Raw genomic sequence first — 228674 nt, forward strand, 5'->3', positions numbered from 1 at the left:
AGGTCTGGCCGCCGTCGGTGGAGTACTCGACGGTGAACTCGGTCTCCGGGGGCACCAGTCCGGCCGCGTCCCCGGTGAGCTCCTTGACGATCTCGAACCCACCCGGAGCCGGCTGGGCCGTGTTGGTCACCACCACCTCGACCGTGGTTCCCGCACCCACCGTGAACGACGCGGTGTCGCCGTCGACCGGCTCGCCGTCGACCGTGAGGGACACCTCGCCCCACTCGACTCCCGGCACGTCGGGTCGATCATCGGTCTCGCGGACCAGGACCTCGGTCCCGGCGGGCAGCTGCGGTGCGGTGACCGGCGTCCCGTCCGCGCGCACCGTCAGCGGGTTCCAGGTCTCTCCGCCGTCGGTGGAGTACTCGAGCGTGAACTCGGCGTCGCCCGGCACCTCACCGGCCGCTTCGCCGTCCACCGCCTTGGCGACCGTGAAGGTCCCGGGCGACTGCTCCGCCGGGTTCGTCACCACGATCTCGACGGTCGTGTCCGCGTCCACCGTGAACGTTGCCGTCGTGCCGTTGATCGGCATGCCGTCGACGCTGAGACGCACCTCGCCCCAGGTCACACCGGGAACGTCCGGTCGTGCGACGGTCTCCCGGACCATCACCTGCGTGCCGGCCGGGATGTCGGGGGAGGTGACCGGTGTGCCGTCCGCCGTGACCCGCAGCTCTTCCCAGGTCTCCCCACCGTCGATGGAGTACTCGACGACGAACGTCGCGTCACCCGGCACGTCACCGGCCGCTCCGCCCGTGACCGACTTGGCCACGGTGAAGTTGCCGGGCGCCTCCTCGGCCGTGTTGGTGACCTGGACGCCGACGGTGGTTCCCGCCCCGACGGTGAACGTGGCCGGCGCCTCGACGGCCTGGCCGTCGACCGTCAGGGCAGGCTCGCCCCACGTCACGCCCTCGACGTCGGGCAGGTTGACCTCGGTGACGGTGACCTCGCTGCCGGCGGGCAGGTCGGGGGAGGTCCACGGCTCGCCCACGGTCATCGTCGCGGTCTGCGGCTCTCCGCCGTCGACCGTGTACTCGATCGTGAACTCCGTGCCCTCCGGCACGTCGCCGGCGCCGTTGCCCTCCAGGAGCTTCTCGACGGTGAAGTTGCCGGGCTGGTACTCCGCCGTGTTCGTCGCGACGAGCTCGACGACGGTGTCCGGGCCGATGGTGAACGACGCGGTGTCGCCGTCGACGGGCTCACCGTCGATCGTGAGCGTCACCTCGCCCCACTGCACCCCTGGCACGTCGGGCCGCTGGTCGGTCTCCCGCAGCAGGACCTCGGTGCCCGCCGGGATCTCTCCGGAGGACACGGGCACCCCGTCCGCCCCCACGGTGAGGGTCTCCCACGTCTCGCCGCCGTCGATGGAGTACTCCACCGTGAAGCCGGCGCTGAGCGGCACGTCCCCGGCGGCCTCGCCGTCGAGGGCCTTCGCCACGGTGAACTCGCCCGGAGCGTCGTTCGCCGTGTTGGTCATCGTGATCTCGGCGGTCGTGCCGGCGCCCACCGTGAGCGACTCCGGTGAGACCACCGGCGTGCCCCACTCGACCCCGGGCACGTCGGGCAGCGGCCCCTCCCGCAGCAGCACCTCGGTCCCGGCCGGGAACTCTCCGGAGGTGACCAGCTGGCCGAGCGGCACCGTCAGCGGGTTCCAGGTCTCGCCGCCGTCGACCGAGTACTCGAGCACGAACTCGGTACCGTCCGGCACCTCGTCGGCCGCCTCGCCCTCCAGGACCTTCTCGACCGAGAAGTTCCCGGGTGCGTACCGGGCGGTGTTCGTGACGCCGACGGACACGCCGGTGTCGGCACCGACCGTGAAGGTGACCGAGTCACCCTCCTGCGGCACTCCGTCGACCGACAGGATCGGGTCGCCCCAGACGATGCCCGGGATGTCGGGCAGCGACACCTCGGTCACCGTCACCTCGGCGCCGGCAGGGACGTCATCGATCGTCACGGACTCGCCGACGGGCACGGAGATCTCGACCGGCTCACCGCCGTCGACCGTGTACTGGACGGTGAACTCCGTCCCCGGCGGCACGTCACCGGCAGCCGGACCCTGCAGGGTCTTGGTGACCGTGAACTCGCCCGGCGCCGGCTCGGCCGTGTTGAGCATGACGATCGCCGGGCTGGGCTCGTCCGCCCCGCCGATCGTAATCGTCGCGGGCGAGTCGACCGGTTCGCCGTCCACGAAGAGCTGTGGGTCGCCCCACACGACGCCCGGGACCTCGGGCAGTGGCTCGACCTCGCGGATCAGGACCTCGGTCCCGATCGGGAACTCCTCGGACGGCGAGACGATCTCGCCCAGCGGCACGTCCAGCTGGGTCCACGTCTCCCCGCCGTCGGTGGAGTACTCAAACGCGAACGTCGGGTCGGCGGCGCCGGCCACACCGGCGGCCCCGCCGATGATGGCCTTCTGCACGGAGAAGGTCCCCGGGTCCGGCTCGGCAGTGTTCTCCATGCCGAGGGACACCGTGGCCCCGGCACCGACGGTGAACGTCACCGGGCCCGGCTGCGGCTCGCCCGAGCCGACGGTGAACACAGGTGTCCCCCAGACCACGTTCGGCACGTCGGGCATCGGGCCCTCGCGGACCGTCACCTCGGTCCCGGCGGGCAGGTCGCCGGGCGGCGAGACGGTCTCGCCGTAGGGCACCTCGAGGGTCTGCCACGAGTCGGGGTCGTCCGGCGTGGTGGTCCACTCGACCACGAAGGTGGTGCCGGGAGGCACGTCGCCGGCCGCTCCGCCGGCGACGGTCTTGGAGACCTCCCAGTCACCCGGTGCCGGGTTCGCGACGTTCTCCAGGGTCAGCTGGACGCCCGTCTCACCCTCGGTCACGGTGAACGTGGCGCACCCGGTCTCGGGGTCGAACGTCACGCCCTCGCCGGAGATGGTCGGCTCGCCCCACGCGACGCCGGCCGGCGGCGGGGGCAGGTCGATCTCGCACAGCAGCACCTCGGTCCCCACGGGCAGGGTGGGGGAGACGGCCGGTGCCGGGGCGCCGTCGCCGTCGGCGTCGTAGGGCACCACCAGATCGACCCAGGTCTCTCCGCCGTCGACGGAGTACTGCGCGGTGAAGCTGGTGCCGTCCGGAACCTGGCCCGCGGCCTCACCGGTCACCGTCTTGGTGACGGAGAACGTGCCCGCGGTGAGCCTGTTGGTGACCTGCACGCGGACCGGCGTGGCCTCCGCGCTCCCGTCGACCAGCTCGATCGGTCCCGTGGGGGTGTAGGTGACCTCCTCGACGGCGTCGCTTGCCACCTCGGTGACCTCCACCGTGGAGCCGAGCGGGAACCACGCCGTGGCGGGCGGGACGGTACCGTCCTCGCCGATCCGCACGGTCAGGACGCCGTCGGCGATCCCGTTCGGGTCCGCATCGGTGACCAGGTCGGCATTCTGCTCGTACGCGGCCAGGTCCTCGAACGTGAACGCCGCGTCGGGGTCAGGATCGTCGGGTCCGACGGCCAGGCCGCGGAAGTCCTGCGTGTTGAGGGTGAGGTCGAACGTCATCCCCGGCGCGCCTGCGCCACCCTCCGGGTCGATGAGCTTCTCGACCTGCAGCGGTGCGTACGCCACGTAAGCGGCGTCGATGGAGTGCTCGTTCCGGCCGGAGCCGCCGAGCGTGAACGTGTACTCCCCGTTCTCGGTGTCGGGGTTGGAGTCGGTCCGGTCCGGGTCCACGGGCGGGTCGGGCTCGAGCGCTGGGGTCACCTGCTGGCGCGTCGCCACGCCGTCGGCGTTGTCGTTCGGGCCGTGCGGGTTCTCACCCTCCGGCTCCTGCATCTCGGTGAACGGGACGTCCGACCAGGGCGCGGTGACCCGCGTGCCCCACAGGTCCACCTCGAGCTGGCCGTCCTCGGGCTTGACGAACCGGACCGTGTAGTCCTGGCCGTGCTCCATCGGCGCGTAGTGGTCGGCGTTCTCCTCGCGCGAGGTGAAGTAGTAGGTCCCGTCCTCGGCAGTCTGCTGCGTGCCGATGACCTCGCCGGCCGAGTCCACGAGCTCGACCGTCACGCCGGGGATGCCCGGCTCGTCCGCGCTCTGCTGACCGTCCTGGTCGGCGTCGAAGGAGACCCGGTTCCCGATCTCCACCGGCGGCGGGACCGCCAGCGCGTCCAGGTCCCCCAGGCCGCCGCCCTTCTGGAACGAGTAGTCCGGGTGCTCGGCGTGCCCGGGGTCGTCCGTCAGCTCGACGGCGCGGGTCGGGGCACCGTCCTCCACGCCGAGCCACATCAGGCCCTGCACGCGGATGTTGACGAGCGGGTCGAACGCCGTCATCGCCAGCTCGGTGGCCCCGGGCAGGCCGAGCACGGCGCCGAGCCCGACCTCCTCGTGGTTCAGGGCTCCGCCGGAGCCGCGGGCGGAGGCGTCGAGGGCCTGGTCGTCGTCGTAGAACTCCCGGCCGCCGGGCCCGGAGTTGTGGTGCTCAGGCGTGGAGTCGAACCGCTGGGAGGACGCGCCGTCCAGGCCGACCGCCGTGGAACGGCCCTCGAACTCGTGCACGTACCTGCCCTGGTTGGCGTTCCAGCCCGCGAGGGTCGTGTCACCCGAGGAGACGCCCTCGAAGTAGAGGTTCGGTGGCGTCCCGCCTGGGTCGTCGGAGTCGGCTGCGCGCTGGATGTTGCCGGCCTGCAGGGCCGTCCGGTCCATCATCCCGATGGAGAGGAACCCGGCGCTGTCGAAGCTGAGCGAGGACACCACGGCCTGCGGGTAGGCCTGTACGTAGTGGCCGGAGGACCATCCCGATCCCTCACGGGTGGAGAACCCGACCGACCCGTCCGGGAACCCGTTGCCGTCGGCGTCGGCGCTGTCCCAGGTCCACACGTCCGACCAGGTGTTCCACCGCCTCACCTGCGGGTTCTCCTGCGCGTACCGGTCGCCCTGGTCGCCCCAGTTGCTGATCGGGTTGCCGCGCGGGTAGCCCTGGTCGATGTCCATGACGGTGGTCACCGCGCCACCGTCCAGCGCCACGCGGCCCGCGTAGGCGTGGAGTGTCTCGGTGGAGTCGCACTCGGTCCAGTCCGGCGGCTCGGACTCGCGGCGGGACAGCGTGGCGCAGTGACCCGGCTCGGAGCCGGTGTCGCTCCAGCCGACGTACACCTCGTCGTTCCACACCTCGACCGCCCACGGGCGTTCGCTCTCACTGAGTCCGAGCGGGATCTGCAGCACGTCCCCGGCGGTGGGCACGAAGTCCGGGTCGTAGCTGGGGCTCGCCGGGTTCGACGGCGAGATGTCGATCCGGTAGAGGTTCCGGTCCGCCAGGTTCATCACGTACAGGTACGTGGTGGTCCCGTCGGTCCAGGTGTCGATGCCACCGATGCCCACCTTGGCCGCGTTCGCGAACGCGTCGGAGTCCGCGAGCTCTTCCGTCGGCCCGGCGAGGCCGCGGTCGGCGTTCGACGGCACCGAGCCCACGTCGATCCCGAGGTCGGTGAGGGAGAACCACGGCTCGGTGTCACCGCTCGGTCCGATGCCCTCCGCGATCTTTCCGGTCCCCGGGTCGAGGACCTCCGGGATCCGGAAGATGCCGCCGAGAGCCCGTTCGGTCGACCCGCCCCACCGGTGCTCGGCGAGCCCCGAGATGCGCTTGTACACGGCGGAGACGAGGTAGCTGTTGCTCGACTGCTCGTATGCCGCGCCCCACACGGAGCCGACCTCGCCATAGGTGGCGATGTCGCGCGGCTCCTCCGGCTCGGTCAGCTCGACCGTGCGGGCCTGGCGGAACTGCGGCTCGCCGTCGTAGGCGCCGCCGGGGACGAAGACGCCGCTCACCGAGCCGGGGTTGCCCGGGCACCATTCGGGCAGCTGGAAGTTCTCGACGACGTACGCGCCGGGTCGCGGGTTCGTGCTCTCGTCGACGGCGGTGTTGGGGTCGTCCGGCACGGTCTGCGGGTCGGTGAGCCGCTCGGTGACGGTCAGCGGGCCGTGCCAGCACTCGCCGCCCGGGTAGACCACGCGCACGCTCCTGAACGTCTGCGGCTCGACCGTCACCGTGGGGCCGGTCGGCTCGAGCCCGCCGTAGACGTTCATCTGTGACCACGGCCCCTGGTCCCAGTAGCCGTTGCCGTTCTCGTCGATGAACGCCACGTCCGACCCCGGCTCGTCCTCGTCCCAGAACCCGTCCTGGTTGAGGTCGTCGTACCAGCGGTACTCCTCGCCGTCGGGGTTCGTGGGTGCGAGGTTGTCGACGCCCTCGTCGTAGGCGTCGTTCTTGTTGAGGTCCTGGTACGCGTGGACCGCCTGGGAGGTCGTCCAGTCCGTCGACCGGAGCGCGGGAGCGTCCACCACGCTCGGATGCTGCGGGTCGCCGGCGGACTGGATGGAGGTGATGACGTCCAGCGGCTCGGGCCGGTGGTCCTCCGGGCGCAGCAGCGCGTAGTCGATCTCCTGGTCCCCGGACTGCGCGAACTGCACCGACGAGCCGTTCTGCGCGCGGTCCACCGCGAACCACGACTCGTACCGGGCGGGCGCGTCCGAGTACGTCACGCGCAGCTGGGCGGTCGTCTCACCCTCCTTGACGAAGGGCACCTCGCCGGTCTGCTCGGTGAACTCCCCCTCGGTCATGGACCAGGTGCCCTCGGCCTCCCAGACCCACTGGCCCGGGGTGACGTTCGGGTCCGCCGGGTCGTTCGGGAACTGGGGCGAGTCGGGCGGGTCGCCCGGCTGCCAGGTCTGCGTGCGCTGGGTGGTCGTGGTGGCGGAGCGTCCGAGCGCGTCGGTCACGGTCACCGTGACGTTGCCGATGCCCCGCTCGCGGTAGCCGTCGGAGGCGTCGTCGTCGAACTCGCCGTTCCCGTCGTTGTCCTCGAACACGCGGCCGCCGGCGATGACGTCCTCGGGAGCGGCCTCGGCGGTCGGCGCGAGCGGGGTGAGACCGAGCGTGCCGAGCAGAACGGCGGCGACGGTGCCCGCCGCGAACCGGTGCACCGGTCGACGACGGCGTCCCGACCGGTGATTCGCGCCCGCGCGCGGAGAAGTCACCTCTGCCACGTGTCTGCCCCTTCTGCGGTGATCGACCCAGACGACGGAGAGGGACCCGCCACTGTGATTCCTACCACAGCGAGAGTGGGACCGAAAGATGTGGCCGAGGGCCGTCCGTTCAGAGGCGTTCGTCGAGCCTGAGGATCGCCTGTGCCAGCACGCCGGCCCCGTCGACCACGGCCGACAGGTCCGTCCACTCCTCGGGGCAGTGGCTGCGACCGCCGGCGGAGGGCACGAAGATCATGCCGGTCGGGCACAGGTGCGCCATCTGGACCGTGTCGTGCCCGGCCCCGGAGTAGATCCGCACCGCCTCGTGCCCCACGTCGCGGGCGGCGTCGAGCAGGTGTTCGGAGACGACGTCGTCCATCGGCGTCGGGTCGTCCACCTGGCCCCATCGGACGGTGGACTCGGTGCCCCAGGCCGCGTCCTGCTCCGCCGTGGCCGCCGCGAGCCGGTCCCGCAGCTCGGCCAGCCGTTCCGCGTGCGGGCTGCGGAACTCGCCGGTCACCCGCGCCATCTCCGAGACGACGTTGGTCGCCTCCGGGCTCGTGGTCAGCGAGCCGACCGTCCCGACCGAGTCGGCGCCCGACGCGGCGAGCCGCTCGACGGCGAGGATCGTCCCGGCGGCCGCGCACAGGGCGTCGTTGCGCGCGTTCATCGGCGTGGTGCCGGCATGGTCCCGGCGACCGAGCACGTCCACCACGAAGTTCTCGATGCCGGCGATCCGGGTGACGATGCCGAGCGAGGCGCCCTGCTGCTCGAGGACGGGGCCCTGCTCGATGTGGAGCTCGACGAACGCGGCCACCTCCCCGGCGTCCCAGCGGCAGGTGTCGATCTCCTCCGGCCGGAGACCTGCCCGTGCGATGACGTCGGCGAGGCTCGTGCCCTCCGCGTCCGTGGCGGCCAGGTGCTGCGGCGTCAGGTGCCCGGAGATCGCGCGGCTGCCGACGAGCATGACGCCCTGCGGGTTGCCCTCCTCGTTGGCGAAGTCCACCACGCGCAGCTCGTGGCGCAGCCGGACCCCGGCCTCCCGGAACGCCTCGACCATCTCGATCGCCCCGAGGACCCCGACGACGCCGTCGAACCGGCCGCCGCCGGGGACGGTGTCGGTGTGCGACCCGGTGACGATCGCGGGCGCCGACGGCGCGGTGCCGGGCAGCACGCCGATGACGTTCCCCACGGCGTCGATGCGGGCGTCCATGCCGGCGGTACGCATCCGGTCGGCGATCCAGTGCCGCCCGGCCGTGTCGGGCTCGGTGAACGCCACCCGGGACCAGCCCGGCAGGTCGGGGTCGTGCAGGTCTGCCATCTCCTGCCAGGTGGACCCGATGCGGTCGGCCACCGGCTGCGGGGCCGCCGTCATCGGCCGCCCCCCGCGGCGTCGCCGACGCGCGAGAGGATCGCGGCGTAGGCCGCGGTCACGCCCGTGGTGAGCGTCGGCTCGAGCGCGGGGCCGAAGTGCGGGCTGTGGTTGCTCGGTACCGGCTCCTTGCCCTCGACCACCTCGGGCGGGTAGCCGCCGAAGAACCAGTAGACGCCCGGCACGCCGATGGCGTCCGGGAGGTGCCCGAAGTCCTCGCTGCCCATCTGGGCCTCGCGCTCGAGGACGTTCTCCGGACCGAGCACGCCGCCCAGCACCTCGGTGAGCGCGGCCGTCTCCGTCGGGTCGTTGACCAGCAGCGGGAAGCGGTACAGCTCGGTGATCTCGGGCTCCGGTGCTCCCGAGGCCTGCGCCTCGGCGAGGATGATCCGGCGGAGCGCGGCCAGCACCCGCTCCCGGACCGCGGTGTCGAGGTTCCGCACGTTCACGGTGAACTCCGCCGTGGACGGGATGATGTTCTCCTTCAGGCCGGCGTGAAAGCTGCCGACCGTCACCACGGCCGGCTTCTGCGCCGGGACCTCGCGGGAGACGACCGTCTGCAGCCGCACCACCATGTGCGCAGCCAGGACGACCGGGTCGATGGTGTCCTCGGGGCGCGAGCCGTGGCCGCCGCGCCCGTGCACGGTGACGGTCCAGGCGTCTGACATGGACATCGCCGGCCCGGCGGTGATCTCGACCTGACCCGCCCGGCCCGGCCACACGTGCTGGCCGTAGACGACCTCGGGCCGCGGAGCCTTGTCCCACAACCCGTCCTCGACCATGGCGAGGGCACCCTCGGCGGTCTCCTCGCCCGGCTGGAAGAGGAAGACCACCGTGCCGGACCATCGGTCCCGGCCGGCGGCGAGCAGGGCGGCGGCCCCGACGGCGGCCGTGATGTGGGTGTCGTGCCCGCAGGCGTGCATCACGGGCACGTCGGTGCCGTCCCGGAGGGACCCGCGCGCGGTCGACGCGTACGGCAGGCCGGTGTCCTCCTCGACCGGCAGGCCGTCGATGTCCGCCCGGAAGCCGACCACGGGCCCGTCGCCGTTGCGCAGCACCGCCACCACGCCGGTGCCGCCGCACGGGAACGTCTCGTAGCCCAGCCGTCCCATGCGCTCGAGGATCAGGGCGGCGGTCCGATGCTCCTGCATCGACAGCTCGGGCGACTGGTGCAGGTACCGGTAGAGGTCGTGGAGCTCCTCGCGCAGCTCCGGGCTGATCTGGGCGGCATCGGACAGAGCGGTCATCTGGTCATCTTCCTCCGGTTCGGGTTCTCGCGCAGCACCCATGCGAGCACCATCGTGACGGCGACCGTCACGGCGGTGCCGAAGCTGGCGAACAGGCCGCCGATCATCGGGACGGCGACGAGCTGGACCACGAGCGCGACAGCGAACGCCACCACCGTGATCCGCACGTTCTTGACGTAGACCGCGAGCTGCACGATCACCGCGCCGATGATCGCGGGGAAGATGTACAGCCGCGCGACCTCGGTGACGGTCTCGGGGATGAGGCCGACCAGCCACGTCCCGAGGAGACCGACGAAGAGCAGCAGCGAGACGATGTGCACGACGGCGGCGCCGCCGATGGCCATGACGGCGGCGAGCTCGGCGCGCCGGGTGCCCGGCTTCGCCCCGATGGCCGCCTGCGCGACGATCGCCGACGGCAACAGCTTGTTGGCGATGTTGCCGATCATGAAGGCCTGGTACATCGAGGCCGGTCCCAGCACCGGGAAGTAGGTGACCGGCTCGATGAACCAGATGACGCCGAAGGACGCGGCGACGGCGGCGAAGCCGATCCACAGCTGCGCCTGCGTGAGGTCGAGGTCGCTGAGCAGGATGAGGTAGAGCGGTCCGCCCCAGGAGAACACCAGGGCCAGCACCATCGTGATCCGGCCCCAGCGGGAGGTCGTCCGGTCGTAGGTCGTATAGGCGGGAGACTGCACGGTGTCGGTCGTCATCGTGTGATCCTCCGATCAGGCCGTGGCCGTGTGGGCGGCGTAGGCGACGACGAGGCCGCCGATGATGGACAGGCCCAGGCCCCACTCGCGCAGCCACGCGGCCTCGAGGCGCTTCGCGAGCAGCAGGCACACGGCCATGACGGCGGCCGAGACCACGACGGTCAGCACGTGGATCCCGCTCTTGGGCAGCTCGGCCACCCCCAGCGCGGCGAACGCGGCGAGCAGCGCGGCCGAGGGCACGACCGCCATGAGGGCCGGGTTCACCCGCTGGAGCTTGGCGTTGCCTCGCTTGAGGAACGGGGTCAGCAGCAGCGTCGCGACCATCCACATGCCGCCCGAGGCGCCCATGGCGAAGAAGGCGACGGCGAAGACCTCGGGGGTCCAGGTCGGGCCGCCCAGCTGGGCGTCCATCGTCCCGGCGGCGAGGGTCGCCGAGGCCGACTCGGTCGCGGCGGAGCCGACGAGCCCGATGCGGACGAGGACGGCCGGGGTGCCGAGGAGCGTCAGCAGCGCGATGGCGACGACGACCACGGCGAGCGACGGGCCGATCGCGGCGACGGCGCCGGACCGGACGGACTGTCGCAGGTCCTCGCGGGTGAAGCCGAGATCCGGTCCGGCGAGGCTCGCCGCACGGACGTAGATGACGGTCTGCAGGGCGATCACGGCGAACACCGCGATGGCGCAGATCCACAGGACGGGTGCGTTGGCGTACTCGGAGATGCTGCCCACGTTGGCCTCCTGGTGCTCCGTGGTCCGTCGGTTCCCCGGACAGTAGGCCGCGCGCGTTTCGACCACGTTTCGGACGGCCCTGTCCGGTCCGCCGACCGTACCGCGGCGCCTCGGCCCGGCCCGCCGTCACTATCCTCCCTGCTGATCGCGACGGCGCCCGCCGGCCGCGGTGACGTTGCCGGAGGAGAATCCATGGCCCTGTTCGACCTCGCGCCCGCCGACCTCGAGACCTATCTGCCGGACATCGACGAGCCGGACGACTTCGACGCCTTCTGGGCGAAGACGCTCGAGGAGGCCCGGTCGGTCGACGTGGGGCTGGAGCTGGAGCCGGTCGAGACCGGGCTGGAGCTGGTCGAGTCCTACGACGTCACCTTCCGCGGCTTCGGCGGTCATCCCGTCAAGGGGTGGCTCACCCGGCCCGCGGTGCGGCCCGGGCCACTGCCCGCCGTCGTGCAGTACCTCGGGTACGGCGGTGGCCGCGGCCGGCCCGTCGAGCACCTCGCCTGGGCGACCGCGGGTTACGTCCACCTCCTCATGGACACCCGCGGCCAGGGGAGCCGGTGGGGGACCGGCGGTGACACCCCGGACCCCGTGGGCTCGGCCCCCTCGGTGCCGGGCTTCCTCACCCGCGGAATCCTCGACCCGGCGGAGCACTACTACCGGCGGGTCTTCACCGATGGCGTCCGGGCGGTCGACGCCGTGCGCACCGTCGAGGGGGTGGACCCGCAGGACGTGACGGTCTGCGGCGCGAGCCAGGGCGGCGGCATCACGCTCGCCGTGGCCGGGCTCGTCCCGGGGCTGCGAGCCGCGATGCCGGACGTGCCGTTCCTGTGCCACTACCGACGTGCCACCGAGATCACCGACGCGATGCCGTACGCCGAGATCACCCAGTACCTGGCCGTGCACCGCGGCCGGGCGGAGGACGCCTTTCGCACGCTCTCCTACCTCGACGGCGTCAGCTTCGCCCGCCGCGCCGACGCACCGACCCTGTTCTCCGTGGCGCTCATGGACACCACGTGCCCGCCGTCGACCGTGTACGCCGCCTTCAACAACTACGGCGCGCGTGCCGGGGACGTCGTCAAGGACATCGAGGTCTACCGGTACAACCAGCACGAGGGCGGACAGGCCGCACAGCTGACGCGTCAGATCGCGTGGCTGGCTGACATCCGCTGACCCGGGTACCTATCTCCTGAGCACGGGCCACTCCGTGCGGGCATCTCCTGACGGCAATCCTCTTGACCGGTACAGAACCGCCGCGTACTGTACCGGTCAAGAAGGAGGTGAGACCCATGTTGGATGTCATGGGACCCGCGGACCTCGCGATCCGCGCCACGCGTGCCCAGGTCCTCAGTGCACGACCGAACGCGCCCGTCGTCCCGGACCCGGAGCCCCGGCACCGCATCCGGCGGTCCCGCGCCGCGCTGGCCGCCGCGCTGCACCACCTGGCCGAGCGCCTCGAGCCGAGCGGCGGCCGTCTGCTGACGGACACCCCGGGGGCCGCCGACCCGGGATGAGCGATACTGGCCGGACCATGGCCAAGGTGACGCTCCAGTCGATCGCCGACAAGGTCGGGGTCTCGCGGATGACGGTCTCGAACGCCTTCTCCCGCCCCGACCAGCTCTCCGCCGCGATGCGCGAACGCATCCTGACCACGGCCGCCGAGCTGGGGTACGTCGGCCCGGACCCCGCGGCGCGCGCCCTGGCCCGCGGTCGTACCGGCGCCGTCGGGCTGCTGTTCAACGGGCCGATCAGCGAGGCGTTCGAGGACCAGGTCGCGGCGGAGACGGTCGCCGCCGTGGGGGACGAGCTCGGCCGGCGCGGCCTGGCGCTGACGATCCTGCCGCCCCCGCCGGACGAGACGTTCATTCCCGCCCGCGACGTCGTCATCGACGGCGCCCTCGTCTACGCGTGCGACCCGAGCTCGGCCGGGGTCGCGTGGCTGGCCCGGCGGCAGATCCCCCTGGTGGCGATGGACCAGGACTTCGGCGCGGACGTGCCCGCTGTCCGGATCGACGACCGCGGCGGGGCGCGGGCCGGCGCGCAGCACCTGCTCGACCTCGGGCATCGGCGCATCGGCATGCTCACGATCGACCCGGGGAGCGACACCGGCGACGGTCCCGCGGCCAACTATGTGAGCCGGGAACGCATCGCCGGCTGGCGGGAGCCGCTGGGCGCCGACCACGAGGTCGCGATCGCCTACGCGCCCTACAAGCGGCACGACGACGTCGTCGCGGCCGCCACGCGCCTGCTCACCGAGCACGACGTCACGGCCGTGCTGTGCTTCTCCGACGCCTTCGCCCGCGCCCTCTACGCGGCGGCCGACGCCGTGGGGCGGGCCATCCCCGAGGACCTGTCCGTCGTCGGCTTCGACGACAACCCCCTTGGGCTCACGCTCGTACCGCCCTTGACGACCGTGCGGCAGGACGTCTCCGCCAAGGGCCGCCTGGCCGTCACGGCGTTGGCCGATCTGCTCCAGGGCAGGTCCGTGACCACCCAGGTGCTGCCCACCGAGCTGGTCGTGCGGGACAGCACCGCGCCTCCGTCAGGTGCGCGCGTCAACCCATCCGCTCGGCGAGGTAGTCCACGCACGCGGTGAGCGCCCGGACGTCCTCCGGCGCCACCGCCGGGTACATCCCCACGCGGAGCTGGTTCCGGCCGAGCTTCCGGTACGGCTCGGTGTCGACCACGCCGTTCGCGCGCAGCTGCGCCGCGAGCGCCGCGGCGTCCACCTCTTCGGCGATGTCCACCGTGCCGACCACGGGGGAGCGGTGCGCGGCGTCGCCGACGAACGGCGCCGCGACGTCGCTCGCCTCGGCCCAGCCGTAGAGGATCTCCGCCGAGGTGACACATCGACCGGCCGACCACGTGAGCCCGCCGTGCTCGTTCAGCCAGTCGAGCTGCTCCGCGAGCATCACCAGCGTCGCGATCGCGGGCGTGTTGAGGGTCTGGTCCTTCCGGGAGTTCTCCACGGCGAGACCCAGGTGGAGGAAGTCGGGGACCCAGCGGGCACTCGTCAGCTCCTCGACCCGCTCCACGGCCGCCGGGGACAGCACGGCGAGCCAGAGGCCGCCGTCGGAGGCAAAGACCTTCTGCGGCGCGAAGTAGTAGGCATCCGTGTGGGTGAGGTCCACCTCGTACGCGCCCGCGACGGAGGTGGCATCCACGAGCGTCAGCGCGTCGCCGGTCCCGAAGCGCGCCACCGGGGAGATCACGCCGGTGGAGGTCTCGTTGTGCGGGTAGGCGTAGGCGTCCACCTCGTCGGCGGTCTCGCACACGGCGAGCTCGCCGGGCGGGGCGGTGCGTACGTCCGAGCCGGCCAGGAACGGTGCCCGGTCGGTGGTCGCGGCGAACTTGGCGCCGAACTCGCCGAAGGCGGCGTGCTGGGCGCGCTCGCGCACCAGGCAGAACGCGGCCGCGTCCCAGAACGCCGTCGTCCCGCCGTTGCCGAGCACCACCTCGTAGCCGTCGGGCAGCCCCAGCAGGTCCGTCACCCCTTCACGCACACGCCGCACGAGGCTCCGCACGGGGGGCTGGCGGTGCGAGGTGCCCAGCACCGTCCGCCCGAGGGCGGCGACCATGTCCGCCTGCTCCGCCCGGACCTTAGACGGCCCGGACCCGAAACGGCCGTCGGCGGGCAACAGGTCCGTCGGGATGGCGATCGTCTCCATGGACGCCGATCCTCCCACCGGGCCGGCGGGAGCCGGCAGACGTCTCACAGCCACGTGCACAGCGCGGCGCCGGCATGGCACCCTCGGGCGAGATGAGCCGCCATCGAGGAAGCCCGGGTCGATGAGGAGACCGAGCAGGCGTGGCCGCCGGATGCGTGCGGTCGCGGCCTCGGCGACCGGCGCCCTCCTCGTCGTGGGACTCCTTGCCTACGACTCGGGAGACATCTCGCCGCCCGAGCCGGAGCCGGCCGCGCCGATCGAGGCCGGCTCGGGGGACGTCAGCGCTTTCCCGATGCCCGGCACGAGGACGATCTCGACGCAGGCCGAGCTCAGCTTCCGCGGGGCCACCGACCTCGGCGAGGTCACCGTCGTCGGGTCGTCGTCCGGTGAGCACACCGGCCGGCTGCTGGCTCACAGCGACGGCGCCGGCACCTCGTGGGTGCCCGACGAGCAGTTCGACGTCGGCGAGGAGGTCACGGTGCGCACCGACCTGGACGTGCGTGGCGCCGACGACGGCGACTACACCCTCACCGTCGCCGAACCCGGCCGGCGACCGGAGCTCGAGGAGCCACCGGTCACCCGGGCCGTGACGAACGCCGAGGAGGGCGAGGTCCCCGCCGAGCTGGTGCGGCACTTCCGCTCCGAGCCCGACCTGCAGCCGCCGCTCGTCGAGGTCTCCGGACCGGAGGCCGGCACCACCACGCCGCCGGCCGGCGGGGCGGACGCCTCGCCCGGCCTGACCGCGATCGGCGTGAAGGGGGGCTTCGGGCAGAAGGGCCCGATGCTCGTCGATGACGCGGGCGAGCCGGTCTGGTTCCACCCGGTCGACGGCACGGACGCTCGGGACGTGCAGGTCCAGACCCTCCACGGCGAGCCGGTCCTCACCTGGTGGGAAGGGCGCCAGCCCATCGGCTACGGGTACGGGCACGGCGTGGTCGTGGACCAGACCTACACCGAGATCGCTCGCTTCGACATGGCGAGCGGATACGACGCCGACTCCCACGAGATCCTGCTCACCGACTCCGGCACCGCCCTGATGCTCGCGTACGAGCCCGTGCGGATGGACACCTCGCACATCGGGGGATGGGCGCGCGGGGAGGTGGTCGACAACGTGATCCAGGAGATCGATCTGGAGACCGGGGCGCTCCTCTTCGAGTGGCACAGCGTGGGGCAGGTCGCGCTCGAGGAGTCCTACCTCGACGAGAGCTACCTCGACGTCGGCGACGAGCCGTACGACTACTTCCACCTCAACTCCATCGACGTCGACGACGACGGCGACCTGCTCCTCTCGGCACGGCACGCCTGCGCCGCCTACAAGATCGACCGGGAGACCGGCTCTCTGCAGTGGCGCCTGGGCGGCACGGACTCGGACTTCACCATGGGCGAGGGCACCACCTTCCTCAAGCAGCACGACGTGCGCCGCACCGAGGACGGCACCATTACCCTGTTCGACAACGGCGGCACCTGCGGCGAGACGACCCGGGAGAGGAGCCGCGGGATCGCGTTGCGGCTCGACGAGGCGGCGATGACCGCGGAGCTGGCCCGCGAGGTCGAGCACCCGGACGGGCTGTGGTCGGAGAGCCAGGCCAACTACCGCGAGCTTCCCGGCGTGGGGTCCCACCTCGGCTGGGGCAGCCTGCCGCGCTGGTCCCTCCTCGACCCCGACGGTGAGCTGCTGCTCGACGCGCGCATGCCCGAGGATCTCATCGTCACCTCGTACCGGGCGCAGCGGGTGGAGTGGACCGGTCGGCCGACGACCGACCCGGCCGCCGTCTTGGCAGGCGACGCCGTGCACGTCTCGTGGAACGGCGCCACCGACGTCGCGGCCTGGCGCGTCGTCACGTCCGCCGGCGCGGAGGTCGCCAGCGCCCCGCGGGACGGGTTCGAGACGGCGGTCGCGGTCGGTTCCGACGTCTCGCCCGCCGGCCTCACGGTCGAGGCGCTCGACGCGGCCGGCGAGGTGGTCGGCGCGGCACCCGTGCGGTGATCCGGTGGCAGGTTCCTGCCATGGCAGCGACGTGCCATCGAGCGCGGTTCCGGCCGGACCTCGTCGAGTTCTACGCTGGTTCGGCACACCTCAGAACTGCGATCGGGCCGACGCGCACCGGCCCTGTCGCACCACTTCGGCCCGGCGACCAGGGAGCCGGGCCGAAGTTGTGTCCGGGCGCCCGCTCCGAAAGGCTGAGCACCATGACTTCACCGGACCTCATGGAGGCTGCCGCCCGGCGGCTCGGCACGATCGATGCCGGCTCTGTCGCAGCGATCGTGGACCACACGCTGCTCAAGCCGGAGGCCACCGGCGACCAGGTCGCCGACCTCGTGGCGGAGGCGCGCCGGCTCGGGGCCTACTCGGTGTGCGTCTCCCCGTCGATGCTGCCGCTCGCCGACATCCGTGACGTCAAGGTCGCCACCGTGTGCGGCTTCCCCTCGGGAGCGCACCACCGCGAGGTCAAGGCCGCCGAGGCCGCCCGGTGCGTGGCCGACGGCGTCGACGAGATCGACATGGTCCTCAACCTGGCGCTGGCCACCACGGGGCAGTACGACGAGGTCCGCGCCGAGATCGCGGCGGTCCGTGAGGCCGCGACCGCACCGGTGGTCCTCAAGGTCATCATCGAGTCCGCCGCGCTGACGGACGAGCAGATCGTCGAGGTGTGCCGCGCCGCGGAAGCCGCCGGCGCGGACTTCGTCAAGACCTCCACGGGTTTCCATCCGGCCGGTGGCGCCAGCGTCCACGCGGTCGAGCTCATGGACCGCACCGTCGGCGGCCGGCTGGGGATCAAGGCGTCCGGTGGCATCCGCACCACCGAGGCCGCCCTGCAGATGATCGCCGCCGGCGCTACCCGGCTCGGGCTGTCCGGGACGGCCACCGTCGTCGAGGGGCTGCCGTCCTGAGTCAGTTCCGGCCCGCGTGCACCTCGAGCACGTGTGCCGACCAGCCGGCCGTTCGCCCGCAGAGGTAGAAGGCGCACATCAGCCGGGGCGGCACGCCGATGTGGTCGAGGAGCACGGCGCCCCAGAACACCGTGCTGGGGACGGCCCGGTCGGGCGGGACCCCGCGTCCCCGGAGGGCCTCGGTGCCCGCGGCGGCGACGGCGTCCGCGGCCTGCAGGCGTCGCGCGCCCGCCGTCACGCACGCCTCACGGACCGCACGTGCGCGCACCCCGGAGGGCGAGCCGTCGCCGAAGCCGGGCAACGAGCCGTGCGCGTCCAGGTGCTCGGCGACAGCCGTCGGTGCCGCCCCGGTGCGTTCCGCCTGCTCGACCAGCGCGAGGCAGCGGGCGACTGCGCCGCCCAGGAACGGGCTGCCCGCCACCGCCACCGCGGCGGCCAGGCACGAGGCGACGTCGGAGCCCACCTCGGCGGCCAGCCGCGCCGTCCGGGTCGAAGGGGACAGCCCGTTCTCCGCCACCGCGAGCCAGAACGCGTCGAGCGCCCGCACGGCGGCGGGGTCCGCCTCGCCGCGCCACCGGACGAGGAACCGTTCGGTCACCGTCTCGACGAGGTCGACCTCGCGCTGCGGCACGGCCGGCACGTCCTCCCCGCGCGCCGACTGCGCCACGAAGCTCAGCGTCATCGCCGAGGCCCGGGCGAGGTTGTCCCGGGCCTGCGGCACCGAGATCTCGCCGAGCGGGCGGTAGGACCAGGCGGGCGTGAGCTGCGCCAGGGCGGAGAGCACGTCGGCACGGGTGTCGCCGGTGCGTACGGGCAGCCGATAGGGCTCGGCGGGCGGAAGCCCTCGGGCGCTGCCGACCAGCAGTCCCCAGAGACGGTCGAACGGCGTCCCCAGCACCTCGGAGAGGCGCACGCCGCGGTATCTCGGTTCGTCGTCGTCGTCGACCACGAAGATCGGAGGTGTGGCGCCCATCACGCCGCAGCGTATGGGGGAGGTGGCCGGAGGGGAAATCAGCGGACGGCGACGCCGTCCTGCAGCTCCGCGTCCAGCTGGGCGCCCCGCTTCTCCGCGTTGCGGGCCGACGTCGACATCTTGTCGATCGCGGCCAGTGCGAACGCCGAGACGATGAACGTCACGTGGATGACCACCTGCCAGAGCACGCCCTGGGCGGTGTACGTCTCGCCGGTCTCCGACGGCACCCCGGAACCCAGGTCGCCCACCTCGATGAAGGTCTTGAGGAGGTGGATCGAGGAGATGCCGATGATGGCCATCGCGAGCTTGACCTTCAGCACGTTCGCGTTGACGTGCGAGAGCCACTCGGGCTGGTCCGGGTGGCCGTCGATGTTGATGCGCGAGACAAACGTCTCGTACCCGCCGATGATCACCATGATGAGCAGGTTCGCGATCATCACGACGTCGATCAGGGCCAGCACCGCGAGCATCACGGTGGCCTCGGTGAACGGCGCCTCGCCGGCGAAGACGTCGTGCATGAGGTGCCACAGCTCGACCATGAAGACGTACACGTAGACGCCCTGCGCCACGATCAGCCCGAGGTAGAGCGGCGCCTGCAACCAGCGACTCGCGAAGATCGAGTAGCCGACGAACGCTGCCCAGGGCGTACGCCTGAACTCCCGACCCGGTGTCTGTGTGGCGACCACCCCTGCGTCCTCCCGCTCGTCGACTGCGCAGAGTGTACGGATGCGCGGGGCAGAACCGGTAGCCGGCACCGGCCCGAGGCCGCGGCAGCCGCGGACCTCGCCTCCTCCCTATCCTTGAGCGGGACGGTCCCGCCGCGCGACGCTGGACCGAGGACGGTTAAGGAGCGGGCGTGAGCGACCTCATCGACACCACCGAGATGTACCTCAAGACGGTGTACGAGCTCGAGGAGGAGGGCGTGGTGCCGCTGCGGGCCCGGATCGCCGAGCGCCTGGGCCACTCCGGCCCGACCGTGTCGCAGACGGTGGCCCGCATGGAGCGCGACGGGTTGCTGGTGCTGACCGACAACCGGCAGCTCGAGCTGACCGAGACGGGTCGCGACAAGGCGATCCGGGTCATGCGCAAGCACCGTCTCGCCGAGCGGCTGCTCGTGGACGTCGTGGGACTGGACTGGCCGCACGTGCACGAGGAAGCCTGCCGGTGGGAGCACGTCATGAGCGAGCAGGTCGAGCGCCGCCTCGTGGAGATCCTCGACCATCCGCACGTGGACCCGTACGGGAACCCCATCCCCGGGCTCGCCGACCTCGGGGAGTCGTCCGGCGGGCCCGGCGTCGCGGGCCGCGCACTGACCGAGCTCGTCGCCGAGGTCGCGCCGGGCGCCGGACGCCGCGACGGCGACGGCGCCGCCCGCGAGGTCGTGCTCGACCGGATCGGCGAGCCGCTGCAGGTCGACGTCGAGCTGCTGGCGCGCATGGCGGAGGCGGGCCTGCGCCCCGGCGTGCGGCTGGAGCTGCGGGTCCTGCCCGGGGGTGACGTCGTGGCGCTGCACGCGCCCGGCTCGTCCGTCGAGCTCGAGGTGCCGGACGAGATCGCGCGGCACCTCTTCGTCACCGACGGGTGAGGTTGGCCACGGTCGGTGACGACGATGTGACAGAACCGTGACCATCTGGGTAATGTGCCCACGCTCCACGGTCCCTCCTCGTGGAGCCCTTGGAGCGGCTCGCCGAACCCTGCCGCCGCCCCGGGTCGGTGCGAGCGAGATCGATCGGCAGGGACGGGGAAACCAGGTAGGACGTCGGACGGGCACGCGTGTGCCGGCCGACTCGGGGTGAAGCACGGTCCAGACCGTGCCGGGCTGCTCCGGCCCGAACCCGACAGCTCACCTCGTAGGCAAATCAGGAGAGGTCCGTTCTTGTCCGAAGCCATGAAGGGCCGGCATCGTGCGCCGGTGCGGCCGGTGACCCCGTTCACCGGCCTGTCCACCACCACCCGCCGCGGCATGATGACCGTCGCCTCGTCCGGCCTCGCGCTGACGATGGCGGCCTCCTCGGCCGCCGCGGCTCCCGAGACCGCGACCACGCAGGCGCAGCCGCAGGCCGACGTCACCGTCACCGGTGAGGCCCGCGCCGCGCTGGTCACCACCCCCGAGGTCACCACCTCCGCCGACGCGTCCTGGTCCGTCGAGGCCGTCAGCGCCGAGGCGACCCCGCCGCCGCCGGAGCCCGAGCCGGAGCCGGTGATCGAGCGCGACTCCGCCGTGTCCCGCGACACCTACCGCGAGGACATCTCGTCCACCTCCTCGGCGGCCGCGCCGTCGACCAGCGAGACGGCCTCCTCGGCGCCGGCCTCCGGGATCGGCGCACAGATCGTCGCCATCGCCCGGCAGTACATCGGCACGCCGTACGTCTACGGCGGCTCGACCCCGGCCGGCTTCGACTGCTCCGGGTTCACCCAGTACGTGTTCGCCCAGGTCGGCATCTCGCTGCCGCGCTCCTCCAGCGCCCAGTACGGCTCCGGGTACGTGGTCTCCGCCGCCGAGGCCCAGCCCGGCGACCTGATCTGGGCCCCGGGTCACGTGGGGATCTACACCGGAAACGGCCAGCACATCGCCGCCCGGAACCCCTCCACGCCACTGACCGAGGGGCCGATCTACCTGTCGAACCCGGTCTTCATCCGCGTCGCCTGACGACCGGTCGCACGGCCTTCGCACGGGCCCACCCCGCTCGGGGTGGGCCCGTCGTCGTCCGCGGGCCGGCCCTCCCGGCCGCGCCGCGTGTCGATGCGGTGACCACGACCGCTCTCGGCCGTTAAGGTTCGGGTGAAGGCAACACCACGGTCAACGCCCCGTCAACGAAGGAGCGGCACATGACCCGGGAGAAGGTCGTCGTCGTCGGCGTCGACGGCTCCGAGGCCAGCCTCGGCGCGGTCGACTGGGCCGTCGCGGAAGCACAGCGCACCGGGTGGCGCCTCCACGTCGTGTGCGCCTACGCCCTGCCGTCGTTCACCGCGGCCTCGCTCGACGGTGGGTACGCCGCCATGGACGACACGGCGATCCACTCCGGCGCGCAGGCCGTCGTCGACGAGGCGGTCGCCCGGACCGAAGGCAGCTCCGTCGTCGTCACCTCGGCGCTGGAGACCGGTGACCCGGCCGGGGTCCTCGTCGACCTCTCGCGCGAGGCCAGCATGGTGGTGGTCGGTACGCGCGGCGGCGGCGGGTTCACCGATCGTCTGCTGGGCACGGTCTCCTCGGCGCTGCCCGCGCACGCGCACTGCCCGACGGTGGTCGTCCCGCTCAAGGCCAGCCGGCAGTACACGCCGGTGCGCCGCATCGTGGTGGGCGTCGACGGGTCGGAGTCCGCGCGCGTGGCGCTGCGCCGCGCGATCGACGAGGCGGAGGTGTGGGACGCGGAGCTGAGCGCCGTCGCGGCCGTCCCGATCGCGACCGGCGCCGGTGCGATGGCGTGGCTGCCCGCCGCGGTGGACCGCGAGGATGTGCTGGCCGACGTCCGCGAAGGGCTCCGGGTGGCGGTCGAGTCCGCCGTCGGGGACCGATCGGTCGCGGTGCGCCAGCACGCCCTGGACGGGAACGCCGCCGCGCTCATGGCCGAGTTCTCCACGGCCGTGGAGCTGGTCGTGGTGGGGTCACGTGGACGCGGCGGGTTCGCCGGTCTGCTCCTGGGCTCCACGAGCCAGGCGGTGCTGCACCACGCCGCCTCACCGGTGATGGTGGTCCCGGCGCGATCCGCCGACGAGGGCCTGAGCCCGACCGACGTGCCCTGGAACCGGTAGGCGGCCTCAGCGCGTCTCGGCGCGGCGGCGGCGCAGCACCTCGGCGAGCGTCTCGAGGGCGGTCTCGAGGTCGGCCCGTTCGATCGTCAGGGGCGGTGCGAGCCGGATCGTGGTGCCGTGGGTGTCCTTGGTCAGCACCCCCGCGGCGGCGAGCAGCTCACACGTCTGGCGGCCGCTGAGGCCCAGCGACGGCTCGACGTCGAGTCCGGCCCACAGTCCCACGGTCCGGGCCGCGGCGAGCAGCCCCTCCCGGACAAGGTTCTCGGCGCGCTCGGCGAGCACCGTGCCGAGCTCGGCGGCGCGCGCCTGCAGCGTCCCCGGCGTGAGGAGGTCGACCACGGCAAGGCCGACGGCGCAGGCGAGGGGGTTGCCGCCGAAGGTCGAGCCGTGCGTGCCGGGTGTGAGCACACCCAGCACGTCACGCCGACCGACGACGGCGGAGACGGGCATGATGCCGCCACCGAGCGCCTTCCCGAGGGTGGTGAGGTCGGCGCGCACCCCGGCGAGGTCCTGCGCCAAGGTGGTGCCCGTCCGGCCGAGACCGGACTGGATCTCGTCCAGCACGAGCAGGATGCCGCGCTCGTCGCACAGCCGGCGCAGCCCGGGCAGGTAGTCCGGCGGCGGAACGAGGACGCCCGCCTCGCCCTGCACGGGCTCGACCAGGACCGCGACGGTCGTGGAGTCGACCGCGGCGGCAGCCGCCTCGGCGTCCCCGAACGGCACGACCCGGAACCCCGGCGTGTACGGGCCGAAGCCCGCACGCATCTCCCGCTCGTCGCTCATCGACACGATCGTCGTCGTACGACCGTGGAACGCGCCCGAGGCGACGACGATCGTGGCCTCCCCGTCCGGCACCCCCAGGACGTCGTACCCCCACTTCCGAGCCGCCTTGACGGCCGTCTCGACCGCCTCGGCGCCGGTGTTCATCGGCAGCAGCATCTCGGTGCCGGTCAGCGCGGTCACGGCCCGGGCGAACGGTTCGAGGAGGTCGTGCGAGAACGCCCGGGAGGTGAGGGTCAGCGTGTCCAGCTGGCGATGCGCCGCGGCGACCAGCGCCGGGTGGCGGTGCCCGAAGTTCAGCGCCGAGTACCCGGCCAGGCAGTCGAGGTACCGGCGCCCGGCCACGTCCGTGACCCAGGTGCCGTCGCCCTCGACGAGGACCACGTCGAGCGGACGGTAGTTCGGCGCGAGTGCGGAGCCGTGCGCCACGGAGGGCGGGGCAGGGGGCGTCTGGTCGAGCACGGTCCCTCCTCGGAGTCTCGGCACCGACGCTAGGTCCTGCTCCCACGGCGCGGAAGGAGGCTCACCGCGCGGTGCGTCTCGAACTGTGGAACGACCCGCGGGCCGCCGTTGTGCCCACGGATCGCGGTCTACGCTGAGCGCCGTACGTCGCCGCAGCCTTCGGCGACCCTCATCCGGGAGTGGACGTGCGCAACCCCTGGCACCTCACCGTTCGTCTCGCCGTCGACCTGTGTCGCACGGCGACGATGACGTGTCCGGGTACGCCCTCGCACGTCTGAGACACCGTCCCGTCCGTCACTCCCTGCGCGCCACGCGCACAGAAAGGCTCCTCTCGTGTCCTCCGCTCCTGCGCGGCGGCGGCTCCGGCTGCCGTCCTTCAGCGTCCAGATCGTCCTCGGCCTTCTCCTCGGCGTGCTCCTCGGCTGGCTCGCCCTGACCATCGGTCCCCGTCCCGACGGCACGGACAACGGGCTCACCGTCGCCCTGTCGACCGTCGGTGACGCCTTCGTCACCCTCCTCAAGGCGGTCGTCCCGCCGCTGGTCTTCACCGCCATCGTCGCCTCGATCGCCAACCTCCGTGGTGTGGCCAACGGCGCCCGCCTGGCGGCTCAGACGCTGCTGTGGTTCGCCGTCACCGCCCTCGTCGCGGTGAGCCTCGGCATCGGCCTCGGCCTGATCCTGCGGCCCGGGGCCAACACCGCGGTCAGCCCGGACGAGGCCGCGAGCCCGGACAGCACGGGGTCCTGGCTCGACTTCCTCCAGGGTCTGGTGCCCGTGAACGTCCTGGGCCTGGCCGCCGAGTCGGCGCCCGAGACGGCGGAGGACGGCTCCCTCCTCGGCGTGACGACCGAGGTGAGCTTCAACGTCCTGCAGCTCATCGTCGTCGCGCTCGCGATCGGGGTGGCGGCGCTCAAGGTCGGCCGCAAGGCCGAGCCGTTCCTGACCTTCAACGCCTCGTTCCTGGCGATCGTGCAGACAGTGCTGTGGTGGATCATCCGGCTTGCGCCGATCGGCACGCTCGGCCTGATCGGACGTGCCGTCGCCACCTACGGGTGGGGCTCGCTGACCAGTCTCGGCACCTTCGCCGCGGCCATCTATCTCGGCCTGGCGCTCGTGCTGCTCGTCGTCTACCCGGTGCTGCTGCGGGCGCACGGCCTGAACCCGCTCAGCTACTTCCGCGGTGCCTGGCCGGCCATCCAGCTCGGCTTCGTCTCCCGCTCCTCGATCGGCACGCTCCCGGTCACCGAGCGGGTCACCCACCGCAACCTCGGGGTGCCGCGGGCGTACGCCTCGTTCGCCGTCCCGCTCGGGTCGACGACGAAGATGGACGGCTGCGCCGCGATCTACCCGGCGATCGCCGCGATCTTCGTGGCGCAGTTCTACGGGGTGGAGCTGGCGGTCACGGACTACCTGCTCATCGCGTTCGTCAGCGTGGTGGGCTCGGCCGCCACGGCCGGCCTGACCGGAGCGACCGTCATGCTCACGCTGACGCTGTCTACGCTCGGCCTGCCGCTCGAGGGCGTCGGGCTGCTGCTCGCCATCGACCCGATCCTCGACATGGGGCGGACGGCCCTCAACGTCGCCGGGCAGGCGCTGGTGCCGGTCATCGTGGCGAAGCGCGAGCGGATGCTCGACGTCGAGCGGTACGACTCGGCGAACGCGGAGAACCTGTTCGACGAAGACGAGACCTCGGCCCGACTGGCCGACGCCCCGCGGTGAGGCCTACTCGGGGAAGGCCGGGCAGTCCTCGAGGATCTCGACCTGCGCGGCCAGGCCGGTCACCGTCAGCAGGAACCGCACCGAGTCCGGTGGCTGGATGACCCGGACCGGCAACGACTGGGCGAGCTGAGCCAGGTGCGCGGCCCCGGTTGAGTCGATGAACGCGACCGTGCGGACGTCGACGTCCACCGGGGCCGCCGCGGCACGGCACTCGAGCACGGCGGTCGTCAGCTCCTGCTCCACGGCGTCGTCCAGCTCGCCGGAGAGCACGAGGCGGGTCCGGGCGGGGGAGAACAGGACGGCGACCGAACCGGTCTCTCCGCCCTCCGGCGTGCTCGCCATGCTCCCGCCCTTCTCGGTGGCGACAGCCCCCAACATCGACCCCTGCCATCCAAAGGTCCCACACGTGGCGCGGCCGTGGGCGCGGTTTCCGGCATGATTCCGTCTCGTTGCCCTCGCCCCTGGACGGAAGGAGACCTCGTGACCGGCAGATGGCACGACGGCGCAGGAACGACCCGGCCCGCCCCCACCGTCCCGCCGCCGGAGGCTGCGGACGGGCTGGACGTCCGCGCGATGGCGGACTGGCTGGCCGGGCACCGCGAGGAGATTGTCGCGGACCTGCTCGACCTCGTCGGCCGGGAGAGCCCCAGTGACGACCCAGGGCTGCTCGCCGACCTGCTGGCGCACCTGGAGGACTGGGTGGGTCGGCGGCTCGGCGCACCCGAGGCGCGCACCCTGCACACCGCCGAGGGGTTCGGCCCGGTGGCCGTGCTCGACCTGCCCGGGCACGGGGACGGCCGCCTGGTCGCCCTGTGCCACTACGACACGGTCTTCCCCGCGGGCACCCTCGAGGAGCGGCCCGCCGCGCTGGACGGGGACCGCCTCACCGGACCCGGCGTCTTCGACATGAAGGCGGGCCTCGTGCAGTGCGTGTGGGCCCTGCGCGCCCTCGACGCGCTCGGTGCTCGTCGGCCCCCGGTCCGGCTCGTCCTCAACGGGGACGAGGAGATCGGTAGCCTCTTCTCCCGCCCGATCATCGAGGAGGCTGCCGCCGGGGCGGCAGCGGTCCTCGTCTTCGAGGCGAGCGTCGACGGTGCGCTGAAGACCGCGCGCAAGGGTGTGGGCCTCTTCGACGTCACGGTCCACGGTGTGGAGTCGCACGCCGGGCTGGACCCCGAGGCGGGGGCGAGCGCGGTGTCCGGCCTGGCGCACGTCGTGGCCGCGCTGGACGCGGGTGAGGACCTGAACCGGGGGACCTCCATCAACGTCGGGGTGATCCGTGGCGGCACCCGGGCCAACGTGGTCGCCGGGCACGCGGCGGCCGGCATCGACGTCCGGGTCAGCACCCGGGCCGAGCAGGACCGGGTCGATGAGCTCATGCGCTCGCTGCGTGCGCCGGACGAGCGGGTGAGTGTCGAGGTCACCGGCGGGTGGAACCGGCCGGTGATGGAGCGCACCGCCGGGGTCGCGGCCATGTACGAGCTCGCCCGGGCCGTCGCGGCGCAGATGGGGGTGGACCTGCGCGAGCAGTCGGTGGGTGGTGCCAGCGACGGGAACTTCGTCGCCGCGCTCGGTCTGCCGGTCCTGGACGGCCTCGGCGCCGTCGGGAGCGGGGCGCACGCGCGGCACGAGAACGCCTCGGTCACCGGGATGATCGAACGGGCCGCCGTGGCGGCGGGCGTCGTCGCCGCGTTCGGCTGACGACGCCCGCGCCCGGCTTCGGCTCCCGTCAGCCGCTCGCCGCCGCGGAGGCGGTCTGACCCTCGTGGAGGCCCTCGCCGATCTCCTCGACGAGCTTGTCGTTGAACGCGGGCAGGTCGTCCGGCACCCGGCTGGAGACCAGGCCCTGGTCGACGACGACCTCCTCGTCCACCCAGGTGGCGCCCGCGTTGCGCAGGTCCGTCTGCAGGCTGGGGTAGGAGGTCAGCGTCCGTCCGCGAAGGACGTCGGCGTCGGTGAGGATCCAGCCGCCGTGGCAGATGACGCCGACCGGCTTGTGCTGGGCGAAGATGTCGCGGGTGAACGCCACGGCCGCGGCGTCCATCCGCAGGTGGTCCCCGTTCACCACGCCACCGGGCAGGACGAGCGCGTCGAAGTCGGCGGCGCTCGCGTCGCCGGTGGCGAGGTCCACCTGGGCCTCGTGGCCGTTCTTGCCCGTGATGGTGCCGGTCGAGGGGGAGACGAGGACCGCCTCCGCACCGGCGTTCGTCACCGCCTCCCAGGGGCTCCTGAGCTCGCTGTCCTCGAAGCCGTTCGTGGCGAGGAACGCGACCTTCTTGCCGGTGAGATGAGCCATGGTGCTACTCCTTCCTGACGTGGAGTGCGTCTGTGGCTCCCACGCTAGGAGGCCGGCCAGGACCCGGCATCTCGAGACGGCGGGTACGCTTGTCGGCGGTCCCGGCCCTCGTAGCTCAGGGGATAGAGCACCGCTCTCCTAAAGCGGGTGTCGCAGGTTCGAATCCTGCCGGGGGCACCGTGCGCGGGGGCTGATTCGCAAGGGCGGAGGAGGGGGCGTGGCCGACCTGCCGGACAGTCCTGCGCACACCCCGCCGCAGCACGTCGTGGCGGTCGACGTCGGTGGGACCACCATCAAGGCCGGACGGGTCGCCCGGGACGGGACGTTGACCAGCAGTCGCACGATCCCGACGCCGCCCGACGTGGCCGATCTGCTGACCGCCGTGCGGCGCACCGTCGCCGAGTGCGGACCCACGGACCCGGTCGGCGTGGTGACCGCCGGCCTGACCGACGAGCGGTCCGGCACGGTGTTGCAGGCGGCCAACCTCGGCTGGCGCGACCTGCCGCTGCGCGACCGTCTCACCGAGGCGCTGGGACGGCCCGTGGCCTTCGGGCACGACGTCCGCGGCGCGGCCCTCGCCGAGCTCCGGTGGGGTGCGGGTGAGCCGGACATGCTCTTCGTCCCGATCGGCACCGGGCTCGCCGTCGCGGTGGTGGTCGACGGCGAGGTGCGCGGCACCGGATGGTCGGGCGAGATCGGCCAGGTGCTCGTGCCCGACCCGGACGGGCCGGGTCGTGTCCGGCTGGAGGAGATCGCCTCGGCGCGCGGCATCGCCCGGCGCTACGCGGCGCGCGCCGGGTGCCCGGTGGACGGCTCGCGGGAGGTGCTGCGCAAGCTCGAGGACTGCGACACCGACGCCCTGGACGCGGTCACGACGGCCGTCGCCCTGCTCGCCGACACGCTCGCCGCCGCGTCGGCGGTGCTGGGTCCGGTCCCCGTGGTGCTCGGCGGCGGGCTCGCCGAGGGCGGTGAGGCAGTCCTGGCCCCACTGCGTGCAGCCCTGGGGGAGCGACTCCCTGCCGAGGCCGTACCGCCGGTGCGGACCGCCCGGCTCGGCCGGTGGGCCGGCTGCCTCGGTGCCGCCGCGATCGCCTTCGCGACGGCGGAGGCCCGGGGGAGGGCCGCATGATCCTCACCGTCACGCCCAACCCCGCCCTCGACATCACCTACACGATCCCCCGGCTCGAGGTCGGCGGTGTCCACCGTGTCGGCACGGTGGTCGAGGCGCCGGGCGGCAAGGGCGTCAACGTCGCCCGGGTGCTCACCCAGCTCGGCGAGGCGGCCACCTGCACCGGCTTCCTGGGGGGCAGCACGGGTCGCCGACTCGCATCCGACCTCGACGCGGCGGGCATCCGGCAGGCGTGGGTCAGCGTCGACGGGGAGACCCGCCGGACCGTGACCGTCGTCAGTGACGACGACGCCACGATGTTCACCGAGCCGGGCCCGGTGGTCGACGCCACATGCTGGGAGCAGCTCAGCACGCGGACCGCCGAGCTGGTCCGTGCCGGTGACGCCCTGACCATCTCGGGCTCGCTGCCGCCCGGAACCCCGGAGCACGGCCTGGGCGACCTGGTGCGCGCGGTCGCGGCCCGCGGCGCCCGCGCCGTCGTCGACACCTCGGGGCACGGGTTGCGGGCGGCGGCGGACGCCGGCGCCCACGTCCTGAAGCCGAACGACGCCGAGCTACGAGACGCGACCGGGGAGGAGGACGTCGTGGCCGGCGCCCGGCGCCTCCTGGACCGCGGCGCGGGGTCGGTGCTCGTCTCCCGGGGCGCCGACGGACTGCTGCTGCTCGTCCGGGGCGCGCGCGGAGTTCGGGGCTGGCGCGCGCGGCCCGCCGAGATCCTGCGCGGCAACCCGACCGGTGCCGGCGACGCCGCCGTCGCCGCGGTCGCTCGTGCGCTGACCCAGGTCGGCGCCCCGCTCGAGGCGGTGCTCCCGGCCTGCGTGGCGGACGCGGTCGCGCTCTCCGGCGCCGCGGTGCTCGCTCCGATGGCCGGCGCCGTCGACGTCGCAGCCTACGAGCGGATGCGGACGAGAATCGTCATGGACGAGTTCTCACCCGGCTGACCACCGGTTTGGCAGGAACCTGCCATGGCCGCTTGTGGCCACGCCATCCGGGGCTTTTTCGAGGCATGCTGGACGTGCAGGCGGCTACCGTCCTGGTGTCCCGGGCTTCCGGAGGGACGTCCCGCAAGGGGCGTGGGGGCCCGGGGCCGCCGTTTCTGCTCGGCGGTGTGTGTGACGCCACCCGCCGAGGCGGGCAGACGCGTTTGCGCGAAGCCCGTCCCAGGGTCCATGCTTGCACCAGATGGAGCGCGACGCCTGCCCCCCTGCGCGTCGCGCTCCATCGCCTGTCTCGGCCGGCCCGCAGCGCGGCGGCACTCCGGACCGATGTCCCACGCGCACCATCCGCACCAACTCGGCGCGTCCGACGGCGCGGCTCCACGCCTGAGGCGGTCCTGCTGCCTACCGTGGAGGAATGACGCCTGCGTTCTTCCGCCGCAGCGGCTCGGCCCGCCGCCACGCCGCCCCGGTCGCCGCCGGCTCCGAGCACAGCCGGTCCCACCCGCAGCCCGCAGACCTGGCCCCGGCGTCCTTCGACGCCCCGGCACCGGCCCGTCCGCGCACAGTGCCGCAGCAGCGCACCGACGCGGTCGAGGAGGCCGTCGAGCAGTGGCGTGAGCAGCTCGTCGCGCTCGGCGGCGCCAGTACCTTGGCGGACCTCACCCTCCTCGGTGACGCCGTCATCGATCTCACCGCGGCCCACCCGTCCGGGCTGGCCCAGCTGTACGCGGGCCGCACGACCCGGCTGAGCAACCTCGTCCGGGAGGGCGGGGCGCAGCACGCCGCCCGGCGCAACGCCCGCACCGTGCGCGCCCGCGCGGACGAGCTCGCGCAACGGTACGGACTCGCCCCGACCTACCTGGCGATCGGCGTCGCCACGTGGACCGAGCTGCCGGACCCCGAGGAGCCCGACCCGACCGAGACCGGCGAGGTCGTCCTCGAAGTCTCCACCGACCCCCGCAACGCGCACGCGGACCACGCCGCCACCACGGCAGCCGCGACCACGGCGGACGAGACCGAGGGGGAGAAGGCCGAGGGGGAGAAGGCCGAGGGCGACGGCGCGGACGCCGGTGACGACGTCGCGGTCGACGACGTCGCGGAGAGCCCGGAACCCGCCGGTCCTCGCACGCCGGTGCGGACCATCCACGCCCCGGTGCTGCTGCGGCCCGTCCGTCTCACGCCCCACCCGGGCGCCGACGCCGACTTCGGCCTCCACCTCGAGTCCGCCATCGAGGTCAACCCGGTCCTGCTCCGTGCGCTCCGCAACGCCGGCTCGGACGCCGACGTGGCCCAGATCGCACGGTCCGCCTACACCGAGCACGGCTTCTCCCCGCGCGGTGCCCTCATGCGGATCGCGGCGCTCGGAGCCGAGCACCTCGCCGGGTTCGAGCTGACGGAGCGAGTCGTGGTCGGGCCCTTCGTGCACCCCGGCCAGGTCCTCGTCGACGACCTCGACGCGATGCGTGGCCACCTGCCGGGCTCCGACGTCGTCGCCGCGCTCGCCGGCGACGAGGACGCGCGCACCGCGCTCGACGCCCCGCTGCCGCCGCACGTGCCCGCGGACCGCGCCCCGGAGGACGAGCGCGGTGTCGGCGACCTCGACGTCGACCAGGCCCACGCCGTCGACGCCGTCGCGACCGGACGGCACGTCTTCCTCGACGCGCCCCCGGGCGCGGAGGTCCTCGGCACCCTCGCGGCGATCGTCGCCGACGCCGCCGCCTCCGGGCGGACCACCATGTACGTGCCGGGATCGCGACGCACCGGCCGGGCCCTGCTCGGACGGCTCCGCGACGTCGGTCTGGAGGACCTCGTCCTCGACCTGTCCACCGACGACCGGTGGCGTCAGGAGGCGCCGCAGCGTCTCCGGGCAGGGCTCGACCCGACGCCGGTGGAGGTCGACGACGACGCCGTCCGCGCCACCCGCGAGGAGCTCACCCGCGCCCGCACCGAGCTCGCCGACTACATCTCCGGCCTCCATGCGATCCACGAGCCGTGGGACGTCTCGGCCTACGACGCCCTCCAGCAGCTTGCCCGGCTCACCTCCGCCCGCCCCGGTCCGCGCACGAGGGTCCGGCTCGACGCCGTCACCCTCCAGGCGCTCAAGGACTCCGGCCTCGAGGAGGTCCGGGAGCTGCTCGCCCGGGCCTCCGGCCTCGGGGCGTTCACGATGCGTCCGCACGACACGCCCTGGTACGGCGCCCAGCTCACCGACGCGGCGTCGGCCTCGACGGCGCTCGAGCGCACCCAGCGGCTCGGCGAGCTCAGCCTGCCGCGTCTGATCGACCAGGTCGCCCGCGTCACCGCGCAGACCGGGCTGGAGCGCGCCACCACGCTCGACGAGTGGAGCGAGCAGCTGCGGATGCTCGACGGCGTCGCCGAGGCGCTGGACGTCTTCCAGCCGCAGATCTTCGAGCGCTCCGCGGCAGACATGGTCATCGCCAGCGCGTCCCGGAGCTGGCGGCGGGAGAACGGCGTGGCCATGAAGGCCGGCGTCCGGCGCAGGCTGCGCAAGCAGGCCAAGGACATGCTCCGGCCCGCCCGGCCGGTCACCGACCTGCACGGCGAGCTGGTCAAGGTCCAGGAGCAGCGAGAGATCTGGCGCCGGCACAACCCGGCAGGCGGGTGGCCGCGGCTGCCCGACGGGCTCGCGGAGATCCGCGCCACCGAGGCCGAGGTCCGCGCCGACGTCGAGGCGTTGCAGGCGGTCGTGGGGTCCGGGGCCGGGCTCGACGACCTGGCCGCGATGCCGCTCGCCGCGCTGCAGCAGCGCATGAAGGAGCTGGGGCAGGACGCCCCGGCGCTGCGCCTGCTGCCCGAACGCACCCAGGTGCTGTCCCGGCTCCGGTCACTCGGCCTCGGCGGGCTCGTCGACGACCTCGTGGAGCGGCGCGTGCCGACCTCGCTGGTCGGTGCCGAGCTCGACCTCGCCTGGTGGTCCTCGGTCCTCGAGCAGATCCTCCGCACCGCGCCCGCCCTCGCCGGGCACGACGGACTCGCGCTGCAGGCCCTCGTCCGGCGCTTCCGCGAGCTGGACGAGGCGCAGGTCGCCTCGCTCGCCGGGCCGGTCCGTCGCGCCGTCGCCGAGACCATCCGCACCGCCGTGCGCTCCCGGCGGGAGGACTCCGCGCGCCTGTACCACGCGCTGGCCGACACGCACGGCGTGGACCTGCGCGAGATGCTCCGCGACTACCCGGTGCCCACGCGGGCCGCCCGGCCGGTCTGGCTCGTCGCGCCGATGCTCGTCCCGCAGATCGTGCCCGAGGGCCGCACCATCGACCTGCTCGTGCTGGACGGCGTCCAGCACCTGCCCGTCGAGCAGGCCGTCTCGCTCCTCGCCCGCGCGCGCCAGGTGGTCCTGGTCGGCGACTCGCGGCGCGGCGGGGACGGGCTCGTCGGCGCACTCGCACCGCTGCTGCCCGCGGTCACCCTGCCGACCGGTCGCGCCGAGCGGGACGAGGGCATCGCGGCGTTCCTCGCCAATCACGGGTACGACGGCGTCATCCGGTCCGTGCCGGCACCGCCGTCGGTCTCCCGGATGCGGCTCGACCTCGTCGAGGGCTACGGCATGCCCGCCCCGGGTCGCGACGCGGTCGAGTCCGTCCAGCCCGAGGTCGACCGCGTCGTCGACCTCGTCATCGAGCACGCCCTGACCAGCCCCGAGCAGTCGCTCGCCGTCGTCGCCCTCAACGGGCCCCACGCGGAACGGGTGCGTGAGGCGATCGGCGCGGCCGTCGCCGGCAGCCCGGCCGTCGCGGAGTTCTTCCGCACGGACCGCGAGGAGCCGTTCACCGTCGTCGAGGTCGACTCCGCCAGCGGGTTGCGCCGCGACGTCGTCATCCTCTCCGTCGGCTTCGGCAAGACGCCGCACGGACGGGTGCTGCACCGGTTCGGCGTCATCTCCGAGCCCGACGGCCTGGCCTGCCTGGTCGACGCGCTCGACGCCGTCCGGCACCAGCTCGTCCTCGTCAGCTGCATCGGTCCGGGCGACCTGGACCGGGCACGGCTGCGGCAGCCGGGCCCACAGCTCCTCGCCGACCTCCTCGAGCAGTCCGCCACGGGCGAGCTGCCCTCCGAGGAGCCGGACTCCAAGCCGGCCGAGAGCCCGGACCAGCTCCTCGTCGACCTCGCCGAGCGGCTCTGGCGCCTCGGGCTGACGGTCGTCCCGCGCTACGGCGTCGAGGGAGGCGTGCGGATCCCGCTGGCCATCGGTCACCCAGAGCTACCCGGCGAGCTGCTCGTCGCCGTCCTCACCGACGACGCAGAGTACGTGGCCGAGCAGTCGCTGCGGCGGCGTGACCGCCACTGGGTGCAGCGGCTCGTGGACCGCGGCTGGCGTGTGCACATGGCGTTCTCGGCGGCGGTCTTCATGGACCCGCAGGCCGAGGCCCAGGCGATCCGGGACGAGGTCCTGGCGGTCCTCGCCGAGCGCAAGGCCGCCCAGACCACCGCACGCCCGGCACCGTCCGAGATGACCGCGCTGCCGCACACCTACGACTCCTCGACCTCCGCGAGCACGGCCGACGGCGAGGACGAGCCGGCCGCGGCCGACGTCCCCGGGCAGACCGCCGAGGAGCCCGACGCGGTCGTCGGCAACGCGGCGCCCGGGACGGACGAGGAGCCCGCCGCCAACGAGCCGAAGCTGCGCCCGCGCGGTCCGCGGCCGCACGTGGTCCCGGGCCTGCCGCTCGCCGCGTACAGCGACGACCAGCTCGACGACCTCGTCGCGTGGATCGAGTCCGATGGTGCCGGGCGTGACGAGACCGAGCTGGTCGAGGAGCTCCGCGGCGAGCTCGCGCTCACCCGGCGCGGCGCGCAGGTGGACGCGGTCCTCGGGCACGTGGTGCGGCGGAGGACCTGACCGTGCCGCCGCGCCGGCGGCACCGCCGCGTGGTCCGGCTCTCCGAGGTGGACCGCCGCCGCCTCGAGGCGGGCGAGCTCGAGGGTCCCGTCCAGGCCCTGCACGCCCGGGACGAGGCAGCGCCGGCCCCGCAGGACGAGGACACGCGGTCAGGCGACGACGAGCGCCTGCTCCGCGACGTCCCGCCCCACTGGGGCCGGCACTAGCTCACGGGGTCTGCCGGACCCCGGCGGTCTGCGGGGCTCAGCTCTGCAGCCTCAGCTCTGCAGCGCTCAGTTCTGCGGGGTGGAGCCGCGGCCCGCCTGCGCGGCGAGGAGGTCGCGGATCTCGGTGAGAACGATGACGTCGTCGGCCGGTGCCTCGGGCTCGACGTCCTCCTGCTTGCGGCGCGCGGCGAGCTTGTTGAGCGGGAGCACCACGAGGAAGTACACGGCGGCCGCGACGAGCAGGAAGTTGACCACCGCGGTGAGGACGGCGCCGGGCCTCATGGTGGCCTCACCGATCGTGATGTGCCAGACGTCGGCGAAATCCGGCTGCCCCACCAGCCCGGCGATGAGCGGGTCGATGAGGTTCTCCACGAGCGCGGTGACGATGGCCGTGAACGCGGTTCCGATCACGAGTCCGACCGCCAGGTCGACGGCGTTGCCGCGGGAGATGAACTCCTTGAATCCAGCGAGCATGATGTGTGTCCAATCGTGCGAGAGATGAGCTCACTGGCTCGGGAGAACAGCGCGGAGGGGAGCCCAGGCGCCCGAGCCAACGAGAACGGTAGCGTCTCGCTCGTCGGCGGCGACGTAAAGGTGTCGGGTCGCCCCGCTCGTGTCGCCGAGGATGCCGCCGTCACCGCCCGGCTCCAGCACTGCCAGCACGACCACGTCGCGGGCCACGACCGTTGCATCGCCCGGTGCGCCCGTGGCGTCCGCGGCCGCGGCGACCAGGTCGACCCGCTGCCCCGGCCGGGCGAGCTGCGCCGTCGCCTCGTCGGCCACCGGGACGGGGACCACGACCGTCCCGGGTGGCGCGGAGGCGCCGAGTCCGGGACCGGTGAGCATCGTCGGCAGCACGGCAGTACCTGCCGCCACCCCCAGTGCCAGCGGGCGGCCGGCCGCCGCGGTCACATCTCGCACCACTGACGGCGGGTAGGCGTCCGCCGGTAGCCGCCGGACCGCGAGGTCCTGCTGCGTCAGAACGGTGCCCGCCGGCAGGTCACGGGACACCACGACGACCGGCTCGGAAGGTGGCGGGGAGGGCCGCAGCGTCTCCAGCGCGACGGCCACGGCAGCCGCGAGGCACACGGCCGCCAGCAGGTGGCGGTAGCGCCAGGCGAAGCGACGCGCCCGGGCCGGAGGGGCGGACGACGGCGGTGCCTGCGAGCGGACCAGCATGGCCGCGAGGCTAGGAGGGGCGTGCGGAGCAGGTGGGGCGCCGTCGTCGGGGTGTGGACCGGGTGGCGGGTCAGGGCTCGCTGTGGACGACCGACGTCAGGGCGTCGCGGACTTCGCGGTGCTGGACGAGCCGGAGGAGGAGCTGGAGGAGGACGACGAGCTGCTCGAGGACGACCCGCTGGAGGAGGAGTCGCTCTGCGAGCCGGTCGATGACCCGTTGGACGAGCCCGAGGAGCCGGAGGAGCCGTTGGAGGACGAGCCCGATCCCGACGAGCCGCCGGAACGCGAGTCGGTCCGGTAGAAGCCCGAGCCCTTGAACACCACACCGACGGACCCGTAGCGCTTCCGCAGCACGCCGCCGCACTCGGGGCAGACGGTGAGTGCATCGTCGCTGAAGGACTGCTTGACCTCGAGCTCGGACCCGCACGAGGTGCAGCGGTAGGCGTAGGTGGGCACAGAAACCTCCGTCGGGGCTCGGCGGAGCGCTGGCACTCCGCACCGTCGAGTGCCAATCCTACTGCGACCTGACCGGCGGCGGCTTCGTGACCCGGGACACGGGGCGCGGAGCGGCGCGCGAACGGAGTGGGACGGGACGGCGACCACGGGTCCGTGGTTACCCTCGTGACGTGCATCGATCCGTGGCGCTGCGCAAGGCGCTCATCATCGCCCCGAGCGTCGTCGTGGTGCTCCTGGTCGTCGCGCTGGCGGTCGGTGCCGGCGTCGTCCGCCGGCCGTTGCCCGACCACGGCGGCACCCAGACCCTCGCGGCGCTCGGCTCGCAGGTCGAGGTGATCCGCGACGACCGGGGCGTCCCGCAGATCTATGCGGACTCCGACGCGGACCTCATGCGCGCCCAGGGCTACGTGCACGCGCAGGACCGGTTCTTCGAGATGGACTACCGGCGGCACGTCACCTCCGGACGGCTGTCGGAGCTGGTCGGTGAGAACGAGGCCGCCCTCAGCGCCGACATCGTCACCCGCACCCTCGGATGGCGCCGCGTCGCCGAGCAGGAGTGGCAGATGCTGGGCCCCGAGGCGCGGTCCCTCTACGAGGCCTATGCCGAGGGCGTCAACGCCTACCTCTCCACCCGTGAGGCGTCCGAGCTCGGTCTCGAGTACACCGTGCTCGGCGTCACCACCGAGCTGAGGCCGGTCGAGCGGTGGGACCCGGTGGACTCCCTCGCCTGGCTCAAGGCGATGGCCTGGGACCTGCGCGGCAACTACCACGCGGAGCTCGGCCGGGCAGCGGCGCTGCGCAGCCTCGGCGACGTCGAGCGTGCGGAGGAGCTCTATCCGCCCTACCCGTACCAGGACCACGCACCGATCCTGCCGAGCCCGCAGGACCAGGGGACCGAGACACGGGCGGCGACGGGCACGCAGGAGGCCGACGGGCAGACCGCCGAGATCCGGCAGGCGATGGGCGGCCCGGACGCGGACCGGGCGCTCGCGGCGACCGAACGGGCGCTCGCGGCCGTCCCCTCCCTGCTCGGCCGGGGCGACGGCGTCGGCTCCAACTCCTTCGCAGTCTCCGGCGAGCACACCGCGAGCGGCAGCCCGGTCCTCGCGAACGACCCCCACCTCGGGCTCGAGTCACCGAACCTCTGGCACCAGGTGGGACTGCACTGCACCGAACGCAGCGAGGACTGCACGTTCGACGTCTCGGGCTTCTCCTTCGCCGGCATGCCGGGCGTGATCATCGGTCACAACGACCAGCTCGCCTGGGGCCTGACCAACCTCGGCGCCGACGTCACCGACTTCGTCCTGGAACGCACCTACGAGGACGGCACCTACCTGCGCGACGGCGCACGGGTCCCGATGCAGACGCGCCGGGAGACGATCGAGGTCAACGGCGCGGACCCGGTCGCCATCGACGTCATGACCACCGACCACGGCCCGATCGTCTCCCAGGTGCTGCCCGAGACGTCCGTCGCGGGCAGCGTGCCCGTCCCCGAGGGGGCGCCGCCCGCCGGGTTCTCCGGATACGCGGTCGCCCTGCAGTGGACCGCGTCGACCCCCGGACGCACCGGGGAGGCGATCTTCGCCCTCAACCGGGCCCGGGACGCCGAGGACGTGTCGGCCGCGGCCGAGCAGTTCGACGTGCCCTCCCAGAACATCGTCTTCGCCACCACCGACGGCGACATCGGCTACCAGGCTCCGGGTCGGATCCCCGTGCGGGGCTCGGTGCCCGACGCCGCCGTGCCGTCCGACGGGTCCTGGCCGCGGCCGGGCTGGGACTCGCGCTACGACTGGCAGGGCTGGGTCGATCCCGCCCAGATGCCCTCCCGGGTCAATCCGGAGGAGGGGTTCATCAGCGCGGCGAACCAGGCGGTCACCCCGAGCGGTGAGGGCCCGTTCCTCACCGCTGACTGGGACGCCGGCTACCGTTCCCAGCGCATCCGCGAGCTCATCGAGTACACGATCGAGCAGAACCGGCCGGTGGACGTCGCGGCGGCGAACGAGATCATGCTCGACGACGCGAGCCCGTTCGGTCCCGCCATCGTCCCCGCGCTGCTCTCGGTCCCGGTGGGCGACCGGTTCGTCGAGGACGCGGTGGACCTCCTGCGGCAGTGGTCGGCGGACGGCTACCCGACCGACACCAGCTCGGCGGGCGCGGTGTACTTCAACGCGGTGTGGACGAACGTGCTGGAGCTGACGTTCGCCGATGACCTTCCGATGGCGCAGGCGCCCGACGGCGGCGCGCGCTGGCTGCTCGTCGTCGAGCAGCTGCTCGAGGACGCCGAGAACCGGTGGTGGGACGACCGCACCACCGTCAACGTCGTGGAGAGCCGCGACGAGATCCTCCGGCAGGCGCTGGTCAGCGCCCGGCACGAGCTGACGAACACCATGGGCAAGGACCCCGACTCCTGGGAGTGGGGCAAGCTGCACCAGTACGCCCCGCAGCACCCCGTGCTCGGCGGCGACGACATCCCCGCGCCGCTGCGCCAGCTGGTCAACCCGGCCCCCGTGCCGGTGGCCGGGGGGACCTCGATCGTCAACGCGACGGCATACCTCACCTCCGCCGTCGACGAGCTGGGCCGCCCCGACTTCACCGTCACGACGGGTCCCTCGATGCGGATGGTGGTCGACCTCGCCGACCTCGACGCCTCGACCTGGGTCACCGCGACGGGCACGTCGGGTCACCCGGGATCCACCCACTACACGGACCAGATCGACGCGTGGGCCACCGGTGAGACCTTCCCGTGGCCGTACTCGCGGGAGGCGGTTGAGGAGTCGGCCGCCGCCACGCTCACCCTCGAACCGGACGGCTAGCAGGCGGGGTCTGCCTCGATCTCGTGCCCGCCTGGAAGCTTCGTCCGGGTTACCGAGACGAAGTTTCCAGACCGGCGCGAGCGCTGCGAGCGTGACCCAGGCCGGCGCGGGGCTGGGGCTCTGGACGAGCGGGCCTACGCCGGTGTGCGGCGGCGGGCGGCGTCCTGCTGGAAGGCGCTGCCCTCGAGCAGGAACCACTCGGTCGGGGTGATGACCGCCGGCACCGGCATGTCGTGCTCGTCCACGGGTAGCAGGACGTCGGCGATGAGCTCTTCGTCGTAGACCATGGCGAACACGTGCGCGTCCTGGCGCACCAGCGGGAGCACCCGGTCGTACCAGCCGCCGCCCTGCCCCAGCCGTGTGCCCACCGAATCGATCGCCAGCGCCGGCGCGATCACCACGTCCGCGTCACCCACCGCCTCGCTCGGCAGCACGGGCCCGGACGGCTCGGGCGGTCGCCCAGGGGCCCGGACCTCGAGGTCGTCCGGACCGGTGTACAGGGCCCACTCCCGGCACAGCCCCGGGCCCAGCACGGGCAGCAGCACCCGGGTGCCGCGGTCCCGCAACGCCTCCAGCAACGGGAAGGTGCTCGGCTCGGTGGGCCGCGAGACGTACGCGGCCACGAACTGCGCGTCTCCGACGGCCTCGACGGCGTTCCGGGCGAACGCCTCGCCGGCCCGCTCCCGCTCCCTGCGCGGCCGAGCCTCCCGGGCCGCCCGGATGAGTGGTCGGAGCACCTGCTTCGCGTCTTCGGTTTCGAGACCGTCCGTCGTTGGCAAGGTCACCTGCGCGCGGTGCATGCCGTCAGTCTCGCAGGCCGGTGCTCGCGCTGGCCACTCGAACCGGGCCGATAACCTCGGAGCATGTCTGCGAACCTGACCGGCCGCCGTGCCCGCAAGGCCGTGGTCCCGGTGGCCGGCCTCGGCACCCGATTCGCCCCAGCCACGAAGGCCGTCCCCAAGGAGATGCTGCCCGTCGTGGACAAGCCGGCGATCGAGTACGTGGTGGACGAGATCGCCGAGGCCGGGCTCGACGACGTCGTGGTGGTCACCGGCCGCGGCAAGAGCATGATCGAGGACCACTTCGACGGTGCGCCCGAGCTCGAGGCCGCACTGGAGAAGAAGGGCGACGCCGCGCGGCTGGCCGCGGTTCGGCGGTCCTCCTCGCTGGCGCGCATGCACTTCGTGCGCCAGGGCGCACCGCTCGGCCTCGGCCATGCCGTGCTGCAGGGCAAGGACCACGTGGCCGGGGAGCCCTTCGCCGTCCTGCTCGGCGACGACCTCATCGACCCGCGCGACCCGCTCCTCATCGACATGGTCGCCGTCCAGGAACGTCTCGGGGGCTCCGTCGTCGCACTCGTCGAGGTCGACGCCGAGGACACCGAGGGCTGCGACGTGGCCGTCGTCGAACCCGTCGACGTCACCGTGGGCAGCCTCGCGGACGGCGACGTCGTCGCGGTCCGCGAGATCGCCGGCCGGCCCCGCACGGGTGCGGCGCCGTCCAACCTCGCCGTCGTCGGGCGGTACGTGCTCGACCCGGCGGTCTTCGGAGTCCTCGAGCAGACCCCGCCCGGTCGCGGCGACGAGATCCAGCTGACCGACGCGCTGCAGACCCTGGCCGAGATGGACCCGGCCGACGGCGGAGGGGTCCACGGTGTCGTCTTCCGCGGGCGGCGCTACGACACCGGTGACAAGCTCGACTACCTCAAGGCCGTCATCCGGATCGCCGCCGAGCGCGACGACCTCGGCGCGGACCTCACGGAGTGGCTCGGCTCCTGGGTCGAGGCCCGGCGCATCACGCTCGGATCGACGCCCGAGGACCGGGCCGCGCAGACCTCGGCGATCCCGTGAAGAGCGTCCAGGAGCACCTAGCCGCGTGCCTGGCGGCCGTCGGTCCGCTGCCCCCGCTCGACGTCCTGCTTCCCGACACCGTCGGCTGCGTGCTGGCGCAGGACGTCGTCGCCGACTCGGACCTCCCGACGGCGGATCTCGCCGCGCTCGACGGCTACGCCGTCCACGCCGCGGAGGTGGCAGCGGCCACGCACCGCGAGCCGGTGACGCTGCGCGTGCTGGACGAGGTCCGTGCCGGGTCGGTGGACCCGATCCGCATGGTCGCGGGCACGGCGGTCAGGATCGCCTCCGGTGCGGCGATGCCGGGCGGTGCCGACGCGGTCGTGCCGGTGGAGCAGACCGACTTCGGGCACGCCGAGGTGGCGGTGCGTGCCGCCGTCGAGCCGGGAGAGAACGTCCGGCGCCGGGCGGAGGACCTGCGTGCCGGTGAGATCGTGCTGCCGGCCGGCGAGCGGGTCGGCGCCCGCCAGATCGCACTGCTGGCCGCGGCGGGCCGGGGCCGGGTCAGCGTCCACCCCCGGCCACGCGTGGTGATCGTCTCCATCGGCGACGAGCTCGTGGAGCCCGGCAAGGCCGCGGCCCCGGGCCAGGTGTACGACGCCAACGGGCACGCGCTCGCCACGGCGGTCCAGGACGCCGGCGGAGCCACCTTCCGCGTGGCCGCGGTCCCGGACGGGCGCCGTGAGCTGAGCGAGACGCTCGAGGACCAGCTCGTGCGTGCCGACCTCATCCTGACCACCGGGGGTCTGAGCTACGGCGCGAACGACACGGTCAAGGAGGTGCTCGCGCCGCTGGGCACGGTCCGCTTCGACGCGGTGGCGATGTGGCCGGGCCGGCAGCTCGGCGTCGGGCACATCGGGGAGGGCACGCCGATCTTCGCGCTGCCCGGCGACCCCGTCGCGGTCCAGGTGGCCTACGAGGCCTTCGTCCGCCCGGCGCTGCTGTCCATGGCCGGCTACTCGGACCTGTACCGGGACTCGGTCAAGGCCGAGGTCGTCACCGGGTGGCAGAGCCCGCACGGGCGGCGCGAGTTCGTCCGGGTGCGCCTGACCGGCAGTCCGCGGGAGGGGTACCGCGCCGAGCCCGTCGGCGCGGCCGACAAGCTGCTGCTCACCGGACTGGCCCGGGCGAACGCCCTCGCCGTGGTGCCGGAGGACATGGACGCCGTGGAGCCCGGGGAGCGGCTCCACTGCCTGCTGCTGGACGCATGAGGCCATGAGCGCGAGCCGGGTCCGGTGGCCGGTGGTCCTGGTGGAGGACCCGGTCACGCTCCGGCCCCTGCGGCGCCGGGACCGCACGGCCTGGACCGAGCTGCGCCGCCGCAACGCCGCCTGGCTCGAGCCGTGGGAGGCGACGTCGCCGACGATCGGCCCGGCCCCCTCCTTCCGCGCCTACGTGCGCGACCTCGACGCCCACGCCCGCTCCGGCGACGCGCTGCCGTTCGTGATCGAGGTGGATGGTGAGCTCGTCGGTCAGCTGACCGTCTCCTCGATCACGCGCGGCTCGTTCTGGTCGGCGTCCATCGGGTACTGGATCGGCGAGCACGTGGCCGGCCGGGGGTTGGTGCCGCTCGCCGTCGCGATGGCGAGCGACTACGCCTGGTTCGAGCTCGGGCTGCACCGGATCGAGATCAACATCCGCCCGGAGAACGCGGCGTCGCTGCGCGTGGTGGAGAAGCTCGGCTTCCGGGACGAGGGGCTGCGCCGGCGGTTCTTGCACATCGCCGGCGAGTGGCGCGACCACCGCTCGTTCGCCCTCACCGTCGACGAGGTGCCCGGCGGCCTGGTGCGCCGCCTGCGCGAGCAGGCCGCGAGCAGAGAATGACAAGCATGTAAGACACACCGGCGCGGGGTCGACGCCATGGCCGTCCGGCGCACCTAGCGTTGGACCGTGGAGCTTCAGGGATACGTGGCGGTAGCACTGACCCTGATCCTTCTCGGCTACCTGCTGCCGCACCTGGTGCGGTCCCGGCAGCTGCTGCTCGACTCCCGCGTGGAGGACCGGTTCTCCGGTGAGCTGAGGATCCTGGCCACCGGTTCCGAGCAACGGGAGGCGGCACGGTCCCGGGGTCACGCCGAACAGGCCAGGCCGTACCTGCACGCACGCAACGTCCGACGACCGGAGGCCACCATGACATCGCCTCGAGCCCGCGGCGAGCGCGTCGGCGAGGACGCCCGCGCCCTGGCCGCCGCGCGCGCCGCCCGGGCAGCCCGACTCTCCCGCCGTGCCGCAGCGGCGAGGCGCCGCCTGGTCCTGACGACGGTCCTGCTGCTCGCGACCGCAGGCGCCTGGACCGCGACCAGCCTGACCTCGCTGCACTGGGCGGTGGCCGTGGCCCCGACGGTGCTGCTTGTCACGGTCCTGGTGCTCGGCCGCCGGGCCGCCGTGCGTGCCCGCGCGAACGACCGGCGCGACCGGGCCGAGATGAAGCGGCTCGAGCAGCGCCTGCGTGACCTCTCTCGCCGCGACGGAGAGCACCGCACCGTCGCGCGGGTCCCGGCTCCGACGGTGAAGAGTCGTTCAGGGGACGGGTCGCGCCCGGGACGCGCTGCCGAGCGCACGCTCACCACGGACGCCCCGACGGCGGATGTCGCCCGCGAGGAGCCGGCACGTAAGGATCCGGCAGACGAGACTGTGGCCGAGGAGCCGCAGCAGGAGTCCGACCGCGCCCGTGTGGCCGAGGCCGAGGCGCGCGCCGTGCCCCAGGCCGAGCCGGTCCCGGCGCCCGCAGCAGTGCCGCAGTCGCAGGACGGATGGACGCCCGTCCCGGTGCCTGCGCCGTCGTACACCCTCAAGCCGCTCGCCCCGCGCCGCGAGGTCGCGCCCTACGCGGCGCAGGAGGAGGCGCCGTCCGCCGCGGTGCCGCAGCGCCCCAGCGAGGCGTCCCCGGCCCCGGCGCCGGAGGAGCAGCCCTCCCCGGCGCTCGACCTCGACGAGGTGCTCGCGCGCCGTCGGGCTGCGGGCGCCTAGCGGCACGTGGGAGAATGACCCCATCGAGAACCTCCCGAGCCGACAGGCCGGGAGGTTCTCTCGTATGACCACCACATCACCTGTCACTCTGCTCGCCGCCCGTCCCGAGGACCACGAGGCCCTGGGAAATCTCTGGCTGCTCTTCCGGCACGACATGTCCGCCTGGACGGGGGCCGTGCCCGACCCGCGCGGCCGGTTCCGGGACGACCGGCTGCGGTCGGCCCTGAGCGGCGACCCCGACTGGCGCGCCTACCTGCTGTGGCGGGCCGAGGCGCCGGTGGGTCTCGCCCTCGTGCGCGGTGTCCGCGGCGAGGTCCGGGTCCTCAACAGCTACTTCGTGGTCGCCGCCGCCCGCCGTGCGGGCGTGGGGCTCGCGGGCGTCCGGCAGCTGTTCGCCCAGTTCCCGGGCCGGTGGGAGGTCGCCTTCCAGGACGTCAACACCCGGGCCGTGGCCTTCTGGCGCGCGGCGGCCACCGACGCGGCAGGATCCGCCTGGACCGAGGAGCACCGCGCCGTACCCGGACGCCCTGACCTTCCTCCCGACACGTGGATCAGCCTGACCGTTCCGGTGTGACGTACGCCGCGCCGGGCGAGGCGTCGCTCGCTTCCCTCGGGCCGCCGGCCCGGTGCTATGGTGGTCCCTGCTCTCCGGAGCATCACGGGGCTATGGCGCAGTTGGTAGCGCGTCTCGTTCGCAATGAGAAGGTCGCGGGTTCGAGTCCCGCTAGCTCCACCGAACCGGCACCCGCCTCACCTGCGGAAACGCAGCGATCGAGGCGGGTTTCGTCATGGTTGGCTATCGTCGGCGGCAGCCCACCGTCAGCCAGGAGGCCAAAGATGGTCGGACCGATCGACACGTCGTTCGATTTCGCAACGGACACCCCGCCCGGCAAGGACCCGGATGCGCTCAGTCCGACTCTTCGCCGATACCACCGAATGCTGTGGAGCAAGCCACTCCCGTCCGGCGAGATCTTCGACCTCGACCCGACCGTCCGCGGGGAGTACCTGGTCCACCGCTCCTCCCGCGGCGAGTTCCGCCTGACGAGTGACGCGATCACGACCAACCTCGTGCACAAGGCAGGTCGCGTCATCCAACAGATCGCGCCGGAAGTCCGACCCGCCGACCTGGGTTACACCATGGGCAGCGCCATCCTCTTCCCCGGCGTCAGGATCAACGGGAAGCAGAACCTCAACGGAGCCCGCGGGTTTCATCCGTCCATCGCCGACCGATTCGACCTCACGCTCGAGTGCATCCGCCGCCACTATGCCGGCGAGGACAACAAGCTCGCGGACGTCCTGCAGCGGTACTCCGACTTCTTCGGGTTGTTTGGCGACTTCAGCGGCTACGTGGACTTCTGGCTCCTGCAAGACCTCGTCGAGGACGACGGGGCCACGATCCGCTTCTTCCACCACTTCGACGACTTCCGCACACCAGCCGTGCCCAGGACGGTCGACGACTACATCGCGTACGTCGAGGCCAGCAACGACTTCATCAGGCGTCGAAACAGGCGGATCGACGATTTCGTCCGGGGCATGGCCTGACAAGTTTGCGGGCATCTTCCCAGGTCAGCGGCACTGGTCTGGAGCAAGCGCGGGGCGAATCGCGGCCATAGCCGCACAACGTGCGCCAAGATGCCCCTATGTCGACGACGATCCACGAAACTCTGGACGAGTTGTGGTCCACCGCGCTGGACCCGCGCGACAAGGGCGACAAATTCGAGCGGCTCATCCAGGCGTACCTGAAGGCTGATCCCGAGTGGACGGCGAAGTTCTCTGACGTCTGGCTGTGGTCAGAGTGGCCCGGTCGCGAGGGCCGTCCGGACACCGGAATCGATCTCGTCGCCAAGCGTCGGGACACCGACGATCTGGCCGCCATCCAGGCCAAGTTCTACGACCCCGAGCGGACCGTGCCGAAGGCTGAGATCGACTCGTTCCTGAGTGCATCCAGCAAGGTCGGGTTCGTCGAGCGGTACATCTTCGACACCGCGAAGGCCTGGTCCAAGAACGCCGGCGACACCCTGGCTGGCCAGACAGTGCCCGTGCAGCGAGTGGACATTCAGTACCTCGCGGATGCGCAGATCGATTGGGGCCAGTTCCGGTGGGAGACTCCGGAGGTCGTCGTCCCGACGGGTCCGAAGACGCTCCGGCCGCACCAGCAGCGGGCGCTGGAAGACGTCCGCGAGGGCCTTGCGACCCATGACCGCGGTCGACTCATCATGGCGTGTGGCACGGGTAAGACGTTCACGGCGCTCGGCATCGCGGAGGATCTAGTCGGCGTCGGCGGTTCGGTCCTCTTCCTCGTGCCGTCCATCCAGCTGCTCTCCCAGTCGCTTCGCGAGTGGATGGCCAATACCTCCGTCGACATCCGCCCGTTCGCTGTCTGCTCGGACGTCCGTGTCGGTCGCAAGGTGAACACCGACGACGCCGACATGTCGACCATCGACCTGACCGAGCCCGCCACGACGGACGCAGAGACCCTCATCACCCGCTGGCGGAAGGGCCGCCATGCGAAGGAGCGCATGACGGTCGTCTTCGCCACCTACCAGTCGATCGACGTGGTCATCGAGGCCCAGAAGCGCGGACTACCGGAGTTCGACCTGGTGATCTGCGACGAAGCCCATCGCACGACCGGCGTGACGTTGTCAGGAGCAGACGAGTCAGCGTTCGTGCGCGTGCACGACCAGAACCGCCTACGAGCGAAGAAGCGCCTCTACATGACGGCCACGCCGCGGGTGTTCGGCGAGGACGTGCACAAGAAGGCCAAGGACACCGACGCGGTTTTGGCCGATATGAACGACGAGTCGATGTTCGGCCCGGAGCTCCACCGCCTCGGCTTCGGCGATGCCGTGGAGGCCAATCTGCTCACCGACTACAAAGTCGTCGTCCTCGCCGTCGACGAGAAGTACGTGGCCGAGAACTTCCAGCAGACCATGGCCCAGAACGGCGAGATCGCCCTCGACGACGCCGCCAAGCTCATCGGCTGCTGGAGCGGGCTGTCCAAGAACCAGGGCCGCGGTGACCTCTCCGACCCGCAGCCGCTCGGGACAAACCCGCCGATGCGGATGGCCGTCGCGTTCGCCAAGGACATCAAGTCATCGAGGGCCGCAGCCCAGGCGTTTCCCGCCATGGTCGACCGTGCCCTCCTCGACGTGCCCGACGGCGGCACCGCGCTCAAGGTCGAGGCACAGCACGTCGACGGCACAATGGGTATCCACGAACGCAACGCCCACCTCGCCTGGCTCAGGGCCGAGACACCCGACGACGTCTGCCGGGTACTGACCAACGCGCGCTGCCTTTCCGAGGGCGTCGACGTCCCCGCGCTGGACGCCGTCCTGTTCCTCACGCCCCGCGGCTCACAGGTGGACATCGTGCAGTCCGTGGGTCGAGTGATGCGAAAGTCGCCCGGCAAGCAGTTCGGCTACATCATCCTGCCCGCCGTGATCCCGTCCGGTACGCCTCCGGAGGAGGCGCTCAAGGACAATGAGAAGTACCGGACGATCTGGCAGGTTCTGCAGGCGCTGCGCTCTCACGACGACCGCTTCCACGCGATCATCAACCAGATCGAGCTCAACAAGCAGCCGCCACCGAACATCGTCATCGACACGGTTCCGCCACCGGCCGACGTGGAGCAGATCGCGGGCGGCGGAGAGCAGCCGCAGTACGCACAGCTCACCCTCGAGTTCCCAGCTGAGTTCCGCGACGCCATGTACGCCCGCATCGTGCAGAAGGTGGGCGAGCGGAGGTACTGGGAGACGTGGGCCAAAGACGTCGCCGACATCGCTCACGCCCACATCACCCGCATCAACGGACTCCTGTCAGACCCGGATTCGCCACAGGCCAAGGAGTTCGACGCGTTCCTTACCGGGCTGCGCGAGTCGCTGAACGACTCGATCACATCCGACGATGCGGTCGAGATGCTCGCACAGCACCTTGTCACCCGCCCGGTCTTCGAGGCGCTCTTCGAGGAATACGCGTTCGCCGACACCAACCCCGTGGCCCGGATCATGGAGAAGATGCTCGCCAGCCTGGACGAGCACCCGCTCGCCGCCGAGAACGCCACACTCGAAGGCTTCTACCAGTCCGTCCGACGACGCATCGCCGGTGTCGACAACGCCGAAGGCAAGCAGAAGATCCTCATCGAGCTCTACGACAAGTTCTTCGCCACCGCGTTCAAGAAGACCGTCGACAAGCTCGGCATCGTCTACACCCCGGTCGAGATCGTCGACTTCATCCTCCGCTCCGCCGACGACGTGCTCCGCCAAGAGTTCGGGCAGGGCCTCACGGACGAAGGCGTCCACATACTCGACCCCTTCACGGGAACCGGATCCTTCCTCGTCCGGCTGCTCCAGTCGGGACTCATCAAGCCGCACGATCTGGCCCGCAAGTATGCGAACGAGATCCACGCCAACGAGATCCTCCTGCTGGCCTACTACATCGCCACGGTCAACATCGAGACGACGTACGCCTACCTCGCCGGCGAGCAGAAGGAGTTCCCGGGCCTCGTCCTAACCGACACCTTCCAGTCCTGGGAGCCCGACGACACCCCCGATCTTGGCATTTTCGTCGAGAATAACGAGCGCCTGCAGAGACTCAAGAAGCTCCCGATCACGGTTATCATCGGCAACCCGCCCTACTCCTCGGGTCAAGACTCCGCCAACGACGACAACGCCAACGAGAAGTACCCCTCGCTCGACGAGGAGATCCGCAAGACGTACGCCGAGCGTTCGACAGCCACACTGAAGAATTCGCTCTACGACTCCTACATCCGTGCGATCAAGTGGGCAACCCTTCGCATCGGCGAACGAGGCCTGATCGCATACGTCACCAACGGCGGCTTCCTCGACTCCAACACGGCCGACGGCATGCGCAAGGCACTCGTCGAGGAGTTCTCGTCGATCTACGTCTACAACCTCCGCGGCAACCAGCGCACCGCAGGCGAACAATCCCGCAAGGAGGGCGGCAAGGTCTTTGGCGGCGGCAGCCGTGCCACCGTTGCCATCACTCTCCTCGTCAAGGACCCCAACAACACCGGCCCCGCCACCATCCACTACACCGACATCGGCGACTACCTCACCGCTGAACAGAAACTCAGCAAAGTCGCAGACGTAGGGAGCGTCTTCGACCTGCACACGACCAGGATCACTCCGAACGAACACGGCGACTGGCTCAACCAACGCCGTGACGACTTCACCCGCTTCATGCCCATCTCTTCGGAGGGGAAAGACACTGCGCTCTTCGATTCCCGAAGCAGAGGACTTGAGACTGGCAGGGATGCTTGGGTCTACAACTTTGGGTCGGAGCGGCTTCAAGCTTCCATGCGTCTAGCGTGCGAAACATACTCGGAGGTGCTTCGGGGTGAAGACACTAATGATGAGCGGCGCATAAAGTGGACCGACAGCCTTCGGTCAATCTTGAGCAAGAGAACCGAACTAGCCTTCGTCTCGGAGGCGCCGCGGAGCGCGATATATCGTCCGTTCCAACGTGTGCGCCTTTACCCGGATACGATGTGGTACCACCGACCCAAGGTGGCGCGTGACGTATTCCCTCCGCGTCAGGGAGCAGCGAATGTTGGGCTATACGTGTTGGGGCCGGGCGCAACGGCAAAATTCGCAGTCCTTGCGATTGACGCTGTCCCAGACATTCAGGCGCTTGGAGCTGGCCAAAACGGTCAGGTGTTGCCGCGCTGGCGCTACGAGAAGGTCGAAGACTCAGAGATGCTCGATCTTGGTGGCGTGGGAGGGGTGGTCGACGGGTATCGCCGGGTCGACAACATCACCGACGAGACACTGAAGCGGTTCCGCGCGGCATACGGCTCGACAATCTCGAAAGACAGCGTCTTCTTCTACGTCTACGGCCTGCTGCACTCGCCGGAGTACCGAGAGACGTACGCGGCGGATCTGAAGAAGATGCTGCCGCGGATCCCGTTAATTGCCGACTTCACCGGCTACGCGGATGCCGGCCGTAAGTTGAGCGAGCTCCATCTCGGCTATGAGACTGTCGATCCCTACCCACTTGATGGTCTGGCCGCGCAGCCGCCGACGTGGATCGATCCGTACGACTATTACGCCGTCGGCGACAAGAAGATGCGCTTCGGCGGCAAGGGACGGGACAAGGACCGCTCAGTCATCCACTACAACGACCACATCACGCTTACGGGCATACCTGACGAGGCCTACCGCTACCAGCTCGGCTCTCGCTCAGCGATCGAGTGGATGGTCGATCGCTACTGGATCAAGACCGACAAGCCCTCGGGCATCGTCAACAACCCCAACCACTGGTCCCGCGAAGTCGGCGACCCGCGCTACATCATCGACCTCCTCGCCCGCATCGTCACCGTCAGCCTGGAGACGATGAAGATCGTCGACAACCTGCCACCGCTCGACATCATCAACGAATCGGGAGTTGCCTGATGATCAAGTCGGCCAATCAGTACCCCGTGCACACGCTGTTCAGCCACGAGGGCAACGTGATGTACCGAGTACCGCCCTACCAGCGGGAGTACTCCTGGATGAAGCCGCAATGGGAAGACTTGTTCGAGGACCTCATCGAGGCAGACGGGCAACATTTCCTCGGCACCATCATCACGCTCGACCAGACGACCGACACTCTGCAGAGCAACATCCTGGAGGTCATCGACGGGCAGCAACGACTCACAACGCTGACCCTTCTCCTGGCCGCGTGCTACTCAGTGCTCAAGGAGCACATCGACGAACTCGACGAGGACACTCGCACAGACGTCACCAACCTGAGTCGACAGCTCGTCCGCAAGTCCGACAAGCAGCCGCGGGTGACGCCGCAGAAGCAAGGACGCAACCTCGCGGACTACCGGCGCGTACTGGAAGAGGCAGGGCTGCCGATCAAGGGCGAGTGGAAGGCGTACTTCCCGAGTCGCAGGGTGGCCAAGTGCTACCGCTACTTCCGGTCAGCGATCGTGCGACTCGCAGAGCAGGATGGAGTCACTCAACCGGCTGCCGCGCTGCGTGTCCTCGAGGCAGCGAAACGCGCGGTTCTTGTGAAGATCGAGGTCGCGAGCCATGCCGACGCGTTCGTCCTGTTCGAGTCGCTGAACAACCGTGGCATGCCACTCTCGCCGGTCGACCTCATCAAGAACCACCTCCTCGCCGAATCCGAGAAGAAGCGGATCATGCACGTCGACGAGGCCTTCCAACATTGGAACGCGATGCTGACGAACCTGGGTGATAACTACGCCACCCAGGAGCGCTTTCTGCGGCACTACTACAACGCGTTCAAGTCGGAGCTGCCTGACGTGCCGAACGCGACGGTCGCCACGAAGTCCCGGCTGATCCGGATCTACGAAACCTTGCTAGGGGGCGACCTCCGGAGTGTCGTCGACAAGCTGGTGGACGCGAGCGAGATCTACGGCCGCATCAACTGCGTCGTCGAGGTCGATCAGCCGACATCTCTCGATCGGGCATTCCAACGCCTCATGCGTGCCCAGGGGGCGCCGTCCTACGTCCTCGTCATGTGGCTGTTGTCGAAGCGGCATGAGCTCGAGTTGACTGCCGGCCATATCGAGACCGCGGTAGACAGGCTCACGAGCTTCTTCGTGAGACGGAACCTAACCGGCTACCCGCCGACGTACGCACTCGCCAAGCTGTTCATGGACACGATCGACGCTGTTGGCGGTGCGCGCGGAGACGATGTCGTTGCTGTTGTTTCTCGGAGACTCAGCGCTGCTTCAGCTGGTGATGGCGTCTTCCGGGACCGACTGCTGGGCAGGATCTACGAGGAGAACACCGACGTCGCCCGGTTCATCCTCGCGACGCTAGCCGAGGACGGCATGACCAAGGAGACGTCAGTCGACCTATGGCGTCAGGAGAAGAACCACTTCGTGTGGACGATCGAGCACATCCTGCCCCAGGGGGAGAACCTCCCGCCCGCTTGGCAGGAGATGCTCGGCGGCTCAGAGTTGGCAGCGCAGGTGCAGGAGGAGCACAAGCACAGGCTGGGGAACCTCACCATCACGGCCTACAACAGCAATCTTGGCAACAAATCATTCATCGAGAAGCGTGACCGTCAAGACTCCGCGGGGAGGTACATCGGCTACCGGAACGGGCTCACGCTCAACGCGACGCTCGCTCAGCGGGAGTCCTGGACGGCTGCCGACATCGAGGAACGAACTAACGCACTCGCGGACAAGGTGCTGGCCAGGTTCCCGCTCTGACGGGCATCTGACGTCGGTGACCTGTCAGCCTGGGCACCGTGCCCGAGGGCCCTTCTCGGGCTTGAGTCGTCAGTGGACTTTGGCAGTCATGAGATTGGTACGCGACGTGCCGATTTGTGGTCACGCATGTGGGTCCTGCGTCGTACTGTGAGCGTTGTGAGCACTCCGCAAATCCCTGGATACTTCTCCGACCAACACTCGGACCTCGCGAGTCTGTGGAATCGCCCTGAAGGTGAGTATCCAGACGCGCTTTGGCCAACCAGCCGGCTTCAGGATATCGACTCAAGTCCTTCCGGTTGGGTAGTGGTCGATGAATATGTGCATACCCCGCTGGAGCACGGAGGTCGTGGGTGCGTGCTGATCCCAGAGGGAAGCGAGGAGTCAGCGCTCGGCGGAACGTCATGGATCGGACGAGGACTCGGCTCCTTCGGCGTCTGGACCACGCCGAGCGATGGTAGTACTGGCTACGTCGACGGGCTTACGGAAGAAGAGTATGGCGCCGAGGTCACGTTCCTTGTCCAAGCGCGACGTGCTACCGGAACGAACCTACCCCAGATCGATGTGGCGCTTCCGTTCCTCTGGTTCTGGGATGCCTTCGAAGTTGTCAACGGATGGAACTACGTGAGTGCCGCCGGACGCGAGCATCAACTTCTTCGATTTGAGCGAACAGACGAGGCGTGGAAGGTGGAGGTTCGAGTCCTGGAACTCCGGACATTCCTCAAATGTTGCAGAAAGTCAGCTGTCGTTCAAGTTGACTACACGACGAAACTGGACAGTCACCCCTTCGTGCGAGTGGACGACACCTTCAAACGAAACTGGGTGAGCGTCGACTTCCACGCCCTTAACGACGCGACATTCGGAAGTGACCGTCCGTCCATGTCGCGGATCTTGGGTCAGTATGTGTTGGAAGGCCAGAATACGTCGAGGAGACCCCGATGGGAGGGATCTCACTCGGCGACAGACTTCCCAAACTTCGTCTATGGCGTCGATCCGGAGACGGGAAATCCCTTAACCCATTCTTGCAACCCTGACGAGCTCGGGTCGTACCACGACCTCGACGACTCTCGGCTCCACTATCTCACGCCGATATACTTCAAACGAGCGGTGCTTCAGGACTACGTGTCGGAACCTGGACGATACGAAGTTACTCCGTTCAGGCTGTCCTGTCTCAGCCTTTGGGGAGTCGACATTTCGATCAACAGCGCAGGTCTCGTGGAGGTGTACCTCGGAGACATCGGTGCCAAGATTCCAGAGGAGGAGTGGGGACATTGGCGCACGTACAATGTTCCCCCAGAGGGCAAGATGGAAGAGGGTCGATTTCGTCGAGATTTCCTAAACCAAATCGCCTCATCCCCGGACCCGATAGGCGACCTACGGCGGGCGCGTACGAAGGCGAACGAGGCGGCACGTCAGGGTCTCGGACGCGAGCTGTGGCGCCCGCTACCGGCGGACCTCGAGCCTCAATACCGGTCACTTACGGGTCCGCTCACCGATGACCCGTCTGCCATCATCGGCCCGCTGCTGGTCGTTTCGAAGGTCTTCGTGGACGGGCTCGACTCGAAGCTCCTCAAGCGTGTAGTCCAGGACGCGGAGAAGGGCGAAAGGTCGCTCTCCCTCCTTAGGAAGTTGCTCGCGTCACTGGGTGACCAGGACGATGTCTCGAAGGTCCTACGGGACTTGTATGCGATTCGTTCGCGTGGGGGTGTGGCGCACCTCAGCAACTCGGAGTCGAGGGCGGTCATTGGTGAGCTCGGAATCTCCGAACTGGCACCAATTGCGGCTTTCGAGGCGGTCGTCAAGAGCGTCGAGGAGGCGGTGTCACGGATTGGAGATCTTCTGCGGCACGCCTCGCCTGCGCCCGACGCTGGCTGAGGCGTGATGTTCGGCGATGGTGGCGATGGCCGATCGCCAGGCCCTCTGCGTGAGAACTTTCTCTACTGACTCAAGCGTGCTTCGCGCGCGGCGCAGGCGGCGGGCATGCGGCGCTGGCGCGCCGGTCCCGCCGCGACCTGCTCCAGGCTGAAGTCGCACGATGGAGTCGTCATTTTGCACCAAGAGACGCCGTCGGAGCCTGGTACCCCCGTGGTACCCCGCGACGAGCTACCCGGGGCTGCCAGCAACGCCTGCAACGCCAGAACCCGCACGAAACGGCGGATCGTCAGCCGTCCGACGTCTTCGCAACGAAACGGTCGCGGGTTCGAGTCCCGCTAGCTCCACCAAACGGCTTCCCACCCGCGGCAGCGCAGCGACAGGACTGCGCCTCCGGTACGTACGATGGCGCGACCTTGCCCAGTGGTCGAAGGGATCATCAGGGATGTCACGCGAGCGAGCCTTCCGGGCAGCGACTGCCTGCGTAGGCGACATTCGGCCAACCCGTTCCCTGAACTCCCGGCATTCGGTTGCCGAGGTGGTCGAGGGCGAATTCGGCCAGGGCGTGCTGAAGTACGGCCGGAATGAGGATGAGGTCAGGGGCATAGCGTGGGAGGCCTCGCTGTTGGCCTCGGACCCCGGGACGTTCGGCGATCGCCTCGTTGCGCGAAGCGTCGACGGTGCCTCCGTTTGGTCGATACAACGCCTGCTGCGAGGGCCGTCAGCCGTCGGGCGCGCTCGCGTGGCCACGCGCCGTGAGTTCGTGCCGATCGCATACCCCGACGATGCTGCGTTCGCCGACCGCCTTGCAGCCGTGGAAGGCGGTCGGGTGCAGTCCTTCTCCGACGTCGGCGCGGCGCCGTTCCGGCCGCTGGAGGCAGTTCTCCGCGAGGCCATGCGCGGCGGTGCCGGGTGCGGCGTCGGCGGTGCGGCCGAACTCGCCGATCGTCTTGCCGATCTGCTCGAGGCGACACCGGGCGAGGATTGACCAGTCACGCGCCGGCTTTCGATTACCCGTCAGGAATCGAGAAGCCCGCTCCTCGGGGTCGCGCATAGCGTGTGACCACCCATCGGAACGAGGAGAGGGACCATGAGCACATCGCAGGAGACCGGGACCGCTACCCGCGGGTTCTCGAAGGAGGAGCGCGCCGCGATGAAGGCGCGCGCCGTGGAGATCAAGGCGGAGTCGCGCGGCGGCAGCCGGTCCAAGAAGGCGGCGGCCGACGAGGCCGCGATGCTGAAGAAGATCGCCGAGATGGCTTCCCCGGACCGGGAGATCGCGGAGCGGCTGCACGGCGTCGTCACCGCCGCGGCCCCCGAGCTGGCGCCGAAGCTCTGGTACGGCCAGCCGGCGTGGGCCCGCGCCGGCAAGCCGCTGTGCTTCTTCCGGAGCGGCCAGGTGGACAAGGAGCGGTACTCGACGTTCGGCTTCAGCACCGAGGCCAACCTCGACGACGACGGCGGCCTGTGGGCCACGTCGTTCGCGCTGACGGAGCTGACCGAGGCCGGGGAGAAGCGGATCGCGGAACTCGTCGCGAAGGCGGTCTCCTGACCTCGGGCGAAGGGCTCAGTACTCCCTGACGCTGCAGTCCCAGTGCCACCGGCGCCCGTGCGTCGCGTCGGTCCGCCCGGTCGCGGCCAGCAGGTCCTGCCAGGGGTCGACGGTGCGTCGCGCGCCCGGGAAGAGCCTGGTCAGTGTGCGGTCGGCGATCTCGCCGTCGACCGCGAAGTCGACGCCGTTCGCGGTGAGGATGTCCCACCCGTGCATCGCGCCCTCGACCACGCCCATCGCGGCGAAGCCGGAGGCGTCCGCGAGGCCGTGCGGGTGCCAGCCGCGCCGGTCGGGCGGTGCCGTGGTGGTGACCGACACCAGCAGGCCGCCGAGGGCGTCCACGCACTCGGCCATCACCCGGCTGCCGCCCGCCGGGTCGGGCCAGAACAGCATCGGAGGGCTGCCCTCCCGGCGGGGCGGGCCCTCCAGCAGACGCAGGTAGTCCTCGCGCGGCGGCCTGGCTCCCGAGAGCTGCAGGGCGTAGGCGCCGAAGTCGTCGAGCAGGTGGGCGGCAGTGTCCCGGCAGTCCCACGCGAGCCGGTAGGCGCTCCGGTCCCAGGCGTCGTCCGGGAGACCCGCGAACGCCTCCGTCAGGGCGTCGACGACGCTCCGCAGGTCGGCAGGCGTGGTCACCTGTGCGCTCACGTGCGGCTCATCTCCTCCTCGGACCGGAGGATGCAGAAGTCGTTGCCCTCCGGGTCGGCGAACCACACCCAGCCGGTACCCGGCCCGAACTTGCCGCGGAGGTCGGCGACCTCCGCGGCGCCCATCTCCCGCACCCGTTGGATCTCCTCGTCCCGGGTCCCGGCGCGGGGCCGGAGGTCGAAGTGGAGGCGGTTCTTGACCGTCTTCTCCTCGGGCACCTCGATGAAGAGGATGCGATGACCGGTCCCGGGGTCGAGGATCATGCACTCCTCGTCGCCCGGCTCGTTGGGGTCGTCGGGATCGTCGGTGTAGTCGAGCAGCCGCTTCCACCACTCGGACAGCTCGTAGGCGTTGCGGCAGTCGACGGACGTGTGCGAGACGAAGGAGGCCATGCGGCAAGCACACCGGGACCGGCGCGTGGCGGCAAGCGCATTACCGGCGGCGGGGTGGGCAGGTGGCGCGCGGCTCAGCCCACCACCCGGACGTCGTGCTCGGCTCCCGGGTCGGTGAAGGCCAGCAGCCGGTGCGCCTCGGCCTCCACCTCGTCCCGTTCGGCGGCGCTGAGCCTTCGGAACGGTGAGACGGTGAGGGTGGCCGCGCCGTCCCCGACGACGAGGTCCCACGTGGCGGCGACCGTGCCGTCCACCAGCACGGTCGCCGCCACGCCCGAGCCGACGCAGACCTGACGGCGCACGTCGTCGCTCATCACCCGGGTGCGGTCGTGATGGCCGAGGAGGAACGCGTCGAACGCGGGTAGCAGCCGCACCGGCGCCGGGGTGTCCGGGTCCGGCAGAGGCGCCTCGGGCAGGTCCAGCAGCTCACGGCCACGCTCGTCGCGCAGGACCCGCAGGTCGGGCCGCATGCCCGCGACGACCTCCCGCAGCCCGCTGATCCCGGACCACACGCGCATGTCGGAGACCGTCGCCGGGCCGAACGCGGCCAGGTACCGCCGCAGCAGGGTCGCGACGTCGTCGGCCGTCGCCTCGGCGGGCAGCGCGCCGCGGGGGAGCGCGAAGGGCGTCGCGCCCCGGGTGCGCCAGGTGCCGCTCGGCGCCGGGTGGGTCACCGGGAGGAGGTACTGGACCGTCCAGCCGAGCGCCGTCGGGTCCGCGCCCGGGCGGCTCGCCGCGAGGCGGCGTCCCAGCTCCGGACGGGTCAGCACGGTCCCGTCGGCGAGCAGCTCGCGGGCGTCCCGCACGAGCTCGCCGAGGTCGATCCCGCGCGTGCGCGAGCCGAAGGTGTTCCGCTGCACGCGTCGCAGCAGACCCGCCAGGGCCGGCCGGACCAGGGTGAAGTCCTCGGCCGTCATCACGTGCTGGGTGGACCGCATGAGGGTCGAACGCACCAGCGTGCCGTCCTCGATCGCGCGGGTGACGTCGGTGATCGTGACCCGCTCCAGCCGGCTCCACAGCGCCAGGTACGGCAGGTCCGGCTCCTGCGCGTTGAGGCCCAGCAGGTGCGCGACGGCGTCGGGCACGGAGCGATCGTCGCGGCCCAGCAGGAGCTGGCGGGCAAGCGTCGCCCGTCCCAGCGCGCGGGCAGAAAGGGGAGGTCCTGACACGACGCCCGAGCGTACGGGCCATCGCGGACAACGGCGGTCCGCGATGCCACACTGCCCCTATGACGTCCTTCATCGCAGCAGGAGCCGAGGTCGAGCAGCTGTTCACGGGTGCCATCTGGACCGAGGGGCCGGTGTGGATCCCGGACCGGAAGGTGGTCCGGTTCAGCGACATCCCGAACGACCGGGTCCTCGAGTTCGACCCCGCGACCGGTGCCACCGAGGTGCAGGCGCAACCGGCCGGCTACCAGAACGGCCGGACCCTCGACCGTGACGGTCGCGTCGTGCAGTGCTCGCACGGCAACCGGCGCGTCGAGCGAGAGGTCGCCGGCGCCGTCGAGGCCGTCGCCGAGCGTTGGTCCGGAGGCCGGTTCAACTCGCCGAACGACGTCGTGGTCGCGCGTGACGGGGCGGTGTGGTTCACCGACCCGCCGTACGGCATCCAGCCGAGCGGCCGGGAGGGGCACCCCGGCGAGATGGAGTACGGCGCCTGCTACGTCTTCCGCGTCGACCCCTCGACCGGCGCGGCCGAGCCCGTCGTCACCGACATGGACTACCCCAACGGCCTCGCGTTCTCGCCCGACGAGTCCGTCCTCTACGTCGCCGACACCGGTGAGGTGACGGGCCTGCGCGCCTACGACGTCGCCGACGGCGTCTGCAGGAACGGCCGCGACGTGCCGACCGTGCCGGTCGGCGCGGTGGACGGACTCCGGGTGGACGACGACGGCCGGCTGTGGTGCTCCGCCGGTGACGGCGTCTACGTCCTCGACCCCGACGGGCGGGTCCTCGAGCACATCGCGGTGCCGGAGGTCGTCTCGAACCTCTGCTTCGGCGGCGAGGGACACGACTGGCTCTACATGACGGCCACCACGAGCCTGTACGGCGTCCGGCTGGCCGCGTCCCCCACGGCACCGTAGGAGTCGCCGGTCGGGCGCACTAGCATGAAAACGTTACAAGCGTTCCAGGGGGCCACCGGTGACCTCGAACATCCATGACGTGGCGGCGGCGGCCGGGGTCTCCATCGCGACCGTGTCCCGGGTCTTCAACGGCCAGCGTGTCTCGCCGGACCGAGCCAAGCGCGTCCGGGACGCGGCACGGCGCCTGAACTTCTCCCCGAACCGGGCGGCCCGCACGCTGCGCAGGAAGCACTCCGAGGTCATCGCCCTGATCATCCCCGACGTGGAGAACCCCTACTTCACCGCGATGGCGCGCGGTGTCGAGGACAGCGCCCAGCGGGCCGGCTACTCGGTGGTGCTGTGCAACACCGACGACCAGGACGAGAAGGAGAGTCAGTACCTGCGGATCGCCGTGAGCGAGAACATGGCGGGCGTCGTCGTCGTCCCGAACGGGCCGACGCCGGACCTGCTGTCGTACGTCGCCAGCGGTCGGCACGTGGTCGCGATCGACCGCCAGCTGGACCTCGGCGCCGACGAGGTCCTCCTGGACAATGTCGCGGCGGGCCGCATGGCCACCGGCGCCCTGCTCGACGCCGGTCACCGCCACGTCGGCCTGGTGACCGGCCCGAGCCACCTCAGCTCCGCCCACGACCGCGTCATCGGCTGGCGCGCGGCGTACGGGGAACGCGGTCTCGAGGTCGACGAGACCCTCGTGGAGCACGGTGACTTCCGGGTGGCCGGCGCCCGGGAGGCGATGCGTGCCCTGCTGGGCACCGGCGCCGAGATCGACGCCGTCGTGGCGGGGAACAACCTGTCGGGCATCGGAGCCTTCCAGGTGCTCGCCCGGGCGGGCACGGTACCGCCGGCTTTCGGGTTCGCCATCATCGGCGACCTGCCCTTCACGACCATGGTCTCGGCACGGATCACCCGTGTCGGTCTCCCTGCCCGCGAGATGGGGATCCGAGCGGCGGACATGCTCATCGACCGTATCGGCGGGCACGGGGGCGGCCCTCGCACGCTCACGCTGCAGCCCGAGATCCTTCCGGTCGAGGAGGACTGGACCGTCTGAGGCGTCCTGTCGTTGACACTGCGGGAGAGCGCCCACTAGCGTGAAAACGATTACGAAATGTAAACCTTTTCAGCCCTTCCAGGCCAGGTGGTTCGATGACTGCCGTCGCGGGACCCTCCCGGCGTCGACGCTCTTCCGACCGGAACGCTGCCCTCCTCCTGCTCGCACCGAACGTCGTGGGCTTCGTCGTCTTCCTGGGCGTCCCGATCGTGATGAGCGTGGTGCTGAGCCTGTTCCGCGTCGACGGCTTCGGGAACTACGAGTTCGTCGGGGCCGAGAACTACCTCGAGCTGTTCCGGGACACGTACTTCGGCCGAAGCGTCCTGGTCACCGTCGTGTACGTGGTGGCCATGGTGCCCGGCGTGTTCCTCACCGGCCTCGGTCTGGCCCTGCTGACCCGGCGGCAGTCGCTGGCCAACGGAACGGCACGCGCGGCGTTCTTCCTCCCGCACGTCGTCAGCCTGGTGGTGATCGGCCTCGTCTGGCAGTTCCTGCTCACGGACAAGGTCGGGATCGTCAACCGCTTCCTCGAGCTGATCGGTCTCGAGGGCATCTCCTGGCTGGGGGACAGCAGGTACGCCCTGTGGTCCGTCATCGCGGTGAGCGTGTGGTTCTACATGGGCTACTACATGATCATCTTCCTGGCGGGTCTCAACGACATCCCGCAGGAGCACTACGACGCCGCGCGCGTCGACGGCGCCGGCCCGGTCGCGTCGTTCCGGTACGTGACCTGGCCGCTGCTGAAGCCCACCAGCTTCTTCGTCCTCATGATCGCCACGGTCGCCGCCGTCTCCGGGGGGCAGGCCTTCGACCTGATCTACGTCATGACGCAGGGCGGGCCGGCGGACTCGACCTCGCTGGTGATGTTCTACATCTACGAGCAGGCGTTCCAGTACGGCAACTACGGCTACGCGTGCGCGATGTCCGCGCTCGTGGTCCTCAGCCTGCTGGCCGTGACGGGGTCACTCTTCCTCGCCACCAGGGGAGGGCGGTTCGACCATGCCTGACCGGCGCCGCCTCCGGCCACGCACCACGCACCTGCTGGGCGCGCTGACCCTGCTGCTCGCACTGCTCGTCGCCGCTCCGCTGATCCTCATGGCGCTCGCCGCCTTCAAGGATGCCGGGTCCGTCTTCGACGGATCACCGATCGCCACGGAGCCCACCCTGGCGAACTTCGCCCACGTGCTCGGGGAGGTCCCGCTGCTGCGCTACATGGGCAACAGCCTCCTCGTCGCGGTTGCCGCGACGGCCGGCACGCTGGTGTTCAGCTCGATGGGGGCCTTCGCCCTTGCGCGACTCCACTTCCGCGGTCGCGACACGCTGTTCTTCGCGTTCTTCTCCACCATCTTCGTCTCCGTGCCGCTGATCATCGTCCCGCTCTACCTCGTGGTGCGTGAGCTCGGTCTGCTGGAGTCGCTGGGTGGCGTCGTCGCTCCGATGATGTTCCAGGCGTTCGCGCTGTTCCTGCTCCGGCAGTTCTACCTCACGCTCCCGGACGAGCTGGACGACGCGGCGCGGCTGGACGGGTGTGGTCCGCTCCGGATCTTCTGGAGCATCGCGCTGCCGCTGAGCCGGCCGGTCATGGCGGCGCTCGCGATCTTCGTCTTCCTCGGCGCCTGGAACGCGTTCCTCTGGCCGTTGACCGTGGCACGCGATCCCTCGCTGTGGGTGGTCCAGATCGGGATCGCGTCGCTGCAGGGCGAGTTCGCCGGCGCCTGGGGCGCCATCCTCGCGGCGTCGACCGTCGCGTCGATCCCGACGATCGTCCTGTTCCTGATCTTCCAACGCCAGATCATCGAATCGATCAAGACCTCCGGCCTCAAGGGATGAGGCCGGTGGCGGGAAAGGTGGGTATGGACGGCAGCACGCGTCCGAACATCGTCCTGATCTTCATGGACGACCTCGGCTACGGCGATCTGGGCTGCACCGGGTCGCCACTGATCTCCACGCCGCACATCGACCGGCTCGCGGCCGAAGGCCTGCAGATGCGTCAGATGTACTCGACGTCGCCGACCTGCACCCCGTCCCGGGCAGGCCTGCTCACCGGCCGGTACGCGCAGCGGGTCGGCCTGCCGCGCGTGATCTTCCCGGCGGACCCGGAAGGGCTGTGCGGCTGGGAGCGCACCATCGCCGGCGTGCTGAGCGACGTGGGATACCGGTGCGGCATCTACGGGAAGTGGCACCTCGGCGCGCGACCCGAGCACAACCCGCTGCGCCACGGCTTCGAGGAGTTCTACGGTCTCCCGTACAGCAACGACATGGATCCGCTGAACCTGTACGTCAACGCCGACCGGATCGAGGCGGCCGTCGACCAGTCGACGCTGACCCGGCGCTACACCGACCAGGCGATGGACTTCATCAGCCGCCACGCCGACGAGCCCTTCTTCGTCTACCTGCCGCACACGATGCCGCACATCCCGCTCCACGTGGAGGAGGATTTCCGGGGCACCTCGCGGGCGGGAACCTACGGGGACACCGTCGAGTGCCTCGACCACCACGTCGGCCGCCTGGTCGACCACGTCGAGCAGCTCGGACTCGCCGAGCGCACGCTGTTCCTCGTCACCAGCGACAACGGTCCCTGGTTCGAGGGACGGACCGGAGGGCTGCGCGGCCGGAAGATCGACACCTACGAGGGTGGCATCCGGATGCCGTTCGTCGCCCGGTGGACCGGGACCATCCAGCCCGGCCGGGTCTGCGACGACGTGCGGTCCCTGCTCGACGTCTTCCCGACCCTCGCCACGCTCGCCGGAGCGCAGATTCCCGACGACCGGCCGATCGACGGGGTGGACATGAGCGGCCTCCTCCGCGGCGAGGAGCTGCCGCCGCGGCCGCCGCTCTACTTCTTCTCCCACTGGCACCTCAACGCCGTGCGCGACGGACGGTGGAAGGTGCACGTGGACCGCTTCCCGACGAACGACCTGCGCGAGCTCCCGCAGCTGTTCGACGTGGTCGCCGACCCGGAGGAGAGCTACAACCTCGCGAGCCTCCATCCCGAGGTGCTGGACCGGATGCTCGGGCTCGTCGACGCCTTCGGCCGGGAGATCGAGGCGCAGCGCGAGGACGCCGTGGCGCGGGCGAGGTCATGACGGGACCGGCGCCCGCGCGCACCGCCCTCTCGCGGCGCGGCGTGCTGCGCCTCGGCGTCATCGGGACGGCGGCCGCGGCGGCACCCGCGCTCGCCGGTTGCGCGCGGCAGAGCGAGGACGGCGGTGGACTCTCGTTCGCGCAGTTCTTCGGGCCGAGCTCGGAGAATGCCGCCCAGAATGCGTGGTTCACCCAGCTCGTCCGGGACTGGAACGACCAGAGCGGCATCGAGGTCGAGCTCGACTACATCCCGGCGAACGAGTACCAGAACGGCTCGTCCCTCCAGGCCGAGTTCAGCGCCGGCGACGGACCGGACATCTTCGTGGTCAGCTCGGGAGAGTTCCTCCGCTACTACAACGGCGGGGCCCTGGTGGACCTGACGCCGTACATGACCGGAGAGGCCATCGACGACTTCTTCCCGGAGCTCATGGAGGCACGGAAGGTCGACGGCGGGATCTTCGCCCTCCCCATGGGCGGTGGACCGATGGCCATGTACTACCACGTGCCGATCCTCGAGCAGGCCGGTTACTCCGAGGCGGACCTGCCGCACACGTGGGACGCGATGCTCGAGATGGCCGAGCGCCTCACCACGGCCGAGCGCTTCGGGGTGATGTTCGAGACCACCCCCGGCTACTACCAGAACTTCACGTGGTACCCGTTCATGTGGATGGCGGGCGGCGAGCTGCCCGCCCTGGACAGCGGTGCCCGGCCGTTCGCCGTGCCCGGCACGGCTCGGGCCGCGGAGCTGTGGGGGAGTGCGGTCCGCCGCGGCACCGCACCTCGGCGTGCCCTAGGGACGAGCGGCTCGGACATCGTCGCCAACCTGGGTGCCGGGTACTGCGCGTTCCAGAACATCGGCATGTGGGGGATATCGGCCATGGCCGCCGGGAAGCCGGACCTCGAGTACGGCATCATGCCGCTGCCGCGCCCGGACGAGGCCACGCCCACCGTGACCGCCACCGGCGGATGGTGCTTCGCCGCCAACGCCTACGGACCGCGGCCCGAGGAGGCGGCCGAGTTCTGCGTCTGGGCCGTCGGCTCCATGGAGCGGGACTCGGTCGAGCGGGTCGCCTCGTGGTGCACGTCGGCGAACTCGTACCTGCCCTACCGCAGGTCGTCCATGCGTGCGGCCGAGGAGATGGGGGCGTTCGACGACCCGGGCTTCGCCCGCTTCCGGGACGAGATCTTCCCGAGCGCGCGTAGCGAGCCGCGCGTCTCGCCGGAGATGAACCGGGCCATCTCCGACTTCGTCCAGGCGGTCCAGCTCACCGGCACCGACGCGGACCGGGCGTTGGAGGAGGCGGCCGCCAACCTCGACGGGATCATGTCGCGCTACACCGGAGCGCCACCCGTATGAGCCTCCGCCCGAGGCTCGCCACGCGTGCCGAGCACGGGTGGCGCCGGCGTCGGTCGTGCGTATGATCCGGACATGGGTTTCGGTCACCCGAAGAATCGGGTCACGGTGCGGCGACATCGTCGGCTGCGGGTCGCCGTCGCCGGCAGTCTCGTGGGTCTGCTGTCCGCCTGCTCGGGTCTCGCCGCGAACGCACCGGCTCCGCGACCCGAGGTCCACGACGACCGCCCGCTCGTCCTGACCACCTTCACGGTGCTCGCCGACATGGTCCGCGCCGTCGCAGGCGGCCACGTCCGCGTCGAGTCCATCACCGACGTCGGTGCGGAGATCCACGGGTACGAGCCCACGCCGGAGGACCTGCGTCAGGGCGCCGAGGCCGACCTCGTCCTCGACAACGGGTTCGGTCTGGAGGCCTGGTTCAGCCAGTTCCTCACCGACGTCGACGCCGAGCACGTCGTGCTCTCCGACGGCGTGGACCCGCTCCCGGTGCACGGTGCCGAGACCGGTCACGCGACCAATCCGCACGCCTGGATGTCGCCGGTCGCCGGAGAGGTCTACATCGAGAACATCGTCTCCGCCCTCAGCGACCTGGACCCGGCCCACGCGGCGGAGTACGCCGCCAACGGCGAGGCATACGCGGCCGAGCTCGAGGAGATCCACGGCGAGATGGCCTCCGCCCTGGGAGAGCTGCCGCCCGAGCGGCGCGTCCTGGTCACCTGCGAGGGCGCGTTCTCCTACCTTGCCCGCGACACCGGGCTCGAGGAGGCCTACCTCTGGCCGGTCAACGCGGAGCGGCAGTCCACGCCGCGCCAGGTCACGGCGGTGATCGACCGGGTCCGTGCCGACGAGGTCCCGGCCGTGTTCTGCGAGTCCACGGTCGACGACACCGGCCAGCGGCAGGTCGCCGCCGAGACCGGTGCGCGGTACGCCGGGACTCTCTACGTCGACTCGCTCTCGGGCCCGGAGGGGCCGGTCCCGACCTACCTCGACCTGCTCCGGCACGACGCCGCGACCATCGTCGCCGGGCTCACCGGAGCGGCACCGTGACGTCGCGCGGGCCGGGCGCGGCCACCGCGGCGCCGCTCGAGCTCGACGGCCTGACGGTCCGGTACGGCGCCGTGACGGCGCTCGACGGCGTCTCGCTCCGCCTGGCCGCGGGGACCGTGACCGGCCTGGTCGGCATGAACGGCTCGGGCAAGTCGACCCTCTTCCGGTCGGTGATGGGCCTGGTCCGGCCCGACGCCGGCTCCGTGCGGCTCTGGGGAGCAGACCCGGAGGCCGAGCGCCGGCGCGGCACGGTCGCGTACACGCCGCAGGCGGAGGAGGTGGACTGGTCCTTCCCGGTGTGCGTCCGTGACGTCGTCCGCATGGGGCGCTACGGCCGCCTCGGGCCGGCCCGGCGCCCGCGCCGCGAGGACGAGCGCCTCGTCGCGGAGGCCATCGAGAAGGTGGGGATGAGCGAGCTGGCCGACCGCCGGATCGGCGCACTGTCCGGCGGCCAGCGCAAGCGCGTCTTCGTCGCCCGTGGCCTCGCCCAGGAGGCCGACCTGCTCCTCCTCGACGAGCCCTTGGCGGGCGTCGACCGCACCACGGAGGAGACCCTCACCGCGCTGCTGCGGGGACTCGCCGCCGAGGGTCGCACCGTGCTGGTCTCCACCCACGACCTGCAGAACCTCGAGGCGCTGTGCGACGACGCCGTGCTGCTGCACCGCCGCGTCATCCTCCACGCCGCGCCCGCGGAGGTCCTCCGCCCGGAGAACCTCGCCCGTGCCTTCGGCGGCGCCAACGGCACCGGCAACGGCGCCGACACCGGGGACGGCGCCAGGACGAGGGAGGTCCCCGGATGATCGAGCTGCTGCTCGACCCGTGGAGCTACGGCTTCATGCAACGGGCCTTCGTCGTCGCGGTGGTCGCGGCCGTCGTGTGCGGCGTGCTGAGCTGCTGGCTCGTCCTGATCGGCTGGTCGCTCATGGGTGACGCGGTCTCCCACGCGGTGCTCCCGGGCGTCGTGCTGGCGTACCTGGTCGGTGCACCGTTCGCCGTCGGCGCGCTCCTGTTCGGCCTGGTGGCGGTCGGCCTCATCGGCGCGGTGCGTGACCGGTCCGTGCTCAGGGAGGACGCCGTCATCGGCGTCGTGTTCACCGTGCTGTTCGCGCTCGGCCTGGTGCTCGTCTCGGTCGTGCCCAGCCAGACCGACCTCAGCCACATCCTCTTCGGCAACCTGCTCGGCGTCTCCCCGGCGGACCTGCTCCAGGTGCTGCTGCTCGGCGCCGGGGTCCTCGCCGTCGTGCTCCTCAAGCGTCGTGACATCACGCTGTACGCGTTCGACCCCACGCACGCTCGCGCGATCGGGCTGAGCCCGCGGCGGCTCTCGGCCCTGCTGCTGGTCCTGCTCGCGCTGACCGTGGTGGTGGCGCTGCAGGCCGTGGGCGTGGTGCTCGTGGTCGCCATGCTCATCGTGCCGGGTGCGACGGCACGGCTGCTGACGGACCGGATCTGGCGGATGCTGGTGATCGCGCCGACCCTCGCGGCCCTGTGCGCCGTGGTGGGCATCTATGCCAGCTACGCGCTGGACACCGCCTCGGGCCCCATGGTCGTGCTCGCACAGGGCACCGCGTTCGCCGTCGTCCACCTCGCCGGCCTGGTGCGCGCCTCGCGGCGGAAGGCGCTCGCGTAGCGTGGGCGCCGTGGTCACCGAGCTCACCTCCGCCACCCAGGACTACCTCAAGGTCGTCTGGTCGGCCCAGGAGTGGTCGGCCGAGCCGGTGACGACGACGCTGCTCGCCCGCCGGATGGGGTACTCGCCGTCCACCGTCTCCGAGGCCGTCAAGAAGCTCACCGGGCAGGGCCTGCTCACCCACGCCCGCTACGGGGCCATCGAGCTCACCGAGGCGGGCCGCGGCGCGGCCCTGTCGATGGTGCGGCGGCACCGGATCATCGAGACCTTCCTGGTCGAGGAGCTCGGCTACGGGTGGGACGAGGTGCACGACGAGGCCGAGGTCCTCGAGCACGCGGTCTCCGACCGGCTCGTCGACGCCCTCGACGACCGGCTCGGCCATCCGCGGCGGGACCCGCACGGGGACCCGATCCCGCGGCGCGACGGGACGGTGCCGAGCCCGGCCGCGCGACAGCTCCACCTCAGCGGTGGTGGCGAGCGGGTGCGGGTGGCGCGCATCTCCGACACCGACCCGCAGGTGCTGCGCTACTTCGCCGACCTCGGCGTCGCGCTGGACACCGAGCTCGACGTGGTCGAACGCCGGGACTTCGCCGGCACCCTCTCGGTCCGCGTCGGAGGCTCCGAGCGGCCGGTCGAGCTCGGCCTGGCCGCCGCCGAGGCCGTCTGGGTCACGACCTCCTGAGCGGAGGGCGCCGATGGCGGACACGGTGCGCGTCCTCACCCTCAACGTCCTGGCACGAGACCACGCCGACGGTCCCTCCCGTCTCCAGGTGATCCGGCGGACGCTCGCCGAGCTGCGCCCGGACGTGGTGGCGCTGCAGGAGGTCACCCGGCGGGGTGAGTTCGACGACGTCGGCGAGCTGCTCGGTGGCGGATACACGGTCCTCGAACACCCGGGCTCCGGGACGGACGGCGTCGGAGCGTGCCTCGCCAGTTGGTGGCCGGTGCACCGGTCCGAGGGCCTGTCCTTCGACGACGAGGACCTGACCTGGGCCGGCGCCGTCGCGGCCGAGATCGAGAGCCCTGGCGTGGGGCGCCTGCTCGTCGTGCACCACAAACCGAGCTGGCGCCTGGACCGGGAGGACCGGAGGGAGCGGCAGGCGCTCGCCGTCGCCCGGTTCGTCGAGGAGCTGCTCGCGAGCCGTGGTGAGGTGCCCGTGGTCCTCCTCGGCGACCTCGACGCCGGGCCGGAGTCGGCGAGCGTCCGGTTCCTCACCGGCCGCCAGTCGCTGGACGGGATGAGCGTGCGGTACGAGGACGCGTGGGAGGCGGTCCGCCCGCAGGAGCCCGGCCACACCTTCACGCCTCGCAACCCCCTGGTGCGGGCCGGTCAGATGCCGCTCGAGAGCGGCCGACGGATCGACCACATCATGGTGCGTAGCGGTCCGCACGGGCCCCTGTTGGAGGTCGCGGACTGCCGGCTCGTGCTGGACCGGCCGGTCGCGGGGGTGTGGGCGAGCGACCACCTCGGTGTGCTGGCCGAGCTGCGGTCGCCGCCGCACCCTCCCGGGATCTGGTCCGCCGTCTGAGGAGCCGAAGGCGATCCCGGCACGTCACGCCTCGCGCGGTCACGACGAGTTCGGCTCCGTCACCCGCACCTCGAAGAAGATGGGGCGGTGCCCGGGCAGCAGCACGGTGCCGTCGGCATCGACCATCTTCCAGTGCACGGTGCAGGTGACCCCGGCCCGCTCCGGGGCACGCACGTTCACCGCGATCTCCACCGCTTCCCCCGGTTCGGTGCGCGCGATCGGCACACGCTCGGGCGTGACGCAGTCGTCCTCCTCGATCGGCATCTCGAGCCGCTCCAGGTACCGGTCCTGCCACACCACCGTGCCCGCGTTGACGATCTCCCAGATCTTCGTGAACGACTCGTCGGGTGCGACCGGAGAACCGTCCGGATAGGTGACGTCGAGGTTCTCACCGGGCTCTGCCGCGTCCCCGGGATGGACGGGCTCGGTGGCGGCCGGGTCGGGAACGTCCCCGCCGGCTCCGTCGGCCGACGCCTGCGTCCCGTCCTCGCCCTGGGCGTCCTCGCCCGCGGAGAGCCACATGCGGGAGACGGTGATCGCCGCGATCGCGACGACCACCGCGGCGGCGAGCACCCACGGTGTACGCCACCACGTCTCGGGGTGGGCGGCGGCCGCCGGGGCGCCGGCCTCCGGCCGCCGCGCGCCCTCGTCCGAGTCCGCGTGCCGCTGGCCCTCCGGCAGGGCGTCCGCCGCCTCGCGCCAGCGCGCGTGCCAGAGCTCCTCGTCACCGTCGCAGGCGCGGACGAACTCGCGGACCGTCTCCCAGGGCTGCAGACGGTGGCCCGTGACCGTCTGGTGCAGCGTGGCGTGGGACACCGCCCCGGACTTCTTCGCCATCTGGCGGAACGACGGGTCGCCGACGCCGGCGCGGAGCTCGCGCAGCTCGGAGACGAACTTGTCGAGGGCCTGCTGGCTCTGCGTGTCGTCCGGCACTGCCACGTCTCTGCCTCCCAGAAGCCATCGACGGGTGACGTGGCACGGGACTGTCACATCGGCCGGTCGGGTCGTCACGCGCCGCGGGCGCGCCGAGTTTATGGCGGTCTGCGCGACCACCTCAAGGGTCGAGCTCCCCATCGGCACACGGGACCCCGACCGGGGCCGGGCCAGGTGTCAGATGCCGGTGTCAGATGTCACGAGTGCTGTCAGACGGGTGTCGGACGGGCCCGGGAGCGGGCCAGATTGGTGGCGACCTGCTCGACCCGGTGACGAAGGAGCTGTCCGGTGAGACGACGAGATCTCGGCATCGCAGCCGTCGGGGCGCTGGCCGTGGCGGTGAGCATCCCGCAGACGGCGACGGGCGCGTCCACGACGGCGGCGCGCGTCCCGCGCGCCGGTGCGGCCGGCAGTACGGCCACCGTCGACATGGAGGCACTGCTGCGTGCCGCCCAGATCGACCCGCAGCGAGCCGACCAGACCCCGACCGACGGGGCCCGGGCAGGCGTGCTGGCGGTCGAGCAGGCGCTCTGGGCGGAAGGGTTGCTGGCCACGGAGTACGTCGACGGGCACTTCGGCAGCATGACCGTCACCGCGTACGCGGACTACCAGCGGTCCCTGGGGTTCAGTGGCATCGGCGCCAACGGCCTGCCCGGCGAGGCGTCGCTGACGAGCCTCGGTGAGGGGCGCTTCGACGTCACGAACGTCGTGGTCCCGGGCGCCCGCAGGTCACACTCCGGGATGCCGGTGAACACGCGCACCCGGGCGATGCTCGCGGAGGCGGAGCGACGGCTCGGCCGTGCGCTGGTGCTCGACCAGGGCTCCTACAGCCCCGGCGAGGACCCGACCTCGGCGGGGACGCACGACGGGGGCGGCGCGGTCGACATCAACGTCGACGACATGGACCGGGCCGTCCGCACCGCGACGGTGAGGGTGCTGCGTGAGCTGGGGTTCGCCGCGTGGCTGCGGGACCCCAGCCAGGACGACTGGCCCTACCACATCCACGCCGTCGCGATCAGTGACCCTGATCTGTCGCCACCTGCGCAGGGGCAGGTCGGCGACTACTACCTCGGGCGAGACGGCCTGGCCGGCGACGACCCGGACGACGGCCCGAGGGTCCGACCTATCCGCACCTGGGAGGAGTACCGGCGCACACAGTGACCCATCCGCGAGGACAAGGCGTCAATCGCACACAGTCGACCGAGTGAGACGAGGAGAATCCGATGCACGAGACACAACCGACGAGGGACGCGAGGACGCGGCGGCTCGCCACCCCGGCAGCCGTGCTGGCCGCGCTGTTCGGCATGGTGCTGGCGGTGTTCGCGGCAGTGCCGGCGCAAGCCGCGGAGGCACGCAACGGCGTCTGCGAGCGGGGCGAGTTCTGCCTGTACTACAACAGCAACCAGCGGGGTTCGGTCTCGGACTTCAACACGTCCATCGATGACTACGGGGACTCCCAGCCCACCTGCTACGAGTTCCGCGGGCCCGGGAACGGCCGGGGCAACTGCGTGAAGAACGACTCGGCGTCCGCCTGGAACCGGATGAACAGGGACGTGACGGTCTTCTACAACAGCGGCTACGGCGGGCCCAGCCAGACCATCGAGTCCGGGAACCGGGAGCAGTTCGGCAGCGCGGTCTACAACGAGAACGCCTCGCACCGGATCGGTGGTGGCGGCGGCAACAACCCCGGCTCGCAGCCCATGTCCGAGGGGCTCTACGGCGACACCCGGGGTTACCTCACCACGGGCTTCGACGGCTACGAGAACACCCCGGGGCGCCACGAGGGCATCGACTTCGCGCGCGGCTACGGCTCGGCCGTGCACGCGCTGGTCCAGGGCTGGGTCGTGCGGGTCGCCGAGGACGAGGGCGGCGACGGCCTGGGCACCCTGGCGGTGTACAACGAACGTCAGGACACCACGATCGTCCTGCTGCACGCCGACGCGCTGAACTCGGTCGACGTCGGTGACTTCGTCGAGCGGGGTCAGCAGATCGCGACCGAGGCCGACCTCGGCGCGGGTGCGACGCACACCCACGTCGAGATGCGACCCGGTCGCCAGACGCACGCGGCCGACAGCACCGGCGACCCGGTGCTGGACAACCCGGACCCGACGTCCTTCTGGAACCGCAACGGCTACACCGAGGAGTGACCTGACCCCTCAGCACCGGGCCCGGCACCTCACGCGGTGCCGGGCCCGGGCATGCCGGGCACGGGCTCGGGCCTGCGGGCGGCTGGGGCCTCGGCCACCCGCGTGGTCCGGGTGCGCACCGCGCAGGGCCGCGGCGCGTCGTCGTCGAACGGCACCATGGGCCGGCGGATCCGCCGGTGGCCGAGGCGTGGCAGGTCCTGGTCCACGCCGCCGGTGGTGAGGGCGATGACCGAGCCGCGCTGCACGGCGTAGAGGTCCGGCTCGAGGTAACCCATCTTCACCACGACGACGTCGTGCGTGCCCAGGGGGACGCCCGCCCGCTCGAACATGGCCGCACTGGCGTACTGGGTGCGGCGGGAGGTGACGACGACGTCCAGGCCACCGCTGCGCAGCACCGCCGTGGCCCCGCCCTCACCGTCGTCGAGGACGTGGCGCACCTCGGCGTCGAGCTCGACCGGCCCGGGCGGCCGGGCGTCGATCCGGCCCCCGACGCGGAACGTGCCGTGGGCCCCGACCCCGAGCTCGCGCGCCCGGGCCACCGTCGCCGGGTCCACGAGCGAGGCGATGAGCACCGAGCGCTCTGCGGACCGCACCGCCGGTGCGCGCAGGAACGCCGCCAACGCCGCGGTGGTGTCCCCGGTGCCGCCGGCGCCGGGGTTGTCCCCGGAGTCGGAGACGAAGAACGGTCCCTCGCCGGCGTCGAGCGCCTCGCCGACGGCGTCCTCGAGAGAGCGGGCGGGTGCGACGAAGGCGAAGTCGTGACGTGCCGCCCAGAGCCGCTCACCGAGCGCCAGCGCGGCGGTGCTGACCTCGGCCCCGTCCTCGCCGGTGACGACGACGGCGGCGGCGCACCGCGGCTCGTCGGCCCAGGGAAAGCCCATGTAGATCGCCGCGTCCCGCAGGCCCGCCCGTGCCTCCAGCTCCGCCAGCGACGCGTACAGCGAGGCGGCGGGCTCGGTGCGGGTCGAGGTCTTCTCACCCGGCAGCAGCACCGGCACGTGGACGAGGGCACGGTGGACCGGCCGCCCGGCGGCGAGCACCTCGAGCAGGTTCCGGGCCGCCCGCTCGCGGGTCTCCCACACATCGACGTGCGGCGCCGTCCGGTAGCAGGTGAGGAGGTCGCACGCGTCGAACAGCTGCTCCGAGACGTTGCCGTGCAGGTCCATCGCCGCGGAGAGGACGGCGTCCGGGCCGACGGCCTCCCGGACGGCGCGGGCCAGGTCGCCCTCGGCGTCGTCCAGGCCCTCGACGGACATGGCCCCGTGGAGGTCCAGCAGGACCCCGTCCACGGGACCGGATGCCAGGAGTCCGTCCAGAATCTCCCTCTTCCACGCGGCGTAGTCGCCGGCGACGACAGGTCCGCCGGGCAGCGCGCGGGCGTGCAGCAGCGGGAGCCACTCGGCGGCTTCGGCCAGCGGGGCGCCGGCCGTCAGGAAGGGGTACCGGTCCCGCAGGTCGGCGCCGCGCCGCACGGCGAAGTCGTCAGCGGAGGAGCGGTACGGCGTGAAGGTGCTCGACTCGATGTGGATTCCGCAGATGGCGACGCGCATCAAGTGCCTTCCGTCGATGGACGGGACTGAGGGCCGCTCGTCGCCCTCGACGAGGGAGGCTGGGGCGGCTCGCGACACGTTGCGTCGCGAAACTGTTCAGAATCTTGACAGAATGGTTGTCGTCCCGCAAGGTTCGGTGTGACACGAGCACGACGACGCCGTCGACGGAACTATCTGGACCGGGATCGAGCACCTGGCTGCGCCCCGCGGCCCCGGTGACGCGCACCGCCGCGCACGGCACCACAGGAGGGGAGGCGCGACGTGACACCCACCCCCGCGCCCCCTGCCGGGCGGACCGGCGAGCGGTCCGCACCCACCGAGCGGGAGGCGGCGGCCGCCCGCCGGCGCGGGCCGACGGCGAAGAACCTCGTCTTCCTCGGCAAGCGCCTGGTGACCTATCTCGTCATCGCGTTCCTCAGCATCGTGCTGAACTTCGTCTTCCCGCGACTCATGCCCAACGACCCGGCCGAGTCGATGATCCGGGACATCTTCGAGAAGACCGGGCAGCGGCCCAGCGCGTTCCAGATGGGGCAGATCCGACGGATGTACGGGGACCCCGACACCCCGATGCTCGAGCAGTTCTGGAACTACCTCGTCCAGCTCGCGCAGCTCGACCTCGGCCGGTCGATCATGTACTACCCGCTCGAGGTCAAGGACCTCATCGTCAACGCGCTGCCGTGGACGCTCTGGCTCGCGCTCGTCTCCACCGTGGTGGGGTGGCTGATCGGCACCTACCTCGGCGCACGGCTCGGCTGGCGCCCCGGCGCGTGGTTCGACTCCCTCGTCACACCGCTGACGATGTTCTTCGCCTCGATCCCGCCGTTCTGGCTCGGCCTCGTCGCGGTCTGGCAGCTGTCCTACAACCGCGGCTGGTTCCCCGCGCAGGGGGCGGTGGACCAGCGCGTGCAGCCCGCGAACGCGACGAACCCCGAGTGGGTGACGAGCGTCCTGCTGCACGCGGTGCTGCCGATGACGGTGCTCGTCGTCGTCGGGTTCACGCAGTGGATGTTCAGCATGCGCAACATGATGATCACCACGGTCAACGAGGACTACGTGCACCTCGCCCGCGCCAAGGGCCTCAAGCCCTCCGTGGTGCGCAACAAGTACGCGATGCGCAACGCGCTGCTGCCCAACGTCACGGGCCTCGCCCAGTCCATCGGCGGGGCGATCACGGCGGTGGTGCTGGCCGAGGCCGTCTTCATCTATCCGGGCGTCGGCGGCCTCGTCGGCGCGTCCACCGGAACCCGTGACTACCCGCTGCTCCAGGCGCTCATGCTGATCATCATCTTCCTGGGCCTGGCCTTCAACTTCCTCGCCGACTCGGTCTACGTCCTCCTCGACCCCCGCATCAGGGAGGAGGACTGACGTGCTGCGCAGGTTCCTCGGCATCCGCAAGGTCCAGATCGGGCTGGCCATCATCGGCTTCTTCACGCTCGTCGCGCTGGTCGGGAAGCCGTTCGCGACGTCCGTCCTCGGCCGCACGCCGGCCACCGTCTTCCTCGAGGCGATGGGGGCACCGCCGAGCGTCGCCCACCCGCTCGGCACCACCGTCAGCGGCCAGGACGTGCTGACCTGGATGCTGCACGGCACCTACAACTCGATGTACGTCGGGTTCCTCTCCGCCGCCATCGCGACCGTCGTGGCGCTGGTCATCGGGACCATGGCGGGATTCCTCGGTCCGGCGGTGGACCGGGTGCTCAACGCGCTGATCCTCGTCTTCCAGAACATCCCGAGCTTCCCGGTCCTCATCATCATGGCGGCGTTCTGGCGTGCGATGCCGTTGTGGATGGTCGCCGTCCTCATCGGCCTGTTCGAGTGGACCGGCGGGGCCAGGCGGATCCGTGCCCAGACGCTGAGCCTGCGGGGCCGCGACTTCACCATGGCGCTGCGGACCGTCGGGGAGAGCCGGATGCGCATCGTGCTGGTCGAGGTCATGCCGCACCTGTTCGGCGTCGTCTCGCCGCTGTTCCTCACCGCGATCGCGGTCGGCGTGACCATGCAGGCGTCCATCGCGATGCTCGGCATCGGCAGCGCGGCCGACCCGAGCTGGGGACTGATCATCAACTACGCCTTCCAGCAGAACGCGCTGTTCCGCGGCATGTGGTGGTGGTTCATCCCGCCCGGGCTGTGCCTGGCGCTCCTCGGCTTCGCCACCACCATGGTCAACTTCGGGCTCGACGAGGTCACCAACCCCACGCTCAGCTCCCGGCGCATCCGGCTGATGAAGAAGTTCATGAAGCGCGTGCGGGCCGGCCTGACCGGCAGCGCCGCCGAGACGCCCGCGAACCCGGCGAGGGCCTGATGCACGACGAGACCGTCGCGGCACGGACCGCCGACATCCTCCGGACCGAGCACCCCGCCGCCGAGACGACGGCGCAGATCGCCGCGCGGCTGGCGTCCGCGCCGCCGCTGCTGGTGGCCGAGCACCTCGACGTCACCTACGTCACCGAGGTGGGTGAGGTCCCCGCCGTCCGCGACGTCAACCTCACCCTGCACCGCGGCGAGATCCTCGGCATCGCGGGGGAGTCGGCGTCGGGGAAGTCGACGCTGCTCAACGCTCTCGCCCGCCTGCAGCGCCCGCCCGCCGTCACCAGCGGCGGGACCCTCACCTTCCACCGGTCCGACGGCGAGGAGCTCGTGCTCAGCGCGATGACCGAGGAACAGCTGCGGCGGTACCGCTGGACCTCCCTCTCCGTGGTGATGCAGTCCGCGATGGCGAGCCTCAACCCGGTGATCAGGCTCGGCTCCCAGTTCACCGACGTCATCCGCGAGCACGACCCCGAGGTCACCGAGCGCCAGGCGACCGAAAGGGCCGCGGAGCTGCTGGAGATGGTCGGCATCCAGCGGGACCGGCTGCGGGCCTACCCGCACCAGCTCTCCGGCGGCATGCAGCAGCGTGCGCTCATCGCGCTCAGCCTCGCCTGCGACCCGGACGTGGTCTTCATGGACGAGCCGACCACGGCGGTCGACGTGGTCATGCAGCGGCAGATCCTCAGCCAGATCCTGCAGCTGCAGGCCCGCCTCGGGTTCGCCATCGTCTTCGTCACGCACGACCTGTCACTCCTGCTGGAGATCTCCGACCGCATCGCCATCATGTACGCCGGCCGGTTCGTCGAGCTCGGCATGCCCGAGCAGATCTACGGCTCTGCGCTGCACCCCTACACCCGTGGCCTGCGTGGCGCCTTCCCGCCGCTGTCCGAGCCCGTCCGGCGCCTCGCGGGCATCCCGGGGACGCCGCCGGACCTCCTCGACCTGCCCGCGGGCTGCTCCTTCGCGCCGCGCTGCCCGCTGGCGAGCGAGGTCTGCCGCACCACGCGACCCGAGCTGCGCGAGATCGGCGGCGGCCAGGCCGCCTGCCACCACGCCGGCACCACCGAGGAGGTGACCGCCCGTGCCTGAGACGACGGCGGAGCGCGAGGTGGTCCTGCAGACCCGGTCGCTCGAGGTCCACTTCGACGGCCAGAACCACGCCGGGAAGAAGGTGCGCATCCGCGCCGTGGACGGCGTCGACTTCACCCTGCACCGCGGCGAGATCGTCGCCCTGGTGGGGGAGAGCGGCTGCGGGAAGACCACCATGGCGCGGGTCTTCTCCCTCATCCACGCCCCGACGGCAGGGGCGGTCACCGTGGCGGGCCGGCCGCTGAAAGTCGCGGCCCGGAACGAGCGCCGCTACTACCGGCAGGTCCAGCTCATCTACCAGGACCCGTTCGCGTCGATGAACTCGCTGAAGAAGATCCGGCACATCGTCGGCCGGGTGGTGAGCATCCACCACCGGATTCGCGGGCGGCGCGCGGTGCGGGAGCGCGTCGAGGAGCTGCTGGCCCGGGTCAATCTCACCCCGGCCGCCACCTTCGTGGACCGGCACCCGACCGACCTCTCCGGCGGGCAGCGGCAGCGCGTCGCGATCGCGCGGGCCCTCGCCGTCGAACCGGACGTCATCCTCGCCGACGAGCCGACCTCGATGCTCGACGCCTCGATCCGGCTCGAGGTCCTCAACCTGCTCGCGGACCTGCGGCAGCGGGACGGCCTGTCCGTCCTGTACATCACCCACGACATCGCCAGCGCGCGCTACCTCAGCGACCGGATCGACGTGATGTACGGCGGCCGGATCATCGAGAGCGGACCCACCGAGCAGGTGGTCACCGACCCCGTGCACCCCTACACCCAGCTCCTCATCGACTCCGCGCCGGACCCTGCCCACTTCAAGGGCTCCGGCCACAGCGCCGTCCAGTCGTCCTCGACGAACGCGCCCGTGGACAACTCGGTGGAGGTGGTCGGCTGCCGGTTCGCCAACCGGTGCCCGGCGGCCCAGGAGCGATGCACCAGCGGACCGATCCCCGAGTTCCGCCTGCCCGGCGGCCGGCGTGTGTCCTGCGTTCTCGCGGAGGACCGCGAGCAGGTCACCTCCGACGACGGCACGCCACCCCCACGAGACGTCCCCGGCAACGACGCGGACACGGCAAAGGAAGAGACCCCATGACCAGACCGATCACTCCTCGCGCACCCCACCCGATGAGCCGCCGCACCGTGCTGGGCGGCATGGGCGGCGCCACCCTGGCCACGCTCCTGGCGGCCTGCAGCGGCGGCGGGCCGCCGGGCAGCGGCGGTGGTGGCGGGAACGGTGGCGGCGGTGGTGGTTCCGAGGGCGGTGGCGTCCTGGTGGTCGGGACCGCCGTCGCCGCGTCGAACCAGTTCCCGGCGAACTTCAACCGCTACGGCGGCGGCGACACCGCGCCGGGTGTCGACCTCGTCTACGAGACGCTCTTCCGCATCTCCTCCAAGGACGGTGGGCAGCTGGTGCCCGTGCTGGCCGAGAGCGCCGAGCACTCCGAGGACGGTACGCAGGTCACCTACACGCTGCGCCGCGACGTGACCTGGTCCGACGGAGAGCCGTTCACCTCCCGCGACGTGCTGTACACCCTCGGCACGATCTACGGCGAGCCCAACCCGAGCCCCGCCGAGGACGAGTTCGTGTGGCTGGCCGCCCCGATCGAGACCCCCGACGACCACACCGTGATCGTCACCTACAACACCGACCAGCGGCAGCAGGAGGTCAACCTCGCGCTGTACTACCCGATCGTGCCGGCACACGTGTTCCAGCAGGGAGACGAGCTGGCCTTCCCGGAGGACACCATGGCCGAGCCGGTCGGCACCGGCCCGTTCGTGCTGAAGAGCTTCGGCAGCCAGCTCGTGCAGTACGAGGCGCGCGACGACTACTGGGGCGGCGAGATCGCGGTCGGTCAGATCGACTTCGTGCCGGCGGGCCAGGCCGGCAACATCGAGACCCAGATCACCCAGGGCAACGTCGACCTGGCCGAGGGGGGCGCCCCCGGCGTCGTGGAGGGCTTCGCCACCATGGCGGAGACCAACCAGTACGACTTCATCTCCGACGGGGCCTCACGCGGGGTGATCTTCCAGGTCCAGAACGCCGACCGCCCGATGGCCGACCTCAACCTGCGCAAGGCGCTGCGCGGCGCGATCGACGTCGAGGCCGTCGCCTCGGCCGCCGGCATCGGCTACACCCTCCCCAACCTCGCGGGCGTGGACCCGGTCATCAACCAGTCGCTGCAGCGGCCCGAGCTCAACGAGCCGATCGCGATGGATCTCGAGCAGGCCATGGCCGACCTCGAGGCGTCCGACTGGTCCATCAACGCCGCCGGCCACCTGGAGAAGGACGGCCGCGAGCACCGGCTGTCCATCCAGGTGCAGAACGACGACCCGACCGACATGGTCACCGTCCCGGTGATCGTGGCGCAGTGGAAGGAGAACCTCGGCCTCGAGGTCACCTTCGACCCGAAGCCGAAGGACGTCATGGACCGGGTGCTGCAGACCGGGGACTTCGACCTGGTGGTCAGCGGCCTGAACTACCCGGGCACGCCGTGGAGCAACTACACGATGTACGACCAGCCCGTCCCGGCGCCCGGGGAGGAGACCACCAACGGCAACTGGGGCCGGTACGAGTGGTCGGAGGAGACGGCGGCCGCGATGGAGATCCTCGTCTCGACGCTGAACTACCCGGAGAACGCCGAACGGATCGCCGAGGGGGTCCAGGGCGTGCAGGACGGGATCGTCGCCGACTGCCCGTACATCCCGTACCAGGGTGGCGGCATCGGCATGATGTCCTCCTCGACGAACTGGTCCGCGCTGCCCGAGCTGGCGGACGTCGACTACTTCCCGCGCGTGGGCGGGAGCGCCAACCTGAACCTCCTGGTCCAGGACCTCGAGCCCACGTCCTGATCCCCCGACCCCCGGGCGGGCGGCGCGGCACCCCTCCTGCCGCCCGCCCGTCCGGGCCCGCCGTACCGAGGAGCTGACCGGTGCCCGTGAACGTGTTCGACTCCCTTGCCTACGGGCGCGGCCTGGACGCGCCCGTGGCCCCCGCGTTCTACCCCGGCCCGGTCCCGGTGCGGGACGACGGCGTGGCCCGCCGCTCGATCCTCGACTGGTCCCCGGCCGCCGACCCGGACCTGCCGCTGCTGCGCAGCACCGTTCCGCTCGCCGCACGCCGGCCGCTGGACCCCGCCCGGCGGCCGGGTCCGCGCGTGATGAGCCTCGCCGGCTTCGGCCGCACCGGGGCCCGCTCGCTGCAGGGCGGCCCCACGGACGTCCACTACTCGTTCACCCACTGGGACCTTCTCGACCTGCTCGTCGTCTGGGGCGGCTCGTCCGCCGAGGGCCTGATCGTGGTCCCCGAGGCACCCGTGGTGGACGCCGGTCACCGCGCCGGCGTGCCCGTGCTCGGCACCGTGTTCCTCCCGCAGCGCGAGCACGGCGGCGTCCCGGAGTGGACCGACGAGCTGCTCGCCCGGGACGACGACGGCACGTTCCTGCTGACCGGCCGGCTCGCCGAGGCGGCCGAGGTGCTCGGCTTCGACGGCTGGTTCGTCAACGCCGAGACCCAGCTCGAGCCGGACAACGGGACCAGCGAGCGTGCGCGGGGCACCGCCGCGGAGATGCTCGCCTTCGTACGGGACCTGGGTCCCCGGGTCGACCACCTGGTCTGGTACGACTCCATGACCCGCGAGGGCCGCATCTGGTGGCAGGACGGCGTCACCGAGGAGAACCGCGAGTTCGTGGCCCGGCCCGGCGGCGCCGGACCGTCCGAGGTCTTCCTCAACTTCAACTGGGCCAAGCGGCCCGGGCACGTGGACGCCACGCTCGCGCGGGCCGCCGCACTCGGCCGCGCCGCGACGGACCTGTTCTTCGGAGTCGACACCGAGTCCCACGGCTCGGCGAGCGCGGTCCGGTGGGACGCGCTGGTGGAGGGCGGCTCGCCGCGCGGGTCGATCGGCCTGTACCGGCCGGAGGGCAGCATCCGGCAGCTGGAGGACTGGTCGCTGGAGGCGTTCCAGGAGACCGAGGCCCGGTACTGGGAGCCCGCGCCGGCGGGTGCGCGGTGGCCTGGCATCGGCGCCCTCGTGCCGCGCCGCAGCGCCCACCCGCTGCCGGTGGCCACCACCTTCACCACCGGAGCCGGACGCGAGTACCACGTGGACGGGGAACCGTCCGGCCTCGGCCCGTGGCACCACCTCGGCGTGCAGGACCCGCTGCCGCCCGAGCGCTGGGCCGGCCGCGGGCACGGCCTCGCCCCGGCGCTGGACTTCGATCGGGCCTGGCAGGGCGGGGAGGCGCTGCGCCTGGCGCCCGCGACCGAGCCCGGCTCGGTCCTGGTGTGGCGGGGCCCGGCCGGCGACCTCCCGGACCACTGGCCGGCCGAGGTCGTCGCGGAGGGCCGGGCGGTCTACGTCCTGGAGGTCGAGGACGACGGCGGAACCCAGCGGGTCGCGCTCGCGGACGCCGGGCCCGCCTCCGGCACCGGGTCGTGGCGCCGGTGGTCCGCCGTCGTGCCGCGGGCACCGCGTGGCAGCGTCACGGTTCGGCTCGAGGTGACCGGCCCGGAACCCGTGCTGGTCGGCGGACTCGTCCTGGGTGAGATGCCGGGCACCCCGCCGGCCGCCCCGACCGGGCTGGTGGCCGTCCGGCGGCCGGACGGGCTGCTGCTGACCTGGGACCGCGACCCGCAGGTGCACCACTGGGAGGTGCTGGTGGCCGGCCGGCCGGTCGGGCTGGCGTCCGGGGGAGCGTTCCGCCTCCCGGCCGGGACGGAGCGCGCGCAGGTCGCGCTGCGCGCGGTCTCCGCGCGCTGGGAGCGCTCGAGTCAGACCAGCCCGCGGTCCTGAGTGATCGTCTCGACGAGCTCCTCCACGAGCTCCTCGGACTGGATGATCCGCTCGAACGCGGCGGCCGTCAGGGCCGCCGGGTCGTCGAAGGACGTGCCCTGGACGATCCGCAGGTCCCGGTGCACCAGCGGCAGCGACGTGCGACGCAGCTCCTCGCCGAGCGGGCCGAGCAGCACGTCCCCGTAACGGGACAGCTCGCCGCCGACCACGAGCACGTCCGGGTCGAAGAGGTTCGAGACCTCGCCGAGCGCCCGGCCGGCCCACCGGCCGGCCTCGGCCACCGTCGCCTCGCCGAGCCTGGCCGCCGGCGTCTCGCCGGGCCGGCGTGGGGTGAGCCGCTCCACCGCGACGCCCTCCAGCGCCGCGAGCGCCGGCAGCGACGCGTAGTTGGTCAGGCAGCCGTACTTCCCGCACCAGCACGCCGGGCCCTTCCGGTTCACCGTCATGTGCCCGACCTCGCCGCCCCCGCCGCGGCTGCCGGTGATCGGGCGGCCGTCGACCACGAACGACAGACCGACGCCGTGGGAGAGGTGTACGTAGACGAGGTTGTGCGCGCGGCGCCCGGTCTCGTGCACGTACGCGGTCAGCCCCTGGAGCCGGGCCGCGTTCTCCAGCACCAGCGGGACGTCGAGCATCTCCGCCACGGTCCGGGCCGGGTTGGCACGGGTCCAGACGGAGTCGCGGTCGTTGGAGAGCGCCTCGCCGGTCTGCCGATCGGTCTGGACGTTGACGGTCACCAGCGCGGAGCGCAGCGGCGCGTCGGCCAGGTCGTCCCGGGTTCGGAGCCGGTTCACCGCGTCGACCGCGTCGCCGAGCCGCAGCACGCCGAGGCGGTCGACCGGCTCGGGCCAGCTCTCCAGGGCGAGGACGGTGCCGTCGAGCGTGCCGAGCGCGACGACGGTGCGCCGGGTGAGTGTCACGATCGAGACAACGAGTCCGGCGCGCGGGGAGAGCGTGAGCTTCTCCTTGAGGCGCACCTCGCCGTCGGGCGGGGGAGAGCTGGCGAACTCGCCGACCACGAGGTCGCTCTCCAGCAGGGCGTTCACGATGTTGGTCGAGGTCGTGCGGGCGACGCCGACCTGGCGGGCGAGGTCCGCGCGGTGCATGCCGCCGCGCCTGACGAGGGCCGCGAGGGCGCGTTTGAGGTTGCTGTTGAGCATCGGGTGCTGGGCCGTCCTTGGTCCGACTGAGGCACCACTCTAGGCCGAGGGGGCGCCCACGGGAAGGCATTTCTGTTCAAGAAATGAACACTATTCCGGTAGGCTTCCATGTCAGGTGCCCAGCACGGGAACCGGCCCGAACCCCTGAGCAGCGTAGCGATGAAGGAGACCCGTGTCCCCGCCGAACCTCGTCCCGCAGCCCCGTTCGCTCGCCCCGTCCACCGGTGACCTCGTCGTCGAGGGTGCCCCGTCCCTCGCCGAGTCCGTCGTGGAGGGCCTGGACGCCGAGGCCTACCGCCTGGTCGTGGACCCCGACGGCGCGACCCTCGCCGCGGGCTCCGTGGACGGTCTGGTCCTCGGACGCTCGACCTGGCGACAGGTCCTCGACGCCGCCACCACCGACGGCGAGGGCCGCACCGTGGTGCCCGGCGTGCGCATCGAGGACGCCCCGGCGTACGCCTGGCGCGGCCTGCACGTGGACTGCTCGCGCCACTTCACCCCGGTCGCCGAGCTCGAGAAGCTCGTCGACGCGCTCGCGCTGCACCGGATGAACCGGCTGCACCTGCACCTCACCGACGACCAGGGCTGGCGGGTCGAGATCGACGGCTGGCCGCGCCTGACCGAGGTGGGCGGGTACCGGCGTCGCACCCTCGTCGGGCACCACGGGTCGGCCGAGGGGCCGGACGCCGAGCCCACCTGGACCGACGAGCCGCACGGCGGCTTCTACACCCAGGACGAGCTGCGCGGCCTGGTCTCCTACGCCGCGGAGCGCGGCGTGGTGATCGTCCCCGAGATCGATCTCCCCGGGCACATGCAGGCCGCTATCGCCGCCTACCCCGAGCTGGGGAACCTCGAGGGGCCCGTCGAGGTCCGGGATGTGTGGGGCATCTCCGACCACGTCCTCGCGCCCACGGAGCGGGCGTTCCAGCTCGTGCGGGACGTGCTCACGCAAGTCATCGCGATCTTCCCGGGGCCCTGGATCCACATCGGCGGCGACGAGTGCCCGACCGTCGAGTGGGAGGCCTCGGCGCAGGCGCAGCAGTTCATGGCCGACCGCGGGCTGACCTCCGAGCGCCAGATCCAGCGGGAGTTCCTGACCGTGGCGCACGAGGTCATCGCCGGCGCCGGGCGCACCCTGGTCGGCTGGGACGAGATCGTCGAGGCAGACCCGCCCGCGGACGCCGTGGTGATGCTCTGGCGGCCCGGCGCGGACGTCCCGCTCGCCGAGCGCCACGGCCTGTCCTGCGTCTATGCGGGTTGCGCCACGCTGTACCTGGACCACTACCAGGGCGACCCGGAGCACGAGCCGCTGGCCATCGGCGGGCACACCACGCTCGCCGACGTCTACGGCACCACCGAGCTGCCGGCCGACGCGACCGAGCGGCAGCGCGCGCTGCTGCTCGGGGTGCAGGGACAGATCTGGCGTGAGTACGTGCCGGATGACGAGCACCTCGAGTACATGGTCTTCCCGCGCCTGTGCGCGCTCAGCGAGGTCGCCTGGGGTGTGCGCACGAGCTATGAGGACTTCGTGGGCCGCCTCCGGGGTGGGCACCTGGCCCGGCTGGAGAAGCTGGGGGTCCGCTACCGCCCGCTGGACTGAGCGCCGGCCCCGCGCCCGGTGAAGCCTGCCATCGACCCGTGCACGCCCATGAGGTGCGCCACCCGGTCGAACCCACCGGTCGGCAGCACGGCGCGCAGCACCCGGGCCAGGTGCACGCTCGCCGGCGCGACGACGTGCGGTCGCCCGGCGAGCAGACCGCGCCACGCCAGCTCGACCGCCCGCTCGGGGCTGAGCAGCGGGGTCAGGAGCGGGGCCCGCGCGCCGGCGAACATGCCGGTGTCCACGTAGGACGGGCTGTAGGTGGTCACCGTGACGTGGTCGTGCCCCGCCTGCGCAAGCTCGAGCCGGAGCGAGTCCGACCAGTGCAGGACGGCGGCCTTGGACGCCGCGTAGGCGGCCATCCGCGGGACGGGCAGCAGGCCCGACGCGGACGCGACGGTGAGGATCCGCTTGGGCCGTCCGCCGTCGTCCAGCATGGCGGGCAGGAGGCGGGTGGTGAGCCGGATCGGCGCTGCGGTGTTCACCGCGAGGGTGCGCTCGGCGTCCTCGGGCGCGCTCTGCCAGGCGTACGCGTTGGAGGAGACGACGCCGGCGTTGTTGACCAGCACGTCCGGGACGAGACCGTCCTCGAGGAGCGTCGCCGCGGCGGCGTCGAGCGCGGCCGGGTCGGAGAGGTCCACCTGCGCGGTGCGGACCGTCAGTCCGGCCCGGTCCGCCTCCTGCGCCACCTGCTCCAGGGCCGTGGTGTCACGCCCCCACAGCACCAGGTGGCGGGCGCCGTCCGCGGCGGCACGGAGCGCGAACAGCCGCCCCATGCCACGCGTCGCACCGGTGATCAGGACACGCGCACCGCGCACACTCATGAGCTCTCCTCGGTAGACCGCCGCCATGCTCGCACGGGCCGGTCAGATCCAGCTCGGCAGCCACATGTGCGCACGCCAGAAGTCGTACGGGACGGTCTGGCCGGTCCACAGCGGCCACCAGAACGCAGCGGCGACGAGCGCGAGCCCCACCACGAGGGCGAGGATCGCCCAGCCGCCGGCGGTGGGCCGGGCCGCGGCGTCGTCCGCAAGGAACCTGTCCAGCCGGGTCGGCGTGCCCGTGCGCCACCCGCCCGAGCGCGCCGCGGCGGCCGCGCCGGACGGGAGCCAGCCCGCGGGGTGCGGGGGTGGGCCGAGCAGCCCGCTGAGCAGCCCGAGGGCGAAGGTCAGGCTCAGCACGACGTACGGGACGAAGGCCACGGAGTAGAAGCTGAAGATCGTCCGGTCGGCGTAGGCGAACCACGGCAGGTACATGGCGCCGTAGCCCGCGAGGATCGCCCAGGCGCGCCAGTCGCGGCCCTTGGTCGCGGCGTAGACGACCAGCCCGAGCGCCAGGAAGCCGAGCCACCAGATCACCGGGTTGCCGAGGTTCGTGATCGCCTCGGCGCAACGGCTCGCCCCGCAGGCCTCGGGCGGCGGCTCGGGGTCCGGCCAGTAGAACGAGGTGGGCCGGAGCTGGAGGATCCACAGGATCGGGTGGGCCTCGTAGGAGTGCTCCGAGTCCAGGTTCCGGTGGAAGTCCCACATCACCACGTGGTACTCCCACCACGAGTTGAGCCAGTCCGGTAGCCAGGCGCGGGGCAGCGGTTCCCCGCTCGCGCGCAGCTCGGCCGCCCACTGCCGCCGGTAGGAGTCGGGGTGGGCGAACCACGAGGCCCAGCTCGCCAGGTAGGTCAGCGCGGCGGTGGGCACCAGCGCGAGGAACGCCGGGATCCCGCCGCGCAGCACGCTGCCGGACAGCCAGCGCCGCTCCCCGACGGCACGCCGCGCGGAGAGGTCCCCCGCGTACGCCAGGATGCCGAGCACCGCGACGGCGTAGGCGCCCGACCACTTCACGCCGCAGGCGAGCCCGAGCGCGACCCCGGCCGCGACCAGCCACCAGCGCACACCGGTCCCGGGCAGCCAGGCAGGTCCCGTCGTCGCCTCCTGGGACTCGGTCGCGGCCCGTGCCTCGGCGGTCCGGCGCGCGAGCCGCGCGCGGGAGGCCTCACGGTCGCGCAGCAAGCACCAGAACCCGACCAGCACCCAGAACATGAGGAAGACGTCCAGCAGCGAGGTGCGCGACTCCGTGAGGTGCACGCCGTCGACGGCGAGCAGCAGTCCGGCCGTCGTGCCGAGCGCCGCCGAACGGAGCACGCGCGTCGCGAGCCGGGCGAGGATGAGTACCGACAGCGCCCCGACCACGGCCGCAGAGAACCGCCAGCCGGCCCCGTTGTCCGGCCCGAAGAGGTGCAGCCCGACGGCGATCATCCACTTGCCGAGCGGCGGATGGACCACGTAGTCGGCCTCGGTGACCAGATCGGTGTAGGTGCCGTCGATGAACCGGTCGTTCGCGTCGTCGGCCGGCCAGTCGCCCTCGTAGCCGAGCGTCAGTAGCGAGTAGGCCTGCTTGACGTAGTAGGTCTCGTCGAAGATCAGCCGGGTCGGGTGGTTCAGGTCGACCAGGCGCATGACTGCGGCCAGGGCCGTGACGATCAGCGGGCCCAGCCACCCCCACAGCCGGGCGGTGGGGTCGAGCCGGTCGCCGCGCGGACCCAGGCCGAGCCGGCGCCGGAGCGCGTCCTCGATCTCGGCGGCGCTCCGCGGCGGGGTCGGCGTCGTGGTGACCCGGCGCTCGCGGAAGTCGCTGCGCAGGACGGCACGGGTCAGCCGCGTGCGGTCGGAGGTCTCGGGCTGCGGCTCGTCCACGTCGCCGCCGCCGTCCGGCGGCGTGCGGTCGGGCGTCGTCACCCGGCGAGTGTAGGTCGATGGGGGAGACTGGGCCGGTGAGCACGGTCCAGGACGAGTCGCCGGGCCCGGCCGCGCGGCCCGGGGTCATCCTCCTCGCGGCCACGCCGATCGGCGACGTCGAGGACGCGCCGCCACGTCTCCGGCGAGTGCTGGCGGAGGCCGACGTCGTGGCCGCCGAGGACACCCGGCGACTGCGGGCGCTCGCGGCGCGGCTCGGGGTGCGTGTGAACGGACGGCTGGTCAGCTACCAGGAGCACAACGAGGCCGAGCGGGCCCCGGAGCTCGTCCGCGCCGCCCAGGAGGGCCGCTCGGTGCTGGTGGTCTCCGACGCCGGCATGCCCTCCGTCTCCGACCCCGGCTACCGGCTGGTCGGCGTGGCGGCCGAGGCGGGCGTGCGGGTCAGCGTCCTGCCGGGGCCGTCGGCGGTGCTGACCGCGCTGGCGCTCTCCGGGCTGGCGACAAACCGGTTCTGCTTCGAGGGGTTCCTGCCGCGCAAGGCCGGTGACCGGTCGCGCGCACTCGCGGCGTTGGCGCGCGAGCCACGGACCATGGTGTTCTTCGAGGCGCCGCACCGGCTTGCCGACACCCTTGCGGCCATGGCCGAGACCTTCGGCCCGGACCGGCGCGCCGCCGTCTGTCGGGAGCTGACCAAGACCTACGAGGAGGTCCGCCGCGCACCGCTCGAGGAGCTCGCGCAGTGGGCCCAGCGGGGCGTGCGGGGAGAGATCACCGTGGTCGTCGCCGGCGCGGTGCCGCAGGAGGCGTCCGTGGCGGACCACCTCGCCCGCGTGCTGTCGCTCGTCGACGGCGGCACCCGTCTCAAGGACGCCGCCGCGACGGTGGCGGGGGAGACCGGGCTGAGCAAGCGCGAGCTGTACGAGGCGGCGCTGGCCGCGCGCCGCTGACCGCGCGAGGACTGACCGGTCGGTCAGCCCTCGCGCGACCACCCGGCGCCGGCCCGCCCGACGAGCCACCGTGTGGCGGTCAGGCCGTCCGGTCCGAACCCGTACGCGCGGGTGGGCTCGAGACGGTAGAAGGCATACTCGGGCGAGCCGGGGAGGCTGTCGTCGTACGCCGCTCCGGCCCGCAGGGTGAGCTCCCACGCGTACTTCGTCCGGAACGCCTCGGCCGCCGCCCGGAGCTCGCCGGTGCCGTGCACCCGGCGTGCCTCGCCCTCGACCACGAGATCGAGCGTGTCGCTCGCGGCCGTGAGGACGCAGCGGTCGTCGTGGGCCAGGTTCCGGCCCTTGCGTGAGGTCGGCCGGGTGGTGAACCACGGCGTCCCGTCCAGCCACACGGGTGAGACCGGCATGGCGTGCGGCCGGCCGTCGGGCCGGACGGTCGAGAGCCAGGCCTTCGGTGCCGCGCCCAGGCAGGCCGCAGCCTCGCTCCAGGGCTTGATGGTGGCTCGGTCGGTGCTCATGGGGGTCGCGTCGTCCTCGCCGAACAGCAGCTCGGCGACCACCGGCTGTGGCTCCATCGCATGCTCCCTCACATCGTTGCGGACAGGGCGACGGTAACGCAGTTACTTCCTTCAGGAAAGGGACCGTGCTAGCGTGCCGGCCATGCAGCGCACTCGGTTCGGGGACATCACCTGCTCGATCGCCCGGACGTGGGACGTCATCGGCGAGCCCTGGTCGCCGCTGATCCTGCGCGACGTCTACGTCGGGATCACGAGGTTCGACCAGCTCCAGCAGGAGCTCGGCGTCTCCAGCAAGGTGCTGAGCGAGCGGCTGAGGTGGCTGGTCGACCACGGCGTCCTGGCCCGCGAGGCGTACTCGAGCAGGCCTGCTCGGTACGAGTACACCCTGACCGAGAAGGGGTCGGAGCTGTGCGACCTGCTCCTCGTCATGGTGCGGTGGGGCGACCGCTGGACCGCGGGCGAGACCGGGCCACCGGTGCTCTACCGCCACGACGCGTGCGGCCAGGTCAGCCACGTCGACCTGCGCTGCGCCGCGTGCGGCCGGCCCATGCACGCCACCGACGTCGAGGTGCTCCCGGGGCCCGGAGCGGCGTCCGGTCCAACCCGCGAGCAGCTCTCGGGTCGCACCGAGAGTCGAACCGAGAGCGGAAAGGACTGAGGACGATGCCGACAGCCGAGCTCCTGGAGACCACCGGCGAGGTCGCCTACGAGACACCGACCCCGTGGGAGGAGGTCGATGCCGCCCTGGCAGGATCGCGGAGCACGTCCTGGCTCGTCACCGAGCGGTCGGACGGACGGCCGCACCAGCGTCCCGTCTGGGCCGAGTGGGTCGACGGGTGGCTGTACTTCTGCTGCGGCCGCACCGCGAAGGCCGGCCACCTGCGTCGCGACCCGCGCTGCAGCATCGCGGTGCCCACCCGAGACCTCGACGTCGTCCTCGAGGGACGCGCGCACCGCGTCGAGGACGAGGCCGAGCTGCACCGCGTGCGCGACGCGTACGCCACCAAGGGGTGGGCGCCCGTGGTCCGAGACGGGACCCTGCACGACGTGCTCGGCGCCCCCACCGCCGGGTTGCCGCCCTACGACGTCTACCGGGTCGAGCCCGACGCCGCCTACGGCTTCCCCACCTCCGACGCAGGACTCAGCCCCACGCGTTGGCGTTTCTGAAGTCGTTCCGCCGGGCAGCCCGGCGCGCTACTGTCCGAGCGTGACGAGCGCACGGGCCGGTGCCGGGACCGAGGTCCACTCCGCCGTCGGCCGGTACGACGACTTCTACGAGGTGGTCGGCGTCAAGAAGCCCGGCGGCAAGGGCTGCTGGTGCATGTCCTACCGGGACTCGCGGGTGCCCGCCGAGGGGCGGCCGCGGTACATGCAGGACCTGTGCGCGTCCGAGCCCGGCCCGGGCGTGCTCGCCTACGTCGACGGGGTGGTGGCCGCCTGGTGCTCCGTCGCGCCCCGCAGCACCTACCGGCGGCTGATGCACTCCCGCACCATCCCGCTCCTCGACGACCGGGACCCGTGGGTGGCCGTCTGCTTCGTGGTCCGACCCGGCTACCGGCGGCGCGGCCTCATGCACACGCTGCTCGACGGCGCCGTCGCGCACGCCGCCGCCCACGGCGCGGAGGTGGTCGAGGGTTACCCGGTCGAGGTCGACGACGGCGCGCGGGTCGACGTCACCAGCGGCTACGTGGGCACCACCCACCTGTTCGAGGCGCACGGCTTCCACCGCGCGGCCGCCACCACGGGCCGCAGCGGCCATCGGCAACGATGGGTCATGCGCCGCGAGCTGGCGGGCGGGTGACCGGCGTCAGCCCAGGTCGGACTCGGCCAGCTCCACGCCCGCGGCCGTCATCTGCTCGCGGGCCAGGGCGCCCAGCTCCGGGCTCACCGGCACGGTGAGGTCGGTCAGCACGCGGGTGGCGAAGCCGAGCTGCTTCGCGTCCAGCGCCGTCTCCTTGACGCAGTGCGACTCCACCAGACCCACCACATCGACAGCCTCGACGCCGGCGTCCCGGAGGATCTTCTCGAGGCTGCGCCCCTCCTCGTCGGTGCCCTCGAAGCCGGAGTACGCGGCCGCGTACTGCCCCTTCTTCACCGACGCGTGGACGCTCAGGCCCTCCAACGCCGGGTGCAGCTCGGCCTCGGGCGTCCCGGCCACGCCGTGCGGCGGCCAGGTGTCGACGAAGTCCGGGTCCTCGGAGAAGTGGTCGCCCGGGTCGATGTGCCAGTCCTGGGTCGTCACCACCGCCGCGTAGCGCGCGCCGCGCTCGCGGGTGTAGCGCGCGACCCGCTCGGAGACGGCGTTCGCGCCCGGCGAGGGCAGCGCGCCGCCCTCGCAGAAGGTGGGTTGCACGTCCACGAGGACGAGCGCCCGGTGCTCGGTCACACCGCCATTCTCGCTCAGCCGACCTGCTGCCGCAGCCACGCGATGTCGGCGCCCTGCCCCTCGGCGCCCCCCGGCGTCTCCACGATGATCGGCGCCCGCGCCTCGCGCACGAGGCCCGCCAGCTCCTCCGGGTCGAGGCTGCCCGCACCGAGGTTCGTGTGCCGGTCCGCCCCGGAGTTGAACGCGTCGCGGCTGTCGTTGGCGTGCACCAGGTCGATCCGTCCCGTGATCGCCCGCACCCGCTCCACCAGGCCGGGCAGCGGCTCACCGCCGGCGAAGGCGTGGCAGGTGTCCAGGCAGAAGCCGACCGTCTCCCCGCCGTCCGCCTCGAGCACGGAGGCCCACAGCCGCTCGATCCGCTCCAGTCCCCGGGCCATCGCGCTGGTCCCGCCCGCGGTGTTCTCGATGAGCACCGGGACCGGCATGTCGAGGCCGTCGATGCACTTGCGCCAGTTGTCGAAGCCCTTCTCCGGATCGTCGTCCTTCAGCACGTGGCCGCCGTGGACCACGATCCCCGCGGCGCCGATCTCGGCCGCGGCGCTCACGTGCTGCTGCAGCAGCTTCCGGGACGGGATGCGGATCCGGTTGTTCGTCGTCGCGACGTTGATGACGTACGGCGAGTGCACGTACAGCGTGACGCCCGCGGCCTCCGCGGCGGTCCGCAGCCCGGCGGCACCGTCCGGGTGGTCCACCACGGGCCCCTTCCAGCCCTGCGGGTCGCCGAGGAAGATCTGTGCCAGGTCCGCGCCGCGTGCCTGCGCCTCGGCGATCGGGTCGCCGCCGTGGATGTGTGCCCCGATCAGTGGCGTCGTCATGGTCCCGAGCCTAACCGCGCCCGCTGACAGCGACGCCTCCGGCCCGAACTAGGCTTGGCCACCATGACCCGCATCCTCTCCGCCCTGGCCTGGCCGTATGCCAACGGCCCTCGCCACATCGGGCACGTCGCCGGATTCGGCGTGCCCGCCGACGTCTTCTCCCGGTACATGCGCATGGCCGGTCACGACGTCCTCATGGTCTCCGGCACCGACGAGCACGGCACCCCTATCCTCATCGCCGCGGACGAGGCCGGCGTGAGCCCGCAGGAGCTCGCGGACAAGAACCACCGCCTCATCGCCGAGGACCTGGTCTCCCTCGGCCTGACGTACGACCTCTACACGCGCACCACCACGCGCAACCACCACGCGGTGGTCCAGGAGCTCTTCCTCGGGGTCTACGAGAACGGCTACTTCGTCGAGGAGACCACCTACGGCGCGGTCTCCCCGTCCACCGGCCGGACCCTCCCGGACCGGTACATCGAGGGCACCTGCCCGATCTGCGGCTACGACGGCGCCCGCGGCGACCAGTGCGACAACTGCGGCAACCAGCTGGACCCGGCCGACCTCATCGAACCCCGCTCCAAGATCAACGGCGAGACCCCCCGGTTCGTCGAGACCCAGCACTTCCTGCTCGACCTGCCGGCCCTCGCCGAGGCGCTCGGGGAGTGGCTGGACGAACGGGAGCGCACCGGCCTGTGGCGGCCCAACGTCATCCGGTTCAGCCAGAACATCCTCAAGGAGATCCGGCCGCGGGCGATGACCCGCGACATCGACTGGGGCATCGCCGTCCCGCTCGACGGCTGGCGGGAGAACCCGACCAAGAAGCTCTACGTCTGGTTCGACGCCGTCATCGGGTACCTCTCGGCGTCGATCGAATGGGCCCGCCGCCTCGGCGACCCGGACCGCTGGCGGCTCTGGTGGAACGACACCGGCGGCGAACGGGCGCTGTCCTACTACTTCATGGGCAAGGACAACATCACGTTCCACTCCCAGATCTGGCCCGCCGAGCTGCTCGGCTACGCGGGCAAGGGCGCCAAGGGCGGCCGGCCCCGGCAGTACGGCGAGCTCAACCTGCCCACGGAGGTCGTCTCCAGCGAGTTCCTCACCCAGGAGGGCAAGAAGTTCTCCTCCTCCCGCGGCGTCGTCATCTACGTCCGCGACCTGCTCTCCCGCTACCAGCCGGACGCGTTCCGCTACTTCGTCGCCGTCGCCGGGCCCGAGACCCAGGACAGCGACTTCACCTTCGCCGAGTTCGTCCGCCGCACCAACGACGAGCTCGTCGCCGGGTGGGGCAACCTCGTCAACCGGACCGCGAGCATGATCGCCAAGAACTTCGGCGAGATCCCGCCCGCCGGGGAGCTGACCGACCAGGACCGCGCCGTGCTCGACCTCGTCGAGCGCACCTTCCCGGCGGTCGGCTCCCTCATCGAGCGGCACCGGCAGCGGCAGGCCATCACCGAGGCCATGCGTGCCGTCGGCGAGGTGAACCGGTACCTCGCGGACACCGCGCCGTGGAAGATCAAGGACGACCCCGAGCGGCTCGGCACCGTCCTGCACGTGGCGGCCCAGTGCGTCGCCGACCTCAACCTCGTCCTCGCCCCGTTCCTGCCGTTCTCCGCGAACGCCGTCGACCGGGTGCTCGGCGGGCCGGGGGACGTCGCCCCCATGCCGCGCCTGGAGGAGGTCGAGGACCTCGACGGCGGCGCGCCCTACCCGATCATCACCGGCGACTACGGCGACGGGGCGTTCCCCGCCTGGGGCCGCCGCGCGATCGTGCCCGGCACCCCGGTGGCCAAGCCCTCGCCGGTGTTCACCAAGCTCGACGAGTCGGTCGTCGACGAGGAGCTCGCCCGCCTCGGGGCGAAGGCCTGAGGCCGTGAGCAGGAGCAAGCGACGCGGTTGGCCCGCGCCACCGGACCCGCTGCCGGGGCCCGTCGTGGACAACCACGCCCACCTGCCGGTCCTCGACGACGCCGGCAACCCCGTCGACGAGGACGACGTCGCCCTGCCGCCCGGCGAGTCCCCGCTGACGACGGCGGAGCAGGTCACCCGCGCCGGCGAGGTGGGCGTCGCCCGGATCCTCACCGTCGGCTGCGACGTGCCCTCCCTCGCCGGCTCGGTGGCCCTCGCCGAGGAGCACGCCCAGATCGCCGCGGCGCTCGCCATCCACCCCAACGAGGCGCCGCTGCACGCCGGGGTCCGCGAGATCGCCCCCGACGGTCTCGACCCGGCCGTCCGGCCGCACCACGACCTCCCGCTCGAGGACGCCGTCGCCCGGGTCGCCGACCTCGCCCGCCACGACCGCGTCGTCGCCGTCGGGGAGACGGGACTGGACTTCTTCCGCACCGGCGAGCAGGGCCGCGCCCACCAGGTCCGTGCGTTCCGGGAGCACATCGCCCTCGCCAAGGAGCTGGGCAAGCCCCTGCAGATCCACGACCGGGACGCCCACGCCGAGGTCGTGGAGATCCTCCTGGCCGACGGCGCCCCGGAACGCACCGTGTTCCACTGCTTCTCCGGCGACGTCGCGCTCGCGGCCACCTGCGCCGAGCACGGGTGGTACGCGTCCTTCGCCGGTCCGGTGACCTTCGCCAGGAACGACGCCGGCCGGGAGTCGCTGCGCGCCCTGCCGCCCGAGCTCGTGCTGGTCGAGACCGACGCGCCCTACCTGACGCCGGCACCGTTCCGGGGCCGCCCGAACGCCTCCTACGTCATGCCGCTGACGGTCCGCGCGATCGCCGCGGAGTGGGCCGGGAACGGCCTCGACCTCGCCGCGACCTGCGCCCGCCTCACCGCCAACACCGACGCCGTCTACGGCCCCTGGTGACGCACGGCCCGATGCCCGTCCGCACCGGCCGCGACCGGTGATGCCACCCACAGAAGGGGCTCGGTGACTTTTCACCGGGTAACGGATCGGTTACGGTCGCACCGATCCGTCTTCCCTCCAGACAGGACCATCAGATCCGTGGCACCCCGATTCCTGCGGCGCTCGACCGACGCGCCGGACACCGAGAACACTGTGAACGACACCCCAGCCTCCGAGACGCGCCGCTCCCGGCGACTCGCTGAACGTCGCCGGCTCGCCGCCGGCGCCCTGGGCATCCCCGGCGGCGTCGTCAAGGCCCTCCGGATCGGCGTCCTCGGCGCCGTCGTCGTCGGCACCGGTGCCTTCACCGTCAGCCAGGTCGGCGCGCAGCCGCGGGTCACCGCGCCCGCGGACCTCGCCGCCGTCGAGGCGGGCACCCTGAGCCTGCGCGACGCCGGGCAGGGCGTCTCCCGCTCCCAGGTCGCCAGCCGCGTCGCCCTCGAGGCCGACGGCGCCGTGAGCTTCCGCGTCGCCGTTGACGGCCAGACCCGCCAGGTCACGACGAACGCACCCACGCTCTCCGAGGCTCTCACCGAGGCGGACATCGTCGTCGGCGCCGACGACGTGGTCTCCGCCGACCTGAGCGAGCCGGTTCCCGAGGGGCAGATCGTCCGCATCGACCGGGCGACCACCGAGCACGTCACCGAGGAAGAGGTCGAGGAGTTCGAGACCATCGAGGAGGAGGACCCCAACCTCCCCGAGGGTGAGCGCGAGGTCGAGGTCGAGGGCCGCGACGGCGTGACGACCTCCACCTTCCGCGTGGTCCGCGCCGGCGGCGAGGAGGTCAGCCGCGAGCACGTCGCGACCGTCGTCGTCTCCGAGCGCCGCGACAAGGTCGTGCGCGTCGGGACGATGGAGGCCGTCGAGAGCCCGTACTCCACCTCCTCGGACGGTTCCGCACCGTCCGGCAGCTACTCGGGCGACCCGCGCGCCATCGCGCAGTCGATGGTCGCCGACCGCGGCTGGGGGGCGAGCGAGTTCTCCTGCCTCGACGCCCTGTGGCAGCGCGAGTCCAACTGGGACCCGTACGCGCAGAACCCGTCCTCCGGCGCCTACGGCATCCCGCAGGCGCTGCCCGGCACCAAGATGGCCTCCGCCGGTTCCGACTGGCAGACCAACCCGGCCACCCAGATCGCCTGGGGCCTGGACTACATCGCCGGCCGCTACGGCACCCCGTGCGGCGCGTGGGGTCACAGCGAGAGCGTCGGCTGGTACTGAGCCGCCGGCACGACGGGCGTCTCCGTGGCGAACGCCACGTAGACGGACTGTAACGGTTCGATTACAGTCGACACGTCCGCGATGCGGACGCGTCGACCATGACAGCCGGATCGGACCGGTCGTCGGGCCGTGCAGAGCACGAGCGAGGATCCCTCCTCTTCGCCCGCCGTCGCTCCGTGCCCGGGTGAGCCCGAGCAAAGGACACTCGTGAGCGAGAACAACGCCCTCGAGCCTTCCGCCAGCACCCCCGCCACCCCCGAGAACACCGAACAGACCGAGTCCCGCCCGCGCCGTCGCCGTGCGCTGTGGGTGGCCCTCGGCCTGGTCCCGGTGCTCGTGGCCGGCGGTGCCGTGGCGGCACACGCCCACAAGACCGTCGATCTCGAGATCGACGGCGAGACGCAGACCGTGACCACCTGGTCCGGCTCCGTCGAGGGCCTTCTCGCCGAGCAGGGCATCGAGGTCGACTCGCGCGACCTCCTCGCGCCCGAGCCCGGCGCGGCCCTGACGGACGGCGGCGAGGTCGTCGTCCGCAACGCGCGCCAGGTCGCCGTCGAGATCGACGGGGAGCGGCGCGACGTCTGGACCACCGCCCTCACCCAGGCGGACATCGTCTCGAGCCTCTTCGAGTCGGGCCGCGACATCACGATGAGCGCGTCCCGGTCCCTCGACCGGACCGCACTCGACCTGCCGCTGGTCGTCGACGACGAGGTCATCGTCATCGCCGACGGCGAGCGGAACCGGGTCCACCTCGAGGGTGAGGCGGACGTCCAGGACGCGCTGGACGCCGCCGACGTCGAGCTGGGCCGCCAGGACCACGTGGAGGTCGGCTCGGCGAACGACGGCACCGCCACCGTGACCGTCACGCGCGTCGTGCACGGCGAGCGCACCGAGACCCGCCGCGTCGACTTCGAGACCGTCGAGCAGGCGGACGACTCGATGTACGAGGGCGAGACTCGCGTCGTCCAGGAGGGGCGGCCCGGCGAGCGCACCCTCACCTACGCCACCGTCCGGGTGGGCGACGAGCTCGTCACCTCGCGGCGGGTCAGCAACGAGGTCACCACCGACCCGGTGAACCGGATCGTCGCCTACGGCACCGCCGAGCGGCCCGCGCCCGAGCCGGAGCCGGCCCCGGCGCCGTCGTCGTCCGGTTCGGGGTCCTCCTCGTCCTCCTCGTCCTCGTCGTCCGAGAGCAGCGGCGGCGGCTCCGCCCCGTCGAGCGGCGTGTGGGCCGCGCTCGCCCAGTGCGAGTCCGGCGGCGACCCGACCACGAACACCGGTAACGGCTACTACGGCCTCTACCAGTTCTCGCTGCCCACGTGGCAGTCGGTCGGCGGCACCGGCCTGCCGAGCGAGGCCTCGGCCAGCGAGCAGACGATGCGGGCGCAGATCCTCCAGCAGCGCGCCGGGTGGGGCCAGTGGCCAGCCTGCGCCGCCGAGCTGGGCCTGTACTGACCCGGACCACCGGCGCACGGCCCGGCGAGCGGACCCGCTCGCCGGGCCGTGACGTCGTTACGCTCCCCTCGTGACGACCTCCGGACCTGGGCTGCTCGGCGCCGCCGACCTGCGGCGGCTGGCCGAGGGGCTCGGCGTCCGCCCCACCAAGACCCTCGGTCAGAACTTCGTGCACGACGGCGGGACCGTCCGGCGCATCGTCCGCACCGCGGGCGTGGTGGCCGACGACCTCGTCCTCGAGGTGGGCCCGGGCCTGGGCTCCCTGACGCTCGCCCTCCTCGAGACCGGTGCCCGGGTCAGCGCCGTCGAGATCGATCCCGTGCTGGCCGGCGCGCTGCCGCGCACCGTCGCGGAGCGGATGCCGGAGGCGGCCGGACGCCTCGCCGTGCTGCGGGCCGACGCCATGACCGTCACGGACGCGGCCCTGCTGCCCGTCCCCGCCGGGTCGGGACCCGGCGCCGCGGAGCCCACCAAGCTCGTGGCGAACCTGCCGTACAACGTGGCCGTGCCCGTCCTCCTGACGCTGCTGGAGAACCTGCCGAGCCTGCGCGAGGTCCTGGTCATGGTGCAGGCGGAGGTCGCCGACCGGATCGCCGCCCCACCCGGGTCCCGGGTCTACGGCGTGCCGTCCGTCAAGGTCGCCTGGTACGCCGATGCCGCGCGCGCCGGGACCGTGGGCCGCAGTGTCTTCTGGCCCGTCCCGAACGTCGACTCCGCGCTCGTGCGGCTCACCCGGCGCGAGCCCCCGCGGACCGTCGCGGCCCGCGAGGAGGTCTTCGCCGTCGTGGACGCCGCCTTCGCGCAGCGGCGCAAGACGCTGCGCGCCGCGCTGGCGGACCGTGCCGGCTCGGCAGCCCGCGCCGAGCAGGCGCTCCGGGCCGCCGGCATCGACCCCGTGCTGCGCGGTGAGCGGCTCGGCATCGCGGACTACGCCCGTCTCGCCGAGGCGCTGCGCGCCGACGGCGGCCCGATCGGCGACGCGTCCCGGCGGACCTCTGGCACCCTGGGCCCGTGAGAGCAACGGAGGAGGTGCACGTCAGGGCGCCGGGCAAGGTCAACCTGACTCTGCGCGCCTGGCGGCCCCGTGAGGACGGCTACCACCCGCTGGAGACCGTCTTCCAGGCCGTGTCCCTCTACGAGGACGTGGTGGCCCGGCACGCCGAGGACATCACCCTGGAGATCCGCGGGCGGGGCGCGGACAGCCTCCCGACCGACGGTCGGAACCTCGCGGTCCGGGCCGCGGAGCTGCTCCGGGAGACGGCGGGCGGCTCCGCCGGCGCGCATCTGACGCTCACCAAGCAGGTGCCGGTCGCCGCCGGGATGGCCGGCGGCTCGGCGGATGCCGCCGCGACCCTCATCGCCTGCGACCAGCTCTGGGGCACCGGCCTGGGCCGGGAGGAGCTCGCCGAGCTCGCTGCGGAGCTCGGGGCGGACGTCCCGTTCGCCCTGACCGGCATGTCCGCCATGGGCACCGGCCGCGGTGACCTCATCAGCCCCGTCATGAGCCGCGGCCAGTACCACTGGGTGCTCGCGATGCAGGAAGAGGGCCTGGCCACGCCGGAGGTCTTCGACAAGCTCGACGAGCTCCACCGCTGGGAACCGGGCCGTCCCGAGCCCGAGGAGGACGAGCTCGACACCACCCGGCGGCCGAGCGGCGCGGTCGTCTCCGCCCTCCTCGGCGCGGACCCGCTGGTGCTGGCCCGGGCCCTCTACAACGACCTCGAGGTCGCGGCGGTGTCCCTGCGACCCGAGCTCGGCGACGTGCTCGCCGCGACCGAGCGAGCCGGCGCCCTCGCCGCCGTCGTCTCCGGCTCCGGCCCCACCGTGGCCGCGCTCACGCTGGACGCCCCGCACGCCGCCAGTGTCGCGGGCGTGATGCGGTCCGCCGAGGTCGCCTCGGAGGTGCACGTGGTCACCGGGCCGGTCCCCGGTGCGCGGGTCCTGGAGCACGTCGGCCGCCGCTGAGCACTCCTCACGGGGGCGAGCGAAATCACCTCGCCGCCGGAGCCGGGAATGCTGGAGAATGGACGACCGTTCCCACGTCGTGCGCAGCGTCGCCGCGGCAACCCGCTCGCCGTCGCAGAGGAGCCTGATGAGATCGACCACCCGTGACCAGCCTGTGTCCGGGCCCTCCGGTGACGCCGCGACCGTCGGCGACGGACCTGCCTCGGGCGACTGGGCCGCCGACCGGCTCCCGCGCGAGCACGTCCTGGTCATCGCGCTGCTGCTCGCCTCCGCGTTCGTCGTCATCCTCAACGAGACGACCATGGCGGTGGCGCTGCGGCCGATCATGGACGACCTCGGCATCACCGCCAGCACCGGTCAGTGGCTGACCACCGCGTTCATGCTCACCATGGCGGTGGTCATCCCGACCACCGGCTTCGTGCTCCAGCGGCTCGGGACCCGCCGCGCGTTCATCCTCGCGATGTCGCTGTTCAGCGCCGGGACGGCCCTCGCCGCGATCGCGCAGGGCTTCGGCGCCCTGCTGACCGGCCGCGTCGTGCAGGCGACCGGCACCGCCATCATGATGCCGCTGCTCATGACCACGATCATGACGATCGTGCCGCCCACGCGGCGCGGGCGGATCATGGGCAACGTCGGCCTCGTCATCTCCGCCGCACCGGCGCTGGGTCCCACGTTCTCCGGCGCGCTGGTGGGCCTGTTCGGCTGGCGCGGCGTCTTCAGCTCCGTGCTGCCGATCGCGCTCGTGGCCCTGGTGGTCGGCACGATCCTGGTGCGGGACGTGACGGTCCGCCAGGACGTCCACCTGGACCCCGTCTCCCCGGTCCTCGCGGCCCTCGGCTTCGGCGGGCTCGTCTTCGGGCTCTCCAGCCTGGGCGAGTCGGCGGGCCACGCCCCGCCGGTGCCGCCCGTGATCCCGCTCGCCGTGGGGGCGGTCTTCCTGGCGGTCTTCGTGATCAGGCAGCGCCAGCTCGAGCGCGGAGACCGGGTCCTGATGGACATGCGGGTCTTCGCCTCACGCCAGTTCAGCACCGCCGTCGGCGTCATGGTGGTGTGCATGCTCTCGCTGTTCGGCGTCATCATCCTGCTGCCGCTGCTGCTGCAGGACTCCCTCGGCATGACCCCGCTCGCCTCCGGCCTCGTGGTGCTCCCGGGCGGACTCGTCATGGGCGTCCTCGGTCCGGTCGTCGGGCGCCTGTTCGACCGCGTCGGCCCGCGACCGCTGGTGCTGCCCGGCATCGCGGTCGCCGTGGGGGCCTTCGTGGTGCTGTCGTTGGTGGGACCCGGCGCACCGTGGTTCCTGGCGCTGGTGGCCCACGTCATCCTGAGCGTCGGCCTCGCCATGATGTTCACGCCGCTGTTCACCACCGCGCTCGCCGCCCTGGAGCCACCGATGTACTCGCACGGCTCGGCCGTGATCAACACGGTCCAGCAGCTTGCCGCAGCCGGCGGGACGGCCGGCGCCATCGCCGTCATGACGCTCCGTTCCGCCTCGCTCACCGAGTCCGGTGCCGGGCCTGCCGACGCCCTCGCGGGCGGCGCGAGCCTGACCTTCCTGCTCGGCGCCGGCCTGCTGGTCGTCTGCGCGGCACTGGCCGCCGGGCTGCGCAAGCCCGCCGCGGCGCCCGTGGCCACGCACTGAGGGCGGCCGGTGGCACATCTGCTCGGGCTGGAGTCGGTCGGCGTCGTGCGCGGCGCGCGGCCCGTGCTCGGCGACGTCACGCTGGGCCTCGACGACGGCGCGTGCGTCGGTGTGCTGGGCCGTAACGGCGCCGGCAAGTCGACCCTGCTCGCGCTGCTCGACGGCTCGCTCGCACCCGACCACGGCCGGGTGACGCGGGCCGGCGGCACGCGGGTGGTCACCGTCGGCCAGTCCGACGCGCTCCCGGCGGGCACGGTCCAGGACGTCGTCCACCCCGGTGCGGCGGATCACGAGTGGGCCTCCCAGTCGCACGTGCGCGGCATCCACGACGGACTGCTCGCTGACGTCCCGCTCGACGCCGACGTCGCCACGCTCTCCGGCGGCCAGCGGCGGCGGGTGGCGCTGGCGCGCGCACTGACGACCGACGCCGAGGTCCTCGTCCTGGACGAGCCGACGAACCACCTGGACGTCGAGGGCGTCGACTGGCTCGCGCGCCACCTGCGGGCCCGCTTCGGCCGCGGCCGCGGCGCCCTCGTCGTCGTCACCCACGACCGGTGGTTCCTCGACGCCGTGTGCACCCGGGTGTGGGAGGTCGTGGCCGGCGTGGACGGTGCCGCGGGGACGCGAGCGGGTCACGTCGAGACCTACGACGGCGGGTACGCGGCGTACGTGCTGGCGCGGGCCGAGCGGGAGCGGGCCGCCGCCGTCGCCGCGGAGAAGCGGGCCAACCTGCTGCGCAAGGAGCTGGCGTGGCTGCGCCGCGGGGCGCCGGCCCGCACGTCGAAGCCGAAGTTCCGGCTCGACGCCGCAGCGGCGCTGATCGCGGACGAGCCGCCGCCGCGCGACCGGCTCGCGCTGACCCGGACCGCCAGCGCGCGGCTGGGCAAGGACGTCCTCGACCTCGAGGACGTCACCGTGCGGTACGGCGACGGCACCCGTCCTGTCCTCGAGGACGTCACCTGGCGTCTGGCGCCGGGGGAGCGGGTCGGCCTGGTCGGCGTCAACGGTGCCGGCAAGACCACCCTGCTGCGGCTGCTGGCGGGGGACCAGGAGCCCACCTCGGGCCGGGTCCGGCGCGGCAGGACCGTCCGGGTCCGCGCCCTGTCCCAGGACGCCCACGAGCTGACCGAGGTGGCGCACCTGCGCGTCGTCGAGGCCGTCGAGGAGGTTCGCGCACGTGTGGAGGTCGGCGGCAAGGACCTCACCGCCGCTCAGCTCGTGGAGCGGCTCGGCTTCACCCGCGAGCGTGCCTGGACGCCCGTGCGTGACCTCTCCGGCGGGGAGCGGCGCAGGCTGCAGCTGCTGCGCCTGCTCGTGGACGAGCCCAACGTGCTGCTCCTCGACGAGCCCACCAACGACCTCGACACCGACACGCTCGCAGCCGTCGAGGATCTCCTCGACTCCTGGCCCGGCACCCTCGTGGTGGTCTCGCACGACCGGTACCTCCTCGAGCGCGTCACCGACCACCAGGTCGCGCTGCTCGGCGACGGTCGGCTGCGTGACCTGCCCGGCGGCGTCGAGCAGTACCTCGAGCTGAGGCGCGGTGACGTCCCGGGCAGGTCCGGCTCCGTCGGCACGGCCGACGGGTACCCGACCCACGCACGGGACACGGGTCCCGCACCGCGCACCGAGCCGGCGGAGCGTGAGGTATCGGCAGTGCCGAGCGCGGCGGACCAGCGGGCGGCGAAGAAGGAGATGTCCCGGGTGGAACGTCAGCTCGACAAGGTGGCGACCCGGGTGGCGGGGCTGCACGAGCAGCTGGCTGACGCGTCCGCCACGGGCGACGTCGAGGCCCTGGCGCGGCTGACCCGCGAGACACGCGAGGCCGAGGCGACCCAGGCCGAGCTGGAAGAGCGATGGCTGGAAGCGGCGGAGGCCGTCGGATGATCGGCACCATCAGGTCCGTGCCCGACCCGGCGGCGATCGTGCAGGAGGTCCGCCACAGGTACGGGCTCGACCTCGAGCGCGGCACGCTCCTGCGCTCCCTCGCCAACGACGTCTACCTCGTCCACGGTCCGGACGGGCGGTACGCCGCGAAGGTGTACCGCACCGGGACGGACCGTGAGCGCCTGCGCTGGGAGGACGAGCTCGCGCGGCACGCTGTGCGTCACGGCGTGCCCGTCCCGACGGCCCGGCCCACGACAGGCGGCGAGCCTGTGCTCACGCTCGAGGCTCCCGAGGGCCCGCGTCACGTCGTCGTCCTGGAGTGGGTCGAGGGCACCAAGCCCGCACCGCCGTTCGGGGAGGACCTCTACCGGGAGCTCGGCGACCTGCTGGCCCGGTTCCACGCGGCCGCGGACACCTTCGCCCCGTCGGCGTCCCGCCCTGTGGAAGACGTCGACACACTCGTCGGTGCCGCGGTCGCGCGGGTCGCCGACGTGCTGAACGGGCCGGACCGGGCGCTCGTGGAGGACCTCGGTGCCCGCGCGACGGCGGCGCTGCGGCGCCGCCGGCCGTCGGACCTCGGCGTCTGCCACGGGGACGTCACGCTGGACAACGTGCTGGTGACCGATGCGGGCCTGTCGTTGCACGACTTCGACCTGGCGGGCGTCCGGTGGCGGGTGTCCGACCTCACGGGCGTGGCGGGCACGGAGCACCTCGGGGCCTTCCTGACCGGCTACCGCGAGGTGCGGCCGCTGCCCGAGGACGATCTCACGTCGCTCGGCTGGCTGCGGGCGGCGGCGTCCCTGCAGAACCTCGGCTTCCACCTGGTGGACAAGCCGGCCGTGCAGGGGTCCGACTCGATCGGCGAGGGCTGGGCGGACCGGGAGCTGGAGACGCTCCGGGAGCTCTCCCGGGTCCTGGAGGCCTGAGGGCTCAGGCCTCGAAACGCAGCAGGATCGCGCGGAGTGCGTCGATCACCTGCGCCGTGGCGTCGTCCGGGAGGGACGCGAGCAGATCCCGTTCGGAGGCGAGCAGCTGGGACATGGCGGCGTCCACGCGCCGCTCGCCCTCCTCGGTAAGACGGACCTTCACCACGCGGCGGTCGGCGTCGTCGGCGGCGCGCACCACGAGGCCGTGCGCCACCATGCGGTCGATCCGGTTCGTCATCGTCCCCGAGGAGACGAGCGTCTCGGCGATGAGCCGGCCGGGCGTCAGCTCGTAGGGGCTGCCGGCCCTCCGCAGGGCGGAGAGCACGTCGAACTCCCACGCCTCGACGCCGTGCTCGGCGAAGGCCCGCCGCCGCGTCAGGTCCAGGTGCCGGGCCAGACGCGACACGCGCGAGAACACGTGCAGGGGGAGCGGGTGGAGATCGGGCCGTTCGCGCTGCCACGCCTCGACGATCCGGTCGACCTCGTCACGTGGCGCGCTGACCTTCCCGATCGGCTGCGCGACGTCCATCCCCGAAGATTACTCGACGTCGAGATACCTCTGCCGGACGCGGCACCTGCTCCTGTCCGCCCAGCCCTTTCAGATGTGAGAGGCCCGGACTATCGCTTCTCCACGGTCAGCCGCGGGGACTTCTCGAGCCCGGCGAGCCCGTTCCAGGTGAGGTTCACGATGTGCGCGGCGACCTCGGTCTTGTCCGGCTTGCGTGCCTCGAGCCACCACTGACCGGTCAGCGCGATCAGCCCGACGAGCATCTGGGCGTACATCGGCGCGGCGGCGGGGTCCAGCCGGCGCAGCCGGAACTGGTCCGCGAGCAGGTGCTCCACCTGCGTCGCGACGTCCCCGATCAGCGACGAGAACGTGCCGGTGGCCTGCGCGACGGGGGAGTCCCGCACCAGGATGCGGAACCCGTCGGTGTTCTCCTCGATGTAGTCCAGCAGCGCCAGCGCGGCCCGCTCGACGATGAGCTTCGGGTGCCCGCCGGAGCTGAGCTGCTCGGTGAGCATCCCCAGGAGCCTCTGCACCTCCCGGTCCACCACGACCGCGTAGATGCCCTCCTTGCCGCCGAAGTGCTCGTAGACGACCGGCTTGGAGACCTTCGCGCGTGCCGCGATCTCCTCCACCGACGTGCCCTCGAAGCCCTTGCTCGCGAAGAGCGCGCGGGAGATCGTCACCAGTTGCTCCCGCCGCTGGCTTCCGGTCATGCGCACGCGTGCCGTCGTCCTGTCCTTCGGGCTCATCGTCCCCATCATGCCGTGCCCACCGCACGCACCCGACCGCGAGGACCCGGCGGCCGGCGCCACCCGGTCGGCCGGGTGCCTCCCGAGCGGCCGGGCTCAACCCCGAACCGCCGGGGCTGGCACACTGGAGGGCGGCCGCGCGCGTGCTCGCGCCGCGGCGGTCCGCCCTGGTGTAACGGCAGCACGCAGGCCTTTGGTGCCTTGCGGTCCGGGTTCGAATCCTGGGGGCGGAGCGGGCGGGACGCGCCACTGGCGCACCAGGTACCACCACGCTCTAGAGTTGCCGTTGCACGATGCCCGGGGCACCCCCCGGGCGCCCCCCGTCCGAGGAGCCCCGGCGTGAGCCAGAGCCGACCGACCGTCATCGTCCTCGCGGCCGGCGAAGGTACCCGGATGCGATCGCGCACCCCGAAGGTGCTGCACGGGATCGGAGGTCGCAGCCTGCTCGGGCACGCCCTGGTCGCCGCGCGCGGCGTCGACCCCGAGCGGCTTGCCGTCGTGGTGCGTCACGAGCGGGACACCGTCGCCGCGCACGCCCAGGACCTCGACCCCGAGGTGATGATCGTCGACCAGGACGACGTCCCCGGCACCGGCCGCGCCGTCCAGTGCGCGCTCTCCGCGCTCGACGCCGCGGCCCAGGCGGCGGCCGTCGCGAACGGCGACGACGCCGGAGGCCACCTGGCCGACGTGCTCACCGGACCCGTGCTCGTCATGGCGGGGGACACCCCGCTGCTCGACGCCGGCACGCTCACCGAGCTGCTGCGTGCGCACGAGGCCGACGAGAATGCCGTGACCGTGCTGACCACCACCGTCGACGAGCCGTACGGCTACGGCCGCATCCTGCGTGAGGAGGGCGCCGTCGTCGGCGTGGTCGAGGAGCGGGACGCGACCGACGCACAGCGCCGGATCCGCGAGATCAACACCTCCACCTACGTCTTCGACGCCACCGTGCTACGCGACGCCCTCAACGGCGTCGGCCGTCAGAACGACCAGGGCGAGGTGTACCTGACCGACGTCGTCGCCCTCGCGCACGACGCCGGCCTGCCCGTCCGGGCGGTCGCCGTCGAGGACTCCTGGCTCGTCGAGGGCGTCAACGACCGCGTCCAGCTCGCAACGCTCGGCGCCGAGCTGAACCGCCGCACCCTCGAGAGCTGGATGCGGGAGGGCGTCACGGTGGTCGACCCCGCGACCACCTGGGTCGACCTCGACGTCGAGCTCGCCCGCGACGTCACGCTGCTGCCCGGCACCCAGCTGCACGGCACGACGTCGGTCGGTGAGGGGTCCGTCGTCGGGCCCGACACGACCCTGCGGGACGTCACCGTCGGTGCCGGCGTGCGGGTCGAGCGCACGCACGGCTCCGATGCGGTCCTCGCCGACGGTGCGACCGTGGGGCCGTTCGCCTACCTGCGGCCCGGCACGCGGCTGGGCGCCGACGGGAAGATCGGGACGTTCGTCGAGACCAAGAACGCCGACATCGGCCCCGGCGCCAAGGTGCCGCACCTCAGCTACGTCGGCGACGCCGAGATCGGGGAGGGCACGAACATCGGCGCCGCGTCCGTGTTCGTGAACTACGACGGCGTCCACAAGCACCGCAGCAGGGTCGGCCGGCACGCCCGGACCGGCTCGGACAACATGTTCGTCGCGCCGGTCACCGTGGGTGACGGCGCCTACACCGGCGCGGGGACGATCCTGCGCGAGGACGTGCCGCCCGGGGCGCTGGCCGTGCCCGCCTCGGGACAGCGGGTCATCCGCGACTGGGTGCTGCGCCGTCGTCCCGGCACCCCGTCCGCCCAGGCCGCGCAGGAGGCGCTCGCCGACGGCGAGCACGGTCTCTCCGACCAGGCCCGGGCAGAGCGCGCCCGCGCCGCCGGGACGTCCCGCGGCGACCAGGCACCCGGCACCACCCAGACACCCGGCACCACCGACGAAGGGGACACCGAGCGATGACGGGCATCATCACCCACGGCGAGAAGCGGCTCGTGCTGGTCAGCGGCCGCGCGCATCCCCAGCTCGCCGCCGACGTCGCGCGGGAGCTCGACATCGAGCTGCTGCCGACGACCGCGTACGACTTCGCCAACGGTGAGATCTACGTCCGGTTCGCCGAGTCGGTCCGGGGCACGGACGTCTTCGTCCTGCAGTCCCACACCACACCGATCAACGAGTGGCTCATGGAGCAGCTGCTCATGGTGGACGCCCTCAAGCGTGGTTCGGCCAAGCGGATCACGGTGGTGGCGCCGTTCTTCCCGTACGCCCGCCAGGACAAGAAGCACAAGGGGCGGGAGCCGATCTCCGCCCGGCTCGTGGCCGACATGTTCAAGACCGCCGGCGCGGACCGGCTGCTCAGCGTGGACCTGCACGCGGCGCAGACGCAAGGCTTCTTCGACGGCCCCGTCGACCACCTGTGGGCGATGCCGATCCTCACCGACTACGTGCGGACCCGCATCGACGCCGAACGGGCCGCGGTGGTCTCCCCGGACGCCGGACGCATCCGCGTGGCCGAGCAGTGGGCGGCGAAGCTCGGCGGCGTCCCGCTGGCCTTCGTGCACAAGACCCGCGACATCTCCCGGCCGAACCAGGCCGTCGCGAACCGGGTCGTCGGCGACGTCGAGGGACGCACGGCGATCCTCGTGGACGACCTCATCGACACCGGTGGCACCATCGCCGAGGCCGTGAAGGTGGTGCTCGACGCCGGGGCCTCCGACGTCATCGTCGCCGCCACGCACGGGGTGCTCTCCGACCCGGCCGCGCGGCGTCTCACCGAGTCCGGCGCCCGGGAGGTCGTGGTCACCGACACGCTGCCGATCGCGCCGGACAAGCGGTTCCCGCAGCTGACCGTGCTGCCGATCGCGCCGCTGCTGGCGCGCGCGATCCGCGAGGTCTTCGACGACGGGTCGGTCACGTCGCTCTTCGACGGCGTGGCCTGAGCCCCGGTCAGAGCGGGTCGAGCTGCCTACGGAGCAGGCAGAACTCGTTGCCCTCGGGGTCGAGCAGGACGTGCCAGGGCTCCTCGCCGGTCTGACCGATGTCGGCCCGGCGGGCGCCGGCGGCGAGCAGCCGCTCCAGCTCGGCCTCCTGGCCGCGATCCGTCGGGTTGACGTCGATGTGCAACGGCAGCTTGCCGGCCCTCGGCTCGTCGGTGGGGCTGAGGATGATCGTCGGCTGCGGACCGCCGAACCCCTCCCGGGGCCCGATCTCGATCGCACCCTCCTCGCGGTCGAGCTCGACGAAGTCGAGGATCTCGCACCAGAACCGTGCCAACGTCTCGGGGTCGCGACAGTCCAGGACGAGCTCACTGATCCGGCATGCCATCGCCGGTCACCTACCTTCCGTGGGGGGCCGTGGCGCAGGCGACCGTACCGGGCGGCCGGAGCGTCGGACGAGGTGTTTTCAGTCCTGACGGCGGGCGAGGTAGATGCGCCGGACCACGTCCTCCGCGTCCGGCTCCTCGATGGACAGGTCGCGCACCTCGGCGTACGCGGACACCCCTGCCAGCACGCGCGCGGCCGTCGTCCGGCCGGCGTCGAACGCCAGGTGCTGCCGCAGGCCGCCGCCCTCGGACCGCAGGTGCCGGGTGCCCTCGACCGACAGGTCGGGCACCGGCTCGGCGAGGTCGACGACGAGGACACGCTCGGTCCCGACCGTGCGGGACAGCCCGCGCAACGTGCCGTCGAACGCCAGGACGCCGTGGTCGACCACGAGGACCCGCTCGCACAGCCGCTCGACGTCGCCCATGTCGTGCGTGGTCAGCAGCAGCGTGGTGCCTCGCTCGCGGCGCTCGGCGTGGAGGAACTCCCGCAGCCGCTGCTTGGACAGCACGTCCAGGCCGATCGTCGGCTCGTCGAGGATGAGCAGCTCCGGGCGGTGCAGCAGCGCGGCGGCGACCTCGGCCCGCATCCGCTGACCGAGCGACAGCTGCCGCACCGGGGTGCTGAGGAACTCCGCCATCTCGAGCATCCCGACCAGCTCGTCCCGCCGCCGCCGGGCGTCGGCGCGGCCGAGCCCATGGATGGCGGCGAGGATCTCGAACGACTCGCGGACCGGCAGGTCCCACCACAGCTGGGAGCGCTGCCCGAACACGACGCCGATCCGGCGCGCCAGGGCACGGCGCTCCCGCACCGGGTCCAGCCCGCACGTGCGGACCTCGCCCGAGGTGGCCACGAGGATCCCCACCAGCATCTTGATGGTCGTGGACTTCCCGGCACCGTTGGCGCCGATGTAGCCCACCGACTCGCCCGGCTCGACCGTGAACCTCATGCGGTCGACGGCGGTCACCTTCCGTCGGCGCAGCCCGTCCCGCACCCGGAACTCCCGCACCAGGTCGCGCGCCACGATGATGCTCATCCGCCCCCTCCTTGGTAGTGCCGGACTCCAGCCCGCCAGAACAGCAGGGCCAGCCCCCACGACCACGCCGCCGCGACCGGCGTGCACCAGCCCAGCCAGGACGGCAGCCACGCCGCACCGGGCAGCCCGAGCAGCGCGGTGACCGGCAGGTACGCGGTGAACGCCATGGGGAAGACGAAGCCGAACGCCACCACGATCCACCGGGACCACACCGTCGCCGGCTGGGACGAGGCGTACCGGCCGCCGTACACGAAGGCGTTGGTCACCTCCTTGGCGTTCAGCAGGTAGAACTGCATGCCGGCGGCGAGCACGAACTGCGCGCTGAACGTCGCGATCCCGCTGAGCACCGCCAGCAGGAGCAGCACGACGGCGCCGACGCCCCAGTCGATGTCGTTGATCACGAGCCCGACGGCGAACGCCACGCAGCCGACCACCGCCCGGGCCAGCCGCCGCAGCTGGATGTCACTGGTCACCAGCTGGGCGAGCAGCGGCTGCGGACGCAGGTAGAAGATGTCGAGCTTGCCCTGGCGGACCAGGACGGCGAGGCCGTCGACGTGCCCGAAGACCATGTCGGCGAACGAGAAGCACATGTCGGCCAGGCCGAAGACCAGCACGATCTGCGCCAGCGTGAACCCGCCGACGCCGTCGACCGCGGTGTACAGCACGAACACCTCGGTCATCTCGGTGAGGCCGACGACGAGCGCGCCGACCAGGTCGAGGCGGAAGTTCGCCCGGTAGCTCCGCTGGGACCGGACCCGGGAGGCCAGCACGGCGCGGTACGGGGCGGCCGTTCGCCGGGCCGCCGCGAGGAGGTCACCCACCCTGGACCTCCAGCTTCTGGCGTCCGGCCCGGGTCAGGGCGTGCCCACCGATCCAGACCACGGCGAGCCAGCACAGCTGGACGCCGAGGAGCACGAGCGCGTCGAGGCCCGTGGTGCGACCGGAGAGCACGTCGACCGGGTACATCATCGTGGACGGGAAGGGCGTCGCCTGGGCGAGGACCTGCAGCCACTCGGGGAAGAGCCAGATCGGCGTGAACAGCCCGGCGAAGAGGCCGGACAGCGCCATGTACAGCACGGTGATGCCGCGCGTCTCGGTCAGCCAGAACCCCATGGTGGTCACCAGGTAGGCGGTGGCGTGCGAGACCGTGATGCCGATCAGCAGGCTGGCCACACCGAGCAGGTACTGCACCGGCGTGGTGGGCAGCGACATGCCGACCACGAGCGCGCCGATGACCAGGCTGGGAAGGCCACGAGGGAGCAGCGCGAAGAGACCGCGGCCGACCTCGGTGACCACGGCGGCCGCCTGGACGTCGACCGGCCGCATGAAGTCGATCGCGATGTCGCCGGTCTTGATGCGGGTGGCGATCTCCGACCCTCCCCACATGTTGACCGACCCGAGCATCCCCTGGGACAGCCAGACGTAGGCGCTCATCGTGCCGAGCGTGTACCCGGCGACTGTGCCGCCGCCGCTGTCGACGACCGCGAACAGGATGCCGGTCTTGAGCAGGCCGAAGGCGGTGTTCGCCACGAGCCCGGCGAGCATCGCCAGCGGGTAGGCCGACTGGGTGCGGATCCCCGCGAGGAGGAGGCGGAGATAGACACGCACAAGAGAAGGAACGTACTCCGGTCGGCACGCGCGCGGAAGGGCTTTTCCCGGGCGGAGTGCCTCAGGCTGCGCGCGGTGGACGGCTGCCTGCCCTCTCGGCGGCGCCACCCACGACGCGGTGCACGACCAGCTCGATCGGACCTCGTGGCCACCGGCGCAGCCAGAGCGGGGCGGCGGCCATCAGCACGAGGCTGATCCCGGCCCACATGAGCACCGCCCGCCACGGGTCGGTGCCGGCCAGACCGAGGCCCCAGTCGTAGCAGAGCCACGACGCGATCACATTCTGCAGCACGTAGCACGACAGCGCCGTCCGCCCGACCGCCTCGATGCCGCGCCGCAGCAGTCCGGGCGAGCGGCGCGCGCCGGTGACGAGCGTCGTGCCGAGCGCGAGGGCGCCGAGCGCGACCAGCGGCGGGACGAGATACCGGTCGACGAGGGCGCAGTCCGGTCCGGCCCAGGTGGTGAGCGCGTTGAGCGGGACACCGACGCCGAGTCCCGCCAGCACGAGGCGGCGGCGCAGCCGGGACCCGCGGTCCGTGCCGGCCAAGGCCCCGGCGCGGACGAGGCGTGATCCGATGAGGAACAGGACGACGGACGAGGGCACGACGAGCAGGAGCTCGACGCGGTACAGGGCGATGTCGGTCAGCCGGGCGAGCACCTGGCCGGGCCAGCTCGCGGTCGACGCGGTCACGTCGGCGGGCCCTTGCTCGGGCGTGCTGGTCGACGCGACGACGGTCAGGGCCGTGAGGCCCAGAAGGATCAGCGTGTAGACGCCGCCGAGCACCCACATCCACGAGCGGACGACCGTCTCGCTCCGGCCGATCAGGAAGGCGACCAGCATCGAGGCCACCGCGTACCCCATCAGGACGTCGAACTCGAACACGAGCACGTAGTGGACGAGGCCCTCCACCAGGAGGACCAGCGCCCGCAGCAGGTACCGGCCCGGCCAGCGCAGCCCGCGCCGCACGGCCGAGCGGTACTGCAGCTCCATCCCGATGCCGAACAGCAGCGTCAGCAGCGCGAGGAACTTCCCGTTCGTGAGCGCGAACAGCCAGGTCGCGGCACCGTCCGGGGGAGCCAGACCGCCGGCGAACCACGCGGCCGGACCGCCCGGGGTGGTGAACAGCCAGATGTTCGTGCCGAGCGTGCCGAGGATGGCGACGCCGCGCAGCACGTCGAGCGCGGCCACCCGGCGGGGAGCCCGGCTGGCGTCCGGCGGTACGGCGACCTCCGGTGCGGGCGGGGCGGGCGCCGGCGAGCGTCCGGTGGTGCCGGAGTCGGTCATGCGCTCGATCGTCGCGGCGTCCTCGCACGTCGACGTCGGCCGTCCGGGTGACCTTCCGGTCGCGGCGCTACATCGTTCGAGTGAGCCCGGACCCTGCGGGCAGGTGCCGGGCGAGGAAGTCCTCGGTCTGCCGCCAGGCCGCGGCGGAGGCCTCAGGGTGGTGGAACGCGGGGTGCGGGTTGTCGAAGGCGTGGCCCGCGCCGTCGTGCACGTGCGTCTCGACCTGCCCGCCGGTCTGCCGGAGCCGGTCGGCGAGATCGTCCGGCAGGAAGGCGTCGTCGCCGCCGAGGATGTGCAGGCTCGGTGCGCCGACCTCGTCGGCGAGGTGCAGCAGGGAGGGGATGGCGGAGCCGTAGTAGGCGATCAGCGCGTCCACCTCGGCGACCGCCGCGACGTGGAACGCCAGCCCGCCTCCGTAGCAGAAGCCCAGGACCCCGGTGCCGCCGGTGACCTCCGGGCGCTCGGCCAGGGTCCCGAGCGCCGCGACGGTGTCCGCCACCGTGGTCTCCCAGTCGAGCGAGCCCGCGATGCCCATGGCCTGCTCGAGGAAGTCCTCGCGGGTCTCGTCCACCTCAGCGTCCGCGGCGCGCCAGTACAGCTCGGGGGCGAGCACCACGTAGCCGAGCCCGGCGAGGTCGGCGGCGCGGGAGCGGATGTAGGCCGAGACGCCGAAGATCTCCTGCAGCAGGAGGATGCCCGGGCCCGACCCGGCTCGCGGCAACCACAGGTGGGCCGGCATCGCCCCGTCCGGAGTCGGCACGGTCAGCGTGGTGGGTTCCGGCATCGGTGGCGAGCCCTCCTCTCGCGCGGCGGCGCCGTCGGCCGCCGACGACGTCAGCCTGCCACGGGGGCCGGTTCCGGGCCACGGGGCTCGGCCGCGGGCACCGGGGGGAGCGGGGTGCCGGCTCCCCGGCGGACCCGCTCGCGGGGAGTGGGGATCCGGACGCCGTGCTCGACGCCGTGCCGCCACAGCGCGCCGGCGGCGCCGACGAGGACGAAGAGCAGCACGGTCACCTGGGCGAAGCTGAAGAGGTCGAAGAAGAACCCCGCCGCCAGGATCGACGCGATCGCGGCCGTGACGGCCTGTGCCCGGGAGGCCTCGCGGGCGTCTCGGGCACGTCGCACCGCGCCGTGCGCGCCGGCGAGCGCCAGGACGATGAAGACTGCGAGGGCGGCGACCAGCACCACCCCGCCCTCGACCAGGGACATCAGGTACTGGTTGTCCAGCAGGAAGTACTCCTCCGGCAGAAAGGTGCCCAGGCCGCGCCCGAGCAGCGGCCGCTCGGCGAAGAGCGCCGCGATGAGGGGATAGTCGTCCGTGCGGGCGGTGACGCTGTCGTCCTCGCCGGCGCCGAGGAAGAACCCGGTGAGCGTGCCGAGCAGGCCGGGCACCGCCGCTCGCATCAGCACCAGGGCCGTCACCGCCAGGACCACCAGGTTGAGGCGCTGGCGGACGGTCAGGCGCACGGCGTAGACCGCCATCGCGATGATCACCGTGACGACCCCGGAACGCGTCACGGCGAGCAGCAGTCCGAGCACGAGCATCCCGGTCGCCATCGCTGCCCACTGTCGGCCCTGTGCGGATCGGGCGTGCAGGGCCAGGTGGAGCGCGATCGGCGCCACCGCTCCGGACACGACGCCGAACTCGATCGGGTGCGTGGCACTGCCCTTGACCCGGATGAAGCCCCCGCGGTCGCCCATCCCGCCGACCTCCCGCGCGATGAAGCCCGGTGGCCTGATGAGCTCGGCCAGGTCGTAGGGGGTGACGAACTGGGTGATCGCGACGAAGGCGCTCGCCGACGCGCCGACGACCACGCACACCAGCAGCAGGTCGATCTTGCCGACCCCGGTCAGCGCCGCGATGCCGATCGCGACGATCAGCAGGGGAAGGAGGACGAGCGCCACGCGTATGGTCCCGGCCGCCTCGACGCTCGTGAGCGGCCGCAGGTAGGCCGCGCCGAAGGCGATCACCACACCGAGTGCCAGCACCCAGCAGCCGGCCTCCGCCGGGGAGACGAGGCGGCCACGGCCGGGCCTGCGGAGCCACGTCAGGACGACGACGGCAGCCGTGACGAAGACCAGCAGCCGACCCGGCCACCCGTTCGACTCCAGCGGGCCTGGAAGGACGATGGCGGCGGGCACGAAGAGAGCCACGAGGGGCAGCACCGCGTACGCCAGCCACGGACCGGCCTGGCGTCGACGCGGCGGGGAGGGCACGCTCATCGGGCGTGGGCCGGCCCACGGTTCGTGGCCGCGTCGTCGAGCGCGGGCCGGTCCGGGACGGTCACGTCGTCCTTCGGTGCGTCGTCCCTCGCCGCGTCATCCCTCGGCGCGTTATCCGTCGGCGCGTCATCCGTCGGTGCGTCGTCCGCCGGGGCTGGGCCGGCGGGAGCTTCCACGGTCCCGGGCGTCTGCGTCGTGTCGCCGCCGTCGGCGGTGTCCGAAGCGGTCTCCTCGTCCGTGGGTGGTGGGTCGTTCGCCCGCCGTGCGCGCACCCGTGCGGCTCGACGTTCGAGCGCCACGTCGACGCCGGTGGCGGCCGCCGCGGCGACGGCCATCCCGATGACCCCGATCGCGCCGGCGGTGCGGAACCGGCTCGGCGTCACGTCCTCGACCGTCTCGGCCGGAACGGCGGGTGCCAGGCGGTAGCGCGAGCCCTCGGTGGCGCCGGCCTCGGCCTGGAAGTCCCGCAGGACGACGTTCGCCTCGGCCGTGACGTCCCGCAGGAGCGTCAGCACGGCCCTCGGGGTCTCCGCCGTCGCGATGATCTCCAGGATCGGATCGTCGCTGTCCGTGTCCGCCTCGAGCGTCCGCTCGGTGTCGTCGAAGCCCATCCGCTCGGCGAAGGAGGAGCTGTTGAGGTTCCGGGCCAGCACGGCCGCGGCCAGGCTCGGCCCGTCGTACGGGTTGGACTCGTACGGCTCGATCTCCTCACCCGTCTCCGGGTCGATCACGGGCGGTGGCGTGACAGGGGGCAGGACCGTCACGGAGACCGACGAGGAGTAGACCGGCTCCACGGCCAGGTACGACTGCCAGGCCAGGTACGCGGCCAGCGCGACGATCGGCAGCGTGACGTAGAACCGTCGAAGGGCCGATCCGAGGATCGTGAACAGGTCCACTAGTTCTCCCAGGGGTTGTCGGGGCGTGGGGACGCTCCGGGGGCATCGCTCGTGCGTGCCGCGAGTCTCCGGGCCGGTCGTGCCCGGTGGCGGAGGCGCCGCAAAGTGTGGGTCCGTTCGGGGTCGTGGAGCGGACCGGCGCCAGTAGCGTCGCGCCATCGACCAGGAGGAGCTGAACCATGGTGGCGACCACCGATGTCCTGATGATCACCTACAACAGCGCCGAGCACGTCCGCCGTTCGCTGCCGCACCTGCTCGACACGTGCGACGAGCACACGCGCGTGTGGCTCTGGCACAACGGTGACGACGAGGAGACCCTCGCCGTCGTGCGGGAACACGCCGACGACGCCCGCGTGCACCGGTTCCACCACAGCCGCGAGAACGTCCGCCTGACGGCGCCGACCAACTGGTTGTGGACGGAGTCGGAGGGCACGTTCGTCTCGAAGGTGGACGACGACTGCCTGCCCGAGCCGGGCTGGGTCGAGCGGCTCCGGGACGCGCACGCGGCGAACCCGGACTTCGGCGCGGTGGGCTGCTGGCGGTTCCGGGACGAGGACTTCGTGCCGGAGCTCGCCTCGCGGAAGATCCAGACGTTCGCCGGCGGGTACCGCCTGCTGCGGAATCACTGGGTCCAGGGCAGCGGGTACCTCCTGCCGCGCGCCAAGGTCCTTCGCCAGGGGCCCCTGCGCCAGGGGCAGTCCTTCACGCACTACTGCATCGCGCTCGCCAGGGCCGGCGCCGTGAACGGCTGGCTGTACCCCTTCGTCCGCGAGGACAACATGGACGACCCGCGATCGGCGAGCACGCTGTTCGTCGACGACGCCGCCTTCCGGCGGCGCATGCCGCTGACGGCGCAGGCGCTCGGCATCACGTCGGTGACGGACTGGGCGCGCCAGGAGCACGAGTCCGCCCTCGCCGTCCAGAAGGCCTCGCTCGACCTGCGCGAGTACGGAGGCTGGCGCGCGAAGAGGACGCTGGTGCGTCGTCGCGTCGAGCGGCTCGTGCGGGGGCGCGGCAGCTGGTGAGGCGACGGGGCGCCGCGCCCGGTCGTGGCGGCTGACCACGCCGTGATCACGCACTGGTCTGCCTTCGGGTGAGCTCGGTGACCTCGCGGAAGAACGGGTTCGTCGCGCTGAGCTCGGCGGGCGGCGCGAAGGCGTCCAGGCAGCCGCCGGCCACCACCATGATCCGGTCGCAGAACGACAGCGTCGAGAGCCGGTGCCCGACGAGGAACATGGTGATCGTGCCCTTGAGGTCGTGCAGGGAGCCCTTGACCAGCGCCTCGGACCTCACGTCGAGCGCGCTGGTCGGCTCGTCCAGCACCAGGATCTCGGGGTCGTCCGCCAGGGCGCGGGCGAGGCACAGCCGCTGACGCTGTCCGCCGGACACCGCGGACGCACGCTGGCCGACGATCGTGTCGTAGCCCTGCGGCCAGCTCATGATGTCGTCGTGGATCTGGGCCCGGCGGGCCGCGGCCTCGAGCTGCTCCTGGGTGAGGTGCGGTCGGTAGAAGCGGATGTTCTCCGCGACCGTGCCCCAGATCAGCTGCGGGGTCTGCGGGACGTACGCCACCCGTCGTTGCCAGTCCTCCCGTCGGAAGGCCCGCACGTCCGTGCCGTTCACCTCGACAGTGCCGCGTGCCGGCGTGCGCAGCCGCAGGAGCAGCTGGATGAGCGAGGACTTGCCCGCCCCGGAGGGCCCGGCGACCCCGATGGTCTCGCCGCGCGAGACGGTGAAGGTGACGTTGCGCAGGACGTCCTGGCCGCCGTCGTAGGCGTAGTGGACCCCGCGCATCGCGACGCGATCGATCCGGTCCGGCAGCGGCCGCTCCCCGTCCTGCCGGGGCTGGGACCGGTAGCGCTCGATGGCGTCTGCGAGCCGGTGCATGAACGGCAGGCGCTCGTCGAGCGCCGTGACCGAGGTCTGGATCTGCTGGCCGTACGTCAGGGCGCGGAGCAGGATCAGGACCACCGCGGCCAGCGTCGCGAGCTGGTCCAGACCGATCACGGAGATGACGCCGAGCGCCAGCACGAGGAGCAGCAGGGCGACACTCTGGTAGAGCGAGGGCACCGCCTGCGCGAGGAATCGGGTCCGGAGCATCGGCTGCCGGATCCCGTCGATGAGCCGATGGAAGGAGTCCAGGTAGCTGCGAGAGGTCCCGAAGACCTCCGTCTCCTCCGCCATCAGGACGACCTCCTGGACCCCCTTCGAGTACTCGATGTTCTCCGCGCTCAGCGCCGCTGCGTGGCGGCGCAGGCGGCGGGCGAGGGGGCGTAGCAGCATGAAGATGCCGGCCGAGGCGACGGTGAGCAGCAGGGCCGCCGGCAGGCTGAGCACGAAGGCCGACACCAGCAGCGTGAGGAAGACCAGGCTGACCGAGATTCCGGTGCCGATGTTGATGATGGCGAAGCTGGCCGCGTTGACGTGGGTCGTCATCAACGACTGGAAGTGCCCGTCGCGCTCGGTGGCCTTCACCGGCCAGCCCGCGGCGACGAAGGCGTCGAAGAGGCGGCGCCGCAGGTCCGCCACGGCCTGGGCGGACATGCTGGCCGGCAGGAACGCGAGCAGGACCTGCAGGGCGCCGCGCACCACCGCGCCGACGACGCCCGCGAGGATCATCACGGTGACGGAAGCGCTCATCGACGCCGGCCCCACCCCGACCGTGACCTGGTCCGAACCGTGCGAGAGCGCGCCCGCGATCGCCCCGACGACGGCGAGCAGGCCGGCCTCGGCCAGCCCGGCCAGCAGCGAGCAGACCACCAGCAGCGTGAGCTTCAGACGGGACGTGCGGACCAGGGGCGCCACCCGGTGCCATGCGGCCAGCGCGCGGCGGGCGACGGCGACGGGGCTGCGGCCCGAAGGAGTCTTCTTGGGTGGGTGCGCGGGCACGGTTGCCTCTCGATGTGCGCCTCGATGTGGCCCCCTGTGAGACGTCACGGTAGACCGGGCCCGAGCGCCCGAGGACTGGAACGGACCACCATTTCTCGCGCGCTCTCGCCGAACGGGCTCAGCGGGTCCGTTCCGGGGACGACGCCGGCACGTGAGCCGTACATTCCCCGGATGGACCTGATCACCGCGCTCGCGCCCGGGAGCCGGATCATCGACGTGGGTGCCGACTCCCCGAGACTGGCGCGCGCCCTCGCGGATGCCGGGCAGGAGCACTACCTCGGGCTGGTCCCGGCACGGCTCCTCGAGACGGTGCGTGCCGCGGCCGGGCCACGGTCGGGGCGGTTCGTCGAGCTGGCCTCGCCGACCCAGGTGGCTCGCAGCAGCACCGACGTGGTGATCCTCAGGGCCGGCTTCGTGCCTCAGCTGTGGACGTTCGGCGACCTGTCGCACGCGCGCCTGATCGCCGTCGAGCGACGCAGGGGGCCGGCCGCGCTCGAACGGCGTCTCGCGGAGCTCCTCCCGCGCCTGACCGGCCGCACCGTGCCCCGTGGGCGCTTCACCTGCGCCGGCTCGGAGTTCGACGTGGTCGAGGTGACCCGCACCCGGGTCCGGCGTGCGCGTCGCTACCTCTCGCCGTACTGGGGCGTCGAAGGTCTCGTCGAGCGACTGCGTGAGCACCACGTGCGGTACGCCGTGCTGCGCTGGTTCGAGGAGCTCCCCGTCATCGCGCCCGGTGAGGACCTGGACCTGCTCGTCGCCGACGCCGACATCGACGTCGTCGAGCGGCTGCTGGACACCGAGCCCGGGACCATCCCGGTGGACCTGTACAGCGAGACCGGCCTCACCGGCACGGACTACCGCGGCATGGCCTACTACCCGCCGCCGCTGGCTCGGCAGATCCTCGAACGGGCCGTGGCGCATCGCAGCGGATGTCGGGTGCCCGCCCCGGCGGACCACCTACGGTCCATGGCCTACCACGCGGTCTACCACAAGGGTGTTCCGTCCGGGTTGCCCGCGCGGGCCACCGGTGAGCGGGCCGCGGACCCCGAGCACGACTACGCGGCGGTCCTCGGAGAGCTCGCCGCCGCCCAGGGAGTCGACCTGGAGCCGACCCTCGAGGGCGTGGACGAGTACCTCGCCGTGGAGGGGTGGCGGCCGCCCCCCGACACGCTTCGCCGCCTGGCCGCGACCAACCCGTGGGTCAGGCCCGCGGAGCAAGGGCCGGCCGAGGTCCCGGAGCCGGCGGTCTTTCTCATCCGGGAGCACACCTTCGACGTCCTCGGCACCGAGGAGATCCTCCGCGTCCTGCGAACCTTGGGATTCGAGATCCTGCTCGTCCGTGAGCTCGACCTCGATGCCCGGGCACGGTGCGCCGCCCACATGCGCGGCGGCAACTGGGGTCGCGGGCCGTTCCCGGTCTCGGGGGGTGGTCCGGGCACGGTCGTGGTCGCCGCCCACTACGGCCCACGACCCCCCGGCCCGCGGGTGCGCGCGCAGTACCCCTGGCTGTCCAACATGGACGTCCTGATCGCCAAGTCGAGGATTCGTGACCTGCTGGCAGCACGGCTGCCCGCCGACCGGCGGTTCAACGCGATGCACTCCGCGGACAACGAGGCGGAGGCGTGGGAGTACGTGGCGCTCGCCGTGCCCGACCGCGACGACGCGCTCCGCGCCGAGATCGTGCGCCGCCGCCGGGGGTACACCACGGACCTGCCGGTCCTGGAGGTGCTGCAGCTCGGCCGGAGGGCCAAGGTCGAGGTGGTCCGCACCTCCGACGGCCCGGCGGTACGCAAGACGTTCGCCCCGGCGGCCCACAGGCACCTCGAACGCGAGCTGCGCGGGCTGCGTGAGCTGGCCCCGCGGGTCCCGGTCCTCGAGCTCCTCGACGAAGGCCCCTCCTGGGTGCAGACCCCGCTGTACGACAACACGCTGCGCGAGCTCGGTGACCGCCCGGGCGGCCGGCTCGTCCCGCTGCGGACCGCACGACGCATGGCGGAGGTGCTTCGCGACGTCCACGCCCTGGGCTTCGACCTCGTGGACGCCAAGCCGCAGAACTTCCTGCTGGACCCACGACGAGGGCTCCGGCTCCTCGATCTCGAGTTCCTCCACCGGTACGAGGGACCGGCACCGGCCTTCCACCGGATGTACGGCTTCGTCGGCGTCCCCGCGGACTTCGCCGGCGACGTCCCGTTCGTCGACGACCTCAGCTACGAGCTCCGTTGGCGGCCGTACGTCGGGCTCTCGCTGGAGCAGCTGCTCGACGCGCCGCCCTGGGAGCAGCATCTGCGTCGCGGACTGTTCCGTGCGCACCGGGTCCTGACGGGCACCAGCGAGCCCGTGCGCCGGCTCGGCCGCACGGCACGGACCGCTGTCCGGCTCGCCCGGAGCAACGCCGGGACGACCTACAGGTACCTGGCACGGCGCAGGAGCCGCGCCGGCTTCGCGCTCCGCGCCTAGTCGGCGCCGGCCCGCCCGGCGCCGCCCCCACCAGGGACGACGACCGGGGTCAGCATCTCCGCGGCCTCGTGGAGTGGCGGGATGGTCCACGGACGGTACCGCGAGCGCCGCCGGCCGTACGAGACGGCCCGGTCGAGGAGCAGGAGTGCCGCACCCTCGGCGACGGAGAGCGTGCCGAGAAGGCCGAGAGCGTGGGCCGCCAGGGCACCGCCGAGGCGACCGGAGACGAAGTCGTCCAGGGCCGTCGCCAGCGGCGCGCCCTGCTGGCGCCGTGCGTCCAGGGCGGCGTAGAGGGCATCGAGCAGGAGGGGGTTCCGGTGCTCGAAGCGGTTCCAGTCGACCAGGACCGGCCGCTCGTCGTCCCCGAGCAGGACGTTGCCTGCGTGCAGGTCTCCGTGGCTGGGGCCGACCGGGAGCCGGGCATCACCGGCGGTCTCGAGCAGCGCTCGACGCAACGGTCCCATCCCCGTGTCCATCGCCTCCGTCCGTCCGTGCTCCGTGGTGAGCCTGCGCCAGACCGCCGTCTCGCGGAGGCTGGCGGTCTCGCCGGCCGGCAGGCCGAGCAGGATCTCCCGGAGCGCGGCGTCGGCGCGCGCCGCCTCGTGGGCACCGTGCGGCACCGCGGGGTGCACGGCGTACGGCAACCCGCCGTACCGGGCCATGCGTGCGGGTCCGGCGAGGTACGGGGCGAACGGCGTGTCCCGGGCGGCAGTGATGTTCTCGACCTCCCGCGCGAGCGCCCGGTGCTGGTCCCTCGTGAGCGGGATCTTGAGGAACTCGCGGGTGCCGCGCACAGCGACACGAGCGTCGCTGAGGGCGAGCATCGCCGGTGAGCGCAGCTCCGGTGTGCCGGCGAGCCGCTCGGCGATGGTCGGCAGGTCGCGGTCCTGCCCGCCGCCCCGGCGCGCGAGCACGTACTGGTCGGCCACGACGGCCGCGGCCAGCCCTGCCCGTCCGGCCGCCCGAGCGATCGGATGGGCGGAACGGTCCTGGCGCAGCTGCGCACGCAGCCCGTCGACCGGCACCATCCAGCGCCACCGGTGCCGGCGGGGGAACGGCACGAGGGCCTTGGCAGCCGTCAGACCGGAGCGCCTGAGCTCCCGGTCCGAGGGATGCCGGAACGCGCGCACGGACCGGAGAACCTCACGAGCACGTGGTCGTGCGGACCGGTCGCCGCGCAGGTGCCTGAGGAGGTTGCGCGTCCCGACGACGGCGACGCCGTCGGCGGCGAGGACCCGCCCCACCTCCGTGAGCAGGCGGCGGCGCCCGGCCGGGTCGAGCACGCAGTCGACCTCACCGGCGTCGACGTAGACGCGGTCGAAGACCCCGTCGTCCCAGGGCAGCGCCGCTGACGGTTCGATCTGGACGGCGAGGTCCGCCGGGCCGTGGACGAGCGTCTCGAACCGCATGCGGGAGTAGACCCAGTCCCCGTACGTGACGTGACCGCCGAACGCGCCGAGCGAGGCCACGAGCGCCGGCCAGCCGGTGCCGAGGGCCAGCACCGTGGACCCGGGCTCGAGCAGGACCGCCGCCGCCGCGCCCGAGGGATGCAGCAGCCGGCGCTGGAGGTCCGCCGGCCAGAGCGGTCCGCCGGAGACCTCCGCCATCAGCTCGTCGCCGCTGACGGACCGCAGGGAGGCGGCGACAGCCGATGCCGGCACGCCGGGCCAGGGTCGTCGGCTCGTGGACAGGCGCAGCACCGCGAGGTCGTCGACCTGGACGAGACGGTCGCACCCCGTGCACCGCGCGCCGTCGTCCCCCTGCCTGATCGTGCTGCCGCAGGGGCAGCGAAGACGCGGCGGGGGCATGATCGTCGAGCGTATCCGCGGTCGGGCGGCCCGCGTGGCGGTTCCGCTCAGCCGACCGGCGTCGTGGTCCCCAGGATCACGTTGGTCTCGTCCCAGTCGACGCCCGGGCCCAGGTTGGCGGTCATCCCGTGCCGGTGGTCCTGCTGGAAGGCGTTCTCCCGGAACGCGCACTCGGCGCCGTCGGTCCCGCTGCCCCCGCCGTTGACGGTGTAGTTCCCGCCGTTCATGAGGTTGCCCTCGACGAGGCAGTCACGGACCGGACCGGAGTCCTCACCGAACATGAACGCGGCGTTGCCGTAGAGGCCCGACTCGGGGTTGTGGGCCTGGAGGTTGTTGCCTCGGATGACGATCCGTTCGCCCTTGACCACCTGGATCACGTCGGTGTGGTTGTCGTCGCGCTGGACCATGGAGTGGATGTACGAGTCCTCGATCGTGACGTCGTCCCCGGCGACGCGAGGCCCCTCGGCGATGTTGTGGATGTGGACGCGCCGCAGCGTGTACCCGTTGAACGCCACCACCGGGTCGGCGCGTCCCTGCCCGTCGATCTCGGTGTCCTCCACCAGCAGGTCGTCGCCGTTGACGCGCAGGGCGATCCGCCCGGAGGTCATCACGATCCTGGAGTTGCGGATGACCACGTCGTCCGCGTCGACCGTGACGGAGCCGAAGATCTCGAGTCCCTCGACGACCGCCCCGTCCTCGTCGATCCGCAGGTTGCCGTCCTCCTCGACGAGCTGCACCCCGGCCGGGACACCGGTCGAGTCCGCGTCGGGGAAGTCCGAGAGCTGCGGGGCGGAGACGGTCGGAGTCTCGGGGGCCTCGGGGGTCCGTTCCGGTGCGGTCTCACCCTGCTCGGCCCCCTCGGCCGTCGGGGGCGGTGGCCGGCCGCGGTCCAGCGTGACGAGGACGCCGACCACCGCGATGACGACCACGATGACCAGGGTCGCCACCCACAACAAGGTCCTCGAGACGGTGATGGTGATGTCTTTGGCCATGTCTCGTCTGCTCTCGCGATCGGTGTGCACGGCTGACGCCTTCCTTCACAGGTAGAGGACGCGGAAGCGGGCGCTGCCGACGACCCGGCCCGCGGCCCCTGACGCCTGCTCCGCCCACCGCCACCGGCGGTGCGCCGAGAACGGAAGGAGCGGGAGTGTCAGGACGAGCCGGGCCCACCGCAGCGCGACCCCGGCAAGTCGTGGACGGGGCATCCCCGAGGGGCCGAAGTCCCGGAAGAGGCGTCCGCGGGAGCGCCCCGTGCGGTAGGCCTTGACGGCCATCGAGCGGAACGTGTGGCGGTGCCGGTAGTGCACCACCGCGTTCGGGGCGTAGCCGAGGCGGTAGCCGGCCAGCTGGAGGCGCCAGCAGAACTCGGTGTCGGGCCCGCCGTAGTCGTAGTCGGCTGCGAAGCCACCGACGGCGTCGAAGACCTCGTGGCGAACTCCCAGGTTCGCGGTGATGGCCCTCGGCAGGAACCCCGCCACGACGGGCAGGTGGTCCGGATGCCGCGGCACGTAGGGCATGCCGGGCTCGGTCAGGCGGTCGTTCTCGACCGCGCCGCCCACCGCGTCGTACGACTCCAGGGCCGTGCGCATCGCCTCGACCCAGTCGGCCGCCACCTCGTCGTCGGCGTCGCAGAACAGCAGCAGCTCGCCCTGGGCCTGCGCGGCCCCCGTGTTACGGGCGGGGGAGGTGCCCCGCAGCCGGCAGTGCAGCAGCCGCAGCGGCAGACGGGACGCGTAGGCCTCGCAGATCTCGGCGGTGGCGTCGGTCGAGCCGTTGTCGACGACGAGGACCTCCCAGGGCCCCCGGACGTCCTGTGCGGCGAGCGCGTCCAGCTGCGTGGGGAGCGTCTCGGCGGCGTTGAGGGCGGGGATGATGACGCTCACGGGTACGCGGGTCATGTCTGCTCCTCGCCACCCCAGCCGCGGCGCCACTCCGCGCGCCGGGCCCAGCTCTCTCGCCAGGCCGAGACGCCGCTCGCCGGCCGTCCACGGTGCGGTCGCAGGTGGGCCGTCAGAGCACGCAGTCCGGTCCCCAGGACGAGCAGGTGCACGGCGACGTCGCCCCACGGGCGGCGCACGTGGCGCCGGTACGTGGTCGCCTCGCCGCGCAGGACGAGGGGCAGCCGGTGCGACCCGGCCGACGAGGCGCCGACCTGGTGCCGGTAGCGGGCGTCCGGGCACAGCCGTGGTGCCCAGCCCGCGGACCGGGCCCGGAGGCACAGGTCGACGTCCTCGCCGTACAGGAAGTACGAACGGTCGAAGCCTGCGAGCTCGTCCCAGGCGGCACGGTCCACGAGCATCATCCCGCCGCTGACCGCGGAGACCTCTCGGCAGTGCTCGGTGGCGTGGTCGGCGTGCTGCGGATCGAACAGGCGCGAGCCCGGGAAGAGGCTCGACAGCCCGGTCGCGAAGCACACGGCCGACCACAGCGACGGGCGGCCCAGGAGCGAGCGCGGGTCCGTGCGGCCGTCCGGGGTGAGCGACCGACCGCCGACCAGGCCGGCGCGGGGGTGCTCGCGGGCGCACCTGAGCAGGGCCTCGACGGCGTCCGGCTCGACGACCGCGTCGGGGTTCAGGAACAGGAGCCGCCGTGCGCTCGACCGCTCGGCGCCGGCGTGGCAGCCGCGTGCGAAGCCGTCGTTGGTCTCCCGCAGCACGAGCTCGAGACGGCCGGAGACACCCCTGACGGTTCGTGCGATCGCGTCCCCGGAGGCGTTGTCGACGACGATGATGCGTGCGCCGGGTACGGATGCCAGTGCCGTGTCCACGGCCTCCAGGCACTCGCGGACGTAGCTCGCGCTGCGGTACGTCAGCACGACGACGTCGAGATCCGCGATCGCCGGCGCCTGGACCACGCCGCTCCGCTCGGACTCCGGTGCCGCGCCGCGACCGGCGCGTGGCTCGTGGAGGGACCGTTCGAGACGTCCGCCACGTCCCGTGTCGCGCCCCCAACCGACGCGTCCCCGGCGCACGGCCAACCCCGCCGAGGCCTTCGCGACCGTCGTGATGCCGGCGAAGACCGTCATGGCGGGGACCAGCGAGGGCCGCGTGAGGACGGTGCGCGCCAGTCCGAGGAGGCGTGCGGCGCGTGGCGCGTCGTGCGCAGGTGCCTCCACCTGCTGGTTGCCGGCGTAGACACGACGCCGCACGCGCAGGACGTCGGCCGCCCGCGCCGGTGGCCGGACCACGACCGGTTCGGGCACGACGACCGCGCTCTGGCGCGGTACCCGGGTGGTGACGTACCGGTCGTCCGCGATGCCCTCGGGGAAGACGCCGAACCGCGTGCGTGTGGCGGCCCCGACCGCGTACGCGCCGCGACCTGCCAGCTGCTCCTGGACCCAGGGGAGCGCCTGCCAGCCCTCGTAGTAGGCGCGCGCCGCCCAGGCGGAGCCGGTCGTGTCGAGCGTTCGCGTCGGGACGGCCACGCCCGCGCCGGCGCGGATCGCGCGCACCATGGCGCGCAGGGTCGCCGTCGGGCACCTGACGTCGGCGTCCAGGTAGATCCGGGGGAAGCCGGTGACCCACTCCTCGGCGGCGCGGATGGCGGCGACCTTGGACGCCTCGCGGATGGAGAGGACGGTGATGGCACGGCCGAGACGGTCGGCCGCCTGACGCGCCCGCTCGGCGGTCCGGTCGGTGCACCCGTTGCACACGACGACGACCTCGAACTCGTCCGGGTCGGAATCGGCGAGCAGCGCGTGCAGCCCGTCGCCGACGACGGCCTCTTCGTCGTGGGCAGGGATGATGACGGACGGACGTGGGTCGCCAGTTCGTGGGACGGCGTGGCCCACCGCGGTGAGCGTCATGATCATGCCGCCGGCAGGGTGTCGCTGGCCGGCAGGACCTGGGGCTGCACGACGCTGAGCGGCACGCGAACGGGTGCGACGGTGGGCGCAGCACCCCGACGGGTGGCCTGCTCGTAGGCGGCCAGCAGCGACGGGACGGAGTGCTCCCAGGACAGCAGCTCCTGGAAACGCCGCCGGCCGAGCGCACCCATCCGGGCGCGTCGACCAGGCGCCTCCAGCAGCGAGGCGATGCAGTCGGCGAGCGACTCGGCGTCGTTGGGACGGGCGTACAGGCTGGCCTCGCCGGCAGAGACCCGGCCCTCGGTGAGGTCGAACTGGACGATCGGCTTACCGAGCGCCATGTACTCGAGGATCTTGTTCATGGTCGAGATGTCGTTCATCTCGTTCACCTCGTCCGGGTTGACGCAGACGTCCGCCGTTGCGAGCAGGTTCCCGAGGTCCTCGTCACTGATGCGGCCGAGGAAGTCCACGTGGCCGTCCAGGCCCAGTGCGTGCACGCGGCCCTCGAGCCGCGCCCGCTCCGGGCCGGACCCGGCGAGGCAGACCTGCATGTCGTCCCGCCCGTGCCGGTTGACGAGGACGTCGACGGCGTCGAGCAGGTGGTCCAGGCCCTCCTGGATCCCCATCACGCCCACGTAGGCGACCAGATGGCGCTTGCCACGCCGGAACGACGGGTCCACGCGCGCACCGGCGAACCGCTCGACGGTCGGCGCGGACCGCACCACGAACACGTCGTCGGGCGACATCCGGCCCCGCTCGACCGCGATGCGCCGATAGCTCTCGTTCGTGGCGATCGAGACGGTCGCGGCGGCGAAGGTCAGCCGCTCCAGCCTCGTCATGAGCCGGACCAGCGGGTGGCTCCACGCCTTGCCCTTGGCGACCAGCAGCTCCGGGCACGCGTCGTGGTGGTCGAAGAGGAACCGCGTGCCGAAGAGGCGGAACGGCAGGGCCACCAGGAACATCAGGTCGGGTGGGTTGCACGCCTGGATGACGTCGATCCGTCCCCCCAGGTGCACCCGCACGGCGAGCGCCAGCTGCGCCGCGAACGCGAGGGGGTACTCCACGAGGTAGCCGGCCGTCCGACGCGCCTCGACAGGGCTCGCGTAGCGGTAGATGTGCACGCCCTCGAGCACCTCGTGCGCGGTCGGGTGCTGTGCCGAACGGGGGCAGATCACGTTGACGTCGTAGCCCGCGTCGCGCAGGCTCAGCGCCTCCTGCCAGACCCGGCGGTCGAACGGGACCGCGAGGTTCTCCACGAGGATGAGGACGCGTGGCCGGCGCGGGTCGCGCTGCAGCCTGGGCGTCGTCAGCGTGGACGCCAGGAGAGCCGCAGGCGCCGAGATCATGTGGCGGACGTGCCGGCGGAGGTCCGCCACGAGCGGCCGGCGCCTCACCATGTCAGCCCCACGTAGTTCGTCGCGCCGTTGACCGGTCGTGCGACGCCGCACAGGTCGACGACGGTCTGGCCGGGGCGCACCTCCGACGTCACCTGGGCGTAGGCAGGATTGTTCTGGGTCACGACGATCACGTCCGCCTCCTCGAGCGTGTGGTGGAAGTCCTCGTCGAGGTGCTCGGCGATGTGCGGCAGCACGGTGAGGACGTACTTCCGGTTCGCGCCGATGAGGTGGCGCAGGTTGACGTGCTCGTCGTGGATGCGCACGTCGTATCCCTTGCCGAGCAGCCGCTCGGCCAGCTCGAGCGCAGGAGACTCCCGCAGGTCGTCCGTGCCCGCCTTGAAGGCGAGCCCGAGGATCGCCACCCGTCGGGCGCCGACCGCCGCGATCTTCTCGAGCGCGAGGTCCAGGTGCGCGCGATTGCTCTGCAGGATCGCCTCGAGCACGGGCACGGCGGCACCCTGCCTGCGCGCGCGGTACGTCAGCGTGCGCAGGTCCTTCGGCAGGCAGGAGCCGCCGAAGGCGAATCCCGGGCGCAGGTAGCGGGAGGAGATGTTGAGCTTGGTGTCGGACGTGAATATCGACATCACGGCGTGGCTGTCGACGCCGTGCGCCTCGGCCACCCGGCCGATCTCGTTCGCGAACGCCACCTTCAGCGCGTGCCAGCTGTTGTCGGAGAACTTCACCAGCTCGGCCACGCGGACCGAGGTGCGCACCGTCTCGCACGCGAACGGCTGGTACAGGGTCGTGGCGACCTTCGCGGTGCGGTCGTCGTCCGCACCGATGACCGTCTTCGGTGGGGCGAGGAAATCGCTGACGGCGGTGCCCTCCCGCAGGAACTCGGGCGAGAACGCCACGCCGAAGTCCGTGCCTGCCTTCTTGCCCGAGTGTTGCTCGAGCAGCGGAACGATCTCGCCCTCGACCGTGCCCGGCGGCACCGTGGAGGTCACGAGCACGAGTCGCCAGTCCGCCACGCCCGCGAGGGCGGCGCCGATCTGGCCGACCACGTTGAGAACGTCGTCGAGGTGGACGTCACCGTTGCGTCCGGACGGTGTACCGACCGTCACCATCACGACGTCGCTGGTGCGCACGGCCGTCGTGATGTCGTCGGTCGCCCGTAGCCGGCCCCGGTCGACGTTGGAGCCGACGAGCTCGCCGAGACCGAGCTCGCTCACCGGGCTGACACCGGCGTTGATCTGGTCGATCTTGATCGGGTTGACGTCGACCCCCACGACCGTGTGGCCGCTGTCGGCCAGGCACGCCGCAGTGACTGTCCCGACGTAACCGAGCCCAACGATGGCGACCTTCATGGCAAGACCCCGCGTCCTTCCCGCTGCCGCACTCCACGGCCGCTGACGTGGAGCAGCACACCCCGACGCGGTGGCGGACGAACGGCCAACGTGACCTGAACGGGAGGTGAACCGACAGGGTGGTGACCGGGGTGAGGCGGGGTGAGGCGGGTGAGGCCGGCGGAGCGCACTCACCCTCGTTCACCCGGCAGGTCACCCGCTGTGGCCGGGCGCCGGGCGAACGTCGGGTGAATCGGGTCCGTTCGGTCCGGAGCCGGTGCGGATCGGCTCGTACTGTGCGCCCCAACTGTCCGGGCCACCGGCCCGTCGGACGACGCCGAGGAACTGAGGAGACTCCTGTGAGCATCACCCAGAACGTGGGACGCCTGGCCAACCGCGCGAAGCGGCAGGCGATCGCAACCATGGGTCCCGTCAGGAGACTGGCCGACTCCCGCCACGAGCGCCTGCTGAGGCGCTACGCCGACAGCCTTCCCGTGCTCTCCGCGGAGGACCGGGACCTGGTGGCCGAGCTCGACGCCCGGGCCGTGCGGGTCACCTCCCTCGAGGCGCTCGACCTCCCCGGAACGGCGCAGCTGTGGGACGGCCTCGAACGGCTCACCGAGGCCCTGCGGGGGAAGCCGGCGACGGCCGGCACCGTGCGACCGGACCTCGACGAGCTTCTCGAGGAGCTGCCGGTGTGGCAGTTCGGGCTGTCCGACCGCATGCTCGACATCGCGCAGAGCTACCTCGGGATGCCTGTGCGCTACTTCGGTGCGGACGTTCGACGTGAGGTCGCCGACGGTGTCGCCAACGACGTCCGTCAGTGGCACCGGGACGTGGAGGACCGCCGGACGTTGAAGATCCTCGTGTGGCTCAACGACGTCGACGACGACGGCGGACCGTTCGCCTACATCCCCCTCGAACGGTCGATCGAGGCCGTGGAGAGGCTGCACTACGTCGCCGGCTTCGTCAGTGACGACGCCATGCGCCGGGTCGTGCCGGAGTCCGAGTGGCGGACCTGTCCCGGACCTCGGGGCACGGCCGTGGTCGCGGACAACTGCCGGCTGCTCCACCGAGCCACTCCGCCGGAGGCCCGGGATCGCTACTCGGTGACCTTCACCTGGACCACGCGGCACCCGGTCAAGACCATGCCGCAGGAGCCGATGACGGCGGTCCAGGCCCGCCGGGCGGCCAGCGGCCTCGGCCCGCGGCAGCTCGAGTGCCTGCCGCCGGCCCTCCAGCACCAGCTGCGCACGTAGGCGTCACGTGTGAGGTGGCCGACGCGGCTGCCGCTTTCACAGGTCCCGCTCGGGCGGCTAACATGGTGAGGTTGCCTCGGCGAGGGATGCCGGACGGGTGAGGAACGCCCTCCGGTTCCGTGATCGACGCGGTGGTGCCCTCGGGTCGCCGTCCGCGCCACGGCCCCGCGCTGAGGCCAGCCGCCCAGTGCCGCACAACCCGAGGAGACTTCCGTGGCCGACGACCGGATCAAGCTGACCGCTTCCGTGCGGACCGAGTTCGGCAAGGGGGCCGCCCGCCGCTCCCGGCGCGCCGGACTCATCCCCGCCGTGCTGTACGGGCACGGCGAGGCTCCGCAGCACCTCGCGCTGCCCAGCCACGACACCTTCCTGATCGTCAAGGACCACGCCAACGCGCTCGTCACCCTGGACATCGAGGGCAAGGAGCAGATGGCCCTCGTCAAGGACGTCCAGCGTGACCCGGTGAAGCGGGACATCGAGCACCTCGACCTGCTCATCGTGCGGCGCGGCGAGAAGGTCACGGTCGACGTCCCGGTGCACGTCGAGGGCGAGTCCGCTCCGGGCACCATCCACCAGGTGGAGCTGCAGACGATCACCCTCACCGTTCCCGCGACCGACATCCCCGAGAGCATCACGGTCAGCGTCGAGGGCCTGGAGGAGGGCTCCATCATCCGCGTCGGTGACATCGCAGCACCGCAGGGTGCCGTCATCGACACCGACCCGGAGTGGGGCGTCGTCGTCATCTCCGTTCCTCGTGTCGCGGCGGAGGACCTCGAGACCCCGTCGGACGAGGACGAGGAGGCCGCCGAGGCGGAGGAGACCGAGGGCGAGGAGTCGGCCGAGGACGGCGAGGGTGGCGAGTCGTCGGAGTCCGACGAGTCCTGACCGGCCGTGGCGTGACCCGGCCCGTCGTCGAGCGCGGCATGTGCTCGCTCCGCCTCGCCCGGTGCGATCATGACCGCACGCGGAGGGGAGCAGCATGAGTCCGTGGCTCGTCGTCGGGCTGGGAAACCCCGGACCTCGGTACGCCGGCAACCGGCACAATGTCGGCCAGATGGTGCTGGACGTGGTCGCCGACCGAGCCGGCGCCTCCTTCACGCGGCACAAGGGCCGAGCCCAGGTTCTCGACGGCCGGCTGGGCACGCTGGCCGGGGGCGCCCCGGGCCCCCGCGTGATCCTTGCCAAGCCGGAGTCGTACATGAATCTCTCCGGCGGGCCGGTCGCCGCGCTCGCGACGTTCTACGGGATCGAGCCCGAACGGCTGCTCGTGATCCACGACGAGCTCGACTTCCCGGCGGAGACGCTGCGCCTGAAGCGCGGCGGTGGTGAGGGCGGCCACAACGGTCTACGGGCGATCAGCCAGTCGCTCGGCACACGGGACTACGGGCGGCTCCGCGTGGGCATCGGGCGTCCGCCCGGCCGGATGGACCCGGCGGAGTACGTGCTCCGTGACTTCTCGGCCGCGGAGCGCGCCGGGCTCGATGTCACCCTGCAGCAGGCGGCAGACGTTGTCGAGGACGTCGTGACGCTCGGTCTCGACGAGGCGCGGCAGCGGCTGCACGCGGCCTGAGGGGCTCCTCTCACCCTCGACGGTGCCCGCCTCACCCTCGACGGTGCCCGCCTCACCCTCGGGAATCACCCTCCCTGCCGGGGCTTTTCACCCTGCGAGGCGCTGGTAGAAGCTCTCGGCCCGGGCCATGCTCGGCCGCATGCCGGCGACACAGAGGTGGACGGGGCTGCTGGTGCGCGCGCTGGCGGCCGTGGCGCTCGTGGCAGGGTTCGTGTCTGCCGGCCCGTCCGCCGCGAACGCCTCTCCCGCCGTCTCCGTGCCGACCGTCAATCCGGCCCTGGTCCTCCCGACGGTCGTCCTGCCGCCGGACGAGCCACCCGCGGTCAGCGCCGGCATCCCGGTGACGGTGAACACCGGCGAGAAGCCGCAGTCCAAGACGTGGTTCCACGACGGGACCTGGTGGGCCGTGCTCGCGACCTCCTCCGTGTCGCCTGCCGGCACGTGGATATGGAGGCACGACGCCGGCTCCTGGACGCCGGTGGTCCGCGTCTCGAGCTCGACGACGGTCCGTGCCGACGTCAAGCCCGTCGGCAGCGTCGTGCACCTCCTGCTGCACGGCCCGTCCAGCGCACTGGTGTCGGTCGAGTACGACCCCGAGCGGGGGACGTACCAGCCGTGGTCGAGACGGCCGAACGCCACGCCGGTCTCCCTGCCGGACAGCGAGACCGGCACGATCGACATCGACTCCACGGGGCGCATGTGGCTCGCCTCGGACGGCCGCAGCACCGTCGAGGTGCGGCATGCGGCCGCCCCGTACACCTCGTTCTCGTCGCCGGTGCGCCTCGCGTCGAACATCGCGGTCGACGACATCGCGGTGGTGGCCGCGCTTCCCGGCCGGGTCGCCGTCATGTGGTCGAACCAGAACACCGAGCGGTTCGGGTTCCGCACCCACGTCGATGGTGCCGCGCCGGAGACGTGGACATCGGACGAGGTTCCGGGCGACGACGACGCCCTGGACTACGGCGACGGCATGGCGGACGACCACCTCAACCTCGCGGTCGCCGGCAACGGCACCGTGTACGCAGCGGTCAAGACGTCCTACAACAGCTCCTCACGGCCGGTCATCGGACTGCTCGTCCGCCACCCGAACGGGACCTGGGACCCGTTCCACGAGGTCGACGACATCGGCACCCGCCCGATCGTGCTGGTCAACGACCGCGAGGGGACGCTCTCGGTCTTCTACACGGAGAGCACCAACTTCGACAACATCCTGGTCAAGACCACCGCCGTCGACGACATCGACTTCGGCGGCGGCGCCGCGGTCGCGATGGACGGGAACTTCAACAACGTCACCGCCACCAAGGACCCGTGGACGGACGACGTCGTCGTCATGGCCGCGGCGGTGTCGACCGCGCACAGCGTCCGGCTGACGGCCGCTGCCGAGCCCGGCGCCCCGGCGGCCCTCGACGCCTCGGTCGAGACGGAGCGCGGCGTGGTCGTCGAGGGACGGCTGGAGGGTCGCGCGGGGAGTGGTGGGCCGCTGCGGTTCGAGCTCGACGGCGCACCGCGGTCCGGGACCGTCGAGCTGCTCGACCCGACGTCGGGTGCCTACCGCTACACCCCGGACCCGGACACCGTCGGACAGGACTCCTTCACCTTCCGTGTCCTCGAGGGTGACGCGGTCTCGGCACCCGGAACCGTCTCGGTCACGATCGGCGGGGCCGACGGCATCCGGGGCAGCTGGGCGCTGGACGACGGTGAGGGATCGGTCGCCGTGGACGGCTCAGGGCTGGGGAACCATGCCGAGCTGGTCGGCACGCCCGCATGGGTGGACGGCAGGTCGGGCGGGGCCCTGAACCTCGGTGGGGCGGGCGACTACGCCGTCGTCCCGCACGCAGCGCCCCTCGACATCTCGGGTCCGTTGACGATCTCCGCCTGGGTGCGGCCGACCGCCACCCGCACGCAGTACGTGGTGAAGAAGGCCACCCAGGGTGCGCAGGACGGGTACGAGCTCGGTCTGTCCAGCTCGGGCCACGCCTTCCTGCGGCTCAACCAGGACTCCGCGGGAGACGAGTTCCGCGTCGACGCGACCTCGTCCTACCCGGACGACGGGCAGACGTGGGTCCATCTGGCCGCGACGTACGACGGCTCCACGATGCGCATCTTCGTCGACGGCGTCGAGGAGGCGTCGGCGCCCGGGCCGGAGTCGATCGGTCGGAACAGTCTGGCGCTCGCCCTCGGCGCCCAGCCCGGAGGCCTGCGCCCGCTGGCCGGTGGCCTGGACGCCGTGGCGGTCCACGGCCGAGCGCTGAGTGCGGACGAGATCTCGGTGCTCGCGAGCTCGGCGGCGACCCCGGGGCTCCCGACGGCGATCGACGGATCCGTCGAGACCACCCGCGGCACCCCGGTCGACGGCACCCTCCGGGCCGTCCCCGCCGACGGTGGAGCGCTGGCGTACGAGGTGGTCGACGGGCCGCAGCACGGGACGCTCACGCTCCGCGAGGGCGGCTCGTTCACCTACGCCCCGGACCCCGGTGCCGTCGGGACCGACTTCTTCACCTTCCGGGTGCGCGAGGACGGCCGGTGGTCCGCGCCCGCCCGCGTCGACGTCGCCATCCTGGCTGCCGTCGGCGCGCGCGGCGTCTGGCTCATGGACGACGGCGACGGCGCCCTCGTCGCGGACGGCTCGGGTCTCGGGCACGACGGAGCCCTGCAGGGCTCCGCCGCCTGGGGCGCCGGCCAGGACGGCGGCGCGCTCCTGCTCGACGGCGGTGGGTACGCGACCGTGCCCGACGCACCGGATCTGGACCCGGCCGACGCCCTCACGGTGGCCGCATGGGTGCGCACCGACGTCGCCGCCACGCAGTACGTGGTGAAGAAGGCGACCCAACGGAGCCGGGACGGCTACGAGCTCGGCCTGGCGAGCTCGGGAACGGCGTTCCTCCGGCTCAACCAGGCCTCGTCCGGTGACACCTACCGCGTCAACACGAGCTCGTCCTATGCCACTGGTCAGTGGGTGCACCTCGCGGGCACGTACGACGGCACGACGATGCGGATCTACGTCGACGGCGCCCTCGAGGCCTCGGTCGCGGGTCCCGACTCGGTGGGTACGAACAGCCTCGCACTCGGCCTGGGCGCCGAGCCGAACGGTGCCCGGCCGCTGGACGGCGCTCTCGACGGGGTCCACCTCTTCGGCCGGGCCCTGACCGCGCAGGAGATCGCGGAGCTCGCCGGCCCGGCGGCAGACCCGGGCCCCACGCCGACGCCGGAACCGGAGCCCACGCCGGAGCCGACGCCCGAGCCCACGCCGGAGCCGACGCCCGAGCCCACGCCGGAGCCGACGCCTGAGCCGACGCCTGAGCCCACGCCTGAGCCCACCCCGGAACCGGAACCGACACCCCCACCGAGCCTCCGTGGCGACGTCGGGGCGTGGTCGATGGACGACGGGCAGGGTCCGGTGGCCGCGGACTCCTCGGGCAACGGCCTGAGCGCCCAGCTCCAGGGCGACGCCGGCTGGGCGGAGGGACAGCGGGGCAGTGCGCTCGCGCTCGACGGCAGCGGCGGCTACGCCCTCGTCCCGAGGGCGGGAGCGCTGAACCTCACCGGGCCCATGACGGTCGCGGCCTGGGTGCGGCCGGACGCCACGGGGACGCAGTACATCGCCAAGAAGGCAGCGCAGGGCAGCACCGATGGCTTCGAGCTCGGCCTGGCGAACTCACGAAGCATCTTCCTGAGGTTCAACCAGGCGACCTCGGGAGACGTGTTCCGGGTGGACTCGAGCACCCGCTACCGGGCCGGGCGTTGGGTCCATGTCGTCGGCACCTACGACGGAACCACCATGCGGATCTACGTCGACGGCGAGCTCGAAGCCTCCGCACCCGGTCCGCCTGCCATCGCCAGCAACGTCCTCGGTCTCGGCCTGGGAGCCGAGCCGAGCGGCTTCCGACCCCTCGCGGGTGCCCTCGACGAGGTCCACCTCTTCTCACGCAGCCTCACGGCCGCCGAGGTCGCCGTCCTGGCCGCCGCGCCGCCGGGCTGACGCCGGCCCGTCCGGCGCCCGGCTCGGCGGGCTTCGACCAGTACCGTGTCAGCACCCGGAGGACGACCGAGATCTCGAACGTCGTCACCCCGCGCTGACGACCCAGGTCCTGGGAGAGGAAGTCGGCCAGGTCGTCCTCGTGCCGGAACAGGGCCTGGTGGATGACCGAGGACGTTCCGGCGACCGTCGTCACGTACCGCGCGGACGGCAGGTCCGAGAGTGCCCGGGCGACGTCCTCCATGGACCCCGGCGCGGTCGACGTCGACAGGACCACCTCGAGCGGGTACCCGAGCACGGCGGGCTCGATCTCGACACGGGGCTGGACGAGACCACGGCTCAGCAGCGACTGGGTGACGCGATAGGCGGTCGACGCGCTCATCCCCAGCTGTCGCGCGATCTCGGCGGTGCTCGACCGCCCGTCGTGGCGCAGCACCCCGGCCACCCGTACCTCGTCCGGCCCGAGCACCTCGGCGGCCTTCGGCAACGGCCCCTGGCGGTGCTCGGCGAGCTGAGCCTCCTGCTCGGCATCCAGGCGTCGCAGGCGCCAGCCCGATCCTGAGAAGTACCGGCGCAGGCCCAGCTCCGCGCGGGTGCGGACGATGCCGTCGATGGCAGGCAGCCGGGTACCGAGCAGCGCCGCGCCGTCCGACCGGTGGAACGGATGGAGGATGCAGTACACGTCGGCCCTGCCCGCGGTGACGGCCACGAACTGGGCCTCGTCCAGCTCCGTGATCGCCTCGGCGACGGCGTCACTCCAGCCGGGTCGGGTCGCGATCCAGACGTGGTACGGCGTGGCGTCGCTGCCGAGCGACCACGGGCCCTGTCCCACGATCCGTAGCGCGTGACGCTCCCGGAGCCGAGCGAGGCGCTTGCTCACCGTGGCCGGAGAGACGCCGAGGACGTCCGCGAGCAGGCGAACGCCCGCGCGGGGAGCGATCTGGAGGGCGGCGACGAGGTCGAGGTCGCCCGGCTCAAGCGGACCACTCTGCACAGGACGTTTCTAGCACAGCGCGGTGTGTGAACGAAGATAAAAGGAGATTCCTGAATGTTGACAGAAATGCTCGTCGCGGCTCTACTACGTGGTCAACCCGTCCTGTCGAGAGGTGTGAGGATGACGAGCTCGCTCCTGGTGCGGAACGCGCAGGTGCTCGATGTCGAGAAGGGCACATACGTCGAGGCCGACGTGCTGTGCGTCGACGGCCGGGTCGCCGAGGTCGGTCCGGGGCTCCGACCGCCGGCGGGCGTGCCCGTGCACGACGCACGCGGCGCCCACGTGCTGCCTGGCCTGGTGGACTGCCACGTGCACGTGGTCGCGGTGACCGGCAACCTCACGGAGGTCGCCGGGCTCCCGCCGAGCTACGTGACCGCCGGGGCCGTCCAGCGGATGGGCACGATGCTCGACCACGGCTTCACCACCGTCCGGGACACCGGCGGAGGGGACTACGGCCTGGCCCGGGCGTGGGCGCGCGGCCTCGTGCGCGGCCCCCGCCTCGTGTACGGCGGCAAGGGCTTGAGCCAGACCGGTGGGCACGGTGACAAGCGGCCGGTCGAGGCGAACGAGATCGTCCCGCCGCACTGCTGCTCCGGCACCGGCCGCGTCGCCGACGGTGTGGACGAGGTGCGCCGCGCCGCCCGCGAGGAGCTGCGCCGCGGCGCCCACCACATCAAGGTCCACGTCTCCGGCGGCGTCTCCTCGCTCGGTGACCGGATCGACTCGACGCAGTACTCCCGCGAGGAGATCCGGGCGGCCGTCGAGGAGGCCGAGGCGGCCGGACGGTACGTGACGGTCCACGCCTACCCCGCCGCGGCGATCAACCGGGCGCTCGAGGCCGGCGTGCGCTGCGTCGAGCACGGCAACCTGCTCGACGACACCACGGTGGACCTCTTCCTGGAGCGTGACGCCTTCCTCGTGCCGACCCTGGTCACGTACTCCGCCCTCAAGGACGAGGGGAGGGAGCACGGACTGCCTCAGGAGAGCTGGGAGAAGGTCGACGAGGTCCTCACCGGAGGCCTCGGTGCGTTGGATCGCGCCGCCGCGGCCGGTGTCCGCATCGCGTTCGGGACGGACCTGCTCGGCGGGATGCTGCGGCACCAGAACGCGGAGTTCCGGATCCGCGCCGAGGTCCAGCGGCCGATCGACGTCATCCGTTCCGCGACCACCACGGCGGCCGAGCTGCTCGGCATGGTCGGTGAGATCGGGACGCTCGCGCCCGGTGCGCACGCGGATCTCGTCGTCCTCGAGGGAGATCCGTTGGCCGACATCGAGATGCTCGCAGATCCCCGGAACATCAGGACGGTGGTCCAGGCGGGCCGGCCGGTCCGTGCCGCCGCCGGCGCGGGAGGTCGCCGATGAGGGACACGATCATCCTCGTCGCCATCTGCCTGTACGTGGTGGCCATGGTCGTCATCGGGGTCGTCGCGACCCGACGGGTGCGCAACAACCACGACTTCATGCTCGCCGGCCAGCGCCTGGGCCGGCTCGTGCTCACCGGCACCCTGCTCGCGACGTGGACCGGGGCCGGCACGATCGTCGGCCGAGCCAGCTTCACCTACACCTACGGCCCGCTCGCGAGCATCTTCTACTCGATCGGCGCGCCCCTCGGGATCCTGATCCTCTACGTGTTCCTGGCGGCCCGGATCCGTCAGCACAGCAAGTACACCGTGCCCGAGATCATGGAGACGCGGTACGGACCGGTCGTGCGCCTGGTGACCGCCGTCGCGATCCTGCTGGCCTACACCGCGATCATGTCGGAGCAGGTCCGCGGCCTCGGCTACATCCTCCACCTCACGACCGGCTTCTCGGAGGACATCGCCAAGGTCGTGGGGCTCGTCGTCATCGTCTTCCTCGCCCTGGCCGGCGGGTTGGTCTCGGTGGCCTGGACGGACGCGATGAGCGCGCTGGTCATCACGCTCGGGCTGGCCGGTGGGGTGGTGTTCGCGCTCATCGGCGTCGGTGGGTTCGACGGCCTGTCGCAGTCCCTCCCCGCGGACCACCTGACGTGGACCGGCGGTCTGACGCCCATCCAGATGCTGGGCTTCGTCCTGCCGACCCTCCTGCTGATCCTGGGCGACCAGAACATGTACCAGCGTTTCGCCGCCGCGCGATCGCCCAGCATCGCGAAGAGGGCGACCCTGGGCTTCCTCGCGGGAGACGTGTTCTTCTACGGCGCCGTGATCGTGCTCGCGTCGACCGCAGTGGTGCTGCTGCCGGCCATCGCGCCGGACACCGCGATCCTACGGCTGGCCTCGGACGAGCTCCCGGTCGGGGTGGGCGCCCTGCTGCTCATGGCCGGGACCGCGTTCATCATCACGACCGGCAACTCCTACCTCCTGTCCTGCAGCTCGAACCTGGTGCACGACATCTACGGCCGCGTCTCGCGACGGCCGATGTCCTCGCAGCGACAGCTCAGGCTCTCCCGGATCGCGATCCTGCTCCTTGCGCTGGTGGCCTTCGGGATCGGAGAGCTCTTCCCGACGGTGCTGGAGATCCAGGTGTTCTCGTACACGATGTACGGAGCGGTCGTGACGCCGTCGCTGCTGGCAGCCTTCCTGTGGAAGCGGGCGACACCGGCGGGCAGCATCACCTCGATCGTCGTCGGGATCGTGGCCACCGTCGGCTGGGAGTTCGCCCTCGACAAGCCGTACGACTGGAACAGCGTCCTGGTCGCCCTGCCCCTCTCGGTCGCCGCCCTGGTCGTCGTCAGCCTGCTCACCAAGGCGCACGCCGACGACCCGGAGCGGCTCTCCTCCGCACCGGCGTGAATGCCGCCCCGGCGCGTGCGCCCGGGCACGACCTGCGGTTCTGCGGTCCTGCCCTGCGCGAAACCGCTTGGCCGGTGTCAGTGCCCTGAGGGACGCTGACGGTGCGGCGCCGGCCCGGCGCCGCACGGAGGGGAGTCGGCCGGACCATGAGCATGGGCATGCGGGGGATGGGCGGTCTGGGACGCAGCCTGTACCAGGACCAGTCCGTCAAGGACCGCCGGCTCGCACCCGGCACCACGCGACGGGTGCTCGGCTACGCCCGGCCGTACCGGTTCCTCATCGGCTGGTTCCTCGCCCTGGTGGTCGCCGGGGCGCTCCTCGTCGTCGCGACGCCGCTGCTGCTGCAACGGATCATCGACGACGGCGTGGCCGCCGGCGACCGGCGCCTCGTGGTGATCCTCGCGACGCTGGTTGCTGCCGTCGCGGTCGGCGAGGGGCTGCTGACGATGCTCCAGCGCTGGTTCTCCGCGCGGATCGGCGAAGGACTCATCTACGACCTGCGCACGGACGTCTTCGCGCACGTCCAGCAGCAGTCGATCGCGTTCTTCACCCGCAGCCAGACCGGCTCGCTCGTCACCCGGCTCAACTCCGACGTCGTCGGTGCCCAGCGGGCCTTCACCTCGACGCTGTCCGGGGTCGTCTCGAACGTGATCTCCGTGCTGGTGGTGCTCGTGACGATGCTGGCGCTGTCCTGGCAGATCACCCTGCTGGCGCTCGCGATCGTGCCGCTCCTGCTGCTGCCCGGCCGGCGCGTCGGGCGCCGCCTGGCGGCCCTGAACCGGCGCGGCATGGAGCTCAACGCCGAGCTCGGGAACCGGATGACCGAACGGTTCAACGTCGGTGGCGCCCTGCTGGTCAAGCTCTTCGGCTCCCGCGAGCGCGAGGAGGCGGAGTACGCCGAGCGGGCCGAGGCGGTGCGCGACGTGGGCGTGCGAACGGCGATGAGCAGCGTGGTCTTCTTCGCGGCGCTCGGCGCGATGGCGTCGCTCGCGACGGCGCTCGTGTACGGCGCCGGCGGCGTGCTGGCGATCGCGGGGTCGGTGAGCGTCGGGACGCTCGTGGCGTTCGCCGGCCTGCTGGGCCGGCTGTACGGTCCGGTCTCGGCCCTGAGCAACGTCCAGGTCGACGTCATGAGCGCGTTGGTCAGCTTCGAGCGCGTCTTCGAGGTGCTGGACCTCGAGCCGCTGCTGGTCGACGCACCCGACGCGACCGACCTGCCCGCCGGGCCGCTCGCCGTCGAGCTGGAGGACGTGAGCTTCTCCTACCCGGAGGCCGGTAGCGTCTCCCTCGCCTCCCTCGAGGGTGGGCACGCGGACGGCGGACCCGTCCGCGCCGAGGGCGGCGGCGACGACGGGGCGCTCGGCGGGACCGAGGGGGCCGGCACGTCGGCCAACGGCCTGCGGCGGCCGGACGAGCAGGTCCTGCACGACGTCTCGTTGCGGGTCGAACCGGGTTCCATGCTCGCCCTCGTGGGGCCGTCCGGTGCGGGCAAGACCACGATGTCCACGCTCGTCTCCCGGCTGTACGACCCGACCTCGGGGACCGTCCGCGTCGGCGGCGTGGACCTGCGCACGGTCCGCCAGGCGAGCATCCACGAGGCGATCGGCGTCGTCACCCAGGACGCCCACCTCTTCCACGACACGCTGCGCGCCAACCTGCTCTACGCACGGCCCGAGGCCACCGACGACGACCTCATGGCGGCGTTGCGGGCCGCGCACGTCGAGCCGCTGGTGCTGCGCCTGCCTGACGGTCTGGACACGGTGGTGGGGGACCGTGGCCACCGGCTGTCCGGCGGGGAGAAGCAGCGCGTGGCCATCGCCCGGCTGCTGCTGCGCCAGCCGCGCGTGGTGGTCCTCGACGAGGCGACGGCGCACCTGGACTCCGAGTCGGAGGCCGCCGTCCAGCTCGCGCTCGACTCGGCGATGACGGGCCGCACCTCGATCGTCATCGCCCATCGGCTCTCCACGGTGCGCCGGGCCGACGAGATCGTCGTCCTCGACCAGGGGCGGATCCGGGAACGCGGCACGCACACCGCGCTCCTCGCGGCGGGCGGTCTGTACGCCGAGCTGTATGCGACGCAGTTCGCCGCCCAGGACGCGTGAGGTCCGCGCGCGAGCCCGGATGTCAGGGGCGCGGCATGGCGGCGGCGTCGGCGTGCTCGACGAGCTCGGACCGCTCGCGCCGGATCCGGTCGCTGCCCCACGCGCCCAGCGGCGCGAGCGCCGCGTTCAGGGTGCGGCCGTGCTCGGTGAGGGAGTACTCCACGCGGGGCGGCACCTCCGCGTAGACCTCACGGTGGACGAGGCCGTCCTGCTCCATCTCCCGCAGGTGCTGGGTCAGCATCTTCTCGCTGACCCCCGGCAGTCCGCGCCGGAGCTCGGCGAACCGCCGGACGCCGTGCGCCTCGAGCTCCCAGAGGATCAGGCCCTTCCACTTGCCGCTGAGCACGTCCATCGCCGCGTCGATGCCGCAGATGTACGGGCCGCGCCGGGGTGACGACGCCACGGGAACCCCTCCACTCACCAAGAAGTAAGTACCGCAGTTTCAAGTGCGTACTTCCGCCGAACACCGTACCGCTGGAGCATGGTGACCGGCACCCACGGACCAGGAGGAGCAGACCCGATGAGCACGCATGAGCCGGTGACCGTGATCGGGCTCGGACCCATGGGCCGGGCGATGACGCGGAGCCTGCTGGACGCCGGCCACCCGGTCACCGTGTGGAACCGGACCGCGGCCCGCGCGGAGGGCGTGGTCGCGGACGGTGCCACGGCGGCCGCGACGCCGGCCGAGGCGGTCGCGGCGAGCCCCCTGGTGATCCTGAGCCTCACCGACTACCAGGCGATGTACGACATCCTCGCCGCGGTCGACGGGGCACTGGCCGGCCGCACGCTCGCCAACCTCAGCTCGGACACCCCGGAACGCACCCGGCAGGCGGCGGCCTGGGCCCGCCGGCACGGCGCGGAGCTGCTCACCGGTGGCGTGATGGCGCCCGCACCGATGGTGGGCACCGACGCATCCGTCGTGTACTACAGCGGCCCGGCCGACCTGCTGGAACGCCACCGGGCCGCGCTGGCCCGCATCGGCACACCGCGCTACCTCGGCGCGGATCCCGGGCTGGCGCAGCTGATGTACCTCGCCCACCTCGACGTCTTCCTCACCGCGCTCTCCTCCCTCATGCACGCCGCCGCGCTCATGGGATCCGCGGGGATGCCTGCCCGCGAGGTCCTGCCGGAGCTGATGGAGACGCTGACCGGCATCCCCGCGATGCTCGCCGCGGGCGAGGACGTCGGCACCCTCATCGACGCCGGCCGGCACCCCGGAGACCTCAGCACGGCTCTGATGATGGGGGCGACTGCCGACCACATCGTCGCGGCGAGCCAGGCGGCGGACCTCGACCTCACGCTGCCGCGGGCCGTCCAGCGCCACTATCGCCGCGTGATCGAGGACGGCCACGGCCGGGACAACTGGACCCGGATCATCGACGGCATCCGGAGCCCGCGATGAGTGCGGTGAGCCTGCTCGGACTCGGCGCCATGGGCACCGCGCTCGCGTCCGCGCTCCTCGACGCCGGACGCGACGTCGTGGTCTGGAACCGCACGCCCGGACGAGCCACCGAGCTGCTCGCGCGCGGCGCGCCACCCCGTTCCTCGCGGCGATGACGGGCACGTTCACCGAGGACGCCCGGACGGTCGACGGCGGTGACTGCACGACCGCAGGGCAGAGTCTCGACTGGTCCGACCTCGGCCTCCTGATCAGGGCGAGTGTGGAGCAGGGCGTGGACCCGGCACCCGTCGCCATGGTCGAGGAGCTGCGCCGGCGGCAGGTCGAGGCCGGGCACGGGGGCGAGGACTTCGCGCGGATCGTCGAGAGCCTGCGCGACGTCCGCTCGGACAGGTGACCGGCGGCGCGTAGACTCCTTCGTCGACCCCCGCATCCGGCCTGGATGCGGGGCTGACGTGCTGCCCGCGCGCCCGCTGCGGACGGCTCGCCTGCCCGGTCCACCACCTGCCGAAGGACCCATGAAGCTCACCGGACTGCTCCCGCTGCTCCGCCGCGACCCGGCCGTCGCCGACGCCATCCGCCTCGCCGGTGACGCCGGATCCCCGCTGCCGGCGATGGTGCACGTCAACGCTGCCCTCGGGGTCCGCGCGCCGCTGGCCGCCGGCATCGCCGAACGGCGCCCCGTGGTCGTGGTGACCGCCACCGGACGCGAGGCCGACGACGCCGTCGCCGCCCTGCGCAACATGCTTCCCGAGCACGCGGTCGCCTCGTTCCCCGCCTGGGAGACGCTCCCGCACGAGCGGCTCTCGCCACGCAGCGACACCGTCGCGCGGCGGCTCGCGGTGCTGCGCCGCCTGACCCATCCGGGCCAGGAGGGCACCCGAACCGGCCCGATCCGCGTCCTCGTCCTGCCGGTGCGCGCGCTGCTCCAGCCGATCGTCACGGGCCTCGGCGACCTGGAGCCGGTCTCCCTCGAGGTCGGGGACACGGTGGACCTCGAGCAGCTCGTCACCGACCTCGCCGACGCCGCCTACACCCGGGTGGACATGGTCGAGCGCCGCGGCGAGTTCGCCGTGCGCGGCGGCATCCTCGACGTCTTCCCACCCACCGAGGACCATCCGCTGCGTCTCGAGCTGTGGGGCGACGAGGTCGACGAGATCCGGTCCTTCGCCGTCGCCGACCAGCGGTCCCTCGAGCCGGCCGCGCAGCTGTGGGCACCGCCGTGCCGGGAGCTGCTGCTGCACGAGCGGGTCCGGGACCGCGCCCGCCGCCTCGCCGACGACCTGCCCGGCGCCCGGGACCTGCTGGAGAAGGTCGCGGAGGGCATCGCCGTCGAGGGCATGGAGTCCCTGGCCCCGGTGCTCGCCGACGGTATGCAGCCCGTGCTCGACCTCGTCCCGGACGGGTCGCTCGTCGTGCTGTCGGATCCCGAGCGGGTCCGCCGCCGCGCCCACGACCTGGTCGCCACCACCGAGGAGTTCCTCGCGGCGGCCTGGGCCTCGGCCGCGCAGGGCGGCAAGGTCCCGCTCGACCTGCGCGCCGCGTCCTTCGCCGACCTCGCCGAGGCCCGCGCCCTCGCCCTGACCCGGGGGCTGGGCTGGTGGTCGTTCTCGGCCCTGCCCACGGACACCGAGCTGAGCGCGTTCGAGGAGGTCCCAGCCGCAGACGGGTCGGACGACTCACCCGTCCTGTCGGTCGGGGCCCGCGACGTCGAGCGGTACTCGGGCGACGTCGAGAAGGCGCTGCGGGACCTGGCCGAGCTGGTGCATGCGGGCTGGCACCTGGTGCTGACCACGGAGGGGCCGGGACCCGCCCGGCGCATGACGGAGCAGCTCATGGCCTCCGACGTCCCGGCACGACTCGTCGAGGAGGTCCCCGACGAGCCGGAGCCGGCGGTCGTCTACGTGACCACCGCGGCCACCGGGCGCAGCTTCGTGGCGCCCGAGCTCAAGCTTGCGCTCGTCACGGAGTCCGACATCACGGGCCGCGCCGGCACCTCGACCCGTGACATGCGCAAGATGCCGTCCCGGCGGCGCAACGTCGTCGACCCGCTCGCGCTGCGGGCGGGCGACTACGTCGTGCACGAGCAGCACGGCGTCGGGCGGTTCGTCGAGCTCGTCAAGCGGACGGTCGGCACCGGGAAAGACGCCGTGAGTCGTGAGTATCTCGTCGTCGAGTACGCGCCGTCCAAGCGTAACCAGCCGGGGGATCGGCTGTTCGTGCCCACGGACTCCCTCGACCAGGTCACCAAGTACACCGGCGGGGAGGCGCCGACCCTGTCCAAGATGGGCGGAGCGGACTGGGCGAAGACCAAGGCGTCCGCCCGCAAGGCGGTGCGCAAGATCGCCGCCGAGCTCATCCGGCTCTACGCCGCCCGGATGTCCACCCAGGGGCACGCCTTCGGCCCGGACACACCGTGGCAGCGCGAGCTCGAGGACGCCTTCCCGCACATCGAGACCCCGGACCAGGTCGTGACCATCGACGAGGTCAAGGCGGACATGGAGAAGGCGCACCCGATGGATCGCCTGATCAGCGGCGACGTCGGGTACGGCAAGACCGAGATCGCCGTGCGGGCCGCGTTCAAGGCGGTGCAGGACGGCAAGCAGGTGGCCGTCCTGGTCCCCACGACGCTGCTCGTCCAGCAGCACCTCGACACCTTCTCCGAGCGGTACGCCGGCTTCCCCGTCACCGTCCGCGCCCTCTCGCGGTTCCAGACCGACGCCGAGGCCGCCGAGGTCCGCGAGGGCGTCCGCGCGGGCACCATCGACGTCGTCATCGGCACGCACCGGCTCCTGACCGGGGAGGTGCGGTTCAAGGACCTCGGCCTGGTGGTCGTCGACGAGGAGCAGCGATTCGGCGTCGAGCACAAGGAGACCCTCAAGCAGCTGCGCACGAACGTCGACGTGCTGGCCATGTCCGCCACGCCCATCCCGCGGACCTTGGAGATGGCGATCACCGGGATCCGCGAGATGTCGACCCTCGCCACCCCGCCGGAGGAGCGCCACCCCGTGCTGACCTTCGTCGGCGCGTACGAGGAGAAGCAGGTCGCGGCCGCCATCCGCCGCGAGCTGCTGCGCGAGGGCCAGGTCTTCTACGTCCACAACCGCGTGCAGTCCATCACCAAGGCCGCGGCCCGTCTGGCGGAGCTGGTCCCCGAGGCCCGGATCGCCGTCGCGCACGGGCGGATGAACGAGCACCAGCTCGAGAAGGTCATCCAGGACTTCTGGAACAAGGACTTCGACGTCCTCGTGTGCACCACGATCGTCGAGACCGGGCTGGACATCTCCAACGCCAACACCCTCATCGTCGAACGCGCCGACCAGCTCGGCCTGTCCCAGGCCCATCAGCTGCGCGGCCGGGTCGGCCGCGGACGCGAGCGCGCGTACGCCTACTTCTTCTACCCGCCCGAGCGGCCGCTGACGGAGACCGCGCACGACCGGCTCGCCACCATCGCCGCGCACACCGACCTCGGGTCCGGGATCCAGGTGGCCATGAAGGACCTGGAGATCCGCGGCGCCGGCAACCTCCTCGGCGGGGAGCAGTCCGGCCACATCGCCGGGGTGGGCTTCGACCTGTACGTCCGGATGGTCTCCGACGCCGTCGCCGAGTTCCGCGGCGAGTCGGATGCGGCGAAGGAGAAGGCGGACGTCCGGGTCGAGCTGCCCGTCGACGCGCACATCCCGCACGACTACATCGCGCACGAACGGCTCCGGCTGGAGGCGTACGCGAAGATCTCCGCCGCGGACGAGGAGTCGGCGCGCCGGAACCTGCGCGAGGAGCTGACGGACCGCTACGGGCCGGTGCCCGAGCCGGTGGAGCGGCTCTTCGCCGTCGCCGCGCTGCGGGAGAAGGCCCGCGAGGTCGGGCTCACCGAGATCACCGGCCAGGGCCGGTACGTGCGCTTCGCGCCGGTCGAGCTGCCGGAGTCGGCCCAGCTGCGCCTCAAGCGGCTGTACCCGCAGACGGTGCTCAAGCCCGCCGTGCGGGCGATCCTCGTGCCCTTCCCCATGACGGCCAAGCTCGGCGGGAAGCCGCTCAAGGACGCCGAGCTGCTGGGGTGGGTGGATGAGCTCATCGACGCGGTCCTGACCTCCTCGGTCTCCGCGGCGGCCGCCGTCGGGGCGAGGGGCGGCGCGAGCCAGGAGTGACCGACGTCGCCCGTGCGCGCGTTCGTCACACGGCGTGCGGACGCGTAGCGTGGACGGCTCGCCGTCGCTCCCCCCGACCTGAAGGAGCACGACCATGCGCAAGATGTCCTTGCTCGGCCTGGTGGCCGCCCTCGCCCTCGGTGTCGCCGCGTGCGACGACGCGGGCGACGAGGCCGCCTCGCCGTCGCCGGAGCAGTCCACCACCGCCCCCGCCGGTCCGGGCAGCGGACAAGGAGGCGGTCAGGGCGGCGGTCAGCAGCCGCAGATGCCCGAGCCGGACCTCGAGGGCGTGCCGGCCACCGTCGCCGTCGTGAACGGTGAGGAGATCTCCCGCGAGGAGTTCGCCTCGACGTTCCAGGCCCAGCTCCAGCAGGCGGCCATGCAGGCGCAGATGTCCGGCCAGCAGGTCGACCAGGAGCAGATCAAGCAGCAGACCGTGGAGAGCATGGTCGGCACCGAGCTCCTCACCCAGGAGGCCGACAGCCGCGACTACGAGGTCACCCAGCAGGACATCGACGGAGCCCTCGACGAGGTCATGCAGTCCAGCGGCCTCGGATCCCGCGACGAGCTCATGTCCGCCATGCAGCAGCAGGGCATGGACCGGGAGGAGGTCATGGACCAGCTCGAGACGCAGGTCGAGATCGACAAGCTCGTCGCCGAGGAGGGCGGGGACACCTCGCCCAGCGAGCAGGAGCTGAGGCAGCTCTACGAGCAGATGTCGGCCCAGGGGCAGGCCGGCGGCCAGGGCGGTCAGGGCGGCCAGCAGGTCCCGAGCTTCGAGGAGATGCGCCCGCAGCTCGAGCAGCAGGTCCGGTCCCAGAAGGAGGGGCAGGCGATGCAGACGCTCGTGTCCGAGCTGCGCCAGGACGCGGACGTGACCGTCAACCTCTGACGGCGGCCGGTGCGTCCAGCGCCTGCCCGGTCCGGTCCACGAGCGGGACCGTGGCGAGGGCGGCCACCCCGAAGCACGCCGAGAAGACCACGAAGAGGGGCGGCACGCCCCAGGTCGCCAGCGCCCACGGGACGAACAGCGGCGCCAGGATCGACGCGACGCGCCCGGCCGCGGCGGCCGACCCCGCGCCGGTGGCCCGCACGGCGGTCGGGTAGATCTCCGGGCTCACGGCGTACAGCGCGCCCCACGCGCCGAGGTTGAAGAACGAGAGCATCATCCCGAACGCGATGATCTGCCACTCCGTCGCGGCCGTGCCGAAGAGCACGGCCGCGACGGCCGACCCGGCGAGGAAGGTCGCGAGGGTGGAGCGCCGGCCCCAGACCTCGATGAGCCACGCGGCGACGGCGTAACCGGGCAGCTGCGCCAGCGTGATGATCAGCGTGAAGGAGAAGGACCGCACCAGCGAGAAGCCGCTCTCCACGAGGATCGACGGGATCCAGATGAACGCCCCGTAGTAGGAGAAGTTCACGCCGAACCAGACCGTCCACAGGGCGGCCGTGCGCACCCGCAGCGCCGGCGTCCACAGAGCCGCGATCCCGGCCAGCCCCCGGGGTGCGGCGGGCAGCCCGGACACCTCGTCCGCCTCGTGCGGCGTGCCGCCGGCGGCGGCCTCGAAGCGCCGGACGATCGCCTCGGACTCCGCTACCCGGCCCCGCGTCTCGAGGAAGCGCGGCGACTCCGGCAGCGCCCAGCGCACCCACAGGGCGTACGCGGCCGGGACGGCGCCGATGGCGAACGCCCACCGCCAGCCGTTCTCCAGCGGCACCACGAAGTAGCCGACGACGGCGGCAGCGGTCCAGCCGACGGCCCAGAACGCCTCGAGCAGCACCACCAGCCGCCCGCGGATCCGTGCCGGCGCGAACTCGCTGATGTACGTCGAGGCGACCGGGAGCTCCGAGCCGAGCCCCAGCCCGACGACGAACCGCAGCACCAGCAGCAGTGCGACGCTGCCGACCAGTGCGCTGGCACCGGTGGCCAGCCCGTAGACCAGGAGCGTGACCGCGAAGACCGTCCGGCGGCCGAACTTGTCCGCCAGCAGGCCGCCGAGGCTCGCCCCGATGGCCATGCCGAGGAAGCCGACCGACGTGATCCACCCCGTCTCGGCCGGGCTCAGCCGCCACTCCTGCGCCAGGGCCGCGATGATGAACGAGATGAGTCCGACGTCCATCGCGTCGAGCGCCCAGCCGATCCCCGACCCGGTCAGCAGGCGCCCGTGCTCGCGGGTGAAGGGCAGTGAGTCCAGGCGCGCCGAAGGAGGCGAGGGGGTGGCCATCTCGGAATCGTAACGACGGGCCGCCGCCCGCCCGATGTGTTGGACAGTCCCCACCGCGCGCGGGAAACTCGGGAGACTCGGACCCGCCCGGGCACGGACGAAGGAGCACTCATGGGCCTCGGTGCCTCGATCAAGCGGGACTTCACCCTGATGGCGATCCTGCTCATCCCGGTGGCCGTCGCGATCAACTTCGCCGGGGGGAGCCTGGCGAAGACGCTGCAGCTGTGGGTGTTCCTCGACTCGATCGGCACCTACCTGGTCGCCATGCTGGCCGGGCCGTGGATCGGCCTGATCACCGGGCTCCTCAGCGTCATGGTGCTCTCGGTCGGAGACCCCACGATGCTGCCGTGGGCCGGCCTGGCCGGACTCATGGGCCTGGTCGTCGGCGTCCTCGCCCGCCGCGGCTGGTTCACCAGCTGGGGCGGCACGGTCGGCGGCTTCCTCATCGTGGCCGTCTCCTCGATCCTCGTCAGCGCCGCGATCACCACGTGGCTGTTCGGCGGCTTCACCACGTCCGGCGTCTCCGTCCTGACCGGCCTGATCCACGACAGCACGGGACTGTCCCTCTTCCAGTCGGTTCTCGCGTCACACGTGGTCGGGGAGGTACTCGACAAGGCCGCCTCCGTGCTGATCGCGGTCCTCGTGGTGCGCGCGATCTCGGACCGTGCCCTGCTGCGTTTCCCGCACGGGGAGGTCTTCGTCGCGGGGCGCAAGAAGGCACGCGGCGGCAGCACCGTCACTTCGTGACCGCCGCGCCGCCGGGCGTCGAGCTCGTCCGCGAGGGGAACCGGCTCCGCGACCTCAACCCGACGACCGTCGCGTGCGCGGCCGTCGTCCTCGCCGTGACGTCGCAGCTCTTCGGCACGCTCTCGGTGCTCGCCGTCGTCCTCGTGTGCGCCGCGCTCGCAGTGGCGGGGGGACGGCTCCGCAGCTTCGCCGTCGTCTGGGCGTCGACGGCGCTCCTCCTCAGCGTGGTGATCGTCCTGATGCAGGGCGTGTTCATCGCCGGTGAGCGTGCCCTGGTCGAGATCTGGATCTTCGACGTCACGGTCGAGGGACTGCAGCGCGGATGGACGTTCGCCCAGCGGATTCTCGGTGTCGCCACACCTCTCGTGCTCGCGGCCCAGCTCGTCACCCGGCGTCGCCTCATCCTCGAGCTGGAGCGCCGCCGTGTCCCGCCCAAGGCGACCTATGTCGTCGTCGCCGCGCTCAACCTCATTCCCGAGACCGGCAAGCAGATGACCGTGATCCTCGACGCGCAGCGTGCCCGCGGGGTGGAGACGGACGGATCCTGGTTCGTCCGGGTGCGCGCCTTCCTGCCCACGCTCGTCCCGCTCATCGTCGGCTCCGTCCTGTCCGTGGAGGAGAAGGCCCTCGCACTGCAGTCCCGCGGCTTCACCCTCACCGGGCCGCGGACCTCGCTGTACGCCGTCCTGGACACCCGGGCCGACCGGGTGATCCGCCTCGTCCTGCTCGCCGTGCTCGCGCTCGCCGTCGCCGGGAGGGTCCTGCTGTGGGCCCGGTGACCCGAGGTGCCGGGAGCGCCGTGGAGGTGACAGGGCTGACGTACACCTACCCGGCCGCGGACGCGCCGGCCCTCAGCGACGTCTCGCTGCGCGTGGAGCCCGGCACCATGTGCGCCGTCGTCGGGGCGAACGGCGCCGGGAAGACGACGCTGTGCCACGCGGTGCGGGGCTTCGCGCCCCACTTCTACAACGGCGAGCTCACCGGCTCGGTCCGGGTCGGTGATGTGGACGTCGTCTCGGCCGACGAGGACGTCCTCGCACGGCACGTCGGCTACCTCTTCCAGAACCCGTTCACGCAGATGAGCGGCATCACCGACACGGTCTTCGACGAGCTGGCGTTCGGGCTGGGCAACCTCGGCGTCCCGCCGCCCGAGATCCGGGACCGGGTGCGGGAGATGCTCGAGCGGGCCGGTCTTGCCGCCCTCGCCCGGAAACATCCCTTCGCCCTCTCGGGCGGTCAGCAGCAGCGGGTGGCCCTCGCCGCGGTCCTCCTCATGGACCAGCCCGTCCTCGTCGTGGACGAGCCCACCAGCCAGCTCGACCCGGCGGCGACCGAGGAGGTGCTGGCGCTGCTCGCCCGGGCCCGGGACGACGGCCGGACCGTGCTGCTCGTGGAGCACAAGGCCGGGCTGGTCGCACGGCACGCGGACCAGGTGGCCGTGCTCGACGGTGGAACGGTGGCGCTCGCGGGCGCGCCAGCAGAGGTCTTCACCGACCCGCGCACGACGGCGCGCGGCGCCGACCTGCCGCCCGCCACCCGCCTGGCCGCGGACCTGCGCGAGCGCGGGGTCGAGGTCGGGCCGCGCCTCGACGTCGCCGCGCTCGCCGCAGCCCTCGCGCCCGCAGCCGCGCCGTCGGCCCGGCAGGGCGCGCCCCAGCAGGTTCGGCACACGCAGGTTCGTCCCAGCCTGCGTGCCTCGTCCGGCCCTGCCGGCACGACGCCGGACGCCCGCCCGCGACCGGTCGACCAGCCACTCGTCGAGCTCCGAGACGTCACGTACGTCTACCCGGACGGCACCCGCGCGGTCGACGGCGTCTCCCTCACCGTGGCGGCCGGGGAGTCCGTGGCGATCGTCGGCCGGAACGGCGCCGGCAAGACCACCACCGTGAAGATGATGAACGCGCTCGTCCGGCCGGCCTCCGGCACCGTGCGCGTGGCGGGCGGCGAGACGTCCCACCGCACGACGGCACAGGTCTCGCGGGTGGTCGGCTACGTCTTCCAGAACCCCGACGACCAGATCTTCCACAGCACGGTGCGTGCCGAGGTGGAGTACGGGCTGCGGCGGCTGCGGATCGCGCCGGAAGAACGGGCGGACCGCGTCGCCACTGCCGCGGAGCTCACCGGGCTGAGGGACGTGCTGGGGGAGAACCCGCACGACCTGCCGCTCTCCGTCCGGAAGTTCGTGACCATCGCCGCCTGCATCGCCGTCGACCCGCGGGTCGTGGTCCTCGACGAGCCGACCGCGGGGCAGGACCGGGCCGGGATGCAGCGTCTCGGGGAGCTGCTCCGCCAGCTGACCGGCCGCGGACGTGCCGTCGCGACGATCACCCACGACATGGAGTTCGCCGCGCGGCACGCGGACCGCGTCGTCGTCATGACGGGCGGCCGGGTCGCGGCGGACGGTCCCACGGACCGGGTCGTCACCGACCCGGCGGTCATGTCCGAGGCGCGCCTCGCGCGGCCCGTCGTCGCCGAGCTCGCCGACCGGCTCGGCCTGCCTGACGTGGGGCTCGACCTCGACCGGCTCGCCGCGCACCTGCGGGGCGGGGACGCGCCCGCCACCGGGACCGGCTGACGGCCCGGTCACCCACCGCGGACCGATGCCCGTACGATTGACCGCGGTCCAGCTCTCCCCGACCCCGGAGGTTCACCGGTGACCCTTCGCCGCAGCCGTCTCGCCCGTTGCGCCGTCGCCCTCGCCGCGGCCGGCGCCGCAGCAGCCGGATGCTCGGCCCAGCCGGGCACCGCAGCGACCGTCGACGGAACCCGGATCAGCGAGAACGCCGTCGATGACGCCACCCGCGAGTGGGTCGAGGTCAGTGGCCAGCAGGTGTCCGCGTCCCAGGTGGCGCACACCCTCGTGCAGGCGGAGCTCTTCGAGCCCATCGCCCGCGAGCACGGGTTCGGCTACTCCGACCAGCAGGTGACCCAGACGCTCACGGACGTCGCCACGTCGCAAGGGCGGCCCGCGCCGGGGAGTCTCTCGCCAGCCGTCGTGGACCTCGCACGGTTCGTGCTCCAGCAGGGCGAGATCGCCCAGTCGCCGGAGGCCGACCGGATCCTCGGCCAGCTCGGGGAGGCCACCGACCAGGCCGAGATCGAGGTCAACCCGCGCTACGGCACGCGCGACGCCGCCGGGCAGATCGTCCCCACCAGCTACGACTGGATCCACCGGCAGCCGGAGGAGACGCCGGCTCCACCGGGCGGCTGAGCGGCCACGGCCCGGACACCTCGCGGCTGCCTGACGGCCGGTCGCGGGTACTACGGTGGGACTCGTCTGCAGCATCACCGATCGAAGGAGTCCCTGTGGCCAGCATCGAGGCCGTCGGAGCCCGCGAGATCCTCGACTCGCGCGGCAACCCCACCGTGGAGGTCGAGGTCGCGCTCGAGGACGGCACCGTCGCGCGCGCCGCGGTCCCGTCCGGCGCCTCCACCGGCGCGTTCGAGGCGGTCGAGCGCCGCGACGGCGACAAGGGGCGCTTCCTGGGCAAGGGCGTGCAGCACGCCGTCGACGCCGTCATCGACACCATCGCGCCCGAGGTGCTCGGCATCGACGCGACCGAGCAGCGGATCATCGACCAGACCCTCATCGACCTGGACGGGTCCACGAACAAGGGGAAGCTCGGCGCCAACGCGATCCTCGGCGTCTCGCTCGCCGTCGCCAAGGCCGCGGCCGAGTCCGCCGGCCTGCCGCTCTTCCGGTACGTCGGAGGCCCGAACGCCTACCTGCTGCCGGTGCCGATGATGAACATCCTCAACGGCGGTTCGCACGCGGACACCGACGTCGACATCCAGGAGTTCATGATCGCCCCGATCGGCGCGCCGACCTACAAGGAGGCGCTGCGCTGGGGCACCGAGACCTATCACGCCCTGAAGTCGGTGCTGAAGGCCCGCGGCCTGGCGACCGGGCTCGGGGACGAGGGCGGCTTCGCCCCGAACCTCGGCTCGAACCGCGAGGCGCTCGACCTCATCCTCGAGGCCGTCGACAAGGCCGGCTACCGGGCCGGCGAGGACATCGCCCTCGCCCTCGACGTCGCCTCCACCGAGTTCTTCTCCGACGGCGCCTACCAGTTCGAGGGCAAGGCGCACACCCCGGCGGACATGGTCTCGTACTACCAGCAGCTCGTCGCCGACTACCCGCTGGTCTCCATCGAGGACCCGCTCAGCGAGGACGAGTGGGACTCCTGGGCCGAGCTGGTCGGCCAGGTCGGTGAGCGCGTGCAGATCGTCGGGGACGACCTCTTCGTCACCAACCCGGAGCGGCTCACCCGCGGCATCGAGATGCGTGCGGCGAACTCGCTGCTGGTCAAGCTCAACCAGATCGGCTCGCTCACCGAGACCCTCGACGCGGTCGCCCTGGCCCAGCGCAACGGCTTCACCGCGATGGTCTCCCACCGCTCCGGCGAGACGGAGGACACCACCATCGCCGACCTCTCGGTGGCGGTGAACTCCGGCCAGATCAAGACCGGTGCGCCGGCCCGAGGCGAGCGGATCAACAAGTACAACCAGCTGCTGCGCATCGAGGAGGAGCTCGACGACGCGGCGGTCTACGCCGGACGCAGCGCCTTCCCCCGCGCCTGACCCGTACCGCCCTGGAGCTTGCCCGACGTGCCGCCCTGGCGGCACGTCGGGCGAGCTCGTACCGGGCCGCAGGTTCGGCGGACCCCTGCGCGCCGCTCCCGGAGATCCCGCCGCTCGTGGGAGACGATGACGCCATGACCTCTCGGCGCCCGACCTCGCCGCGCGGCTCCGCCGCGCCCGTGGCCTCGGCGCGCCGCGGGTCCCGACGGCGGCCCACGACGTCCCGCCCGTCCGGCGCCCGCGGATCCGGGTCCCCCCGGCCGACGACCCGTCAGCCGGCGCCGAAGAAGAAGAACCGGGGACGGCGCGCGCTCACGTTCGGCGGTGGCGGGGACGGGCAGCCGCGGCCCACGATCAGCCTGCGCGCACTCGCCCTCTTCATCGTCGTGCTCGTCGCCTTCGCGGTGGTGGCCCCGACGCTGCGGTACGCCGTCGCCCAGCAGGAGCAGCTGCGGGAGCTGAACGCGGACGTGGCAGAGGCGCGGGCGCGCAACACCGAGCTGCAGCGCCAGCTCGAGCGGTGGCGAGACCCCGGGTACGTCCAGGCCCAGGCCCGTGACCGGCTCGGGTACGTGATGCCCGGGGAGACCCCCTACGTCGTCGTCGACCCGGAGACCGTCACCGGAGGGGAGAGCCAGGCCGAGGCCGAGGCTGCCCAGCGGGAGGCCGAGCGCGCCGCGGCCACCCCGTGGTACCTGCGCACGTGGGAGTCCGTCCAGGTGGCCGGGGAGTCCGCCGTCGGCGACGAGGACCCCTCCGGGCTGACGGTGCCGACGGAGGAGCAGACGCCGTAGGACAATGGCCCGGTGACCTCGCACCGCACCGGCACCGACGCGCCGCACACCGACCCGGCCGCCGTGACCGATCGCGACGTGGCGGTGCTGACGGAGCAGCTCGGGCGCGTGCCGCGCGGCCTCGTCGCGGTCGCGGCGCGTTGCGTCTGCGGCCGGCCGCTGGTGGTGCGCACCGCGCCACGCCTCGACGACGGCACGCCGTTCCCCACCAGCTACTACCTGACCTGCCCGCCCGCGGTGAAGGCGGTGAGCACGCTCGAGGCCGAGAAGGTCATGGAGGGCATGAACGCCCGGCTCGCCCAGGACGTGGACCTCGCCGCCCGCTACCGCGCGGCGCACGAGGACTACCTGAGCCGGCGCGCCGAGCTCGGTGCGGTGCCCGAGATCGACGGGGTCTCCGCCGGTGGGATGCCGACGCGGGTCAAGTGCCTGCACGCGCTGCTCGCGCACACTCTCGCGGTGGGTGAGGGCGTCAACCCCTTCGGGGACGAGACCCTCCACCTCCTCGCGGACGTCTGGAGCCCGACGCGCTGCAGCTGTTGAGCGGACCGGCGCCGGCGTCCCGTAGGGTGGCCTGCGGTGTGCCGGGAAGTCTGGTCGGCGATGTGACATCACCGACCGAGCACGAAAGAGTCTGCGTATGCCGCACCGCGAGCCTTCCGAGCACCACCACATCCCGACCCGGGAGGAGCACTCCGCCGACCGGCGGATGGCCGTCAGCCTGAAGGACGAGACCTTCGCCGGGCTGATCCTCCTCGCCGCCGCGCTGCTGGCGCTGCTGTGGGCGAACTCCCCGTGGCGGGAGGCCTACCACGCGCTCGCCGAGTTCGTCGTCGGGCCGTCCGCGCTCCACCTCGACCTGAGCCTGCACACCTGGGCCGCCGACGGGCTGCTCGCCATCTTCTTCTTCGTGGTCGGGCTGGAGCTGAAGACCGAGTTCATCACCGGCTCGCTCCGAAAGCTCGACGAGGCGCTCCTGCCCATGCTCGCGGCCGTGCTCGGGATGGTCGTGCCCGCCCTCATCTACGCCGGCGTGCAGGCCGCAACCGGCTCCGGCGCCATGCACGGCTGGGCCATCCCGACCGCCACCGACATCGCCTTCGCCGTCGCGCTCCTGGGAATCTTCGGCAAGGGACTGCCGCCGGCGCTGCGGGTCTTCCTGCTCACCCTCGCGGTCGTCGACGACCTCCTCGCCATCACGGTCATCGCGGTGTTCTACACCGAGGAGATCCACTTCCTGCCACTGCTCGGCTCGCTCGCGGCCGTCGGGATCTTCGCCCTGCTCGTCCAGCGCCGCATCACCCGCTGGTGGCTGCTCGTGCCGATCGGCCTCGTGGCCTGGGCGCTCATGCACGAGGCCGGCGTGCACGCCACCGTGGCCGGCGTGCTGCTCGGCATGTCCGTCCCGGCGAAGACGCGGCGGGACGAGCACCACCAGATGACGCACAGCTTCGTCGACAAGATCCAGCCGATCTCGGCCGGGTTCGCGCTGCCGGTCTTCGCGTTCTTCGCCGCCGGCGTCACCGTCGTCGGCACCGAGATCGGCGAGCTCGTCACCGACCCCGTGGTCCTCGGCGTGATCGGCGGGCTGGTGCTCGGCAAGGTCATCGGGATCTGGGGCGGCGTGGCGGTCCTGACCCGCGTGACACGGCTGCGGCTCGCGCACGGCGTGGACCTGCCCGACCTCCTCGGGGTCGCGATGCTCGCCGGGATCGGCTTCACCGTCTCCCTGCTCATCGCCGAGCTCTCCTTCGCCGGCACGCCCGAGTCGGACCCCTCGCGATTCTCGGTGCTCGTCGCCTCGTTCATCTCCGCGGTGATCGCCGCGTTCACCCTCCGGGCCCGCGCGAAGGTCCGGGTCCGTGGCCGCGGCGCCCGGACGGCATGGCGGCGGCCGGAGCGGCGGCCGGACCGGCGCGGCACCGTGCACGGCGTCATCCGCCGCCGGCAGGAGAAGCCGCGGGACCGTCGCCGCCGGTCCTGAGCCTCACTCGGGCTCGGTGACGTCGGCGACCTGCGCGTCGAGGGTCTGCAGCAGCACGTCCGCCGCCACGAGCGCCGCGACGCCGTGCGCGCCGGCGCCGATGGAGACCGTCCCGCTGATCGTGGCGTCGGCCACGACCGGCCACGCGCTCGTGGCACCGAACGGGGTGATCGTCCCGCGCTCGTAGCCGGTGACCTCCCGGGCGGTCGCGGCGTCCGGCATGGACAGACGGCTGACCCCGAGCAGTGACCGCAGCTTGGGCCACGAGATGCTCCGGCCGCCGGGCACCAGCACGAACAGGTAGTCCTCGGCGGCGCGCCTGACCACCAGGGTCTTCAGCACCGCGGAGGGGTCCACGCCCCGCGCCGCCGCAGCCTCCTCGAGGCTGCGCACGGGCCCGTGACGGGTGAGGGTGAACTCGATCCCGGACGCCTCCAGCGCCGCGATGGCGCGCTCCTCGCTCACGGGGCGAGCCTACGGCCGTGCCGCGGCGCACGGACCGCCAGGGGGCAGGTGGGCTGCGGTCCCGGGGTGTCCGGGGCGCGTGGCAGGGTGTCTTCGTGACTCGCGTAGCGGCCATCGACTGTGGCACCAACTCCATCCGCCTGCTCGTCGCCGACCTCACCTCCGACGCCCGCCCGACGTTGTCCGACGTCGAGCGCCGCATGGAGGTCGTCCGCCTCGGTCAGGACGTGGACCGCACGGGTCGCCTCGACCCGGTGGCGTTGGGGCGCACCATCACGGCTGCCCGCGGGTTCGCCGACCGGTGCGCCGCGCACGGTGTGGAGCGGATCCGGTTCGTGGCCACCTCCGCCACGCGCGACGCGGAGAATCGCCAGGAGTTCGTCCGCGGCGTCCAGGAGGCCCTGGGGGTCCTCCCCGAGGTGATCAGCGGCACCGAGGAGGCCGAGCTCAGCTTCCGTGGCGCCCTGAGCAGGCTCGGGAGGCAGCATCCCGCACCGCACCTCGTGGTCGACATCGGTGGCGGCTCGACGGAGTTCGTGCTGGGTGACGGGACGTCGCTGACCTCCCGGTCGGTCGACCTCGGGTGCGTGCGGCTGACCGAGCGGTACCTGCCCTCCGACCCGCCCACTGAGCCGGAGATCGCCGCCGCGCGTGAGGAGGTGACGGCACGGATCGACGAGGCCGCCGCGGTGGTCCCGCTCGAGAAGGTCCGGACCCTGGTGGGCGTCGCCGGAACGGTCACCACGGTGACCGCGCACGCGCTCGGGCTGCCCGCCTACGACCCGGACGCGATCGACGGCGCCGCGCTGGCGCCCACGACCGTGCACGCCTCGTGCGCGAGCCTGCTCGCCGCCACGCATGCCGAGCGGGCCGCCCTGGGATTCATGCACCCGGGCCGCGTGGACGTCATCGGTGCCGGTGCGTTGATCTGGTCGCAGATCGTCGCCCGGGTCGAGAGCGCCACCGCCGGCTCCGGCGCGCGCCTGGAGCGAGTGCTGACGTCCGAGCACGACATCTTGGACGGCATCGCGCTCTCGCTCGGCTGAGCAGCGGGTTCAGTGCTCCGGACGCCGCGGGTGGTACCCGCGCCGCGCGCCCCGGCCGCGGATGCGGACGCGGACACGGAGCCGCAGGGCGAGCGCGCCCAGCACCGCAGCCAGCAGCGAGCCGACCAGCACCGCCACCCGGGCGTGCGCGGACCGGGGGTCGGCGGCGTCGAAGGACAGGCTCGCGATGAGCAGGGAGACCGTGAAGCCGATGCCAGCCACCAGCGCCACCGGGACGATGTCCGCAAGATCGATGCCGTGGCCCAGCCGCAGCCGGGTGAGCCGGATCAGGAGGGCCACGCCACCCCAGATGCCCAGCAGCTTGCCGATCGGCAGACCGAGGTAGATGCCGATCGAGACGGGGTCGGTGAGCATCGCCTCGAGGCCGCCGGACTCGACCACCGAGACGCCTGCCGCGAAGAACGCGAACACGGGCAGCACCAGCCCGGCAGACCAGGGCTGGACCCGGTCGGTGAACGCGTGGGTGAGCGCCTCGTCCTCGTGCCGGCGGGTCCGGGCGGGCACCGTGAGCCCGAGCAGCACGCCCGCGATCGTGGCGTGCACGCCGGAGGCGTGCATGAGACCCCAGGCGAGGACGGCGAGCGGCACCAGCAGCCACCAGGCCGTGACGCGGCGGTTCACCAGGACCCCGAACACGGCGATGACGCCGAACGCCCCGAGCAGCGCGCCCAGGTGCAGGTCTCCGCTGTAGAAGATCGCGATGACGACGATGCCGAGGAGGTCGTCCATGACCGCGAGCGTCAGCAGGAACGTCCGCACGCCGGGCGGCATCCCGTGCCCGAAGATGCCCAGGACGGCGACGGCGAACGCGATGTCGGTGGCGACCGGGACGGCCCAGCCGTGGTACGCCCCGGAGTCGGACGCGGCCTGGACGGCCGTGTAGAACAGCGCCGGGCCGAGCATGCCGAACACGGCGGCCAGGATCGGCACGAAGGCCTGCCGCAGGTCACGAAGGGTGCCGGTGACGAACTCGGTCTTCAGCTCCAGGCCGACCACGAAGAAGAAGATGGCCAGCAGCCCGTCGGCCGCCCACTCGCCGAGCGTGAGGTCGAGGTGGAGCGTGGCCGGCCCGACGACGTACTCGGTGAGCGCCTCGTACGAGTGGGCCCAGGGCGAGTTCGACCACACCAGCGCCACGAGCGCCCCGGCGAGGAGCACGAGGCCCGCGAACGGCTCGTCCTGCAGCCGCGTGCGGTAGGTGTCCAGCAGTCCTCGCCCCTGGCCATGCCTGCTCATCGTGGTGCGTTCGCTCCTTCGTGCCGTCGTGCGCCGGCCGGAGCGGGCAGCCGTCGGACCGGTCAGGCCGAGCCAGAATAGGGCGCGGCCGGCCCACGTCCCCAAATCGTGACGACGTCGTGGGGCAGGATGAGGGCGCCGCCCCCATAGCCCAACTGGCAGAGGCAGCCGGCTTAAACCCGGCCCAGTACGGGTTCGAATCCCGTTGGGGGCACCGGGCTCGGGGCCACCCGACCGACAGGTCCGGATACGGTCCCCGAGGAGGGGGCCGGCGCTGCGAGAATGACCGGCGACGCCGTGACCCGAGGGCCCGGCACAACGCCCCTGGAGGTGATCGACGTGGCGGAGGCGGTTCGCGACGGGACGGGACGGGCAAGCGACGCCGATGCCTGAGTTCCTCGACGGGCAGCCCGTCGCGCTGGTCTTCGGCTTCCTGTTCCTCGGGGCCATGGCCCGCGGCCAGATGCTGTACTGGCTGGGCCGCGTGGCGACGGAGCAGACGCTGCTACGCACCCGGCCGACGCAGGGCTGGCGGGCCCGGGCGCACACGTGGCTGACCGGTGGCGGCGCCGACCCCGGGATCGTGGCGATCCGCCGCTGGGGTCTGGTGATGGTTCCGCTGTCCTACCTCACCGTGGGCTTCCAGTCGGTCGTGCAGGCCGCGGCCGGCGTGCTGCGCATCGCCCTGTGGCAGTACACGCTCGCCCAGGTCCCCGGTGCCCTGGCCTGGGCAGCCATCTACACCACGTTCGGGTTCGTGACCTGGGCGGCCGTCGGCGAGGCGGCGCGTGGCAACGTGTGGGCCGTCGTCGTCCTCCTGGTGGCGGTGACCGCCGTGGCCGTCCTCCTCGTGCGTCGCCGCCGACGCTGAGACGGCCCCGCGTGGCCTGTCTCACGGCCGCCCACACCGCTCTGAAGGTTCCGGCTCGTGGAAACACTCCTACGATGGCCGCATGGCTTCTCTCGGACGCGCGCTCGCCCTGACCGCTGCCGTCGCCGGCGCCGGTGCCCTCACCGCCAAGGCCGTGCAGGCCGCACAGGAGGAGTCCGTGCGGCCGGTCCTGTCCTCGGGTGGCCGCACGCCACGCATCCTCATCGCGGGAGGCGGGTACATCGGGCTGTACACGGCGCTGACGCTGCGCAAGCAGATCGGCCGCCAGGACGCGGAGATCGCGATCGTCGACCCGCACCCCTACATGACGTACCAGCCGTTCCTTCCCGAGGCCGCCGCCGGGTCCATCGAGCCGCGGCACGTCGTGACGTCGCTGCGCCGGGAGCTCTCCGGCGCCACCGTGCTGACCGGCTCGATCACCGACATCCGGCACGGCGACCGCAAGGCCGTCATCGCGCCGGTCAACGAGGGTGAGCCGTACGAGGTCACCTACGACCACCTCGTCGTCGGTCTCGGCTCGATCGCCCGCACGCTGCCCATCCCGGGGCTCGCGGAGCACGCCATCGGCTTCAAGACCATCGAGGAGGCGACCGCGCTGCGCAACCAGGTGCTCGGCAAGCTCGCCGAGGCCGCCTCCACCTGGGACCCCGAGAAGCGCCGCCGGATGCTGACCTTCGTCTTCGTCGGTGGCGGCTTCGCCGGTATCGAGGCCCTCGGCGAGGTCGAGGACATGGCGCGCGCCGCCACGCAGCAGTACGACTCCATCGAGCGCGAGGACCTGCGGTTCGTCGTGGTCGAGGGCATGGGCCGGATCCTGCCCGAGGTCGGCGAGGAGCTCGGCGGCTACGCGATCGAGCAGCTGCGTGAGCGCGGCGTCGAGATCCACCTCAACACGTTCCTGAACTCCTGCGTCGACGGCAACATCGAGCTCTCGACCGGGGAGACCTTCGAGGCGGACACGATCGTGTGGACCGCCGGCGTGAAGGCGAACCCCGTCCTCGGCGACACCGACCTGCCGCTCGACGAGCGTGGCCGCGTGCGCGCCAACGCGAAGCTGCAGGTGGTCACCGCCGAGGGCGAGATCGTCGAGAACGCCTGGGCCGCCGGGGACTGTGCCGCCGTCCCCGACCTGTCCGGAGGCGCCAAGACCCCCGACGGCACCTGCGCCCCGACGGCGCAGCACGCGGTGCGCCAGGGCAAGCACCTCGGGGCCAACCTCGTGCGGGTGCTGACCGGCCAGGCGCCGACGGACTACCGCCACGAGAACATCGGCACCGTGGCCTCGCTGGGTCTGTACAAGGGCGTCGCGCAGATCATGGGGCACAAGTTCCGCGGCCCGATGGCGTGGTTCATGCACCGCACCTACCACGTGATGGCGATGCCGTCGTTCGAGCGGAAGGTGCGGATCCTGGCCGACTGGACCTCCGCGCTGTTCTTCCACCGGGAGCTCGTCCCGCTCGGCGCGCTGCAGAACCCGCGCGCGGCGTGGGAGCGAGCGACGGGCAAGGCCCCGTCGCGGACGGACAAGCCGGCCAGCGCGCCGTCGGGGGAGAAGTCGACGGGGGAGGGGACCAGCGGCAAGGGGTCCGGCTCCGCGGCGCAGACCCGGCGCTCGACCCGCGGCTCGGGCACGCAGTCGAAGAAGTAGCGTCCGGCGCGCTCCCTCAGGCGTCCCGACGGCGCAGCAGCACCGCCCCCGCGACGAGCGCGACGAGCGGGTAGGCACCGACGACGGCGACGCCCTCCCACGGAGTCAGCGCCGCCTCGCCGTCGATCGCCCCGCTGACCGACAGGAAGGCGCCTGCCGCGTTGAGCGGCACGTAGTCGCTCACGTCCTGGACCCATTCGGCGTTGATGAAGGTCAGCACGATCGGGAGGAGCAGGAGGGCGCTCAGCACCGCCGTGATCGTGCCGGCCGAGTGTCGCAGGATCGCGCCCGCGCCGAGGCCCAGCAGGGCGACCGCGACGAAGAAGAACGCCATCCCACCATAGATCTGCCAGGTGGTCTCCTGGTCCAGCGGCGGGACGAGGTCGTACTCCGCGAGCATGGACGTGGTCGCCAGCTGGGTGCCCGCGATGCTCAGGGCGGCGGTGACGGCGGAGACCACGACGAGGGCGATCGCCTTGGCGACCAGGACGGGCAGTCGGGTCGGGACGGCGGCGAGCGTGGAGCGGATCATGCCGGTCGAGTACTCGCCCGTCACCAGCAGGGATCCCAGCACGCCGATGGCGACGGCGCCGAAGGCGTAGCCGGCGGTGACGATCTCGGCGCCGTGCAGATTCTCGGCCACGGCACTCATCTGCGGGTTGTCCATCATGAAGTCGAGGGAGCTCGCCTGGACCAGCGCGAACAGGACCATGACGAGGACCGTGATGCCCAGCGTCCACCAGGTCGAACGGAGCGAGAACAGCTTGATCCACTCACCCCGCATGACGCCGGAGAACCTCAGTCGTGCGGCGGTCCTGCGGGAGGCGCTCTCGCGCCGGGCGCGACGCTCGGTCGTGGCGGCGGTCATCGGGCCGGCGCCTCTCCGGCGCCCGCGGCGCCGACCTCGGCGGTCTCCGACCGGTACTCGACGTCGTCCTGGGTGAGGGTCATGTAGGCGTCCTCCAGGCTGGCGCGCTGCGGGGTGAGCTCGTGCAGGGCGATCCCGTGCTCGGCGGCGGTCTCGCCGACCTGCTCGGCCGTCGTGCCGTGGACGTCGAGGACGCCGTCGTCGCCGCGCTCGACCGTCGCGCCGCGGCCGAGCAGCAGCTCGGCGAGCTCTCCGGCACGGGGGGAGCGGACCCGCACGCCGGTGCGGGAGACCGAGTCGATGACGTCCTGGACGGGGCCCGAGGTGATGATGCGGCCCCGGCCGATGACGAGCAGGCGGTCCGCGGTCAGTGCCATCTCGCTCATGAGGTGCGAGGACAGGAACACCGTGCGGCCCTCGCCGGCCAGGTACTTCACCAGCCGGCGGACCCACTGCACCCCCTCCGGGTCGAGCCCGTTGACGGGCTCGTCGAGGATGAGGGTCTTCGGGTCCCCGAGCATCGCCGAGGCGATGCCGAGCCGCTGGCCCATGCCGAGGGAGAAGCCGCCGACGCGCTTGCGGGCGACGCCGGACAGGCCGGTCATCTCGATCACCTCGTCCACCCGCTTGGTCGGGATGCCGTGGGTCGCCGCCATCGTGCGGAGGTGAGACCTGGCGGTGCGGCCGCCGTGGACCGCCTTGGCGTCCAGCAGGATGCCCACCTCGGCCAGCGGCGAGGCGTGCCGGGCGTAGGGCCTGCCGTTCACGGTCACGCTGCCCGTCGTCGGACGGTCGAGGCCGACGATCATCCGCATGGTGGTGGACTTGCCGGCGCCGTTCGGCCCGAGGAAGCCCGTGACGGTCCCGGGCTCGACCGTGAAGCTGACGTGGTCGACGGCGGTCTTGGCGCCGTAGCGCTTGGTGAGGTCGTGCGCCTCGATCATCGTCCGCCCTTCGCGTCGGTGGTGCTGGTCGCGACAGGACCACCGTAAGTCGCCGCGGCGGCCGTCGGGATCGGCCTGGAGGAGGAGATGTGGACGACTGGGCACGGCGGTTTCGCGCGCGAGACGGAACTCAGGACGGCGTCGCGGCGTTTCACCGGTCGAGAAGAAGCTTCGGCGGCGGACGGTGCCGACCCGTACGATGGTCGCAAGGCCAGCGACTTTCCCGGGTCCGAACCGGATCCGGTCGCCGCGACCAGGAGGCACAGTGAGCAACCCCGTCTTCGAGCGCAGCTCGATCTTCGGCAAGAACGCCCAGCGAACTCCGAACGGCTATCCCGGCTACCCGGGGTACACGCCCGGGCAGGGCACCGGGTACGCCGCGCCGGGCCAGTATGGCACCGCGCAGCAGACGTACGGGCAGACGCAGTACGGGCAGCAGTACGGCCCCGCCCAGGACCAGCAGCTGCGCGACCTCGAGCACGCGTACCAGGGGCCGCCGGCCGCACCGGCCGACACCGGACGGATGACGTACGACGACGTCATCATGAAGACCGGCATCGTCCTGGGCCTCATCGTCCTCGCCGGCGCCGCCAACTGGCTGCTGTTCGGCGCGAACATGCTCCTGACCTTCGGCGGCCTCGTCGTCGGGCTGGTGCTGGGCCTGGTCAACGCCTTCAAGCGTGAGCCCTCCCCGGCGCTGATCATGGGCTACGCGGTGGCCGAGGGCCTCTTCCTCGGCGGGATCTCCGCGTTCTTCGAGGTCATGTACCCGGGCATCGTGCTGCAGGCGGTGCTCGCCACCACTGCGACGTTCGCCGCGTCACTGCTGCTCTTCCGCTCCGGCAAGATCCGGGTCACGCCGAAGTTCACCCGGTGGCTGCTCATCGCGGTGGTTGGCTACGCGCTCTTCTCGCTGGTGAACCTCGTGCTGATGCTCACCGACGTCGCAGGAGGCGAATGGGGCCTGCGCGGTCTCGCGATCTCGATCGGACCGTTCGACGTCCCGCTCGGCGTCCTCATCGGCCTCTTCGCTGTCGGTCTCGCCGCTCTCTGCCTGATCATGGACTTCGACGCCATCAAGCGTGGCGTCGAGGGCGGCGCGCCGGGCCGCTACGCCTGGTCGGCCGCGTTCGGGCTCGCGGTCACCCTGGTGTGGCTGTACATCGAGTTCCTGCGGCTCATCGCGATCCTGCGCGGCGGCGAGTAGCAGCGCACGCAGCACAGCCGCAGAACGGCGGCCGTCCCGATGGGGCGGCCGCCGTTCTCTTGCCGGTGGTCGTCTTGGCGGTGCGGGCCGTGCGGGCTACTCGACGCCGACCACGTCGACCACGAACACCAGGGTGTCCTCGCCGCCGATGCCCGCCTGCGGCACGCCGCGGGGACCGTAGCCGTGCTCGGGCGGCACGGAGAGCAGGATGCGGGAGCCGATCTGCTGGCCGACCAGCCCGTCGTCCCAGCCGCCGATGACCACGCCCATCCCGATCGGGAACGAGATGGTCGAGCCGCGGTCGTAGGAATTGTCGAACACGTGGCCGTCCCACGTCTGACCGAGGTAGTTCACGACGATCGTGTCGCCCGGGTTCACCGCCTCGCCGGTGCCCTGCTCCAGCACCTGGACCTGCAGGCCCTGCGGTGCGTCGCTGCCGGGGAAGGTGAGGGCCGGCTTGTCGCCGAAGGTGCCGCTGACGGTAGGAAGCTTGGGGATCATGCCGTCCACCCTACGTGCCGGTCCCGACGGCACGGCCGGCGTCGCCGATCCCCCTCGCGAACGTGGTGCGCACCGAAGCCGTGGCGCCCGAGCACCCTGCCCGTCTCGTGACCAACCCGAGACCGATCGGCCGGCCGTTTCCGTCCCGCCCCGGCGGGCGAGCTCAGAGAATGCCGCCGTGCCCTACTCGTCACAAGCCGGCCTGTCGGCCGTCGCCTCCGCCGCCTACCCGTCCGCCACGCCGTCCACCGCCGAGGAGCCCCCTGCGGTGACCGCCGCGTTCCTCGACGCCGGCCCCGCCCCGAGCGTCGAGCTCCGCGGCCGTGCCGACGATGTCGCCCGTGTCCTCGGGACGTGCGTCGCCGAGATATCGACCGCCGTCGGCGCCCTCGACCGGCCCCACCGCAGCACCGAGATCGACGGCGTCGCCCTGGCCCTCCTGGCGCACCTCGGCGCCGCCATCGTCGCGGCGGGCGAGCTCGCCAGCCGGGTCGGCGATGTCAGCGCCGTCCCCGGCGAGCAGCCCGCGTGTGACGCGGGGGCCACCCCCGACCACGTCGAGGTGGCCTGACGACGGCATCACGGCGATCCTCGGCTGCCCGGACCAGGCCACCGCGAGACGGCCCGTCCCTCCGTGCCCGTTCCTCTGCGTGCGATGTGCGGGGTGTGCCGCACGGCCGATGCGTCGCTCAGTCGACGCGCACGAAGTTCCCGCCCGCCGGCGCCTGCCCGGCACGCTCCGGGATGTCGCTGCCGACCAGGCCCACCGGGCACGTCATGCCGTTGGGTCCGTGGTTGCAGTAGCCGCCCGGGTTCTTGTGCAGGTACTGCTGGTGGTAGTCCTCGGCGTAGTAGAACTCGCCGGGGAACGGGAGCAGCTCGGTGGCGATCTGGCCGTGCCCCTGCTGGGTCAGAACCTCCTGGAAGGCCGTCCGGGTCGCCCGGGCCGCGGCCTCCTGCTCCGCCGTCGTCCAGTAGACGCCGGAGCGGTACTGGGTGCCGACGTCGTTTCCCTGCCGGTTCGGCGTCGTCGGGTCGTGGTTCTCCCAGAACGCCTTCAGCAACAGCTCGGGGGAGGTCTGGTGGGGGTCGTAGACCACCTGGACGGCCTCGGTGTGCCCGGTCAGGCCGGTGCACACCTCCTCGTACGTCGGGTAGGGCGTGAACCCGCCGAGGTACCCGGCGGCGGTCGAGACCACGCCGGGCTGCCGCCAGAAGATGCGCTCGGAACCCCAGAAGCAACCCATCGCCACGTAGAGGGTCTCGGACCCGGGCGGCCACGGGCCCTGCAGCGGCGTACCCAGCACCTCGTGCGTCTCGGGCACGTCGAAGGGACTGGCGTCCCGGCCGGGCAGCGCCTCGTCCGGCGTGACCATGGTCGTCTTGCGTTCCGTGAAGAACATCGAGCCTCCCGCTCAAGAACCTGTCCCAGGTGTCAACGGCTCGGCCGCCGCAGGTGTTCCGAACCCATTGTCCGTCACCCGCGCCGGGCGGGGGCCGCGCCATCCCTGCGCTCTCGGCACGTGAGAGCCCACGATCCCCGCCGTCGTGCGTCTGCGGCCGCCTCACCTGGCGGGACACGGCGGTGCTCACGTGGCGGATGTGCGCACAGGTCGTACCCTGACACAGAGCAAGGCGTCGCCGCCCGGGCGACGATCCGACGTCGAGCAGGGGTCCATGAGTCAGAGCAGCCGCACCCGCCGGGGCCTGCTCGGTCGCGCCCGCAAGGAGCCGGCCGCTGACCAGGCCGACCGCGAGGACGAGGGCACCGCCAGGGACGGGGGCGCCGAGGCGACAGTCGGTGCGCCGCCCCACAGGGGTCTCGTCCACGGGGTCCCGAAGACCCTCGTCATCGCGGCGGGCTGGTCCTGGCGCATCCTCGTGCTCGCCGCCGCCCTCGCCCTGCTGATCTTCCTGATCATCACGTTCAAGACGATCATCGCGGCCGTCCTCATCGCACTGCTCATCACGGTGCTCCTCGAGCCCGTTGCGGGCTGGCTGCGGCGCTTCCTGCGGTTCCCCCGAGCACTGGCCTCCGGTGCGGCCATCCTGCTCCTGCTCGGTCTGGTCTCCGGCCTGCTGGTGCTGGCCGGGCGGTCCATCGTCGACGGGTTCGGCGCCCTCGCCGACCGCGTCACGGCGGCCTTCGACGACGTCGTGGAGTGGCTGACCACCGGGCCCTACGCGGTGGACCAGCAGCAGATCCAGCAGTGGATCCAACAGGCACGCGACCAGGTCAGCGCCAACTCGGACACCCTCGTCAGCGGAGTCCTCGGCGCCACCAGCTCGGTGGCCTCCGTCGCCACGGGGGCCATCCTCATGCTGTTCTGCCTGTTCTTCTTCCTCAAGGACGGGCGGAAGATCTGGCACTGGTTCGTCCGCCTCGCGCCCGACCCGGCCCGGCACCGCATCAACGAGGCGGGCATCCGCGGCTGGGCGACCCTCGGCGGCTACACCCGCACCCAGATCCTGGTCGCCTTCGTCGATGCGGTGGGCATCGCCGTCGGCGCCGCGATCCTCGGCGTGCCGCTCGCCCTGCCGATCGGCATCCTCGTCTTCCTCTTCTCCTTCATCCCGATCATCGGTGCCGTGCTCTCCGGCATCGTCGCCGTCGCGGTCGCCCTCGTCGACCAGGGTCCGATCCCGGCGCTGATCATGCTCGGCATCGTGCTGCTGGTGCAGCAGCTCGAGGGCAACGTGCTCCAGCCGTGGCTCCAGGGCAACGCCCTCGCCCTGCACCCGCTGGCCATCGTGCTGGCGGTGACGGCCGGGACGGGCATCGCCGGGCTGCTCGGCGCGCTCTTCGCCGTGCCGGTGGTGGCCACGATCAACACCGTCCTGCTCTACCTCTACGGGCGGGACAAGTATCCCAAGCTCGCGGCCGACGCCGACCGCTCGGGCGGCCCACCGGGCACCTACGTGCACACAGAGGACGCGGCCGAGGAGCCGGTCGCCGCGACGCCCGCGGCGGCGGCCACGCCGACGGCGGAGAGCCGGGACGGACGCGGGCGAGGCGGGACCGGCGGCGGTACCGACCGGTGACCTTCGACCGCCGGACGTTCGAGCAGGCCGCTGCCACGCTCGAGGGGATCGTCCACCGCACACCCGTGGAGGAGTGCTCCTCCCTCACCGAGATCGTCGGCACGCCCGTCCTGCTGAAGACCGAGAACCTCCAGCACACCGGATCCTTCAAGCTGCGTGGCGCCTACCTGCGGATGAGCCGGCTCGACGAGGACGAGAAGGCGAGCGGCGTCGTCGCCGCCTCCGCCGGGAACCACGCGCAGGGCGTGGCGCTCGCGGCCCGGCTGCTCGGCCTCTCCGCCCGCATCGTCATGCCCGCCGACGCCGCGCTGCCCAAGGTCGAGGCGACCCGCCGGTACGGGGCCGAGGTGGTGCTCACCGGACCGGACATCGAATCCGCCCTCGCCGCCGCCCGCGAGGACGCCGAGCGCACCGGACGCGTCCTGATCCACCCCTACGACCACCCCGACATCGTCGCCGGCCAGGGCACGATCGGCCTGGAGATCGTCCAGCAGGTGCCAGACGTCCGCACGATCGTCGTGCCGACCGGTGGGGGAGGGCTGCTCGCCGGGGTCGCCGCGGCGGTGCACAGCGTCGACCCGAGCATCGAGGTCGTGGGGGTCCAGGCGGCGACGGCGGCGGCCTACACGGCCTCGCTCGAGGCCGGGCACCCGGTGCTGCTGCGCGAGATGAACACGATGGCGGACGGGATCGCGGTCGGACTGCCGGGCGAGGTGCCGTTCCGGCTCATCACCGAGCACGTACGGGAGATCCGGACGGTCAGCGAGGACCTGCTGTCCCACGCCGTGCTCCACATGGTCGAGCGGGCGAAGCTGGTGGTCGAGCCTTCGGGCGCCGCCGGTGTCGCGGCGCTGCTGTCCGCCCCGTCGGCGTTCACCGGTCCCGTCGTGGTGCTGCTCACCGGCGGCAACGTGGACCCGCTCGTGCTGCTGGGCATCATCCGGCACGGCATGACCGCCGTCGGCCGGTACCTGCAGGCCCGGGTGCTCGTGAAGGACTCGCCCGGCAGCCTCGCCCGGCTGCTGGCCGCCCTTGCCGAGACCGGCGCGAACGTCGTCGACATCTCCCACACCCGCACCTGGACGGGCCTCGCCGTGGACGAGGTCGCCATCACGGTCGAGATGGAGACCAAGGGCCCGGAGCACCGGGACGCCGTCGTGGCCCGTCTGCGCGAGCAGGGTTATCCCGTCCTCGCGCCCTGAGCCCGCGTCAGCCCGTGTGGCCCGCCTGGCGGGTGGCCTGGTGCTCCTCGGCGATCTCGAACTGCTGCGGGTCGATCCCGCGCTCGGTGAGCAGCCGGTCGATCTTCGCCTCGACCCGGTCCGCGCCCTCGCGCGACTGCGAGGAACCCCAGAAGTAGAACATCGCGAGCCCGGCCGCCTGCCACACCAGCTGGAGGAACTCGGACTGCCAGTTCTCCAGCGTCGCGGACAGGAACTCGGGCCAGAACTGCGCCCACTCGAAGGTCTCGCCGTGGGTCGCGGCGTCGTTGCTCACCTGGATCGCCTGGAAGACGAACTGGCCGATCCACGACAGCACGAACAGTGCCCCGGTCACCAGGGCGAACGAGTAGGCCGTGAAGAAGGGTGGTCGCGGGTGAGAGTGCCGTGGGTTCAGGTCCGTCGGCATGGCTCCTCCTCTCCGGGCGAGCTGCGTAGCCGCCCGTCCGCAGAGTCGCACCGACGGCGCCGTGCCGCGACCGGAGATGCGGCCCGAGGTCGGGCCGGACGCACGTGGGCCGCCGCAGGTCAGTCCTGCGGCGGCCCATGTCAGGAGCCGGGTCTCAGCCCCGGAAGGGCTTGACCTCCTTGATCTTGACCTCGATCTGGGCGCCGTTCGGCGTCTCGTACGTCGCGGTGTCGCCCGCGCGCTTGCCCACCAGGGCGGAGCCGAGCGGCGAGGACTCGGAGTAGACGTCGATGTCGAGGTCCGGGGCGCCCTCCCGCGAGCCGAGGAGGAAGGTCCGCTTCTTGCCGGCGATCGTGCAGGTCACCACCATGCCGGACTCGACGACGCCGTCGTCCGCCGGGGCCTCGCCGACCTGCGCGTTCCGCAGCAGCTCGGTGAGCTGGTGGATCCGTGCCTCCTGCTTCGCCTGCTCCTCGCGCGCCGCGTGGTACCCGCCGTTCTCCTTGAGGTCCCCCTCCTGGCGCGCGGCGTCGATCTTCTCCGCGATCTCCTGGCGTCCCCTGCCCGTGAGGTACTCGAGCTCGCCCTTGAGACGGTTGTACGCGTCCTGGGTGAGCCAGGTGGCGCTCGTCTGTGTCACGGCTCCTCCTCCACATACGTTCGATGCCCCGGCCACACACGTGCATGGCCGAGGCATGGAACCTGTTGACGCCCGGGCTAACGCACCGTGTGCGCCGCTCCGGGGCGGCGTGTAAAGCATCGATTGTACACGTGGGGGCTCACGGGGAATCGATGATCGAGCACTCCTCCACGCTCCCGGTCGTGGCGAGCTCCGTGGTGGTGACGTCGACCACGTGGCTGGTGGTCTGCTCGGGGGACGGGCCGATCTCGACCTCGCGGTACCCGACCTGGGTGTGGTTCGTGTTGAGGGCGACGAGGGCGCAGCGCACCGTGGTCCCCGGCTCGGTGCGCACCGCGAACCGCACGGTGGTGCGCGTCGCGTCGTGCACCGTGAACCCGAGATCGTCCGTCATGACGGACGGCCGCGTGAGGTTCGCCGCCTGCACGCCCAGGCCGGCACCGACCACGAGCGTGGCGAGGATCGCCGCGAGAACGACCGTACGCCGCGAGGTCCGTGTCCGCCCGTAGCGAGCGGCCATGATGGCCGGGTCGACGGCGGAGCCGCCACCGGGCGCGGCACCGCGCTCGTCGTGCTCTTCCGCGGGAACGGTCACGGCGGCGGCCTCCTGCGATGTGGTTCTCGGAATGGTCGGACGTGCGAGACGATTGTCCCTGGTAGGTAGCCGTCGGCGCTGCTCGGGCAAAGCTGGAGGAGACACGTGACGAACGAGGCGTTGCGGCTGATGGCCGTGCACGCGCACCCGGACGACGAGTCGAGCAAGGGCGCCGCGACCATGGCGCGCTACGCGGGCGAGGGGCACCGGGTCCAGGTCGTGACGTGCACCGGCGGCGAGCGGGGCGACATCCTCAACCCGAAGCTGGCCGACGACCCGGAGATCCTGCGGGACATGCCCGGCTACCGGCGCCGGGAGATGGCCGCCGCCGCCGCGGCGCTCGGTGTCGAGCAGGTGTGGCTCGGGTTCGTCGACTCCGGCCTGCCCGAGGGTGACCCGCTTCCGCCGCTGCCCGAGGGGTCGTTCGGGCTCGAGCCGCTGGAGGTGGCCGTCGGCGCCCTCGTGCGCCAGGTGCGTGAGTTCCGCCCGCACGTGATGACCTGCTACGACGAGACCGGTGGCTACCCGCACCCGGACCACATCATGTCCCACCGGATCGCGGTCGGCGCCTACGAGGCAGCCGCGGATCCCACCGCCTACCCCGACGCCGGCGAGCCGTGGGCGGTGCAGAAGCTCTACTACGACGTGTCCTTCTCGGTGGACCGCGTCCTGGCACTGCACGAGGCGATGCAGGAGCGCGGCCTGGCCTCGCCGTTCGCCGAGTGGATCGACCGGCGCGGGGACCGGCCGCGCCGGACGCCCACGGCGCGGATCACCTGCGCGGACTACTTCCCGCAGCGGGACGACGCGCTCCGCGCGCACGCCACCCAGATCGACCCGGACGGTTTCTTCTTCATGGTGCCGCGGGACATCGAGGCGCAGGTGTGGCCGTTCGAGGAGTTCGAGCTTGCCCGTGCCCGCGTCCCGGTGGCGGACGGGTTGGAGGAGGATCTCTTCGCCGGGGTCGTGCCCGAGGGCCTCACACTGGACGAGGCCCAGCGATGATCCTCACCGCGCTGCTCGCCGAGTCCCCCTCGCCCGGCCCGCAGGAGGGTGAGCTGCAGCCCTGGGAGGTCAGCCCCGGGATCCTGGGGTTCATCTTCGGGTTCTTCCTGCTCGCGGTCGCAGCGATCCCGCTCTTCCGGTCCATGGCCAAGCACATGCGGCGGGTCGAGCACAACGCCGAGCTGCGCCGCCGCGAGGAGGAGGCGGCCGCGCCGCAGGCCGAGCACGACCCTGCGTCGTCCGACGACGCCGGGCCGTCCGACGACGGTGCCGACCGGTCCGACGGTGGGCCGCCCCGGGAGCAGGCCGGCTCACCCTCCTAGCTCGCGGTCGAGGGCAGACGCCTACTTCTTCTGCTTCTTCTTGCCCTTCCGCTTCGGCTGCTCGGCCTTCCTGCTCTTCTGCTTCGGGGCCTTCGCCGTCTTGCCCGTCTTCGCCGTCTTGCCGGTCTTGCCCGTCTTGCCTGTCTTCGGGCCTTCTGCTCCGCCGTCGTCCGGGGACTTCCTGCCCTCCACCTGGGCCACCGCCTCGGCGTGGGCGCGTTCGTCGGCCTCGAACTGGGCGAGCTTCTCCTCCGCGACGCTCCTGGCCTCGGCAAGCGTCGCCTCGCTCATCGTCGCCGCCAGACGCCGCCGCTGCGTCGCCACGCGCCACCGGGGCCGGGGCCAGCCGAGGCCGAGGTCAACGAGCGCCTGGGTCAGCAGCTCGGTGACGGCGAGCCGGGTGTACCACTTCCGATCGGCCGGGATCACGTACCACGGTGCGGCGTCGGTGCTGGTCGCCGCGAGCAGGTCCGCGTAGGCGGCCTGGTAGTCGTCCCACCGCGAGCGGGTGTCCACGTCGCCGGGACTGAACTTCCAGTGCTTGTCCGGGCGGTCCAGGCGCTCCATGAGCCGCAGCCCCTGCTCCTCGTACGACGGCATCAGGGCGACCTTGACGATGCTCGTCCCCGCCTCCGCGATCCTCGCCTCGAACCGGTTGATCTCACGGAACCGGCGGGGCCAGACGGCCTCGTCGTCGATCGTGCCCTCCACCCGCGGGACGAGGACGTCCTCGTAGTGCGAACGGTCGAAGACGCCGATGAGTCCGGGCCGGGGGAGCGCGCGCCGTACGCGCCACAGGTAGTGGTGGCGCAGCTCCTGGGGCGTCGGCACGCCGAAGGCCCGCAGCGCGACCCCCTGCGGGTCGACCATGCCCAGGACGTGGCGGACGATCCCGCCCTTGCCGGCGGTGTCCAGGCCCTGGATCACGAGCAGCACCCCCCGCGTGCCGCCGGCGCGGCCGTGGGCGAAGAGCCGTTCCTGCAGCTCCGAGAGCAGGGGTGCACGCCGGTCGAGGAACGCCGCGGCGTCCTTCTTCTTCCCGGCCCAGCCGGGGGTGGCCGCGCGGTCCAGGGCGGCCAGGTCGAAGCCGTCGCCGACCCGGAGCAGCTTGGCCGGCGGCGCCGACCACTCGCGCGTCTTACCCATCGCAGATCCCCCATCGTGGCTCGGCCGCGCGGACGTCGCGCCACCTGGGGCGAGCGTAGCGAGGGCTCAGGCGGTGTAGGCGGCGACCGAGACCGCCGCGTAGTGGCACGACCACCCGACGACGGTCCCGACGTGGAAGATCTCGTGGAACCCGAACCACCGCGGGCTCGGGTTCGGGCGCTTGGTGCCGTAGGCCAGCGCGCCGAGCGTGTAGGCCAGCCCGCCGAGCATGACCAGCCAGACGACCGCCGGGCCCCCGGAGCGCCAGAACGCGGGCAGGAACCAGACGGCGACCCACCCGAGCGCCACGTAGATCGGCACGTAGACCCATCGGGGCGCACCGAGCCACAGGATCCGCGCCGCGATTCCCAGGGCGGCGCCGGTCCACACGACCACCAGCAGCGTCGTCGCCGTGGCGGTGTCCAGGAGCAGCACCGACAGCGGGGTGTAGGTGCCGGCGATGAGCAGGAAGATGTTCGAGTGGTCGGCGCGGCGCAGCGCTCCGGCCAGGCGCGGTGACCAGCTGCCGCGGTGGTAGACGGCGGAGGTGCCGAACAGCACGACGGCGCTCAGCACGAAGACGGCGGTGGAGATCCGCGCCGCCATGGTGGGCGACAGCGCCACCAGGACCAGGCCGGCGACCAGCGCCAGTGGTGTGGTGCCCAGGTGGATCCAGCCGCGCAGGAGCGGCTTGACCGCCGCGGTGAACGACGACTCCGCGGTCGTGCCGTCGCGCTCGGGTCGTGCTGTGGTCATGGAGTGCTTTCCGCCGGATGCGCCGCCCCTCGTCCCGGGCGACGACGTCTACCTACGGTACCGTAGGTAGAGCCGCTTGCGCACCGCGATCAGACGGCCGCTGTAGCCTCACCCCAGCGAGGGCGGAGGAACGTCCGCGCCGTGGCCGGCAGGGCCGCGACGGTGTGATCGGAAGGGTGGCATGCGCGAGCCGGACCTGCTGTACCAGCTGTACGAGCGGCGGCTGCTCGCCGGCCTGGACCAGGCCCGCGTCCCCCGGCATGTCGGCGTCATGCTCGACGGCAACCGCAGGTGGGCGCGGGCGGTCGGGATGCCGGCGGCGCACGGCCACCGCCGCGGCGCCGACAAGATCACCGAGCTCCTCGAGTGGTCCGAGGAGGTCGGCGTCGAGGTCGTCACGCTCTGGATGCTCTCCACCGACAACCTCCACCGCGACCCGGACGAGGTCGGCGACCTGCTCGACATCATCGCGACCGCGGTCGAGACGCTCGCCCGGCGGCGTCGCTGGCGGCTCAAGGTCGTCGGGTCGCTCGACCTGCTGCCGGACTGGATGGCGCAGCGCCTGCGGGCGGCCGAGTCCGGCACCGCGGACGTCACCGGCATGCAGGTCAACGTGGCGATCGGCTACGGCGGGCGGGATGAGATCGCCGACGCGGTCCGCTCGCTCCTCCGCGAGCGCGCCGGCGCGGGGGAGTCCCTGGAGTCGGTGGCGGAGTCGCTGACCGTCACCGACATCGCCGACCACCTCTACACCAAGGGCCAGCCCGATCCCGACCTGGTCATCCGCACCTCCGGCGAGCAGCGCATCGGCGGATTCCTGCTGTGGCAGTCCGTGCACAGCGAGTACTACTTCTGCGAGGCGTACTGGCCGGACTTCCGGCGGGTCGACTTCCTGCGCGCCCTGCGCGACTACGCCCAGCGCGAGCGCCGCCTCGGCCGCTGAACGGACCGCCTCCGGCGCGCCACACCCCGCCCGTTCCGCAGCCCGAGCCAACGTTGCGGAAGGGGCCCGTGTGAACAACGTGTTGCGAGCCCTCGACCGTCCGGTGTCATTCGTCCCTGCACCGGGCGTGTCGCGGTCATGCGGTGCCGAGCGCGTCGTAGCGTCGAGTGTGATGGACGGCACACCCGTCGTCCTCCGGGAGGTCAGCCCATGCAGCAGCCCGCTGCGGAGGGAGGGGCCTCCGGCCCCTGCCAGGGCCGGACCACCGCCCCCACCACCGTGCCCGGGCAGCCGCGCGTCGTGCGCGGCCGGCAGGCGCAGCGAGTCGGCGCCCCGTGCGCCGAAGGGAGCCTTCGTGAGCACTGACCGCACCACCAGCGCGCCCCAGAGCACCGACGTCCCCACCGTCGACGGCGGCACCTCCGTCGCCTCGGTCATGGGCGTCGCCGAGCCGACGGGCACGGCGCTGCGCACCTACGTGCTGGACACCTCCGTGCTCCTGTCGGACCCGAGAGCGATGCTCCGGTTCGCCGAGCACGACGTCGTCCTGCCGGTGGTCGTCATCACCGAGCTCGAGGGCAAGCGGCACCACAGCGAGCTCGGCTACTTCGCCCGCAGCGCCCTGCGGCTCCTCGACGACCTCCGGGTCCGCCACGGCAAGCTCGACGAACCGGTCCCGGTGGGGCAGGACGGCGGGACCGTCCGGGTCGAGCTCAACCACTCCAGCGACCAGGTGCTGCCCACCGGGCTGCGGCTGGGCGACAACGACACCCGCATCCTCGCCGTGGCCGCCAACCTCGCCGCGGAGGGCAACGACGTCACCGTCGTCTCGAAGGACCTGCCGATGCGGGTCAAGGCCTCCGCGGTCGGCCTGCACGCCGAGGAGTACCGCGCGCAGCAGGTCGTCGACTCCGGCTACACCGGCATGACGACTGCGGAGCTCACCGAGTCCGAGATGGCTGCCATGTGGGACAGCGGCCACGTGACCGTCGCCGACCTCGCCACGCCGGGCACGCTCGCCACCGCACCGGTCAACACCGGGACGGTGCTGCACGCCCCCCGCGGCTCCGCGCTCGGCCGGGTGGCCGCCGACGGCACGGTCCAGCTCGTGCGCGGCGACCGGGAGGTGTTCGGCCTGCGGGGCCGCAGCGCCGAGCAGCGCATCGCGATCGACCACCTCACCAACCCGGACCTCGGGATCGTCTCCCTCGGCGGCAGCGCCGGCACCGGCAAGTCCGCGCTGGCGCTGTGCGCCGGGCTCGAGGCGGTGATGGAGCGTCGGGAGCACCGGAAGGTCATCGTGTTCCGGCCCCTGTACGCCGTCGGCGGGCAGGAGCTGGGGTACCTGCCGGGCGACCAGAGCGAGAAGATGAACCCGTGGGCCGAGGCGGTCTACGACACGCTCGGCTCCGTCGTCGCGCCGGAGGTGCTGGACGAGGTGCTGGGTCGTGGCATGCTCGAGGTCCTGCCGCTGACCCACATCCGCGGCCGCTCGCTCCACGACGCCTGGGTGATCGTGGACGAGGGCCAGTCGCTCGAGCGCAACGTCCTCCTGACGGTCCTGTCCCGCATCGGGCAGAACTCGAAGGTCGTGCTGACCCACGACGTCGCCCAGCGCGACAATCTCCGGGTGGGCCGGCACGACGGCGTCGCGGCCGTCGTCGAGGCGCTGAAGGGCAAGGAGCTGTTCGCGCACGTGACGCTGACCCGTTCCGAGCGCTCCGCCGTCTCGGCGCTGGTCACGGAGCTGCTCGAGGGCACCGACTGACCACCGGCTGAACGGGCGCGCACCGGCTCTTCCGAGAGTGCGATGCTCGGGCTGTGCCCGAGCTCAGCGTCCCCGCGTGGGGTCTCCTCCTCGCGGGGGCGCTGCTGGTGGGGATCGCCAAGACCGCGCTGCCGGGTGCCGGCACCCTCGCCGTCGCGCTCTTCGCGGCGGCGCTGCCGGCCCGGGAATCGACCGGCGCGCTGCTCCTGCTGCTGATCGTCGGTGACCTGTTCGCGCTGGCCATCTACCGCTCGCACGCCGATCTGCGCCTGCTGCGGCGGCTCGTCCCCCCGGTCCTGCTCGGCGTGGTGGCCGGCGCGGTGTTCATGGCGATCGCGGACGACTCCGGTGTCCGCCGGACCATCGGCGCCATGCTCCTGGCGCTCATCGGCCTGACCCTGGTCCGCCGCTGGATCGAGCGACGGAAGCGTGCCCGGGAGTCCCTGACCCCTTCGGAGCAGCCCGCCGAGCATCCTCCGCGCCCACACCGGCCGCGGCGCGGCGCCACCCTCGGCTACGGCGCGCTGGGTGGCTTCACCACCATGGTGGCCAACGCCGCCGGGCCGGTCATGTCGCTGTACTTCCTGGCCACCACCACGTCGGTCGACCGGTTCCTCGGCACCGCGGCATGGTTCTTCTTCGCCGTGAACGTCGCCAAGACCCCGTTCTCGGTCTCACTGGGCCTGATCGACGCCGGCACGCTCCGGCTCGACCTGCTCCTGCTCCCCGGGGTCGTGCTCGGCGCGGTGGTGGGGCGGGCGATCGCCAAGCGCCTCGACTTCGCCGTGTTCGACCGGCTGGTGGTCGTGCTGACGGTCATCTCGGCCGGCTACCTGGTGATCGCCTGAGGCGGGCCGGTCAGGCGTCGCGCTGCTCGCCGACGTCGCCGAGGTGGTCCACCAGGTGCGCGGTGCCGTCGGCGAGGGTGTACTCGACGCCGACGACGGCGCACCTGCCGGCGGCCACCGCCTCGGCCACCACCCCCGAGTAGTCCCTCAGCATCTGCACCGTGGCGCGGACGTGGTTGCGCCGCAGGGTGTGCTCGTCGGGCAGGGAGAGGTGCCGGGACCGGCTGCCGTCCGCGCCCGGCGCGATCCCGGGGTCGCCCAGCTGCGGGCGCGTGAGCAGCGAGGGGATGACCCGGTCCACGACCGTCCGGACGAACCCGGTGGGCATCGTGCCGGTGAGCAGCGCGTCGGTGGCGGCGGCCACGGCGCCGCACCGGTCGTGCCCGAGGACCACGACGAGCGGCGCCCCGAGAATCCCGACGCCGTACTCGACGGAACCGATGACTGACGCGTCGAGGACGTGCCCGGCCGTGCGCACCACGAAGAGGTCGCCGAGCCCCTGGTCGAAGATGATCTCGGCCGCCACGCGCGAGTCCGAGCAGCCCAGCAGGACCGCCGACGGGTGCTGCTCGGCGGCGACCTCGGCGCGTCGGTCGGCGCCCTGGGACGGGTGCGTCATGGCGTCCGCGACGAACCGCGCGTTCCCCTCGCGCAGCTGCCGCCAGGCCTCGGCGGGGGTGGGCGGGACGTGTGTGCCGGGAGTCGGGGGTACGGGGTCCACGTGCTCATCCTGGCACCACGTCGCGGCACTCGGGGTGCTCGTCCGTGCCGCGTCACCGCAGATCGGGCGCGTGCCCGCCGGCAAGGGGGATGCGAGAATCCGCAAACAGGTGTTAATTGGTGCCACCCGCGGCGTCGCGGGGTGAGTCGATGTCTGGGGGAGATGTGCGACGACGGATGGTCGCGACGGCCCTCGCCGTCGCGGTGAGCGCGAGCCTCGCGGCGTGCGCCGCGGACTCCGGCCCGCCGGTGCTGACCTGGTACATCAACCCGGACGACGGCGGGCAGGCAGAGCTGGCGCAGCGGTGCACCGAGGAGGCCGACGGGGCCTACCGCATCGAGACCTCTCTCCTGCCGCGGGACGCGGCGTCCCAACGTGAGCAGCTCGCGCGACGCCTCGCCGCCGGGGACTCGTCGATCGACATCATGAGCCTCGACCCGCCGTACATCCCGGAGCTCGCCGAGCCGGGGTTCCTCGCCCCGGTCCCCGAGGACCTGCAGCGCACCGACGGGATCGTCCAGGGCGCCGTGGACAGCGCCACGTGGGAGGACGAGCTGGTCACCGTCCCGTTCTGGGCGAACACCCAGCTGCTCTGGTACCGCAAGTCCGTCGCGGAGGCGGCCGGGCTCGACATGAGCGGGCCGGTGACCTGGAACCAGGTCATGGACGCCGCGGCGCAGGAGGAGAAGCTGCTGGGCGTGCAGGGCATCAACGCGGAGTCCCTGACCGTGTGGATCAACGCCCTCGTCGCCTCCGGCGGTGGAGAGATCATCACGAACCCGGACGCCCCGGCAGACGAGATCCAGCTCGGGCTGGACAGCGACGCCGGCCGGGCCGCGGCCGAGATCATCGGCCGCATCGGCCAGGAGCGGCTCGGCGGCCCGGGCCTGCCCACGGCGGACGAGAACGCCTCGATGAACCTGTTCCAGGGTGACCAGGGGTCCTTCATGGTCAACTGGCCGTTCGTCTGGCCGGCGATCAACGACGCGAACCCCGAGGTGGTGGACGACATCGGGTGGGCCATCTACCCGCAGGTGGACGAGGGCACCGAGGCCGCTCCGCCGGTCGGTGGCATCAACCTCGGCGTCGGCGCCTTCAGCGAGCACACGGACCTCGCGTACGACGCGGTCTCCTGCATCGTCCAGCCGGAGAACCAGTCCTGGTACTTCGTCAGCAACGGCAACCCGCCCTCGTCCGAGGAGGCGTACGACGCGCCGGAGGTGCAGGAGCAGTTCCCGATGGCGGACACCATCCGTCAGTCGCTGGACCAGGCGGTGCCCCGCCCCCAGACGCCTCGCTACAACGAGGTGTCGCTGGGGCTGCAGGAGACGTGGTACCCGCCGGCCGCCGTCGGTGAGAACAGCCCGAGACAGGCCACGGACCTCATCACGGCCGTGCTGCGGGGGGAGCGTCTGCTGTGAGCACCCAGGCCATGCCGCCGGTCAGCGACCGGCCCACGAAGACCCCAGCAGGCCGCAGCTCGGCCCGTACCCGCTCGGAGCAGCGGCTCGGCTGGATGCTGGCCGGCCCGGCGTTCGTCGTCATGCTCGCCGTCACCCTGTACCCGATCCTGCAGGCGATGTACGACTCGCTGTTCAACTACCGGCTCACCGCGCCGGACGACCGCGAGCTCGTCGGGCTGGGCAACTACGCCGTGGTCCTCTCGGATCCGGTGTTCTGGCAGTCGCTGTGGGTGACGGTCCTCATCACCGTGGTCACCGTGGCCATCGAGCTGGTCCTCGGCTTCGCGCTCGCCATGGTCATGCACCGGGCGATCCAGCGGCTGCGCGGCTGGCTCCGGACGGCGATCCTCGTGCCGTACGGCATCATCACGGTGGTCTCCGCGTTCGCCTGGTTCTACGCCTTCGACATCAACTCCGGCGGCTACGTCAACAGCTGGTTCAGCTGGCTCCCGGGCATCACCGAGGACCTGAACTGGTTCGCCTCGCAGGGCCCGTCGCTGTTCGTCATCATCGCGTCCGAGGTGTGGAAGACCACGCCGTTCATCTCCCTGCTGCTGCTCTCCGGCCTGGCGCAGGTGCCCGGTGACCTGGAGGAGGCCGCCAAGGTCGACGGCGCCACCCCGTGGCAGGTCCTGCGGCGGGTGATCCTGCCGAACATGAAGGCCGCGATCATGGTCGCCGTGCTGTTCCGGGCGCTCGAGGCGTTCCGCATCTTCGACAACGTGTTCATCATGACCGGCGGCGCCAACGACACCCGGGTGCTCTCGCTGCTGGCGTACGACACCTCGATCAGCCGCCTCGAGATCGGGCTCGGGTCCACCATCTCCGTGCTGCTGTTCGCGTGCGTCCTGCTCATCAGCTTCATCGCCATCAAGGGGTTCAAGGTGGACCTGGCCAGCGCGAGGGGGGAGTGACATGGGTGCCCTGACCGGGAGGCAGAAGCTGGCCTGGGCGGCCATCACCGTGGCGGTGCTGGTCTGGTCGCTGCTGCCCGTGGCGTCCATCGTGATGACCTCCTTCAAGACCCAGGACGGCCTGTTCGAGGGCACGTTCCTGCCGCCGGAGTGGACGTGGGAGAACTACGCGGCGATCCTCGCGCCGGGCGGCAGCGCGCAGGACCTCTTCCTGCCAGCGCTGCGCAACTCCATCGGGATCACGCTCATCGCGACGTTCGTCGCCGTGGTGCTGTCCACCTTCGCGGCCTACGCGATCGCGCGGCTGGACTTCACGGGGAAGCGCCTCATTCTCACCACGGCGCTCGCGGTGTCCGTCTTCCCGGTGATCTCGGTCGTGACGCCGCTGTTCAACCTGTGGCGCTCCATCGGCCTGTACGACACCTGGCTCGGGCTCATCATCCCGTACCTGTCGCTGACCCTGCCGATCTCGATCTGGACCCTGGCGGCGTTCTTCCGGCAGATCCCGTGGGAGCTGGAGCAGGCCGCTCAGGTCGACGGTGCGACCACCTGGCAGGCGTTCCGCAAGGCCGTCGTCCCGCTCGCCGCCCCGGGTGTCTTCACGACGGCGATCATCGCCTTCTTCATCGCCTGGAACGACTTCGTCTACGGGATCTCGCTGACCTCGACGTCGGCCGCCCGGCCCGTGCCGGCCGCGCTCGCCTTCTTCACCGGCGCCTCGCAGTTCGAGGAGCCGACCGGCGCCATCTCGGCCGCCGCCGTCGTGGTCACCGTGCCCGTCGTCATCATCGTCCTGCTCTTCCAACGCCGGATCGTCTCCGGCCTGACCCAGGGCGCCGTCAAGGGCTGACCCACCACCCGCACCACAGGGAGTCCCCATGGCCTCGATCACCCTCGAGAAGATCGTCAAGACCTACCCCGACGGCTTCACCGCCGTGAAGGGCGTGGACCTGGACATCGCCGACGGCGAGTTCGTCATCCTCGTCGGGCCGTCCGGCTGCGGGAAGTCCACGCTGCTGCGGATGATCGTCGGGCTGGAGGACATCACCGACGGCGAGCTGCGGATCGGCGACAACGTGGTCAACGACCTCGCGCCCCGGGACCGCGACCTTGCCATGGTGTTCCAGAACTACGCGCTCTACCCGCACCTGACGGTCTACGAGAACATCGCCTTCCCGCTGCGCCTGCAGCGCGGCGCGCTCTCCGAGCAGGACATCGATGCCAAGGTGCGCCGCGCCGCCGGCCTGCTGGAGCTGACCGACCACCTCGAGCGCAAGCCGGCGAACCTCTCCGGTGGCCAGCGTCAGCGGGTGGCGATGGGCCGGGCGATCGTGCGGGAGGCCCGGGCGTTCCTCTTCGACGAGCCGTTGTCCAACCTGGACGCCAAGCTGCGCGGGCAGATGCGCACCGAGATCGCTCGCCTCCAGCGAGCCCTGGGGACCACCACCGTCTACGTCACGCACGACCAGATCGAGGCGATGACCCTCGGTGACCGGGTGGCTGTGCTGAAGAAGGGCGAGCTGCAGCAGGTCGCCAGCCCGCGCGGGCTGTACGACCAGCCGGTCAACCTCTTCGTGGCCGGGTTCATCGGCTCCCCGCCGATGAACTTCGTCCCCGGCGAGGTCAGCGGGGACACGCTCAAGCTGCCCATGGTCGACGTGCCGCTCGACGACCGGCTGCGCGACGCCGTCGGCGACCTGGACCTCGTCATCGTCGGGATCCGTCCGGACGCGTTCGCCGAGACCGGCGCCCCCGGCGGCGACGGCGAGGTGAGCTTCGAGGCCGACGTCGACGTCACCGAGTGGATGGGCGAGGTGCTGTACGCCTATGTCCCGTTCGAGACGCACGAGTCGGTCAAGGAGCAGCTCGACGAGCTCGACCGCGAGCTCGACGGCGAGGGGATGCGCAGCCAGCTCGTCATCGCGCTGGACGCGCTGTCGACCGTCCGGGAGGGGGACGCGGCAGAGCTGTCCTTCGACCGGTCCGCGCTCTATGTGTTCGACCCCGGCTCGGGGGAGAACCTCACGCGGGACGCCGACCGGGCGGCCGAGCTCGAGGACCAGGCGCGCGAGCAGCGCCGTCGCGCCCTCGAGCGGGCGCGGCGCCGGGCCGAGCGGGAGGAGTCCCCGGCCGCCGCGGAGGCCTGACCTCCGCTCCGCGTGCTCGGCGGGCCGAGCAGCGTCCTCAGCCGAGCGTGAGCTCGGTGCGCGTCGGAGGATTCGCTCCGGCGCGGGTGACGGTGATCGCGGCGACGCGCGCGGCGTGCTCGAGGACCCGGCGCAGCACCGGCTCGGCGATCGTGCGCAGGTCGGCACGGCGAGCGGCACCCAGCAGGCCCGCGGACCACAGGCCGTCGATGAGAGCTGCCATGAACGAGTCGCCCGCGCCGACCGTGTCGGCGACCTCGACGCGCGGTGACTCGATCCTGGTCTCCAGCCCGCCGACGGTCCCGGCCCAGCAGCCGTCCCCACCGCGCGTCACGCACACGACGGCCGGGCCCGAGCCGAGCCAGCGGCGGGCGGACTCCAGGGGGTCGACCTCCGGGTAGAGCCACGCCAGGTCCTCGTCGGAGACCTTCACGAGGTCCGTGCGGGCGACGAGCCGTTCGACCGCGTCGGTCGTCGCGCCGTGGTCGGTCATGATCTGCGGTCGCACGTTGGGGTCGTAGGTGACCGTGGCGACATTGCGGTGCCGGTCGACCATCTCGGACACCGCGGCCGCGCCCGGCTCGAGCACGGCGGCGATGGAGCCGGCGTGCACGACGAGCGGGGGCCGGTCCGGGTCCTGCACGGGCGGCGACCAGTCGAGGTCGAAGACGTAGGTCGCCGCCCCGGAGGCGTCGAGATCCGCGCGGGCGGTGGAGGTGCGGGGCGCGCGGGCGCTCGCGGCCGAGAGACGGACGTTCTCCCCCTCGAGGTGGGTGCGCAGCCGCGCCCCACGCTCGTCCACGCCGAACCAGGTGACGAGCTCGACGTCGCGGCCAAGGCGGGCGAGGCCCAGCGCGACGTTGGCAGGGGAGCCGCCCGGGTGCTCCACAGGTTCCTCACCGGCGCGGGCCACGATGTCCACCAGCGCCTCGCCGATGACCAGGGCGGAGTCCGGTCCGGGCTCCTCCGGGTCGCCGTACGCGGTGGTGGTGGGGGGCTTCGGGCCCTCGTCCAGCTCGGGGTCGGACGCGGGCCGGAACGGGTCCTGCTCCGCCGGCGCGCGCTCGGACCGCTCGGTGACGTCGCCGGTACCGCCCACCGCCTGGCCCGCCTCGTGCTGCGGCTCGGCGCCCTCGGCGGGAGCGGGTCCTTCGGGAGTGATGTTGCTCATCGGCCCTCGTCCTCCTCGGTGTCGAGCGCGGCCGCGACATCGTCGAGCGCGGCCTCGCGCTCGGCGGCGCCGTCGGGCGCCTCGGGTGCGTCGGTGCTGCCGGTGCGTGCTGCGTCCAGCCGTGACCGGGCGCCGTCGAGCCACTGCTGGCACCGGGCGGCCAGCGCCTCGCCCCGCTCCCACAGCCTCAGGGCGTCCTCGAGGGAGGTGGAGCCGGTCTCCAGCCGCTGCACGATCTCGATCAGCTCGTCGCGTGCCTGCTCGTACGTCAGCTCCGACACGTCGCCGTTCACGTCCTGACTCACCCACCCCAGTCTTCCACCGCTCGCCGACTCGTCACAGGATTGACGACTCGCGCTCAGGGGGGCGGGGTGCCTTGGACCTCGACGACGAGGCGGCCCTCGGCCAGCATCGCCTCGAGCTGGTCGCCCGCGTCCACGTCGTCCGGCGCGCGCACCACCTCGCCGTCGTGGGTCCGCAGGACCGCGTACCCGCGCGACAGCGTGGCGGCGGGGGAGAGGGCTCGCAGCCGCCCGCGGTGTCCGTCGAGGTCTCCCGTCGCGCGTTCGAGTCGCCAGGTGAACGCCCGTCGCGCTGCGGTCAGGGCGGCCGTGACGTCCTCGGACCGGCGGTCCAGCAGGGCGTGCGGGTCGGCCAGCACGGGACGGGAACGCAACGCGGCGAGCCGGTCCTCCTCGACGCGCAGCCGTGACCGGATCGCGTGCCGGACCCGTTCCAGCGAGAGCGTGAGGCCGCGCCGCTGCTCGGCGACGTCGGGCACGATGCGGCGCGCGGCATCGGTCGGCGTCGACGCGCGATAGTCGGCGACCAGGTCGAACAGGGGCGTGTCCGTCTCGTGGCCGATGGCCGAGACGAGCGGCGTCCGGCAGTCCGCCGCCGCCCGCACGAGCGTCTCGTTGGAGAACGGCAGCAGGTCCTCCACCCCGCCGCCGCCGCGCGCGACGACGATGACCTCGACGGCCGGGTCGGCATCGAGCTCGGCCAGCGCGGCGCTGACCTCCTCGACGGCGCGGCCGCCCTGCACCGCCACCTCACGGATCTCGAACCGCAGCCCGGGCCAGCGCGCCCGCGCGTTGACCACGACGTCGTGCTCGGCCTTGGACTCCCGGCCACAGACCAGCCCGACCACCGCGGGCAGGAACGGCAGCGCCACCTTGCGCTCGGCGTCGAAGAGACCCTCCGCGGCCAGCACCCGCTTGAGGTGCTCGATCCGGGCGAGCAGCTCACCGACCCCGACGGCGCGGAGCTGGTCCGCCTCGAGCTGCAGCGTGCCGCGCTTCGCCCAGAACGTCGGCTTCGCGTGCACGACGACGTGGGCGCCCTCGGCGAGCGGCGCCGCCGACGCCTCGAGGACACGGGGGTGGACGGTCACCGTGAGCGACATGTCGGCGACGGTGTCGCGGAGGGTGAGGAACGCCAGTCCGGCGCCCGGGCGGCGGTTGAGCTGGACCATCTGGCCCTCGACCCACACCGGGGGCATCCGGTCGATGTACTGGCTCATCTTCGACGACAGCAGCCGCAGCGGCCACGGGTTCTCCGCCGTCGTCTCCAGGGCGCGGTCGGCGACCCGCCGGGGCGCTTCCGTCACGTGAGGCCGAGTCCTTCGCGCCACGCCGGGTCGGAGTCGTCCAGCAGGGCGAGGCAGCGGGTGTGCTCCTCCTCCTCGCCGATGGCCTCCGCGGCCCGGGCGAGCGCGTGCACGGCACGGAGGAAGCCGTGGTTGGGCACGTGGGAGGCGGGAACCGGCCCGGCACCGCGCCAACCCGACCTGCGCAGGGCGTCGAGCCCGCGGTGGTAGCCGGTGCGGGCGAACGCGTAGGCGGCCACGGCGTCGCCGGCGCCCAGCGCCTCGTCCGCCAGCACGGCCCACGGCCGCGACGCCGCGGGGTTCTGCGCGGCGACGGCGCGAGCATCCTCGCCGGCCTCGAGGGCCGTGCGCGCCGGGCTGTCCAGCTCCGCGGGGAGGAGGATCGGGTCGGGCTCGAGGAGGTTCTGGCTCATGCCCGCATCGTCCCACGCATGTGCCGCACGACACGTCTCCTCGCACAGCTCCGGGCCCCGCACGTACCCTGGCCGGGTGACCTCGACGACTCAGCACGGGCACCCGGACATGGGACCACCCGTCTCGCTGGCCGGCGCCTCCGCCTTCCCGGACGCGGTCGAGTCGGTCCCGTCCCCGGACGGCAAGCGGATCCTGCTGGCCACCCCGCGCGGCTACTGCGCCGGCGTGGACCGGGCGGTGGACGCGGTCGAGAAGGCCCTGGAGCTGTACGGCGCGCCGGTGTACGTCCGCAAGGAGATCGTGCACAACAAGTTCGTCGTCGAGACGCTGTCCAAGCGGGGCGCCGTGTTCGTCGCGGAGACGGACGAGGTCCCCGAGGGTGCGCGGGTGGTGTTCTCCGCACACGGGGTCTCCCCGGCCGTGCACGCGCAGGCCGAGGCCCGGAAGCTCGCCACGATCGATGCGACCTGCCCGCTCGTGACGAAGGTCCACAAGGAGGCCGTCCGGTTCGCCCGGGACGACTTCGACATCCTGCTCATCGGCCACGACGGCCACGAGGAGGTCGAGGGCACCCACGGGGAGGCGCCGGACCACATCCAGGTGGTCAACGGCCCGCACGAGGTCGACCAGGTCGAGGTGCGGGACCCGGACAAGGTCATCTGGCTCTCCCAGACCACGCTGTCGGTCGACGAGACGATGGAGACCGTGCGCCTGCTACGCGAGCGGTTCCCCAACCTCCAGGACCCGCCGAGCGACGACATCTGCTACGCCACCCAGAACCGGCAGGTCGCGGTCAAGAAGCTGGCACCGGACGCGGACGTCGTCATCGTCGTCGGGTCGGCGAACTCCTCCAACTCCGTGCGGCTCGTCGAGGTCGCGCTCGACGCCGGCGCCGGCTCCGCCCACCGGGTGGACAAGGCCGACGAGATCGACCCCGCCTGGTTTGACGGCGCCACCACCGTGGGCCTCAGCTCGGGCGCCTCGGTGCCGGAGATCCTGGTCCGCGAGGTCATCGAGCGGCTCAAGGAGCTCGGCTTCACGGGCGTCGAGGAGGTCCGCACGGCCACCGAGGACGTCCTCTTCTCGCTGCCGAAGAACCTCCGGGCGGACCTGAAGGCCTCGGGCGCCGAGGTGGTCCATCCACGGCGCGCCCGCGCCCGCACCTGAGGGCGAGGCCGCCCGCTCAGGCCGGCAGCAGGCGTGGCTCGACCCGGCCGTCGAGCCACGCGAGCAGCATCGCGTCGAACAGCTCCGGGTCCTCGGTGTTCCACGCGTGGTGCATCCCGGGTGCGAGCCGGGTCGTGGCCTGCGGGGCTACCGACGCGGCCGACTGCAGAGACCGTCGGATGACGGCGGCATCGCGCTCGCCGGCCACCAGGAGGACCGGGCCGTCGTATGCGCCGAGGCCCTGCGGGACGGTACCCAGGTCGACGTCGGCGAGCTGGCGCCGCACCGTCTCCCGACGCACCGACAGCCCGTGCCGGACGTACAGCTCGCGGGTCTCGTGCGGCAGCCGATAGGCGACCGCCTGGGTCCTCCAGAACCACTCTGCGTCCCAGAGCGCGACCTGCATCCGCGAGACCAGCCACATCAGACCCCGGTACGGCAGGAGCGGCGCGCCCGAGGCGAGGACCGACACCACGACGCCCGGGTGCCGGGCCGTGAGATGGAGGGCGACCACGCCGCCGAGGGAGAGGCCGGCCAGGTGGAAGCGGCGATGACCGGTCAGCTCCGCCACCCGTGCGACGACGTCGTCCGCGGCACCGCCGATGCCGGGCCAAGTCTCGGCGGTCCGGCTCCCGTAGCCCGGCAGGTCGGGCGTGACGACCGTGCGTTGCGCCAGGGCGGGGAGCTGGTCCTGCCACATCCAGCTCGCCACGTTCCCGCCGTGCAGGAGCACCACGGGGAGGTTGTCGCGGGCGTCCGACGGCGCCGTCGAGGCCGGGTGGATCTCGGGGAACGTCGTCGTCATCGCAGACTCTTCTCCAGGTCGTCGAGCCACTCGAGCTCGGTGTGGACGTGCCGGAGCCCGCGCTCGAGCGTGGCGAGACGCAGCCGCGCAGCGCGGTCGGCGGGCGCGGGGGTGGCCTCGCGGATGGCCTCCAGGGACGCCAGGAGCGCCCGGGTCTCGGCCCGCTGCCGCGCCAGCAGGGTGGCCAGCTCGTCGGGATCGAGATCGCCGGCGAAGAAGACGCGGGCCAGGAAGGCGTCCCGCTCGGGCTGTCGGTCGAGCTCGGAGGTCAGCCACTCGCGCAGCGCTCGGCGACCCTCGGGCGTGATGCGGTGCTCCTGGCGGTCCGGGCCGGCCCGTCCCGGCACCTTCTCGACCGCGACGAGGCCGTCGCCGACCAGCGCGGCGAGCGACCGGTAGATCTGCGCCTTGTCCGCGGACCAGAAGTAGTTGACCGCGGAGTCGAAGCGGCGTTTGAGGTCGTAGCCGGACATCGGGGCGATCGCGAGGAGACCGAGGATGATGCGCTGGAGGATCACGCCACTAGTAGACACCTCATATAGGTGAGTTGTCTACTAGTTCTCGGCTCGGCGACCGGCGCTCAGAGTCTTGCCAGCTCAGCCTCCAGGTCGTCCAGGCCGAGCGCGCCGAGCGACAGGGCGGCCATGTGCCAGGACTTGAGGTCGAAGGTCTCGCCGCGGGCCTCGTGCGCGGCGCGTGCGGCCGCCCGGCCGGCCAGCCAGGTCCGCTCGCCGAGCTTGTAGCTGATCGCCTGCCCGGGCCAGCCGAGGTACCGCACGATCTCCGACTCGAGGAAGTCCAGCGGCCGGCCGGAGTGGCGCGTGAAGAACTCCAGCGCGAGCTCCGGCGTCCAGACCTCGCCGGGGGCCACGGGAGAGTCCTGCGGGATCTGCAGCCGCAGGTGCATCCCGACGTCGATCACGACCCGGACGGCCCGCATCATCTGGGCGTCGAGATAGCCCATCCGCTCCTCGGGGTCCAGGTAGCCGAGCTCGTCCATCAGGCGCTCCGCGTACAGCGCCCACCCCTCGGTCGCCCCCGAGGAGGAGCCGAGCGTCGTCTGATAGATCGAGAGCTGGGGCGCGACGTGCACCCACTGCGCCAGCTGCAGGTGATGGCCGGGCACGCCCTCGTGGTACCAGGTGCTGACCAGGTCGTACATGGGGAAGGTGGTGCGGCCCAGCGTCGGCAGCCAGGTGCGACCGGGCCGGGCGAAGTCGACCGACGGCCGCGTGTAGTACGGGGCGGCCGCGCTGCCGGCCGGGGCGATCATCGCCTCGACCTGCTTGATCGGGTCGGCGATGTCGAAGTGCGTGCCGTCGAGCTCGGCGATGGTGCGGTCCATCATGTCCTGGAGCCAGGTGCGCACCTCCTCGACGCCCTCCACCCGTCGGCCGTGCTCGTCGAGGTGCCGCATGACGGCGACGGGGGACTCCGCGCCGGGCCGGAGCTGCTCGGCGAGCTCGCGCATCTCGACGTCGAGCCGGCGGTACTCGGCCCAACCCCACTCGTAGACATCCTGGGGGTCGATCGAGGCCCCCATCCACAGCCGGGCGTTCAGCAGGTACCGCTCGGAGCCGACGGCGTCCGGGGTGCCCGCGGCGGCCGGGAGGTAGTCCTCCTCGAGGTACCGCCGCAGCTCCTCGACGGCGGTGGCGGCCTTGTCGGCGGCGACGTGCAGCTCGTCGGCTCGGCCTTCCGGCCCCTGGGCGACGAAGTCGTGGAACCACGACTGCTCGCCGTCGAGCCACTCGCCGAGCTGGCCGGCGACCGTCTCGACCTGGCGTGGGGCGGCCAGCAGCCCCTGCCGGCGTCCTTCCTCCAGGGAGGCGACGTACCCCGAGTACGCCTCCGGCAGTCGTGCCATGCGACGGGCGATCGTCGCCCAGTCCTCGTCGCTCGACGTCGGCATGAGCAGGAAGATCGAGCGCGCGCCGTGCACGGGCGAGCCGATGTTGCGCAGGGACCTCAGGTGCTCACCGGCCGCAGAGGCCTCGAGCTGGACCCCGAGCCGGTCGCGCAGCAGGGTCGCGCACCGCCGGTCCGCCTCGTCCATCCCGGCACCCGCGGCGGCCTCCAGCGCGTCCAGGTCGGCGAGCACGCCCCGGGCGAGCCGGTCCTTCTCCTGCTGGCCCTCCGGCGAGCTGTCGGGCATGCGGTCCTCGTGCGGACGCAGCCCCAGCGCGGTGGCCACTCCGGGGTCGAGGTCGGCGAGGTCGTTGACGTAGGTGTCGGCGAGCTGGCGGATCGTGGGTCCTGTCATGTCTCCATCCTGGTCCTGGGCGTGTGGCGTGCGTGTTACGTCCATGGGCGCCGGGCGGCCGTCACCCGTCGCGCGGCAGGGCCCTCACCGCGCGCACGGTCTCCGGGCAGGTCCGGCACGGCTCAGAAGACGTGCGGTCCGGCGCCGCGCAGGTCGACGAGCGTGGTCGGTGTCATGGCGTTGACGCGCCCGATCACGAGCTGCCGTCCGCGGTCGGCGAGGTGCGCGTCGTGGATCGGGAAGCCGTGCGGGGCCGCCACCGCGCGCGCGAAGTCGATGTGCTCCTTCAGGGCCGCCCACGGCCCCCAGACCGGCATGGCGAGGACGTCGACTCCGGTGGGGATCGCGTCGAGCGCGTCACCCGGGTGGAAGAACGTGGGCTCGCCGGGTGCGGACAGTACGTAGCCGACGTTCCCGGCGCGCGGCAGATCCGCGTGCACGACCGCGTGCCGGCCGCCGACAGCCCGCACCGCGAGGCTGCCGACCGTCGTCTGCTCGTCCGGGGCGAGGGCGACGGCGCCCGGAAGCTCCGGGAGGCGCCCGCCCGTCGACGGCACCTCCTGACCCGCCAGCTCGGCGATCGACGGCTCGACGATGAGATGTGCCTGCGGGTTCGCCGCGATCAGCGCGGGCACCCGGTCCGGGTCGAGGTGGTCGGCGTGCAGGTGGGTGACGAGCACGGCGTCGAGGCCGGTCAGATCGTGCCAGGCCGGGTCGAGGTTGCCCGGGTCGAGCAGGATCCGGGTCCCGGCGGCCTCGACGAGCACGGCGGCGTGCCCCAGGTGCGTGATCTCCACGATCCCTGAAGGTATCGGAGTCCGGCGCGGATCAGCAGGCCGCCGGACCTGTGGACGGATCGAGAGGATCCGCGATCCTGTGGAGAACGCGTGGGAGCGCGTGGACTGCCCACCTAGCGTGCCGGGCATGACCACACCACCCGAGCTTCAGCCGTTCGACCAGATGCCGCCCATCCGGACCCCGTCCGACATGTATCGCCACTGGCAGGCCCTCATGGGGCCGCTGGGGTTCAGCGAGCACCTGCTCTGGGTCGGCTTCATCACGCCGGACGGCCTGATGACCCCACCCCTCTCGCAGATCGACGGGCTGCCCGTCGAGCCTGACCTGCCGACCCTCGAGGCGATGATGGGTGCCTTCCGAGAGCTCGTCGAGGAGATCGGCCCCGGTGCCACCGTCGCCCTGCTGGTGTCGCGGCCGGGCTCCGCGCGGATGACCCGCTCGGACAAGGCCTGGGCGCGCGGGCTCTCCCACGCCGCCGCCCGCGCGGATGTCCCGCTCCAGCCCATCCATCTCGCGACCGACGAGGACCTCCGCGTCTTCGCGGTGGACGACTTGCTGCCCGAGGCCCGCGCCGCACGCTGAGCGACTGACCTCAGCCCGCGCGCTCGCGGAGCCGCCGGGCGGCGCCTTCACCGAGCACGTCGATACCGGAGCCGGCGGACGCCAGCTCCGGCGCGGTGAACGTACGGACTTGCGCGTCGTCCGAGCCGACGGGCTCGACGGCGACGTCCGCCCGGCCGAGCGACTCCAGGTCGCGAGCCGTCACGAGCAGTCGCTGCTCCATGGACGCGATCGCCTTGTTGTAGTGCTGGACGCTGGACCGCAGCGAGCGCCCCAGCGCACCGAGATGGCCCGCGACGACGCCGAGACGTTCGTGGAGCGTGCGGCCGAGCTCGAGCAGCTCCTCCGCCTCGGCACTGATCCGTTCCGAGGACCAGACGCCGGCAACCGCCCGCAGCAGCGCGAGCAGCGAGGCCGGGGCCGTCGGGGCCACGCCCTGGCGCAGGGCGTGCTCGAGCAACGTCGCGTCGGCGTCCAGAGCGGCGGAGAGCAGGCCCTCGGAGGGCACGAACATCACCACGAGCTCGGGCGAACCCGGCAGCCGGTCGTGGTACGACCGCCGAGCGAGTGCGTCCACGTGCCCCCGAAGCGCCTTCGCGTGCGCGGCGAGCAGCCGGTCGCGCCGCTCGGCGTCGGCGCCCGTGGCGCGGTCGCCCAGCGCGGCCGCCTCGAGGTACGCGTCCATCGGCACCTTGGCGTCGATGGCGAGGTACCGCTCGCCAGGCAGGTGCACGACGACGTCCGGCCGGCCGCTCTCGCCGCCGGCCCCCAGCGTGCGCTGCTCGGCGAAGTCCACGTGCCGCAGCATCCCGGCGGCCTCGAGCACCCGGCGCAGCTCGACCTCGCCCCACTGGCCGCGCGCGGAGGTGGACCGCAGGGCCGTCGTCAGCTGCGTCGTCGCCTGCTGCAGCTCGGCGTCCGTGGTGCGCGCCCGGTGCAGCTGCTCCGTGAGCACGGCGAACTGCTCGAGTCGTTCCTTCTCCAGCTCGGCCACGTGCTCGCCGACCTGGTTCAGCGTGGCCTGCACCGGGGCGAGGGCGCGGAGCACGTCCTGGTCCTGCCGTGCCCGGTCGTGGAGCTGGTCGACCTCCTCGGCCAGACGCTCGGCGCGGGCCCGCGCGCCGGCCAGCTCGGCCTGCAGCCGCGCGTGCTGCCCGCTCGAGCGCAGGCGTTGCCCGGCGTAGCCCAGCGCCAGGCCCGCCGTCAGAGCGGCCGCCAGCAGGAGTGCCGTGGTGAGGTCCATGTCTCGCACGGTGCCAGCGCCCACTGACATCGGGGCCGTGCCGCGCCGACGACCGGCGCTCTGACCAGCGCGAAGACTCAGGCGAGGCGGCGGGGGATCCGCAGCACCGTCTCCAGCGGGCCGCGGGCGAAGGTGGTCCGCCACGCCACCGCGAGCGCGGTGGCGACGATCGTGATGACCGCGGTGACGGCGAGACCGTCGGTGGCCGACCACGGGCCGGGACGCACGGCGGAGACGAGCACCACGAGATGCGCGACGTAGACGGTCAGCGACAGCTGCCCGAGGGCGGTCAGCGGCGCCACGAGCCGGCCGAGATGGGGTACGAGCAGGAGCAGGGCGGCGAGGACGGCGACGGCACTCCCGGTCGCCGAGAGCAGCCAGAGCGGCATCTGAGAGTGCCCGACCGCCGAGATCAGGCGGTCCAGGCCGACGCGTTCGCCCGGTTGCCCGAGAAGCAGGACGAGCAGGCGGGAGGCGAGCATGCCGCCGACGGCCGCCACCGAGCCGGCCCAGAGCATGGTGAGCTGTACCCGGCGCGCCGAGAGCTGCTGCCGGCCCAGCCACATACCGAACAGGAACGGGGCCGCCCACACGATCGCGGGGTAGGGGCCGGACACGAGGATCGAGCCGGCGATGCTCAGCGGCGAGTCGGTGAGCCGCGGAGCGTCCATCGCGAACTCCGCCGGACGCTGCGCGAGGATCCACAGCACCGGTCCGGCGGTCGCCGTCGTCGCGGCTCCGGACAGCAGCCACTTGTCCGGGAGCCGGACGAGTGCCGCGGCGACGGCGAAGAGCACGGCGTAGGTCGCCAGGATCACGCTGACGTCGTGGTCGAGCAGCTGCAGGACGAGGCCCAGCACGAGCAGGACCCCGGCGCGCCAGAACAGGGCTGACCGCCGCGGCGGTCCGCCGGCCAGCGCGCGCCTTGTCAGCAGCGCGACGCCGACCCCGGCGAGCAGGACGAACAGGATGGAGGCCCGACCGTGGGCGGCGCGGATGACCCACGCGGCGAGCCCGGTGTCGTCCCGAGGCCCGACGTTGACGGCGAGCATGCCGATGATCGCCACGGCGCGTGCGACGTCGAGCGCCACGAGGCGGACCACGCGTGTGTCCGGCCGAGCGCCGTGATCCACCTGGACGTCAGGTGACGACGCGACGGCAGGGGCCTCCCGAAGGCTGGTCACACTGCTCCGTTCCCGGCGACCACCTCGGTCACCCTGGTCCCAGCGTAGGTATGTGGAGGTGGAAATGCCTGGCATCGGCACACCGCGGCGTGTGGTTGCCCGGCACGCCGCGGCGGGCGGGGCTTGCCGGGTGGGGCCCGGCGGGTAGCGTGGCTGCGCGACCGGCCCGACGGAGGAACCCATGCCCATCGCCTCGCGTGCCCGCCGCAACCTCGCGGCGGCCGCCCTCCTGGCGCTCGTCGTGACGGGCTGCACGGACAGTACCGAGGACCCGACGCCGGAGCCGACGACCACCAGCGAGCCCGCGCCGGAGCCGTCCCCCTCGCCGTCGAGCCCGGAGCCTGAACCCACGACGGCGGAGGCCCGCTACGGCCAGGGCGTCAGTGCCGCCCACCCGCTTGCGGTCCAGGCGGGCACCAGGATCCTCGCCGCCGGCGGCACGGCGGTGGACGCGGCGATCGCGACGGCGTTCGCGGTCTCCGTCGTCGAGCCGTTCGCGTCCGGCATCGGCGGTGGTGGATCGGCCATCGTCGCGCCGACCGGCGCGCAGCCCGAGGCGTACGACTACCGCGAGGTCGTGGCCCAGGACGGGCAGATCCCGGCGAGCGGCACCGGCATCCCCGGGTTCGTCGCGGGCATGGCCGCCCTGCACGACGACCACGGAGAGCTGCCGTGGGCGGACCTGCTCGCGCCGGCCGTCGAGCTCGCCGAAGGAGGCTTCCAGGTCTCGGACTTCCTGGCGCTGCGGATGCGCAGCGACTACGGCCCGGACGCGGTGCAGGGTCTGGACCAGTTCGCCCCGGGCGGCGTCCCGCTGTCCGCTGGTGACCGGCTCGTCCAACCAGCGCTCGCCGACTCCTTGCGCGCCATCGCGTCGGGCGGTGCCGACGCCTTCTACACGGGTGGGCTCAGCGAGCAGCTCACGACCGTCGACGGTATCGACGGCGACTCGCTCGCGGCGTACGAGGTGGTCGAGTCCGACCCGGTCTCCGGCGCGGTGGGGGAGCACGAGGTGGTCTCCGCGGCGCCCGCCCTGCCGGGGGCGGCGCTGATCCAGATGCTGCAGGTCGCCGAGGCCGCGGGCGCCGGAAGGGCCGAACCGGGGTCGGCCGAGTATGTCGAGACGGTCTCCGACGCGTGGCAGGTCGCCGACGAGACCGCCCACACGGTTCTCGGCGACCCCGCCTTCGTCGACGTCCCGGTCGAGGAGCTGACCGACGCCGGCGCGAACGCAGACGTCGCGCAGCAGGTCGCCGCGCCGGCCCCCGACGGCGGCGCGGGCGACGGCGCGGACGACGGGGAAGGTTCGGTCGTCGCGGCGGGGCACGAGATCGAGGCCGGCAACACCACGCACCTGACCGTGGTCGACCGGGACGGCCTGATGATCTCGATGACCAACACGATCACGAGCTTCTGGGGTGCCGGCGAGACCGTCGGCGGCTTCTTCCTCAACAACCAGCTCAGCCGGTTCGAGGCGATCCCCAGCTCCGCCAACACCCCGGCGCCGGGGCGCCGCTCCGTGAGCTGGGCCGCCCCGACCGTCGTGCTGGACGGCCAGGGGCGCCCGGTGCTCGGCATCGGGTCACCGGGTGGGCATCAGATTCCGAACATCCTCTCCAACGTCATCCTGCGGTGGTCGCTGCACGGCCAGTCGCTGGAGGAGGCGGTGGCCTCGCCGCGGTTCATCCTCGACGGAACGCTGCTGACCACCGAGCCGCAACCGGACCCGGTGGCCGCGGACCTCGCCGCGCTCGGCTGGACCCTCGACGTCGTCCCGGTGGAGGACGCCGTCTTCGGCTCCGTGCAGGCGCTCGAGGTGGATCACGAGACCGGGGAGGTCACCGGAACGGCAGATTCGCGGCGCGAGGCCGACGTCGCCGTCGAGCAGCCGTAGACTTCCCCCACGTGGCACTCACCATCGGAATCGTCGGCCTGCCCAACGTCGGCAAGTCGACCCTCTTCAACGCCCTGACCCGCGCGACCGTCGTCGCCGAGAACTACCCTTTCGCGACCATCGAGCCGAACGTGGGCGTCGTGCCGCTGCCCGACTCCCGGCTCGGCACGCTCGCCGAGATGTTCTCCTCGCAGAAGATCATCCCGGCGACCGTGTCCTTCGTCGACATCGCCGGGATCGTCAAGGGCGCCTCCGAGGGGGAGGGCCTCGGCAACCAGTTCCTCGCCAACATCCGCGAGGCGGACGCCATCTGCCAGGTCACCCGCGCCTTCGCCGACCCGGACGTCGTCCACGTCAACGGCGCCGTCAACCCGAAGGACGACATCGAGACGATCGCCACCGAGCTGGTCCTCGCGGACATCCAGACCCTCGAGAAGGCGATCCCGCGCCTGGAGAAGGAGGTGCGGGGGAAGAAGACCGAGCCGGAGGTGCTGCGGACCGCGCAGGGCGCGATGGCGGTGCTCGAGGAGGGCACGCCGCTGTCCGCGGGGGCGGCCGCGGCCGGCCTGGACCCCGAGATCCTCGCGTCCTTCCAGCTCATGACCACCAAGCCGTTCATCTACGTCTTCAACGTCGACGACGACGGACTGGCCGACGAGGCACGGCAGGCGGAGCTGCGCGAGCTCGTCGCGCCGGCCGAGGCGATCTTCCTCGACGCGAAGTTCGAGTCCGAGCTCGTCGAGCTGGAGCCGGACGAGGCGGCCGAGATGCTCGCCGAGTCCGGCCAGGCCGAGTCGGGGCTCGACCAGCTCGCCACGGTCGGCTTCCGCACCCTGGGGCTGCAGACGTTCCTGACCGCCGGGCCCAAGGAGTCCCGCGCGTGGACCATCCGTCAGGGGTGGACCGCGCCCCAGGCCGCCGGGGTCATCCACACGGACTTCGAGAAGGGCTTCATCAAGGCGGAGGTGGTCTCCTTCGACGAGCTGGTCGAGCTCGGCTCGGTCCAGGAGGCCCGCGCCAAGGGCCGGATGCGCATGGAGGGGAAGGACTACGTCATGGCCGACGGTGACGTGGTCGAGTTCCGGTTCAATGTGTGAGTCCAGTCCCGTTCAACGGGACTGATGTACGAATAGGTCAGGTCAGGCGGTAACGTCCGCACGCATCAGGGCCCGTGCGTGGTTGCCGTCGACCGCAACCTTGTTCTGAGCACAACAATCGCGACGACGACTACCCATGCCCACGTGAGCAGGGTGAAGGGGACGATGATCGCGAAGTTGATCATCACTGCGCCGGTCGCCCACCCGGCCCCGGCGAGGATGCCGACGCCGCCGAGTACCAGCGAACTCCTCGTCCGCCTCATCAGCGCGACGCCGAGCAGCGCTACTGACACGCCGACCAGCGCCTGCGAGACGAACGCCGCGCTGCCGAGGACGTGCAGAAGCGCCTCGGTCCGTTCGATCACCGTTTGCTCGGGAATGGTGCCGAGTTGTTCGGCCGCCGACCAGAGGCCGACGGCATGGATGCCGAAGTAGATCGCGAACGCGCCGCCAGCGACGCTCCACGACATCCGGGCGACGGCACCCCGCCCGAGCGGCAGCGCGCCCGAGACGTGCAGGAGTGCGACGGCAAAAGCCCACATGAGGATCGCCGCGACGTTTGCGAAGTGGGCCAACGTCCACAGTTTCCTCGAGCTCACATAGTCGAGAGTGGCGGCGGCGTCATCGATCGGCGGGTTGCCGTGCAACGCGGTGGGCAGGACGTATGCGACGACGCCGAGAAGTAGGAGCACTGCGGCCGCGATGCGCTGTCGTGTGGTCGCCGAGATTCGGAGGGATGTGTGTGCGCTCATGAGTTGAACAGCGCTCCGGCTGCGGTGACGACGCCGATCGCTGCAATGATGCTGGAGACGGCCAGGCCCAAGCACAGCACGCCGAGCCCGAGCCCCACCGGCGAGCCCCAGCCGTGCCAGCGCTGTTGGAGCTCGGCGTAGCGGGCCGAGTTCATCTCATCGATCTGGTGTCTGTGCTCTTCGTGGTTCTCGTTCGATGCAGTCATGAGACTCTCCTTTCTAGGCATAAGTTGTCTAGTAACAATAACTCAACTAGGCATAGCATGTCTACATGCCGTCTCGACGTGAGTTCCGATCCCCGCTGTCCCTTGTCGTCCTCGCGTTGCTGCGCGAGCACCCGATGCACGTCTACGGCCTGCATCGGGTCATCCGTGAGCGCGGGCAGGACAGGCTGGTCAATGTCGAGCACCGCAACAGCGTGCGGCAGACGGTCGAGCGGCTCCAGCGCGCGGCCTGCGTCGAGGTCGACGAGATGCAGTCTGGTGAGGGGCCGGTGCGGACGGTCTACCGGATTACGACCACTGGCCGTGACCTCCTCGACGAGATTCTGCGCGAGGCTGTCTCGACACCTCGGAGGGAGTATCCGGTCTTCCCTGTCGCCGCGTCGCTGCTGGCGTTCTATTCGCCACCCGAGGTGGCCGAACTGCTGGCCCAGCGCCGTGCCGTTCTGGTCGACCAGCGTGCCGAACTTGAGCTCTCTCTCAAGGAGTCTCCCGGCCTGCCGGGCATCCTCGTCGTCGAGAGTGAACTGCAGGTTGGCCTCATCGACGCAGAGCTCGCATGGATTGACGGCGTGACGGCCCGAATCTCCTCCGGTGACCTCGAGTGGGACACCGCAGCCCTCATCGAGGGGTCACCCATGATCGACCTGCTCGATGAGCAGGCTGAGTGAACGGATACTTCGGATGACGAGGCCGCATCGACCAGATGGCCCTACGTGCCGGAATGCGGTGGAGTTCCGCTTCAACGTCTGAAAGCGCCATCGGTGTGATGTCCGGGCCGGTCGGTGAGTCCGCCACGCCAAGCAATAGCCGGGACTAACGAGCGAGAGTCACACTTCACCCTGCAGGCTCGTCGTGATCTCGAAACTGTCGCCAACCACCCGAGCTCCATCGAACACGGGGTCTTCATGGAGTGTCTCGACGACACGGGGATCCTTCGTGGCGGCAGCCGTTCCGCGGTCACGGGCTTCTCGCGATGGCCACGTCATCACCGTGACGACGACAGACTCAGATGTTTCCGCTCCGACGACCTCAGCGATCCCCTTGAGCTCGCCAGACTCGTAAGAGACATCGTCTGCGTGAAAGTCGGTTTGGTTCGTGGGACCGCTTGCCTGCCAGTAGTCGACAACGCTAGTCGCTCCATGATCTCGATACACCGCAGCCATCCGCCTCGAGAACTCCAGGAATGCGGCTTTCCGTTCTGACGAGACCGGGACGATGGTGATGTCAGCGAACGTCACTTGTTAGCTCCCCTTCTCGCAGCCGTAGTCAATCCCGACGCCACCCTACGGCCGCTTGCGCCCCGGAAGATTGGACCGGAGGTTCGCGTCAGCTCTTCGATTTTCGGTGATCCGCGATCAAGCGGCCCTGCGCGCTGAACTCGCGTCAGAGGGTGATCGGCGACCGAACGCGGTGGAGTTCCGGTTCAATACATGAGCATGGGCACCGAGTTTCCACCACTCCGAGTCAGCTCGGCAGGCTGATCCGCACGGCGTCGACCGTTTACGGTGGGCATCATGGTGGAGCGAATCGAGCGGGCGAGTGTTGTCGCCTACCGGCTCGCGTCGCACGGGCTGAGTGAACGCGCGGCAGCTGATGAGGTGGAGGCGGTCGCGGGGCGATGCGGTATCCAGAACACTCCGCCGGGCTCCGCCTTGCTTGCATTTCACGCGCGAACCTCCGGGATCGAGCCTGAGTCGATCGACCGCGCTGTAGAGGACCGTTCGCTGCTCCTGACCTGGAGCATGCGGGGTGCGCCCTACTACGTGCCGACGGTCGACGTGGGAGTGTTCACCGCGGGCGTCCTTCCGACGACCGAGGAAGCCGCCCGCCACTTCGTCCTCGGGGTCGAGCAGTCTGTCGACCGGCTCGGGATGTCTCTAGGAGAGGCGACGGATCTCGTTGCTGCGTCGACATCGGTGGTGCTTCATGGGCGAGCGCTGGCGATCGACGAGCTGGGGGAGGAAGTCGCTCGGGCGGTCGAGGCCGAGTTGACCGGGGAACAACAGGAAGTCTGGGTCTCGGAAGGGCCGCACGCGAAGGGGCAGCCGGTCGGTGAGGCGGTGGTCCACTTCTGCGTTCGCCTGCTGGCCTTGCGAGGACTGGTGTGCTTCGCGCCCAGGTCGGGTAACAAGGCCCCGTTCGTGCTCACCGAGGAATGGTTGGGCACTCGTCTCGAGGTTGCGGATCCCGTTGCTTCGCGCGCTGAGCTGCTGCGCCGCTACCTCCGGGCGTACGGCCCTTCGACCCCAGGTGAGTTCGCCGCCTGGGTCGGTGTGCAGGCCGGTGACGTCGAGCCATGGTGGGGGTTGGTGGACGACGAGATCGCCGAGGTCGACTTTGGCGGACAGAAATGGATGCTCGCCGAGGAGCTCGGCGCATTGCGATCGGCGTCGAAGCCCACCGGCGTCAGGCTCCTCCCGCCGCGGGATCCATATGTGCAAGTGCGTGATCGGTCGACCATCGTCGAGGAGAAGTATCAGCGGGAGGTCTGGAAGACGGTCGGTGATCCGGGCACCGTGCTCGTCGATGGAGAGATCGTCGGTATGTGGCGTCCTCGGAAGAGCGGGTCGAAACTGCACCTACGATTCGCGATGTTCGGCTCACTGACGAAGCGGGCGCGAAGCGGTATCGAAGCCGAGGCGGAGTCGATCGCGACGCTCCGGGGAGCGACCCGGGTGACTGTCGAGTTCGAGGCGTCCTGAGTCGTCTCTTGCGCACAGCCGGTGCTCCCGATGACCCGTCGAGCGTCAGCGGAACCGTGAGTGCACGGCATGGGCGTCGCCGGGGCGAACAGCGGTTCTGATCCGGTGGCAGAGGTTTTTCGGTTACGGAATGCGGTGGAGTTCCGCTTCAACGTGTGAATTGGCGTGGCACACGCCGCGAGTCATGAGCCTACGGGTGGCAACACGGACGCGTTCGCGAATCCCTCGGCCTGCCGAGTCGATCCCTCAGGGACAACCTGAGGAACCTCCTCGACAGACCTCGGACGGCGGCCGCGAGCCCAGGAGGCCTCAGGCCAGCACGCGCGCGAGCCAGTCCTGCCAGGCCTGCTCGGTGGCCTCACGGTCGATGTCGGCGTAGATGTAGTGGCCCACGGCCTGGGGCAGGCCCATCACGGAGTTGTCGTGGAAGCGGTAGAGACCGTCGGCCGTGCGCAGCGCGAGGAAGTTGACGAACGCCGGGTAGGCGAAATCGACGACCCCCTCGAGCACGGGCAGGCCCTCCGGGGTCAGGCGCAAGTGCTGGCCCTGCTCGAACGGCCCCTTGACGCCAAGGGCCTTCTCGAGGGTCGCCCACGAGTCCGGCGTCGCCGAGGACGGCGGCCCCTGGGCGGTGACGAAGTGGGCCGGCCGCCCGGCGAAGTGCTTCAGGTACTCGGCCAGGGTGTGCAGATACATGTCCCAGCCGTAGCCGGTCATCTCGCCGAAATCGAACTCGGCCTCCCAGTCATCGCCGAGGTAGCCGCTGTGGACGAAGGTGAGGGCGGTGGTGCTGTCGTCGTCGGCCGTCACGAGGTACTCGAACGCATGGAAGGCACCGTTCTCGCCCTCCGGGGTTCGCACGGCCAGACGTTCGTTCTCGGTGGCCTCGACCTCCATCCCCTCCATCGACTGGTAGGGATCCGGAGACCAGGCGGCCTGGCCCTCCGGGGTGGCGATCGCCCGCCACACCTGCTCGGGAGTGGCCTCCAGGACGACGGACTTGCGGATCTCGAAGCTCTTCGACATGACGGTGCTCCTCAGGGGTGGTTCGGGCCGGGCTCGGGCCGGGACGTTCGTCGGTGGTTGTGCAGTTTGTCGGTTGCTACGCAGTGGTCGGTCAGGAAGCCGATGGTCCGCCGGCGGTCGGCGCGGTCTGCGGAGGGCTGTCGTGGGCGGTCTCCGGAACGGCGGGGTGCAGGGCGATGACCAAGCGGTTGAGCTTTCCCGTCCCAGCCGTCCCCGGTTTCGGATCCGTGTGGTGCTTGGCAATCAGCTCGGTGACGACGGCGGCGAGCTCCTCGGTGAAGGCGGCGCGGTCCGCCGCCGTGGCGAAGCGGATCTGGCCGTCGATCGCGAAGGTCGCCACCGGCCGCCGCGCCCGCTGCGCCCCCGCGAGCAGCGTGCCGACGTCGCGCATGAGCCGGGATGCCAGGGCGAGCAGCCAGCGCGCCGAAAGCCGGTCCGGGGCACGCCCCGGATCGGGCTGGAGCCGCCCGAGCACGCCGGGCGAGATCACGTAGGAGGCCGACGTGGCCTGCAGCATCCGCTCGGTGAAGTTCCCGCGACGTCGCTCTGCGACGAGCTCGACCAGGCCGTGCTGCTCGAGGACCTTCAGGTGGTAGTTCACCTTCTGTCGAGGGATGCCGAACTGGGCGGCGACGGTGGATGCCGACCCCGGCTCGACCAGGTGCGCGAGGATCTGGCGCCGCAACGGATCCAGCGACGCTTCCGCGGCGGCCGCGTCCTCGATGGTGCCCACCTCGTTCATGCCCGCATCGTCGCCCTGGACAAATCTATTTGTCAAGCGGTTGACGTGCCGAGGAGGCCGTGCTGGGTGACCGACGGACCGGTGACGCGACCCGTGTTCCGGATGCCGCGGGGATCCAGGCGGCTGCCGAGGCGTTCGCGCCACGAGGCTGAGTCGGGAACGTCGGCAAGCAGCGGAGAGGCTGCGCGCGTGGGGCCCGCCGTGACGCGCGTGGTCGCTGGCTCCGGTCGTACAGCGCGGCGCCCGGACTCAGGGCAGGACCGCGACGGCCTCGACTTCGATCAGCATGTCGGGCTCACCGAGAGCTGCTACTCCGAGCAGGGTGATCGGCCGCACCAGATCGAAGCCGAGGCGCTCAGCGGCTCGAACTGCCCCCTCGGCGAGCTGCGCCATCTTGCTCGGCTCCCAGTCCACGACGTAGACCGTGAGCTTAGCGACGTCGGCGAAGGTGCCACCGACTGCGGTGATGGCGGTGTGGACGTTCGCGTAGGCCTGCTCGGCCTGCGCCGCCAGGTCACCTGGGCCGACGGGGCGGCCATCGCCGTCGCGCGCCACCTGTCCCGAGATGAACACCATGCGGCTGCCTTCGGCTACCGAGAGCTGCGCGTAGACGTCCGGGGCCGGGAGGTTCTCTGGGTTGACGAGCTGTACGGGCATGGGTTCCTCCTCGCAGGTGCCGGACAACCGCAAATCTAGACCTGTGGGCTCCGGTCCGTAGCCTGCGCGACGCACTCGAGCTCGCGTCGATGTGGGACGCCTGTCCGCTAGAGTCGATGTACGCATCGCGTACATCGTGGACTCGCCCGCGGTCGGTGCAGGAGCCGGTGGTTCGAGGGGGAATCGTCGCATGGGTCTGCTGACGTTCAGCATCAACGTCACCCTGGATGGCTGCGTCGACCACCAGGAGGGCGTCGCCGACGACGAGACGCACGCTCACTTCACTCGTCTGATGGACGACAGCGGCGCGATGCTCTGGGGCCGCACCACCTACGAGATGATGGAGAGCTCCTGGCCACAGATCGCCCGCGGCGACGTCGACGCGCCGCCGGCGATGCAGGCGTGGGCGCACAAGCTGGAGAGCAAGCCGAAGTACGTCGTGTCCTCGACCCGGACCGACTTCCCGTGGACCAACAGTCACCACCTCGTCGGCGACCTGCGCACGTCGGTTCAGGAGCTCAAGGACCGGACTCCCCGAGGAGTGCTTGTCGGCAGCGGCACACTTGCCACCGAGCTGGACCGGCTGAACCTCATAGACGAGTACAAGTTCCTCGTCCATCCGATGATCGCCGGCCACGGCCCAACCCTGTTCCAGGGCGGACTGCCCGGCACGCGACGACTCGATCTGATCTCGGCGGAGCCGCTCGGCAACGGCGCAGTGGCCATGCACTATCGGCGAGCCGATTGAGCCCTCTCCGGACACTCGCGTCGCCCGCCCCCGCGCGAGCGCTGCCGAGCCGGCTCACCGCGCGGTCAGATGAGGTGATCGCGGGCCGACTCAACGTCTGACCGAGTCCCGGCGTTCATCGGCACGCTGGAGGGCTTCCGCATCGCGTCGCGCCCCTCGGCGGGCCACGGTCCGGATTCCGCGAGGGGGATCTCGGTCATCCATCGCCGCTGGTCTTCGGGGATGAGCGCCGCGACGCGATCCGGGTCTCGCTGGGCCGTTGCGTAGAGGTCGGGTCCGTCTGCGTAGAACGGATCGCACAGGACGAGCCGGCCGTCCGCGGCGCGCATGACGTTCGAGGGGTTCTCGTCGAGGGGACCGCACCACGGGAGCTCCCGCTGGGCGATCCGATGGATCGCCCTGACGATCTGCGCGAGCTGGGAGAGTTCCGGTGTCGGCTCGGCCAGCTGGGCGAGAAACCCCCGCGCAGTCTCGGTCGGCACTGGATCGAGGTGCTCCATGACCTGGATGTCGCCGCCGCCGTCGAGCCGTCGGTGCTCGTGCAGTACCGGCACCCGACGTGTCCGCGACGCCTCGTCGTAGAGCCGCGCCGTGTACGGCCCCACCGGATCGAACGGACTGATCCGCGCCGCGAGCTCGCGGTCCGGCGACGCGAGCGCGATCGCCCAGTCGCCTCGACCGCACGACGTCCACCCCGCCGCCCGCAGCAGGCGTTCGGCCTCGACGTGTGACGCCCCTGGTGGGAGGTCGCGGAGGAGGGTGCCAGGCTGGACGGTCACCCGGGGCAGCCTACTGACGGCCGTCACCTCTCGTGCTCTCGGCGTCGGGCCGTTCCCCTGACCGGTCCGGCATCGCATCCTGGCGTGCGAATTCGATCGCCAGGCAGTCGGGTTCCCGCTTATCGTCGACGGCCATGGATGTGTCGATCCAGCCCGAGCGACCGGCCGATCACGAGGCTGTGGCCGACGTCGTACGTCGTGCCTTCGTCGAGGATCCCCGGGTCGCCGGGATGGTCTCGTCCATCCGGCGATCCCCGCGCTATCGCAGCGGACTGGCGCTCGTCGCCCGTGCGGAGGGACGGATCGCCGGCTTCGTGATGTGCAGCGGCACCGACCTCGTTTCCGACGACGGGACGATCCGCGAGGTCCTCACACTTGCGCCCTTGGCGGTGGCGCCTGAATTCCAGGGGCGCGGGATCGGCGCGGCGCTGGTGCGTGCGGTGATCTCCGAGGCGGATCGCGACGGAGAGCCGCTCGTCGTCCTGGAGGGCAGCCCGAGCTATTACGGCCGGCTCGGGTTCAGGTTCGCGCCCGATCTCGGGATCCACCTCGACCTGCCCGAGCGGGCGCCCCGTGAGGCGGCGCAGGCCTACCCGTTGTCGAACTACGAGCTGCAGGTTCGCGGAAGAGTGGCCTACCCGCCCGCGATCGCGGCGTTGGCCGGCTGAGGTCCTCGACCGCGCGATCCCGATGCCGAAGCTCTCGGCCCGGTGAGGTCGCGGTCCGGTCACGCCACGCAGAACTCGTTGCCCTCGGGGTCGAGCATCACGACGTGGCCGAGGACCGACCCGCGCTCGTCGGCGTACACCTCTTCGCGCACCTTCGTCGCGCCGGCCTCCTCGAGCTGGGCCACCTTCGCTCGGATCTGCTCGGCACGCGTGCCCCAGTCCCAGGGCGGCTCGCCCGCGACCCGGATGTCGATGTGGAAGCGGTTCTTCGAGCTCTTCGGCTCCGGGACTCGCAGGAACCCGATCGCGGGCCGGAGACCATCGGGGTCGACGATAGAGGCGCCCTCGGGGTCGTCGTGCCCCGGTTCGGGGACGTAGCCGAGCGCCAGAGCCCAGAAGGCCGCCAGCCGGTGGGGGTCGGCGGCATCGCCGCCGAGGGTCCAATGAGTGGCCATGCCGCTGAGATTAGGGGGCCGGCTGACACGGGACGCTCTCAGTGCTGCTGAATCGTCACCTCGACGGTCAGGTGGTCTCCGCTGTACTCGGTGACGACCATCTCGTACGTGCCGGGGTCCAAGGACTCCGTCAGCAGCGAGTTGTAGCTGTCGCCGCCGTCGTCGTCCTCCCACTCCTCGCCGCCGGGTCCGCGGAGGTTCAGGACCGGGTCCTCGCCGTTCGTCTCGTCGACCCGGATCTCGTACGTCCCGGCCTCCTCGATGATCAGCTCCTGCGTCGCCTCCCCGCCGGCGGGCACGTCCAGCTCGAAGGTGGCCGGATAGCTGGAGATCGCCTCCTGCGGTTCCTCGACGGGCTCGTCCCCGAGAAGGTTGACCACGATCGCGATCACGGCGACGACGATGACGAGCCCGACCGCACCGAGCCCGACGAGGATCGCGACGGCACGGCCACCCGTGCCCTGCGCCCCCTGGCCACCGGTCATGCCGCCGGACACCGTGCCGTAGGGGCCGGCCGCGGACGGAGCGCTACCGACCGGGCCGGAGGCGGGCGGCCCGTACGGGCCGGCGCCGGTCGTATCGGCCGGGTACGGGTTCGCGATGCCGCCCTCACCCGAGTACGGGCTCGGCGCGCCCGCGTAGTCCGCGTACGGGTTCGCCGCGTCACCGCTCGACGGGGGCGGGCTCGCCCCGTAGTCGCCGTGGACGTACGGGGTCTCGTCCGAGGAGTCTGCCGGGGGTTCGTGCTCCTCGGGCGGCCGGTACCCGCCCTCTTCCTGGGTGGGTCCCCATCGCACGCCGTCCCACCAGCGGAACGCGCCGGGGCGCTCGGGGTCCGGGTACCACCCGGGGCCGGGTGACGCTGTCATCGTGCCTCGCTCTCAGCCTGCAGACCGGCCTCGCGACCAGGGACGCGGCGAGGCGGCAGCACCGGAGGCTACCGCGTTCCGGGCTCCCGGGTGGGGTCTGCCCATCCGTGCGTGGACCTGCTTGGATGGAGGCATGCCGACCGACGACGACGTCCCCCGGGTCGTGAGTGCGGAACGAGAGATCGACGCACCGGCCGAGAGGATCTTCGAGCTGATCGCCGACCCGGCCGAGCAGCCACGCTGGGACGGGAACGACAACCTCGGCCAGGCGCCGACCGGCCAGCGGGTGCACGCGGTCGGTGAGGTGTTCACCATGACGCTCGCCAATGGCGCGCTGCGGGAGAACCACGTGGTCGAGTTCGCCGAGGGACGGCGCATCGCGTGGCGTCCCGCGGACCCCGGTGCCGCTCCGGCCGGGCATCAGTGGGCGTGGGACCTCGAACCGGTCGACGCGACCCGCACCCGGGTGACGCACACCTATGACTGGACGGACCTCACCGACGAGAAGCGGTTCGAGCGTGCTCGCGGCACCACCTCCGACATGCTGCGCGCCTCGCTCGACCGTCTGACCGCACTCGCCGAGACGTCCTGACGGTGCCGGACGCGCACTTCGCCGACCCGCGCCTGGCGCGGCTGTACGACCCGCTGGAGGGTGCGCGGCCCGACCTCGATGCCTACGCCGACCTCGTCGCGGAGCTGGGCGCGCGCCGGGTGGTGGACATCGGCTGCGGGACCGGAACCCTTGCGACCATGCTCGCCGCCCGTGGCCTCGACGTCGTCGGAGTGGACCCAGCCGCCGCCTCGCTCGACGTCGCCCGGTCCAAGCCGTTCGCCGACCGCGTCCGCTGGGTCCACGGCGACGCGACGGCGACGCCCGACGTGGCGGCGGACCTCGTCCTCATGACGGGCAACGTCGCGCAGGTCTTCGTCACCGACGACGACTGGGCTGCCGCGCTCGCCGCGGCCCGCGCGGCCCTGCGACCAGGCGGCCACCTCGTCTTCGAGACCCGGGACCCGGCGCGCCGCGCGTGGGAGGGCTGGAACCGGGCGGAGACGTGGCAGCGGACCGAGGTCGCCGGGATCGGCACCGTCGAGAGCTGGGGCGAGGTCACCGCCGTCGACGCCGAGCTGGTCTCGTTCACGTCTTTCTACGTCCTCGACGGCCAGACCCTGACGTCCGACTCGACGCTGCGCTTCCGCGGGAAGGACGGCGTGATCGGCTCGGTCGAGCGCGCCGGCCTGGTCGTGGCGGAGATCCGGGACGCCCCGGACCGGCCGGGCAAGGAGCTCGTCTTCGTCTGCCGGCGACCGGTCGAGGGGAGAGACGGACCGTAGGATCGCGGCGATGCGGCTCAGCGACATCCAGATCCGGGACCCCTTCCTCCTCACCGTCCCGGAGGACGGCGGGTACGTCCTCTTCGGAAGCACGGACAACGACATCTGGCGCCCACCGGCCACCGGGTTCGACTGCTACCGCAGCACGGACCTCGAAGGGTGGGAGGGGCCGATCCCGGCCTTCCGGCCCCCGGCCGGCTTCTGGAGCGACCGGAACTTCTGGGCGCCCGAGGTCCACCGGCACGCCGGCCGGTTCTTCATGCTCGCCACGTTCAAGGCCGACGGCGTGCGCCGCGGCACGCAGGTCCTGGTCGCCGACCGCCCCGTCGGACCGTACGTGCCGTGGAGCGACGGCCCGGTGACCCCGCGGGACTGGGAGTGCCTCGACGGCACCCTCCACGTCGACGGCGCGGGGGAGCCGTGGATGGTCTTCTGCCACGAGTGGGAGCAGGTGCACGACGGCGAGGTGTGCGCGGTCCGGCTGTCCCAGGACCTGCGGCAGGCCGTCGGGGAACCCGTGCTGCTGTTCCGCGCCTCCGAGGCGCCCTGGGCCGTGCGGCTCCGGCACCGTCGCGTACCGGAGGACGTGGCCGCGTACGTCACGGACGGCCCGTTCCTGCATCGGCTCGCCTCCGGTGGCCTGGTCATGCTCTGGTCCAGCCTCGGCAGCCGTGGCTACGCCATGGGCGTGGCCCGCTCGGTCACCGGCACGGTGCGCGGGCCGTGGGTGCAGGAGGAGACCCCGCTGTGGGCCGACGACGGCGGGCACGGCATGATCGCCCGCACCCTCGACGGCCGCCTCCTTCTCACGCTGCACCAGCCGAACGACACCCCGCACGAGCGGACCGTGCTCCGCGAGCTCGTCGAGACGGCGCAGACCGTCCGGCTACGCGGCTGAGGCGCGCTCGAACCCCTCCGCCGGAGGGTCGAGCCGAGTCTCCGGAGGACTCAGAGGATGGGCGCGACGGCCTCCACCAGTGGCCGCGGGTCCGGTGCGTCGTCGTCCGCCGACACCAGCGCGACCGTGTCGGCGCCTGCCTCGTGCAGTGCCCCCACCCGGTCCGCGATCCGCTCCGGCAGGCTGGACCGGTCCTGCCGGACCTCGACGCCCTCGTTCACCACCAGCCGGGCCCGGCCGTCCCGTCCGGCGGCCGCGCGCGCGTCGTCGAGCTGGCCGCGCACCTCACGGACCTTGGCCAGCTCCGAGATGTCGAGCACCACGCCGTCGGCGAGCTCGCCCGCCAGCGCGACGGTCTTCGGACCGCGGGCACCGACCAGCAGCTCCGGCGGCTCGGCGGGCGGCCAGTCGAGCCGGACGTCCGCGAGCGTGACGTACCGGCCCGCGACGTCGACGCTCCGGCCGGCGAGCAGGTCCTGCACGGCCGCGGTGTGCTCGCGCAGGAGCGTCATCGGCGAGGCGGCACGCGCGCCGACCTGACCCATCCAGTCGAGGACGCCGTGGCCGAGCCCGGGCACGAAACGGCCGGGGAAGAGGCGGGCCAGGGTCGCGATCTCCATCGCCAGCAGCGCGGGGTTGCGCAGCGGCACCGGCAGGATGCCGATGCCCACGCGGAGCCGGGTGGACCACGACAGCGCCGCTGCGGCCGTCGTCAGTCCTCCCTCGCTGAAGCAGTCCTCCCAGAGCCAGAGTTCCGGCACCCCCGCGAGGTCGGCCGCCTCGACGGCGGCGCGGAGGTCCTCGGGCGGGGACTGCGGACGGAAGATCACACCGATGCTCGCGGACATGAGGTCATGCTCCCACCGGCCGCCCACACGGCACAGGGCGGGGCTGGCCGGCCAGGAACGGCCGGGTAGTCGGCCCGGTAGTCTCCCCGCGATGACCGACGACGGCGCGGGGCTGCGGCACGAGGTGCTGTGCGGTCCGGGCGGGCGGCACGTGCGGATCTGGGCGAGCGAGTCTCACCGGCCGACGGCGTTCACGTCCGTGGCGGGCAGCCATCCCGGCCTCGCCTTCACCCGCGTCGGAGGCACCACGTGGGTCACCGTGCGCGGGCCGGAGACACGCGCCACACAGCTCCCGGTGCCGGCCGACGCCGAGTTCTTCGGCGTCGACCTGCGCCTCGGTGCCTACCTGCGCATGCATCCGCCTGGCGGGCTGCGCGACCTCAACGACCAGATGCTCTCGGTGCTGCCCGACGACCGCTTCCTGCTCGCCGGCGAGGCGTGGCAGATGCCGACACCGCAGAACGTGGACGTCCTCCTGGACCGCCTGGCACGGGCGGGCGTCCTGGCGTTCGACCCCGCGGTCGAGGACATCCGCCACGGCGAGATGCGCGGGTTGTCCGCACGCACGGCCCAGGAACGGTTCACCCGCGCGGTCGGCATCTCCCGGCGGACCCATGCCGCGATCGAGCGGGCGCACAGGGCCGCGCACCTGCTGCGTCGCGGGACTCCGCTCGCCGCCGTCGTCTACGACGCGGGCTACTACGACCAGCCGCACCTGACCCGTGCGCTGCGCCGGTTCGTCGGGCACACGCCGGGTGAGGTGGCGGCGGGTGGACTCGGTCTCGACCTCGGGCCGGCCTGACGACCGGGACGACGGGTACGTCCGCGTCTCGGTACAAGACGTGCCGATCCCGGCGCCGATTGAATCTGACTCCATGCGCACACTCATCGAGTCGACGTTCCTCAGCCTCGACGGCATGGTCTCCAACCCCGAGGCCTGGTCCATGCCCTACTGGAACGAGGAGCACCAGTCCTACAGCCAGCGCCTCCTCGAGCCCGCCGAAGGGCTGGTGCTCGGCCGCGAGACGTACGAGGGCTTCGCCGAGACGTGGCCGACCATGTCCGGCGACCCCTACACGGACAAGATGAACGCGCTGCCGAAGTACGTGGCCTCCCGGACGCTCACCGAGGCCACGTGGAACGCGCAGATCCTCCAGGGCGACGCCGTCGAGGCGGTCGCGGCGCTCAAGCAGGAGGGGGACGGCACGCTGCTGAAGTTCGGGACCGGACCCTTCAGCTACGACCTGCTCGCTGCCGGCCTGCTGGACGAGCTGCACCTCTGGTACTTCCCGGTGCTGTCCGGAGTGGGGGAGCACCTTGCGCCGATCGGCGAGATCACCCATCTCGAGCTGGCCGACACGGTGCGGTTCGACTCCGGGATCGTGGTGCTCGTCCTGCGCCCGAAGGCCTGACCGCCGGGACGTCACCGGATCGCGTGCGCCGCCTTCCGCACCCGGGCGACGGCGTCCGCCAGGCCCTCCAGAGCCCGGTCGGCGGTCCGCTCGGCGGCTGCGGCGATCCCGTCGTACGGCGCCCGGGATCCGTCCCCGCCCCGCACCGATCCGGCGACGTCGCGCGCGTGGGCGGCGAGCAGGACGGCGTCCCGGTGCGTGCCGAGCACGCTCTGCAGGCCCGATGCCGCCTTACCGAGCCGTCGGACCCGCTTGCCGAGGATCCTCACCGGTGGACGGCTGAGGGCCTCGGCGGTGTGCCGCAGGCGGCGGGCCGCCTTCCGGGCCACATGGGCACCCTCCAGGTCCGCGGCGGGATCGAGGTCTGCCGACCGGCGGAGCAGGCGGTCCGTCTCCTTGCGCACCGCACGTCGTGCCACCGTTCTGGCGGGCTTCCCGGCGGCGGCGATCAGCGGCGGCTCCTCGGCCCAGCGCCGCAGCTCCGCCCACAGCTGTGCAGCGTCGTCCGACGCGCACCACCTGACCAGCCGTGCGTGCGCGTCCGCGTGCGCAATCTCCAGGTCGCCCACAAGACGACGGCGCACGTCACCCGGCGCCTCGACCTCCGTGACGAGGTCGGCCGCCTGGTGCGCCCGGACCTCGAGGTCGCGGACCTCGCCGAGGCGCGCGCCGAGCTCGGCGAGTCCCTCGCGGAGCCGGGTCCGGGCCTGCGGATCGAGGAGGGAGCGGTGCACCGAGAGCGCCGTCCGGAGACGCCGGACGACCGTGCGCAGGTGGTGCACGGCGTCGTCCCGGTCCGCCCGTGCGGCAGGGAGGCCGGACTGGAGCTGGCGCACGAGCTCTCGCACCAGCGTGGTGAGCATCGCGCCGGCGGACGGGTGCTGGCCGGAGCCCATGGTGCCTGCCGACTCTAGTCCGGCCACGCGGTTGCCTGGGCGAGCCCGGGCCGCCCTCGACCGGCGCTGCCCCTATCGGGCCGACGGCCCGTGTGGACCTGTCTGGCCGGGCGGGGAGTAGCCGTCCGGCGAGGGGTAGCCGTCCGGCGGGGGCCCGTACGGCTGCGAGCCGTATGGCGGCGAACCGGACGGCTGCGGCTGCCCGGGCGGCGGGTACTGACCCGCCACCGCTCCCGGCGGCGGGTACTGCCCTGCGGACCACTGCGCGTATTGCGGTCCCGCGGGCCCGTGGGCCGTGCGCCCACCCAGGCGGCGGCGGAGCACGAGACCCACGGCGAGGCCTGCGAGGGCTCCCGCCACGGGGAACGGCACCCCCAGGGCGAGTGCCGTGTTCGCGAGCGCCCACCCGGGTAGCCACTCGGCGACGTTGAGCGCGAGCAGCGGGAGGAACCCGGCCAGCAGGGTCACGGCGATCACCGGCCAGAGGTGCCAGGTTCCCCAGCGGGTGGCGACAACGCCGGCGCCGACGAGCAGGGCGCCGGTCAGCAGCATCAGCATCGGGAGCGCAGGTGTCCTGATGTGTACGAAGGTCTCCTCGTACTGGACGTGGCCGAAGTGCAGCACGAGCGCCAGGCCCGCGCCGAGGGCCAGCAGGCCGGCGACCGGGAGTGCAGCGTTGCGCCGGGCGCCCTGGTCCCGCCACCGCGCGGCGATGCCACCGCCGACCATGATGGTGCCGGTCACGAGCCATGTTCCGAGGGGAATCATGGCGGTCAGGCCATGACCCACCGAGCCACCGCCGAGGACCTCGGACAGGTGGCCCATGATCTGGAACGCGACCGCGCCGAGCTCGGTCGGCACCAGGCTGAGGACGAGGACGACGACGCTGAGGGCGACCTGCACGGCACCCACGACGACGGCACCGATCCAGGACAGGGCCACGCTCGCGCTCGCGAGCACGAGCAGGAGCGTCGCGAGCGCCAGCCACCAGTACCCGGCGGCTGGCAGGAAGGCCCGCGTCTGCATGAGGACGGTGTAGCCGCCGTGGGCGGCGAGCGGAGCCGCCACCACGACGGCGACCGCTGCGAGGACAAGGCTGAGTGCCCCTCTCATGGTCGAAACCTAGCAGTGGCCGCCGGAACGGCGGTCCTGGGAACCTGCCGGCGGGTGCCGACTCGCCGTAGGGTCGGTGCCATGCTCATGGCGGTGGCTCAGTTCGGCGCGACCACGGACAAGGCGGCCAACCTGGCCGCGGTCGGCGACCTCGTCGCCCGGGCCGCCGAGCGCGGCGCGGGCCTGGTGCTGCTGCCCGAGTACGCGATGTCGTGGGATCCCCGGCCGACGCCCGAGGGGCTGCGGGCGGACGCCGAGCCGATCGACGGCCCGTTCGTCACGGCTCTCGGCCAGCTGGCAGTCCGGTACGGGATCACCGTGGTCGCCGGCATGACGGAGGAGACCGGTGCGCGGCCCGCCAACACGGTGGTCGCTGTCGGGCCGGACGGTGTGCCGCAGGGGCGCTACCGGAAGGTCCATCTCTATGACGCGTTCGGCGACCGGGAGTCGGACCGGCTGCAGGCCGCACCGCCGGAGGCGCTGGTGCTCCCGCTCGGCGGTCTCGGCGTGGGCGTGATGACCTGCTACGACCTGCGCTTCCCGGAGATGGCGCGGTTCCTGGTCGACGCGGGCGCGGACGTGCTGCTCGTGCCCGCGGCGTGGATGGCGGGCCCGGGCAAGGCCATGCACTGGCAGGTCCTCGCCCGGGCGCGCGCCGTCGAGAACACCGCGTACGTGCTTGCGGCCGGCCAGTGCGGTCAGTACCGGACCGGCCGCTCGCTGGCCGTCGGTCCCGCGGCCGAGGTGCTCGCCGAGCTCGGTGACGAGCCCGGCGTGGCCGTGGTGGACATCGACCCGGAGACCGTCGTCAAGGTCCGCGAGCGCAACCCCTCGCTGACGAACCGGCGATTCGGCGTCGTCCCGCGCTGACCCGACGCGCCTCGTCCGACGTGCGGGCGGCCGGTGCGCAGACTCGACGGACGGCTGTTCCCGGGGGGAGACGGGGTCAGGCGGTCTCGGGATCCTCCGGTGCGGCCGCGGGGTCCTCCTGCGGCTTGAGGCTGAAGCCGATGCCGTCCGCGGTCTGGCCGGCGTCGAGGGTGTGGCGGGAGAGGATCGGGGAGGTGTCTGCCGAGACGAAGACCTTGGCCTCGTCGGTCTCGATGACCTCGTCGTTCTCCTCGGGCTCGGTCACCAGACTCATCTCGAGCTGACTCTGGTCGGCCGTCAGCGCGATGCGCACACCGCCCGAGTCGGGCAGGTTGGCCTCGCTGGTCAGGCCCTTCACGGCGGCCTGGGCGTTGTCGGTGAGGGTGAGCATGTCACTTCCTGTCGTCGGTGCGGTGCTTGCCGGCTCCTCGGGCCGGTCGACGCCTACGCCCACTCATCGGCAGTACGCACGCGCCTCGGACATCACCACCGTTGTACGCCGTGGCCCGCACGTGCAACCCCAACCCGCCGTCGCGGGCGCCGTCCGGCGGCCCGTCGTGCACGACCGGGCAGGACGGTGATCTGCGCCCTCGCCCCGATCGGCCGCTCCGGCGGGGCTCCGCGCAAGGCCACGCCATGTGTCGGCAGTCTCACCATGTGATCACGATGTTGTAACGATCGGTCTCCGGATTCGGGTCCGTTCGTCGGCGCGGCCTATCGTTCCGTTCACATTCCCGCGATCGGGAGGGGTGCGCGTGCGCTCAGCGAGGCGCAGCGCGGAGCACTCTGCTCACTCATCAGGAGGAACATTGAAGTCCAGGCGTATGGCGGGCATTGCTGCGTCCGCACTGGCTGGCTCGCTGGTTCTCGCCGCGTGCGGCGGGGGCTCGGGCGGCGGAGGCGACGAAGGCGGCGGTGGCGAGGCCATCATCACCGTGAACACCACCGAGCCGCAGCACCCACTCGTCCCGACGAACACGAACGAGACCGGCGGCGGCAAGGTGCTCGACCAGCTCTTCGACGGACTCGTGTCCTACGACACCAACGGCGAGCCGTACAACCAGGTCGCCGAGTCCATCGAGACCGAGGACAACCAGACCTACACCATCACGATCAAGGAGGGCTGGACGTTCCACGACGGCTCGCCCGTGACCGCCTCGAGCTTCGTCGACGCGTGGAACTACGGCGCACTGCTGTCCAACGAGCAGGCGAGCAGCTACTTCTTCGAGAGCATCGAGGGCTTCTCGTACGACGAGGACAGCGAGCTCACCGGCCTCGAGGTCGTGGACGACCACACCTTCACGGTCACCCTCAAGCAGCCGGAGTCCGACTTCCCGGTCCGCCTGGGCTACTCGGCGTTCTACCCGCTGCCGGAGAGCGCGTTCGAGGACATGGAGGCCTTCGGCGAGAACCCGATCGGCAACGGGCCGTACATGATGGACGGCGAGGGCGCCTGGGAGCACAACACCAGGATCCGGCTGGTGACCAACCCGGAGTACGCCGGTGACCGCGTGCCGCAGAACGACGGCATCGAGTTCCTCATGTACGACAACGAGGACGCGCAGTACAACGACCTGCTGGGCGGCAACATCGACATCGTCGACAACCTGCCGGCGTCCTCCTTCGAGAGCTACGAGGCAGACCTCGGTGACCGCGCCACCAACCAGCCGAGCGCGCTGACCCAGGTCATCAACGTCCCCGAGTACCTCCCGCAGTTCTCCGGCGAGGCCGGTCTGCTGCGGCGCCAGGCCATCTCGATGGCGTTCGACCGCGAGCAGATCACCGAGACCCTGTTCAACGGCACCCGGACGCCGGCGTCGGACTTCACCTCGCCCGTCATCGACGGCTGGACGGAGGACGTCCCGGGCAACGAGGTGCTCGAGTACGACCCGGACCGGGCCGCTGAGCTGTGGGCCGAGGCCGAGGCCATCGAGCCGTGGGGCGACGAGCCGCTCTACATCGCGACCAACACCGACAGCGACCACCAGCCGTGGGTCGAGGCCGTGTGCAACCAGATCATCGAGAACCTCGAGATCGGGTGCGAGATGGACGGCTACGCCACCTTCCAGGAGTTCACCGACGCGCGGGACGCCGAGGAGATCCGCGGCATCTTCCGCGGCGGCTGGCAGGCCGACTACCCGGCGCTGAACAACTTCCTGGCGCCGATCTACTTCACCAACGCCGGATCCAATGACGCCGGATACTCCAGCGAGGAGTTCGACTCGCTGGTCACCGAGGCCAACGGCGCGGAGACCATCGAGGAGGCGAACGAGATCCTGCTCGAGGCCCAGGGGGTCCTCTTCCGGGACCTGCCGGGCATCCCGCTGTGGTACCAGAACGTCGTCGGCGGCCACTCCGAGCGGGTGGAGAACGTCGAGTTCGACTGGAAGAGCGTCCCGGTGCTCTACCAGGTGACCGTCGTCGAGTGATCACCACGTCGGCTCGCCGTCCCTGACGGCGGTGGGGCGGGGCCTGCGGGCCCCGCCCCACCCGTGTGCCGACCTCAGCCAGTTCATCTCACCCGCGCCGACGGCGTAGGGTGCGGCCCGTCCCGCGACTGCCCCAGACAAGGAGACCAGGCACATGCTCCGGTACATCGGGCGCAGGGTGCTGCAGATGATTCCCGTCTTCATCGGGGCCACGCTGCTCATCTACTTCATGGTGTTCGCCATGCCCGGCGACCCCATCTCGGCGCTGGGCGGCGAACGTGGGCTGCCCGAGGCGCTCGCGAACCGGCTCCGGGAGCGCTACAACCTCGACGAGCCGTTCCTCGTCCAGTACCTGCTTTACCTCAAGGGCATCCTCACCTTCGACTTCGGGGTCACGTTCTCCGGGCGCGAGGTCATCGACGTCCTCGCCGAGGCGTTCCCGGTCACCGCCCGGCTGGCGGTGATGGCTCTGGCCTTCGAGGCGATCCTCGGGGTGGGGCTGGGTCTGCTCGCGGGCCTGCGCCGGGGTGGCATCTTCGACGGCACGGTGCTGGTCGTCAGCCTCTTCGTCATCGCGGTGCCGACGTTCGTCATCGGCATGACGCTGCAGATCTTCATCGGCGTCCAGCTGGGCTGGCTGCCTGTCACCGCCGGGACCGACCCGGACTTCATGAGCCTGCTCCTGCCGGCCATCGTGCTCGGCGCCGTCTCGCTCGCCTACGTCCTGCGGCTCACCCGCACCTCGGTCGCGGAGAACCGGAGCGCCGACTACGTCCGCACCGCGGCGGCCAAGGGCCTGAGCCGGTCGCGGGTGGTCAACGTCCACGTGCTGCGCAACTCCCTCATCCCGGTGGTGACGTTCCTCGGTGCCGACCTCGGCCAGCTCATGGGCGGCGCGATCGTCACCGAGGGCATCTTCAACATCTCGGGCGTCGGCGGCACCCTGTTCGAGGCGATCTCGCTCGGCGAGCCGGCCACCGTCGTCTCGCTCACCACCGTCCTGGTGCTCGTCTTCATCGTGGCCAACCTCGTCGTGGACCTGCTGTACGCCGCCCTGGACCCGAGGATCCGTTATGCCTGACACCACCGCGCCCGGAGGCCGCCGGGGCCCGGTCGCCGCCCGCCGCCACCAGGAGCACTTCTTCGCCGAGACGGACGAGACGGGCCTCGGAGCCGTCGACGCCGTCGACGACTCCGGTGCCCCGTCCTCGATGTGGTCGGAGGCGTGGCGCAAGCTCCGCCGTCGCCCGATCTTCTGGGTATCCGCGGTCATCATCGTGGTCGTGTGCGCGGTGGCGGCCTTCCCGCAGCTGTTCACCTCGATCGGTGCCCACGGCGGGTGCGACCTGGCGAACTCCCACGGCGCCCCGCGCGCGGGACATCCCTTCGGGTTCGACCGCCAGGGCTGCGACATCTACACGCGGACCATCTACGGCGCCCGCGCGTCGGTGACCGTCGGCGTGCTCGCGACCGCGGCCGTGGTCCTGGTCGGCTCGTTCGTGGGCGCGATCGCCGGGTACTTCGGCGGGTGGTTCGACACGATCCTCTCGCGCGTGACGGACATCTTCTTCGCCGTGCCGCTGGTGCTCGCCGCCATCGTCATCATGCAGGTCTTCACCGACCGCAACGCCCTCATGGTGGCGGTGGTGCTGGCCTCGTTCGGCTGGCCGAACATCGCCCGCATCACCCGTGGCGCCGTGCTGAGCGTGAAGAACAACGACTTCATCACCGCGGCCAGGGCGCTCGGGTCCGGCCGCCTCGCCATCCTCGCCCGGCACGTCATGCCCAACGCGGCGGCCCCGATCATCGTCTACGCGACCGTCGCGCTGGGCGTGTTCATCGTCGCCGAGGCGACGCTGTCCTTCCTGGGCATCGGCCTGCCGACGTCGGTGGTCTCCTGGGGCGGCGACATCTCCAAGGCGCAGGACTCGATCCGCAGCAACGCGGAGATCCTGTTCTACCCGGCGGGCGGGCTCGCGGTGACGGTGCTCGGCTTCATGATGATGGGCGACGCCGTGCGGGACGCCCTCGACCCGAAGTTGCGTGAACGATGACCACGACCACCACCGACGCCCGTCTCGCCGGCGACGTCGACCCGAACGCGCCGCTCCTGCAGATCCGCGACCTGGAGGTCGGCTTCCGGTCCAGCACCGGGATGGTCCCGGCCGTCCGCGGCGCGAACCTGACCGTCTACCCCGGCCAGTCGGTCGCCATCGTGGGGGAGTCAGGGTCCGGGAAGTCGACGACTGCGCACGCCATCATCGACCTGCTCCCGGGTACCGGCAAGGTCACCGGGGGCTCGATCACGTACCTCGGGCGTGAGCTCGTGGGCGCCTCGCGCAGCGAGATGGAGGAGCTTCGCGGCCGGGAGATCGGCCTGGTCCCGCAGGACCCGATGTCGAACCTCAACCCGGTGTGGAAGATCGGCTTCCAGGTCCGGGAGGCCCTGGTCGCCAACGGCATCGCCAAGGGACGGGAGGCCGACGCCGAGGTCACCAAGGTCCTCGAGGCCGCCGGCCTGCCGGACGCGGAGCGCCGCGCCAAGCAGTACCCGCACGAGTTCTCCGGCGGCATGCGCCAGCGCGCCCTCATCGGGATCGGGCTCGCCGGACGCCCCAGGCTGCTCATCGCCGACGAGCCGACCTCCGCGCTCGACGTGACGGTCCAGCGACGCATCCTCGACCACCTGGAGCACCTGACGCAGGAGCGGGGCGTCGCCGTCCTCTTCATCACCCACGACCTGGGGCTGGCGGCCGAGCGTGCCGAGCACGTCGTCGTCATGCACCGGGGGCGCGTGGTGGAGTCGGGCCCGGCCCGGCAGATCCTCACCGAGCCGCGGCACCCGTACACCCAACGGCTCGTCGCCTCGGCCCCGTCCCTCACCTCCCGCCGTATCCAGAGCGCCAAGGAGCGCGGTCTGGAGTCGGCGGAGCTGCTCGCGCACGACGATGCCGAGCTCGCCAGGGCCAAGGACATCGTCGAGGTGGAGAACCTGACGAAGGTCTTCCACCTGCGTGGCGGCGTCCCCGGCACCGGGCAGGACTTCAAGGCGGTCGACGAGGTCTCGTTCTCGATCCCGCGGGGCTCGACGATGGCGCTGGTGGGGGAGTCGGGCTCCGGGAAGTCCACGGTCGCGAACATCCTGCTCAACCTGCTCCAGCCGACCTCCGGCACCGTGCGGTTCGAGGGCACCGACGTCGGCACGCTGGACCGGCGTCAGCTCTTCGACTTCCGCAGCCGGGTGCAGCCCGTCTTCCAGAACCCTTACGGGTCGCTGGACCCGATGTACTCGATCTTCCGGATCATCGAGGAGCCGCTGCGCGTCCACCGGGTGGGTGACAAGCGGCAGCGTGCGCAGCGCGTGGCCGACCTGCTGGACATGGTCGCGCTGCCGCGCTCGACGATGCGGCGCTACCCGAACGAGCTGTCCGGCGGGCAGCGTCAGCGCGTCGCCATCGCGCGGGCGCTCGCGCTCGAGCCGGCGCTCGTCGTCTGTGACGAGGCCGTCTCCGCGCTCGACGTGCTGGTCCAGGACCAGGTGCTCACACTGCTCAACGACCTGCAGGCCGAGCTCGGCCTCACCTACCTCTTCATCACCCACGACCTCGCCGTGGTGCGGCAGATCGCGGACGAGGTCGCGGTGATGCAGAGGGGCCGGATCGTCGAGCAGGCCACGACGGACGAGGTGTTCGAGAGCCCGCGGGAGGACTACACGCGGGAGCTCCTGGCGGCGATCCCGGGCGCCACGCTCGAGATCGGCCCGGAGGTCCCGGACAGCGACCTCGGACCCGAGGGCCCGGCGCAGCACTGAACGGAGGATCGGGTCGCGTCCGTGACCCGCAGGCAACATGGTCGTAATGGAGCGAGATGTACAGTGTCGTGGCGCCAGGACACCGCAGGTCAGGTCGGTGCGGGCCGGCGCGGCACGCCCGACGCGCGACGGCGGGAAGAGGCTGTGGTGGGGCGGCGTGACTGATCCGTTCGTCGGGAAAGAGTGAGCATGGCCCTGTTCATCGCGCGCAGGTTCCTGAACTACCTCATCCTGCTCTTCGTCGCGATCTCGCTGACGTACTTCCTCGCCGCCACCTCGATGGATCCGCGCTCGATCCTGGAGATGCGGAACCCGCCGCTGGACCCGCAGTCCATCGAGAACGCACTTCTTCGGGCCAACCTGAGCGACAACGTGCCGATCCTGGAGCGCTACTGGACGTGGCTGACCAGCATCGTCACGCGGTGGGACTGGGGCAGCACGCTCCTCGGTGAGAGCGTGAACGAGCAGATCGGCATCCGGGTGTGGGTGTCCCTGCGGCTGGTGCTCGTCGGATCCGTCGTCGGCACCGTGGCCGGAGTCGCCATCGGTGCGTGGACGGCCGTCCGCCAGTACAAGCTCTCGGACCGCGCGACCACGCTGGCCTCGCTGGTCTTCATCTCCACACCGATCCTGGTCACCGCCGTCTTCCTGCAGCTCCTCGCCATCCAGCTGAACTACATGCTCGGGTTCCAGCTCTTCGAGTTCGTCGGCGAGACCGGGCAGACGGGTGACTACCCGCTCGCGTGGCTGGTGGACCGGGCACAGCACCTGCTCCTCCCCACGGTCGCGCTGGCCTTGTCCAGCATGGCGTTCTACAGCCGTATCCAGCGCAACCTCATGCTGGACACCCTCGGCGCCGACTACGTGCGCACCGCGCGCGCCAAGGGCCTGCGCAAGGGGGCGGCGTTGCGGCGGCACGCCCTCCGCACCGCCCTCATCCCCACCGGGACCTACTTCGCGTTCTCCATGGCGCAGATGGTTCTCGGTGCGACCTTCACCGAGATCGTCTTCAGCTGGCACGGCATGGGGGCCTACGGCGTGCAGGCCATCCAGGAGATCGACGTCCATGGGTCCGTCGCGTTCGCGGCGTTCGGAGGCGTGTGCATCCTCATCGGCGCGACACTCTCGGACTTCCTGGTTGCTGCCCTCGACCCACGAGTGAGAGTGAGCTGAGATGGCATCCGTCCAGACCGGCCTCGGCGGAGCAGACCCGGCGTTCGCCGGGCAGGTGCCCCCGGCGGGTGCGAACGCCGGGCCCGAGGAGGATCTCGAGCCGGGCGACAAGCGGCTGTCGCGCGGCCGGATCGTGCTGCGTCGCTTCCTGCGCAACAAGACCGCCGTCGTCGGTCTGATCGGATACGGGATCCTCGTCCTGATCGCGCTGATCGGGCCGCTGGTGAGCCCCTGGGGCTACCAGGAGATCGACCAGGAGGCCTTCCTGCAGCCGCCCGGTGGCGATCATCCCCTGGGGACCACGCAGGCGGGCCGCGACCTGTTGGCGCTGACCATCGAAGGTCTGCGCAAGTCGATGCTGATCAGCATCGGCGTCGCCCTCATCCAGACGTTCGTCGCGGCATGCGTCGGCGCGTTCGCCGCCTACTTCGGCGGCTGGCTCGAACGGCTCTCGCTGTGGGTCATCGATCTGCTGCTGGTCGTCCCGTCGTTCCTCATCATCGCGATCATCATGGTCGGGACGGGAGGCGGCAGCGGCTCCGTGCTGGTGCTGATCCTGCTGCTTTCGGCCTTCGGGTGGATGCTCTCCGCGCGCGTGGTCCGGTCGATGACGATGAGCGTGAAGAACCTGGAGTACGTCACCGCCGCGCGCTACATGGGCGTGCGGGCGCCGACCATCATCTTCCGGCACGTCATCCCCAACATCTCCTCGCTGCTCATCATCGACGCCACGCTCGCGGTGGCGGCGGCGGTGCTCGGCGAGACGTCGTTGTCCTTCTTCGGTTTCGGTGTGCAGTCCCCGGAGACCTCGCTCGGCACGATCCTGTCCGAGGGGCAACGGAACGTCGCGAGCTACCCATGGATCTTCCAGAGCCCGGCGATCGTGCTCGTGGTGATGATCCTGTGCGTCAACTTCATCGGTGACGGGCTCCGCGACGCTCTCGACCCCTCGTCCAAGTCCGGAGGCCACGCGTGAACATCCAGACCGGCTCCCGCCCGCGCGAGACGACGGCGGGCGTCCCGACCCGCAGGCCCGGCGTTCCGGTGCTCGAGGTGGACGACCTCAACGTCCGGTTCCCGTCCGAGGACGGCGTGGTCCACGCCGTGCGCGGGGTGAGCTTCTCCGTGAGCGCGGGCGAGGTGCTCGCCGTCGTCGGCGAGTCCGGGTCCGGCAAGTCGGTCACCTCGATGTCGATCATGGGGCTCCTGGCGGACAACGCCAACGTGTCCGGGTCCATCAGGTTGCACGGCGAGGAGCTGCTCGGCAGGTCGGACGCCTACATGTCGAAGGTGCGCGGCGATCAGATCGGCATGGTCTTCCAGGACCCGCTCTCCGCGATGACGCCGGTGTACACCGTTGGCGACCAGATCGTCGAGGCGCTGCAGATCCATCGCGACATGTCGGCCGGCGAGGCACGTAAGCGGGCGGTCGAGCTGCTCGACCTCGTCGGCATCCCGAACCCGCAGGTGCGTGCGAAGGCCTTCCCGCACGAGTTCTCCGGCGGGATGCGGCAGCGTGCGCTCATCGCGATGACCATCGCCAACGACCCGGACCTCATCATCGCGGACGAGCCGACGACGGCGCTCGACGTGACGATCCAGGCACAGATCCTCGACGTTCTCGAGACGGCGCAGAAGGAGACCGGCGCCGCGGTCGTCATGATCACCCACGACCTCGGGGTCGTGGCCGGGATGGCGGACCGGGTGGCCGTCATGTACGCCGGCCGGGTGGTCGAGCACGGCGATGTCGACGACATCTACTACCGGTCGACGATGCCGTACACGATCGGGCTCCTCGGCTCCCTGCCGCGCCCGGACGAGGAGGAGAAGACAGCCCTCGCACCGGTCGAGGGCAACCCGCCGTCGCTGCTGCACCTCCCACCGGGCTGCCCGTTCGCGGCGCGGTGCCCGATGGCGGTGGACGTGTGCCGGGAGGTGGAGCCGCCCCTCGCCCCGAGCCGTGGCGAGAACCACGTGGTGGCCTGCCACCGCTCCGGCGAGATCACCTCCGGCAACCTCGACTACACCGACATCTACCCGGTCCCGAAGGTGCTCGAGACGGACCTGGCCAAGCTCCCGCGCGAACAACGGGAGACGGTGCTCGAGCTGACCGACATGGTCAAGCACTACCCGCTGATGAAGGGCGCCGTCTTCCGCAGGCACATCGGCACCGTGCACGCGGTCGACGGGATCTCGTTCGAGCTCAAGGCGGGCGAGACGCTCGGCCTGGTCGGCGAGTCCGGCTGCGGCAAGACGACGACGCTCCTGGAGATCCTCGACCTCAAGGCGCCGCAGGACGGGAAGATCGTCGTCCTCGGCACGGACGTGGCCCAGATCAAGGACCGGGCGACACGGAGGAGGCTGCGCCGCGATCTCCAGGTGGTCTTCCAGGATCCGATGGCCTCGCTCGACCCCCGGATGCCGGTCTTCGACATCATCGCCGAGCCGCTCCGCGCCAACGGCTACACGAGGTCCGACTCGGAGTCACGGGTGCGCGAGCTCATGCGCCTGGTGGGCCTCGAGCCCTCGCACGCCAACCGCTACCCCCAGCACTTCTCCGGCGGCCAGCGTCAGCGCATCGGCATCGCCCGGGCGCTCGCGCTCGAGCCGAAGCTGCTGGTGCTGGACGAGCCGGTCAGCGCGCTCGACGTCTCGATCCAGGCGGGTGTCATCAACCTGCTGGACGAGCTCAAGGCGAAGCTCGACCTGTCCTACCTGTTCGTCGCCCACGACCTGTCGGTGGTGCGCCACATCGCCGACCGCGTGGCGGTGATGTACCTCGGGAAGATCGTCGAGGTCGGCGAGGTGGACAACATCTTCGAGCGGCCCACCCACCCGTACACCCAGGCGCTGCTGTCCGCGATCCCCGTGCCGGACCCGGAGAAGGAGCGGCAGCGCGAGCGGATCATCCTGCGTGGCGACCTGCCCTCCCCGGCGAACCCGCCGTCAGGCTGTCGCTTCCGGACCAGGTGCCAGAAGTTCCTCACGCTCTCCGAGAGCGAGCAGGCCCGTTGCATCGACGAGCAGCCGGACCTGCGCCCGATGGCGAAGGACCAGCGCTCGGCCTGTCACTACGCCGAGGCTGTCGACGTCTTCTGACGAGCGCGAGCGAGGAACGAGCGGAGCGCGAGGAGGAGGACACATCGGGCACGTCTTCTGACGAGCGCGAGCGAGGAACGAGCGGAGCGCGAGGAGGGGGACACGTCGGGCGTCTCTTCTGGCGATGGCCCCCCGCACCGCGGTGTTACCGGGCGGTCTCAATTGGGTCACAACTGCCCCGAAAATCCGGACCTCGTGCCCAACCTCACACTGTGACATGGTTCAGTACTCGTCACCAGACGTGCCACAGCGATGGCCTGCGCCCGGGCGCGAGGCAACGCGTACGTCGCCACAAACACCATGGAGGTTCACACAGTGCGCACGAAGAGAGGCGTCGCGATGCTCGCGACCGGTGCGGCAGCAGTTGTCGTGCTCGGTGCTTGCTCCAGCGTCGGAGGGGGGCAGGGCGAGGACGCCGGCAACGCGGGCGGCGGCCAGGAGGAGCCCACCGGCGTCGTCGAAGGAGACGGGGAGCTCTTCAACATCAACTCCCACAACCGTGAGGACCTGCAGGACGGCGGCACGTTGCGCATCGCCATCGGCGAGGGCCTGCCGTCGCAGTGGAACCCCATGCACACCGTGGGCAACGAGGGCGACATCTCCGACGTCCGCACGCTGATGGAGGTGACGAACTGGCACTACAACGGTGAGGCGGACTACGAGCCCAACGAGAACTTCCTGCTCGACTACACCGACGAGGTCGTCGACGGTCAGCAGGTCATCACGCTCAACCTGAACCCGGACGCCGTCTGGAACACCGGCGACCCGATCACGTGGGAGGACTACGAGGCGACGCTGACCGCCTGCAACGGCGAGATGGACGTCAGCTGCGTGCAGGTCGACCCCTACCGGCAGATCGAGTCGGTCGAGATGGGCGAGGACGAGTTCCAGGTCGTCATCACGTTCAAGGAGACCTACCCGGACTGGTCGTCGCTGGTGAGCAGCGTCCTGCCGGCCGAGTCGGTCTCCGACGCGGAGACGTTCGACACCGGCTGGCAGAACTTCGAGGACACCACCGACTACTGGACGGGACCGTTCGTCGTCGAGGACATCAACGAGTCCCAGCAGATCATCAGGCTCGTCCCGAACGAGAACTGGTGGGGTGACGAGCCCATCCTCGACGAGGTGCAGTTCCACGCCATCACCATCGAGGCACAACCGCAGGCGTTCCAGAACGGTGAGGTCGACGCCTTCGAGGTCGGGCCGGACCCGAACGCCTACAACATCGCCTCGGACACGCCGGACGCGTCGATCCGGAGCGCCGCGGGTCCGGACTGGCGGCACATCACGATGAACTCGGAGGCCGGTCCGCTGCAGGAGCTCGAGGTGCGTCAGGCCGTGCAGCAGGCGGTCAACACCGAGGCGATCATGAACTCCGACCTCGCGGGCCTGCCGCAGGAGTTCGCGCTGCCGCTGGGTAACCACATCTTCGTGAACGGTCAGACCGGGTACCAGGACAACTCGGGTGAGTTCGGCTACGACCCCCAGGCGGCGGCGGCCACGCTCGACGAGGCCGGCTGGGTGATGAACGAGGAGACCGGCATCCGTGAGCGCGACGGCGAGCCCCTCGTGATCCCGTTCAACCCGATCTCCGGGGTCCCGGTGTCCGAGAACGAGGGCCAGCTGGTGCAGGAGCAGCTCCGAGAGGTGGGCATCGACGTCCCGCTGAACCCTGTGCCGCAGGACACGTGGAGCGAGCTCCTCGACCGCGGGGACTACTCGATGATGCCGTTCTCCTGGCTGGGCACCCCGTACCCGATGAACGGCCTGGCGCAGATCTACGGCGACCCGTCGGTGAACGACTCCAACTACGCGAACCTCAACAACGACGAGATCAACGAGCTCATCGGACAGGTGGACGTGGAGACGGACGAGCAGACCCGCATCGACCTCGCCAACCAGGTGGACCAGCTGATCTGGGAAGAGGGACACACCCTGCCGCTCTACCAGCGTCCGCAGATCTACGCGACGGTCGACAACCTCGCCAACTACGGGGCCCTGGGCTTCAGCTCGGCCACCCCGGAGAACTGGGGCTACGTCGCCGAGTGATTCCTGCGGCAACGCCCTGAACGGCGGCATGGCGGAGGGCCGGTGGGAGACCACCGGCCCTCCGGCCTGTCCGCCCTCGTGCCGTTCACTTGGGATGATGGCGCCCATGCGATCGACCATCACCGTGCGTGCCGGCTCCTCCAAGACGATGGCCGTGCTGTGCTGGCTGGGGTGCGCCGCCGTCCTCGTCACGGTCGCGCTCAACGGCGGGGCGGCCGAGCTGGCGGCGTACGGCGCCGTCCCGGTCGCGGCCGCCGCACTCGTCTGGGCGGTCTTCTGGGAGCCGCACGTGACCGTCGACCGCGACGGGGTCTGCCTGGCCAACGTCTGGCGCACCATCCGGGTGCCGTGGTCACTGCTGGAGTCTGTCGACACCCGCTGGGGTCTGCGGCTGCACACCTCGGGCAAGCGGTACTCCTCCTGGGCGGTCCCGGCCCGCAGCCGGTACCGGCCGGGCGACCGGAACAGTCGCCACCCGGAACCGGACCTCCTCGAGGTCCCCGACGGTGAGGAACGGATCGTCTCTGCGGACTCCGAGCAGATCGGCCGGGTCATCGAGACGCGCCTGCTCGGCGGCGCCGCGTCCGGCGCGGCCGAGGACCAGGTCAGCACGACCCTCAACACCCGTCCGATCGCCGTCGTGCTGGGCACGGCGGCCGTCGCGGCGCTCACCGTCACGCTGCTCGGCTGACCGAGGCTGAGACCTCGCTCACCCGACCGGTTCCGGCCGCCCTGCCCGGCTAGACTTCTCCCGGCGTGGCCCGGCACTGGGCCCGCCCGGCCCCCTGCTGCCGCGCGTCCGCGGCGACCCGAAAGCGAGTACCTCATGTCCGTGCGCTCCGACCTGCGCAACGTCGCCATCGTGGCCCACGTCGACCACGGCAAGACGACCCTGGTGGACGCCATGCTCTGGCAGACGGGCGCGTTCGGCGGGCACCAGACGCCTGCGTCGACGGGGGAGCGGGTCATGGACTCCGGCGACCTCGAGCGCGAGAAGGGCATCACCATCCTCGCCAAGAACACCGCCGTGCACTACCGCGGCCCGGCCGCCCGGGACGCCGGCGGGGACGGCGTGGTCATCAACG

The 228674-nt window shown here is 72.0% G+C and carries 204 protein-coding genes, 4 tRNA genes, 1 pseudogene and 1 riboswitch (1 of these 210 cut by a window edge); of the genes and pseudogenes, 128 read left to right on the forward strand and 81 right to left on the reverse strand.

What is annotated here, in order from left to right; genetic code table 11:
* From ACFQQL_RS06625 to ACFQQL_RS06645, 5 genes are all read right to left on the reverse strand, one after another.
* A partial coding sequence (locus ACFQQL_RS06625; RefSeq protein ID WP_382392501.1) for a DUF5979 domain-containing protein occupies positions 1–6919 on the reverse strand: 6919 nt, incomplete at its 3' end.
* 172 nt (positions 6920–7091) lie between these two features.
* Entirely contained in the window at positions 7092–8336 is a 1245-nt protein-coding gene (locus tag ACFQQL_RS06630; protein ID WP_382392503.1) for a M20 family metallo-hydrolase, read from the reverse strand.
* Complete coding sequence (locus ACFQQL_RS06635) at positions 8333–9580, reverse strand: amidohydrolase (RefSeq protein WP_382392505.1); 1248 nt, start codon at positions 9578–9580, stop codon at positions 8333–8335. Before ACFQQL_RS06635 ends, ACFQQL_RS06630 begins: the two co-directional genes overlap by 4 nt.
* Positions 9577–10290 (reverse strand): hypothetical protein, encoded by a 714-nt coding sequence (locus ACFQQL_RS06640; protein WP_382392509.1) that lies wholly within the window; start codon positions 10288–10290, stop codon positions 9577–9579. The genes ACFQQL_RS06635 and ACFQQL_RS06640 overlap by 4 nt, the downstream gene beginning before the upstream one ends.
* A gap of 15 nt (positions 10291–10305) precedes the next feature.
* Positions 10306–11019: a DUF5058 family protein gene (locus ACFQQL_RS06645; RefSeq protein WP_382392511.1), complete on the reverse strand. Its 714-nt coding sequence runs from the start codon at positions 11017–11019 to the stop codon at positions 10306–10308.
* A gap of 192 nt (positions 11020–11211) precedes the next feature.
* Here ACFQQL_RS06645 and ACFQQL_RS06650 point away from each other — a divergent pair, with 192 nt between their 5' ends.
* The 3 genes from ACFQQL_RS06650 (at position 11212) to ACFQQL_RS06660 (ending at position 13615) form a co-directional block, all read left to right on the forward strand.
* The gene (locus ACFQQL_RS06650) at positions 11212–12192 is read left to right on the forward strand and encodes an acetylxylan esterase (protein ID WP_382392513.1); all 981 of its coding nucleotides are present in this window, start codon (positions 11212–11214) and stop codon (positions 12190–12192) included.
* Positions 12193–12320: 128 nt separating this feature from the next.
* Complete coding sequence (locus ACFQQL_RS06655; protein WP_382392515.1) at positions 12321–12533, forward strand: hypothetical protein; 213 nt, start codon at positions 12321–12323, stop codon at positions 12531–12533.
* A 17-nt stretch (positions 12534–12550) separates the two neighbouring features.
* Complete coding sequence (locus ACFQQL_RS06660; RefSeq protein WP_382392517.1) at positions 12551–13615, forward strand: LacI family DNA-binding transcriptional regulator; 1065 nt, start codon at positions 12551–12553, stop codon at positions 13613–13615.
* Here ACFQQL_RS06660 and serC read toward each other — a convergent pair.
* On the reverse strand, positions 13575–14687 hold the full coding sequence (gene serC, locus ACFQQL_RS06665; RefSeq protein WP_382392519.1) for a phosphoserine transaminase: 1113 nt from the start codon (positions 14685–14687) through the stop codon (positions 13575–13577). The genes ACFQQL_RS06660 and serC overlap by 41 nt on opposite strands.
* 121 nt (positions 14688–14808) lie before the next feature.
* On the opposite strand from serC, the gene ACFQQL_RS06670 reads away from it, so the two are divergent.
* Positions 14809–16674, forward strand: a complete 1866-nt coding sequence (locus tag ACFQQL_RS06670) for an arylsulfotransferase family protein (RefSeq protein ID WP_382392521.1) — start codon at positions 14809–14811, stop codon at positions 16672–16674.
* A 221-nt stretch (positions 16675–16895) separates the two neighbouring features.
* Positions 16896–17579 carry a deoxyribose-phosphate aldolase gene (deoC, locus tag ACFQQL_RS06675; RefSeq protein ID WP_382393792.1) on the forward strand — a complete coding sequence of 228 codons (684 nt, stop codon included), beginning with the start codon at positions 16896–16898 and terminating at the stop codon, positions 17577–17579.
* Position 17580: 1 nt separating this feature from the next.
* Here the strand turns inward: deoC and ACFQQL_RS06680 are convergent, their stop codons facing one another.
* Positions 17581–18552: a citrate/2-methylcitrate synthase gene (locus ACFQQL_RS06680; RefSeq protein ID WP_382392523.1), complete on the reverse strand. Its 972-nt coding sequence runs from the start codon at positions 18550–18552 to the stop codon at positions 17581–17583.
* A 38-nt stretch (positions 18553–18590) separates the two neighbouring features.
* Positions 18591–19169: a TIGR00645 family protein gene (locus tag ACFQQL_RS06685; protein WP_465254028.1), complete on the reverse strand. Its 579-nt coding sequence runs from the start codon at positions 19167–19169 to the stop codon at positions 18591–18593.
* A gap of 239 nt (positions 19170–19408) precedes the next feature.
* On the opposite strand from ACFQQL_RS06685, the gene ACFQQL_RS06690 reads away from it, so the two are divergent.
* The 3 genes from ACFQQL_RS06690 (at position 19409) to ACFQQL_RS06700 (ending at position 22305) form a co-directional block, all read left to right on the forward strand.
* Entirely contained in the window at positions 19409–20137 is a 729-nt protein-coding gene (locus ACFQQL_RS06690; protein WP_382392527.1) for a metal-dependent transcriptional regulator, read from the forward strand.
* 123 nt (positions 20138–20260) lie between these two features.
* A riboswitch (cyclic di-AMP (ydaO/yuaA leader) is annotated at positions 20261–20425 on the forward strand.
* 3 nt (positions 20426–20428) lie between these two features.
* A complete protein-coding gene (locus tag ACFQQL_RS06695) occupies positions 20429–21202 on the forward strand; it encodes a C40 family peptidase (protein WP_382392529.1) in 774 nt (257 codons plus the stop codon).
* Between the two features lie 179 nt (positions 21203–21381).
* Positions 21382–22305, forward strand: a complete 924-nt coding sequence (locus tag ACFQQL_RS06700) for a universal stress protein (protein ID WP_382392531.1) — start codon at positions 21382–21384, stop codon at positions 22303–22305.
* A gap of 6 nt (positions 22306–22311) precedes the next feature.
* On the opposite strand, the gene rocD is transcribed toward ACFQQL_RS06700, so the two are convergent.
* A complete protein-coding gene (rocD, locus tag ACFQQL_RS06705; protein WP_382392533.1) occupies positions 22312–23547 on the reverse strand; it encodes an ornithine--oxo-acid transaminase in 1236 nt (411 codons plus the stop codon).
* Positions 23548–23880: 333 nt separating this feature from the next.
* Between rocD and ACFQQL_RS06710 the strand changes: the two genes are divergently transcribed.
* Positions 23881–25266 carry a dicarboxylate/amino acid:cation symporter gene (locus tag ACFQQL_RS06710; protein WP_382392535.1) on the forward strand — a complete coding sequence of 462 codons (1386 nt, stop codon included), beginning with the start codon at positions 23881–23883 and terminating at the stop codon, positions 25264–25266.
* 3 nt (positions 25267–25269) lie between these two features.
* Here ACFQQL_RS06710 and ACFQQL_RS06715 read toward each other — a convergent pair whose 3' ends face one another.
* A complete protein-coding gene (locus ACFQQL_RS06715) occupies positions 25270–25608 on the reverse strand; it encodes an STAS domain-containing protein (protein ID WP_382392537.1) in 339 nt (112 codons plus the stop codon).
* Positions 25609–25746: 138 nt separating this feature from the next.
* Here ACFQQL_RS06715 and ACFQQL_RS06720 point away from each other — a divergent pair, with 138 nt between their 5' ends.
* Positions 25747–26967 (forward strand): M20 family metallopeptidase, encoded by a 1221-nt coding sequence (locus tag ACFQQL_RS06720; RefSeq protein WP_382392538.1) that lies wholly within the window; start codon positions 25747–25749, stop codon positions 26965–26967.
* A 28-nt stretch (positions 26968–26995) separates the two neighbouring features.
* Here the strand turns inward: ACFQQL_RS06720 and ACFQQL_RS06725 are convergent, their stop codons facing one another.
* Positions 26996–27562: a type 1 glutamine amidotransferase domain-containing protein gene (locus ACFQQL_RS06725; protein WP_382392540.1), complete on the reverse strand. Its 567-nt coding sequence runs from the start codon at positions 27560–27562 to the stop codon at positions 26996–26998.
* Between the two features lie 104 nt (positions 27563–27666).
* Between ACFQQL_RS06725 and ACFQQL_RS06730 the strand changes: the two genes are divergently transcribed.
* The 5 genes from ACFQQL_RS06730 to ACFQQL_RS06750 all read left to right on the forward strand — a co-directional run bounded on the left by ACFQQL_RS06730 (position 27667) and on the right by ACFQQL_RS06750 (position 34693).
* Positions 27667–27739 (forward strand) — tRNA-Arg (locus ACFQQL_RS06730).
* Positions 27740–27779: 40 nt separating this feature from the next.
* Entirely contained in the window at positions 27780–28691 is a 912-nt protein-coding gene (locus ACFQQL_RS06735) for an ROK family protein (protein ID WP_382392542.1), read from the forward strand.
* Positions 28688–29632 (forward strand): 1-phosphofructokinase family hexose kinase, encoded by a 945-nt coding sequence (locus ACFQQL_RS06740; RefSeq protein ID WP_382392544.1) that lies wholly within the window; start codon positions 28688–28690, stop codon positions 29630–29632. The genes ACFQQL_RS06735 and ACFQQL_RS06740 overlap by 4 nt, the downstream gene beginning before the upstream one ends.
* A 412-nt stretch (positions 29633–30044) precedes the next feature.
* Positions 30045–34487 carry a hypothetical protein gene (locus ACFQQL_RS06745; protein WP_382392546.1) on the forward strand — a complete coding sequence of 1481 codons (4443 nt, stop codon included), beginning with the start codon at positions 30045–30047 and terminating at the stop codon, positions 34485–34487.
* A 2-nt stretch (positions 34488–34489) separates the two neighbouring features.
* Positions 34490–34693 (forward strand): hypothetical protein, encoded by a 204-nt coding sequence (locus ACFQQL_RS06750; protein WP_382392548.1) that lies wholly within the window; start codon positions 34490–34492, stop codon positions 34691–34693.
* Positions 34694–34759: 66 nt separating this feature from the next.
* On the opposite strand, the gene mscL is transcribed toward ACFQQL_RS06750, so the two are convergent.
* Both mscL and ACFQQL_RS06760 read right to left on the reverse strand, forming a co-directional pair.
* Positions 34760–35167, reverse strand: a complete 408-nt coding sequence (gene mscL, locus ACFQQL_RS06755) for a large-conductance mechanosensitive channel protein MscL (protein WP_382392550.1) — start codon at positions 35165–35167, stop codon at positions 34760–34762.
* A 30-nt stretch (positions 35168–35197) separates the two neighbouring features.
* Complete coding sequence (locus ACFQQL_RS06760; RefSeq protein WP_382392552.1) at positions 35198–35872, reverse strand: SAF domain-containing protein; 675 nt, start codon at positions 35870–35872, stop codon at positions 35198–35200.
* Between the two features lie 82 nt (positions 35873–35954).
* On the opposite strand from ACFQQL_RS06760, the gene ACFQQL_RS06765 reads away from it, so the two are divergent.
* Positions 35955–36173 (forward strand): hypothetical protein, encoded by a 219-nt coding sequence (locus tag ACFQQL_RS06765; RefSeq protein WP_382393838.1) that lies wholly within the window; start codon positions 35955–35957, stop codon positions 36171–36173.
* A gap of 62 nt (positions 36174–36235) precedes the next feature.
* Here ACFQQL_RS06765 and ACFQQL_RS06770 read toward each other — a convergent pair.
* Positions 36236–36475, reverse strand: a pseudogene (locus tag ACFQQL_RS06770) (FmdB family zinc ribbon protein); the annotation flags it as partial.
* Positions 36476–36498: 23 nt separating this feature from the next.
* On the opposite strand from ACFQQL_RS06770, the gene ACFQQL_RS06775 reads away from it, so the two are divergent.
* On the forward strand, positions 36499–39141 hold the full coding sequence (locus tag ACFQQL_RS06775) for a penicillin acylase family protein (RefSeq protein WP_382392554.1): 2643 nt from the start codon (positions 36499–36501) through the stop codon (positions 39139–39141).
* Between the two features lie 134 nt (positions 39142–39275).
* Here ACFQQL_RS06775 and ACFQQL_RS06780 read toward each other — a convergent pair whose 3' ends face one another.
* The gene (locus ACFQQL_RS06780) at positions 39276–39878 is read right to left on the reverse strand and encodes a 5-formyltetrahydrofolate cyclo-ligase (protein WP_382392556.1); all 603 of its coding nucleotides are present in this window, start codon (positions 39876–39878) and stop codon (positions 39276–39278) included.
* A gap of 126 nt (positions 39879–40004) precedes the next feature.
* Here ACFQQL_RS06780 and ACFQQL_RS06785 point away from each other — a divergent pair, with 126 nt between their 5' ends.
* The 12 genes from ACFQQL_RS06785 (at position 40005) to ACFQQL_RS06840 (ending at position 55567) form a co-directional block, all read left to right on the forward strand.
* Complete coding sequence (locus ACFQQL_RS06785; protein WP_382392558.1) at positions 40005–40991, forward strand: UTP--glucose-1-phosphate uridylyltransferase; 987 nt, start codon at positions 40005–40007, stop codon at positions 40989–40991.
* Positions 40988–42202, forward strand: a complete 1215-nt coding sequence (locus tag ACFQQL_RS06790; RefSeq protein WP_382392560.1) for a molybdopterin molybdotransferase MoeA — start codon at positions 40988–40990, stop codon at positions 42200–42202. Before ACFQQL_RS06785 ends, ACFQQL_RS06790 begins: the two co-directional genes overlap by 4 nt.
* Positions 42203–42206: 4 nt before the next feature.
* A complete protein-coding gene (locus ACFQQL_RS06795; RefSeq protein ID WP_382392562.1) occupies positions 42207–42815 on the forward strand; it encodes a GNAT family N-acetyltransferase in 609 nt (202 codons plus the stop codon).
* A gap of 66 nt (positions 42816–42881) precedes the next feature.
* Positions 42882–43961, forward strand: a complete 1080-nt coding sequence (locus ACFQQL_RS06800) for a hypothetical protein (RefSeq protein WP_382392564.1) — start codon at positions 42882–42884, stop codon at positions 43959–43961.
* Between the two features lie 64 nt (positions 43962–44025).
* The gene (locus ACFQQL_RS06805; protein ID WP_382392566.1) at positions 44026–44535 is read left to right on the forward strand and encodes a GNAT family N-acetyltransferase; all 510 of its coding nucleotides are present in this window, start codon (positions 44026–44028) and stop codon (positions 44533–44535) included.
* 86 nt (positions 44536–44621) lie between these two features.
* Positions 44622–44694, forward strand: a tRNA-Ala gene (locus tag ACFQQL_RS06810).
* 104 nt (positions 44695–44798) lie between these two features.
* Entirely contained in the window at positions 44799–45503 is a 705-nt protein-coding gene (locus ACFQQL_RS06815; protein ID WP_382392568.1) for a DUF6994 family protein, read from the forward strand.
* 98 nt (positions 45504–45601) lie between these two features.
* The gene (locus ACFQQL_RS06820; RefSeq protein ID WP_382392570.1) at positions 45602–50371 is read left to right on the forward strand and encodes a DEAD/DEAH box helicase; all 4770 of its coding nucleotides are present in this window, start codon (positions 45602–45604) and stop codon (positions 50369–50371) included.
* A complete protein-coding gene (locus ACFQQL_RS06825; protein ID WP_382392572.1) occupies positions 50371–52146 on the forward strand; it encodes a DUF262 domain-containing protein in 1776 nt (591 codons plus the stop codon). Before ACFQQL_RS06820 ends, ACFQQL_RS06825 begins: the two co-directional genes overlap by 1 nt.
* A 354-nt stretch (positions 52147–52500) precedes the next feature.
* Positions 52501–54018, forward strand: coding sequence for a hypothetical protein (locus ACFQQL_RS06830; RefSeq protein ID WP_382392574.1), 1518 nt, complete (start codon positions 52501–52503; stop codon positions 54016–54018).
* A gap of 535 nt (positions 54019–54553) precedes the next feature.
* Positions 54554–55003, forward strand: coding sequence for a hypothetical protein (locus ACFQQL_RS06835; RefSeq protein ID WP_382392576.1), 450 nt, complete (start codon positions 54554–54556; stop codon positions 55001–55003).
* 102 nt (positions 55004–55105) lie between these two features.
* Complete coding sequence (locus tag ACFQQL_RS06840; protein WP_382392578.1) at positions 55106–55567, forward strand: DUF1801 domain-containing protein; 462 nt, start codon at positions 55106–55108, stop codon at positions 55565–55567.
* A gap of 15 nt (positions 55568–55582) precedes the next feature.
* Here the strand turns inward: ACFQQL_RS06840 and ACFQQL_RS06845 are convergent, their stop codons facing one another.
* The 3 genes from ACFQQL_RS06845 to ACFQQL_RS06855 all read right to left on the reverse strand — a co-directional run bounded on the left by ACFQQL_RS06845 (position 55583) and on the right by ACFQQL_RS06855 (position 57773).
* Entirely contained in the window at positions 55583–56212 is a 630-nt protein-coding gene (locus tag ACFQQL_RS06845; protein WP_382392580.1) for a maleylpyruvate isomerase N-terminal domain-containing protein, read from the reverse strand.
* On the reverse strand, positions 56209–56604 hold the full coding sequence (locus tag ACFQQL_RS06850; RefSeq protein WP_382392582.1) for a VOC family protein: 396 nt from the start codon (positions 56602–56604) through the stop codon (positions 56209–56211). Before ACFQQL_RS06850 ends, ACFQQL_RS06845 begins: the two co-directional genes overlap by 4 nt.
* 74 nt (positions 56605–56678) lie before the next feature.
* A complete protein-coding gene (locus ACFQQL_RS06855) occupies positions 56679–57773 on the reverse strand; it encodes a winged helix DNA-binding domain-containing protein (RefSeq protein ID WP_382392584.1) in 1095 nt (364 codons plus the stop codon).
* 59 nt (positions 57774–57832) lie between these two features.
* Between ACFQQL_RS06855 and ACFQQL_RS06860 the strand changes: the two genes are divergently transcribed.
* The 11 genes from ACFQQL_RS06860 (at position 57833) to ACFQQL_RS06910 (ending at position 68379) form a co-directional block, all read left to right on the forward strand.
* On the forward strand, positions 57833–58687 hold the full coding sequence (locus ACFQQL_RS06860; protein ID WP_382392586.1) for an SMP-30/gluconolactonase/LRE family protein: 855 nt from the start codon (positions 57833–57835) through the stop codon (positions 58685–58687).
* Between the two features lie 58 nt (positions 58688–58745).
* Complete coding sequence (locus ACFQQL_RS06865; protein ID WP_382392588.1) at positions 58746–59735, forward strand: LacI family DNA-binding transcriptional regulator; 990 nt, start codon at positions 58746–58748, stop codon at positions 59733–59735.
* A 95-nt stretch (positions 59736–59830) separates the two neighbouring features.
* Complete coding sequence (locus ACFQQL_RS06870) at positions 59831–60742, forward strand: carbohydrate ABC transporter permease (RefSeq protein WP_382392590.1); 912 nt, start codon at positions 59831–59833, stop codon at positions 60740–60742.
* Positions 60735–61565, forward strand: coding sequence for a carbohydrate ABC transporter permease (locus tag ACFQQL_RS06875; RefSeq protein WP_382392592.1), 831 nt, complete (start codon positions 60735–60737; stop codon positions 61563–61565). The genes ACFQQL_RS06870 and ACFQQL_RS06875 overlap by 8 nt, the downstream gene beginning before the upstream one ends.
* A 23-nt stretch (positions 61566–61588) precedes the next feature.
* Complete coding sequence (locus ACFQQL_RS06880; protein ID WP_382392594.1) at positions 61589–62821, forward strand: sulfatase family protein; 1233 nt, start codon at positions 61589–61591, stop codon at positions 62819–62821.
* Positions 62818–64176: an ABC transporter substrate-binding protein gene (locus tag ACFQQL_RS06885; RefSeq protein WP_382392596.1), complete on the forward strand. Its 1359-nt coding sequence runs from the start codon at positions 62818–62820 to the stop codon at positions 64174–64176. Before ACFQQL_RS06880 ends, ACFQQL_RS06885 begins: the two co-directional genes overlap by 4 nt.
* Positions 64177–64248: 72 nt before the next feature.
* Positions 64249–65220 (forward strand): metal ABC transporter substrate-binding protein, encoded by a 972-nt coding sequence (locus ACFQQL_RS06890; RefSeq protein WP_382392598.1) that lies wholly within the window; start codon positions 64249–64251, stop codon positions 65218–65220.
* Entirely contained in the window at positions 65217–66020 is an 804-nt protein-coding gene (locus ACFQQL_RS06895; protein WP_382392599.1) for a metal ABC transporter ATP-binding protein, read from the forward strand. The genes ACFQQL_RS06890 and ACFQQL_RS06895 overlap by 4 nt, the downstream gene beginning before the upstream one ends.
* A complete protein-coding gene (locus ACFQQL_RS06900; protein ID WP_382392601.1) occupies positions 66017–66850 on the forward strand; it encodes a metal ABC transporter permease in 834 nt (277 codons plus the stop codon). The genes ACFQQL_RS06895 and ACFQQL_RS06900 overlap by 4 nt, the downstream gene beginning before the upstream one ends.
* 10 nt (positions 66851–66860) lie before the next feature.
* Entirely contained in the window at positions 66861–67532 is a 672-nt protein-coding gene (locus ACFQQL_RS06905; RefSeq protein WP_465253993.1) for a metal-dependent transcriptional regulator, read from the forward strand.
* Positions 67533–67545: 13 nt separating this feature from the next.
* Entirely contained in the window at positions 67546–68379 is an 834-nt protein-coding gene (locus ACFQQL_RS06910; protein WP_382392605.1) for an endonuclease/exonuclease/phosphatase family protein, read from the forward strand.
* A 39-nt stretch (positions 68380–68418) separates the two neighbouring features.
* Here ACFQQL_RS06910 and ACFQQL_RS06915 read toward each other — a convergent pair whose 3' ends face one another.
* Positions 68419–69318 (reverse strand): NBR1-Ig-like domain-containing protein, encoded by a 900-nt coding sequence (locus ACFQQL_RS06915; RefSeq protein WP_382392607.1) that lies wholly within the window; start codon positions 69316–69318, stop codon positions 68419–68421.
* A gap of 282 nt (positions 69319–69600) precedes the next feature.
* On the opposite strand from ACFQQL_RS06915, the gene ACFQQL_RS06920 reads away from it, so the two are divergent.
* Both ACFQQL_RS06920 and ACFQQL_RS06925 read left to right on the forward strand, forming a co-directional pair.
* On the forward strand, positions 69601–70473 hold the full coding sequence (locus ACFQQL_RS06920; protein WP_382392609.1) for a peptidoglycan-binding protein: 873 nt from the start codon (positions 69601–69603) through the stop codon (positions 70471–70473).
* 62 nt (positions 70474–70535) lie between these two features.
* Entirely contained in the window at positions 70536–71459 is a 924-nt protein-coding gene (locus tag ACFQQL_RS06925) for a peptidase inhibitor family I36 protein (RefSeq protein ID WP_382392611.1), read from the forward strand.
* A 29-nt stretch (positions 71460–71488) separates the two neighbouring features.
* Here the strand turns inward: ACFQQL_RS06925 and ACFQQL_RS06930 are convergent, their stop codons facing one another.
* A complete protein-coding gene (locus ACFQQL_RS06930; protein WP_382392613.1) occupies positions 71489–73009 on the reverse strand; it encodes a M81 family metallopeptidase in 1521 nt (506 codons plus the stop codon).
* Between the two features lie 261 nt (positions 73010–73270).
* Here ACFQQL_RS06930 and ACFQQL_RS06935 point away from each other — a divergent pair, with 261 nt between their 5' ends.
* From ACFQQL_RS06935 to ACFQQL_RS06960, 6 genes are all read left to right on the forward strand, one after another.
* Positions 73271–74374, forward strand: a complete 1104-nt coding sequence (locus ACFQQL_RS06935; protein ID WP_382392615.1) for an ABC transporter permease — start codon at positions 73271–73273, stop codon at positions 74372–74374.
* 1 nt (position 74375) lies between these two features.
* The gene (locus ACFQQL_RS06940) at positions 74376–75311 is read left to right on the forward strand and encodes an ABC transporter permease (RefSeq protein WP_382392617.1); all 936 of its coding nucleotides are present in this window, start codon (positions 74376–74378) and stop codon (positions 75309–75311) included.
* Positions 75311–76408, forward strand: coding sequence for an ABC transporter ATP-binding protein (locus ACFQQL_RS06945; protein ID WP_382392619.1), 1098 nt, complete (start codon positions 75311–75313; stop codon positions 76406–76408). Before ACFQQL_RS06940 ends, ACFQQL_RS06945 begins: the two co-directional genes overlap by 1 nt.
* Positions 76401–77489 (forward strand): ABC transporter ATP-binding protein, encoded by a 1089-nt coding sequence (locus ACFQQL_RS06950; protein WP_382392621.1) that lies wholly within the window; start codon positions 76401–76403, stop codon positions 77487–77489. The genes ACFQQL_RS06945 and ACFQQL_RS06950 overlap by 8 nt, the downstream gene beginning before the upstream one ends.
* Positions 77486–79246, forward strand: coding sequence for an ABC transporter substrate-binding protein (locus tag ACFQQL_RS06955; protein WP_382392623.1), 1761 nt, complete (start codon positions 77486–77488; stop codon positions 79244–79246). Before ACFQQL_RS06950 ends, ACFQQL_RS06955 begins: the two co-directional genes overlap by 4 nt.
* 80 nt (positions 79247–79326) lie before the next feature.
* Positions 79327–81189, forward strand: a complete 1863-nt coding sequence (locus tag ACFQQL_RS06960) for an endo-beta-N-acetylglucosaminidase (RefSeq protein ID WP_382392625.1) — start codon at positions 79327–79329, stop codon at positions 81187–81189.
* On the opposite strand, the gene ACFQQL_RS06965 is transcribed toward ACFQQL_RS06960, so the two are convergent.
* The gene (locus ACFQQL_RS06965) at positions 81168–82349 is read right to left on the reverse strand and encodes an ROK family protein (RefSeq protein WP_382392627.1); all 1182 of its coding nucleotides are present in this window, start codon (positions 82347–82349) and stop codon (positions 81168–81170) included. The genes ACFQQL_RS06960 and ACFQQL_RS06965 overlap by 22 nt on opposite strands.
* Before the next feature lie 172 nt (positions 82350–82521).
* Between ACFQQL_RS06965 and ACFQQL_RS06970 the strand changes: the two genes are divergently transcribed.
* Entirely contained in the window at positions 82522–83949 is a 1428-nt protein-coding gene (locus tag ACFQQL_RS06970; RefSeq protein ID WP_382392629.1) for a beta-N-acetylhexosaminidase, read from the forward strand.
* Here ACFQQL_RS06970 and ACFQQL_RS06975 read toward each other — a convergent pair.
* Positions 83931–84773: an SDR family NAD(P)-dependent oxidoreductase gene (locus ACFQQL_RS06975; protein WP_382392631.1), complete on the reverse strand. Its 843-nt coding sequence runs from the start codon at positions 84771–84773 to the stop codon at positions 83931–83933. The two genes, ACFQQL_RS06970 and ACFQQL_RS06975, sit on opposite strands and share 19 nt — an antisense overlap.
* Positions 84774–84815: 42 nt before the next feature.
* Positions 84816–86681 (reverse strand): dolichyl-phosphate-mannose--protein mannosyltransferase, encoded by a 1866-nt coding sequence (locus ACFQQL_RS06980; protein WP_382392633.1) that lies wholly within the window; start codon positions 86679–86681, stop codon positions 84816–84818.
* 17 nt (positions 86682–86698) lie between these two features.
* Between ACFQQL_RS06980 and rsmI the strand changes: the two genes are divergently transcribed.
* Positions 86699–87586, forward strand: a complete 888-nt coding sequence (rsmI, locus tag ACFQQL_RS06985; RefSeq protein WP_382392635.1) for a 16S rRNA (cytidine(1402)-2'-O)-methyltransferase — start codon at positions 86699–86701, stop codon at positions 87584–87586.
* A 23-nt stretch (positions 87587–87609) separates the two neighbouring features.
* Here rsmI and ACFQQL_RS06990 read toward each other — a convergent pair whose 3' ends face one another.
* On the reverse strand, positions 87610–88161 hold the full coding sequence (locus ACFQQL_RS06990) for a pyridoxamine 5'-phosphate oxidase family protein (protein ID WP_382392637.1): 552 nt from the start codon (positions 88159–88161) through the stop codon (positions 87610–87612).
* Positions 88162–88246: 85 nt separating this feature from the next.
* Here ACFQQL_RS06990 and ACFQQL_RS06995 point away from each other — a divergent pair, with 85 nt between their 5' ends.
* The 3 genes from ACFQQL_RS06995 to ACFQQL_RS07005 are packed head-to-tail and all read left to right on the forward strand — an operon-like array spanning position 88247 to position 89905.
* On the forward strand, positions 88247–88762 hold the full coding sequence (locus tag ACFQQL_RS06995) for a winged helix-turn-helix transcriptional regulator (protein WP_382392639.1): 516 nt from the start codon (positions 88247–88249) through the stop codon (positions 88760–88762).
* A gap of 5 nt (positions 88763–88767) precedes the next feature.
* Positions 88768–89271 (forward strand): pyridoxamine 5'-phosphate oxidase family protein, encoded by a 504-nt coding sequence (locus ACFQQL_RS07000; protein ID WP_382392641.1) that lies wholly within the window; start codon positions 88768–88770, stop codon positions 89269–89271.
* Positions 89272–89311: 40 nt separating this feature from the next.
* Positions 89312–89905, forward strand: a complete 594-nt coding sequence (locus ACFQQL_RS07005) for a GNAT family N-acetyltransferase (protein ID WP_382392643.1) — start codon at positions 89312–89314, stop codon at positions 89903–89905.
* Between the two features lie 6 nt (positions 89906–89911).
* Here the strand turns inward: ACFQQL_RS07005 and ACFQQL_RS07010 are convergent, their stop codons facing one another.
* Together ACFQQL_RS07010 and ACFQQL_RS07015 are read right to left on the reverse strand one after the other, a co-directional pair.
* Complete coding sequence (locus ACFQQL_RS07010) at positions 89912–90490, reverse strand: isochorismatase family protein (protein WP_382392645.1); 579 nt, start codon at positions 90488–90490, stop codon at positions 89912–89914.
* Between the two features lie 14 nt (positions 90491–90504).
* A complete protein-coding gene (locus tag ACFQQL_RS07015; protein WP_382392647.1) occupies positions 90505–91305 on the reverse strand; it encodes a deoxyribonuclease IV in 801 nt (266 codons plus the stop codon).
* Positions 91306–91368: 63 nt separating this feature from the next.
* Between ACFQQL_RS07015 and metG the strand changes: the two genes are divergently transcribed.
* From metG to ACFQQL_RS07060, 9 genes are all read left to right on the forward strand, one after another.
* Entirely contained in the window at positions 91369–93177 is a 1809-nt protein-coding gene (gene metG / locus ACFQQL_RS07020) for a methionine--tRNA ligase (RefSeq protein WP_382392649.1), read from the forward strand.
* A gap of 4 nt (positions 93178–93181) precedes the next feature.
* Positions 93182–94129: a TatD family hydrolase gene (locus ACFQQL_RS07025; protein WP_382392651.1), complete on the forward strand. Its 948-nt coding sequence runs from the start codon at positions 93182–93184 to the stop codon at positions 94127–94129.
* A 138-nt stretch (positions 94130–94267) separates the two neighbouring features.
* Positions 94268–95386: an aggregation-promoting factor C-terminal-like domain-containing protein gene (locus tag ACFQQL_RS07030; protein ID WP_382392653.1), complete on the forward strand. Its 1119-nt coding sequence runs from the start codon at positions 94268–94270 to the stop codon at positions 95384–95386.
* A gap of 207 nt (positions 95387–95593) precedes the next feature.
* Positions 95594–96841 (forward strand): transglycosylase family protein, encoded by a 1248-nt coding sequence (locus ACFQQL_RS07035; protein WP_382392655.1) that lies wholly within the window; start codon positions 95594–95596, stop codon positions 96839–96841.
* 70 nt (positions 96842–96911) lie between these two features.
* Complete coding sequence (gene rsmA, locus ACFQQL_RS07040) at positions 96912–97856, forward strand: 16S rRNA (adenine(1518)-N(6)/adenine(1519)-N(6))-dimethyltransferase RsmA (protein ID WP_382392657.1); 945 nt, start codon at positions 96912–96914, stop codon at positions 97854–97856.
* Entirely contained in the window at positions 97853–98806 is a 954-nt protein-coding gene (locus tag ACFQQL_RS07045; protein ID WP_382392659.1) for a 4-(cytidine 5'-diphospho)-2-C-methyl-D-erythritol kinase, read from the forward strand. The genes rsmA and ACFQQL_RS07045 overlap by 4 nt, the downstream gene beginning before the upstream one ends.
* 127 nt (positions 98807–98933) lie before the next feature.
* On the forward strand, positions 98934–100445 hold the full coding sequence (locus ACFQQL_RS07050; protein ID WP_382392661.1) for a DHA2 family efflux MFS transporter permease subunit: 1512 nt from the start codon (positions 98934–98936) through the stop codon (positions 100443–100445).
* A gap of 9 nt (positions 100446–100454) precedes the next feature.
* Positions 100455–102332 carry an ABC-F family ATP-binding cassette domain-containing protein gene (locus tag ACFQQL_RS07055; RefSeq protein ID WP_382392663.1) on the forward strand — a complete coding sequence of 626 codons (1878 nt, stop codon included), beginning with the start codon at positions 100455–100457 and terminating at the stop codon, positions 102330–102332.
* On the forward strand, positions 102329–103258 hold the full coding sequence (locus ACFQQL_RS07060; RefSeq protein ID WP_382392665.1) for a phosphotransferase enzyme family protein: 930 nt from the start codon (positions 102329–102331) through the stop codon (positions 103256–103258). The genes ACFQQL_RS07055 and ACFQQL_RS07060 overlap by 4 nt, the downstream gene beginning before the upstream one ends.
* Positions 103259–103262: 4 nt before the next feature.
* On the opposite strand, the gene ACFQQL_RS07065 is transcribed toward ACFQQL_RS07060, so the two are convergent.
* A complete protein-coding gene (locus tag ACFQQL_RS07065) occupies positions 103263–103787 on the reverse strand; it encodes a MarR family winged helix-turn-helix transcriptional regulator (protein WP_382392667.1) in 525 nt (174 codons plus the stop codon).
* Between the two features lie 89 nt (positions 103788–103876).
* Positions 103877–104524: a TetR/AcrR family transcriptional regulator gene (locus ACFQQL_RS07070; RefSeq protein WP_465254029.1), complete on the reverse strand. Its 648-nt coding sequence runs from the start codon at positions 104522–104524 to the stop codon at positions 103877–103879.
* A 152-nt stretch (positions 104525–104676) separates the two neighbouring features.
* On the opposite strand from ACFQQL_RS07070, the gene ACFQQL_RS07075 reads away from it, so the two are divergent.
* The 3 genes from ACFQQL_RS07075 (at position 104677) to ACFQQL_RS07085 (ending at position 107439) form a co-directional block, all read left to right on the forward strand.
* Positions 104677–104748: transfer RNA gene (locus ACFQQL_RS07075), tRNA-Gln, on the forward strand.
* 160 nt (positions 104749–104908) lie between these two features.
* Positions 104909–106462, forward strand: a complete 1554-nt coding sequence (gene glmU / locus ACFQQL_RS07080) for a bifunctional UDP-N-acetylglucosamine diphosphorylase/glucosamine-1-phosphate N-acetyltransferase GlmU (protein ID WP_465254030.1) — start codon at positions 104909–104911, stop codon at positions 106460–106462.
* Positions 106459–107439: a ribose-phosphate diphosphokinase gene (locus tag ACFQQL_RS07085; RefSeq protein WP_382392671.1), complete on the forward strand. Its 981-nt coding sequence runs from the start codon at positions 106459–106461 to the stop codon at positions 107437–107439. The genes glmU and ACFQQL_RS07085 overlap by 4 nt, the downstream gene beginning before the upstream one ends.
* A 7-nt stretch (positions 107440–107446) precedes the next feature.
* On the opposite strand, the gene ACFQQL_RS07090 is transcribed toward ACFQQL_RS07085, so the two are convergent.
* From ACFQQL_RS07090 to ACFQQL_RS07125, 8 genes are all read right to left on the reverse strand, one after another.
* The gene (locus ACFQQL_RS07090) at positions 107447–107824 is read right to left on the reverse strand and encodes a VOC family protein (protein ID WP_382392673.1); all 378 of its coding nucleotides are present in this window, start codon (positions 107822–107824) and stop codon (positions 107447–107449) included.
* Positions 107825–107902: 78 nt separating this feature from the next.
* The gene (locus ACFQQL_RS07095; RefSeq protein ID WP_382392675.1) at positions 107903–108856 is read right to left on the reverse strand and encodes an ABC transporter ATP-binding protein; all 954 of its coding nucleotides are present in this window, start codon (positions 108854–108856) and stop codon (positions 107903–107905) included.
* Positions 108853–109677, reverse strand: coding sequence for an ABC transporter permease (locus ACFQQL_RS07100; protein ID WP_382392677.1), 825 nt, complete (start codon positions 109675–109677; stop codon positions 108853–108855). The genes ACFQQL_RS07095 and ACFQQL_RS07100 overlap by 4 nt, the downstream gene beginning before the upstream one ends.
* Positions 109670–110464, reverse strand: coding sequence for an ABC transporter permease (locus tag ACFQQL_RS07105; RefSeq protein ID WP_382392679.1), 795 nt, complete (start codon positions 110462–110464; stop codon positions 109670–109672). Before ACFQQL_RS07105 ends, ACFQQL_RS07100 begins: the two co-directional genes overlap by 8 nt.
* Positions 110465–110525: 61 nt before the next feature.
* On the reverse strand, positions 110526–111749 hold the full coding sequence (locus ACFQQL_RS07110) for a DUF418 domain-containing protein (RefSeq protein WP_382392681.1): 1224 nt from the start codon (positions 111747–111749) through the stop codon (positions 110526–110528).
* A 67-nt stretch (positions 111750–111816) separates the two neighbouring features.
* A complete protein-coding gene (locus tag ACFQQL_RS07115; RefSeq protein WP_382392683.1) occupies positions 111817–112533 on the reverse strand; it encodes a dienelactone hydrolase family protein in 717 nt (238 codons plus the stop codon).
* A gap of 50 nt (positions 112534–112583) precedes the next feature.
* On the reverse strand, positions 112584–113972 hold the full coding sequence (locus ACFQQL_RS07120) for an O-antigen ligase family protein (RefSeq protein ID WP_382392685.1): 1389 nt from the start codon (positions 113970–113972) through the stop codon (positions 112584–112586).
* Positions 113969–114868: a hypothetical protein gene (locus tag ACFQQL_RS07125; protein WP_382392687.1), complete on the reverse strand. Its 900-nt coding sequence runs from the start codon at positions 114866–114868 to the stop codon at positions 113969–113971. Before ACFQQL_RS07125 ends, ACFQQL_RS07120 begins: the two co-directional genes overlap by 4 nt.
* Before the next feature lie 179 nt (positions 114869–115047).
* On the opposite strand from ACFQQL_RS07125, the gene ACFQQL_RS07130 reads away from it, so the two are divergent.
* Positions 115048–115893: a glycosyltransferase family 2 protein gene (locus tag ACFQQL_RS07130; RefSeq protein ID WP_382392689.1), complete on the forward strand. Its 846-nt coding sequence runs from the start codon at positions 115048–115050 to the stop codon at positions 115891–115893.
* A gap of 46 nt (positions 115894–115939) precedes the next feature.
* Here ACFQQL_RS07130 and ACFQQL_RS07135 read toward each other — a convergent pair whose 3' ends face one another.
* On the reverse strand, positions 115940–117757 hold the full coding sequence (locus ACFQQL_RS07135; protein WP_382392691.1) for an ABC transporter ATP-binding protein: 1818 nt from the start codon (positions 117755–117757) through the stop codon (positions 115940–115942).
* A 171-nt stretch (positions 117758–117928) separates the two neighbouring features.
* Here ACFQQL_RS07135 and ACFQQL_RS07140 point away from each other — a divergent pair, with 171 nt between their 5' ends.
* Complete coding sequence (locus ACFQQL_RS07140; protein WP_382392693.1) at positions 117929–120214, forward strand: protein kinase family protein; 2286 nt, start codon at positions 117929–117931, stop codon at positions 120212–120214.
* Here ACFQQL_RS07140 and ACFQQL_RS07145 read toward each other — a convergent pair.
* From ACFQQL_RS07145 to ACFQQL_RS07170, 6 genes are all read right to left on the reverse strand, one after another.
* Entirely contained in the window at positions 120211–121875 is a 1665-nt protein-coding gene (locus tag ACFQQL_RS07145) for a phosphotransferase family protein (protein WP_382392695.1), read from the reverse strand. The genes ACFQQL_RS07140 and ACFQQL_RS07145 overlap by 4 nt on opposite strands.
* A gap of 194 nt (positions 121876–122069) precedes the next feature.
* Positions 122070–123014, reverse strand: coding sequence for a right-handed parallel beta-helix repeat-containing protein (locus tag ACFQQL_RS07150; protein WP_382392697.1), 945 nt, complete (start codon positions 123012–123014; stop codon positions 122070–122072).
* 45 nt (positions 123015–123059) lie between these two features.
* Positions 123060–123920: a glycosyltransferase family 2 protein gene (locus ACFQQL_RS07155; RefSeq protein ID WP_382392699.1), complete on the reverse strand. Its 861-nt coding sequence runs from the start codon at positions 123918–123920 to the stop codon at positions 123060–123062.
* A complete protein-coding gene (locus ACFQQL_RS07160) occupies positions 123917–125833 on the reverse strand; it encodes a glycosyltransferase (RefSeq protein ID WP_382392700.1) in 1917 nt (638 codons plus the stop codon). The genes ACFQQL_RS07155 and ACFQQL_RS07160 overlap by 4 nt, the downstream gene beginning before the upstream one ends.
* Positions 125830–127224 (reverse strand): glycosyltransferase family 4 protein, encoded by a 1395-nt coding sequence (locus tag ACFQQL_RS07165; RefSeq protein WP_382392702.1) that lies wholly within the window; start codon positions 127222–127224, stop codon positions 125830–125832. The genes ACFQQL_RS07160 and ACFQQL_RS07165 overlap by 4 nt, the downstream gene beginning before the upstream one ends.
* The gene (locus ACFQQL_RS07170; RefSeq protein WP_382392704.1) at positions 127218–128531 is read right to left on the reverse strand and encodes a nucleotide sugar dehydrogenase; all 1314 of its coding nucleotides are present in this window, start codon (positions 128529–128531) and stop codon (positions 127218–127220) included. The genes ACFQQL_RS07165 and ACFQQL_RS07170 overlap by 7 nt, the downstream gene beginning before the upstream one ends.
* A 338-nt stretch (positions 128532–128869) precedes the next feature.
* On the opposite strand from ACFQQL_RS07170, the gene ACFQQL_RS07175 reads away from it, so the two are divergent.
* The 4 genes from ACFQQL_RS07175 (at position 128870) to ACFQQL_RS07190 (ending at position 135318) form a co-directional block, all read left to right on the forward strand.
* Positions 128870–129769, forward strand: a complete 900-nt coding sequence (locus tag ACFQQL_RS07175) for a phytanoyl-CoA dioxygenase family protein (RefSeq protein ID WP_382392706.1) — start codon at positions 128870–128872, stop codon at positions 129767–129769.
* A 213-nt stretch (positions 129770–129982) separates the two neighbouring features.
* On the forward strand, positions 129983–130654 hold the full coding sequence (locus tag ACFQQL_RS07180; RefSeq protein ID WP_382392708.1) for a 50S ribosomal protein L25/general stress protein Ctc: 672 nt from the start codon (positions 129983–129985) through the stop codon (positions 130652–130654).
* A gap of 94 nt (positions 130655–130748) precedes the next feature.
* The gene (pth, locus tag ACFQQL_RS07185; protein WP_382392710.1) at positions 130749–131339 is read left to right on the forward strand and encodes an aminoacyl-tRNA hydrolase; all 591 of its coding nucleotides are present in this window, start codon (positions 130749–130751) and stop codon (positions 131337–131339) included.
* 139 nt (positions 131340–131478) lie between these two features.
* The gene (locus tag ACFQQL_RS07190; protein WP_382392712.1) at positions 131479–135318 is read left to right on the forward strand and encodes a LamG-like jellyroll fold domain-containing protein; all 3840 of its coding nucleotides are present in this window, start codon (positions 131479–131481) and stop codon (positions 135316–135318) included.
* Here the strand turns inward: ACFQQL_RS07190 and ACFQQL_RS07195 are convergent.
* Positions 135272–136309 carry an Lrp/AsnC family transcriptional regulator gene (locus tag ACFQQL_RS07195; RefSeq protein ID WP_382392714.1) on the reverse strand — a complete coding sequence of 346 codons (1038 nt, stop codon included), beginning with the start codon at positions 136307–136309 and terminating at the stop codon, positions 135272–135274. The two genes, ACFQQL_RS07190 and ACFQQL_RS07195, sit on opposite strands and share 47 nt — an antisense overlap.
* A gap of 120 nt (positions 136310–136429) precedes the next feature.
* On the opposite strand from ACFQQL_RS07195, the gene ACFQQL_RS07200 reads away from it, so the two are divergent.
* The 3 genes from ACFQQL_RS07200 to ACFQQL_RS07210 all read left to right on the forward strand — a co-directional run bounded on the left by ACFQQL_RS07200 (position 136430) and on the right by ACFQQL_RS07210 (position 141182).
* Positions 136430–137671, forward strand: coding sequence for a metal-dependent hydrolase family protein (locus ACFQQL_RS07200; RefSeq protein WP_382392716.1), 1242 nt, complete (start codon positions 136430–136432; stop codon positions 137669–137671).
* Positions 137668–139080, forward strand: a complete 1413-nt coding sequence (locus ACFQQL_RS07205; protein WP_382392718.1) for a sodium:solute symporter family protein — start codon at positions 137668–137670, stop codon at positions 139078–139080. Before ACFQQL_RS07200 ends, ACFQQL_RS07205 begins: the two co-directional genes overlap by 4 nt.
* 146 nt (positions 139081–139226) lie before the next feature.
* Positions 139227–141182, forward strand: a complete 1956-nt coding sequence (locus ACFQQL_RS07210; RefSeq protein WP_465253994.1) for an ABC transporter ATP-binding protein — start codon at positions 139227–139229, stop codon at positions 141180–141182.
* Between the two features lie 22 nt (positions 141183–141204).
* Here the strand turns inward: ACFQQL_RS07210 and ACFQQL_RS07215 are convergent, their stop codons facing one another.
* The gene (locus ACFQQL_RS07215) at positions 141205–141585 is read right to left on the reverse strand and encodes a winged helix-turn-helix transcriptional regulator (RefSeq protein ID WP_382392720.1); all 381 of its coding nucleotides are present in this window, start codon (positions 141583–141585) and stop codon (positions 141205–141207) included.
* Between the two features lie 117 nt (positions 141586–141702).
* Between ACFQQL_RS07215 and ACFQQL_RS07220 the strand changes: the two genes are divergently transcribed.
* The 5 genes from ACFQQL_RS07220 (at position 141703) to ACFQQL_RS07240 (ending at position 147621) form a co-directional block, all read left to right on the forward strand.
* Positions 141703–142584 (forward strand): NAD(P)-dependent oxidoreductase, encoded by an 882-nt coding sequence (locus ACFQQL_RS07220; RefSeq protein ID WP_382392722.1) that lies wholly within the window; start codon positions 141703–141705, stop codon positions 142582–142584.
* Positions 142581–142739: an NAD(P)-binding domain-containing protein gene (locus tag ACFQQL_RS07225; protein ID WP_382392724.1), complete on the forward strand. Its 159-nt coding sequence runs from the start codon at positions 142581–142583 to the stop codon at positions 142737–142739. The genes ACFQQL_RS07220 and ACFQQL_RS07225 overlap by 4 nt, the downstream gene beginning before the upstream one ends.
* On the forward strand, positions 142736–142978 hold the full coding sequence (locus ACFQQL_RS07230) for an imine reductase family protein (protein WP_382392726.1): 243 nt from the start codon (positions 142736–142738) through the stop codon (positions 142976–142978). Before ACFQQL_RS07225 ends, ACFQQL_RS07230 begins: the two co-directional genes overlap by 4 nt.
* Before the next feature lie 121 nt (positions 142979–143099).
* Positions 143100–146729: a transcription-repair coupling factor gene (mfd, locus tag ACFQQL_RS07235; RefSeq protein ID WP_382392728.1), complete on the forward strand. Its 3630-nt coding sequence runs from the start codon at positions 143100–143102 to the stop codon at positions 146727–146729.
* Between the two features lie 94 nt (positions 146730–146823).
* Positions 146824–147621, forward strand: a complete 798-nt coding sequence (locus ACFQQL_RS07240) for a SurA N-terminal domain-containing protein (protein ID WP_382392730.1) — start codon at positions 146824–146826, stop codon at positions 147619–147621.
* Here ACFQQL_RS07240 and ACFQQL_RS07245 read toward each other — a convergent pair.
* Positions 147611–148954: an MFS transporter gene (locus ACFQQL_RS07245; protein WP_382392732.1), complete on the reverse strand. Its 1344-nt coding sequence runs from the start codon at positions 148952–148954 to the stop codon at positions 147611–147613. The genes ACFQQL_RS07240 and ACFQQL_RS07245 overlap by 11 nt on opposite strands.
* Before the next feature lie 111 nt (positions 148955–149065).
* Between ACFQQL_RS07245 and ACFQQL_RS07250 the strand changes: the two genes are divergently transcribed.
* The 8 genes from ACFQQL_RS07250 (at position 149066) to nhaA (ACFQQL_RS07285) (ending at position 157060) form a co-directional block, all read left to right on the forward strand.
* Positions 149066–149701, forward strand: coding sequence for a hypothetical protein (locus ACFQQL_RS07250; protein WP_382392734.1), 636 nt, complete (start codon positions 149066–149068; stop codon positions 149699–149701).
* Positions 149698–150480: an energy-coupling factor transporter transmembrane component T gene (locus ACFQQL_RS07255; protein ID WP_382392736.1), complete on the forward strand. Its 783-nt coding sequence runs from the start codon at positions 149698–149700 to the stop codon at positions 150478–150480. Before ACFQQL_RS07250 ends, ACFQQL_RS07255 begins: the two co-directional genes overlap by 4 nt.
* Before the next feature lie 20 nt (positions 150481–150500).
* Positions 150501–152276, forward strand: coding sequence for an ABC transporter ATP-binding protein (locus ACFQQL_RS07260; RefSeq protein WP_382392738.1), 1776 nt, complete (start codon positions 150501–150503; stop codon positions 152274–152276).
* 78 nt (positions 152277–152354) lie between these two features.
* Positions 152355–152912, forward strand: a complete 558-nt coding sequence (locus ACFQQL_RS07265; protein WP_382392740.1) for a SurA N-terminal domain-containing protein — start codon at positions 152355–152357, stop codon at positions 152910–152912.
* A gap of 95 nt (positions 152913–153007) precedes the next feature.
* A complete protein-coding gene (gene eno / locus ACFQQL_RS07270; protein ID WP_382392742.1) occupies positions 153008–154282 on the forward strand; it encodes a phosphopyruvate hydratase in 1275 nt (424 codons plus the stop codon).
* Between the two features lie 134 nt (positions 154283–154416).
* The gene (locus tag ACFQQL_RS07275) at positions 154417–155076 is read left to right on the forward strand and encodes an FtsB family cell division protein (protein ID WP_382392744.1); all 660 of its coding nucleotides are present in this window, start codon (positions 154417–154419) and stop codon (positions 155074–155076) included.
* A gap of 12 nt (positions 155077–155088) precedes the next feature.
* On the forward strand, positions 155089–155619 hold the full coding sequence (locus tag ACFQQL_RS07280; protein WP_382392746.1) for a DUF501 domain-containing protein: 531 nt from the start codon (positions 155089–155091) through the stop codon (positions 155617–155619).
* A 97-nt stretch (positions 155620–155716) separates the two neighbouring features.
* Positions 155717–157060 (forward strand): Na+/H+ antiporter NhaA, encoded by a 1344-nt coding sequence (nhaA, locus tag ACFQQL_RS07285; protein ID WP_382392748.1) that lies wholly within the window; start codon positions 155717–155719, stop codon positions 157058–157060.
* Positions 157061–157063: 3 nt separating this feature from the next.
* Here nhaA (ACFQQL_RS07285) and ACFQQL_RS07290 read toward each other — a convergent pair whose 3' ends face one another.
* Complete coding sequence (locus ACFQQL_RS07290) at positions 157064–157525, reverse strand: aminoacyl-tRNA deacylase (protein WP_382392750.1); 462 nt, start codon at positions 157523–157525, stop codon at positions 157064–157066.
* A 95-nt stretch (positions 157526–157620) separates the two neighbouring features.
* On the opposite strand from ACFQQL_RS07290, the gene ACFQQL_RS07295 reads away from it, so the two are divergent.
* Positions 157621–158571: a Ppx/GppA phosphatase family protein gene (locus ACFQQL_RS07295; protein ID WP_382392752.1), complete on the forward strand. Its 951-nt coding sequence runs from the start codon at positions 157621–157623 to the stop codon at positions 158569–158571.
* A 9-nt stretch (positions 158572–158580) separates the two neighbouring features.
* Here ACFQQL_RS07295 and nhaA (ACFQQL_RS07300) read toward each other — a convergent pair whose 3' ends face one another.
* Complete coding sequence (nhaA, locus tag ACFQQL_RS07300) at positions 158581–159828, reverse strand: Na+/H+ antiporter NhaA (protein ID WP_382392754.1); 1248 nt, start codon at positions 159826–159828, stop codon at positions 158581–158583.
* A gap of 140 nt (positions 159829–159968) precedes the next feature.
* On the opposite strand from nhaA (ACFQQL_RS07300), the gene ACFQQL_RS07305 reads away from it, so the two are divergent.
* The 3 genes from ACFQQL_RS07305 to ACFQQL_RS07315 all read left to right on the forward strand — a co-directional run bounded on the left by ACFQQL_RS07305 (position 159969) and on the right by ACFQQL_RS07315 (position 162368).
* Positions 159969–160042, forward strand: a tRNA-Leu gene (locus ACFQQL_RS07305).
* A gap of 171 nt (positions 160043–160213) precedes the next feature.
* Positions 160214–160699 carry a hypothetical protein gene (locus ACFQQL_RS07310; RefSeq protein WP_382392756.1) on the forward strand — a complete coding sequence of 162 codons (486 nt, stop codon included), beginning with the start codon at positions 160214–160216 and terminating at the stop codon, positions 160697–160699.
* An 82-nt stretch (positions 160700–160781) separates the two neighbouring features.
* Entirely contained in the window at positions 160782–162368 is a 1587-nt protein-coding gene (locus ACFQQL_RS07315) for an NAD(P)/FAD-dependent oxidoreductase (RefSeq protein WP_382392758.1), read from the forward strand.
* Positions 162369–162384: 16 nt separating this feature from the next.
* Here ACFQQL_RS07315 and ACFQQL_RS07320 read toward each other — a convergent pair whose 3' ends face one another.
* Entirely contained in the window at positions 162385–163236 is an 852-nt protein-coding gene (locus ACFQQL_RS07320) for an ABC transporter permease subunit (protein ID WP_382392760.1), read from the reverse strand.
* Positions 163233–164180, reverse strand: coding sequence for an ABC transporter ATP-binding protein (locus tag ACFQQL_RS07325; protein WP_382392762.1), 948 nt, complete (start codon positions 164178–164180; stop codon positions 163233–163235). The genes ACFQQL_RS07320 and ACFQQL_RS07325 overlap by 4 nt, the downstream gene beginning before the upstream one ends.
* A 265-nt stretch (positions 164181–164445) precedes the next feature.
* Here ACFQQL_RS07325 and ACFQQL_RS07330 point away from each other — a divergent pair, with 265 nt between their 5' ends.
* Positions 164446–165387, forward strand: coding sequence for a Bax inhibitor-1/YccA family protein (locus ACFQQL_RS07330; RefSeq protein WP_382392764.1), 942 nt, complete (start codon positions 164446–164448; stop codon positions 165385–165387).
* Between the two features lie 96 nt (positions 165388–165483).
* Here the strand turns inward: ACFQQL_RS07330 and ACFQQL_RS07335 are convergent, their stop codons facing one another.
* The gene (locus ACFQQL_RS07335; protein WP_382392766.1) at positions 165484–165888 is read right to left on the reverse strand and encodes an FKBP-type peptidyl-prolyl cis-trans isomerase; all 405 of its coding nucleotides are present in this window, start codon (positions 165886–165888) and stop codon (positions 165484–165486) included.
* Between the two features lie 178 nt (positions 165889–166066).
* Here ACFQQL_RS07335 and ACFQQL_RS07340 point away from each other — a divergent pair, with 178 nt between their 5' ends.
* Positions 166067–166459 carry a hypothetical protein gene (locus ACFQQL_RS07340; protein WP_382392768.1) on the forward strand — a complete coding sequence of 131 codons (393 nt, stop codon included), beginning with the start codon at positions 166067–166069 and terminating at the stop codon, positions 166457–166459.
* A 118-nt stretch (positions 166460–166577) separates the two neighbouring features.
* Here ACFQQL_RS07340 and msrA read toward each other — a convergent pair whose 3' ends face one another.
* On the reverse strand, positions 166578–167291 hold the full coding sequence (gene msrA / locus ACFQQL_RS07345; protein WP_382392770.1) for a peptide-methionine (S)-S-oxide reductase MsrA: 714 nt from the start codon (positions 167289–167291) through the stop codon (positions 166578–166580).
* A 274-nt stretch (positions 167292–167565) separates the two neighbouring features.
* Between msrA and ACFQQL_RS07350 the strand changes: the two genes are divergently transcribed.
* Together ACFQQL_RS07350 and ilvA are read left to right on the forward strand one after the other, a co-directional pair.
* Positions 167566–168930: an AI-2E family transporter gene (locus ACFQQL_RS07350; protein WP_382392772.1), complete on the forward strand. Its 1365-nt coding sequence runs from the start codon at positions 167566–167568 to the stop codon at positions 168928–168930.
* On the forward strand, positions 168927–170132 hold the full coding sequence (ilvA, locus tag ACFQQL_RS07355; RefSeq protein ID WP_382392774.1) for a threonine ammonia-lyase: 1206 nt from the start codon (positions 168927–168929) through the stop codon (positions 170130–170132). Before ACFQQL_RS07350 ends, ilvA begins: the two co-directional genes overlap by 4 nt.
* A 7-nt stretch (positions 170133–170139) precedes the next feature.
* Here the strand turns inward: ilvA and ACFQQL_RS07360 are convergent, their stop codons facing one another.
* The 3 genes from ACFQQL_RS07360 to ACFQQL_RS07370 form a co-directional block, all read right to left on the reverse strand.
* Positions 170140–170559: a DUF6766 family protein gene (locus tag ACFQQL_RS07360; protein WP_382392776.1), complete on the reverse strand. Its 420-nt coding sequence runs from the start codon at positions 170557–170559 to the stop codon at positions 170140–170142.
* Between the two features lie 154 nt (positions 170560–170713).
* Positions 170714–171199, reverse strand: coding sequence for a transcription elongation factor GreA (greA, locus tag ACFQQL_RS07365; protein WP_382392778.1), 486 nt, complete (start codon positions 171197–171199; stop codon positions 170714–170716).
* Between the two features lie 139 nt (positions 171200–171338).
* Complete coding sequence (locus ACFQQL_RS07370) at positions 171339–171794, reverse strand: DUF4307 domain-containing protein (protein WP_382392779.1); 456 nt, start codon at positions 171792–171794, stop codon at positions 171339–171341.
* Between the two features lie 129 nt (positions 171795–171923).
* Between ACFQQL_RS07370 and mca the strand changes: the two genes are divergently transcribed.
* Positions 171924–172799, forward strand: coding sequence for a mycothiol conjugate amidase Mca (mca, locus tag ACFQQL_RS07375; protein WP_382393798.1), 876 nt, complete (start codon positions 171924–171926; stop codon positions 172797–172799).
* Positions 172796–173122 carry a hypothetical protein gene (locus tag ACFQQL_RS07380; RefSeq protein ID WP_382392781.1) on the forward strand — a complete coding sequence of 109 codons (327 nt, stop codon included), beginning with the start codon at positions 172796–172798 and terminating at the stop codon, positions 173120–173122. Before mca ends, ACFQQL_RS07380 begins: the two co-directional genes overlap by 4 nt.
* A gap of 21 nt (positions 173123–173143) precedes the next feature.
* Here ACFQQL_RS07380 and ACFQQL_RS07385 read toward each other — a convergent pair whose 3' ends face one another.
* The gene (locus ACFQQL_RS07385; protein ID WP_382392783.1) at positions 173144–174268 is read right to left on the reverse strand and encodes a PPK2 family polyphosphate kinase; all 1125 of its coding nucleotides are present in this window, start codon (positions 174266–174268) and stop codon (positions 173144–173146) included.
* A 66-nt stretch (positions 174269–174334) separates the two neighbouring features.
* On the reverse strand, positions 174335–175024 hold the full coding sequence (trhA, locus tag ACFQQL_RS07390) for a PAQR family membrane homeostasis protein TrhA (RefSeq protein ID WP_382392785.1): 690 nt from the start codon (positions 175022–175024) through the stop codon (positions 174335–174337).
* A gap of 181 nt (positions 175025–175205) precedes the next feature.
* Between trhA and ACFQQL_RS07395 the strand changes: the two genes are divergently transcribed.
* The 3 genes from ACFQQL_RS07395 to ACFQQL_RS07405 all read left to right on the forward strand — a co-directional run bounded on the left by ACFQQL_RS07395 (position 175206) and on the right by ACFQQL_RS07405 (position 178583).
* Positions 175206–175967, forward strand: a complete 762-nt coding sequence (locus ACFQQL_RS07395) for an isoprenyl transferase (protein WP_382392787.1) — start codon at positions 175206–175208, stop codon at positions 175965–175967.
* 436 nt (positions 175968–176403) lie between these two features.
* Positions 176404–177735, forward strand: coding sequence for a PhoH family protein (locus ACFQQL_RS07400; protein WP_382393800.1), 1332 nt, complete (start codon positions 176404–176406; stop codon positions 177733–177735).
* Positions 177736–177788: 53 nt separating this feature from the next.
* On the forward strand, positions 177789–178583 hold the full coding sequence (locus ACFQQL_RS07405; RefSeq protein WP_382392789.1) for a TSUP family transporter: 795 nt from the start codon (positions 177789–177791) through the stop codon (positions 178581–178583).
* Between the two features lie 10 nt (positions 178584–178593).
* Here ACFQQL_RS07405 and ACFQQL_RS07410 read toward each other — a convergent pair whose 3' ends face one another.
* Positions 178594–179304: a carbonic anhydrase gene (locus ACFQQL_RS07410; RefSeq protein WP_382392791.1), complete on the reverse strand. Its 711-nt coding sequence runs from the start codon at positions 179302–179304 to the stop codon at positions 178594–178596.
* 176 nt (positions 179305–179480) lie between these two features.
* Between ACFQQL_RS07410 and ACFQQL_RS07415 the strand changes: the two genes are divergently transcribed.
* Genes ACFQQL_RS07415 through ACFQQL_RS07430 form a run of 4 tightly spaced genes read left to right on the forward strand, consistent with a single transcriptional unit; the run spans position 179481 to position 183828 of the window.
* Positions 179481–180725, forward strand: a complete 1245-nt coding sequence (locus ACFQQL_RS07415) for an extracellular solute-binding protein (RefSeq protein WP_382392793.1) — start codon at positions 179481–179483, stop codon at positions 180723–180725.
* Positions 180726–180736: 11 nt separating this feature from the next.
* Complete coding sequence (locus ACFQQL_RS07420) at positions 180737–181681, forward strand: carbohydrate ABC transporter permease (protein WP_382393802.1); 945 nt, start codon at positions 180737–180739, stop codon at positions 181679–181681.
* Position 181682: 1 nt separating this feature from the next.
* A complete protein-coding gene (locus ACFQQL_RS07425; protein ID WP_382392795.1) occupies positions 181683–182531 on the forward strand; it encodes a carbohydrate ABC transporter permease in 849 nt (282 codons plus the stop codon).
* A gap of 28 nt (positions 182532–182559) precedes the next feature.
* The gene (locus ACFQQL_RS07430; protein WP_382392797.1) at positions 182560–183828 is read left to right on the forward strand and encodes an ABC transporter ATP-binding protein; all 1269 of its coding nucleotides are present in this window, start codon (positions 182560–182562) and stop codon (positions 183826–183828) included.
* A 37-nt stretch (positions 183829–183865) separates the two neighbouring features.
* Here the strand turns inward: ACFQQL_RS07430 and ACFQQL_RS07435 are convergent, their stop codons facing one another.
* Genes ACFQQL_RS07435 through ACFQQL_RS07450 form a run of 4 tightly spaced genes read right to left on the reverse strand, consistent with a single transcriptional unit; the run spans position 183866 to position 187021 of the window.
* On the reverse strand, positions 183866–184999 hold the full coding sequence (locus tag ACFQQL_RS07435) for a carbohydrate kinase family protein (RefSeq protein ID WP_382392799.1): 1134 nt from the start codon (positions 184997–184999) through the stop codon (positions 183866–183868).
* On the reverse strand, positions 184996–185313 hold the full coding sequence (locus ACFQQL_RS07440; RefSeq protein WP_465254031.1) for an exodeoxyribonuclease VII small subunit: 318 nt from the start codon (positions 185311–185313) through the stop codon (positions 184996–184998). The genes ACFQQL_RS07435 and ACFQQL_RS07440 overlap by 4 nt, the downstream gene beginning before the upstream one ends.
* A gap of 44 nt (positions 185314–185357) precedes the next feature.
* The gene (gene xseA, locus ACFQQL_RS07445; RefSeq protein ID WP_382392803.1) at positions 185358–186608 is read right to left on the reverse strand and encodes an exodeoxyribonuclease VII large subunit; all 1251 of its coding nucleotides are present in this window, start codon (positions 186606–186608) and stop codon (positions 185358–185360) included.
* Positions 186605–187021, reverse strand: coding sequence for a DUF3151 domain-containing protein (locus tag ACFQQL_RS07450; protein WP_382392805.1), 417 nt, complete (start codon positions 187019–187021; stop codon positions 186605–186607). Before ACFQQL_RS07450 ends, xseA begins: the two co-directional genes overlap by 4 nt.
* A gap of 109 nt (positions 187022–187130) precedes the next feature.
* Between ACFQQL_RS07450 and ACFQQL_RS07455 the strand changes: the two genes are divergently transcribed.
* A complete protein-coding gene (locus tag ACFQQL_RS07455; protein WP_382393804.1) occupies positions 187131–188189 on the forward strand; it encodes a 4-hydroxy-3-methylbut-2-enyl diphosphate reductase in 1059 nt (352 codons plus the stop codon).
* Positions 188190–188205: 16 nt separating this feature from the next.
* Here the strand turns inward: ACFQQL_RS07455 and ACFQQL_RS07460 are convergent, their stop codons facing one another.
* From ACFQQL_RS07460 to ACFQQL_RS07475, 4 genes are all read right to left on the reverse strand, one after another.
* Entirely contained in the window at positions 188206–188994 is a 789-nt protein-coding gene (locus tag ACFQQL_RS07460; RefSeq protein ID WP_382392807.1) for an alpha/beta fold hydrolase, read from the reverse strand.
* Positions 188991–189512 (reverse strand): PadR family transcriptional regulator, encoded by a 522-nt coding sequence (locus ACFQQL_RS07465; RefSeq protein WP_382392809.1) that lies wholly within the window; start codon positions 189510–189512, stop codon positions 188991–188993. Before ACFQQL_RS07465 ends, ACFQQL_RS07460 begins: the two co-directional genes overlap by 4 nt.
* Positions 189513–189574: 62 nt before the next feature.
* Positions 189575–191257 carry a DUF885 domain-containing protein gene (locus ACFQQL_RS07470; protein WP_382392811.1) on the reverse strand — a complete coding sequence of 561 codons (1683 nt, stop codon included), beginning with the start codon at positions 191255–191257 and terminating at the stop codon, positions 189575–189577.
* A gap of 122 nt (positions 191258–191379) precedes the next feature.
* The gene (locus ACFQQL_RS07475; RefSeq protein ID WP_382392813.1) at positions 191380–192054 is read right to left on the reverse strand and encodes an MBL fold metallo-hydrolase; all 675 of its coding nucleotides are present in this window, start codon (positions 192052–192054) and stop codon (positions 191380–191382) included.
* Between the two features lie 127 nt (positions 192055–192181).
* Between ACFQQL_RS07475 and ACFQQL_RS07480 the strand changes: the two genes are divergently transcribed.
* A complete protein-coding gene (locus ACFQQL_RS07480; RefSeq protein WP_382392815.1) occupies positions 192182–192637 on the forward strand; it encodes a hypothetical protein in 456 nt (151 codons plus the stop codon).
* A gap of 10 nt (positions 192638–192647) precedes the next feature.
* Here ACFQQL_RS07480 and ACFQQL_RS07485 read toward each other — a convergent pair whose 3' ends face one another.
* Together ACFQQL_RS07485 and ACFQQL_RS07490 are read right to left on the reverse strand one after the other, a co-directional pair.
* Positions 192648–193859, reverse strand: a complete 1212-nt coding sequence (locus ACFQQL_RS07485) for a DNA recombination protein RmuC (RefSeq protein ID WP_382392817.1) — start codon at positions 193857–193859, stop codon at positions 192648–192650.
* Between the two features lie 77 nt (positions 193860–193936).
* Positions 193937–194962, reverse strand: a complete 1026-nt coding sequence (locus ACFQQL_RS07490) for a DUF418 domain-containing protein (protein WP_382392819.1) — start codon at positions 194960–194962, stop codon at positions 193937–193939.
* Between the two features lie 262 nt (positions 194963–195224).
* On the opposite strand from ACFQQL_RS07490, the gene ACFQQL_RS07495 reads away from it, so the two are divergent.
* Positions 195225–196937 (forward strand): gamma-glutamyltransferase family protein, encoded by a 1713-nt coding sequence (locus ACFQQL_RS07495; protein WP_382392821.1) that lies wholly within the window; start codon positions 195225–195227, stop codon positions 196935–196937.
* Positions 196938–196948: 11 nt separating this feature from the next.
* On the forward strand, positions 196949–198034 hold the full coding sequence (ychF, locus tag ACFQQL_RS07500) for a redox-regulated ATPase YchF (protein ID WP_382392823.1): 1086 nt from the start codon (positions 196949–196951) through the stop codon (positions 198032–198034).
* Between the two features lie 65 nt (positions 198035–198099).
* On the opposite strand, the gene ACFQQL_RS07505 is transcribed toward ychF, so the two are convergent.
* Together ACFQQL_RS07505 and ACFQQL_RS07510 are read right to left on the reverse strand one after the other, a co-directional pair.
* Positions 198100–198786, reverse strand: a complete 687-nt coding sequence (locus ACFQQL_RS07505; protein ID WP_382392825.1) for a hypothetical protein — start codon at positions 198784–198786, stop codon at positions 198100–198102.
* Positions 198783–198992, reverse strand: coding sequence for a hypothetical protein (locus ACFQQL_RS07510; protein ID WP_382392827.1), 210 nt, complete (start codon positions 198990–198992; stop codon positions 198783–198785). The genes ACFQQL_RS07505 and ACFQQL_RS07510 overlap by 4 nt, the downstream gene beginning before the upstream one ends.
* 65 nt (positions 198993–199057) lie before the next feature.
* Here ACFQQL_RS07510 and ACFQQL_RS07515 point away from each other — a divergent pair, with 65 nt between their 5' ends.
* Complete coding sequence (locus ACFQQL_RS07515) at positions 199058–199678, forward strand: PadR family transcriptional regulator (RefSeq protein WP_382392829.1); 621 nt, start codon at positions 199058–199060, stop codon at positions 199676–199678.
* A gap of 159 nt (positions 199679–199837) precedes the next feature.
* Here the strand turns inward: ACFQQL_RS07515 and ACFQQL_RS07520 are convergent, their stop codons facing one another.
* A complete protein-coding gene (locus ACFQQL_RS07520; RefSeq protein ID WP_382392831.1) occupies positions 199838–200248 on the reverse strand; it encodes a DUF1428 domain-containing protein in 411 nt (136 codons plus the stop codon).
* A 276-nt stretch (positions 200249–200524) separates the two neighbouring features.
* Here ACFQQL_RS07520 and ACFQQL_RS07525 point away from each other — a divergent pair, with 276 nt between their 5' ends.
* Positions 200525–201712 carry a winged helix DNA-binding domain-containing protein gene (locus tag ACFQQL_RS07525; RefSeq protein ID WP_382392833.1) on the forward strand — a complete coding sequence of 396 codons (1188 nt, stop codon included), beginning with the start codon at positions 200525–200527 and terminating at the stop codon, positions 201710–201712.
* Between the two features lie 309 nt (positions 201713–202021).
* Here ACFQQL_RS07525 and ACFQQL_RS07530 read toward each other — a convergent pair whose 3' ends face one another.
* From ACFQQL_RS07530 to ACFQQL_RS07540, 3 genes are all read right to left on the reverse strand, one after another.
* Positions 202022–202738: an SRPBCC family protein gene (locus ACFQQL_RS07530; RefSeq protein ID WP_382392835.1), complete on the reverse strand. Its 717-nt coding sequence runs from the start codon at positions 202736–202738 to the stop codon at positions 202022–202024.
* Between the two features lie 91 nt (positions 202739–202829).
* Positions 202830–203480 carry an ArsR/SmtB family transcription factor gene (locus ACFQQL_RS07535; RefSeq protein WP_382392837.1) on the reverse strand — a complete coding sequence of 217 codons (651 nt, stop codon included), beginning with the start codon at positions 203478–203480 and terminating at the stop codon, positions 202830–202832.
* A gap of 249 nt (positions 203481–203729) precedes the next feature.
* Positions 203730–204137, reverse strand: a complete 408-nt coding sequence (locus ACFQQL_RS07540) for a RidA family protein (RefSeq protein ID WP_382392839.1) — start codon at positions 204135–204137, stop codon at positions 203730–203732.
* Between the two features lie 190 nt (positions 204138–204327).
* Between ACFQQL_RS07540 and ACFQQL_RS07545 the strand changes: the two genes are divergently transcribed.
* Positions 204328–204885, forward strand: a complete 558-nt coding sequence (locus ACFQQL_RS07545; RefSeq protein ID WP_382392841.1) for a dihydrofolate reductase family protein — start codon at positions 204328–204330, stop codon at positions 204883–204885.
* Positions 204886–204950: 65 nt separating this feature from the next.
* Here the strand turns inward: ACFQQL_RS07545 and ACFQQL_RS07550 are convergent, their stop codons facing one another.
* Positions 204951–205664, reverse strand: coding sequence for a hypothetical protein (locus ACFQQL_RS07550; RefSeq protein WP_382392843.1), 714 nt, complete (start codon positions 205662–205664; stop codon positions 204951–204953).
* Positions 205665–205696: 32 nt separating this feature from the next.
* Here ACFQQL_RS07550 and ACFQQL_RS07555 point away from each other — a divergent pair, with 32 nt between their 5' ends.
* Complete coding sequence (locus ACFQQL_RS07555) at positions 205697–206332, forward strand: GNAT family N-acetyltransferase (protein WP_382392845.1); 636 nt, start codon at positions 205697–205699, stop codon at positions 206330–206332.
* A 59-nt stretch (positions 206333–206391) separates the two neighbouring features.
* Here ACFQQL_RS07555 and ACFQQL_RS07560 read toward each other — a convergent pair whose 3' ends face one another.
* Both ACFQQL_RS07560 and ACFQQL_RS07565 read right to left on the reverse strand, forming a co-directional pair.
* Complete coding sequence (locus ACFQQL_RS07560; protein WP_382392847.1) at positions 206392–206787, reverse strand: VOC family protein; 396 nt, start codon at positions 206785–206787, stop codon at positions 206392–206394.
* Positions 206788–206825: 38 nt separating this feature from the next.
* Positions 206826–207656 carry a DUF2510 domain-containing protein gene (locus ACFQQL_RS07565; protein WP_382392849.1) on the reverse strand — a complete coding sequence of 277 codons (831 nt, stop codon included), beginning with the start codon at positions 207654–207656 and terminating at the stop codon, positions 206826–206828.
* Between the two features lie 133 nt (positions 207657–207789).
* On the opposite strand from ACFQQL_RS07565, the gene ACFQQL_RS07570 reads away from it, so the two are divergent.
* From ACFQQL_RS07570 to ACFQQL_RS07580, 3 genes are read left to right on the forward strand one after another with little or no spacing between them, the layout of a single operon-like run.
* Positions 207790–208248 (forward strand): SRPBCC family protein, encoded by a 459-nt coding sequence (locus ACFQQL_RS07570; RefSeq protein WP_382392851.1) that lies wholly within the window; start codon positions 207790–207792, stop codon positions 208246–208248.
* Between the two features lie 2 nt (positions 208249–208250).
* Positions 208251–208991, forward strand: a complete 741-nt coding sequence (locus ACFQQL_RS07575; protein ID WP_382392853.1) for a class I SAM-dependent DNA methyltransferase — start codon at positions 208251–208253, stop codon at positions 208989–208991.
* Positions 208992–209001: 10 nt separating this feature from the next.
* Complete coding sequence (locus tag ACFQQL_RS07580; RefSeq protein WP_382392855.1) at positions 209002–209889, forward strand: glycoside hydrolase family 43 protein; 888 nt, start codon at positions 209002–209004, stop codon at positions 209887–209889.
* Between the two features lie 50 nt (positions 209890–209939).
* Here ACFQQL_RS07580 and ACFQQL_RS07585 read toward each other — a convergent pair whose 3' ends face one another.
* On the reverse strand, positions 209940–210737 hold the full coding sequence (locus ACFQQL_RS07585) for an LLM class flavin-dependent oxidoreductase (RefSeq protein WP_382392857.1): 798 nt from the start codon (positions 210735–210737) through the stop codon (positions 209940–209942).
* A gap of 91 nt (positions 210738–210828) precedes the next feature.
* Between ACFQQL_RS07585 and ACFQQL_RS07590 the strand changes: the two genes are divergently transcribed.
* Positions 210829–211539: an AraC family transcriptional regulator gene (locus ACFQQL_RS07590; protein ID WP_382392859.1), complete on the forward strand. Its 711-nt coding sequence runs from the start codon at positions 210829–210831 to the stop codon at positions 211537–211539.
* 73 nt (positions 211540–211612) lie between these two features.
* Positions 211613–212149 carry a dihydrofolate reductase family protein gene (locus tag ACFQQL_RS07595; protein ID WP_382392861.1) on the forward strand — a complete coding sequence of 179 codons (537 nt, stop codon included), beginning with the start codon at positions 211613–211615 and terminating at the stop codon, positions 212147–212149.
* An 11-nt stretch (positions 212150–212160) separates the two neighbouring features.
* Here the strand turns inward: ACFQQL_RS07595 and ACFQQL_RS07600 are convergent, their stop codons facing one another.
* Positions 212161–213045, reverse strand: coding sequence for a CHAD domain-containing protein (locus ACFQQL_RS07600; RefSeq protein ID WP_382392863.1), 885 nt, complete (start codon positions 213043–213045; stop codon positions 212161–212163).
* Between the two features lie 72 nt (positions 213046–213117).
* Positions 213118–214158 (reverse strand): hypothetical protein, encoded by a 1041-nt coding sequence (locus ACFQQL_RS07605; RefSeq protein WP_382392865.1) that lies wholly within the window; start codon positions 214156–214158, stop codon positions 213118–213120.
* An 81-nt stretch (positions 214159–214239) separates the two neighbouring features.
* On the opposite strand from ACFQQL_RS07605, the gene ACFQQL_RS07610 reads away from it, so the two are divergent.
* Positions 214240–215028 (forward strand): carbon-nitrogen hydrolase family protein, encoded by a 789-nt coding sequence (locus ACFQQL_RS07610; protein ID WP_382392867.1) that lies wholly within the window; start codon positions 214240–214242, stop codon positions 215026–215028.
* A 76-nt stretch (positions 215029–215104) separates the two neighbouring features.
* Here the strand turns inward: ACFQQL_RS07610 and ACFQQL_RS07615 are convergent, their stop codons facing one another.
* A complete protein-coding gene (locus tag ACFQQL_RS07615; RefSeq protein ID WP_382392869.1) occupies positions 215105–215419 on the reverse strand; it encodes an iron-sulfur cluster biosynthesis family protein in 315 nt (104 codons plus the stop codon).
* Between the two features lie 418 nt (positions 215420–215837).
* Here ACFQQL_RS07615 and ACFQQL_RS07620 point away from each other — a divergent pair, with 418 nt between their 5' ends.
* The 10 genes from ACFQQL_RS07620 to typA all read left to right on the forward strand — a co-directional run.
* Positions 215838–217457 (forward strand): peptide ABC transporter substrate-binding protein, encoded by a 1620-nt coding sequence (locus tag ACFQQL_RS07620; RefSeq protein ID WP_382392871.1) that lies wholly within the window; start codon positions 215838–215840, stop codon positions 217455–217457.
* Positions 217458–217611: 154 nt separating this feature from the next.
* A complete protein-coding gene (locus ACFQQL_RS07625; RefSeq protein ID WP_382392873.1) occupies positions 217612–218538 on the forward strand; it encodes an ABC transporter permease in 927 nt (308 codons plus the stop codon).
* Positions 218531–219511: an ABC transporter permease gene (locus ACFQQL_RS07630; RefSeq protein WP_382392875.1), complete on the forward strand. Its 981-nt coding sequence runs from the start codon at positions 218531–218533 to the stop codon at positions 219509–219511. The genes ACFQQL_RS07625 and ACFQQL_RS07630 overlap by 8 nt, the downstream gene beginning before the upstream one ends.
* Entirely contained in the window at positions 219508–221268 is a 1761-nt protein-coding gene (locus ACFQQL_RS07635) for a dipeptide ABC transporter ATP-binding protein (RefSeq protein WP_382392877.1), read from the forward strand. The genes ACFQQL_RS07630 and ACFQQL_RS07635 overlap by 4 nt, the downstream gene beginning before the upstream one ends.
* A 189-nt stretch (positions 221269–221457) precedes the next feature.
* Positions 221458–222441: an ABC transporter permease gene (locus tag ACFQQL_RS07640; RefSeq protein ID WP_382392879.1), complete on the forward strand. Its 984-nt coding sequence runs from the start codon at positions 221458–221460 to the stop codon at positions 222439–222441.
* Position 222442: 1 nt separating this feature from the next.
* Complete coding sequence (locus ACFQQL_RS07645; protein WP_382392881.1) at positions 222443–223417, forward strand: ABC transporter permease; 975 nt, start codon at positions 222443–222445, stop codon at positions 223415–223417.
* On the forward strand, positions 223414–225540 hold the full coding sequence (locus ACFQQL_RS07650) for an ABC transporter ATP-binding protein (RefSeq protein ID WP_465253995.1): 2127 nt from the start codon (positions 223414–223416) through the stop codon (positions 225538–225540). The genes ACFQQL_RS07645 and ACFQQL_RS07650 overlap by 4 nt, the downstream gene beginning before the upstream one ends.
* Before the next feature lie 315 nt (positions 225541–225855).
* Entirely contained in the window at positions 225856–227589 is a 1734-nt protein-coding gene (locus ACFQQL_RS07655; protein ID WP_382392883.1) for an ABC transporter family substrate-binding protein, read from the forward strand.
* A gap of 106 nt (positions 227590–227695) precedes the next feature.
* Positions 227696–228280: a PH domain-containing protein gene (locus ACFQQL_RS07660; RefSeq protein WP_382392885.1), complete on the forward strand. Its 585-nt coding sequence runs from the start codon at positions 227696–227698 to the stop codon at positions 228278–228280.
* Between the two features lie 135 nt (positions 228281–228415).
* Positions 228416–228674 carry the start of a translational GTPase TypA gene (gene typA, locus ACFQQL_RS07665; RefSeq protein ID WP_382392887.1) on the forward strand. The gene runs 1661 nt beyond the window's last position, so the window shows 259 of its 1920 coding nt (coding positions 1–259); its start codon is at positions 228416–228418; the stop codon falls past the right edge of the window.

This window comes from Georgenia alba (genome assembly GCF_042665525.1).
Taxonomy (GTDB): domain Bacteria; phylum Actinomycetota; class Actinomycetes; order Actinomycetales; family Actinomycetaceae; genus Allobogoriella; species Allobogoriella alba.

Bases quoted from the DNA above. Each gene is read 5' to 3' on its own strand.
- ACFQQL_RS06630 (WP_382392503.1), bottom strand. From the start codon at position 8,336: ATGACGGCGGCCCCGCAGCCGGTGGCCGACCGCATCGGGTCCACCTGG.
- ACFQQL_RS06635 (WP_382392505.1), bottom strand. From the start codon at position 9,580: ATGACCGCTCTGTCCGATGCCGCCCAGATCAGCCCGGAGCTGCGCGAG.
- ACFQQL_RS06640 (WP_382392509.1), bottom strand. From the start codon at position 10,290: ATGACGACCGACACCGTGCAGTCTCCCGCCTATACGACCTACGACCGG.
- ACFQQL_RS06650 (WP_382392513.1), top strand. From the start codon at position 11,212: ATGGCCCTGTTCGACCTCGCGCCCGCCGACCTCGAGACCTATCTGCCG.
- ACFQQL_RS06655 (WP_382392515.1), top strand. From the start codon at position 12,321: ATGGGACCCGCGGACCTCGCGATCCGCGCCACGCGTGCCCAGGTCCTC.
- ACFQQL_RS06660 (WP_382392517.1), top strand. From the start codon at position 12,551: ATGGCCAAGGTGACGCTCCAGTCGATCGCCGACAAGGTCGGGGTCTCG.
- serC (WP_382392519.1), bottom strand. From the start codon at position 14,687: ATGGAGACGATCGCCATCCCGACGGACCTGTTGCCCGCCGACGGCCGT.
- ACFQQL_RS06670 (WP_382392521.1), top strand. From the start codon at position 14,809: ATGAGGAGACCGAGCAGGCGTGGCCGCCGGATGCGTGCGGTCGCGGCC.
- deoC (WP_382393792.1), top strand. From the start codon at position 16,896: ATGGAGGCTGCCGCCCGGCGGCTCGGCACGATCGATGCCGGCTCTGTC.
- ACFQQL_RS06680 (WP_382392523.1), bottom strand. From the start codon at position 18,552: ATGGGCGCCACACCTCCGATCTTCGTGGTCGACGACGACGACGAACCG.
- ACFQQL_RS06700 (WP_382392531.1), top strand. From the start codon at position 21,382: ATGACCCGGGAGAAGGTCGTCGTCGTCGGCGTCGACGGCTCCGAGGCC.
- ACFQQL_RS06715 (WP_382392537.1), bottom strand. From the start codon at position 25,608: ATGGCGAGCACGCCGGAGGGCGGAGAGACCGGTTCGGTCGCCGTCCTG.
- ACFQQL_RS06725 (WP_382392540.1), bottom strand. From the start codon at position 27,562: ATGGCTCATCTCACCGGCAAGAAGGTCGCGTTCCTCGCCACGAACGGC.
- ACFQQL_RS06740 (WP_382392544.1), top strand. From the start codon at position 28,688: ATGATCCTCACCGTCACGCCCAACCCCGCCCTCGACATCACCTACACG.
- ACFQQL_RS06745 (WP_382392546.1), top strand. From the start codon at position 30,045: ATGACGCCTGCGTTCTTCCGCCGCAGCGGCTCGGCCCGCCGCCACGCC.
- mscL (WP_382392550.1), bottom strand. From the start codon at position 35,167: ATGCTCGCTGGATTCAAGGAGTTCATCTCCCGCGGCAACGCCGTCGAC.
- ACFQQL_RS06760 (WP_382392552.1), bottom strand. From the start codon at position 35,872: ATGCTGGTCCGCTCGCAGGCACCGCCGTCGTCCGCCCCTCCGGCCCGG.
- ACFQQL_RS06785 (WP_382392558.1), top strand. From the start codon at position 40,005: ATGTCTGCGAACCTGACCGGCCGCCGTGCCCGCAAGGCCGTGGTCCCG.
- ACFQQL_RS06795 (WP_382392562.1), top strand. From the start codon at position 42,207: ATGAGCGCGAGCCGGGTCCGGTGGCCGGTGGTCCTGGTGGAGGACCCG.
- ACFQQL_RS06805 (WP_382392566.1), top strand. From the start codon at position 44,026: ATGACCACCACATCACCTGTCACTCTGCTCGCCGCCCGTCCCGAGGAC.
- ACFQQL_RS06815 (WP_382392568.1), top strand. From the start codon at position 44,799: ATGGTCGGACCGATCGACACGTCGTTCGATTTCGCAACGGACACCCCG.
- ACFQQL_RS06820 (WP_382392570.1), top strand. From the start codon at position 45,602: ATGTCGACGACGATCCACGAAACTCTGGACGAGTTGTGGTCCACCGCG.
- ACFQQL_RS06825 (WP_382392572.1), top strand. From the start codon at position 50,371: ATGATCAAGTCGGCCAATCAGTACCCCGTGCACACGCTGTTCAGCCAC.
- ACFQQL_RS06840 (WP_382392578.1), top strand. From the start codon at position 55,106: ATGAGCACATCGCAGGAGACCGGGACCGCTACCCGCGGGTTCTCGAAG.
- ACFQQL_RS06850 (WP_382392582.1), bottom strand. From the start codon at position 56,604: ATGGCCTCCTTCGTCTCGCACACGTCCGTCGACTGCCGCAACGCCTAC.
- ACFQQL_RS06860 (WP_382392586.1), top strand. From the start codon at position 57,833: ATGACGTCCTTCATCGCAGCAGGAGCCGAGGTCGAGCAGCTGTTCACG.
- ACFQQL_RS06870 (WP_382392590.1), top strand. From the start codon at position 59,831: ATGACTGCCGTCGCGGGACCCTCCCGGCGTCGACGCTCTTCCGACCGG.
- ACFQQL_RS06875 (WP_382392592.1), top strand. From the start codon at position 60,735: ATGCCTGACCGGCGCCGCCTCCGGCCACGCACCACGCACCTGCTGGGC.
- ACFQQL_RS06880 (WP_382392594.1), top strand. From the start codon at position 61,589: ATGGACGGCAGCACGCGTCCGAACATCGTCCTGATCTTCATGGACGAC.
- ACFQQL_RS06885 (WP_382392596.1), top strand. From the start codon at position 62,818: ATGACGGGACCGGCGCCCGCGCGCACCGCCCTCTCGCGGCGCGGCGTG.
- ACFQQL_RS06890 (WP_382392598.1), top strand. From the start codon at position 64,249: ATGGGTTTCGGTCACCCGAAGAATCGGGTCACGGTGCGGCGACATCGT.
- ACFQQL_RS06900 (WP_382392601.1), top strand. From the start codon at position 66,017: ATGATCGAGCTGCTGCTCGACCCGTGGAGCTACGGCTTCATGCAACGG.
- ACFQQL_RS06910 (WP_382392605.1), top strand. From the start codon at position 67,546: ATGGCGGACACGGTGCGCGTCCTCACCCTCAACGTCCTGGCACGAGAC.
- ACFQQL_RS06925 (WP_382392611.1), top strand. From the start codon at position 70,536: ATGCACGAGACACAACCGACGAGGGACGCGAGGACGCGGCGGCTCGCC.
- ACFQQL_RS06930 (WP_382392613.1), bottom strand. From the start codon at position 73,009: ATGCGCGTCGCCATCTGCGGAATCCACATCGAGTCGAGCACCTTCACG.
- ACFQQL_RS06945 (WP_382392619.1), top strand. From the start codon at position 75,311: ATGCACGACGAGACCGTCGCGGCACGGACCGCCGACATCCTCCGGACC.
- ACFQQL_RS06955 (WP_382392623.1), top strand. From the start codon at position 77,486: ATGACCAGACCGATCACTCCTCGCGCACCCCACCCGATGAGCCGCCGC.
- ACFQQL_RS06965 (WP_382392627.1), bottom strand. From the start codon at position 82,349: ATGCTCAACAGCAACCTCAAACGCGCCCTCGCGGCCCTCGTCAGGCGC.
- ACFQQL_RS06975 (WP_382392631.1), bottom strand. From the start codon at position 84,773: ATGAGTGTGCGCGGTGCGCGTGTCCTGATCACCGGTGCGACGCGTGGC.
- rsmI (WP_382392635.1), top strand. From the start codon at position 86,699: ATGGGGGAGACTGGGCCGGTGAGCACGGTCCAGGACGAGTCGCCGGGC.
- ACFQQL_RS06990 (WP_382392637.1), bottom strand. From the start codon at position 88,161: ATGGAGCCACAGCCGGTGGTCGCCGAGCTGCTGTTCGGCGAGGACGAC.
- ACFQQL_RS06995 (WP_382392639.1), top strand. From the start codon at position 88,247: ATGCAGCGCACTCGGTTCGGGGACATCACCTGCTCGATCGCCCGGACG.
- ACFQQL_RS07000 (WP_382392641.1), top strand. From the start codon at position 88,768: ATGCCGACAGCCGAGCTCCTGGAGACCACCGGCGAGGTCGCCTACGAG.
- ACFQQL_RS07015 (WP_382392647.1), bottom strand. From the start codon at position 91,305: ATGACGACGCCACTGATCGGGGCACACATCCACGGCGGCGACCCGATC.
- metG (WP_382392649.1), top strand. From the start codon at position 91,369: ATGACCCGCATCCTCTCCGCCCTGGCCTGGCCGTATGCCAACGGCCCT.
- ACFQQL_RS07050 (WP_382392661.1), top strand. From the start codon at position 98,934: ATGAGATCGACCACCCGTGACCAGCCTGTGTCCGGGCCCTCCGGTGAC.
- ACFQQL_RS07060 (WP_382392665.1), top strand. From the start codon at position 102,329: ATGATCGGCACCATCAGGTCCGTGCCCGACCCGGCGGCGATCGTGCAG.
- ACFQQL_RS07065 (WP_382392667.1), bottom strand. From the start codon at position 103,787: ATGGACGTCGCGCAGCCGATCGGGAAGGTCAGCGCGCCACGTGACGAG.
- ACFQQL_RS07070 (WP_465254029.1), bottom strand. From the start codon at position 104,524: ATGGGGACGATGAGCCCGAAGGACAGGACGACGGCACGCGTGCGCATG.
- glmU (WP_465254030.1), top strand. From the start codon at position 104,909: ATGCGATCGCGCACCCCGAAGGTGCTGCACGGGATCGGAGGTCGCAGC.
- ACFQQL_RS07085 (WP_382392671.1), top strand. From the start codon at position 106,459: ATGACGGGCATCATCACCCACGGCGAGAAGCGGCTCGTGCTGGTCAGC.
- ACFQQL_RS07090 (WP_382392673.1), bottom strand. From the start codon at position 107,824: ATGGCATGCCGGATCAGTGAGCTCGTCCTGGACTGTCGCGACCCCGAG.
- ACFQQL_RS07095 (WP_382392675.1), bottom strand. From the start codon at position 108,856: ATGAGCATCATCGTGGCGCGCGACCTGGTGCGGGAGTTCCGGGTGCGG.
- ACFQQL_RS07110 (WP_382392681.1), bottom strand. From the start codon at position 111,749: ATGACCGACTCCGGCACCACCGGACGCTCGCCGGCGCCCGCCCCGCCC.
- ACFQQL_RS07115 (WP_382392683.1), bottom strand. From the start codon at position 112,533: ATGCCGGAACCCACCACGCTGACCGTGCCGACTCCGGACGGGGCGATG.
- ACFQQL_RS07120 (WP_382392685.1), bottom strand. From the start codon at position 113,972: ATGAGCGTGCCCTCCCCGCCGCGTCGACGCCAGGCCGGTCCGTGGCTG.
- ACFQQL_RS07130 (WP_382392689.1), top strand. From the start codon at position 115,048: ATGGTGGCGACCACCGATGTCCTGATGATCACCTACAACAGCGCCGAG.
- ACFQQL_RS07140 (WP_382392693.1), top strand. From the start codon at position 117,929: ATGGACCTGATCACCGCGCTCGCGCCCGGGAGCCGGATCATCGACGTG.
- ACFQQL_RS07150 (WP_382392697.1), bottom strand. From the start codon at position 123,014: ATGGCCAAAGACATCACCATCACCGTCTCGAGGACCTTGTTGTGGGTG.
- ACFQQL_RS07155 (WP_382392699.1), bottom strand. From the start codon at position 123,920: ATGACCCGCGTACCCGTGAGCGTCATCATCCCCGCCCTCAACGCCGCC.
- ACFQQL_RS07160 (WP_382392700.1), bottom strand. From the start codon at position 125,833: ATGATCATGACGCTCACCGCGGTGGGCCACGCCGTCCCACGAACTGGC.
- ACFQQL_RS07165 (WP_382392702.1), bottom strand. From the start codon at position 127,224: ATGGTGAGGCGCCGGCCGCTCGTGGCGGACCTCCGCCGGCACGTCCGC.
- ACFQQL_RS07170 (WP_382392704.1), bottom strand. From the start codon at position 128,531: ATGAAGGTCGCCATCGTTGGGCTCGGTTACGTCGGGACAGTCACTGCG.
- pth (WP_382392710.1), top strand. From the start codon at position 130,749: ATGAGTCCGTGGCTCGTCGTCGGGCTGGGAAACCCCGGACCTCGGTAC.
- ACFQQL_RS07190 (WP_382392712.1), top strand. From the start codon at position 131,479: ATGCCGGCGACACAGAGGTGGACGGGGCTGCTGGTGCGCGCGCTGGCG.
- ACFQQL_RS07200 (WP_382392716.1), top strand. From the start codon at position 136,430: ATGACGAGCTCGCTCCTGGTGCGGAACGCGCAGGTGCTCGATGTCGAG.
- ACFQQL_RS07205 (WP_382392718.1), top strand. From the start codon at position 137,668: ATGAGGGACACGATCATCCTCGTCGCCATCTGCCTGTACGTGGTGGCC.
- ACFQQL_RS07210 (WP_465253994.1), top strand. From the start codon at position 139,227: ATGAGCATGGGCATGCGGGGGATGGGCGGTCTGGGACGCAGCCTGTAC.
- ACFQQL_RS07220 (WP_382392722.1), top strand. From the start codon at position 141,703: ATGAGCACGCATGAGCCGGTGACCGTGATCGGGCTCGGACCCATGGGC.
- ACFQQL_RS07225 (WP_382392724.1), top strand. From the start codon at position 142,581: ATGAGTGCGGTGAGCCTGCTCGGACTCGGCGCCATGGGCACCGCGCTC.
- ACFQQL_RS07230 (WP_382392726.1), top strand. From the start codon at position 142,736: ATGACGGGCACGTTCACCGAGGACGCCCGGACGGTCGACGGCGGTGAC.
- mfd (WP_382392728.1), top strand. From the start codon at position 143,100: ATGAAGCTCACCGGACTGCTCCCGCTGCTCCGCCGCGACCCGGCCGTC.
- ACFQQL_RS07240 (WP_382392730.1), top strand. From the start codon at position 146,824: ATGCGCAAGATGTCCTTGCTCGGCCTGGTGGCCGCCCTCGCCCTCGGT.
- ACFQQL_RS07245 (WP_382392732.1), bottom strand. From the start codon at position 148,954: ATGGCCACCCCCTCGCCTCCTTCGGCGCGCCTGGACTCACTGCCCTTC.
- ACFQQL_RS07250 (WP_382392734.1), top strand. From the start codon at position 149,066: ATGGGCCTCGGTGCCTCGATCAAGCGGGACTTCACCCTGATGGCGATC.
- ACFQQL_RS07275 (WP_382392744.1), top strand. From the start codon at position 154,417: ATGACCTCTCGGCGCCCGACCTCGCCGCGCGGCTCCGCCGCGCCCGTG.
- nhaA (WP_382392748.1), top strand. From the start codon at position 155,717: ATGCCGCACCGCGAGCCTTCCGAGCACCACCACATCCCGACCCGGGAG.
- nhaA (WP_382392754.1), bottom strand. From the start codon at position 159,828: ATGAGCAGGCATGGCCAGGGGCGAGGACTGCTGGACACCTACCGCACG.
- ACFQQL_RS07310 (WP_382392756.1), top strand. From the start codon at position 160,214: ATGCCTGAGTTCCTCGACGGGCAGCCCGTCGCGCTGGTCTTCGGCTTC.
- ACFQQL_RS07315 (WP_382392758.1), top strand. From the start codon at position 160,782: ATGGCTTCTCTCGGACGCGCGCTCGCCCTGACCGCTGCCGTCGCCGGC.
- ACFQQL_RS07320 (WP_382392760.1), bottom strand. From the start codon at position 163,236: ATGACCGCCGCCACGACCGAGCGTCGCGCCCGGCGCGAGAGCGCCTCC.
- ACFQQL_RS07325 (WP_382392762.1), bottom strand. From the start codon at position 164,180: ATGATCGAGGCGCACGACCTCACCAAGCGCTACGGCGCCAAGACCGCC.
- ACFQQL_RS07335 (WP_382392766.1), bottom strand. From the start codon at position 165,888: ATGATCCCCAAGCTTCCTACCGTCAGCGGCACCTTCGGCGACAAGCCG.
- msrA (WP_382392770.1), bottom strand. From the start codon at position 167,291: ATGTTCTTCACGGAACGCAAGACGACCATGGTCACGCCGGACGAGGCG.
- ACFQQL_RS07350 (WP_382392772.1), top strand. From the start codon at position 167,566: ATGAGTCAGAGCAGCCGCACCCGCCGGGGCCTGCTCGGTCGCGCCCGC.
- ACFQQL_RS07360 (WP_382392776.1), bottom strand. From the start codon at position 170,559: ATGCCGACGGACCTGAACCCACGGCACTCTCACCCGCGACCACCCTTC.
- mca (WP_382393798.1), top strand. From the start codon at position 171,924: ATGGCCGTGCACGCGCACCCGGACGACGAGTCGAGCAAGGGCGCCGCG.
- ACFQQL_RS07380 (WP_382392781.1), top strand. From the start codon at position 172,796: ATGATCCTCACCGCGCTGCTCGCCGAGTCCCCCTCGCCCGGCCCGCAG.
- ACFQQL_RS07385 (WP_382392783.1), bottom strand. From the start codon at position 174,268: ATGGGTAAGACGCGCGAGTGGTCGGCGCCGCCGGCCAAGCTGCTCCGG.
- trhA (WP_382392785.1), bottom strand. From the start codon at position 175,024: ATGACCACAGCACGACCCGAGCGCGACGGCACGACCGCGGAGTCGTCG.
- ACFQQL_RS07395 (WP_382392787.1), top strand. From the start codon at position 175,206: ATGCGCGAGCCGGACCTGCTGTACCAGCTGTACGAGCGGCGGCTGCTC.
- ACFQQL_RS07400 (WP_382393800.1), top strand. From the start codon at position 176,404: ATGGGCGTCGCCGAGCCGACGGGCACGGCGCTGCGCACCTACGTGCTG.
- ACFQQL_RS07415 (WP_382392793.1), top strand. From the start codon at position 179,481: ATGGTCGCGACGGCCCTCGCCGTCGCGGTGAGCGCGAGCCTCGCGGCG.
- ACFQQL_RS07420 (WP_382393802.1), top strand. From the start codon at position 180,737: ATGCCGCCGGTCAGCGACCGGCCCACGAAGACCCCAGCAGGCCGCAGC.
- ACFQQL_RS07425 (WP_382392795.1), top strand. From the start codon at position 181,683: ATGGGTGCCCTGACCGGGAGGCAGAAGCTGGCCTGGGCGGCCATCACC.
- ACFQQL_RS07430 (WP_382392797.1), top strand. From the start codon at position 182,560: ATGGCCTCGATCACCCTCGAGAAGATCGTCAAGACCTACCCCGACGGC.
- ACFQQL_RS07435 (WP_382392799.1), bottom strand. From the start codon at position 184,999: ATGAGCAACATCACTCCCGAAGGACCCGCTCCCGCCGAGGGCGCCGAG.
- ACFQQL_RS07450 (WP_382392805.1), bottom strand. From the start codon at position 187,021: ATGAGCCAGAACCTCCTCGAGCCCGACCCGATCCTCCTCCCCGCGGAG.
- ACFQQL_RS07455 (WP_382393804.1), top strand. From the start codon at position 187,131: ATGGGACCACCCGTCTCGCTGGCCGGCGCCTCCGCCTTCCCGGACGCG.
- ACFQQL_RS07460 (WP_382392807.1), bottom strand. From the start codon at position 188,994: ATGACGACGACGTTCCCCGAGATCCACCCGGCCTCGACGGCGCCGTCG.
- ACFQQL_RS07470 (WP_382392811.1), bottom strand. From the start codon at position 191,257: ATGACAGGACCCACGATCCGCCAGCTCGCCGACACCTACGTCAACGAC.
- ACFQQL_RS07480 (WP_382392815.1), top strand. From the start codon at position 192,182: ATGACCACACCACCCGAGCTTCAGCCGTTCGACCAGATGCCGCCCATC.
- ACFQQL_RS07485 (WP_382392817.1), bottom strand. From the start codon at position 193,859: ATGGACCTCACCACGGCACTCCTGCTGGCGGCCGCTCTGACGGCGGGC.
- ACFQQL_RS07495 (WP_382392821.1), top strand. From the start codon at position 195,225: ATGCCCATCGCCTCGCGTGCCCGCCGCAACCTCGCGGCGGCCGCCCTC.
- ACFQQL_RS07505 (WP_382392825.1), bottom strand. From the start codon at position 198,786: ATGAGCGCACACACATCCCTCCGAATCTCGGCGACCACACGACAGCGC.
- ACFQQL_RS07510 (WP_382392827.1), bottom strand. From the start codon at position 198,992: ATGACTGCATCGAACGAGAACCACGAAGAGCACAGACACCAGATCGAT.
- ACFQQL_RS07515 (WP_382392829.1), top strand. From the start codon at position 199,058: ATGCCGTCTCGACGTGAGTTCCGATCCCCGCTGTCCCTTGTCGTCCTC.
- ACFQQL_RS07525 (WP_382392833.1), top strand. From the start codon at position 200,525: ATGGTGGAGCGAATCGAGCGGGCGAGTGTTGTCGCCTACCGGCTCGCG.
- ACFQQL_RS07530 (WP_382392835.1), bottom strand. From the start codon at position 202,738: ATGTCGAAGAGCTTCGAGATCCGCAAGTCCGTCGTCCTGGAGGCCACT.
- ACFQQL_RS07535 (WP_382392837.1), bottom strand. From the start codon at position 203,480: ATGAACGAGGTGGGCACCATCGAGGACGCGGCCGCCGCGGAAGCGTCG.
- ACFQQL_RS07540 (WP_382392839.1), bottom strand. From the start codon at position 204,137: ATGCCCGTACAGCTCGTCAACCCAGAGAACCTCCCGGCCCCGGACGTC.
- ACFQQL_RS07545 (WP_382392841.1), top strand. From the start codon at position 204,328: ATGGGTCTGCTGACGTTCAGCATCAACGTCACCCTGGATGGCTGCGTC.
- ACFQQL_RS07560 (WP_382392847.1), bottom strand. From the start codon at position 206,787: ATGGCCACTCATTGGACCCTCGGCGGCGATGCCGCCGACCCCCACCGG.
- ACFQQL_RS07565 (WP_382392849.1), bottom strand. From the start codon at position 207,656: ATGACAGCGTCACCCGGCCCCGGGTGGTACCCGGACCCCGAGCGCCCC.
- ACFQQL_RS07570 (WP_382392851.1), top strand. From the start codon at position 207,790: ATGCCGACCGACGACGACGTCCCCCGGGTCGTGAGTGCGGAACGAGAG.
- ACFQQL_RS07580 (WP_382392855.1), top strand. From the start codon at position 209,002: ATGCGGCTCAGCGACATCCAGATCCGGGACCCCTTCCTCCTCACCGTC.
- ACFQQL_RS07585 (WP_382392857.1), bottom strand. From the start codon at position 210,737: ATGTCCGCGAGCATCGGTGTGATCTTCCGTCCGCAGTCCCCGCCCGAG.
- ACFQQL_RS07590 (WP_382392859.1), top strand. From the start codon at position 210,829: ATGACCGACGACGGCGCGGGGCTGCGGCACGAGGTGCTGTGCGGTCCG.
- ACFQQL_RS07595 (WP_382392861.1), top strand. From the start codon at position 211,613: ATGCGCACACTCATCGAGTCGACGTTCCTCAGCCTCGACGGCATGGTC.
- ACFQQL_RS07600 (WP_382392863.1), bottom strand. From the start codon at position 213,045: ATGGGCTCCGGCCAGCACCCGTCCGCCGGCGCGATGCTCACCACGCTG.
- ACFQQL_RS07605 (WP_382392865.1), bottom strand. From the start codon at position 214,158: ATGAGAGGGGCACTCAGCCTTGTCCTCGCAGCGGTCGCCGTCGTGGTG.
- ACFQQL_RS07610 (WP_382392867.1), top strand. From the start codon at position 214,240: ATGCTCATGGCGGTGGCTCAGTTCGGCGCGACCACGGACAAGGCGGCC.
- ACFQQL_RS07615 (WP_382392869.1), bottom strand. From the start codon at position 215,419: ATGCTCACCCTCACCGACAACGCCCAGGCCGCCGTGAAGGGCCTGACC.
- ACFQQL_RS07625 (WP_382392873.1), top strand. From the start codon at position 217,612: ATGCTCCGGTACATCGGGCGCAGGGTGCTGCAGATGATTCCCGTCTTC.
- ACFQQL_RS07630 (WP_382392875.1), top strand. From the start codon at position 218,531: ATGCCTGACACCACCGCGCCCGGAGGCCGCCGGGGCCCGGTCGCCGCC.
- ACFQQL_RS07635 (WP_382392877.1), top strand. From the start codon at position 219,508: ATGACCACGACCACCACCGACGCCCGTCTCGCCGGCGACGTCGACCCG.
- ACFQQL_RS07640 (WP_382392879.1), top strand. From the start codon at position 221,458: ATGGCCCTGTTCATCGCGCGCAGGTTCCTGAACTACCTCATCCTGCTC.
- ACFQQL_RS07645 (WP_382392881.1), top strand. From the start codon at position 222,443: ATGGCATCCGTCCAGACCGGCCTCGGCGGAGCAGACCCGGCGTTCGCC.
- ACFQQL_RS07660 (WP_382392885.1), top strand. From the start codon at position 227,696: ATGCGATCGACCATCACCGTGCGTGCCGGCTCCTCCAAGACGATGGCC.